Below are 224268 nucleotides of genomic sequence, written 5' to 3' on the forward strand. Positions count from 1 at the left end.
TTCGTGATTCGGGTAATCGACCTTGCGTTCGCGCACTTTCGGCAGCGGACGCGCATCGGCGATTCGTTCGGCAAAGGCCACGGCAGCCTGCAACAGGTCGGCGCCCGGTGCGGTCACTTCGTCGAACAGCGCCGTGCCCGCCAGCTTTTCGGACGCCACCGGCGTGCCGGAAACAATCATGTTGAGCGCCATTTCCAGGCCCAGCACGCGCGGCAGCCGCTGCGTGCCGCCCGCGCCCGGCAAGATGCCGAGTTTCACTTCCGGCAAGGCCATCTGCGCGCCAGGCGAGGCGACGCGGTAATTGCAGCCCAGCGCCAGCTCCAGCCCGCCGCCCATGCACACGCTATGGATGGCGGCCACCACCGGCTTGGTCGATTGCTCCACCACATTGATCAGGGTATGCAGGGTCGGCTCGGTGAGGGCCTTCGGTGAATTGAATTCCTTGATATCGGCGCCGCCCGAAAAGGCCTTGCCGGCACCGGTGATGACGATGGCCTTGATGGCGTCGTCGGCCAGCGCCTGCCTGATGCCGGCCACGGCGGCGGTGCGGGTAGCCAGTCCCAGTCCATTGACCGGTGGATTGGCGAGGGTGATCACGGCTACGGAACCGTTGACTTGATACTCGGCGCTCATTGTCTCTTCCTTGTTGGTGTGGGTGTCTTGGATATGGCAAGCGTTGAAGCTTCACTATACCGCACAAAAGAACGCTCGTATTATTTTTGTCCTTCCGGGCGGCCTCGGGCCTCATGTTACAGGATCACCGTGCCAGGCGCCGTGCCAGGCGGCCGAAATGCTTTTTTCGACTATCAAATTAATATTCGAAACAGTATGACAAATGCAATAGATAAAACCTTCTATTAATAATGGCAATACCCTTTTTTATATGAATAAAAGCGGCAACAACCACACTTTTACCCATATTTAAAGATCTCTCTTGTTTTTCCATATAGCCTGAGGAATAATAAATTTATTGATAAAAATCAACACTCTACAATACACGTCATATATGGCAAACTGGCTGCAATCAAATATAGCGTCGAGTGCGTAGATTCTCACCAATTACCACCGAAGATTTAAATGCACGGCAGATTATCACGCAATGTAACAGACCCACGCATTAATAAAATACCCTTCCTTTTCTCTCTTATATATACCGACTCAACTGAAGGAAATATTATGGACGCAGCCAGCCATGTCAGCCATTCCCAGGATCTGGACTTACAAGCGATCAACACTGCCATCAACCGGGTGCAGGCGGTGATCGAATTCGAGCTCGACGGTACCATCCTGCACGCCAACGACAACTTCCTGAACGTCGTCGGCTATACCCTGGACGAGGTGCAGGGCAAGCATCACGCCATGTTCTGCGATCCCGAGTATGTCAAAACGCCGCAATACCGCGAATTCTGGGCCAAGCTGGCGCGTGGCGAATTCGACCAGGGCGATTACAAGCGCCGCGCCAAGGATGGCCATGAAGTGTGGATCAGCGCTTCCTACAATCCCATCTTCGACGCCGATGGCAAGCCCTATAAAGTCATCAAGTTCGCCAACGACGTCACCGCCGTCAAGATGCGCAATGCCGAATACGAAGGCAAGGTCAGCGCCATCGGCAAGGCGCAGGCGGTGGTGGAATTCGATGTGCATGGCAATGTACTCGACGCCAATGCGAATTTCCTCGACGTGATGGGGTATGAGCTGGCCGATATCAAGGGCGAGCATCACCGCATGTTTTGCGAAGCCGAGTATGCCAACAGCCTCGAATATAAAAAATTCTGGCAAAAGCTGAACCGCGGCGAATTCGACAGCGGCCGCTACAAGCGCATCGGCAACAACGGCAAGGTGGTCTGGATACAGGCCACCTACAATCCCATCCTCGACCTCAATGGCAAGCCCTACAAGGTGGTGAAATTTGCCATCGACATTACCGAGCAGGTCAGGCTGGAAGCGAGCATCCACGACAAATCGCAGGATGACAGCCGCAAGGTCAAGGTGCTGCTCGACTCGGTGGCGCGCGCGGCGCAAGGCGACCTGACCTGCACCATCGTGCAGGAAGGCGAGGAACCGATCGACCTGCTGGCCGGCGGCATCGGCAAGATGATCGTCGACCTGCGCGGCGTGATCGCCAACGTGGTGGCGGCCGCCGGCGGCTTTGCCGATTCCTCGCATGCGATCGCCGAGCGCGCCACGGGCGTGGCGGTGGGCACGCAGGCGCTGGGCGCCACCGTCGAACAGATGAACGCCTCGATCGACGGCCTCACCTTCTCGATCAACTCGATTGCCGAGAACGTCTCCAGCGCCGACTACCTGGCCCGCGCCACGCAGCAGGAAGCCGAAGCGGGCGCGCGCGCCGTCGCCAAATCGATCGAGGCGATGGACCTGATCAACCGCTCCTCGGAAGACATCGGCGAAATCGTCAAGGTGATCAGCGAGATCGCCAACCAGACCAATATGCTGGCCTTCAATGCGGCCATCGAGGCGGCGCGCGCGGGCGAGCACGGCCTGGGCTTTTCGGTGGTGGCCGACGAGGTGCGCAAGTTGGCCGAGCGTTCCTCGCAGGCGACGAAGGAAATCTCCAAGCTGATCAACGAGTCGGTCAAGCGGGTCACCACCGGCAGCGAGATTTCGCGCCAGGCCAGCGACGCCTTCGACAAGATCGTCTCGGGCGTGGGCAAGACGACGCTGGCCATCTCCGATATCTCCAAGGCCGCCAACGAGCAGCTGCTGACGGCGCGCGAGGTGTCGACCGCGATCCAGTATATCGCCGAGGAAACGGAAAAATCGGCCGCCAATGTCGACAGCATCGCCCGCTCCACCGACGCCCTGAACGACCGCGCCGGCAACCTGAACCAGACCGTGTCCGGTTTCGTGGTCTAGGTGATGCACACGATGAGCCACGCCGCCACCCTGACGCCCGAAGTTCTCACCAGCCTGATCGCCATGGTGCGCGAGCATACGGGTATCGCCATGACGCCGCGCAAGAGCATTTTGCTCGAGCGGCGCCTGCAGCCGCGCCTGCAGGCGCTGTCGCTGCACAGCTACCAGGCCTACCTGGACAAGGTGGCCAGCGACCGCGAGGAAGTGGCCCATTTCATCGACCTGGTGACCACCAACGATACCCTGTTTTTCCGCACGCCGCAAATCTGGGAGTATTTTGGCGAGCGCTACCTGCCGGCCTGGGCGCGCCAGCATCCGGGGGGCTGCCTGAAAGTGTGGTCGGCGGCGGCCGCCAGCGGCGAGGAGCTGTACTCGATCGCCATGGTGTGCGAGCAGTTCAAGGTGCAGCAGCCGGCTTTTCGCTACCAGATTTTCGCCAGCGATATTTCGCAGCAGATATTGAATGCGGCGCGCGCCGGCCAGTACAGCGGCCGTTCGGTCGAGCGCATCCGGCTGTCGCACCCGGAATTGCTGCGCAAATACTTCACGGCCTCGCCGTATGGCGTGCAGGTCAACGACGAGCTGCGTCAACACGTCAGCTTTGCGCTGCACAACCTGCTCGAACCCTTGCGCCCTGCCCAGCAGTTCGACCTGGTGTTCCTGCGCAATGTGCTGATTTATTTCGATGCCGAGCACCAGGAAACGGTATTGCGGCAGGCACGCCACAGCCTGAAGGACGACGGCAGGCTGATCCTGGGCGAATCGGAAACCATCGCCCGCCTTGGCACCGGTTATCAATTTGAATTTCCCATGATTTACAAGACAGGCGAGGCATAAGATGCGAGCGATGACAGCGATGACGGCAGGCGACCTGTGGGACACGCCCTTGAAACAGGTGGGCATGGGGCAGCTGAGCGTGGGCGCGCACGACGATCAGCTGCAGGCCCTGCTGGGCTCCTGCATCGGCATCGGCTTTCTGTGGAAAAAGGGCGGGCGCTGCGGCCTGGCCCATTGCCTGTTGCCGGAAGCGCCAAGACTGGACGGCAGCCTGGGCGCGCGCTATGTGAACCAGGCCGTGCCGTCCCTGTTGCGCCTGATGGGCGTGCGCGTGGCCGATTACCCCGATATCGAAGTGGTGCTGGCAGGCGGCGCGAGCATGTTTGGCGCCCGCAATGCACGCTTGCAGGTGGGCAAGCAAAACGTGGAGGCGGCGCAAAAATACCTGGAACGCTGCGGCCTGAACGTGAGTTTTTGCGCCCTGGGCGGACAGCAGGGGCGCCAGTTGCTGATCGATTGCGCCGACCACAGCTACGCCGTCACGGACGTGGCCGCCTCCGGGCAGCGGCCGGGCCGGGCCGTCAACCCTTACGCGGGAGCCCATCATGGACATGCATGAAGCAAGCGTGGTGGCGCAAGCGGGCCAGCCGGCCAGCGAACTGTTCGGCTCCTTCCACCTGGGTGGCGACGAGTTCGCCCTGCCCGCCAGCTGCATCCGTGAAGTGGTCAATTATCCGGCGAAGATGACGGTGCTGCCGCTGTCGCCGGCCTACCTGGAAGGCATGTTTACCCTGCGTGGCAGCGTGATTCCGGTGGTCAACCTGGGCCGGCTGTTCCGTCCCGGCGCGTCAGCTGCCGGCGCCACCGACAAGGTCGCCATTCTCGACTTCCAGCAAGTGCTGATCGGCATCGTGTTCCAGGACACGGGCGAGATCATGCGCGTGCAGCCGGCCCAGCGCTCGACCCTGCAGTATGCGGCCGGCGATGCGCACGCCGTGATCGCCGGCACCATCCTGCTCGATGACGGCGCCCGCCTGCTGCAGATACTCGATCCGCACGCCTTGATCCGCATCGAGAACGTGCCGCAGGTGCTGGCACGCCAGGCATCCAATGGCAAGCACAACGCGCGCCTGCTGGCCCAGGGCGAACGGCGCCAGTGCGTCAGCTTTCATGCGGCCGGCTCGACCTTTGCCTTCGACATGGCGGCCATCCAGGAAATCATCCGCGTGCCCGAGCTGCACAGCTCCATCCTGAACAGCGCGCTGTGCCTGGGCCGCATGCATTTCCGCGGCAGCCAGGTGGCGGTGGTCGATTTCGCCGCCCTGCTGCAGGCGCCGGGCAGCACCGCGGGCGCCAGCCCGGACCAGCGCGTGATCGTGGTGCGCCTCGATGACGCCACCGTGGGCTTTCTGGTCGACTCGGTCGACAGCATCGTCCACTACCTGGCCGACGAGGTGCTGCCGATACCGCTGTTGAGCAAGGCGCGCGCCGCCATGTTCGCCGGCTGCATCTCGAAAGACGGCGTGGGCGACATCATCGTGCTCGACCACCGTGAAATCCTGTCGCACACCGAAATCGTCGAGATGCAGCAGGGCCATGCGCGCCTGTATCCCGCCAAGGAGGAGGCGGCCGCCACGCGCAAGGCGCAGCGCCAGGTCTATATCACCTTTACGGTCGACAACCCGTTTGCTGTGGAAATCAAGCAGGTGCGCGAAATCATCGATGTCGGCGGCGCCATCACCAGGCCACCCGGCCTGCCCCCCTTCATGCGCGGCATATTGAATTTGCGCCAGCAGATGATCAGCATCGTCGACCTGCGCCAGCTGTACGGCATGGCGCCATTGGCGGACGAAAGCAATGCCAAGATCCTCATCATCGAACGGGGCGAGGAACGCTACGGCTTCCTGGTCGACGCCGTCAACAACATCATGACGATCTCGGACAGCCAGCGTTTCTCGGCGCCCCAGCTGATCCGCACCGGCAGCCATGACGACCTGCGCAGCGAGATGGAGGAGATGATCGATATCGGCAGCGCCGAGCAGCGGCAGACGCTGAGCGTGTTTCGCTGCGACAGCTTGCTGGACAAATTGGGGCAGGCGGCTTGATGGCATGGCCAACGATGTTGTCGGATTACGCGCTTGCGCGCTAATCCGACCTTGTATTATTCCTCTCATGCGGTTGGTGGTGTTGCGAACAACATCGGCCGCTGTCAAAATTCTTGGTAGGCATATCAAGACCGGGTAACTGGATGCCGTATCCGCCCTTAGGCTCAAAGCCAGCGATGTAGATCTCGCACCAGTTACCCACCCTCCATGTCAAGATCGGACAGTATCTTTGGCACCGGCACGCCGGTAGCCCGCATTCACAAGGTAGATCGCAAGAGGACCACAGCATGTTTAATTTAGGAATCGACGTTGCCAAGGCCAAGCTGGACTGCGCACTGCGCCTGCCCAATGGCAAGCACCGTAACAAGGTAGTAGAGAACAATCACAAAGGATTTGCTGCACTGAGCGAATGGCTGCTCAAGCATGATGCCGGCAACCCGAGAGTATGTATGGAAGCGACTGGCACTTACTGGGAAGGGGTTGCCGAATATCTGGCCGGACTTGGCATGGTGGTCAGTGTCATCAATCCGGCACAGATGAAGGCCTTTGGCGCCTCGCGCATGGTACGCACCAAGACCGACAAGGTCGACGCGCAGTTGATTGCCGACTTTGCCCATGAGCGCCAACCGCAGCCGTGGACAGCGCCGTCGCCCGCCGCGCAGGCACTGCGCGCCTTGGTGCTGCGCCTCGAAGCGGTGCAAGCGATGCGGTTGCAGGAAACGAATCGGCTCGACGTCGCGCGAGAAGCGGTACGCCAGGGTATCGAGGATCACATTGCCTGGCTCGACAAAGAAATCAAGGGACTCATTCGCGCCATCAAGCGCCATATCGACGATGATCCGGATTTACGCGATAAGCGCGAGCTGCTCGACAGCATCCCTGGTCTGGGTGAGCGCACGATACCAGTGTTGCTGTCGTACTATGCCGATACCGAGCGCTTCGACAACGCCAAGCAAGCCGTGGCGTTTGCGGGACCCGACCCGCGCCAGCACGAGTCAGGATCGAGCGTACGTGGCAAGCCACGCATGTCGAAGATTGGTCACAGTTTCCTGCGAAAGGCGCTGTACATGCCAGCCATGGTGACCGTATACAGGACACCATGGGGTCAGCGCTTTGGCCAGCGGCTCAGCGCTGCCGGCAAGGCACCGAAACTGATCATCGGCGCCATGATGCGCAAGCTGGTGCACGTGGCATTCGGCGTGCTCAGGTCGGGAAAAATATTTGATCCAACCTTGCACAACGCTTGACGGGGATAACAGTATCTACGTGCCTATCCATCTACGCAAGCTTGTGCCCCTTGAACTGCTCCCTCAGCTTGTTCTTCTGAATCTTGCCGGTCGCTCCCATCGGCAGCGCGTCGACAAACAGCACGTCGTCCGGCGTCCACCATCTGGCGATCTTGCCCTCAAAAAACTGCAGCAGCTCGGCGCGTGACACCGCCATGCCGGGGCGCTGCACCACCACCAGCACCGGGCGCTCGTCCCATTTCGGGTGGAACAGGCCGATGCAGGCCGCCTGCAGCACGGCCGGGTGGGCCATGGCCAGGTTTTCCAGGTCGATGGTGCCGATCCACTCGCCGCCCGACTTGATCACGTCCTTGCTGCGGTCGGTGATCTGCATGTAGCCGTCCACATCGATGGTGGCCACGTCGCCGGTCGGAAACCAGCCGTCCTGCAGCACCTCGCCGCCCTCGTCCTTGTAGTAGGAGGCGATGATCCACGGCCCTTTCACCATCAAATGGCCATAGCTGCTGCCGTCCCACGGCAACTCCTTGCCCTCGTCGTCGACGATCTTCATGTCCACGCCATAGATCGCATGGCCCTGCTTTTGCAGGATCTTGCGCTGCTGGTCTTTCGGCAAATCGAGGTGCTTGGCCTGCAGGCCGCCGGTGGTGCCCAGCGGCGACATTTCCGTCATGCCCCAGGCGTGGATGACTTCCACGCCGAACTGGTCGATCAGGGTGTCCATCATGGCCGGCGGGCAGGCCGCGCCGCCGATCACGGTGCGGCGGAAGGTGGAAAACGTCAATTGGTTCTGCAGCACATGGTTGAGCAAACCGAGCCAGACGGTCGGCACGCCGGCCGAAAACGTCACTTTTTCCGTTTCGAACAGCTCGTATAGCGACTTGCCGTCCAGCGCCGCGCCGGGAAACACCATGCGCGCGCCGGACAGCGGCACCGAATACGGCAAGCCCCAGGCATTGACATGGAACATGGGCACCACCGGCAGCACCGTATCCGAGGCGCGCACGTTCAGGCCGCTGGGCATGGCCGAGGCATAGGCGTGCAAAACCGTCGAGCGGTGCGAATACAGCGCGCCCTTGGGGTTGCCGGTGGTGCCCGAGGTATAGCACAGGGTGGCGGCCGCGTTTTCGTCGAACAGCGGCCATTCGTACTGGTCGGAATGGCTGGCGATCAGGTCTTCATAGCACAGCAGGTCGGGAATGCTGCTGCTTTCCGGCATGCGGTCGCGGTCGCACATCAGGACAAAACTGCGCACGAACGTGCAGGCGGCGGCGATCTTTTCCACCACCGGTAAAAAAGTCAGGTCGAACAGCAGCACCTGGTCTTCCGCATGGTTCGAGATATAGGCGATCTGGTCGGGAAACAGCCGCGGGTTAATCGTGTGCAGCACCGCGCCCGAGCCGGACACGGCGTAATACGCTTCCAGGTGGCGATAGCCGTTCCAGGCCAGGGTCGCCACCCGGTCGCCCATGCCGACACCGAGGCCATGCAGCGCGTTGGCCAGGCGCCGCGCGCGCTGGTGGCAATCGCGGTAATTGTAGCGGTGCATGTCGCCTTCCACCCGCCGCGAGACGATCTCGCTGGCGCCATGGTGGCGCGCGGCGAACTCGATTATGCTGGAAATCAACAGGGGCTGATGCATCATCTGGCCCATCACCGGACTGACCTGGAATACCGACATCGTGTCTCCTCGACTGTTAGTGTTTAAGTAAGCAGCTTCAGTTTCGACCGCTCGTGCTATTCCGGTCAACGGATTTCGATATTGCACTGCAGCATGGAACCGGGGGTTCCGTTTTGCGGCGCGCCGCAGAGAAGCACGCGCTGCGGTAAAATCGCCGTTTCGGCCCTCGCCCGGGCCTGCCAGCTCAATATGATCGGAACTGCCATTAGCGCCCTGACCCTGCCCCTGAACAATGCGTTTGCGGCCCTGCCGCCCGCCTTTTACACGCGTTTGATGCCGACTCCGCTGCCGGCGCCCTACTTTGTCGCCGCCAGCGCCTCGGCCGCAAGCCTGGTCGGCCTCGATGCGGCGCGCCTGGCCGAGCCCGATTTTGTCGAACTGTTGAGCGGCAACGCCGTCGCGCAGCAGTCGCAGCCGCTGGCCGCCGTGTATTCCGGCCATCAGTTCGGCGTCTGGGCCGGCCAGCTGGGTGACGGCCGCGCCATCCTGCTGGGCGATATCGCCACGGCTAGCGGACCGATGGAGCTGCAGCTGAAAGGCGCCGGCGCCACGCCGTATTCGCGCATGGGCGACGGGCGCGCCGTGCTGCGCTCGTCGATCCGCGAATTCCTATGTTCGGAAGCGATGGCGGCGCTGGGCATTCCCACCTCGCGCGCGCTGGCCATCACGGGTTCGCAGCAAGGCATCATGCGCGAAACCGTGGAAACGGCCGCCGTGGTGACCCGCATGGCGCCCAGCTTCGTGCGCTTCGGCTCGTTCGAGCACTGGTTCTCGCGCAAGAAACCGGAGGAACTGAAGATCCTGGCCGACTACGTGATCGACAGTTTTTATCCCGAGCTGCGCACCCGGGACAACCCGTATGCGGCGCTGCTACGCGAAGTGTGCTTGCGCACCGCGCAGATGATCGCGCACTGGCAGGCGGTGGGTTTCATGCATGGCGTGATGAATACCGACAATATGTCCATCCTGGGCCTGACCTTGGACTATGGTCCGTTCGGCTTCATGGAAGCGTTCGACGCCGAGCATATCTGCAACCATACCGACAGCCAAGGCCGCTATTCCTATGCGAACCAGCCGCAGGTGGGCCACTGGAACTGCTACGCGCTGGGCCAGGCGCTGCTGCCCTTGATCGGTGAAACAAGCCTGGCGCAAGCGGCGCTGGACAGCTACGAGCCGGCGTTTGCGGCGAAGATGAACGAATTGCTGCGCGCCAAACTCGGCCTGCGCACGGAACAAGGCGACGACAGCCAGCTGTTCGACGCCATGTTTGCCGTGATGCAGGCCAATCACGTCGATTTCACCAATTTCTTCCGCGCCCTGGGCAATCTGCAGGTGGCCGCGCCCGAGAATGACACGGAGCTGCGTGACATGTTTATCGACCGCCCCGCGTTCGATAACTGGGCCCTGCAATACCGCGCGCGCCTGGTGCTGGAACAGAGCGACGACTTGCCGCGCAAGCTTGCAATGGACCAGGTCAACCCCAAATACGTGCTACGCAACTATCTGGCCCAAGTCGCCATCGACAAGGCGCAGCAGCAGGATTACACGGAAGTGGCCCGATTGCTGGCGGTTTTGCAAAAGCCATTTGACGAACAGCCCGAACACCAGCACTATGCGGCCCTGCCGCCCGACTGGGCCAGCCATCTTGAAGTAAGCTGCTCTTCCTAAGGAGTCACCATGACCACCAATAAAGTACAAAAAACCGACGCCGAATGGCGCGCCATGCTCGACACCATGCAATACCAGGTGACGCGCCATGCGGCCACCGAACGCGCTTTCACGGGCAAGTTCTGGGACCACCATGAGCACGGCATCTACACCTGCATCTGCTGCAATACGCCGCTGTTCGCCTCCGATACCAAGTTCGATTCGGGCTGCGGCTGGCCCAGCTATTTCGAGGCGCTCGATCCGGCCAACGTGACGGAGATCGTCGACCGCACGCATGGCATGGTGCGCACCGAAATCGTGTGCGCCGTCTGCGACGCCCACCTGGGCCATGTGTTCCCGGACGGCCCGCCGCCGACGGGTCTGCGCTATTGCATCAATTCCGCCTCGCTGCGCTTCGATCCGCAGCCGTGATGCCGGGGAATGGCCGGGCCTAAGCCATTCCTAAGCTGCTTTTTAGTTGACCATAGTAAAGTCTCGCCATGAAATTTCTCTTCGACCTCTTCCCGCTGATCGCCTTCTTTGCCGCCTTCAAACTCGGCGGCATGTATGAAACGGCGACGCACGACTTCGTGCAGCAGTATTTGTCCGGCATCGTTTCCGGCGGCGTGATCCAGCCCGAACAGGCGCCATGGGTACTGGCGACCCTGGTCGGCATTATCGCCACCGCCTGCCAGGTCAGCTACCTGCTGCTGCGCGGCCGCAAGGTCGACGGCATGCTGTGGCTGTCGCTGTTCATCTTCGTGGTGTTCGGCGGCGCCAGCATCTATCTGCATGACGATTTCTTCCTGAAATGGAAGCCGACCCTGATCTACTGGCTGTCCGGCCTGGCCCTCCTGATCGCCCATGTGGGCTTCAAGAAAAACCTGATCCGCAAGACCATGGAAGCGCAGGTGCAACTGCCCGACGCCGTGTGGAACCAGCTGCTGGCGGCCTGGATCATCTTTTTTGGCGCCATCGGCGCACTCAATCTGTTCGTCGCCTTCGTGCTGTACAAGGGCGACATGGCGGCCTGGGTCAGCTTCAAGGCGTTTGGCGCCACCGGCATTTTCTTTGCCTTTATCGTCGCGCAAACCCTGTTCCTGTCCAAACATATCAAGGAAGACGCATGAGTACCGAACTGAACACCTCGCCAGCGACGCGCATGGAGCGCATCCGCGCGCGCCTGGAAGCGGCGCTTTCCCCTGTGGAATGCGTGCTGGAAGACGACTCGGCCAGCCACCGCGGCCATGCCGGCGCCGCCTCGGGCGGAGGCCATTACAATGTGCGCATCATTTCCAGCAAATTTGAAGGGCTCAGGCTCGTCATGCGCCATCGTCTGGTGTATGATTCCGTGCACGATATGATGCATAATGAGATACATGCATTGGCTATTGTCGCATTGGCGCCTTCAGAAGCATGATATTGAAGGCGTTTTTGGCGTAGACCGGTATTCCGGCATCACGCTGCAGCAAACGCGATAAACACAAAAATTTTGATGCGTTTTTTACGAAACTTTCCCTAACAGGATTTAATAATGACTTTTAAGCCAGCCCGCTTGCTGATCGCACTACTCGCCGTAGCCGCTGTACCTGTTTTTGCGCAAAATGTTGCCGTTGTAAATGGCAAGGCTATCCCATCGTCGCGCGTTGATGCAGTCGTCAAGCAAGTCGTCGCCCAAGGCCAGCAGCCGGATTCGCCGCAACTGCGCGAAGCGATCAAAAAAGACCTGATCGGCCGTGAAGTGCTGATGCAGGAAGCGGAAAGCAAGGGTTTCGGTAAAGATGCAGCGGTCAAACTGCAGATTGAAAACGCACGCCAGGCCATCGTCATCAATGCCCTGGTCGGCGACTACCTGAAGAAGAATCCGGTCAGCGACGCCGACATCAAGGCCGAATACGATCGTTTCGTGGCCCAGACCGGCGACAAGGAATACCATGTACGCCACATCCTGGTGGGCACGGAAGCCGAAGCGAAAGACGTGATCGCCAAGCTCAAGGGCGGCGCCAAGTTCGAAGACCTGGCCAAGCAATCGAAAGATGCCGGCTCGGCCGACAATGGCGGCGACCTGGACTGGGCAGCGCCTTCGTCCTTCCCGAAAGTGTTCTCGGACGCCTTCGTGAAACTGCAAAAAGGCCAGGTCACGGAAACCCCGGTGCAAACGCCTAACGGTTTCCACGTGATCAAGCTGGACGACACCCGCCCGGCAAAACTGCCGACGCTGGAAGAAGTCAAGCCACAGATCTCCGAAGCGCTGCAGCAGAAAAAACTGCAGGCGTACCAGGAAGACATGATCAAAAAAGCGAAAGTTCAATAAGAACTGACCACCCCGGCGCCCCTTTCGGCGCCGGTCGTGTATTCTGCGTTTGAATAAACGATTGTTATTGTATTTTTATAGGAATAAACATGATTTTGAAGCCAGCCCGCCTGATTCTTGCCTTGGTCGCCGTCACCGCCGCGCCAGCTTTCGCGCAAAACGTCGCCACCGTCAATGGCAAGGCCATTCCGGCGTCGCGCGTCGACCAGGTCGTCAAGCAAGTCGTCGCCCAAGGCAAGCAAGCGGATTCGCCGCAACTGCGCGAAGCCATCAAGAAAGACCTGATCGGCCGCGAAGTGCTGATCCAGGAAGCCGACAAGCAAGGCTATGGCACCCGTCCCGAAGTCAAGGCCCAGCTCGACAACGCGCGCCAGAGCATCATCATCAATGCGCTGCTGGCCGACTATGTCAAGAAAAACCCGGTCAAGGACGCTGAAATCAAGGCCGAGTACGACAAGTTCAAGGCGCAAGCCGGCGACAAGGAATACCATGCACGCCACATCCTGGTAGCGACCGAAGCCGAAGCGAAAGACATTATCGCCAAGCTCAAGGGCGGCGCCAAGTTCGAAGAACTGGCCAAGGTTTCGAAAGACGGCTCCGCAGCCAATGGCGGCGACCTGGACTGGGCCAGCCCGACCTCGTACGTCAAGCCATTCGCCGATGCGATGGTGGCCCTGAAACCAGGCCAGGTCACGCAAACGCCGGTGCAATCGCAATTCGGCTTCCACGTGATCAAGCTGGAAGAAACCCGTCCGACCAAGCTGCCGGCACTGGAAGAAGTCAAGGGCCAAGTGGCCGAGTCGCTGCAACAGAAGAAACTCGCCGCTTACCGCGATGAACTGATGAAAAAAGCCAAGGTACAATAAAAAACACGCAACCAAACCTACTGCGCGTCGGGATAGCTGGCCTGCGATGCTCACCGTACTAAAGTACGGTTGCGCTTCTCGACCACCTCTGCCTTCCGCTCGCTACGGTTTGTTGGTGTTTTGCTCGTTAGTAAAAGCGCTCCACGGAGCGCTTTTTTCTATTGGCCAACAATGTTGTCGGGTTACGCTGCGCTAACCCGACCTACAGTTGCGACGCCCTTACCGGTCGGCTTACGAAACACCGTTTGACGCGTAGGTCGGATTAGGCGCGCAGCGCCGTAATCCGACAACACCACCGGCCGCAGCCGACAAATTGGCCATCACGCAAAACTGAACCATGCTCGCGCGATGCGGCCATCGACCACCTCATATGTCGCCACCAGTTCCTGTTCCATCGTGCCCTGGTCGGTGACGCTGGTGATGACTTCATGGTCGATCACCAGTTTGCCGCAGGCGATGCGGTTCAACAGGCGCGCCTGCGGGCGGCTGGCGGCAAAGCGGGCTGTAAAGCGTGCGGCGATCTGCGCGCTGCCTTCGGCCAGCAGGACGTCCGGATGCTGGAACTGCTGGACGTTGTCGGCATAGATGGCGACCAGCGCGGCGACATCGTGGGCGTTGTAGGCGTCGAGCTGGGCTTGCACGACGTCGGTAGGTGTGTTCATGACTCTCCTTTGAAAGAATGGCACTCTATAATGTGCGTGGGGGAACGGACAAGCCCGTTCTCCACTGCCAGACTGGTCTTTTATAGTGACGAGGCCAGCCTTCATGTCCCGATCGATTTCACCATCCGCACCCCTGCCCGGCCATGTCAGCGTACGCGGCGCGCGCGAGCACAACCTGAAAAATGTCGACGTCGATATCCCGCGCGATGCGCTGGTGGTGTTTACCGGCGTGTCCGGCTCCGGCAAGTCCTCGCTGGCGTTCGGCACGCTGTATGCCGAAGCGCAGCGGCGCTACCTGGAGTCCGTTTCGCCGTACGCGCGCCGGCTGTTTCACCAGATGGCGGTGCCGGAAGTGGACAGCATCGACGGCCTGCCGCCGGCCGTGGCCCTGCAGCAGCAGCGCGGCGCCCCCACCACGCGCTCGTCGGTGGGCAGCGTCACCACCGTCTCGAACCTGCTGCGCATGCTCTATTCGCGCGCCGGCGATTATCCCAAGGACCAGCCGCTGCTGTACGCGGAATCGTTTTCGCCCAATACCCCCGAGGGCGCCTGCCCGCAATGCCATGGCTTGGGCCGCGTGTATGAAGTCACCGAAGCGTCGATGGTGCCGGACGACACCCTCACCATCCGCGAACGGGCGATCGCCGCCTGGCCCACCGCCTGGCATGGCCAGAACCTGCGCGACATATTGACCACCCTGGGCCATGACGTCGATACGCCGTGGCGCGAACTGCCGCAAACGCTGCGCGACTGGATCTTGTTTACCGACGAGCAGCCGGAAGTACCCGTCTATGCGGGCTTGACGCCGAAGGAAACCAGGGCCGCCCTGAAGGCCAAGATGCCGCCCAGCTACATGGGCACCTTTACGGGCGTGCGCAAATACGTGCTGCAGACCTTTGCCAACAGCCCCAGCGCGCAGATGAAAAAGCGCGTGGCGCAGTTCATGCTGGGCGCCGACTGCCCCGTGTGCGACGGCAAGCGCCTGCGCCGGGAATCGCTGTCGGTACAGTTTGCCGGCCTCGATATCGCCGAGATGTCGCGCCTGAGCCTGGCCAAGCTGGCGGCGCTGTTCGCGCCCTATGTGACGGGCAAGGCAAAGATACGCGACAGCCGCGCCCATCCCGAAAAAGCCATCGTCACCCAGCGCATCGCGCAGGACCTGGCGGGCCGCCTGGAGGTGCTGCTGGACCTGGGTCTCGGTTATTTGAGCCTGGACCGCGGCACGCCCACCCTGTCGCCCGGCGAATTGCAGCGCCTGCGCCTGGCCACCCAGGTGCGCTCGAACTTGTTCGGCGTGGTGTATGTGCTGGACGAACCGTCGGCGGGCCTGCACCCGGCCGATACCGAAGCGCTGCTGCGCGCGCTGGCGCGCCTGAAGGCCTCGGGCAATTCCCTGTTCGTGGTCGAGCATGACCTGGACGTGGTCAGGCAGGCCGACTGGCTGGTCGACGTGGGGCCGCAGGCGGGCGAGCACGGCGGCCAGATCCTCTACAGCGGTCCGCCGGCAGGCTTGCGTGACGTCAAGCAATCGCAGACGCGGCGCTATCTGTTTGAGGAAGGCAAGCCGCAGCAGCGCACCCCGCGCACGCCCGCCGCCTGGCTCGGCGTGGAAGGCGTGACGCGCAACAACCTGCACAGCCTCGATGCGCAGTTTCCGCTGGGCGTGCTGTGCAGCGTGTCGGGCGTTTCCGGTTCGGGGAAATCAACCCTGGTCAGCCAGGCGCTGGTGGAACTGGTATCGAGCCAGCTGGGCCAGGCGGTGGTGGCGGAAACAGACGACGACTCGCCACTGGCACCGGCCAGCATGCCCACCGGCGGGCGCATCACGGCTGGCCTGGAACATGTGCGCCGGCTGGTGACGGTCGACCAGAAACCGATCGGCCGCACGCCCCGCTCGAACCTGGCCACGTACACCGGGTTGTTCGACCATGTACGCAAGCTGTTTGCGGCCACGCCGGCGGCAAAGAAACGGCATTTCGACGCGGGCCGTTTTTCGTTTAACGTCAGCAAGGGCCGCTGTGCCACCTGCGAAGGCGAAGGGCAGGTGATGGTTGAGCTGCTGTTCCTGCCCAGCGTATATGCACCCTGCCCCGTCTGCCATGGCGCGCGCTACAACGCGGAGACATTGCAAGTCGCGTACCGGGAGCAGAATATCGCCCAGGTGCTGCGGTTGACGGTCGACGATGCGCTGGCGTTTTTCCAGGGCGAAGCGGCCTTGGAGCGGCCTTTGTCCGTGTTGCAGGAGGTGGGACTCGGCTATTTGCGGCTGGGCCAGTCGGCCACGGAATTGTCGGGTGGCGAAGCGCAGCGGGTGAAACTGGCAACCGAGCTGCAGCGCGCGCAGCGCGGCGACACGCTCTATATTCTGGACGAGCCGACCACCGGCCTGCACCCGGCGGATATCGATCGCCTGGTGGCCCAGCTCGACACCCTGGTGGCGGCCGGCAATACGGTGATTGCCGTCGAACACGATATGCGGATGCTGGCGGCCAGCGACTGGGTGATCGATATCGGCCCGGGCGCCGGCGAAAACGGCGGCCTGGTGGTGGCCAGCGGGCCGCCAGCGGCGGTGGCGAACACCAGGGGTAGCCGCACGGCGCCGTATCTGCATAAAGCCCTCGCTTGAGCGGAACACTGCCGACGGGGATTTGCTGGGATAATGTCAACTTGAAATCACAAAACATGCCGGCGTATTTTGCGCGGCATCAACAAATACCAGGGTAACAGGAGCAAACATCATGAAATGGGAAGGCAACCGCGAAAGCGACAATGTGGAGGATCGCCGTGGCGAAGGGGGTGGTGGCGGTGGCGGCGGCTTTGGTTTCGGCGGGCGCTCGATCGGCATCGGCACCATCGTCATCGCGCTGGTCGGCGGCTGGGTACTGGGCGTCAATCCGATGACCATCCTCAGCATGCTCAGTGGCGGCGGCGGCCAGGTCACTACCCAGCAAAGCCAGGCGCCGGCACAACAGCCGCCGGTGGACGACGAGATGGCGCGTTTCGTGAAAACCGTGCTGGCCGATACGGAAGACACCTGGACCACCCTGTTCAAGGCCGAAGGCGGCAGCTATGTGCGGCCCAAGCTGGTGCTGTTTTCAGGCAGCACGCCGACCGCCTGCGGTACCGGCCAGAGCGCTACCGGCCCCTTCTATTGCCCCGGCGACCAGAAGGTTTATCTGGACCTGGACTTCTTCCAGCTGATGCAGCAGCGCTTCAAGGTGTCCGGCGAATTTGCCCAGGCGTATGTGATCGCGCATGAGGTGGGCCACCACGTGCAGAACCTGCTGGGCCTGTCGGAAAAAGTCGACAATGCGCGCCGCACCGCCACCGAGCGCCAGGCCAACGCCATGTCGGTGCGCCTGGAACTGCAGGCCGACTGCTTTGCCGGCGTATGGGCCTATCATGCGAATGCCGAGCGCAAGATCCTGGAACAGGGCGACGTGGAAGCGGCCCTGAAGGCGGCCACGGCGATCGGCGACGACGCGCTGCAACGCCAGGCGCAAGGCCATGTGGTGCCGGACTCGTTTACCCACGGCACCTCGGAACAGCGCGTGCGCTGGTTTACCAAAGGCATCGAGTCGGGCCGGATTTCACAGTGCAACACGTTTGAAGCGAAGCAGCTGTAAAAAACCTGCCTGCCCACGCAGCCGCGGTGGCCGCGTGGGCAGAACGCTTTATTTCAGGTCGATGCGTCCGTACTGCCCATGCGCTTCATCGCCGGGTCCCGCCGTATAGAACAGCGTGGTGAGCGGCTGGCTGTTCAGGCCGTTACCGAAGGCGATTCCCCACAAGCCATCGACCACCAGCACCGTGCCGTCCGCCTGGCCCAACGTGCCGACCGTGGCGCCGGTGGCGGGATCATAGACATTGATCTTGCCATCGCCAAAGTTGGCGACCAGCAGTTTGCCGCTGGCATCGCCGAAGCCGGCCGGCGCCCGCGCCATGCCCCATGGCGCATTCAGCGCGCCGCCGCTGACCAGCCGCCTGACGAGCGTGCCGCCGAGATCATATACATTGATGTAGCCTTTTCCGGCACCCGCCTCTTCGTCGTCGCCGGAAGCCTCCCGCCGGGCATACGACACATACAGGCGCTCGCCGATGGCCTGGATGCCGAACGGCGCATAGCCGGCCGGCATGCCGGGGTCGCTGAACGAGCCCGCCAGGGTAACCTTGGCAAACGTGGCGTTGAAAACGTCGACGCGGCTATTGTGGAAATCGGCCGCGTACAGATAGTTGGCGCCCGCGTAGCTGCCGATCGTCAGGCCCTTGTAGACACTGCCGCCGGCGCTGCCATCGTACGCCACCAGCGCGGTCACCGGACTGACCGAGGGCGACCAGGCTGAAATGGCGCCGTTTTCACCGGCAAAGATAAAGGGACTGGCCGCAGTGATCCCATTCTGGCTGATCTTGAAATCCTGCGTGCCGTTGAACACGATGCCGGTCGGCCCGTCTGGCGTGGCGACCACCAGTGATTGCGGCACGCCGTTGCCGTCATACAGGGTGGATTTTGCCGCATGGTTGGCCGCCACCCACACGAAGCCCCTGGGATTGAAGGCCAGTCCCCAGGCATTGAGCAGATTCGGGTCGGTATGCGCGGCAGGAATGGCGGCCGCATCGGAGACCAGGCTGGTGCTGGCATAAGCAGGGATGACGGGCGGCTGGTGATGATGGCGGCCGCCGCAGGAAAACAGGGTCACGGCTGATATTGCCGCGAGACTGGCGCAGATAAGCTGTCTGATGTGACGCGTGTTCATGGTGTCCCCTTTCGTCGTGCCCATGACTATGCTGCGACTGTTCATGGCCACTTGTGAGGCAGCGCAAACGAACACGCGAAATCGGCTCGGGCGGCGCTCTTGAAAAGCGTCAGGGGACGGTGACGTCGAAGCGCCTGCCGAGGCGCTTCAGTTCACCGCTGTCGATCAGGACATTGAATTCCTGGTCGAACTGCAGGCGCAGGCGGTCGAATTCGGGCGAGCGGGGAAAGGCAAAGTAGCCGTTCTGCGTTTCCAGCACGCGCGGCAGTATCCTGACCTGCCGCTCCATGCTCAGGCGGGTCACCACGGGTTCGGTGTTGCGCCGGTTGGTGACAAACAGGTCGACGTGGTTGTGCACCAGCATCTTCAAGCCATTTTCCACGTTATTGGCGACGCTGACCTGCAAGCCGGGCCGCGCCCGTTCCAGCTCAAAGCCATAGGCCCATCCATTGAGCATCACGAGGCGGCGGTTTTTCAAGGTCGCATAGTTGCCGTCCCAGCTGAAGCCGGCGTCCTGGCGCGTATAAAAGACGATCTGGTCCTGGTAAAAGGGCTTCTCGGAAAAGGCCATGCTGGAAAACCGCTCGGGCGCCTTGTAGGGACCGATCAGGATGTCGGCCTGGCCCTGGGCCAGCATGGCTTGCGCACGCGCCCACGGCACCATGCGAAAGCGCACCGTATTGCCGGTGCGCGCCGCCAGGATGCGCACCAGTTCGGCGCCCAGCCCCTGGTATTCGCCACTGCTCTGGTATTCGAACACGCGTTCGAACTGCGCGCCCACGGCCAGCAGTTCACGTGCTTGCGCCTGCATTGGCGCGAACAGGACCGGCCACAGGGCCAGTCCGAGCAGGAGCCGGCGCCAGCGGCGCTGCCCTGCCCCGTTCATCAGCCGACGATGCGCAAGGAGTAATCGGTGGCCCGTACATCCTTGGTCAGGCTGCCGATCGAAATGCGGTCCACGCCGGTTTCGGCGATCGCGCGCACGGTGTCGAAGTTGATGCCGCCCGACGCTTCGAGCAGCGCGCGGCCGTTGGTGACGGCCACCGCCTCGCGCATCATGTCGTTGCTGAAGTTATCCAGCAGTACCGACACGGCGCCGGCGTCCAGCGCTTCCTGCAACTGGGCCAGGGTTTCGACTTCGATCTGTACCGGCACGCCGGCGTCCAGCGTGCGCGCATTGTCCAGCGCCTGGCGTATGCCGCCGGCGGCCGCGATATGGTTTTCCTTGATCAGGATGCCGTCGTACAGGGCCAGACGCTGGTTCTGGCCGCCACCCACGCGCACCGCGTATTTTTGCGCCAGGCGCAGGCCCGGCAAGGTCTTGCGCGTGTCCAGGATGGCGGCTTTAGTGCCGGCGATCACGTCCACGTACTGGCGCGTGACCGTCGCCACGGCCGACAGCAGTTGCAGGAAGTTCAGCGCGCTGCGTTCGGCCGTCAGCAGGGCGCGCGCCGGCGCCTCGATGGTGCAGACCACGCTGTCGGCCGCCATCAGGTCGCCTTCGGCGTAATGCCAGTCGATCCGGATGCCGCGGTCGAGGCTGTTCATGACGCCTTCGAACCATGGTGCACCGCACAGCACGGCCGCTTCGCGCACGATCACGCGTGCCGTGACGATCTCGTCGGGCGGCACCAGTTCACCCGTCAGGTCGCACTGGCCCACGTCTTCCAGCAAGGCGGCCAGCAAATTGGCTTCAAAGGCGCGCGCCAGGGCGGCGTCAAACGGGGCAAAAACATTGACGAGAGTACTCATGCGGGACCAATTCCTTGAAACAGTTGAGCTTCCTTGGCCAGGTCGGAACCTGGCTGGACGCCGGCCTTTTTGGCGGCGGCAAAGTCGAGCATGCGCTTGATCGAGCGCACCGCCAATTGACCTATTGCCGGGTCGACATGAATTTCGTTCTGCATGTTTTCCAAGGTCTCGGCCAGGTTGCGCAGGCCGTTCATCGCCATCCACGGGCAATGCGCGCAACTCTTGCAGGTGGCGCTGTTGCCGGCCGTGGGCGCTTCGATAAAGCGCTTGCCAGGCGCGGCGGCGCGCATCTTGTGCAAAATCCCGTTGTCGGTGGCGACAATAAAGGTGTCGCTGTCCATGGTCTGCGCGGCGGCAATCATTTGCGAGGTCGAGCCCACCATGTCGGCCAGCGCCACCACATTGGCCGGCGACTCCGGATGTACCAGCACCTTGGCCTGCGGATACTCTTCCTTCAACAAGTCGAGTTCGATGCCCTTGAATTCGTCGTGCACCAGGCAGGAGCCCTGCCACAGCAGCATGTCGGCGCCGGTTTCTTTCTGGATATATGAACCCAGGTGCTTGTCGGGCGCCCACAGGATTTTCTTGCCCTGCGCATGCAGGTGGGCGACGATGTCGAGGCCGATAGAGGACGTCACCATCCAGTCGGCGCGCGCTTTCACGGCCGCGCTGGTGTTGGCATACACCACCACCGTGCGGTCGGGATGCTGGTCGCAAAACGCGGTGAATTCATCAACCGGGCAACCGAGGTCGAGCGAGCAGGTGGCGTCCAGGTCGGGCATCAGCACGGTTTTTTCCGGGCTGAGGATCTTCGCCGTTTCGCCCATGAAGCGCACGCCGGCCACCACCAGGGTCTGGGCCGGATGGTCGCGCCCGAAGCGCGCCATTTCCAGCGAATCGGAGACGCAGCCGCCGGTCGCTTCGGCCAGGTCCTGCAGGTCGGCGTCGACATAATAGTGCGCGACCAGCACGGCTTCGCGCTCGACCAGCAGGCGCTTGATGCGCGCGATCAGTTCGGTTTTTTCGGAGGGGGAAGGCGTGGCTGGCGTACGCGCCCAGGCGTGGGCGGTACAGCTGGCGCCGTCTTGCGGATGTTCGTACTCGACGGATTTGATGGCTAGAGTTTGCATGGCTGTGTCAAACAAAAACGGGATAGTGGATGAGATGACCGCAACACGGCGGTTCGGCTTGAAAAAGGCACACCACCGGCTTTTCAAACACCTGACAAAACCGTAGCGAGCGGCAGTGAGTTGCGGCTAAGAAGCGCAGCCGTGCTATAGCACGGTGAGCATCGCAGGCCGCAAATCGCGACGCGCAGTAGGTTTGGTCAGGTGTTTAATCGATGCCCTGGCTCTTCAGGTATTCCTCGTAATTGCCGCTGTAGTCGACAATGCCGTCTTCCTTGATCTCGATGATGCGGTTCGCCAGCGAGGAGACGAATTCGCGGTCGTGCGAGACGAAGATCAGGGTGCCGGCGTATTTTTCCAGCGCGATGTTCAGCGACTCGATCGATTCCATGTCCATGTGGTTGGTCGGCTCGTCGAGCAGCAGCACGTTGTGGCGGCCCAGCATCAGCTTGCCGTACATCATGCGGCCTTTTTCACCACCGGACAGCACCTTGACGGCTTTTTTCACGTCGTCGCCGCCGAACAGCAAGCGGCCCAGGATGGAGCGCACGGCCTGGTCGTCGTCGCCCTCCTTGGTCCACTGGCCGATCCAGTCGGTCAGGTTGGTATCCTTGGCGAAGTCCTCGGTCGGGTCTTGCGGCATGTAGCCGACGTTGGCGTTCTCGGCCCACTTCACGCGGCCCTGGTCAGGCTGCAAGCCGGCCAGGTCGCCCGCGATACAGCGCAGCATGGTGGTCTTGCCGGCGCCGTTGGCGCCGATGATGGCGATGCGTTCGCCCGCTTCGACCATGATACTGAAATTCTTGAACAGCTGGCGGTCGAAACCTTTCGAGATGTTTTCCACTTCCACCGCCAGGCGGTGCAGCTTCTTCTCGCCGTCGAAACGCACGAAGGGATAGGCGCGCGACGATGGCTTGATGTCGTCGACCTTGATCTTTTCAATCTGCTTGGCGCGCGAAGTCGCCTGGCGGGCCTTCGATTTGTTGGCGGCGAAGCGGCGCACGAATTCCTGCAGCTCGGCAACCTTGTCTTTCGCTTTCGCGTTGTTGGCCAGCTGCTGGTTGCGCGCCTGGGTCGAGGCGAACATGTATTCGTCGTAGTTGCCCGGATAGATCTTCAGCGTGCCGTAATCCATGTCGGCCACGTGGGTGCAAACCTGGTTCAGGAAGTGGCGATCGTGGGAAATGATGATCATGGTGGAGTTGCGCTCGTTGAGCACATCTTCCAGCCAGCGGATCGTGTTGATGTCCAGATTGTTGGTCGGCTCGTCGAGCAGCAGGATGTCCGGGTTCGAGAACAGCGCCTGCGCCAGCAGCACGCGCAGCTTCCAGCCTGGCGACACATTGCTCATCGGACCCTGGTGCAGGTCGATGGCGACGCCGGCGCCCAGCAGCAGTTCGCCGGCGCGCGATTCGGCCGTGTAGCCGTCGTATTCCGATACCTTGCCTTCCAGCTCGGCCGCCTTCATGTAGTCTTCGTCGGTCGCTTCCAGGTTGGCGTAGATGGCGTCGCGTTCCTGCATCGCGGCCCACATTTCCGTGTGGCCCATCATCACCACGTCGAGCACGCGCATCTCTTCGAACGCGAACTGGTCCTGGCGCAATTTGCCGAGGCGCTCGTTGGTATCGAGCATGACATTGCCGCCCGACGGTTCCAGGTCGCCGCCCAGGATCTTCATGAACGTCGACTTGCCGCAGCCGTTGGCGCCGATCAGGCCATAGCGGTTGCCGTCGCCAAATTTGACGGAAATATTCTCAAACAATGGCTTGGCGCCAAACTGCATCGTGATGTTAGCTGTACTGAGCATGTGGTATCGGGTCTTTATCCAGTGAAAACGGGGTGTTGAATACTTTTCCACCATTATACAGCAGCTACTGGCAGCTACTGCAAAGGCGCATGGAAACAAGGACTTAGCTGATACATGAAAGGGCATGGCAGGGTCGTAGTTACCAGAACAGCAATAATGTGCGAGAATGGGACGCATTTGCAACTACTTATAGGGAGATCTTGTGCTGACAGCATCAATGATGGCCCTCGCCGCCGCAGTATTTGTCGGCACGCCGGAAGAAATCGAAAAAAAGAGCCAGGAAACGCGTGCCAGGGCCACGCAAGAAGCGCGAGTGCGGCAGGAAGACAACATCGCCAGGGCCTCGCATCCCGATGCGCCTGGCGTGCTTGCCAGGGATGGCAACGTGCCGCTGACAACACTGCGCCACCGCTGGGCGCTGGGGCAGGCGCAAGCCGGCAAGATGCAGCTTGCCACCAGCATCGATCCTGCCGTGCTGGAAACGATGGCCGCCAGCGTCGGCTGCGTGGCGGACGGCAAGGTACAGCCTGCCGGTTTTGCCCGCGACCAGGCCCGGCCCAAGGTGCTGTCGGGCGCCACCCTGCTGGCCACCTGTCCGGGCGAGGCCTATCTGTTTATCCAGGCCATGCCGATTACCGGCAGCAAGGGCAGCGGCGACGTGGTGTTTCCCGATCTGTACACCCTGCGCGTGGCAGGCAGGCCCGCGCTCAGGTACTACTTCAAGGACGGCAGCGGGCGGCAGAAGGACGCGCTGTTCATCCTCGACGGCCAGGACCATTACACCCTGGAATACTGGTCGCAGGGCGACCGTGAACAAAAAGCCATGACAGGCGTGCGGCGGCTCGATACACTGGCGATGCCGTAACCTTCTACCTGGACAGACATCCCTTGAAAAAACTCATTCTTGCCGCGGCGATTGCCGTCATCACCTTGGGCGCCGTGACCTATGCCTCGCCGTATTACACCCTGCACCAGATGAAAACGGCGCTGGCCGCACGCGACGCCGCCGCGCTGGCCGAACATGTCGACTTCCCCGCCCTGCGCGAAAACGTCAAGGAGCAGATCAATGGCGCCATGGCCGACGGCATCCGGACCACCGCAGGCGCGGACAATCCGTTTGCCGCCATGGGCCAGGCTTTGGTCAGCAGCATGACGAACAAGATGGTCGACGCCATGGTCTCGCCGGCGGGCGTGGTGGCGCTGGTCAACAAGAGCGTGGTCAGCGGCGATGAGAAGGTCGGCAGTGGCGAAGCGGCGCCTGGGCCGAAGACGGACAGCAAAGCCCGCTACACGGCCGCATATGCCGGCTGGGACAGTTTCGTGATCCGTCCCACAGCCAGGCAGGAAGATGGCGGCGGCCTGGTCTTGCGCCGCCATGGCTTGTGGAGCTGGAAGCTCAGTGCGATAGAGCTGTCGCAGGCGATGGCGGCCAGGTAAGCGGCAGTCCGCCATCAGTGGGCAGGCTTACATGCCCAGGGACTTGAGCAGGTCCTCGTTATCGTCGTCAGCGGCAGCGGGCGACGGTGCGGGGGCCTCATCCTTGGCCTTGTTGGCGAATTCAGAGTCCATCAGCGAGTCGGTGTCGACTTCCTGCGAATCGAAATCGTGCAGCTTGATGAACTCGGTACGGTCGATCGCCAGTTCCAGGTAGAAAATATTGTTCTTTTCCGTGTAGAAGGTCACACGGCGCATTTCAGGACGGTCCAGCGGCGTATCGACGCTGAGCATGACCTGCTTGTTGAGCACCAGCATTTTCGGCTGGCTCTGCGTGATATTGGTTTGCAGTTCGCGCCGCACCTTGCCCGTGAAGTCGCCGACGATCTGGTTCATCAGCTCGCCCATGATGTTCGACACTTCATCGGAGGTGTAAAACGCGGCCAGTTCCGATTTTGGCATGCCCATGTGCAGCATGTAGCGCTCGTAGATTTCCATCGCCGTGTCGGCCGCGAAATTGAGCACCACCAGGCCCGTGAAACCGCCGTCGAACATGACGAAGCAACCGATATCGGGCTTCAGGCCGGTCTTGGTGATGCGCTGCACCATGCCGGAGTAATTGACCCTGCTTTGCGTTGCGACGTTCAGCACCCGAACCACCGAGTTGCACAAACTCATCAACAAATCTTCTGTACCGTACACAACATCCTTTTCTGCGCTCATGGGCAACCTCTCGTACTTTTATCCGTGCTTTTTATAATCGTATTTCTATGTAGAAATATGTATCAGATGGGCAGAATACCGGTGCGCGCCATGTCCGTCCAGCCATACCTGCATTTACTTGACGATGTGTCGGGAAATCGCCCTTTCCTGCGCCGCGAGCGTGCCGAACAGAACAGGCTTTGACGCCAGTTTCAGGCATCATGTGCCTTACGGGCAACAGAATGAAAGGCAGCGATGAGTCAGGACGTGGCACTGCAGGAAATATTGGAGACCGTGCAAGCATGGTTCGATGAACAGGCGCGCAGGGAACCGGGCAAGACGGTGGGACGCACCACCTTGCAGATCGGCGTCTTCAATGAGCTGCTGCTCGACTACCAGCCGGGCCGCAGCAGCCTGGACGTGGACCTGGGTTTCGGCCAGGGATCGCCGTCGATGCAAGCGCCTTTCCTGACGCCGGCGCAAGTGGAAGACGAACTCGTGCCCGCACTGGCGCAGGCATTCCGAAACGCCCTGGCGAACGCCGACCCGGCCCTGCTGGACTACCATTTCCGCTTGCGCGCCACCTTCCCCACCACCGAAGGCCAGCGCGAATGGCTGGTGCTGGAATTGCTCGACGAAGCCAAGCGGCAGGCACTGCTGGCGCGCATCAAAGCGTATATCGACCGCAAGCTGCGCGCCGGCAGCTATGACGGCAAGCCGCTGGAATCGTTTTTCCTCAGCCGGCACCTGCTCGATCCGCGCCTGTTCCCTGCCCTGGACGCGGCCTGGACCATCGCGCAATTCGAGCAGCTGCAGCAGCTGCGGCCCGGCCGCCAGGCGGCGCTGGCCGAGCATCGCGGCAATCTTATCCGCGCCGGCACCAGCTGGGCCGAGGATTGCTTCCTGCCGCGCCATTTCGAGGTGCGGCGTTCCGAATACCGGGCCAATGTCTACACCATCAAGCCCGGCGCGCAGAACAGAGGCCAGGACGGCGGCAAGGACGGCGGCACGGATGGCCAGATCGACCTGCTGCTGTATATCGCCGTGATGATACTGCGCCACGAGCCCAGCTATGCCAAACCGACCGGCCTGCAGTTCATCCAGCTGGCCACGCAACTGGGCAGCGAGCGCGCCGCCCGCATGCTGACCGAGGGCAGCGGCAGCTTTGCGCAGGACGCCATCGACCTGGCGACAGAGCAGGCGCGCTGCACCGCGAATGACGTCTTCGCCACTATCCATATCCAGATCAAGGAAGAAGGCGCCGCGGCCTATGCCCAGGCGCTCGATTTCGTGACCCGCCTGCTGGAAAACGGTTTTCCGAAAAGCTGCCAGATCAAGCTGAAATCAAGCGTCCGCGATTACCTGCCCATCAAAGGGCTGGCCCGCTCCGATACCCACCGCTTTTTCGCCAATGCGCTGGCTTATACAGAACTGCATCCGCGACTGGCGCGTTATGCGCGCGCGGCCATTGCGCAATATGAATTCTATGCCGATACCGAGGATGAAAAGAATTGCATGCCGGGCAGCTACGCCACCTTCGGCCTGGCGCTAGCCGATCCACAATGGTTCGCACTGCTGGAACACTATATGGCCGCCGTCGATGAAGAGCATCAAAGCGTGCAGGATAGTTTCACGGCCGCATTTGCCGCGCACCATGGCGTCAACCCGGACACCATCGCCACCCTGGTCACCTGCCTGCGCCACTGTACCGACAATGTGAAACTGAAGATCTCGCCGGCATTCGACGATGACGCACTGCTGGAATTGCTGCACCGGCAACTGCAAGGCCTGGAAGCGCACGAGGTGGACCATGTGCTGCAGGCAATCTGGGGCAAGTCGGAAAAACTGGCGGCGCTGGCGCGCAAGGCACAGGGCCGGCGCCAGGAATTGCTGGCGAGTCTGGCCGCGCTTAGCGCGCCGACACGACGTTGAGGATATCGTCCAGGCTGGCCGGCTTGACCAGGTGATGGTCGAAACCGATGACCTGGGTGCGCTCGCGCGTGCGGGCATCGCCCCAGGCGGTCAGCGCGATCATGCGCGTCTGCTTGAAGCGCGGCGTGCGGCGCAGGGTGGATACCACGTCAAAACCGGTGATTTCGGGCATGCCCAGGTCGAGCAGCATGACGTCGGGCTGGAAGGCGTCGGCGGCCTTGATCGCTTCGGCGCCGCCATAGATGGGCAGCGCTTCATGCCCGCACATGTGCAGGAATTCGGCGATCAGGTCGGCCGCGTCGCGATTGTCGTCGACGACCATGACACGCAAGGGTAAGAGTTGGTTTGCCATTGTAGCCTGCTATAAATACGCGCTTTCCGGCGAGGGTCAGCGCTCGTATGCCAGCAGGTTCGAGGCGGCAGATTGATTTCCAGCCAGGAGTGGTGACTGAAAGGATGAGGTTGCTTCTTGGGAATTATACATAGTTTTTGCTCCTACAAGTGCCAGAAATCAAGATCGTCTGCATATTTTAACAATCTTTCATCTTTGCACTGTAGGAGCTGACGCTGCCTTCCTGTAGCTGTAACCGCCGCCGCCCCGCGAGAATCAGCCCTGCATCAACAGCGTCTGCTGCCGCTGAGGCTGGTGTGGCGGCGGCGAAGCGTGCATGGCGGCCGGCCTGGCCGCTGCCGCGCCGGCGTCCTGCAAGCGGAATACCTGCACCGATTGCGACAGCTGCTGGGCCTGTTCCTGCATGGCGTTGGCGGCAGCGGCGGCCTCTTCGACCAGGGCCGCGTTTTGCTGCGTCACCTGGTCCATCTGGGTAATCGCTTCATTGACCTGCTCGATGCCGACGCGCTGCTCTTCGCTGGCGTCGGTGATCTCGCCGATGATGCCGGACAGGCGCTGCACGCTGTCGACCACCTGCTGCATGGTGGCGCCGGCCTGCTCGACCAGCTTGTTGCCGGCGCCGACCTTGTCGACCGAATCATCGATCAGGCCCTTGATTTCCTTGGCCGCGCTGGCGCTGCGCTGGGCCAGGTTGCGCACTTCGGTGGCGACCACGGCAAAGCCGCGCCCCTGCTCGCCGGCACGCGCCGCTTCCACGGCCGCATTCAGGGCCAGGATATTGGTCTGGAAAGCGATGCCGTCGATGACGCCGATAATGTCGGCGATCTTGCGCGACGAGGCATTGATCGAGCCCATGGTCTGCACCACGTCGGCCACCACCGCGCCACCCTGCACCGCCACCGCCGAGGCGGATGCGGCCAGCGTACGGGCCGCCTGGGCATTATCGGCATTCTGCTTGACGGCGGCAGTCAGCTCTTCCATTGACGAGGCCGTCTCTTCCAGCGAGCTGGCTTGCTGCTCGGTGCGCGACGACAGGTCCATATTGCCGGCCGCGATCTGCGCCGAGGCCGTGGCGATGGTGTCGGTACCGCCACGCACATCGCCGACGATCGTCACCAGCGCCGCATTCATGTCGCGCAGCGCGGCCATCAGTTCACCGGTCTCGTCTTTTGAACGCACGACGATATGGCTGCTGAGGTCACCCTTGGCCACGCGCTGGGCCAAGGTCACCGCCTCGCGCAGCGGCGAGGTGATATTGCGATTCAACAGGAAGGCCAGCACGCAGGCCAGCAGCGCGGCAATCGCGCCGCCACCGAGCAGGACCACGCTGGTACGCGTTTTCAGGGCCGCGGCTTCCTCGCTGCGCTGCACCAGCAAGCCGCGTTCGGCCTGGCCGATTTCAACGAGCACAGCACGCATGGCATCCATGTCGGCCTTGCCTTTGCCCGCTTGCTCGGCCGCCACAACGGCTTCCATATTGCCGTCGGCCAAGGCAGCGCGGCGCAGCGCGATGATGGGCTCGACGGCCGTCGCCAGCCAGCGCTGCTGGGTCGCCTCCAGGGTCGCCAGCCGGGTTTGCTGGGCCGGATTGTCCGACGTCAGCGCGCGGATCTTTTGCAGATGCTCGCTGAAAATGCGCTTGCCATACAGCAGCGGCTCCAGCGACGCATCCTTGCCCGTCAAGGCAAAGCCCCGCTCGCCCGTTTCGATATCGACCAGGCCTTCGAGCAAGCCGCTCGCTTCGCCCAGCACTTCATAAGTATGCACATTCCAGCGATTGGCTTCGCCCAGGCTGGCAAAATTGCTCTGGGCCATGGTAATCAGGATCGCCAGCAAGGCGATGACGGCGCCGAACGCCAGGTAAAGACGCGTGCCTATTTTCAAGTTCGACAGAACCATGTAACTCTCCATTGATGCGACGCTACGCGACAAGAATGCTGTCCAAGACAGCCATATTGGCGACGATCATAGCGATAAAAATGACATCATTAGTTGCTGTTAGTCTACAATTTATATCTTTCCGTCTTTTTCTTTCCGCATGGACACTCTTTCCGTCTTGCTGTTGCGCCTGGGCTTTTCCGCCGATATTTTTTTTCGCGGCGCTTTTTGTGGCAGCAACCATTTCCCCGTGCAACCGACGCGCGGCCATTTGCACCTGCTGCGCCAGGGTACGCTGACCTTGACGCACGACGATGGCACGCCCTTGCAACTGGAAGGCCCGGCCGTGGCATGGTATCCGCGCCCGCACGCGCATGGCCTGTCGACCGGCGGCGATACCGCCGAATTGCTGTGCGCCAGCGTGCACCTGGCCAGCGACGACGCCATGGTGCGGGCCTTGCCGGACTGCCTGCACCTGGACCTGGCGCAGCTGCCGGCCTTGTCCGCCACCCTGGCCTTGCTGTTCGAGGAAGCCCAGCTGGCCGGCCCCGGCCATGAACTGGTGTTGAAACGCCTGTGCGAAATACTGCTGGTGCAATTGCTGCGCCATGCCTTGCAGCACAAGCTGATCTCGGCGACCACCCTGCCCGGCGTGTCTGATGCCGCCCTGGGCAAGGCCATGCACGCCATGCGCGCGCATCCCGGTGGCAAATGGTCGGTGGCCGAGCTGGCGGCCGTGTGCGGCATGTCGCGCAGCCGCTTCGCGCGCCAGTTTCATGAGATGGTCGGCTGTCCGCCGGCCCAGTACCTGAACCGCCTGCGCATCGAGCGCGCCCAGGAACAGCTGCGGCAAGGCAGGCTGGTACAGGATATCGCGGTGGAAGTCGGCTACAGCAGCCAGCCCGCTTTTACCCGCGCCTTCCGCGCCGCCACGCAGCTGTCGCCGCGTGACTGGCTGGCGCGGGACGGCCGCGACGGGCCGCGTTAGAAATCGAGCGCGCGCAGCACCACGCTGCTGGCCATCAGGTCGCGGCTCAGGTAGGCAAACGCCCGTTGGGCGATCAGCAGGCTGTGCGCTTCGAAGACCGACAAGGCGTCGCCCTGTCCGCCGCCCAGGCTGAGCAGCGCGGTGGAGGTCACGCGGCAGATCTTGTCTGCGCCAAACGCGGCCAAGTGGAAAGTAACTGCCCCGTCGGTCTGGTCGAGCGTCACGCTGTTGCGGAGAATTTTATATGGCATGGAACGTCCTTTGCCGCCATGCGGCGCACTGCGGGAAGGTGTGTAATGAAAGAGGCATGGACATGGCACCAGCCTACCGGCGTTGCTGAGACGCTACCGTCTGTTACCGTACATAAAGAAACGTTTGCATGCGCAATCGACCGGGAATGGTGCTTGCGGCTACAATGCGGCAGATGACTAGCACCAACAGCAATATTACTCAGATGACAATTTTCGATATTCCGCCAGACCAGGATGCCGACCGGCGCCTGGCGCTGTTACGCCTGCTGGAACCGGGCCATGTACCCGGCGCCCTGGCCGCCGACATGCTGGCCGGGAACCTGCCCGGGCTGCACGTGCGCCAATTGCTGGCCCGGCTGCGCAGGCTGCGCGCCGCGCAGTCCAACCTGCTGCATTACGCCGGCGCCACCGGGGCCCAGGCGCAGCAGGAGTTTGGCGCGGCAATTGCCGCACTGAAGGCCGAACTGGCCAAGCGCCCGCATGTTCCCAACAAGCGGGAAGCGAAGGCGCTGCGCCAGGCGGCGGCGAAACAACGCTGAACCGTTCATTTTTTCTGTCACTCACGCTAGCGAGACCCACCCCATGCCACGATTCCATCCTTCCCACCTGCTATTCAGCGCGCTGCTGTGCATTACGGCGCCGGCCGCCACCGCCACCGCCATTGAACCGGCACTGTCCGCCGCCACGCCGCTGGTCATCGGCGAGAGCTTTGCCATCGCCTCGGCCGTGCTGGGCGAAACGCGTCATATCAATGTATACACGGCGCGCGCCTGGGATACCCCGCCGGACGCGCCGTTGCCGGTGCTGTACATGCCCGACGGCGGCATCGCGGAGGACTTCCTGCACATCGCCGGCCTGCTGCAGGTGTCGGTGGCGAACGGCACCATGCGTCCGTTCCGGCTGGTCGGCATAGCAAACACCCAGCGCCGGCGCGACCTGACCGGACCCACCGGGGATGCCAAGGACCGCGCCATCGCGCCGGTGGTCGGTGGCGCGGCGGCCTACCGCAGCTTTATCCGCGACGAGCTGATGCCGCAAGTGCGCCAGCGCTACCGTGGCACCGGTGAAACGGCCATCGTCGGCGAATCGCTGGCGGGCCTGTTTGTGGTGGAAACCTTGCTGCTCGAACCCCAGCTGTTCGACCATTACCTGGCGTTCGACCCCAGCCTGTGGTGGAACCGCGGCTTTTTGCCCAGCCAGGCAGCCGGGCTGCTGGGCAGGCAAGGCGGCAGCAAACGCAGTCTGTATATCGCCAGCAGCAGCGAAGCGGGCATTGCCAGCGAAGTGCAACGCCTGGCCACGGTGCTGGAGCAGTCCGCGCCCAAGGGGCTGGACTGGCATGTGGAACGCATGCCGCAGGAAAGCCACGGCACGATTTACCACCCCGCCGCGCTGAAGGCCTTTCGCGCCGTGTTTGCGCCGAAGATGGACAAACTGTAATCGTCGCCGCAGGTCACGGGAAGGGGCGCGCCGGTAAAATGCAGGCCCGCCCCCAGCAAGGATTTCCATGACCTTATTGCAGCTGTTTATCCTCTCCGTCGTCCAGGGCTTTGCCGAACTGCTGCCCGTATCGAGCTCCGCCCACGTCATCATGGCGGAAAAGCTGATGGGGCTCGATCCCACCTCGCCCGAACTGACCATGCTGCTGGTGATGCTGCACACCGGCACCATGTTCGCCGTCATCGTGTATTTCTGGGCTTCGTGGCGCAAGACGTATTTCAGCTCGGGCGCGGCCCTGCGCGGCAATCTGCTGTTGCTGGCGGCGGCGACCTTGATGACGGGCATCGTCGGCTACGGCCTGCTGAAGCTGATCACCCATGTGGTGATGGCCGGCACGCCCGGCTTCGAGATCGAACACCTGTTCGGCAACGCCAGGCTGATGGCCGCCGCGCTGGCCGCCGCCGGCGTGCTGATCATGCTGTCGTCGCGGCTGCAAGCGCGCCACGATGGCGCGTTGACCTTGCCGCGCGCCATGCTGGTCGGCGCGGTACAAGGCCTGTGCCTGCCATTTCGCGGCTTTTCGCGCTCCGGCGCCACCATTTCCACGGCGATCGCCGTCGGCGTGCCGCAGCGGCGCGCCGAGGAATTCAGCTTCGCACTGGCGGTGGTGCTGACGCCGGCCGTGCTGGTCAAGGAAGGCTGGCGCTTTTACCACGCGGTCAACACCGGCGCGGCGGGCCATGGCGCGCCCTTGGCGCAGCTGCTGGCGCCGAGCTTGCTGGGCATGTGTTTGTCCTTCGTGGCCGGTCTGCTCGCGCTGCGCTGGCTGTCGCGCTGGCTGGAACAGGGCCGCTGGCACTTGTTTGGCGTATATTGCCTGGCCGCCTCGGCAGTAGTGCTGTGGGTAGGGTAAAATCGCGGCGGGCCGTTTTTGGCCCGTCCATCCCAGCCAGGTATTACTGAAAGCCAACGATGAATTTTGCCGCCACCGCCGCCCTCTCGCTCGCCATGTCCACCGACGCCTTTGCCGCCGCCGTCGGCAAGGGCGCCGCGCTGCACAAGCCGCAATGGCGCGAGGCGCTGCGCACCGGCCTGATCTTCGGCGTGATCGAGTCGATCACGCCGCTGATCGGCTGGGCCCTGGGCCGCGTGGCCGCGCCCTACGTGGCCGCCTGGGATCACTGGCTGGCGTTCAGCCTGCTGGGCATCATCGGCGTGCTGATGATACGCAATGCCTTGTCCAATGCCGAAGAAGAAGAGGAACCGGCACGCAGCCATTCCTTCTGGGTGCTGGCTGTCACCGGCTTTGCCACCAGCATCGACGCCATGGTGGTGGGCGCTGGCCTGGCTTTGCTGGGCGCTAATATTTTGGTCACGGCCGCCGCCATCGGCTTTTCCACGTTCGTGATGGTCACCATCGGCGTGATGCTGGGCCGCGTGCTGGGCACGGTGGCCGGCCGGCGCGCCGAACTGGTGGGTGGTTTGATCCTGATCGTGATCGGCTGCCTGATCCTGTACGAACACCTGGGCCACCCGGCTGCCTGAGCGCCTCTGCCAGTTTTCCTTGCCAGCTTTCCCTGTTCAGCACCACCGCCATCGATTATGATGCAGACACTGCCGCAACAGACGGCAGCCTTGTTGTATTGTCCTGCCATAGCGCCCTGAAAGCAGCAACCATGAATCAGTTCAATGAAGGCGATATCGTCCGGGTCAAATGCGGTGGTCCCGACATGACGGTGGTATGTGTCGATAACAATTATTTCTCGCAAGACGACAAACCGCTGGCCGTCTTCTGCATCTACGAAAAAGACCATTTCCTGTTCGAACAGGCGTATCCCGAATATGCGCTCGACATCGTGCGCTACGAGAGGCGGCGCTATACGCGCGAAGACTAGCAGTTAAGTACGCGAACGCACACAGGCACCCTTGCACGCATGCTAGATTCATGACTCTGTGTTGAACCACCGCGAGGAGACTGTCATGGAAACGCTGGAACTGCTGTTTGCGTCCCTGGTCAGGGAAACCGCCGAGTCCATCCGTGATCGCCATCTGCCGTTTGCCATCAAGAATGACCAGGCCGCATGTTTTGCGTGGATGGATGCTCATCCGGTGTCCGGCTATGTGCAGGAAGCCTACCGTGAAATCGAGGAAACGGCGCTGCAGATCCGCGCCATACGCGCCGGTTGATCGCCTGGCGGCAGCGGTTATAATGCCGCGTTGATATGGCTGCTTGAGTGAACGAATGGAAGATGTGAACGTACCGCTGGTGTTTCTGATCGCCTGCGCGCTGATCGCCTTGCTGGCCAAAAAGAACGGCCATTCCGGCTACTGGTTTTTTCTCGCCGCCATCCTGCCCAGCGTGCCGCTGTTGCTGCTGTTGCCGCACGTGGTGGGCGCCGGCTTGGCCATGCAGCCGGCCGTGAGGCTGCCGGTGGCACTGCTGGCGCCATTTGTCTGCCTGCTGTGCGCCTTGCGGCGCAAGCGTCAGAGCTGAACCGGATCAACGCATCGGTGCGCTGTCGGCCAGGCGCCAGCCGATGGACAAGGCCACTTGCTGCGCCTCTTTTTCGTTGCTGCAATCATCATAATCGCAGGTGTCCTCATACGCGCCGCAGGCATGATTCTGGCTGATGAACGAGCCTACCCAGCGGCCGTCACGGCGCTGGGAAGCGGTTGCACTGATGGTGAATCCTTTGTGGATGGTGGGATTTTCCAACGACATCATAATTTCCTCCGCTAAAAAAACGTCAGCCACCTGACTTGACTCCAGTGTGCCGCAACGCAGCATCATGGTCTGTACGCTTGCCCACATTCCGCGCATGCGAACCCGGTTGACGCCCGGATCGGGTATGATTTCGCCATGTGTGGACGATTTGATCAGAACGACACGGCGCGCACGCAGGCCGCCAGTTTCGGCTGGACCGACGCTGTCTTCGACAGCGAGGCCGAACCGCACCTGAATGTGTCGCCCGGCACCTACCGCCCGGTGATGCATATCGAAAACGGCGTACGCCGTGTCGATGATGTGTTCTGGGGCTACCGCCCCGCCTGGGCCACCGCCGCCGAACCGGCGCCGGGCAGGAAGAAAATCCCGATCGCCATCAACGCCCGCCTGGAAAAACTGGCCGGCAGCTATTGGAAACCCTTGCTGCGCAACGGGCGCGGCATCGTCTGCGTGCACGGCTGGTATGAATGGACCGGTGAAAAGGGCGCGAAACAGCCCTGGCATATCCACCGCCAGGACCGTGCACCGCTGTTTTTGCTGGTGCTGGCGCACTTTGGCCCGTTCAAGCACCACCGCGAGGAATCAGGTTTCGTACTGGTCACGGCCGACAGCCTGGGCGGCATGGTCGACATCCATGACCGGCGGCCGGTGGCCGTCAGCCGCGAAGACGCGCACCGCTGGCTGGATCCCGCACTGACGCCGGACGCAGCGCTGCACCTGGCGCGCACCTGCATGCTGGATGCCGAACTGTTCGCATGGCATGCGGTCGACAATCCGCTGGTGCCGGCGGCCCGCGCCAGAAAGACGCCGGCGCAACCGCCGGGACAGGCATCGTTCGACTGGAATGCGGACTGATTTCTAGCGCGCCAGGCGCCGCCACAGCGCCTCGACCGGCCCCTGCCTGAAACGCGCCAGCCAGCAGCGGCTGATAACTATTTGCGCCACCATGATGGCCAGCGCCAGGGCCAGCATCTCGATCGGGCGCAGGCGCGCGCCCCATGCCAGGCCCCAGCCTTGCAACAGAAAAGTGCCCAGCAGCGATTGCGCCAGGTAATTGCTGAGCGCCATGCGCCCGACCGGCGCCAGCCAGCGCGCCAGTGCCGCCATCAGCGCGGGGCCGGCCAGCATCAGCGCCGCCACATAGCCGGCCGCCAGCAGCGGCCCGCCTGCATACAGCAGCAGCTCGAACAGCGTGCTGTTGTAGTTTGTTTGATATGGATCAATTGTTTGCTGCAGCAGCACCGTGGCGGCCAGCAGGTTGAACGGCAAGCCCAGCCCCAGCCCAACGGCGAGCACGCGGCGCCACACATGGCGATGGCGCCGCGGCTCGGTCAGCCAGCCCAGGCGCACCGACAAGATGCCCAGCGAGAACAGCACGATGACATGCGGCAGCATCACGATCACGAACAGCATCTGCATGGCATAGTCGCGCACGCGCAGGGCCGCCACCGCCAGCAGGCCGCCCTCGGTATAGATGGCATAGCGGCCGGCAAACTCCTGCAACTGGCGCGAGGTATCAATCTCGGTCATGCCCGGGCTGGCCGGATACAGCAAGGCCATGAACAGCAGGAAGCCGCCCGCCAGCAGCCAGGCCAGGTTGCGGATGCGGCCCAGCCTGGCGGACGCCAGCGACAGGATCAGCATGCCGCCCAGCGCATAGGAGCTGAGCACGTCGCCGCTCCAGATCAAAAAACCATGCAGCAGGCCGATCAGCAGCAGCCAGCGCAGCCGCCGCTGGTAGGCCGTTTGTGCGGCCTGCCAGCTGCCCAGCTGCTGCCTGAGCGAGCGCGTATGCAGCGCAAAGCCGGCGCCGAACAGGAAGGCAAAGATGGGATAGAACTTGAAATCGGCAAAGGCCGCCACCAGGAAAATGGCGGCCTGGTCCAGCCAAGGCGCGGAAGCGGGCAAGGTACCGTAGCGCAAGGACAAGGTGCCCCAGGCAAAGCCCCAGATATTGACCAGCAGGATGCCGAACACGGCGATGCCGCGCAGCACATCGAGTTGCGCCAGCCTGCCCGGCCGCACGCTCATCGGCTGGCGCGCGCCAGGGTCGGATAATCCTCTACCCGCAGGGTGAAACCGGCGTCATTCGAGCGCAAGTGCGCGTGGCCGCCGAACGGCAAGGTCACGCGGCGGCGGATATGGCCGAATTCCAGGCCCGTCAGCACCGGCACGGGCAGGTGTCCACGCACATAGGCCAGCATGGCCTCGAAATCGTAGCCGTTCTCCATCGGCCCCAGTTTATAGCCTGAAAAGTCGCCCAGCAGCACGGCTTGCTGGCGGCCAAGCACGCCCGCATGCAGCAGTTGCAGCAGCATGCGCTCGACCCGGTAGGGGTGCTCGTTGACATCTTCCAGGAACAGGATGCCGCCGTCGATCTGGGGGAAATACGGCGTGCCCAGCAGATGCACCAGCATGGCCAGGTTGCCGCCCCACAGCTTGCCACGCACATCGACCTGGGGATTGCCATTCGATACGCCCGTGACGGTATGCGTGGGACCTGCCAGGCAGGACCACAGCTGGTCCAGGGTAAATTGTTCCGGCTCGTCGCGCACAAAATCATCGCAGATCATGGGGCCGGCAAAACTGGCGCGGCCGGTCCTGGCCATCAGGCCCATGTGGAAGGCCGTGAAATCGCTGTAGCCGACAAACAGCTTGCCGCTGTCGGCCATGGCCTGGAAATCGATCTCGGGCAGGATGCGGCTGATACCGTAGCTGCCGCGCAAGGCCAGCACCACCTGCACTTCGGGGTCCTGCGCGGCGGCATTGAGTTGCGCCAGGCGCCCTGCTTCCGTGCCGCCGAAGCGCTGGAACTTGTGCGCCGGATCGTAGTAATTGTGGACGGTGGCGCCTTGCGCCTGCAGGCGGGCGATGCCGCGCGCCAGCGCCGCCTCGTCGGGCGCGTAACCGCCGGGCGCCACGATGGCGATGCCGATTTCAGGAGTACTCAATATAGTGGTTCCGGACAGTGGAGGAGTGTTCCGCTCAGGCTGGCTGCGAGCGCATCTGGGGCGCCATCTTACCGTGCAGATGCACATCGATCAAGGCGAGGATGCGTTCGATCAGCTGTGGCGGCAGGTCGTGGCCCATGCCTTCGATCACTTCCAGCCGCGCGCCCGGAATCAGCGAGGCCGTATCGATGCCGCAGGCGAGCGGGATCAAGGGGTCGGCCGCGCCGTGTATCACCAGGGTCGGGCAGGCAATGGTGGGCAGCAGGGCCACCCGGTCGCCCGAGGCGCCGATGGCCACCATCTGGCGCAGCACGCCATCGGGACAGTTGGCGCGGGCCAGCGCCAGCGCGATACGCTGGTGCAGCACCTTGTCGGCAACGGGATAAGCGGGGCTGCCCAGGGCGCGCACGGTGGCAGCCATATGCGCCACCAGTTCGGCCTGGCTGGCGTCCGCCTTCGGACGTTTCATCAAGGCATTACGCGCCACCCTGGTCGGGCCAGGCAAGCCGCGCCGGCTGCTGCTCGACATGATGGACACCAGGCTCGGCACGCGCTCGGGGGCGCGCGCCGCCATCACTTGCGCGATCATGCCGCCCATCGACACGCCGACCAGGTGGGCCTGGGCGATACCCAGGGCCGACAGCAGGCCCAGCGCATCGTTGGCCATGTCGTCGAGCGTATAGGAACTTTTCAGAGGCCAGCCCAGTTTGCTTTTCAGATAGGCCAGTGGCAGGCTGGGCTTGCCGGCATGCGTCATCTTGCTCGACAGCCCGACGTCGCGGTTGTCGAAGCGGATCACGCGAAAGCCCTGTTCGACGATGCCGTCGACAAAGGCGTCTGGCCAGGCGACCAGCTGCATGCCCAGGCCCATGATGAGCAGCACGCAGGGGTCTTGCGGATCGCCATGGCTTTCGTAAGCGATATCGAGGCCGTTGGCCTGGGTAGTTGCCATGATTGCCTTTCCGTTCAACGGCCGCGAGCACCAGCGCCGCGGCCGTGGGATCAGCATAGCATTTTACGGCTGGAACGGCATTACTTGACGCGCGGCAGGCTATCGGCCAGGTCGTTCCACGCTTGCGGCTGCGGCTTGCCGCGCTCGCGCACGCCGAAGAAGGTCAGCACCTGCGTGCCTTCCTTGTCGAAAAACTCGATCGAGGTCACGCCGCCGCGCTTGACGACCCAGCCGCTGCGCAGGGCCGTGTCGCGGATATGCAGGTTGAAGTCGGGATCGAGCACATTATAAAAACCGCCGGCGGCCATGGTTTTTGCTATCTTGCCACTGTAGATCTGCGTCAGGCCCTGGTTGCCGAGGAAGACCATGATGGCGACCTTGTCTTTCGCCGCCTTGTCGAGCAAGGTGCGCAGCGCTTCCGGCGTCACGCGTTCGACCATGCCGGCCGGCGCCAAACGCAGCGCCTGTTCGCGGGTGAGTTTGAATTCACGCAGGATTTGCGCAAACTGGTGCACGTCCGTCATCTCTTTCCAGGCCAGCTGGAATTCCTTCAGGTCGACCTCGGCGTCGGGCTTTTCCGCCGGCCTGGCCACGGCGGCCAGCACGTTCAGCTGGCTGTCCTGCTGCGGCGCGCGGAATGTGGCCAGCAGCTGGTCGAACACGGCCACGCCCGCCTCGCTGCGCACATAGACCTTGTGTACCGAGTCGCCCTGGGCGTCAAAAAATTGCAGGCTGCGCGACAGCTTGCCGTCGCGGCCCGGCTGGGCCACGGCAAACGCGTATTTCCAGTTTTCAAAGTGAAAGCGCAGGTCGATCGCGCCGCCCAGGTAGCCGCCGGCGATATTGCGCTCGCGCGCTTCTTTTTCGGGATCCTGCTTGGCATCGGTCTGGTCCGACTTGTCGCCGGCCTGCTTGAATTTGCTGGCAACGCCGGTGGTTTCGATCACACCGTTTTCATTGCGCGTGATGGCTTGCACCAGGCCCAGGTCCAGCGCGGCGCGCATGATTTCGCGCGGCTGGTTGCCATCGGCCTGCAGGCGCGTGACGCCCTGGCCGAGATTGGTCGCCAGCAGCTGCGCTTCCGAGGCGCCCAGGGCGCGCGCCGCATCGCGGATCTGCAGCTTGGGCTGTTCGGTGCGCAAGGTGGACCAGCGTTCCGCCAGGTTGGCTGGGGCCTGTGCTGAGGAAACGTTTGCGATCAGCAGGCTGCCTAGCAGGGAAAGAACGAGTTTGGATAAGGTCATGAATAGTCCATGTTGTTGAACAAGAAAAGAGCGGCACGGATAGCGCCGCTCTTGGTGAAAAACTGCTTAGTAATTGACGCTCAGGCTGGCCGCAACGTTACGGCCCGGCTTGGCATAGCGCTGGATTTCGCTGAGGTTGGCCGCCGACGTGCCGGCCGCCAAGGTGCGCGAAGCGGCGTAGTCCCAGTATTTGCGGTCCGTCAGGTTGTACACGCCAACGATGATCTTGGCGTTCTTGTGCACGTTCCAGTAGGTCGACAGGTCGAAGATGGTATATGCCGGCACCTTGTAGCGGGCCGTCGTCACGCCCGAAATCACGTCATTGGGCGCCTGCTTGCTGTCCGCATGCACGGCCGTCAGCGCCAGGCCGAACAGCTGGTTCGCGTGGTCGTAGCCGAAAGTCAAGGCAGTCTTGGCCGGCGCCACCGACGCCAGGCCGTCGCGCAAACCGGTCTGGCTATTGGTGGCGCGGCCCTTGGCCACGCCGGTGGCCAGCTCAAGCCGATAGCCTTGCAAGCCTGGCGCAAACGCGCCCAGTTGCGCGCGCAGCGCCAGCTCGCCGCCCCAGGTGCGGGCGTTGCCGACATTTTCAGGACGGAACAGGCCTTGCACGATGGTGGGGTAATTGACCGGATCCGGGTCCTGCCCCACGTATTCGACCATGTCCTTGTAGTCGGTACGGTAGACGGAAGCGTGCAGCGCCAGGCCTTTCACGACATCGCCCTTGACGCCCAGTTCATAGGCGTTGCTGGTTTCCTTGCGCAAGTTCGGGTTGCCCAGCACGGCGTAACCGGTGCCGGTGCCCGTGTAGCTGAACGAATCATAGGTGCCGGTACGCTCGGCCGCCGTCGGCAAGCGCGTGCCGCGGCTGAACGTGGCATAGGCGTCGATCTGCGGCAGCACTTCCACCGACAGGGCCAGGCTCGGGGTGACGGTGGTATCGCTTTCCTTGCGGATTTCCTTCGCCGCGGCCGGCACGGCGATCACATAGTTCTGCAGGTTCTTCGGGTCCAGCGTGCGGCGTTCGACGCGCAGCCCCGGCGTCAGCACGGCCTTCTTGCCACCCAGGCTGAAGGTGTAGTCGTCGCGCGCATACAGCGCCAGCTTGCTGCTGTCCATGTCGGCCATACGGTTCTTGCGCGTGATCTGGTGCACGCCGGTGGCCACCACGGTACGGTCTTCCAGCCATGGGCGGCGCGCCTTGTTCTGTTCGATCTGCAGGCCGTAGACCAGGGCATTGGCCTCATTGACCTGCTTGAACGCTTCGCTGGTCAGGCCGATAGTGTCATTCTTGAAGCTGGTGTCGATGGCGCGCTGGTACAGCACCCGTTGCGAGATATAGCGCGCGTCGGTGTGGTCCTCGATCTTCGAATTCTGCACATAGACCTTCGAGGTCAGGCGGTCGAACAGGGCCAGGTCCTTGAGCACCACGTCGTGGCCGAGGCTGACCCGGGTGCGGCGCGTGGTCGAATCCTGGAAGATGCCGTCCGGATAGCTGGCGGCCGTGATCTTGTTGTTGACGTCGCGCTTGTTCTTGCGCTCGAACATGTCGATCGTCAGGTCCAGCTTCTGTTCGCCCGGCAAGGCCCACACCAGCTTGGACAGCAAGGCGTTCGAGTGCCAGTCGTCCGGATTGACCGGCGTGCTGCCGGCGCTGTCGGTGGCGTCGCCATCGCGGCGCACATATACCGCCAGGCCCTGCAGGGCCGCGCCGATCTTGGCCGCGCCGGTTATGGTATGGGCATTGCTGCGGTTGGCGGTGGTGCGGCCGAATTTGTAGCCGATATACGTGTCCTGCCCTTCGCCCAGGTAGTCTTCCGGCGACTTGGTAATAAAGCTGACGCCGCCACCCAAACCAGGACTGGCGCCGCTGACGGCGGTGGTGCCCGAATCGATGCGCACTTCGCGGAAAGTTTCAGGATCAAAATAATCGCGGCCGGTGCCAAAGGCGTTCAGGGTCGAGCCGTCCGGTTTCGGCGCCGCATCGGGCAGCGCAATGCCGTCGACGTCCAGGCTGACGCGGTTGCCTTCCAGGCCGCGGATGTTGTAGCCCGTATTGCCGGCGCCATCCCACACATTGCCGCCGCCCGAGTTGGCCACCGGCGCGCTGATCAACGGCTGGTAGCGCACGATGCCGCCCATTTCCGTCACGTTCTGGCGTTCCAGGTCTTCGCTGCGGATCACGGTCTTGCTGCCGGCGCGGCGCTCGTATTCCTGGCGCGAGTTGACGACGATTTCGGGAAAGGTCGGCAGTTTCGATGGTTCCTGCGCGGCCGTGCCGGCATTCACGGCAACCGGCGCGGCGGTTTGGGCCTGCGCCGGTAGCAGCGGCGCGGCAAACAGGCTCAGCAAGGCGGCGCGCAGCACCAGGTTGGGACGACGGGCGGCAAGGAAGGCTTGGGGTACGACAGGCGCAGCGCTACGCTGCAGTGGCACGATGGTCATGATGGTCCGGTGTCAGAGTGAGGGCTGGCTCTGGACCACGTTGCATCATGGCTGTGTGGGCAATTCGCTGGCGAAGGGGAAGTGATACTGTAACACGAATCATTCTCATTTGAGAATGACCATATTGGCCATGTAGATGTTATTTCGCAACAGTTATCAAAGAATATTAATTGCAGAGTGACCACATGTCACCCTGCCGTGGCTTATTCCGCTTTTGCAGCGGCCAGCTTGCGCGCCTCGGCCTGGGCCCGGCGGCGCTCGACAAAAAAGGCGCGCAGGAAGTCGCCGCATTCCGCCGCCATCACGCCGCCGGCCAGCGCCGTCTGGTGGTTCAGCGCCGGCTGTTCGAACAGGTTCAGCACCGAGCCGCAGGCGCCCGTTTTTGGATCAGAGGCGCCAAACACCACGCGCGACAGGCGCGCATGCAGCATGGCGCCGGAACACATCACGCACGGTTCCAGCGTCACGTACAGTTCGCAGCCGGGCAGCCGGTAGTTGCCCAGCTTGTCGGCCGCCGCGCGCAGGGCCATGATTTCGGCGTGCGCGGTCGGGTCATGCCGGCCGATGGGCTGGTTGTAGCCCACCGCGATCACCTCGCCATCCTTGACGACGACGGCGCCGACCGGCACCTCGCCCAGGTCCCAGGCATGCTGCGCCTGGTCCAGCGCCAGCTGCATGTATCGTGCGTCAGTGTCGTGCACCGGCGTGTCAGTCATCGGTGACTTCAGCCCAGCAATTCGGGGTTTCATGCAGCACCAGTTTGTGCAGGTGCAAGCCGGTGCCGAAATGGTCGGTAAACGCCGCCTTCAGGATCTCGAAAGCGATGCGGGCCAGGTTTTCCACCGTGGGAATGCGGTCGATGACGACGGTTTTATGGTCGGGCAGGCTGGCCAGGAAGTCGCGCACGGCCGTGTCTTTTTCATAGACCAGGAAGGCATGGTCCCAGACATCGACCAGGTGTTGCTTGGCCAGCGTCTTGACGTCGGAAAAGTCCATGATCATGCCGTTGTCGGAATTGCCTTCGGCTTCGATGACCTTGCCGACCAGGGTGATTTCCACCGTATAGCGGTGGCCGTGCAGGTTGCGGCACTGGCTTTTATGGTCGGGAATGCGGTGGCCCGCGTCGAATTCGAGCTTGCGTGTGATAGTCAGCATAGTGTTTTTATTAAGGTATTTGCAGGAGTTTATGGGTTTGCAGGCTCAGCTTCCATTTCGGATTGCTTTTGCAGGTCTCGATGGCCAGCTTCATGTTTTGCGCGGCCAGCAGGCCATCCATGGCTTGCACATAGAAATTCTCGAAGTCCAGCTGTTCGTAAGCGGCCAGGTCTTGCTGGAATTGCGGGATCACCACCTTGATCTCATTGCCCTTGTGCACCACCAAGGTGGAACCCATCTTCGGGCTGACGCAGATCCAGTCCACGCCATCGGGCACCGGCAAGGTGCCATTGGTTTCGATGGCGATGGTAAAGCCGACCGCGTGCATGGCGGCGATCAACGCGGTATCGAGTTGCAGCAGCGGCTCGCCGCCCGTAAACACCACGTATTTGCTGGCCGTGTAGCTGGTGGGCCACAGGCTGTCGATCAGCGCGGCCAGTTCCTGCGGCGTCTTGAACTTGCCGCCCAGTTCACCGTCGGTGCCGACGAAATCCGTGTCGCAGAACTGGCACACGGCGCTGGCGCGGTCGCTTTCGCGGCCGGTCCACAGGTTGCAGCCCGAAAAGCGGCAGAACACGGCGGGACGGCCCGCATGCGCACCTTCGCCCTGCAGGGTGTAAAAAATCTCTTTGATGCTATAAGTCACTGTATTTCCTAAGAGCGGGCCGGCGCCCTCGCGCATGGGCGGGCAAACCTGGCCTGGGCCGCAAAAGCCGATTGACAACCCTCTATTATAAGCTGGCGCGGCGCTTCCCGTGCAAACGCCGTGCCGGCCATGGCCTGGGCACGGAAACAACACTCGCCACCTGCAGTGCAGCATTTTGCGCCCGGTTTGCGCCGGCGCAAACCGGGCCGCTTCCCGCAACTGTATTTTTAATTAATGATATTGCCGAATGGAAAACACCTTGCGCCCGGGGAACTGCATGCCTGCCGCCAGCGAGTCCGCGAACCACCTTGTCAACCTGCTCAGCGCGTGCGCCGTGCTGCTGGGCGTGATCGCCCTGCTGCTGCTGTGGCGCCTGCGTGAGCTGTACGCGCAAATGCAGGACGACCAGGTAACGCTGCAGCGAGCGGAACACGCGCTGCATCTGGCCCGTCGCCAGCTTGACCAGATGGCCGCTGACCGGCAACACATCCAGGCCCGGGAGCGCCGCCGCCTGGCGCGCGACTTGCACGATGACCTGGGCCAGTATCTGCTGACGCTCAAAATGGATGTCGCCAGCTTGCAGGCCCATGCCGACGGCCCCGCAACCCGCCTGACCCAGACCATGCAGTTCATGGCCGGCAATATCGACAAGAGCATTGCGGCCTTGCGCTGCGTGATCGCCGGCCTGCGCCCGCCCGCGCTGGAGCAGGGTCCGCAAGCCGCCCTGCGTCAACTGCTGGCGGAGTTCACGCGCGCCACCGGCATTCCCGTCAAACACGCCTTCGTGCTGGCCGATGCACACCAGGCCAGCCTGGGCTTGCATGAAACCGTGCTGTACCGCGCACTGCAGGAAGCGCTGGCCAATATCGCGCGCCATGCGCAGGCCACGCAGGTGCAGGTGCGCCTGCAATGCCAGGGCAGCTTGCTGCAACTGTATATCGCCGACAATGGCATCGGCATGCGCGACGTGACGGCGCGCACCGGCTGTGGACTGGCCGGCATGGAAGAACGCCTGCAGGAAGCGGGCGGCGTGCTGCGCCTCGCCAGCCGGGTCGGTGCCGGCACCACCTTGCAGCTGTCGCTGCCGATGCTGGCCGGGCAAGGCGCAGCGCCGGTCCGAGTCGCTTGACGATGGCTATTTATTGCCATTTATCAATATCTATTACTTGCCGCACTGCATCATTAACCCCTGCCCACTCCCGCCACCACCTCACGCAAGGAAGCACCCATGCCGGACACCCACGCAAGCATGCATGCGGCGCCAGCAGCGCCTTATGCCGCATCGCATGATTTTGCCGTCAAGATGATGGAAATGCTGGTCGTACCGACCTTTGTCCTCGATGCCCACGGCAAGATCATGATCTGGAACCGCGCCTGCGAACAGCTGACGGGCGTGCCGGCCGCCGAGGTGCTCGGTGGCGACCAGCACTGGCGCTGCTTCTATGCGCAGCGGCGGCCGACCCTGGCCGACCTGCTGCTGGCCGGACACGGCAACACGCTGCCCGTGCCTGCCGGCCAGCAGTCCTGCCGCAGCGGCACCGGCGAGAACCTGTGCGCCGAAAACTGGTGCGACATGCCGCGCACGGGCCGGCGCCGCTACCTGGCGGTGGACGCCAGCCCCATCTATGGCAAGCATGGCGAGCTGATCGCCGTGGTGGAAACCCTGCGCGACATCACCGAGGAGAAGCGCGCCCAGGCCGCGCTGGAACGCCTGGCCATGCACGACGGCCTGACGGGCCTGGCCAACCGCCGCTGTTTCGACGACACCGTGCAGGCGGAATGGCAACGCGCCCAGCGCCAGCAACTGCCCTTGTCCCTGCTGATGGTCGACGTCGACAATTTCAAGCAATACAACGACAGCCACGGCCACATGAAGGGCGACGATTGCCTGCGCAGGGTGGCCGGCGCGGTGGCCAGCGAGATGCGCAGCAACGACCTGGTGGCACGCTACGGCGGCGAAGAGTTCGCCGTGATCCTGCCAAACCAGTCCCTGAAAGGCGCCGCCATCGTGGCCGAGCGCATACGCCATCGCGTGGAGCGGCTGCGGTTGCCAAGCGACCATGCCGGCACGCCGTGCGTGACCGTCAGCATCGGCGCGGCCACCGCCCTGCCCGGCGTTGGCACGGAACCGGCGCAACTGATCCATACGGCCGACAGCGCGCTGTACCGCGCCAAGCACCTGGGCCGCAATCGCATCAGTTTGCCTGAAGTGGCAAGCTGCTGACATGCCACAAGACCAAATTTGATATATATTTGGTCGCATCAACCCAATCATGATGGGAGCCAGCATGGACGCCACCGAACGCATCAAACCCATTTCCTATTTAAAAGCCAATACGACCGAGATCGTCAGCGGTTTCGATAGTGGCCAGCATGATCCCATCATCATCACGCAAAATGGCGAAGCCAAGATGGTGGCGCTGTCCATGCACGCCTACCAGGAAAACAAGCGCCATTTGCGGCAATTGCGTGAACAGCATGCGTTCATGAAGCTGATCGCCATGGGCAATGCCGACATCGCGCGCGGCGACACCGTGACGGAAGACGATTTCCTGGCCCGGCTCGACCAGGATTGACATGACCCGCATCGTCATGCTGAAAAGTGCCGAGCTGGACTTCAAGGAACTGTGCCATGACTTCAAGGCCCGTCATGGCGCGCCAGCCTGTGCGGCATTCAGGGCCGCCTTCAAAACCTTGCTGACGGACCTGAAACAATTCCCCGACAGCGGCGCACCCGTTACCGAAGCCGCTGCCGTCGGCATGCTGATACGCCAGCGCATATGCGAGCAGGGCCGCGTGGTGTATCACCATGAGCAGGCCAGCAAAACGATTTATATCCGCATGTTCCTGCCCACCCAGCGCAACTTCCTCGAACACCTGACCAACCGCATACTGCGCCCCGGCTTTTGACACGCTCGGCTTCCCCTATGCACGACAGCAAGATTATTCTATGCTGCGGCGTTGCACTTTCAACTTATCCCGAAAGAAGGAGCCCTACGTGTCAAGAATGATTCCTGCATTTGCCCTGGCTTTGTCGGCCATGGCGTCATCCGCCATCGCCCAGCAAGCGGCCACCACCCCGCCGGGCAAACCTGCCAGCGCCAAAAGCGCTGCCGCCGCCAAGGCCGACCTGCTGCCGTTCAGGGCGACCGAAAAAACGCTGGCCAATGGCCTGAAAATCATCGTCGTGCCGACCGGTTTTCCGAATATCGTCTCGCTGCAGATTCCCGTCCAGACCGGTTCGCGCAATGAAGTCGAGCCGGGCAAGTCCGGCTTTGCGCATTTTTTTGAACATATGATGTTCCGCGGCACCAAGGCTTATCCGCCCGAGCAATACCAGGAGATCATCACCAGGGCCGGCGCGCGCCAGAACGCCTACACCAGCGACGACCTGACCAATTACCACACCACCTTCGCGAAAGACGACCTGGAAACCGTGCTGAAGGTGGAAGCGGACCGCTTCCAGCACCTCGATTATCCGGAAGACGCCTTCAAGACCGAATCGCGCGCCGTGCTGGGCGAGTACAACAAGAACAGCGCCAATCCGGTGTCGAAACTGTTCGAAGTGATGCGCGACAGCGCCTACACCACGCATACCTACAAGCATACGACGATGGGCTTCATCAAGGACATCGAAGACATGCCGAACCAGTACGCGTATTCGAAGCTGTTCTTCGACCGCTGGTACAGGCCGGAACGCACGACCATCATCATCGCCGGCGACGTCGAGCCGCAAAAAGCCATCGCGCTGGTGGAAAAATACTGGAGCAAATGGCAGCGCGGCAAGCAGCAGGCGGCCGTGCCGGCGGAACCGGCGCCACGTGGCCCCGTCTACAGCCATGTCGCCTGGCCGACACCGACCCTGCCCTGGGTGGCGGTGGGCTTCCACGCACCGGCGTTTTCCGTGAAAGACAAGGACCAGGCCGCGCTGGCGACCCTGCTGTCGCTGTCGTTCGGCCGCACCTCGCCGCTGTACCAGCGCCTGGTGCAGAACGAACAGAAGGTCGATCAGCTGTTCGACATGACGCCGAACCGGGTCGATCCGACCCTGGCCGTGATCGGCGCGCGCGTGAAAAACATCGATGACGCCGTGTACGTACGCGACGCCATCCTGAAGACCGTGGCGCAATTGCGCGACACGCCAGTCAGCGACAAGGACCTGGCGGACGCCAAGTCGGCGCAAAAATACGGCTTGATCCGCTCGCTCGACAATACCGAGCAGATCGCCGGCACCTTGGCCTCCTACGTGCATTTCGACCGGTCTTATGCCACCATCAACCAGTACTACCGCCTGCTCGACACCCTCACGCCAGCCGACCTGCAAGCGGCCGCGCGCGCCTATCTGACGGACGAGCGCCTGGTCGTCACCACCCTGTCGAACCAGGCCATGCCGTCCGCCATCGCCACCACGCCAAAGCTGGCCAGCCTGCTGCCGGCCGCGCCGACGGCGAAATTCGACGTGCTGGTGCAAAAATCGAGCTTGCCGCAAATCCGCTACAAGCTGCTGTTTACGGTAGGCTCGGCGCAGGACCCGCAGGGCAAGGAAGGCCTGGCCGCGCTGACGGCCGCGATGGTGGCCTCGGGCGGATCTGGCCAGCGCAAGATCGACGAGATCAACCAGGCCCTGTTCCCGCTGGCCGGCAGCTTCAGCCAGCAGACCGACAAGGAAATGACGACGTTTACGGGTGCCATCCACAGGGATAACTGGGCGCAGTTCAACCAGATCGCCCTGCCGCAGCTGCTGTCGCCGGGTTTCCGCGAGGACGATTTCCGCCGCCTCAAGGATGGCCAGAAGAACGCGCTGCTGCTGGACCTGAAGGACAATAACGAGGAAGAATTCGCCAAGGAACGCCTGCAAACCAATGTGTATGCGGGCACGCCGTATGGCCATCCGGTGCTGGGCACCCTGGCCGGCATCGAGGCGATCACCCTGGACGACGTGAAACAGTTCTGGAAGAGCGCCTACGCACAAGGTGCGGTCAAGGTCGGCATCTCCGGCGACGTCTCCGACGGCATGACGGCTTCGCTGACGCAGGCGTTGGCGCAGCTCCCAAGCGGTCCTGGCTTGCCGGCCAGCGTGAAACCGGTGGGCCACAAGGCGCAGGGCCTGCAAGTGGAGATCATCGAGAAAAACACGCGCGCCACCGCGATTTCCTTCGGCCTGCCGCTCGACGTGACACGCACGCATCCGGACTTCCCGGCCCTGTGGCTGGCGAAAACCTGGCTCGGCGAACACCGCGCGTCGAACTCCTATCTGTACCAGCGCATCCGTGAAATCCGCGGCATGAACTATGGCGACTATGCGTATATCGAAGCCTTCCCGCGCGGCATGAACCAGTTCTTCCCCAGCCCCAACCTGGGCCGCAAGGCGCAGCTGTTTGAAATCTGGATCCGCCCGGTCGCGCCGGAAAACGCCCACTTCGCGCTGCGCGTGGCCCTGACGGAATTGGGCAAGCTGGTCGACAACGGCCTGACGCAGGAACAGTTCGAGACCACCCGTGGCTACCTGATGAAAAACGTCTTCGTGATGACCTCGACGCAGGACCAGCAACTGGGCTATGCGCTCGACTCGCAATGGTATGGCACGCCCGAGTTCACCAAGCTGATGCGCGATGGCCTGTCGAAGCTGACGGTGCTTGACGTGAACAGCGCCATCAAACGGCACTTGTCGGCGCAGAACCTGTCGGTGGTGATGGTGGCCAAGGATGCGGCCGGCCTGAAGGAAAAGCTGGCCAGCGATGCGTTCTCGCCGATCAAGTACGACGGCAACAAGCCGCAAGCCTTGCTCGATGAAGACAAGGTGATCGGCGCGATGAAGCTGAACATCCAGCCGGCAGCCATCGTGGTCACGCCTGCGGCGCAGGCGTTTGCCAGGTAAGTTCGCAGTCGACAGCGGCGGCCACCCGATGGCCGCCGCAGGGCGCTCGCCCCGTCCAGCCTGCTGAAGCAGGCCGGATACGTACCAGCCGGCGATTCGACCAGATTCGCCGGCACATCCCCTTCCCAACCGTCAATTGCCGCGCGCTGCCGGCCCTCCTGCGGAAGCACCAGTTTGCCACCCATTCACGGTTGGCATGCATCCCCATACTCAACATGAATTTTACTAATACTTGAATGAGATCAATTCACTTTACGCATGTCAATAACTCGGCATAAAATACGCAATACTCATCATCACAGTCATTATAAATACTGTCGAGCGGGAAGAACAACAACAAGATTTAAAACACTGAATAAACCTATTCAGATTTTTGGCAGAAATCAGGACACCAGATCACCATGAGCAAAGATTTTACCTTCAGCATCAAGAGCATTTGTTTCGATGAAAACTATCATCCGGCAGATAATACGCGCATGACGACCAACTTTGCCAATCTGGCCAGAGGACTAAGCCGCCAGGAAAACTTGCGCAATACGCTGAGGATGATCGCCAATCGTTTCAACAACCTGGCGCATTGGGACAACCCGAACGGCGATCGTTATGCTGTCGAGCTCGACATCATTTCGGTCGAGATGAATATTGATGCCGAAGGCAGCAATAATGCGCTGCCGTTGATCGAGATATTGAAACCGAATATCATCGATAAAAAAACCGGCGAGCGCATCGATGGCATTGCAGGCAATAACTTTTCATCCTACGTGCGCGACTACGACTTCAGCGTGCTGCTGCCAGAGTACAACAATAACAAATCCAGCTTCAGCACGCCCGATAATTTCGGCGATTTCCATGGCAAGCTGTTCAGGCACTTTGTCAAGTCAAGCACTTACCGAGAGCATTTCAAGAAGCCGCCGGTGATCTGCATCAGCGCCTCGAGCAGCAAGACTTATCATCGGACCGAGAATCAGCATCCCATCCTGGGGGTCGAGTATCAACAGAATGAATTCTCGTCGACGGATCAATATTTCGAAAAAATGGGCATGCAGGTCCGCTATTTCATGCCGCCCAACAGTTCCGCACCATTGGCCTTTTATTTTATCGGCGACCTGCTTGGCGACTACACCAATCTTGAACTGATCGGCACCATCAGCACGATGGAAACATTTCAGAGGATTTACCGTCCCGAGATCTACAATGCCAATTCCGCGGCGGGGAAGTTTTATCAACCCAGCCTGAAGAACCAGGATTATTCATTGACGCAAATTGTCTACGACCGGGAAGAGCGCAGCCAGTTGGCCGTCAAACAGGGAAAATATACGGAAGAGCACTTCATCAAGCCATATAAAAATATTCTCGAACAATGGGCTGCGAATTACGCGCTCTGATTAACCAACATACAAAGTCATCCATCATGAAAAAATTATTGCCTACTTCAACTGCCGGCAGCTTGCCGAAACCTTCCTGGCTGGCCGAACCTGAAAAACTCTGGTCGCCGTGGAAACTGCAAGACGAAGAATTAATCGAGGGCAAACAAGATGCTCTGCGTTTGTCACTGCAGGAACAACAGCACGCGGGCATCGATATCGTCAGCGATGGCGAGCAGACCCGCCAGCATTTTGTCACCACGTTCATCGAGCATCTGAACGGCGTTGATTTTGAAAAACGCGAGACCGTCAGGATCCGTGATCGCTATGATGCGAGCGTGCCGACAGTCGTCGGCGCCGTGAGCCGCCAGAAGCCGGTGTTTGTCGAAGACGCCAAGTTTCTACGCCGGCAGACCAGCCAACCGATCAAATGGGCCCTGCCGGGTCCGATGACGATGATCGATACGCTGTATGACAGCCACTACAAGAGCCGCGAAAAACTGGCCTGGGAATTTGCCAAGATCCTCAATCAGGAAGCCAGGGAACTGGAGGCCGCCGGCGTCGACATCATCCAGTTTGACGAACCCGCCTTCAATGTTTTCTTCGACGAGGTCAATGACTGGGGGATTGCCACCCTGGAACGGGCGATTGAAGGGCTGAAATGCGAAACCGCCATCCATATTTGCTATGGCTACGGCATCAAGGCCAATACGGACTGGAAAAAGACGCTGGGCTCCGAGTGGCGCCAGTATGAAGAATCGTTCCCCAAGCTGCAGCAATCGAGTATCGACATCATCTCGCTGGAATGCCACAACTCGCTTGTTCCGATCGACCTGATTGAACTCATACGCGGCAAAAAAGTGATGGTCGGGGCGATTGACGTGGCCAGCAATACCGTCGAAACGCCAGAGGAAGTCGCCGACACCCTGCGCAAGGCGCTGAAATTTGTCGATGCCGACAAGCTCTACCCTTCCACCAACTGTGGCATGGCGCCCTTGCCGCGTGACGTGGCAAGAGGCAAACTGAATGCCCTCAGTGCGGGCGCAGCAATCATCCGCGCAGAACTCTCGCGCTAGTTTGCGCGGGCGCTGCTGATGCAGCAGTGGCGCCACCTCACTGACGAGCAGATGGCCTTCCATTTGCTCGATCGCTTCAACTTCCAGCATTTTTTCGGGCGGCGCCACGGCAGCCCGATTCCCGTCCGCACCACAGCCTGATCCAGGCAAGTACCGCGACGGCGGCACCATCTACCCGCAATCGTATTGCTACTACGGGACCGTCCAGCCAGGCAATGCCGGCAGCCGCAGCACGGCCGCGCCGCGCCGCACCGTATGATCCGGGTTACGCCACCACCGGCTACAACGAAGGCCTGCACAACAACTATGGCCGTTACTTCTCCTTCAATGCCCGCTACACGTTTTAATCCGTAGCAGCAGTTGCAGGCAAGCGCCTCCCTCGGGAGGCGTTTTTATTGGCCTTGCGGTTTGCGCCGGCCCAGCGCGGCGGCGGCCAGCAGCACCGCCGTCGCCGCCACCGCATACGGCGCCCCCGCATGCAGGCCATACAGCCAGGCGCTGGCCAGCGGACCGCCCATGCGCGCAATCGACTGTTGCGCCTGGTTCGCGCCCTGCACCTCGCCCTGGCGTCCGGCCGGCGCCGCGTCGGCGATCAGCGCGCTGACGGACGGCTGAAACAGGCCGTCGCCGAAGGTGAACATGGCGATGCCGCCAGCCAGCAGCGGCAGCACGGGAAACAGGCCCAGCAGTGCCAGCAGCAGCAAGCCGCACGCATTGATCAGCAGGCCGGCCGTGGCGACGCGCCGTTCGCCAAAGCGCGGCAGCAGCCAGGTCGCGACCAGCCCCTGGCTGACGATATCCATCACGCCGATACCGGCCAGCACGAAACCGATGGCGGCGGGCCCGAAAGCGAGCAACTCCTTCAGCATCACCGCCAGGTTCGATTGCAGCACCACGCTGCCGAAGGCAAAACAGAACACCACGCCGAACAGCAGGCGCAGGCGCCGTTCACGCAGGGCTGCGGCCAGCTGGCTGATGGCGTTGAAGCGGCCGCCTTGAGGGGGCGCACTGCGCTTGCCAGGAGGCAGGCTTTCCGGCAGGTAGCGCTGGACCAGCCAGGCGTTCACCAGCGCCAGCGCGCTGGCGCCATACAGCGGCGCGGACAATGATAGCTGCCCCAGCAAGCCGCCAAGCACCGGCCCCAGCATGAAACCGAGACCGCCGGCCACGCCCAGCAGGCCAAACGCGGGTCCGCGCTCGGCCGGGGCATGGGTATCGGCGACATAGGCGTACAGGGTGGAAATGCTGCCGGCCGTCAGGCCTTCCATCACGCGCCCCAGCACCAGCACCCACAGCGCGCCGCCGATACCGAACACAGCAAAACCGAGGGCCGAGCCGCACAGCGACAGCAGCAGTACCGGGCGCCGGCCATGGCGGTCGCTCAGCGCCCCCAGCACGGGCGCGGCAACAAACGAACACAGCGCGTATACGGCCAGGATCAGCGCGACCCAGAAAGCGACCTCGCCGGCGACAACATAACGCGCCACCGAGAACGGCAGCACGGGAATAATCAGGGTAAAACCGGCGAAATTGAGAAAGACGGACAGCAGCAAAATGCCGCTGCGGCCTTTGAAGATGGCGGAAAAACGGGTGGCGAGCGAGGTCGCCGCTTGGGGATAATGCATGTACTGCTCCTGGGCTTGGCCCGACCGGAGCGGTTCATCGACATGAGAACCACACGGACGAACCACGGACGCCAAACGGCATCCAGATTCGTCGAGGGGACTCATGCATAAAGCAAGGAACAGAACTTTCATCATGGGCGATGAAAGGATTTGGGCTTACCTATGACCAAATCTGCCTTTTCCGACAGGGGCATTCTAGGGCATGCGGAAGAAAATTGCCAGACGGATCCGCGGTCAGTGGCCGGCGCGCGACACCATGCCTTCCAGGATCAGGTCGATTCCCACCAGAAAATCAGCACGGTCGTCGTGCGCGCTCATCTGCGCCGCGACACTGCGCACGAAGGGATAGGCTTGCGCATCGAGCTGCGACCAGCTGGCGGCCACCGCACCCAGTACCTCGGCCCGGCCGGCGCCGCGCAGACGGGCGGCCTGGGCGTTGGCGGCGTTCTGGCCGCCGACGCCGAGTATGTAGTTCAGCAAGGCCGAGATGGTGGCCCAGTGTTTTTCCGGTGCCACGCCCAGCGCGCGCACCTGCTGGCCCAGGCATTCGATAATGCGCACCATCGTCAATTGCCCCGCCGTCCAGGTCAGCGCCGCACCGATCCAGGGGTGCGCATCCATCGCGTCGAACATGGCCAGCGCCACGCCGCGCACGGTCTGCGCGGGCGCCGCGCCCGCCGCACCCAGGTCCACCGTGCGCGACACGATGGCGTCGCAGGCCGCCACCAGCAGGTCGTGCTTGCTGGCGATATGCCCGTAGATGGCGCCCGGCCCGGTGGCCAGCCGTTCGGACAGGGTGCGGAAGGTCAGCGCGGCCTCGCCTCCGCTGTCGAGCAACTCGATCGAGGCGGCAATGATGCGCTCGCGCGACAGCGCATCGTCGCGGCGGGGACGGCGTGGTGTTTTTTCAGTCATGCCGCATCTTGACACAAATGGAATTCCATTCCAATATATTGGAACAACGTTCCAAACCATGATCAACCAGGAAAAATCACCATGAAAACACCGGTCACCATTATCGGCGCGGGCCTGGGCGGCCTCGTGCTGGCCCGCGTGCTGCATCTGCACGGCATCGCCGCCACGGTCTACGAAGCGGAAGCCTGCGCCACGTCGCGCGCGCAGGGCGGCATGCTCGACATCCACGACTACAACGGCCAGCTGGCCCTGCAGGCGGCGGGGCTGATGGCACAATTTCACGCGCTGATCCTGGAAGGCCGGCAGGCGATGCGCGTGCTGGAGCGCGACGGCACCGTCCTGCTCGACGAACCCGACGATGGTTCGGGCACGCGCCCGGAAGTGCAGCGTGGCGAGCTGCGGCAAATGTTGCTCGATTCCTTGCCCGCCGGTACCGTGCAATGGAATCACAAGGTCAGCAGTGTGGCTGCGCTGGGCAATGGCCGTCACGCCGTCGCGTTTGCGCATGGGGCCACAGTTGAAACGTCATTACTGGTGGGCGCCGACGGCGCCTGGTCGCGGGTACGGCCCTTGTTATCGAGCGCGACGCCCGGCTATATCGGCACCTCGTATGTGGAAACGTGGCTGCACGATGCCGGGGCGCGGCATCCGGCCAGCGCGCAGATCGTCGGCGGCGGGCAGATGTGCGCGCCGGCACAGGGCCATTCGATCATGGCGCATCGCGAACGCGGCGAGACCTTGCACGCCTATGTCATGCTGGCCAGGCCGCTGGCCTGGTTTGACGATATCGATTTTACGGACCAGGCCGCGGCCGGCGCGCGTATTGCAAGGCAATTCGACGGCTGGGCGCCGGCATTGACGGCCCTGATCACAGACAGCGACACGGCGCCGCTATTGCGCCCCCTGTACGCCCTGCCCGTCGATCACCGCTGGGAGCGGGTGCCCGGCGTCACGCTGCTTGGCGACGCGGCCCACCTGGCCGCTCCGAATGGCGAAGGCGCCAACCTGGCCATGCTGGACGGCGCCGAGCTGGGCCAGGCCCTGGCCGCCCATCCGGAGGATGTCGAGGCCGCATTGGCAAGTTATGAGCAGGCCATGTTCAGCCGCAGCGCACAGGCAGCCATGGAGGGCGAGCAGCTACAACGGCTGCTGACCGGCGACAACGCGGCCGCCAGGCTGGTCAGCATGCTGACATCATGAACCGCCATCGCCATGGAAACATTCCCACGCCGCCGCTTCGATATCCTCGATGACATTGCCGTCCTCGTCCGTCACCGTAAACTGTTGCTGGCAACCGCCCAGGCTGGCCGCGCCGTCCAAGGCCAGCAGCATGGTGTACAGCGTGTCGCGCACCACCGTGTCCAGAATGGCTGTCAGCTGCAGCGCCTGCTGATCATCGAGTCCCAGCGTGGCGATCTTGGCGGCAACTTCGCTGCCGGACGCACGCTGCGTGAAATCGTTGACCAGCTCAGCCCTCAGTGCATTGCAGTGGCCGGCGAATTGTGCGCCATCCATGGCCGGCATCACTCGAACGGATTGTCGACCGTCTTGACCTCGGGCGGCGGCAACTGCTTGGGCAGTTCCTGCTGTTCCAGTTGCGCCACCACCTCGCCGAGCAGCTTGTGCAGCTGTTTGGCCAGTGCCAGGCCGGCCTGGTCCAGGGTCAGGTCCAGGTCGCCACTGAGGCTGACGCGGTCGAGGCGGTTTTCCACGCTCAAAGTGCCGATATTGAGCACATCGCTTTCATTGGCGTAGGGAACGAATTTTTTTGCGCACATGGGGTGGCCTTATTTGAACTTTTTGCTGTTGATCTTGGGCAAGCTGAGCATGCGCAGCTTTTGCTGGCGCGTCAGCGACGGTAACAGATTGATGCCAAGCTTGTCTTCCAGTTGGGCGATGCTCAGCACTTCATAGTCCCTGGTATCGGTGTTGGCGATAAAGTAGGCGGCGCCGGCGCCCTGGCGCGGGCTGTAGACGGCCTTGTACAAATGGCTGGGGACGAGCACCCGGCCCACTTTGCGCAAGTTGCCTCCGATAAAGGCCGGCCCTGTGATCACATACAGCGCGCCTTCCTTCTTGGCCATCTTGCGCACGGCGCCTTCGATGCCGGCCCATACATAGCGGTTGTTGCGCGCATCTTGCGGCACCATATTGGCCAGGGTAAAACTGTCCTGCTGGCTGCGGCGGTCGGGCATGTCGCCATTCGGCGCCATATGTCCGCGGTCGAAGCCGCTGCGCGCATAATCGGCCAGTTCGGCGCGCTGGCCGGCGGGCAGCTTGCGTTCCGCATGAAACGAGTTTTCGCGCGACAAATCCTGCGCCGCTTCGACATTGCTGGCCGTCAGGTGCTCGGCCGACCACAGCGGCGTGCGCGTGACACCGGAATGCATGACGCCAAACACGGTGTAGCACAGCTCGGTGGTCGATACGTCCAGCTTGGGATTGGTGATTTCGGGCGGCCGGCCATCGACATAATGTGCGGGACAGGCGGCGGCCCAGGCGGTGTTCGCGGCCAGCGCTGTCGCCAGCAGGCCGCACGCCAGGCCGAGCCTGGCGATGGTACGTTGAATCATGATTCCCTGGTTTCAAATTCTTGCAAAGCAGCATTCTAGCGGACGCCAGCCGCAGCCGACAAACGACATGCGCAGCCGTGCGCGCATCTGCTAAGATTGAACCGATTTGTCGGTATCCCTATCAAGCATTGGAGAGCATATGATCAAGAAGACCTTGCTGCTGATTGCCATTTTCGTTGCCGGCGTGCTCGGCTTTGCCACCACCAAGCCGGATATCTTCAAGGTGCAGCGCGAAGTGAGCATCAAGGCGCCGCCGCAGAAGATCGCCGCGCTGATCACCGATTTCCGCGAGTGGAAAACCTGGTCGCCCTGGGAAACGCTCGATCCCGGCATGCAGCGCACCTACAGCGGCCCGGACAGCGGCAAGGGCGCGCGCTATGCGTGGCAGGGCAATGACAAGGTGGGCGCCGGCCGCATGGAAATCATCGAGGCGCCCGGCCCCGAGCGCACCGTGATCAAGCTCGACTTCCTGCAGCCCTACGTCAGCCACAACACCACCATCTTCACCCTGGCACCCGACGGGGACGGAACGCGGGTCAACTGGACCATGACCGGCCCCACCCCGTATGCCAGCAAGGTCATGAATGTATTTGTCAGCATGGACACCCTGATCGGCAAGGATTTCGACAAGGGCCTGGCGCAATTGAAGCAGGCCGTGGAGGACTGATCGTCCGCTGCCACGGCGGGCCGGTCAGAACTGCTCGATCCACGCCGCCAGGTGATCGGGCGTGAGCGCCGGTTCGGCCTGCATCACCTTGCCCTGCAAGCCCTGCTCGCTGGCATCGACCTGCAGCGACCAGCCGCGCCGCGCCAGCCACAGCAGGCTGGCCAGCCAGAAAGCGTGCGTCGACGAGACCGGCGTGCCGGTCGGCGCTTCCAGAAATTCCGTCAACAAGCGGCTCTCAAGAAACAATATCGTGCCGCCAACGTCGCGCACCGCCGCGCCGAACACCGGCAGCAGCAGGTCGATGGTCTGCTCCACGCCGCGTCCCGGGTGCGCCGCTTCCAGCGCGTCGAGCTGCTGCCGCACATCGGCGCCGAAGGCGGTGCTGCGGAATGCCTCCGACGCGACCAGGTCGGCATAATCCATCAGCAGCCAGTCCGGTTCCGGCGCAATCACGCCGGCCGTCAAGGCGGCCGACAGATACGCTTCCACCGGCAATTGCTGCTCCGGCCCGGCCAGGCTGGCACACAGGCTGTACAGGCAGCCGATGCGGTTGGCGACCGCCTGGCGCTGGCGCACCAGCAGCTTTTCGCGCAGCAACTGGGCGTGCTCGCTGCGCAGCTGCGCCAGCGCCAGCGCCTGCTTCAACTCCATGCGCAGCGCCGCGATATCCCACGGCTTCTGGATATAGCGGTGGATCTGGCCCTGGTTGACGGCCTCCACCGTATGTTCCATCTCGGAATACGCGGTGGTGAGAATGCGCACGATATGCGGATGGCGGTCCCAGGCATACGACAGCAATTCATTGCCGTAGGCGCCAGGCATGCGCTGGTCGGAGACCAGCACGGCGATCCGGGCCGCGTGTTCGTCGAGCACGCGCTTGCCCTCCTCGACCGACATGGCGGTCAGCACATGGGCCAGCGGCGACATGGCGCGCTGGAAATATTTGAGGGCGTTGGCCTCGTCATCGACATACAGTATCGTCGGCAAGGCGGGTACCGGCTCGCGCTGGGCCGGCAAAGGCAGAGGGGCGTCAATCATGCTCGTTCCTTATAGTTACTGGAAAATTCAGGGTGACGGTGGTGGAACTGCCATGCTCGGTGGCGATAACTATGGTACCGCCGAACGACTGCATCATGCGTTTGCAGAAGATCAGGTTCCAGCCCGGCGCTTGCGGGCCGGCGGTGGCCAGCGGATCGCGCAGCAGGTGTTCGGCCAGCTCAGGGCCGGCGCCGCCATCGGCATTTCTGCGCACGCTGATGCTGCCAGCCGTCACCGCCAGCACGATGGCCGGACTCGCATGGCCCTCGAGCGCGCGCAAGCTACTGCCCAGCACCGATGACAGGATCAGCGAAACGCAATGGGGTGACTCGGCAATGGCGAAATCGCCGCCCTCCTGCAGCGTGATGCAGGCGCGCTGGCGTGGCGTCATGGGGTAGCTGTCGAGCAAGCCGGCCAGCAGTTGCCGCGCACTGCTGCCGGTCCCGATGCCGGTCGCGGTCGCGGTCGCGGTGCCAGTGCCGGTCCCGGTCCCGGCCAGGCGCACGGTGTCGACAAAGCTGGCCAGCACCGCCAGGCAATAGCGCGCATTGTCATGCATCAGCGCCGCCGCTTCGGCGATCTCGGCCTCTTCGCCGTGCAGCGCGGTGGCGCGCCGTTCGATGCCGCGCGCAAAATTGGCCACCGCCGCCAGCGGCGTATTGAGTTCATGTTCCAGGAAGGCCAGCGATTCGTCGATCGCCATCAGGCCCAGGCGGCGCGCCGCGCGGGCGCGCCCGGCCTGCACCGCCAGTTCCAGGGCGCGCAGCAGTTCGTTTGTCTCCAGCGGTTTTTCCAGCAGGCGGAACAGCGAGCCGGCGTTGATCAGTTCCAGCAGCACCTGCTTGTCGGCATAGGCGGTGGCCAGCATGCACACGATGTGCGGATAACGGCGCTCGACTTCCGGCAGCAGCTCGCTGCCCAGGCGGCCCGGCATGCGGTAGTCGGTCACCAGCACGTCGATGCGCGCGCCGCTTTCGGCCAGCTGCGCCAGCGCCTGGTCGACGCCGGCGGCCGTCAGCACGCGGTAGCGCGCGCCGGCAAGATGGGCAAAATACTTGCACGCCAGTTCCTCGTCGTCCACATACAGCACCGTGGCGCGGCTGTCGAGTTCCATGCTAGCGGCCCTCCCAGTCGGAGCGCTGCAGGTCAAAATTCATGCTGGCCCAGGAACCGAACACGCTCTCGGCCGACAAGGTGCCACCATGGCGCTTGATCACGCCATAGCTGATGCTCAGCCCCAGGCCCAGCCCCTGGCCCACTTCGCGGGTGGTAAAGAACGGTTCGAACACGCGCGCCAGGTTTTCCGGCTCGATGCCGGGGCCGTTGTCGCGCACGCTGACATGCAGCCGCTCGTCCTGCCAGTACGCACTGATGCGGATTTCGAAGGGCTGCAGATTGCGCTTGCGCATCGACAGCACGGCGTTGCCCAGCAGGTTGATCAGCACGCCGACGATGGCCGCCTCGTCGCCGCGCACCAGGGTGTCTTCAGGCAATGCATGGCTGATATCGACGTTCTTGGTTTCGTGGCCGACCAGGCGGATGGCGGACTCCAGCGCGCGCTGGAACTGGAAGTGGCCCCGTTCGAGCTGGTCGCCGCTCTTGCGGTAGGCAAAGGTCTTCAGGTCCGAGACGATGTGCTGCACCCGCAGCATGCCCTGCTTGGCGTCGGCCAGGCATTCGCTGATCAGGGCGTTCTGACGCGCGGCCGGCTCTTCCATGGCAACGTCGATCGCCATCATGCAGAAATTGACGGGGTTGTTGACTTCATGCAGCAAGCCGGCCGCCAGCGTGCCGATCGCCGCCATCTTTTCCTGCTGCAGCATCTGGCCCTTGATATCGGCCAGGTCCTTGTTGGTCTCTTCCAGCTGCAAATTCTTTTGCGCGACTTCGGCCTTCAGCTGGAACAGCATGAAGCGCGCGCGTTCGTTAAAGTAGGTAAACACGGCGCTGATGCTGGCCGACATTACCAGGAACAGGCAGTTGACGACGAATTCCGGCGACAGCTGCGCGCCGCCCGCATGCCAGGCGCAGGCGGCCACGTACAGCAGGCAGGACAGCGCGCCGAACACCATGTTCTGCCACAGGCCGAAGGCCAGCACGATACCCGAAGAATAGATCGCCAGGGTCATGCCGACGTAATAGATCGAGGCCGCGCCTTCGGTCATGGCGATCATCCAGGCGATCATCAGTTGCGGCAGCAGCAGCCAGGCAAACGTCATCCAGGCGATGCGTTCCTGCGCCCAGCGCGTGCGCATGGCCAGCGCCACGCAAAAAATCAGCGCCGCGACCAGCACCCGCGCGCCCGTAAACGAGCGCTGCATGTCCGGATACAGCGCCGAATCCAGGCCCATGCCCAGCAGGATCAGCACAATGCCGGTATACGCCCCGCCACGGCTGAATTCCAGCCGGAAGTCGCGCAACACGGCCGTGTAGCCGGCATGCAGGCCTGGTCTGTCCATCACGGAATGCTCACTTCCGCAAACACATTCACGCCGGTGGCGTCGACATAGATGTGGCGCTCGACCGCATACTCGGGCAGCAGGGCCGACAAGGTCGCTTCATTGCGGTAGATCAAATGCCATTCCAGCAGATGCTCCATGCCGAACTTGCCGGGATTGTTTTCATGCACGTTGGTGACCAGCAAGCGCCCGCCCGGCCCCACGCGCGCCGCGAAGTGCATCAGCAGGCGCGCGCAGACCTTGTCGGACAAGTAATCGAACAGGCCGGCGCAATATACGGCGTCGAAATCGCCGCCCCTGCCCGCCTCCGCCTGCGCGGGGCCGTGGCGGCGCTTGAGCAGGTTGTGCACGGAGTCGTGCACGTATTCGATCACGGCCGGGCGGCCCGTGCGCTGCATGATGGTGTCCAGACGCGCGCGGGTCCAGTCCAGGGTCTCGCCGCTGAAGTCGACCAGCTCGAACGACAGCCACTGCGCATCCATGCAGGTGTCGAGGAAGCGCTGTACCTCGACGGCCGGGCCGCAGCCGACATTGAGCACGCGAAACACGCGCCCGGCCTGGCGCGCCTCCGCCGCTTTTTGCGCGAGAAAGTCCGTCAGAATGTCGATGCGGTTGCGGTGCGCGGTGGCCACCGCCGCCTGCAAAAAGGCAGCATTGACGATCTGAAAATAAGTGCTGGGGCCCTGGCGCGGATCATCGAGCAACTGGTTGACCATCTGGTAGTCGCCCGCATAGCCGAGCGGCTTGGTAAAGGTGCGGAACACGAACGGCGCGCGCAGGATCATGGGATGCAGGGCGGCCTGGGCAAACGCGCGGTGGGCCGGCGCATGCTCGTCGGGCACTTGCGCGGCGGCCGTTTCCAGCTGGCGCAAGTACAGCTGGGTTTGTTCCATCAGCGGCTGCGCCAGTTCATCGAAAATATCGCTGCGCAGGCGGCCATTTTCTTTCGGCAGCGAATCGGACAGGTCGACCTGCTCGACCCAGCGCGCCACTTCCGACAAAAAGGCGCGCATCTCGTTGACGACGATCTGGTAATCGCGGCTGATGCGCGAGCGTTCGCTCCAGCCGGTGACAAAGGCCGACGATTCGCGGCCGATGGCGCCCTTGACCACCACCACGTCGCTCAGTTCGCGCCATTCATCGATCAGGGTCACCGACACGATGGCGGTCAGCCCCGTATTGACGCTGCTGATGACCACCGCCTTGCCGACATAAGCGTTCTTGGCCCCCATGCGCACGGTCAGTTCATTGAGCACTTCGCTCACCTGCACGATCGAATAGGGATTGTAGATTTCCATCACCAGCGAATTGCGCTGCAGGTTGAAAATCGTACCGCGCACCGCTTCACCCTGGGTGTTGCGGAAACTGACGACTGGATCGATTTGCGATTGTGAATACACGATTGAGGTTATCAAGTTGTCGGTTTCTGGCCGTCATCCGTGCCCGGGATGCGCCAGCGACCGCACAGGGTTGGTGGCCGGCCTGGCCATTTTCCAGCGTCTGTTATCGCTCTTGTCGAGTGTACTATGGATGTAGCCGGAAGGGCAATTGTTCGCTCTGGAACCTATCTGTGCGTGGCCCGGACGCCTATCCCGAGACGAACAAACCGAGCGCGTGGCGCAGCAATTGCGGCGTCTGCCCGGTCCAGCGCTTGAACGAGCGGCGAAAATTGGTGGCGTCGTGAAAACCCAGGTAGGCGGCCACGGCGTCGTTGTCATAGCCATGGGCCTGGAACAGATAGATGGCCTTGTGTGCGCGCACCTGGTCGAGCTCGGCCTGGAAGTGGCTGCCGTGGCGCGCCAGGTGGCGCTTCAGGGTGGCCGGGCTGACGCCGAAGTCCTGCGCCGTGCGCTCCAGGGTCGGCGCGCGGCGCAGTTCGCGCAGCAGATAATCGTACAGGCCGCCAAGCAGGCTGGGCGCGGGCGCCGCCTCCAGGCTGGCGGCGCGCTGCGCCAGGGCGGCCGCGGTGGCGTTGCCGCGTGGCCAGGGCCGGTCCAGCCAGGCCGTGTCGATCAGCATGGCGTCGAGCTGGCAATCGAAACGCAAGTCCTGGCCCAGGTGTACCTCGTGCTGTTCCACATGGCGCGGCCGCGCGCGGTTGAAGCAATAGCGCCATGGCAGCTTCTCGCCGGCCAGCCAGCGGCACATGGCGCTCAGGGCCGTCATGTGCATTTCGACCAGGAAGGGCAACTGGCTCGGCGCGCCGAAGGCATCGGTCCAGTACAGCACCTGCAAGGCGCCGGCGTCGCGCAGGCGCGGCTGCAACAGCGGACACAGTCGTGTATGGCTGCCGCACAGCACGCCCAGGGCCTGGCGCAGATTCTGCGCCTGCAGCAACGCGTGGCTGACGGCGCCATAGTGCCCGGGCAGCAATTGCTGGCCCAGCATGAAACTGGTATCGCTGCTATCGAGGCTGCGCGCCACATTGGCCAGCAACTGCAGGTATTGGGTGGCCGACAGCAGGCTGTCATCCAGCCCATCGTCGACGCTGTCGAGACCGGTGCCGCGCAGCAGCGGCGCGCCGGGCGCATCGCGCGAGCGGGCATAGCCGAGCACCAGCGCCGGCTGGTGCCGCGCCGCAATGCTGGGCTCCATTGCCTGCGTCAGTTTCACCGGGCAGTTCAAGCGGGCGCCGCGCCGCGCAGCGGCGTTTCCACGGCACGGCTCAGCTCGGCCAGCACCACTTCGGGTACGCCATCGGTCATCGAGCAGGCATGGCGCAGGCTCAGGGCCACTTCGCCATCCCTGGCGAAATGGCGCATCTGGCCGACCATGAAACACAGGTGGCGCGCCACCTCGACGGCGTCCGTGCGGGCCACGCCCGGCATCAGCACGGCAAAGCGGTCGCCCGCATAGCGGCACAGCAGGTCGTCATTGCGCAAGTTCAGCAGCAGCATATGGCCGACCGCCTGCAGCACGCGGTCGCCTTCGGCATGGCCGTGTTCGCGGTTGATCAAATGAAATTTGTCGATATCGAGCAGCACCAGCGCACAATCGACGCCGGGGCGGCGCTCCTGCTCCAGCCGCAGCTGCGTGCGCAGATAGCTGGCGTCGGCCAGCTGGGTGATGCGGTCGAATGCACGATGGTCGCGGAACAGGCGCTCGCGCTTTTGCAGGTGCTCGTTCAGGCGAAACTGTTCATGGCGCCAGTAGTACATGCCCACCGTCACCAGCAGCATGCCGAAAGGAATCAGCGCTTCGAGCCAGTTGTCCCACAGCTCCTGCTTGTCGACGGCAAAGAATTCATCGAGACAATCGGCCCAGGACCCCAGCATGATGGCGCACAGGCCGCCCGCCAGCAGGCGCGTCACCAGCCCGCGCGGCCGGCTGCTGAGGGTGAACAGGAACCAGATGCCCGCCATCACGGCCGTGCCGCCTTCGCAGACGATGTCCATCCATTTCCAGGCGTGAAACGGCTTGGCCACGCCCAGGGTCGAATACAGCAGGAAAAAGACCGGCAGCGCCAGCGCGGCGGCGATCAGACTGTTGCGGTGAAGTTGCAGCATGGCGTTACCCTTTTTGACAAGTGCGCCCACCATACCGGCCAGCCATGACAGCACGATGACATGCGCGTGGCGCGGCGGCGACAGGTGCAAACGGCTCACGGCGAGAGCGAAAGCCCCGCTAAAAACATGGCGCCGCCGCCCTGGCCCGTGCGTGCAAGAGTCATTTCAGCTCATCCGGGCCTGAAACCCGCTGCCAGCGCGCGTTTGTGCCGCGCCCTGTCATGGATCGGTCATATTTGCTGCCTAGAATCCGCCCGGTTCCCTCCACTCCCCTCTTGAGCCCAACATGAAAACCAGCATCACTTCTTCGATGTCTTCCCCGCTGCGCCTGTCCGCGCTGGCCCTGGCCGTGATGGCCGCCTTCCATGCGCCAGCGCAGGCCCAGGACGAGTCCGCTACAGTAGTCATCAAGGGCCAGCGTTCCAGCCTGCGCAATGCGATTGCGGCCCAGGAAAAGGCCGACAATATCGTCAGCGTGATCAGCAGCGACGATATCGGCGGCCTGCCCGACAAGAACGCGGCCGAAGCGCTGGCCAGGTTGCCCGGCGTTTCCGTGCAGCGCGACCAGGGCGAAGGCCGCTATATCACCGTGCGCGGCCTGGGGCCGGACCTGAACGCCGTCACCATCAATGGCGCCCTGGTGCCCTCGCCCGAAGCGGGCCGCCGCGCCGTCGCGCTCGACATCCTGCCGGCCGGCCTGATCCGCACCCTGGAAGTGTCCAAAACCCTGCTGCCGGAAATGGACGCCAACTCGCTGGGCGCCACGGTGGAGGTGAAATCGCTGTCGGCCTTCGATGTGCCGGGCAAACTGTTGTCGGCGAATATCGCCGCCAGCCACGACGATAAAACCGGCAAGACCAGCCCCAGCGGCGGCGCGCTGTGGGCCCAGCGCTTTCTCGATGGCAAGCTGGGCGTGGCGGCCGGCATCAGCGCCGAAAAGCGCTCCTTCGGTTCCGACGACGTGGAAACCGGCGGCGCCTGGAGCAACGGCCGCCTGAGCAGCCTGGAATTGCGCGACTACCTCCCGGTGAGGAAGCGCGGCGCGCTGGCCGTCAACCTCGACTACCGCCCCGAAGCGGGCAACAGCTGGTTCCTGCGCTCTTTCCTCAGCGAGTTTTCCGACAATGAAGTGCGCGACCGTATCACCATCAGCAATATCGCGGGCGGCAGCCTGGCGGAAGGCGAAACGGGCACGGCGCGCGCCGAACGCCGCATCCGCCAGCGCAAGTACACGCAGCAGGTGCGGTCCCTGGTATTGGGCACCCAGCAAACGGCGGGCGACTGGACCCTCGATATCAAGGGCGGCGCCAGCCGCGCCACCGAAGACACGCCGGAGTCCTTGAACGACGGACGTTTTCGCGCCACCAGCAATATCGCCGGCGTCGGCTTTACCGACACCCAGCAGCCGCTGTTGACCGGCCCGGCCTCGCTGTACGACCCGGCCAGCTATGCACTGAACGCCATCACCCTGCAGCAGCGCTATTCGAAAGACAATGAACACCATGCGCGCATCGATCTCACCCGCAAGTTCGATAGCGCCACCCTGAAATTCGGCGCCAAGGCCAGCCGCCGCGAAAAAACCAATGACACCAATCAATGGGCGTATAACAGCAGCAAGGCCACCAGCGGCAATTACTGGGGTGCGGGCAGCACCGCCATGAGCGCTTTCGTGCAGGGCCGCAATCTCGACTACGACCTGGGCGCCATCGGCGTGGCGCTCGACCCCGCTTTGATCCGCGCCCGCGTGGCCGGCCTGGACCGCGACAAGGCGCGCCTGGCCACCGAATCGATCATCAATGACTACCGCATGCAGGAAGACATCAATTCCATGTACGTGCAGAACAGCTATGACTTCGATGCCTGGCATGTGCTGGGCGGCGTGCGCGCCGAGCGCACCAGCTTTGAAGCCGCCGGCTCGCAAGTGAACAGCAGCGGCGTCGCCACCCCCTTGACGCGCGAGCGTTCCTACACCAACTGGCTGCCGAACCTGCAGACGCGCTACGACCTCGACCAGAAGACCAGCGTGCGCGCCGCCTGGACCCAGGCCGTGGTACGGGCCAACTTCAGCCAGTTGGCGCCCGGCGTCAGCCTGGCCAGCAATACGGAAGCGGTGATCGGCAACCCGGACCTGAAACCCTTGAAGGCCAACAACCTGGACCTCGGCATCGAGCGGGTGCTGGGCAACGACGGCGTGCTGTCGGCCTACGGTTTCTACAAGGACATCAAGAATTTTACCTACACCACCAACCTGGCCGGCACCGGCCAGTGGGCCAGCTACACCAGCGCCACCTCGTATGCGAATGGCGACGCGGCCAAGGTCAAAGGTATCGAGCTTTCTTACATGCAGCCGCTGCGCATGTTGCCCGCACCGTTCAACCAGCTCCTGCTGGGCGTCAACGGCACCTTGACCACCTCGTCGGCGCAGATCGCCCGCTACGACAAGGCGGCCGGCCGCCAGTTGTCGCGCAACATCCGCCTGCCGGGCCAGTCGAACCAGGTGATGAATTTGATGCTGGGCTATGAAACCGGCCCCGTCAGCGCCCGCCTGGCCCTCAACTACAAGTCGCCGTATCTGCTGGAAATGGGCGGCGATATCCTGCAGCAAAGCCAGGACCATATTGTCGACAGCCAGAAGCAGCTCGATTTTTCGCTGTCGTACCAGCTCAGCAAGCAACTCCAGCTGACGTTCGAGGCGGCCAACCTGAACAATGAAAAATACTATGTCTATCAAGGCACGAAGCAGTTCAACGTGCAGAACGAACAATACGGCCGCACCTACAAGCTGAGCCTGAAAGCGAGCGCCTTTTAATGAAAACGATGAAACAATCCCTGCTCTGCGCCGCCCTGCTGGCCGCTTTTGCCGCCCCGGCCAGCGTGCTGGCCGCCAACTTGCCTGCCCTGCCCGCCTTTACGCAACAGGCCGAAGAACTGGCGCGCCTGCCCGGCGGCGGCTGGCTGGCGCTGGACAAGCATGGCCTGCACCTGTTCGACAAAAGCGGCCGCGAGCAGGACAATATCCCGGTGCGCGCCAAGCAGCTCGACACGCGCATCGCCGGTGACCAGGTGCTGGCCGTCTTCCTGGAAGCCGATACGCAGCGCCCCGTGCCCGTCACGGTGGACCTGCAAGCCGGTAAACTCACGCGGCTGGCACCGTTCCCGGACGCCACGTTTTCGGTGGAAGCGTCCTGTTTGTACCGCGACGCCCAGCGGCTCGATCATCTGTTCCTGATCGCCAAGGATGGCCAGGCCGAGCAATGGGTGATGCAGGGCGAACAGCGCCGCCTGGTGCGCAAGCTGGCCCTGCCGCCGCACGTCAAGCATTGCCGGGTTGACGATGGCGCCAAGCAATTGCTGGTCAGCGAGGGCAACCTGGGTGTGTGGGCCTATGACGCCGAGTCCGAAGGCATGGGCAAGCGCGAGGCGGTGGCCTTGCGCCGCCCTTACGGCCAGCTGGACGGCGGCGCCGGCGCCTTGGCCGTGCTGCCGGGCGGCGTGGCGGTGCTGGACGCCAAGGCCGCAAAACTGCATCTGCTGGCGCACAAGGATGGCCGCTGGACGGCCTTGCCGCCACAAGCCGTGGCCCTGAACGCGCGCAAGGGCGACAGCCAGCTGGCCCTGGACGAGGGCAAACTGCTGCTGCGCGGCAAAAATGGCTGGCAGTCGCGCGCCCTGGACTGGCAGGGCAAGGCCGAAAAAACGATGCCGGTGGCCATTATCGAACCGCAGGCGCAAACGGAGCCGATGGCGCGCCAGGGCGACGCAGCCGACGATCCGGCCATCTGGCTGTCCAGCAACCCGGCCGACGCACGCATCCTGGGCACGAATAAAAAGCAGGGCCTGCTGGTCTACGACCTGCAGGGCAAGCAGACGCAGTTGCTGGAAGTGGGCAGGCTGAACAATGTCGACGTGCGCCAGGGCATCAACCTGGGCGGCGCCAAGGTCGACCTGGCCGTCGCCACCCGCCGCGACGACAACACCATGATGTTGTTCAGCATTGCCGCCAATGGCGAGCTCAGCGTCGCCGGCAGCTTTGCCACCGGCCTGAACGATATCTACGGCATGTGCTTGTACCAGCCCAAGGCGGGCGGCGTGGAAGCATTTATCAACGACAAGGACGGCACTTTCCAGCAGTACCAGATAGGCATGAGTGACGGCAAATTCGGCGCCACCCTGCTGCGCAGCTTCAAGGTCGCCACCCAACCCGAAGGCTGCGTGGCCGACGATAACAGCGGCCGTTTGTTCCTCGGCGAAGAGCGGCGCGGCGTCTGGACCACCTCGGCCGATGCGGCCAGGCCGGACGCCCTCAGCATGGTATTGCCGGTCGGCGCCAACCTGGCGGCCGACGTGGAAGGCATGGCCATCTACCACGGCCGCAATGGCGCCCCCAGCTACCTGGTGGTCTCCAGCCAGGGCGACAGCAGCTACGTGGTGCTGGACGCCACCGCCCCGTACAAGGTGCGCGGCCGCTTCCGGGTCGGCTTCAACCTGCAGGCCGGCATCGATGGCACCTCCGAGACCGATGGCCTGGAAGTGACCTCAAGTAACCTGGGCGGCCCGTATGCGCAAGGCATGCTGGTGATCCAGGACGGCTACAAGCGCTTGCCGGACGGCCCGCAGAACTTCAAGTATGTGGCGTGGGCAGATGTGGCGAAAGCCTTGAAGCTGGATTAATGGCGACTGGGCGCGCCTCAGCGATGCATCGGATTAATGCCATGCATCGCTGACCAGCGCCTCCATCAGCGGAAAAGAGTGGCCGCATTCGGCACAGCGCGCGCTGCCAAACAGGAAAGGCAGGCGAAACGCGACGTCGTCGAGGCAGGGCAAGGCGGCCGTTTGCGCCTTCAGCCAGGCAAAGGCGGCGAGCTGGGCTGAACTGTCGACCGGCCCGGCAATCACCAGCGCCGTTTTCGCCGATGGCGTGAAGACAGGGTCTGCGGTGGCGGCCGACAAGCCTTCCGGCACCGGCCAGACATACAGGTCGATGCCGCAGCCGGGACAAGCCAGGCAGAACTCCTCGTCGGCAAAACCGCTCAAGACCCGCGCCGCGCCGGCAAATCCGGCAAATGCGGCGGCGGCTTTGAGCAGGTAGATACCGTTCAGCCTGTCCTGAACCTGTTGCAGGTCGGCTGTCGCCATCGCTAGCGCGACCGGCACCGCCGCACGAAATGCGGCGGCACAAGGGGATGCCCGCAATTGCTCGTCCAGGCTGGCGCTTTCACAAATCGAGCCGGCCAGCGACAACAGGCCTGCGCGCAGGTCCGGCGCTGCCACTGCCGCCGCCACCGAAACCAGGTGCGGGAATGCGGCGACCGAGGCCGGGTAAATCGAGCCCTGGTGACAGATATGGCCATATAAATCGTCCAGGGCCTCGGCGTCTCCGTGTCGCAGTTCTTGCAGCAGCGCCGGGATTTTTTCAGCGCTGCCGTAAGCATCGGCCACGCTGGCCCATGCCGCAGAGTGCAGGTCGAGTGGCGTTGTTTCAGTCGGTTTTTCCATGGCGTCAACTTAAACCATGGGTGCCGGCTTGTCCAGCGCCGCTCTTGACGTCGCCGAGACCCATATTATCCCAGCGACACCCACCCCCGCTCGCGCATCGAGCGCAGCGCGGCCTCGACCACCCTGTCGACCTCGTAGCCATCGCGAAACGTCGGCCACACGGCCTGGCCGCTGGCGATCGCCTGCAAGAAGTCGCGCGCTTCGATCACGATCTGGTCGTTATAGCCGGTGCCGTGGCCCGCGCCCTGGCTGAACGCCAGGTAGTCCGGGTGCGCTGGGCCAGTCAAGATGCGCTGGAAACCCTGGCGCTGGGCCGGGCGGCCGGCGTCGTACAGCCACAGTTCGTTCTGGTTTTCCTGGTCGAAGGCGATCGCGCCCTTGGTGCCCGTGATGCGGTAGGTATAGCCCATCTTGCGCCCGGCAGCCACCCGGCTGAAGGTCAGCGCGCCCAGGGCGCCGCTGGCAAAGCGCAGTATCAGATTGCCCTGGTCGTCGTTTTCCACCGCTTCGCGGCCCTGCGGCCCCTCGCGATGGGCATGCACCACGTTCATGTCGGCCACCAGCCTGTCGACCGGGCCGGCCAGGCGCAGCACCAGGTTGATCAGGTGCGAGCCGACGTCGGCCAGGGCGCCGGCCCGGGTGGCGGTGGCCGCGCGCGTGCGCCACGATGCCTGCGCGCGCGGATCGTGCAGATAGTCCTCCACATGTTCGGCCTGCACATGGATGATCTCGCCGATTTCGCCCGCTTCGATGATCTGCCGCGCCAGCTGGCTGGCCGGCGTGCGGATATAGTTGAAGCCCACCATATTGGCCACGCCGGCGGCTTCCGCCGCCTCGGCCAGCGACAGCGATTCGGCGGCGGAAAAGCCCAGCGGCTTTTCGCAGAACACGGGTTTGCCCAGCGCCAGCGCGGCCAGCACGATGTCTTTGTGGGTGTGCGGCGGCGTGGCGATGATGATGGCGTCGACATTCGGGTCATTGACCAGCGCGCGCCAGTCGCCGGTGGCGCGGTTCCAGCCCAGTTCCCGGGCGCAGCGCGCGGCACCCTCGTCACTGCTGGTGCAGATAAGTTCACAAACAGGCATCAATTCGGTATTGAAAATGCTGCGCACGGATTTATAGGCGATGGTGTGGGCCTTGCCCATGTAGCCGGCGCCGATCAGGCCGATACGGATGGTGTTGGTCATGGTGTCTCTCATTGTTGTTGGTAAAGGCTCAGGCTTGCTGGCGCCATTGTTTGTCGGCCAGCGCCGCGTCCAGGCGCGCTGGCGGCCACTGTTCCTCCAGCGCCTGCAGCAGGATTTGCTGCTGGGTGGCAGGCGCCATGCCGCCGATCGGCGGGTCGCGGTCGAGGTTGCAGGGAAAGGCATAGCCTTCGGCACAGGCCGCCACCGCGTGCGCCGCTTCATCGCGCGGCTGGCCTTGCGCGCGCAGCGCCAGCAGGGCCGGATACAGGGCCTGGCTCATGGCCTGGCGATCCAGCGTTTCCATGGCGCGGCCGAACGGCGACGACACTTGCAGCAGATTGGCCATGCGCCGGATGCTGGTCGAGCGGTTGTGGCCGGCCGCATGGAACAGCGCCGGATTGAAGAACACGGCGTCGCCCGTCTCCAGGGGCAGTTGCACCTTGTGCTGCTCGAAATAATCGCGGAAGGCCGGCTGGTGATACGCCAGGTAGCCGGCCGGGTACAGCTGCGAGTAAGGCAAATACAGCGTCGGGCCGGACTCCAGCGGCATGTCGCAATGGGCCACCGCGCCCTGCAGGGTCAAGGCGGCCGACATGTGATGCACATGGGCCGGGAAGCTGGCGCTGCTGGCCTCGCTTTGAAAGCCCAGGTGGTAGTCGCGGTGCGCCGACTGCGCCGCGCCACCCGGGTTGACCACATTGACCTGCGCCGTCATCTGGTAGCCCGGTCCCAGCCAGGCCTGGCTGACCCAGACCAGCACGGGATTGCCGTAATAGCGGCCGAACGCGGCCGGGTCGCGCAGGCACAGCTTTTGCTGGGCATTCCAGATGCGGTCATTGGCGCCGGGTTTCGCAAAATGGTCGCCACTGGCGCTACCGCTGGCATGCTGCTCGGCAATCAGCGCGCGAAATACATTGCTCACCTGCTCCAGCGTGGCCAGGTCCGCCACGGCGCGCTGAAGCACGATCACGCCGGGACCGCCGAGCAGCGCCCTGCCCCATTCGGCCTGCAGGGCTTGCAGGGTTGCCGGGTCTTTGCCCAGGCGGCGCACGCTATCGCAGTCGTAGACCGGCACCCTGGACTGCACGCTTGCTGCGTGCGGGTAATCGGCGGCATCGGTCTGCCGGCTGGCGAGGCGGTGGAATGCGTCCAGGTCGCAGTCCTGCCTGGACAACCAGTAGGGCTGCGGCGGCGCGCTGGCGGCGCTGTATTCGTGCATGAAGGTCTCCTGTGTTTTTTTTGAATGTAAAATCAGTATAAGCAAGGAAACCTGCATTTTTGATCCGAAAACCCCTCAAGAAACCGTCAACTCATGGCCCACCCCTTCCCCCTGAAAGTTGTCGCGCTGCAGGCCGGCGTCAGCATTGCCACTGTCGAGCGCGTCGTCCGGGGCGGCGCTGGCGTGCATCCTTCCACCGTGCGCCGGGTGCTGCAGGCGCAGGAGGAACTGGCCAGGCAGAGCGTGCAGGTGGGCTTGTCCGGCAAGAAATTCATGATCGATGTGCTGATGGTGGCGCCGCAGCGTTTCACCGACTCGGTGCGCCAGGCGCTGGAGGCGGAACTGCCGTCGCTGCACCCGGCCGTGCTGCGCTCGCGCTTTCACCTGCATGAAACGCTGGAGGTGGAACGCATCGTCGAGCTGTTGGAACGCATCCGCAAGAACGGCAGCCACGGCGTGCTGCTCAAGGCCCCCGACCTGCCGCAGGTGGCCGATGCTGTCGGCAGGCTGGCCGCCGCAGGCATCCCGGTGGTGACCCTGGTGACCGACCTGCCCGGTTCACGGCGCTGCACCTATGTCGGCATCGACAACCGCGCCGCCGGCGAAACGGCCGCCTACCTGATCGGCCAGTGGATGGGCGGCGCAAAACAACAGCAGGTGCTGGTGACGCTCAGCAGCAACCGCTACCACGGCGAGGAAGAGCGCGAGCTCGGTTTCCGGCGCGCGCTGCGCGAACGCCATCGGAACCTGTCCATCGTGGAAGTGAGCGAAGGCCATGGCATCGACGGCGCCACGGGGCCACAGGTAGCCCAGGCGCTGCGGGACCACCCCGGCATTGCCGGCGTGTATTCGATAGGCGGCGGCAATGCGGCCATCGTCGAATCGTTCGCGCAGGCGGGCCGGCGCTGCAAGGTCTTTATCGGCCACGACCTCGACGCGGACAACCTGGCGCTGCTGCGCGCCGGCGCCATCCAGGCCGTGCTGCACCATGACCTGGACCAAGACATGCGCCGCGCCTGCCAGGATATCCTGCGCGCGCAAGGCGCGCTGCCCCCCTTGCGGCAGGCCCAATCGCTGTCGGCGATCCAGATCGTCACGCCATGGAATTTGCCGGCGCTGGCGGCGCGGCCGTAGACGCTTATTGCCCCGGCGGCGGCTGCCATAGCTCGACCTTGTTGCCCTCGGGGTCAAGCACCCAGCCGAACTTGCCATATTCCGACGCCTCGCCCGCCTCCAGCACATGGCAGCCCTCGGCCCGCAAGGCGTCCAGCAGCGCATCGAGATCGTCGACCCGGTAATTGATCATGAACGGCGAGGCGCCGGGCGCATACGGCTCGCCCTGCGCCGGCGCGATATTCCAGATGGTCGTGCCGGCGCAAGGCTGGCCATCCTCGCCCGCCCAGCTGAAAGCGGCCCCGCCCCAGGCCTGCACGTCGATGCCGAGATGGGTCTGATACCAGGCGCGCAGGGTGGCCGGGTCTTTCGCCTGGAAAAAGATACCGCCGATGCCGGTGACACGTTTCATGTGAGCTCCATAAAGAATTATCAAAACTTTTAAGCCAGCCCCTCCTGTTCAACAGTCATCTTAGCAATTTCGACTGCCGCACTAATTTCAGGCCAGCCTGCACTGAGTGCGTAGCGACTCATTCGGGCCACCGTACCTTCTGAAGCAGGTCGCCGTAGATCTTCCTGTATATCGTCGGGATGCATTCGCCAAGGCTGCAGAATTTTTCCGGCATGGTTGCTATCTTGAGCTATCAGGGTTGCAATTCTATACCCGCCTTCATCGATATCCCCCCAGTGACGGACTGGCACTGAGTCAGGAATCGATGCGATAAGCCGGCGGTACATGGCTCGCCATGCAGGACTCGGCGTGCCACCTGTATAGATCAACAGGCACCTTTCGTTGCATTGTCGGCGCGCTTCGCTGTGAAACGTTGTCAAATTCTCGATCGTTGTGACATGCTCAGGAACATCGACGATACCCAGAAGAGACGTAGCTGCAAACGCGGCGTAAGGAGTATCAAGAGTCGCTGTTAGGCGTTCGCGCTTGATCGTTACGTTCCCTGCAAGCCGAATAGGCTGCTCTTCGCGAAACAGCCCGATTTCCTTCCAAACTTCGTCACCGGGACGCGGCAAGGCATCAAGGTCATTGTAGAGCAGCACATCCACCGCCGGCGCCAGCTTTTCAAGGCGTTTGGTATCCTTGAATATACGATAACTCGCTTCGCGAATGGGAAGGGCTATGGCGTCGGCCTCTCGCAAGCCGCGCGCGAAAACAATCACTCGAATTGCATCGAGCCATGCTTGGGCGCTCTCTGGACCAAGTCTGCGTACAGTGCGAAGCAAAGCCCAGCGCTCGCACAGCTGAACCAACACAGGAAATGAATCAAATTGAGAGGAAAGCAACGCTACCGCCTCTGCCTGGATATCTCCGCGCGAGCGCTCACCTAAAAAATCAGCAAGCGATGTCAGGGTAGCGAGATTGACGCGCTCGATAAAGTCGTCCGGAGCGCTTTCGTTGACACTACCTTGGTCCCAGACAAGCCGCACTGTGGTGGTCAAGTAATTTCGGACACAACGATAGGTTCACGTGTTGCCATTTTCCGTTCGTAGACGGTGGGTGGCAGATTGCCCAATGCTGAATTGAGACGCTTGCAGTTGTAGAAACCGACGATGTAGTCGGTAATATCGGCTTTTGCTTCGGCATGGTTGGCATATTGGCGCTGCCACACACGCTCCATTTTCAGATTCAGGAAGAAGCGTTCTGCGACGGCGTTATCCCAACAATTCCCCTTACGGCTCATACTGCAAACGAAGCCGTGCCGCTCAAGCATCTCCTGGTACAGCGCGCTGGCATATTGACTGCCGCGATCCGAATGGACGATCAATCCCGGGGCTGGCCGCCGCTGTCCGATCGCCATGCTCAAGGCATCGCAGACCAGTTGGGCGGGCATGCTCGGCGCCATGGCCCAGCCGACCACTTTGCGTGCATACAGATCGAGAACCGTGGCCAGGTACAGCCATCCTGCGCCAGTCCGAATGTAAGTGATGTCACTGACGTAAGCGAGATTCGGTGCGGCCGGATTGAACTGCCGGTTCAACACATTGGCGGCCACCGGCAAGCCGTGCTTGCTGTCCGTTGTGTGTACGAATTTACGCTTCCAGACCGGCTTCAAGGCCGCCTGGCGCATCAGCCGGCGTACTTTGTAACGCCCGATGCGCACACCCGCGTTGGCCATGGCCGTGACCAGTCGCCGGCTTCCGTAGCTCTGATGGCTGGCCATGAATGCCGCTTTCAGATGGATGCTCGCTTTGCAGGATGCAGGCTTGGCGGTACGGTGCTGTGCCGTGTAAAAACCCGACCTGCTGACGGCCAGCAAATCACAGCTCTTCTGCACAGGCAAGGCCTCCTTTTGCAGCTGACGAATGACCGTGTAAATCATTTCATTTCGCGGGCAAAGAAGGCCGATGCCTTTTTTAAGATGGTGACGTCCTGGCGCAGTTGCTGATTTTCCTGCTCCAGTTGCCGGATCCTTTGTTGCTCGGCGGTGAGCGGTTTTCCGATGCCTGGCTGGCCGTTCTGTTCAGCACTGTATTGCGTCAACCAGCGCCGGATCGCCGTCTGGCCGATGCTCATGGTCTCGCTGACGTTTTGGACGCTCTGACCCTGTTCCTTGATCATGCGCACTACTTCCAGCTTCAAGCTGGCATCGAATACTCTTCGTTTTCTTGTTGTCATGTCTAACTCCTCAGGTGGTGTATTTTCCACCTATCGAGGTGTCCGAGCAAATTAGACCACAGCACACCGCGCCCTGCGCCCTGGCGGCGCGCATTATCGACTCAAATTCGTCCTTATCCTTTAATGATACGGTGTTGCGGTAGTCCGCAAGGTCCAGCGCCTTCAGCGCCGGCGGTCGCGAACGAACGCCGGCGGCGCACCGCTCACCTTCTGCCAAGAGTTTATGTAAAAGTTTTTGAGCAAGAGTTCTCATGATGTTTAGCCTTACGCTGTCGGACCACTCGGTGGAGCCGTCTTTGGCTCTACGTTACTGCCATGGGGGCCGAGAGACGGCTGAAAATTACGCAGCTCTTCATCAATCAACTCGGGATGAAACTCTGGCAAATCACTGCGGAACAGTTCGCGCGCTTCCTCACTTACATCATGACCCTCAAGATAAATAACGTTGGTTTTAGCGTCTCGCATGATGTCATAGTAACGGTGCAGAAACGCTGTCAAAATACCAAGGTTTTCACCGGGGCTGACCATTAACACCTGCAGGCCGATATCTTCAAGATAGCGCATGGTGGCCGTAATGTTGGTCATATCCATCTTGTTAAACGCTTCGTCCAGCAAGATAAGGCCGACCCCATCCTGGTGGGTGTCGTCCAGCCGATAAGCAGAAGCCAATGCGGCGCCAGCGATCACGTAGAGCGGCGCGCGGTGCTCACCTCCTGAGCCAGGCCCGAGGCGCTTGCTGAGCATGCCGACACGCTTTGTGGCGCCTGTGACGGCATCTTCACGCTGGATCTCAATATCGAACTCGAAAAACTCACGGTAGTCATCCAGGGGACTGCGCGCGCCAGCTGCGCCCGTAGCGATCTTATCGTCGAGCAGATCACGGAACTGCTCAGGCAGCTCCCCGGCGGATCCAAACATGCTACCGCTAACGCCAAAAGCGGCCACATCTTTAATAAACTTCAGAAGGTGGGCGAGCTTAGGCCGCGGGTTGGCGACAAATTGATAGCGTTCTCCGTTTGTAAAAACTGGGCAATTTTTCAATGCGCTATTCAGCCGATTAATTGTGCGGTCCAGCCACTCAAAATTCGCATCCAGAAGGACTGCTACGTCCGTTTTGAAGGTCTCCTGGGAGGTTTGATAGGCATGATCCATTTCTTGCTTGTAATCGACAAGTTCGATATCGCGCAGCCGAGCGATAAAATTGCCAAGCCACATGCGCGACTGTTGCCAATCCCCCAGCACTTCGCGGCTGACATGTTCCCTGTACTTACTGATGAACTGCCCAAAATTCGTCGCGCCACGTGATCGTGCCGTCTCCAGCCTGTTGCGTGCCAAGCGCGCCTGGTCGGCACAATGGGTGCGCATCAAAGCGTACTGTGAACCGAATTGGCCAAGGCATTGGTCCCAATCTTTAGACGCAGCATCGACATCGAACTCCCCATCTTGGCGCGCCTCCTCAGCGCGTGCATTTGCAAACCGGGAGTTTTCCGCAGCCAGACCTTCTGCCTGTATTGCCATCCCCGCTGCCGAATTTGCGTTGGACTCTTCCTGATAAAGGCCGTTCATGGCACCTTGCAGTCCAATTTCCTTCTCAATAGCAGCATTCAATTCCAGGTTCAGCCGCACGTACTCAGCGTCTGCCGTAGCGGCCAGTCTCGTGGCGAGGGAAGACTTCTCTTCAAGCGCGTCCTTGACCTGTTTTACTGCCGCGATGGCGCGATCAATGTTTTCTGCAGAATTGAACGCTATCAACTCATTCGTCAGCTGGCGAACGGCTGTTTCGCGCTTTTCGAGAACCTCGATTTGAGCCTTCAATCTCATAATCTGCTGCGCCAGCTCGTCGCGCTGTTCTATTGCAACCCTTCCAATACGGCACCGGCCGGGCTCGACTGGCTGAACGCGGTCGATATCGCCGCCATTGACATACATACCGTCGTTCATCAATGTACGTGGTCCGAGCAACGCTTCTGCGTTTGTATGTGCTCTCATCAGGTCGCCGAATTTGGCGCGGACGTACGCGACGGCTGCAGGCGAGTCGCCCTCAATCAATTCGGCAACAGATCCCGCCTTGGGCCGCCAGTTGATATTCTGGCGCGACTCCATGCCCATCTTGACACCGTACAGAGGGACCGAACGATAGCAAGAAAAGCTCTCTTCTTCTTCCCCCGGCGGTACCAATAGCGCCTCACGATGAGGGCCAAGATAGCCCTCGATCACGCCCTGCCAAGCTGGATCGGTAACACGCACGAGATCACATACTGGGACTGGGCTCAGCTTTTCCCGCTGCATAGCAAGCAACAGCCTTTTAACGTTGTCAGTCAGTGGCGGACGTCCCTCCTTGATACGTTTCAGATCGTCTTCAGCCTCACTTAGCTGTTCACGCAGCGTTCCGATTTCGTGACCAATCGCGCCAGGCAGCCTGAAGAGCTTAGTGACGGCTGCAGCGATCAGCTTGTTCATCGGCCTAAATGCGGCGCGCAGTGCATCGGCCGACATGCTGGCAGCAGTCTTTCCACTCTCGGGCAACCCGGCTGCACAGGCTTGCAGGTCAGTCGCCTCATTTTGTAGGTGCTCGCTGGCGCCAGCGGCGGCGAGATGCATGCGAGCAAGGTCGAGAAACCCGCTGAGCTCCTTCTCGCCGCTTACAGCCCGGGCATTTGCTTTCTCGATAGCAAGCTGCAGTGTCCCGCTATCTTGATGAGCTGCGTGGCCGTCTCGCAGTGCGCGCAAGCGCATAATATCCGCGCGCTTCTCGTCAAGGCTGGTTTGTCCATGCTGGAGCGCGCTCTTTGCATCGTTGTACCTCGCCTCGGCCCGTTCGCGCGATGTCGTCGATAAGTCGTGCTTTTCCAATTCGGCTTCGCGCACGCACGATAGGGCCAAAGCGTCCCAGGTAACTGCCCGGCTCGATTCGGTCGCTGCGCGGGTAAAGTCCTTCAGGATCGCATCGCCATCATTGATCTTGGTTTCTACGTGCGCCACCATCTCGGCAAGTTTCTTGAACGAATCTGTAACATCCTTGAACTTTTTGATGTTCGTAGGTTTGCGCTCCAGCACATCGTCTCGCACAATGTTGTCCACGGTCTTGTCGAACTTCATACGCAAACCGAATCGAAAGGCGCGCGTAAACGCTTCAGTCACCGGCGCGCCGCCGCTCCCACGCAAAGCGAGCAGATGAGCGCGGATAAAGCGTTCGCTATCTGTGAACAGGATCGTTTCAGCATCCTGCCCAGAGCGGTGCAGGAGCTGCTGCCGGAAGCTCTTCCAGTCTCGAGGTTGCTCGTCGCCATCAATCGTTTCAAGATGGTCGCCCATCGACAGTTCGATCCCATGCAATACATACCGCCCGAGCACTTCATGACCATCTTTTTCAATGGAGGCGTAAATGCACACTCCAACAGTGATTGGCAGGTTCGTCTGGGAATCTCTGAACAGCAGCGTAATATAGGTAGTGGCTTGGTCGCGGACGCGGTCTTCAGGGTTTGGACCGTATTGCCCAAGGCAATACGAACGAATGTTTCGTGTTGTGCTGTTGTCGTCAGCCTGAGCATTCAATGCGAGTAAATTGGAGTTCCCGCCGAAGAGCGCGATCTGGGAAGCGTCAAGCATGGAGCTCTTGCCACTACCATTCGGTCCGAACACACCGGTGATTTTCTTGATGGAGAACTCCTGTTGTTCATACAGGAAAAACTGAACTACTTTGATACTCTCCAAATATTTCAATTTGTGTCCCCTTCAAGGTGGTGATGGTCTTCGTCCAATTCCGGTTTGTCGTCATTTATTTCCAGATCAACTGGCCAGTTCTCCGCGACGATCATCTCTTGCTGCGGCTCTGCATCATCATGATTTTTGTCGTCCTCGCCATCGTCATCATCCAGGTTGCCCGGGAGTGCCCATCCGGCGAGTCGTGATAGCGCTGCTTCCCCTAAAACAACGGTGATCGCATGTCGGATCATAATTGCGTAGTCCTGGCCGTGAAGATCCACATCGAGGACCTCCTCGTCGGCACCGCCTACGATGCGAGCAATGCCCCAGCGTCTCGCAGTACGGAGGAGATCCCTCAATTCCGATTTCCCAGGAAGCGTCCGGCCGGTCATCATGCGATACTTTTCGCCTAGTTCCACGAGATCACAAACCACCTCGCCATCGTCGTTTGTATCAGCATTTCGCGCCGCTTCGTCATAGATATTGCGCAGCACCAGCGCGAACAGGGTCTGGTTGGTGCTGGCGGTACCGGATTTTCCATGTAGTGGCACTGCATAAGCGTACCGGAGCTCGCGGTTAACTTGGACGCCCACACCCAAGGGGCGCAATGCAATCCTGATATCGCGCTCATAACCCTCGATAAGGTGGTACGCGTTACGGCTGTGCCTGTCCGAGTGGTACAACACCTGTTCGTTGACCAGACGGTAACTCGCTAATTCAAACTCGGCGGGCATGTACAGGCCCTGCGAGCGCGCTGCCAAGGTATCCCAATGATTACTCATGATTTGCCTTTTGCTTTGTTCTTGCGTGCCACCCTGAACGTGCGCCCGCTGACCAAGTGATGTGATTCTTCCCCAATGGATTGCGGCATAACGTTAAAACCAGGGACCATTGATCTGACATCCCGTTGTAGCGTGGGGCTTTCGGTACCCATCGCAACCGATATGGTTAAGAGCGACTGATATGCTCTGCCCTCTACCACCTTCTCAATTTCCAGATCGGAGCTTTCGATCTGGGTCTGGCCGCCCAACTGCTGCAGCAAAAATGCAGTCAATTTCGGCGAGTTCATCGCACGCGCATCGCGGGCCCGTTGCATCACATGGGCACGCGCAATGTCCCCGGGGGCAGGAAGCACCTTCCTGAGCTTCGACGGCGCCAGGCGCTTCGTGAATTTGCGTGGCAGTGCCAGGTTCATTCCATTGATCATCCCGCCAGCGGCAAACGGGTCACACATGAGTAGCTGGGTGCCGCCATTAATACTTTCGATCGCAACATTGATCATTTGACCGATAGGGCGAACGGTGCGAACCGAGTAGTCCAGGTAAGCTAGGGCACGACGATTCGCGCGACGGATTTCGTCATCCAGCCGGTCAAGGTATTCGTCAATGCGCGTTAGCTCGCGCAAGCGATGCAGGTCACGTTCGTACTGGCGTTCAGCGCGCGCCATGTCACCGGGGAACTGCTTGTCTTCATACCATTCGATCAGCCGCATTCGCTCGATTGGTGATTCATCGATCCCATCGACGATGCGCAGGATTTGCTGACGTTTGGACAATGGATGCTCTCGCGTACGCAACTCCCTATAATCACCAATGAACACTCGCTCGATATAGTCGCTGAAGAACTTGGACAGGTACCTCGCCGGAGTCGCTTCTTTACTCAGCGACTCCATCAAATCGCGGATGATCGTACTGGTATTGCGGATGTGCTCAAGCAGATTGCGAGCCTGCTGCGCCGCCTCGATCAGCGTGTCCCCACTAGCTTCCTCATTCTCGACCATCGTAATCAAGCCAAAGATCTGAGGTACCCTGACTTTTTCGGACACTCTAGTTTGGTAAACTTCACCAACTGGAGAACTTATGACACGCTCAACAACATACACACCGGAGCTTCGGGAAGAAGCGGTAAAACTGGTCCTGACACAAGGCCTGACGCTGGAAGACGCCGCGTTGCGTCTCACCATTCCCAAGGGCACGCTAGCGAACTGGGTCAGTGCGGCAAGGCGCGGCACGTCGCCCAAAGTAGCCCCTGGTAGCCGCTCCGTGCCGGAGCTTGAGGCTGAGGTAACCAAGCTGCGCAAAGAGCTTGCCGAGGCACGCATGGAGCGCGATATCGTAAAAAAAGCGGCAGCGTACTTTGCGCGGGAGTCGCTGCCAAGTACGCGGTCATGAAGACCTTGCGACTCGAATTTCCTGTCACCATCATGTGCCGCGTCTTTGGCGTCTCGCGCAGCGGTTTCTACGCTTGGTCGAACGGCAAACCGTCGCAGCGGGCGCAGGACGACGCACGCCTGAAGGTCGCCATCGAGGCCGTGCACGCGCAGAGCCGGCAGACTTATGGCCCGTTGCGCATGCAGCCGGAACTGACGGCGCAAGGCTTTCCGGCCGGCCGTGATCGTATCGTCCGTCTGCGTCGCGAGCTCGCCCTGCGCTGCAAGCAAAAGCGCAAGTTCAAGGCCACCACGAACTCGAATCATGACCTGCCGGTGGCCGACAACCTGCTCAATCAGACTTTCGCGCCGACCCGGCCGAACGAAGCCTGGGTGACCGACATCACCTATGTGGCGACCGGCGAGGGCTGGCTTTACCTGGCCGGTATCAAGGACGTGTTCACCTGCGAGCTGGTGGGCTACGCGATGGACGAGCGCATGACGCAAACGCTGACGGCAACAGCACTGTGGAAGGCCGTGCGCAACAAACGCCCCGCGCCGGGCTTGATCCACCACTCCGACCGTGGCAGTCAGTATTGCGCCCACGACTATCAGAAACTGGTGACGCAGTTCGGCATGAAGCCGTCCATGTCGCGCCGAGGAAACTGCTATGACAACGCGCCCATGGAAAGCTTCTGGGGCAGCCTGAAAAACGAGCTGGTGGACCATCAACGTTACGCGACCCGGGCCGACGCGAAAGCCGCAATACAGGAATATATCGAAAGCTTTTACAACCGCCAGCGACGCCATTCGCGCCTTGGCAATGTTCCGCCCGCGTTGTTCGCTGAAAAATTCAGCAAACAGCCGCGGGTGGCTTGAAACAAGAGTGTCCGCTATTGACAGTACACCTCAATCGAATTGATTTTCCCTGACACGTAAATTGGTCCACTCTCAGCAAACTGCATAAGCAAATTTAGAAAGTGACTAATGGACGGACTCATCGTGACAACTTTTTCCGCACCGTGGCGGCCACGCCGCAGCCATTCAGTTTCCACAAATCGATTGAAAACCAGGTTGGCACGCATGTTGAGGTTTGAAACGGGGCCGCTACCCTCTTCATCCTCCCAGGCCTCGCTGTCATCGAGCTCACGCTCGATATCCGCAATGATGTCGCGGATCGGAAAGCCGTCACTTGGTGGTAGTGGCGCATCTGGCCCAAAACGGGTTCGGTGCAACCCTACCAGCACAGTCCAAAATCGCTCATGGTTCAGCGACGCGAGGGGTTTAAAGATAGTCCCGGGCAGCCGGTCGAATAGCGGCGGTACGTTGACGCTCGCGGCCCTGCTCAAAGTCGGTTCTAGAAGAGCCATTGCTCAATCTCCCTGACATTTTGGACCGCAAGCTGGTAGTCCGGCGGGCGCTGCGTCTCGACGTTAGTCGCTGCACGCACGTCCTGAACAAAATACTGGATCAACGCGGCCCGGCAGGTTTCGACAAGTGCCACCGCGCCATTCATGTACTCAAAGCGGATTACTTCCGCCTGCTCCGCTGACAAAGCGGGATGAGCAACCAGAGAAATTTTCACTGGTGTCATCCACGCAGTATCGGACTCAGATGTAAATTCGGCCTGTCGATCCTTCAGTATCTTGGCGCTCACAATACGGCCCAGTGCGAAGTCACGATATCCGGCGGCTTCCTCACAATAGGCACGGACATGCCAGCGGCACCCCGCTCTGATGAGACTATGCGGGCTGACAGTTCGTTGGTGCGGAGCCGGATTTTTCATCGATCGATATGAAATACTGACCACCCGGCGCTCACGCGCGGCCGAATGCATAGACGAATAGATCGCGGGACCAGGCGCTGCAATATCAGGATATCCAACCCAAACAAGCGAGTGTTCTTCACCGATCGGAGTGGCATATGGCATTCCGGCAAGCACGAGGTAGTGCGCGAGTTCAGCTGCGTTATTGCGGCGATTCGACTGCGCCGTGTGCAATGGACGCAGGAAGTCTGCGGTCGGGTAGAAGTTCTTGGTCTTCGAGTCATGAATGAGCCAAGTTGGATGCGCCTCCCGGAACTCCCTGATCAGGACACTAGCCCGCACGCTGCTATTCAAACCGAAAATTCCACGCAAACGTGCGTTGTTTAAGCGTCCTTCCCAGCGCAGCAAAATCTCCATTTGATGCAGTTGTGAGTATTTTTTTTCACTATACATAGGAAAGATATTCTCAAGTCGTTACCAAAGTTGTAAAACTGCACCCAAGAAAAAATAATATTCCAAAAAATATGATATGTAAATATGTATTATGTTATTTGCATTTTTCTGAAATAATTTGTTGATTAACCATCTCCATTGACAAATAAATGACACCCACGAGTTTCTGGTATTGAGCAGTTAAAAACAACGCTGCGGAGCAAGTCAAAATCGGCTGCATTTGCGGCACTCTGCCATTTCCCCGTAAAGGTGTCGCTGAAGAAGCTCTGGCGTATTAAAATCACGCCCCATGACCTCCCCCACCACCACTTCCCCCATCCCCGACAGCATCCTGCTCCCTTCCCTGGCCGTACTGGGAGGGCAGATTTCCGTCAACCTGGGGGCAGCGGTGGCGAAAAACCTGTTTCCGGTGATCGGCGTCGAGGGCATCACGGCCTTCCGGGTGGGCTTTTCGGCGCTGTTCCTGCTGGCGGTGTTCCGGCCCTGGCGTTTTTCGCTGACGCGCAAGGATGTGCTGAACCTGCTGGTGTACGGTTCCGTGCTGGGGCTGATGAACTTGCTGATTTACCGGGCGTTTGCGCTGATCCCGATCGGCATCGCGGTGGCCATCGAGGTGACGGGGCCGCTGGCGGTGGCGATGCTGTCGTCGCGCCGGCCGCGCGACCTGCTGGCGGTGGGGTGCGCCGTGTTCGGCCTGTATCTGCTGCTGCCGCTGCAGGGCAGCCCGGGCAGCCTGGACCCGGTCGGCGTGGCCTATGCGCTGGGCGCGGCCACCTGCTGGGCGCTGTATATCATTTTCGGCAAGCGCGCTTCTTCACTGCAGGGTGGCCAAGCCGTGGCCTGGGGCATGACGGTGGCGGCCCTGCTGACGGTACCGATCGGTGCGGCTTATGCGGGCACCGCCCTGCTGTCGCCGTCGCTGGCCCTGATGGGGCTGGCGATCGCCATGTTGTCGAGCGCGCTGCCGTACACCTTGGAAATCTTTGCCCTGCGCCGCTTGCCGCAGGGCGTGTTCGGCATGTTCAGCAGCGCCGCGCCGGCCGTCAGTGCGCTGGCCGCCATGGCGGTGCTGGGCGAGCACCTGAGCGCAATACAGTGGCTGGCGATTGCCTGCATCGTGCTGGCGTCGGCGATGGCGGCGCTGGGCGCGCAGTCCAAACGTTGATCGACAAGGACGGGCGGGCAGCCCTGTAGAATAGCTCATCGCCATTTACGCCGCATCGTCACCACCATGATTCTTTTTTCGCCATCGGCTTGCCGCGCTGCCTTGAGCCTGGGTATGGCTTTACTCGCCACGCCAGCCGCCGCCCTGAAAGGCGACCCCGTCGCCGGCAAGGCGGCGTTTTACAGATGCGCCTCCTGCCACCAGGTGGGTCCGTCCGCGCGCGCCGGATTCGGGCCGAAACTGTCAGGCGTGATCGGCCGCAAGGCGGGCGCCACGCCGGACTACCGGTACTCGCCGGCCATGAAAAACGCGAATATCGTCTGGACCGAACAAAACCTGGCCAGCTTCCTGAAAGCGCCCGGCGATTTTATTCCGGGCAATAAGATGCGTTTCTGGGGACTCGGCAACGCCCAGCAGGTGGCCGACCTGCTCGCCTACCTGCGCACGCAATAATGTTGTCATAATCAGCAGGTATAATGACCACATTCACCTCACTTTTCTAGCCTACGGACGCCTTGCGTAGCGGCTTTCTGCCTGCCTTTGCCGCCGCCCTGCTGCTGTTGCCGGCCGCCCGGTATTTGCAGCTGATCTGACCTTCCGGTGGCTCACGGCTTGGCCGGCAGCTTGCCGGCGCACAGGTAAATCGCATACACGGCAGCGATCCCCACCAGCACATACACGGCGCGCGAGGCCGTGGTCATGTCGCCCAGCAGGCGTGCCACCACGTCGATACCGAACAGGCCCAGCAGGCCCCAGTTCAGCCCGCCGATCACCAGCAAGACCAGGGCCACCCAGTCCAGCGTGTTCAGGCGCGCTGGGGTCAGTACCTCACGCACGCCGCTTTCCGTCCCCGATTGAGTATTCGCCATCGCTGCCTCCCGTCAAGTTCGAAAACCTGGCCGTGCCATCGCGCGCCAGGCCAGGACTGGAGTGTAGGCGCGGCGCGCGCGATGGGCATTCAGAACATGCCGCAGGAATCAGTAGGACGACTCCTGATTTGCCGCCAGCATCAAGGCAGGCTCAGCTGCTTGTACATGATGGTGGTAGCGTCCAGCCTGCCGCCCTCGGGCGCCAGCGCATAGCCGGGTATCACGCCGGCTGTCTTGTAGCCCAGCGAGCCATATAACGATTCGGCATGGTCGTGGGTGCGCGTGTCGAGCGTCAGCAGCTGGCGGGGCAAGGCGCGTGCCCTGTCTTCCACGGCCTGCATCAGCCGGCGGGCAATGCCGCGCCGCCGGAACGCGGGATGGACCAGCAGCTTGCGCACCTCGGCCCGGTGCGCCTGGTTGGGCGGCGTGTCCCAGTCCAGCTGCACCGCGCCGGCGATCGCGCCAGCGAACTGCGCCACCAGCAGCAAACGGCTGCCGCGCGCCACCGCCGGCAGCACATTGCCGGTCCAGAAAGCATCGCTGTCACAAGATTTGAACGGCAAGATAAAACCGATGCTGGCGCCGTCGTGCACGCAGGCGTGCAGCAAGGCGGACAGTTGTGGCAGGCGCGCGGCAATGGCATCGGCGTCGAAGGTTACAAGGTGCATGGGGTCCTCGGCAGTCATCAGATAATCAACAGGAAATAGCGCGCGCCGCTGTCAGCAGGCGTATCGAAGGCGCTGGGGCCGGACAGCTGGTAGCGCAGGCAGTCGCCAGGCAGCAAGTCGTGGCGCTGGCCATCGACGGTGACGGCCAGCTTGCCTTCCTGCATCAGCAAATGGTGTTCCATGCCGGGACGCGGCGAGGTGGCGTAGGCGATATGGGCGCCGGCATCGAGTTCGCATTCGAGCGCTTCGCCGGCCAGCGCCTGCGACGGCGGCGAGACGGAACGGCGGCGAAAGCCCGTTTGCGGATCGCTCCAGACGGGCTGGTCCGCGCGCCGCAGCAGCGGTGGAAAATCCTCTTCCACCATGCGCAGCAAACGCGACATGCTCAAGCCATACACGGCGCACAAGCGGCCCAGCACGCTGGTGGTGGGACTGACCTCGGCGTTTTCCAGGCGCGACAAGGTGGCGCGGCTGACCTGGCTTTGCGCGGCCAGCTGGTCGAGCGACCAGCCGTGCTCCACGCGCAGCTGGCGCAAGCGCTGGGCCAGGCGCTGTTCGGTGGCCTGCTCGGATGTCAAGTTATTTTCCATATATGGGAATATATTCCATAAATGGAAATTTCTCAAGCACCGACCGTTGCGCAACGCACAGACCCAGCCGTAAGCTGCTGCCAGCATGGGCCATCACTCACCAGGAGCCAGCCATGAAAGACAAGCCAGCCATTCCGCAAGCCCGACAGGGCCAGGCCCCGGCCAAATTGCAGCGCGACGAGTTCCATTTGCAATTCGTGCGTTCGTTTGCCGATCCCACCTTCGACAAGGTGCGCGAGGCGCTGGGCCAGGTGGAAGACGTGGCGTGGAGCAATTACGAGCAAGGCCGCAAGGCGCCCGTCACGCAAAAAGCGGGCCCGGGCTTTGCCGACCCCGACTACGATCTGTCGGTGGAATGGAAGGAAACCCACGACCGTCTGCTCGCTGCGGAACAGCGCCAGAAAGACCCGGCCACGCCGTCGCGCGTGCTGCTGATCTGCGCCTCGGCGCGCAACGATGGTTCCTGCCCCGGCGAAATCTCGAAGACCTGGCGCATGAATCTGTGGGCGCGCGAGATCCTCGAAGCCGAGGGCATCGAAGTGGACTTGCTGGACCTGAGCCTGCTGACGTCCTCGTACGATTTGCACATTCACCCGTGCAAGGGCTGCGCCTCGACCGCCATGCCGCTGTGCCACTGGCCGTGCAGCTGCTATCCGAACCATGGCGAACGGCAAGTCAACGACTGGATGGCCAAGATCTACGAACAATGGACGGCGGCGCATGGCGTGATCATCATGACGCCCGTCTACTGGTACCAGACGCCGGGCGTGCTCAAGCAGATGATAGACCGCCTGGTCTGCGCCGATGGCGGCAATCCCGACCCCACCTCCACGCATGGCAAGAAGGCGGTCGAAGCGAAGGCGCTGGAATTGCAGGGATGGAATTACCCCAAGCACCTGGCCGGGCGCGCCTATGGCCTGGTGGTACATGGCGACGTGGCCGGTATCGAAGGCGTGCGGCGCGGGCTGTCGGACTGGCTGGACTGGATGGGCCTGGTCGCGGCCGGCGCCAAGGCGCGGCTGGACCGCTTTATCGGCTACTACGAAAGCTATGCGCAAAGCCATGAAACCCTGGACCGCGACTTGGCGATGCAGGAAGAAGTGCGCAACGTGGCGCGCGCCGTGGCCGAGGCCGTCAAGCGGCAACGCGCTGGCACCCTTGCGCCGGCCGATGCGGGCCTGACGCCGCCACGGCCAAAATAAGAGGAAGCGGCCCGGCCAGCCGCAAAACTTCGTACAATAGGGGCTGGCCGATTTTTCCTTCAGGTATCCCATGCATTTCTCGAACTGGCTGCTGTTTTGCGGCGTTGCCCTGCTTGTCACGTTTTCGCCCGGCCCGGCCGTGCTGTTGGCCATCTCGAATGCGATCGCCGTCGGCCCGCGCCGCGCCATGGTCAGCAGCCTGGGCAATGGCGTGGGACTGTTCATTATTTCCGGCGTGGCAATGGCCGGCATGGGCGTGGTGCTGGCTACCTCGGCCACCGCCTTCATGCTGCTGAAACTGGCTGGCGCCCTGTACCTGGTCTACCTGGGCATCAGGCAATGGCGCAGCAAGACCAGCATTGTCGCCGCGGCCGAAGTCTCTCAACAGCCGCGCGCGGCCAATCCGTATTCGAACTGGAAACTGTTCCGCCAGGGCCTGACAGTGGCGCTGACGAATCCGAAAGCCATCCTGTTCTTCTCGGCCCTGTTTCCGCAATTTATTACGCCAGGCGAGCCGGTCGGCATCCAGTTCGCCGTGCTGACCACCTCGTTTGTCGCCTGCGCCATGCTGGCCCATCTGTTCTACGCCACCCTGGCGCGCCTGCTGAAAAGCCAGCTGGCCAGCCCCGGCCGCGCCAGGCTGTTCAACCGCATCTCGGGCGGCGCCTTCGTGCTGCTGGGCCTGAGTTTGTTGCGCCTGCGCAGCAAAGCGGCTTAATCGCCCAGGAACGCCTCGATGCTGGCCGCCAGCGCCAGCGGGGTTTCATTCATCGGATAGTGGCCCGCGTTGTCCAGCACCTCCAGCCTCGCTTGCGGGTACCACGCCAGATAAGTGCGGCGCATCAGGGCCGCATCGAAACGCGGGTCGTGCCGCCCCACCAGCGCCAGCAAGGGAAAGTCCAGCCTGGCCTGTTTGACTTCTCCGCTGAAATCCGTGTCGCTCCAGGCGAGAAAATACTTGGCAAACGCGGCCGGGTCGGCGCTGGCCCAGGAGTAGCCAGCTTTCCAGTCCAGCCAGGCCGCCGATAAACGCCCACCCGTGCTGCGGTCGATGATTGCCCGCCGCGACTGCAAGCTGCCGGCCGCCTCCATGAACAGCGCACGCGCCGCGTCGTCAAACGCCACGCCGCAACTGGGCACCGGCGCAAGCGCCACCAGCTGGCGCAAGCGCCCCGGGGCCAGCAGCGCCAGCCTTTCCATCGCCATGCCGCCCATCGAGTGGCCGATCACGCTGAAGGTGGCAAGGCCCAAGCTGTCCGCCAGCGCCAGCGCATCGCGCGCGATTTCCTCGATGGTGCAGTCGCCGGCCGCGCCGCGCATGCAGCCATAGCCACGGCTGTCCATGAAGAAATAGCTGCATCGATGACCGTCCAGCCCCGCTTCCATCGGGGCAAACGCCCGCGCGTCGCCAAACCAGCCGTGCAGCACGATCACGGCGTGCGCGCCCTTGCCGTAGCGGTGATAGGTGTTGACCATATGATTGCCTTTCAAATCGACGATGGTAAGGGCGACAACGTCGGCCTGCTACCGATAAAAGGTCAAATACTGTAGAGTTTGGGCCATGAGCGATTTTTATACGGAAGTGCCACGCGAACTGATCGCAAGCAGGCGAGACCATGCGGCCGGCACGCAGTTTCCCAGGCACCGGCATGCGCGCGGCCAGTTTGCCTGTGCGGCCAGCGGCGCCATCAGCGTGCATACGCCGGAAGGCAACTGGCTGGTACCGCCGCGCGGCGCCTGCTGGCTGCCGCCGGGCATGGAACACGGTATGCGCATGCATGGCCAGGTGACCATGCTGAATGTTTTTGCCGACGCAGCCGCCATCGCCAGGCTCCGGCTACCGTCAGGCTGCCGGGTGCTCGACACCACGCCGCTATTGCGCCAGCTGCTCGATGAAGCGGTCAGAACAGATCCGCTGTACGCGCCGGACTCGCGCGCGGGCCGGCTGATGGCCTTGCTGCTCGATGAAATTGCCGCCATGCCGGCGCTGCCGTTGAATGCGCCGCTGCCGCACGATGCGCGGCTGGCGCGCCTGTGCACCGGCCTGCTTCAGCAGCCCCATCTGCATGACGACCTCGATGCCGTGGCGAATACGGCCGGCATGAGCCGGCGCACTTTTACCCGCCTGTTCCGCGCCCAGACGGGCCTCGGCTTTGCGCAGTGGCGCCAGCAAGCCTGCCTGCTGGCGGCGATTGCGCGCCTGGCCGACGGGCAGGCCGTCACCCGCGTGGCGCTGGACCTCGGTTATGCCAGCCCCAGCGCCTTTACGGCCGCATTTCGCCGTGTGCTGGGAACGGTGCCCAGCGCATACAATCCTTAGGCGATCAGCCCGGCAATACGCTGCGCGATCGCCTGCGCCAGCTTCTGGATATGGTAGCCGTCGACAAAGCCGTGGTGGGCCTGCACCGAAAACGGCACCGCCATGCGGCCATCGACGCCCGGGCCAAACTTGCCCCAGCTAATGCACGGAATATCGGCGTCGCCGTGGCGGTAGACCGGGTGCTCGATGGCGCGCAGGTCGAGCCACGGCAGGCTGGTAATAAAGATATTGTGGCGCTGCTCGCGCACGCTCTCGCCTTCGCCGGTATTGATCAGCTTGGCTGAAGCTTCGGCGATGCGCTTGGCGTCCAGGCTGCGGGCGATAAACAGGTCGAGCTGGTCCGTCATCTCGAAGCGCGTATAGTTCAGGTTGTCGTCCGCATTGATGACGGTGTAGGAAGCGGGAAAGTCATCGATCTTGATGACTTCGCCGTCCAGGATGCGGTACATGAAGTTGTCGCTTTGCTTGACCGTGTTCAGCACGCAATACAGGAAAAAGTGGAACACGGGAATCTGGCGCGCCTTGCACCAGGGCCGGAAGTCCGGCACGTCGAGCAGGAAATTGATATTGACCAGGGGATTTTCAAACGAGCTGAACAGCTCATAGCGGTCGCGCCGCTTTTCAAAATTTTTCATGCGGCGAGTGTAGACGATGGATGCGCTGGCGGGCAAGCCCGGCAGGATCATCTATTGCCTGTCGACCGGGATCGTCACAAACACCATCTTGCGCGAGGCGCTGCCCGGTTTCCACGGCGGGTTGATGACCGAGATATCGCGCACGCCCAGCCGGGCAAAGTCGTCCAGGCTATAGGTCCAGCCCGCCGCATTCGGGTTCGCCTTGACGAATTGGTCGTAGCGTTCGTTCTGGCCCAGCGAGCTGATATCGGCGCGCACGCCCAATTGCTCGAAATATTGCGCTTCGCGGCGGCCACCCTGGCTGCTGATGCCGGCGATCTGCGCCATGAACGCCTTCTGTTCCTCGGCGGACAAGGCGTCATAGATCTTCCGGGCACTCTCGTCCAGAGTCAGTTTCTCGAGCTTCCCCGGCCCGCCGTGGTAGCCAATCATGGCGAAATTGCTGACGATCTTTTCGATTCCCGCCGGGAAAACGTAATTGGCGCAGGACGACAGGCAGAACTCCATCACCCGGACATTGAGCTTGTGCGCGCGCACCCAGCTGCCCAGGTCCATGCCCGCATTGACCTCGCCGCCAGGGCTGCGGATCGACAGCACGGCCGGCTTGGCCGCGAGGCTGTCATACAGCGCAATCAGCTGCTGGTTCGCCTTTTGATTGATGGGGCCGACATATTCCAGCTGGCCATTGCTGAAGTAGACCTGGGTTGTCTCTTCCCCGGCCGCCATGGCCGGAGAGAAAAGCGCCAGCAGCGCGGCGCTGCACATCAAATTACGCATCAAAAACCACCATATCAGGAAAGGAAATCAAAAACGGGCCCGGCATCATGCCTGCAAATCCCGTTGCACGCGCCAGGCCAGCGGCAAGGTCAGCAGCAACATGGCGGCCAGCGCCAGCAAGGCCAGCGGTACACCGGTGGCGTCGCCGAGCGCGCCGAACAGCACCGGCGCGACCGCGCCGCCGCCAATGCTGCCCGTATAGAACAGGGCGAAAGCCTGCTCGCGCTTGCCGGGCGCGGCCAGTTCCGGCACCATGCCGTACAACACCGACGAGGTGCCGTTCAGCGCCAGGCCCAGCAAGGGCAGCATGGCCATGATGGCGGCCAGCGGCAGCCACAGCGCCAGCACGATCAACAGCGACGTCATCGATTCGGTCAGCCAGACGGTCTTCATCATGCCGATGCGCGCCTCCAGATAGCCGCACAGCAACTTGCCGAAAGCACCGCCGACGAACAGCAGCGACAAAGCCACGCCGATGCCCGCCGTGCCGGCGCCCTTGCTTTTCAGCAGGAATGGCAGAAAGGTGAGAAAACCCATGCGCACGGCGCTGTCGAGCGTGCCGGTCGCCAGCAGCGCATGAAAGCCGCCCCGGGCATCCTTGCCGGCGATGGCTTTGCGCACGGCTTGCTGGCTGGCCCGCAGCTCTTCCGGCTTGGGCAACAGCCACCACAGCAAGGCGGCGGCGGCCAGGCCCAGCAGCCCCAGCAGGCCGACGCTGGCCTGCCAGCTGCATACCAGCAGCAGCAAGCCGACCAGGGCCGGGATCAGGGTCTTGCCGATATCGCCGGCGAAATTGTATTGCGACAGCGCCTCCTTCACGCCGCCGCCCGCCTCGTGCGTGTCGGTGACGATCGACGAGGCCAGCGGATGCTGCACGCTGGCGCCCAGGCCGCCCAGCAGCAGCGCCAGCAGCAATACCGCCAGGCCACCGGCCAGCCCCGCCAGCAGATAGGCCAGGCCCGCCAGCGCCGTGCCCGCCACCAGCATGCGTTCGCGTCCCCAGCGCTTGGCCAGGCGGCTGGCCAGCAGCTGGAAACCGGCCATCATGCCCGAATACGATGCGCGCAACAGCCCCACCATGGCGTAACTGAGGGCAAACTGGGCCTGCCACAGCGGCAGCAGGACATAGATCGCATCCGTCAGGCCGTCGTGCACGGCGTGCGCGCCGCAGGCGGCAAACAGCGAGCGCCGGCGCATGGATTTTTCCGCACCCGCGGTGGCGGATATCGAAACAAGCGCTGCGGCGGGCGTATCAGTCATGGCCTGGCATGAAGAAGATCGAGGGCTTGCCAGTCTACACCCTGCCCGGTGCCGCTGTCACGATGGCTGTTGCCGGCCGCAATAGCAATGGCCGCTTATCTGGCCATGCCATCCTTCTTCATCTCGTCTTTTTTCATTTCATCTTTTTTCATCATGCCGTCCTTGGCCATGGCATCTTTTTTCATGTGCTTCTTCGGCATCGGCTTGGCCATGCCGTCTTTCCCCATGCCGTCCTTGTGCATGGCGTCCTTGAGCATGGCGTCGGCCGAGGCATCTTTCGCCATCGGGTCTTTCTTCATGGCATCCTGGGCCAGGGCGGCGCCCGACATGAAGATGGCGGTGGCGATAATGGCGGTGATGGTGGTTTTCATGATAATTCCTTGTCTCGAGGTTGGATGGGCGAATGCCCGGGTTTGCTGCAGGTGCTGCCGTTTCTACTGCCGGTAATGCTGAAAAACTGTCAGGAACCGCCAAACCAGTTATAACCCTGGTCTTCCCAATACCCTCCCGGATAGGTATTGGTGACGAAAATGGCCTGCACATGCTTGGGATTCTTGTAGCCAAGCTTGGTCGGCATGCGCAGCTTCATGGGATAACCGTACTTGGGCGGCAGCGGCTGCCCGTCCCAGCTCAGCGCCATGATGGTTTGCGGATGCAGGGCGGTGGCCATGTCGATGCTGGTGAAGTAGTCGTCGGCGCACTTGAAGCCGATGTATTTCGCCGTCTTGTCGGCGCCGACCAGATCAAGGAAATGGGCGAACGGCACGCCGCCCCACTTGCCGATGGCACTCCAGCCTTCCACGCAGATATGGCGCGTGACCTGCGTCTGCTGCGGCAAGGCGCGCAGTTGCGGCAGGCCCCATGGCTTTTTGTTCGCCACCAGGCCACTCAATTCCAGGCGCCAGGCGTCACCGTCGACCTGCTCCACGTCATCCTCGCCGTAATAGGCATTGAACGGGAACGGCCGGGTGATCATGGAATCGGGATACGTCGGCGCCAGCCTGGACGGGTCGAACAGCCAGCCTTGCACCCGGTCATTGAAGCGCGACACCGTCGCCAGGGCGGCGTCCACGCTGGCCTGGTCGCTGATATTGCAGCCAGTCAGCAAGGACAGGCCGCCCAGGCTCAGGCTGCGCTGCAGGAATTGCCGCCGCGACGGTTGCGCGACCTGGCGCAGGGCGTCGGCCAGCATGGCCTGGCCTTGCTGGTGCACGATAATGGTTTTTTTCATGATGTGTGACTCCTAACGTCCGCGCAGCATGGCGAGCAAGGTGCGCGGCACCAGCGCCACCATCACCAGGTGCACCACCACAAAGCCCACCAGCGCCGCCATGGCGAAAAAATGCACGCGGCGCGCGCTCTCGTAGCCACCCAGCAGCTCGCGCAGCAGAGGAAACTGCACCGATTTCCACAGCACCAGTCCAGACAGCACCAGCAGCACGCAGTCCAGCATGACGAACAGATAGGCGGCGCGCTGGACCATGTTGTAATGGCGCGGATCAGCATGGGCCAGCTTGCCCCGCAGCGCGGCGGACATGTCCCGCAGCAGTGCCCCTGGCGACAGGGGAAAGAACTGGCGACGCAGCCGTCCGGTGGCGATATTGATGAGCAGATACAGCGCGCCGTTGGCAAGCAACAGCCACATGGCGGCGAAATGCCATTGCAGCGCGCCGCCCAGCCAGCCACCCAGGGTGAGCGCGCGCGGCAGTTCAAACGGAAAGAACGGCGCCGCGTTATAAATGCGCCAGCCGCTGGCGGCCAGCAGCACCACGGCCATCGCATTGAGCCAGTGCGTCAGGCGCAGCCAGGCGGGGTGTATCACGGCGCCACTTGCGGCATGGGCGGCCATCACAGCGCTCCCCGCGCGCAGGGCGTCATGCCGACGGCTTGCAAGATGGTGCTGCCTTCGACTTGCTGGACAAATGCAACCGCCTGCAGCCGGTCCTGGCGCCAGCCCGGTGGCAGGCGTACTTCGCGGCGCAGGCTGGCGCGGCCCTGGTCCAGCGGCACCGGCCCCAGCCATAGCCGCACGGCCGCGTCATGGCGCAGGGTGGCGCCGCGGTTCGCGCCACGCAGCACTTGCGAGACGATGCCGCTTTCGCTGACGGCCAGGTACAACTTGCCGCCGGTGCGTCCATCGACGGCGGCCGCGTGCGCTTCGAGCAGCAGCTTGCCGTCCTGCCCCGGCATGGCCGACAGGCGCAGATTGACGGCGGCGGGCGTCGCATTGATGCGGGCAATGGCGGCCGGCAACTGCGCATCCCAGCCGCGCACCTCCTTGCCGCCGACAAAAAACTGCGGCGTGTACGCCACGTGGCGAGGCTGGTCACGCAGCAAGTCGGCCTGGCGTGCGTCGAACGGCGGCTGCGCCAGCGGATCGGCCCAGCCGATGCGGTCCCAGTAGGTGACATGCAGGGCCAGCGGCACCACCAGACCGGCCGCACCGGCTTCCTTGCGCAAGGCGTTCAGGCGCTGGTCGGCGGGCGGGCAGCTGGAGCAGCCTTCGCTGCTGTACAGTTCCACCAGCGCCGCCGTGCGGGGGCCGCTGGCCACTTCGCAGCGCGGCGCGGCGGCCGCCTGCGCCGCCATGGCCGACAGCAGGATGGGTACAACAGTTGCTGCCAGGCGGTGCTTGATATTCATGATGAGTAACCGTTATATTAAAAAAGAAGCGTGCTTGCCCGTCAATTCGCCACGGCAGCTGGATTGGTTACAGGCCCTGTCACTCTTTTTAAAAATATTTTCCACCGCCTGTCACCAAAGGCCTCCATGCAACGAATACCTGTCAGTGAGCAACTGCACGGCACCGAATTGCGCCTGCATGGCCTGATGCTGCGCGGACTCGATGGCGATGCACAGGCGTATCGCGGCTTTTTGCAGGCGACCAGCGCCCATTTGCGCGCCTATTTTCGCCGGCGCCTGCAGCGCTGGCCGGACGAGGTGGAAGACCTGGTGCAGGAATGTTTGCTGGCCATCCACAACCAGCGCCTGACCTACGATACGGGCGTGCCGCTGACGTCGTGGATCCATGCGATCGCCCGCTACAAGCTGATCGACTGGCTGCGCCGGCACGCGCGGCGCGATGCGCTGCATACGCCATATGACGAGGACGACGATGCGCAGGCGCTGTTTTCCAGCGCCGACGGGGACGCGGCCGAGGCCAGCCGCGACCTGGCCAGGCTGCTGGCCACCCTGCCGGCGCAGCAGCGCGACGCCATCGTGCATACCAAGCTCGACGGCTGGTCCGTGCGCGAGACGGCCGGCGCCATGCGCATATCGGAAGCCAGCGTCAAGGTGGCCGTGCATCGCGGCCTGAAGGCGCTGGCAGCCAATTTAAGGATGACAACGACATGAAAACCGATGACTTGATCGCCATGCTGGCCAGCGGACCCGACGTGGCCGCCACCGCACCGCCGGGCGCGCGCTGGCGCACCGCCGCCACCCTGGGCGCGGGCCTGCTGGCCAGCGTGGCCCTGATGGCCGGTTTGCTTGGCGTGCGGCCCAACCTGGCGCAACTGGCGCTGCGGCCGGACTTCTGGATCAAGGTCGGCTTTGTGGCCGCCGTCTGCCTGGCGGCCTGGCATGCGAGCCGCCGCCTGGGCCTGCCTGGCGCGAATACCCGCAGCCTGCTGCCCTGGCTCGCCCTGCCCCTGCTGCTGATATGGGCGCTGGGCGCCGTCACCGTCGCCACGGCGGCGCCGGAGCAGCGCGCCGAGCTGTTCTGGGGCGCCACCTGGCGCAGCTGCCCGTTGCTGATCGCCATGCTGTCGCTGCCGATGCTGGCCGCCGTGCTGCGCGCCATGCGCCAGCTGGCGCCCACCCGTTTGCGCCTGGCGGGCGCGGCCGCCGGCTTTGCCGCCGGCAGCACGGCCGCCCTCGTGTATTGTCTGCATTGCCCGGAAATGGCCGCCAGCTTTGTCGGCGTCTGGTATGTGCTGGGCATGCTGGCACCAGGCGCCATCGGCGCCCTGCTGGGTCCCAAAGTGCTGGCCTGGTAACAATCGTGCCGGGCGGCGGTCGCCGCCTATCGACTCCATAGCGACAAACTCACGCATTCCCACCCGCTGCGCCGCGCCATCCTGTGCGCGCATGCCAGCTCCTGCCCGTCACATGCTCGCGGCTGCCTTGAATCATGGCCAGACTGCCATTATTTCTTGTCGCCGAAATATTTATTTTTGTTGCACTGGAAGAAACGCGTAGATTGGATGGGCGCCTGCCAGTCCCGGAAATCGATGGATGCCGATTCTTCCCGAAAAAAATTGCAAGAATTTGAATCCGGTCACGTTTGCCATCCGTACAAGTCAGGCAGCTCTGTAGTTCATTGAAGTATTGCTCTTGCGTATAACAATTCAGGGAGAATCGACATGTCTTTAATGCAATCGAAAACCGCACTGGGCGCCGCCATCCTCGGCAATCTGTTGGCCATGGCGTTTGCGCCATCGGCCTTCGCTTCCAGCCACCGCGAAGCACCGTTCATCACGCAAAACCCCAAGGTCGACGCCACCGACTTCTATATGTTCCGCAGCTATGAAGCGGGCCGCGGCGCCTACACCACCCTGGTGGCCGACTATGTGCCGCTGCAGGACGCCTATGGCGGCCCGAACTATTTCACCATGGACCCGCAGGCCCTGTACGAAATCCATATCGATAACAACGGCGACGGCAAGGAAGACATCACCTTCCAGTTCCGCTTCACCAACACCATCAAGGACGCCCAGTTCACCGTCGGCGGCAAGAAAGTCTCGATTCCACTGGCCATCAACGGCGGCGCCATCGACACCGTCAACCCGGCCGGCCTGAACGTGCGCGAGACCTACAGCGTCACCGTGGTGCGCGGCGACCGGCGCAGCGGCACCCGCACGGCGGTTACCAATGCCAGCGGCGGCGGCACCACCTTCGACAAGCCCATCGACAATATCGGCAACAAGTCCATCCCCAACTACGCGGCCTATGCGGCCCAGCACGTGTATGCCGTCAATATTCCCGGCTGCGCCACGCCGGCCCGCATGTTCGTCGGCCAGCGCAAGGACCCGTTCGTGGTGAACCTGGGCGAAACGTTTGACCTGATCAATATCAAGGCGCCCGCCACCGAGTTCGCCGCGAATGCGGAGTCGGCCACCAAGGATGACCTGGCCAAGAAAAACGTCACCGCCATCGAAATGGAAGTGCCGACCTCGTGCCTGACGGCCGGCGCCGACCCCGTCATCGGCGGCTGGACCACGGCCAGCCTGCGCCAGGGCCGTCTGCTCAACCCTGCGCCGGGGACCACCACCACCGCGTCGAAAGAAGGCGGCGCCTGGGTCCAGGTATCGCGCCTGGGCATGCCTTTGGTGAATGAACTGGTGATCGGCCTGAAGGACAAGGACCGTTTCAATGCCAGCAAACCGTCGGGCGATGCGCAGTTTGCCGACTATGTGACCAACCCGACCGCACCGGCCCTGGTCGAAGTGCTGTTCGGTTCGGCCGGCGCCAAGGCGCCCACCAACTTCCCGCGCAATGACCTGGTGGCGACGTTCCTGACCGGCATCAAGGGCGTGAACCAGCCGACCACCGTCACGGCCTCGGAAATGCTGCGCTTGAACACCTCGATCGCGGCCACCGGCGTCGGCGCGCAAAACCGCCTGGGCGTGATCGGCGGCGACAATGCGGGCTTCCCGAACGGCCGCCGTCCTGGCGACGACGTGGTCGACGTGGTGCTGCGCGTGGCGATGGGCAAGCTGTGCACCCTGAATATCGGCTGCGTACCGGCCGATGCACCGGCTGGCGGCCTGCACTTCACGGACGGCGCCTTCCTGGACGAAACATCGTTCACGGCCGGTTTTCCTTACCTGAAAACCCCGATCGCCGGCTCGCCACAACTGTAAGGAGTACGACATGAAAAAGCTCAGCTTGATGGGCGCGCTGGCGGTAACGGCGCTGATAGCCGGCTGCGGTGGCGGACACAGCAGCCACCATGACGACAGTGGCAGCGGCGGCGTCAATCCGCCACCGGTGGCCCTGCTCGACACGTTTTACGTGGCCGTCAGCAATCTCATCCTGACCACCAGCGAGGACAAGGAAGGCGTCAGCATCGACGCCATCGTCGCCACCTCGCCGGAAGACAAGGAACCGGTAGCATTGTAAGCAGCACCGGCGGGCCGCGGGAGCATTGCTCTGGCGGCCCGTATCACCCGACCGCAGGCCCGGAGCCCTCGCTGATGAGAAAATTGTTCTTGCTGTTTTTTACCCTGGCCAACATCGCGCACGCCGCGCCGTATATTCCCAAGGACGGCAATGCCGTCATCGAACAACTGCCGCGCCGCGCGGACACCACCCAAAGCGAACTGCGCAGCCTGCGCGCGCAGCTAAGCAGCCGGCCCCAGGACTTGGCGCTGGCCACCAGCCTGGCGCAGCGCTATATCGGCCTGTCGCGCAGCGAGACCGATCCGCGCTATCTGGGCTATGCGCAGGCGGCGCTGGCCCCCTGGTGGCGGCAAGCCGCGCCGCCCGTGCCGGTGCGCCTGCTGCGCGCCACCATCCTGCAAAGCACCCACCATTTCGATGAGGCCCTGCAAGACCTCGACGCGGTCATCGCGCAAGAACCGGCGAATGCCCAGGCCTGGCTGACGCGCGCCACCGTGCTGACGGTGCAGGGCGACTACGAAAAAGCCACGGCCAGCTGCGCCCGGCTATCTGCGCTCGCCACGCAACTGGTGACCGTCACCTGCATCGCCAATGTGGCGGGCGTGACGGGCCGCGCCGCGAAAAGCGAGCAACTATTAGATCTCACGCTCCAGCGCAGCGCCGGCACCGCGCCCGAACTGGAACACTGGGCCTTGAGCCTGCTGGCCGAAATGGCCGCGCGCCGTGGCGATGCCACGCTGGCCGAGGCGCGCTTCAGGCAGGCGCTGGCGCAGCAGCCGCGCGACAGCTATCTGCTGGGCGCCTACAGCGACTTTTTACTGGACCAGCGGCGCGCCCCCGAGGTCATCACCTTGTTGAAAGACCAGCAGCGTATCGACGCCCTGCTGCTGCGCCAGGCGCTGGCCATGCAGGCAGTGCAGAACCAGGACGCACCGTTAAAGGCGGCCACCGCCGAGCTGGCGGCCCGCTTCAACGCCGCCATGCAGCGCGGCGACACCGTGCACCAGCGCGAACAGGCGCGTTTTGCCTTGTTCCTGCAGCGCGATAGTGCCGGCGCCCTGCTGCTGGCGCAAAAAAACTGGGCCATCCAGAAGGAGGCGGCCGACATGCGCATCCTGCTGGAAGCGGCCGTGATGGCGCGCGACCGCGCCGCCGCCAAACCGGTGCTCGACTGGATAGCCGCGCACAAGGTGGAAGACGTGGCGCTGCAGGCACTGGCACGGAAAGCGGGTGCCCTGTGAACGCCCGCTTGATTGTCTTCATCGTTCTGCTGTGCGCCTGGTGTTCCCCGGCGCAGGCGCACAAGCCCAGCGACAGTTATCTGGCCATTACCGTGCAGGGCCAGCAAATCACCGGCCAATGGGATATCGCCCTGCGCGACCTCGATTTCGCCATCGGCCTCGATGGCAATGGCGACGGCCAGCTGACCTGGGACGAGATCCGCGCGCGCCACCAGGCGATTGCAGCGTATGCACTGCAGCGCCTGCATATCGCCACCACCGAGGGAGCGTGCACCGTGCAGGCGGGCGAACAGCTGATCGACCATCACACGGACGGCGCCTACAGCGTGCTGCGTTTTACGGCCGCCTGCCCCGGCACCGCCGCGCCCGCCAGCCTGGATATCGGCTACACCCTGTTCGCCGACCTCGACCCGCAGCACAAGGGCCTGCTGAAGCTGACGCACGATGGCGAGACGCAGACGGCGATTTTCGACCCCGACAGCCCGCGCCAGAGCTTGTCGATGGCCGCGCCGGACCGGCTGGCGCAGTTCGGCGCGTACGTGAAGCATGGGATCTGGCATATCTGGATCGGTACCGACCATATTTTGTTCTTATTGTCGTTGCTGCTGCCGGCCGTGTTGTTGCCGGGACTGCGCGAGCAGCAGGCCAGCTTGCGCGCCGCCTTTGTCGACGTGCTCAAAGTCGTCACCGCCTTTACGCTGGCCCACTCCATTACCCTCACCCTGGCCAGCCTGTCGCTGGTTTCCTTGCCCTCGCGCTGGGTCGAGTCGGCGATTGCCGCCTCGGTGGTGCTGGCCGCGCTGAACAATCTTTATCCGCTGTTTCGCGGCAGGCGGCCGGTGGCGGCGTTCTTGTTCGGCCTGATCCACGGTTTCGGCTTTGCCAGCGTGCTGCGCGACCTGGGCTTGCCGCAATCGGCCCTGGTCAGCAGCCTGTTCGGCTTCAACGTGGGCGTCGAGATCGGCCAGTTGGCCATCGTCGCCGTGTTCCTGCCGCTGGCCTGGTGGCTGCGCAAGAGCTGGTTTTACCGCCAGTTGTTCACCTGGGGCTCGCTGGCGATTGCGCTGGTGGCGGCCGTCTGGCTGGTGGAGAGAATTGCCGATATTAAACTGATCAGCGCCTGACGATGGATGCAGACGGCGCAGCTTGGCTGCACCATTGATTAGCCGGGCTTATAAGTCCATCCCGCTGCCGGCGGCTAATCAAATGCCGCCCACGCCGCTAGACTGTCTGCCATCGCCACCAATCGCAGGAGCCCGCCATGCAGCATGTCACCTTGAATAACGGAATCATCATGCCCGTGCTGGGCTTTGGCGTATTCCAGATTCCCGATCCGCAGGAATGCGAGCGCAGCGTGATCGACGCCGTCAACAGCGGCTACCGCCTGATCGACACGGCGGCGTCGTACATGAACGAGGCGGCCGTCGGCAAGGGACTGCGCAACAGCGGCATCGCGCGCCAGGAATTGTTTATCACCAGCAAGCTGTGGGTGCAGGACACGGGCTATGTGAACACCCAGAACGCCATCGAACAGTCCTTGCAACGTTTGCAGCTGGACTACCTGGACCTGTTCTTGATACACCAGCCGTTCGGCGACGTGCACGGTTCGTGGCGCGCGATGCAGGATGCGTACCGGGCCGGCAAGCTGCGCGCCATCGGCGTAAGCAACTTTCACACCGACCGCCTGATGGACCTGATCGCCTTCAACGAGATCGCCCCGGCCGTCAACCAGATCGAAGTCAACCCCTACCACCAGCAGGCCGGCAGCATGGCCTTCATGCAGGAGCACGGCGTGCAGGCCCAGGCCTGGGCGCCATTCGCGGAAGGCCGCAACAATCTGTTCCAGAATGAGGTACTGCTGACGATTGCCGCCAAACATGGCAAATCCGTGGGCCAGGTGGTGCTGCGCTACCTGCTACTGCGCGGCATCGCCGTACTGGCCAAGACCGTGCGCCCGGAACGCATGGCCGAAAACCTGGCCGTGTTCGACTTCAGCCTCGACGAAGCGGACATGGCCGCCATCGCCACCCTGGAAACCGGCGCCAGCAGCTTTTTCTCGCACCGCGACCCGGCCATCGTCAAGTGGATGAGCGAACGCAAGCTCGATATCTGAATCAGGGGAACGAGATAAACGCTGCCGGCACGGCGTCGGTCAGCCACACCCCATTCGCCGCCAGATAAAACACATGGCCCTGCGCCTGCATGGCGGCCGTGTCGACCGCCAGCACCACCGGCTTGCCGTGGCGGCTGCCGACGTTGACGGCGGTATCTTCGGTGGCCGACAGGTGCACATGGTTGCGGCTGCCGGCGCGCAGGCCCTGCTCGCGGATGGACTCGACAAAGCGGCTGGCCGTGCCGTGGTACAGCACGGCTGGCGGTATCGCCGGCGGCAAGGCGATGTCGACGGTCGCCAACGAGTGACCCTGGTTGGCGCGGATGCGCAGGCCATCCATGCTGACGGCGTAGCGCGTCTTGCTGTCGTTCGCCACCACTTCATCGAGCTGTGCGCGCGAGATGGTTTTGCCGTGGCTGGCCGCCTGCGCCAGCAGCTGGGCAATATCGGCCCAGCCGTTGGCGTCCAGGGTCAAGCCGATGGTCTCGGGCGCATGGCGCAATACAAGAGAAAGAAATTTGCTGGTTTGTACTGAATGATCTGTCATGCCCGCAGTGTAGCAGAGCAATATTGCTAGAAAGCGTAAGCCAGGGTCAAGCGTACCGACCTCGGTTCGACCGGATGAAAATGCCGGTCCTCCACTCCTTCCGCAGCTTCACCGGGCAGGCGCGACGCGTAGTAGTAATCGATGTCGCTGGCTCGCTTGTCGAACAGGTTGAACACATCGAGCGAGACGCGGGTCTGGCGGTTGAGCTGGTAACCGAGGCGCGCATAGGCCAGGGTGGTCGAGGCGGAGCGCACACTATTGTCTTCCACCAGCGGGCGCGGGCCGAAGTAGCGCAGTTGGAAGGCGGCCGACCATGGGCCCTGGTCGGTCAGGGTGACGCCGAACGAGGCCACCTTGTCGATCGAGCCGGGAATGAAGTTGCCAGCCGGGTCCTGCTCCGTATAGCGCGAGCGCGAGGCGGCCAGGTCCAGGTCGAACAGCAGCCAGGGCGCGGCAATATAGTGGTTGTTCCATTCGATGCCGTGGCGGCGGCTGGCGCGGCTCGGTTCGGTCTCGCCGGCGTCGCCGACAAACAGCAGCTCCGAATCGATGTCGAGGCGCCATAGCGCCAGCGAACTTTGCAGTCCCGGCAGCCATTCCGTGCGCGCACCGAGTTCCATGCCGCGGGTGGCGACCAGCGGCGTGACGGGCGCAGACGCCGTGCCGTCGGGCAAGCGCGTCTGCGTGGTGCCGCGCGCGTCATTGCTGTGGAAACCCTTGCCGGCATTGGCGAAGAACTCCGTCTTGCTCCACGGCCCGAAAATCAAGGACAGCTTGGGCGAGGTGATGCCGTCGCTGGCCTTGCCGCTATTGCCGGCGATACTGCTGGCCACATTGAAACGGTAGGCGTCATGGCGCAGTCCCGCCACCGAGCGCAGCCACGGCAGCCATTGCGTGCTGTTTTCCGCGTACAGGCCCACGCTGCCCTCGCGCACCCGGTCTTCGCGTACCGTGCTGTGCCGCACCCTGTCCTGGGTGCCATACAGGCCGACCGGCGACAGCCTGTCATGGCGCGCCTGCAGGCCGACCTTGTTGCGCATGGCAAAGCCGGCCAGCTCGGTATTCCAGCTGGCACTGGCATTCACGCCCGCCACCGTGCGCCGCTCGCTCTGCTGGAACTGGTCGCCCAGTTCAGGATCGGCCAGGAAGTAGGTGAAATTGCTGGTCAGGTCCAGCTGCGAGCGGATCACATAGGCGTCGAATTCGAACAGGCGGTTGTCCGTGCGCTTGCGCAGGGCGTAGGCCAGGCTGTAGCGGCTGGTATCGCCGCCGTCGCTGGGGTCCAGCGCGCCGTAGCGGCCAATCACGCCGGACTCGACCGCGCGCAGCGGCACCTGGTCGGTGGCGTTCCAGCTGTTCCTGTACGCCATGGCGGTGACATTGAAACCGTCATCCTGCGTGCCCTGGCTGTAACGCAGCACGCCGCTGTATTTGCGCACGCGCTCGGGACTGTCCCAGGGGCCGTCGTTGCGGTTCAGTTCCAGGCCGTACAGCAAGGTGCCCTGCATGGCGGCCACCGAATCGGCCAGCACGCCACGCGCATAGCCATGCTGGCCCACGGACAGGCTGGCCATGCCTTGCGGCAATTTGTCCATCAGCCGGATGCGCGCCGCGCCGGCCGAGGCGAAGTCGCCCTCGCCCGCAAAATACGGCCCCTTCTTGTAATCGATGCGCTGCACCAGTTCCGGAATCAGGAAATTGAGGTCGGAATAGCCGTGGCCGTGGGCATGCGTGCGCATATTGACGGGCATGCCGTCGACAAAGGTGGCGAAATCGGTGCCGTGATCCAGGTTAAAACCGCGCAGGAAATACTGGTTGGCCTTGCCGTCGCCGCTGTGCTGGGTGACGATCAGCCCGGGAACGAATTCAAGCAGTTCGCCCGTGCGCAACGCCGGTCGGTTGACAATCAAATCAGTAGTGATGACGCCCTGGCTGGCCGCATCCGAAGTGCCGACGGCGTTATCGTAATGGCCGGCCACGCGCACGGTGCGCGCCTCGTCGGCCGGCGCACCATCGGATTGAGCCAGCGCCTGGCCGGCCATGCACAGCAGCGTCAGCTGGCAAGCAGCCCCCAGTTTGCTTTTTCTCAAATGCATGTCGTCTCCAGTTTTTATGATGTCAGAGCGGGCTTGCGAATGTGTCTCATGCAATATCAATATACGCGGCAACTTGCTTGCTGGATTCAAAAATTTTGTTTTTCTGACCAGTAGGGAACTACCATGGACCAGACCGACAGCGCGGCCAGGCCGGCCAGGCGCATTATCCCCGCCAAGCGCGATATATTGCCGTATATCCTGCTGTCGATTTTGCTGGCAGGCATGTTGGCGGTACTGGCCGGCGCCCTGTTTCCACCGTATTACCACGCGGTGCCGGCCCTGCTCTGGAGCCTGGGCTTTTGCGTCAGCGGCATGCTGCTGGGATTTTTGTTCGGCATACCGCGCAGCTTGCCGTCGGGCACCGTCAATACGCCGCCGGCGGAAGAGCGCAGCAATGGCAAGCGCCGCAGCAGTGATGAGCCGGCCGCCATGGAAGCGGCGGCCGGTGCCGGCAATACCATTTTTATCGGCACGCCCTCGCCGATGGAAATCAATTCCAACCTGGTGGAAGTATCGGACTGGCTGACCAAGATCATCGTCGGCGTGGGCCTGATCGAATTGAAAAGCCTGCCCGCCACGGCGCAGGGCGTGGCCGCCTTTATCGCGCCCAGCCTGGCCATCGATATGGACACGGCCAGGGCGGTGGTGGGCGGCGTGATGCTGTTTTTTTCCGTCCACGGCTTTTTGATCGGCTACCTGCTCACGCGGATTTACCTGTCCATCATGATCAAGCGTGCCGACACCTTGGTCAAGTACGAGTCGGTCAGGCTGGAAAGCGGCAGGGAAATCGAAGTGGCGGAGCTGAGCCGCTTGCAGCAGAAGTCGCTGGAAGACCTGCAGGAAGCGGTGACCCAGCTGCTGCTGGCGCGCACTGCCGACGATGGCCAGCCGGCCGTGGCCACGCTGGCCGGCCTGCCGACGGCGCAAAAGCCGCCCGCGCGCGTGCTGTGGCTGGACGACCATCCGCGCAACAACACCTTGTTGGTGGAACAGCTGGCGCGCGAAAACATCAAGGTCGACCTGGCGCAGTCGCTGGCGCAAGCCCTGAGCCTGCTGCAAAAGAACCAGTACGCCCTCTTGATCACCGACATGGCGCGCCTGGAAGGCGGCCAGCGCGTCAAGGACGCCGGCGTGCGCACGGTGCGCGACGTGCGGCAAGCCATGCCGGACCTGCCGGTGATCGTCTATTGCAGCAAAGATACCGTCGCCAGCTACGGCAAGGAAGCCGAAGCGGCCGGGGCGCGCTTTATCACCGCCTCGGGGACCAGCTTGCTGGCGGCGGTGAACAAGCTGATTCATTCAGCTTGAGGCTGATTGACTTTGCGACAGTCTGGCGGCACCCGACGTATCAATGCGAAATTACTTGGCTTATTCAAGGCACTGAATTTGGGACAAACAGGCCAGGCGGCACGGGCGGCATTTGTGAACAGGGAAGGTCGAATGAAACATCGCCCCTGCCGCCAAAATGCAGATCAAGCCCCTTCGCGCATTGCTCACGGGCATAAATCACGGCCATCATGACGTTGTCACGCATCGAATATTCACCCAAATGCGTCAGCGTGACCGTATTGCGGATTCGATGACATGAATCGAGCGCATCCAGCTGATAGACCTGGTGATCGTCGTAGACACTGATCTATCCATCGCAATCATGGGCAAATTTGTCAATCACCAGCTGGCCCAGCAGATTTGCGGCAACCGCAGGCGGCATGGCCTCATCGGGCTTGACCTGATGGAGTTGAAACGCCTGCTGGCCTTGCGCCAACACATCGCGCCACGGCAGTGTCGATTCGGCCAGCTCATCAAGATACCTTCGCGGCGTGGCCACCGTTGCACTGGCCGGATGCAGCGCGCGTTTTGCCGCCACGCGGAGCAAGTCCGCGGTGGCATAGCTGCGCGTCTGATGCGAGGCAAACATATCAGCCCACAAGTCCAGTGGTCCAATCGCATCGCCGTTATCTTCGCCCATTGCAGCGGCAAGGTAGAAAACAGCCGCACCACACGTGTAATGCGTGCGTCCGCCGCCGGCAATCTTGTTGGCCAGTGTTACACCATTTGCCGAGCTACAGCCTGTCAGGCTGCTCGCCCGCTCATTTCTGTAACGCTCGGCACTGGAAAATCCCGATAGATTCAAAGCATGGTGGGCGGCCGCATCCGCGCCGCCCTCGTACAACCAGATAGGCTCCTGGTGTTGCATATTCCACAGTCCGGCATTCCAAAGATGAAATAGCTCGTGTGCAAGAAAGCTGGCCAGCTGATAAGACTGACCTTCGTTTTCAACTTCCCAGCTTTGCCCCATCAGGTTCAGGCGCACCATGCCGGGATTGGTGTCACCGCGAAAACCGGAGCCAGCAGGATTGAACGACACCACTATCCATGGCTTGCGCTGGGGGCGGCTGCCGAATTTGCGCGTGTACAAGTGCATCAGCGCCTTCACTTGCTGATCCAGTGATTGAACAACCCAGCGCGGCAGTGCGCTGTCCAAGGTAATGTCGTATGCAGTGGTGGTTTTTGTATAGCCTACGCCAGCAACGATATAAGTGGCGGCGTCGTTGGCGCGCCAGACCGTTGCGCCTTTTGCGAAGGAACGGCCCAATACCACCCCTGGTGTCGCGAGGCTGACGAAGCCGCCGCCTTTGGGAAGCAGATACTCCGAATAAATCTGTGCGCCGCGCCCGTCGCCAAACAGGACGACCGGCGAGTAGACGCGGTCCAGCATACCATCGCGTTCAAACGCCTTGAGCTGCACGGAAAACGACTTTTGCGGCGTTGGCAGCAGCAATGCGGTACCGTCGGAATTCAAGCGCGCACCATCCGATGGCACCCAGGATTTCAAGCGCACTTCGCCATTACCGGCAAAGCGCAAGACGTCGACCGCCTCTGATAAGTCAAAACGGGCGTCGACGGTTGCCGACCCGGCTTTGAACGTCAACGTGACCTGTGCAGACTGTGCAAATGCCGGGGTAGTGACAACGTAGATCACCGCGATCATCAATGCCCGCCCAAGTCCTGCCACCAAACCGTTCATTCGCACATCCCTGTTCATCACGCGGCAAGCTCCTCAGCTGATAACCTTGCCGGGATTATAACTTCCAGAAGCAATGACTCAGGCAACATTTTCCCGCGATCCCGCCCCCTCCCCCCAGTTCGCCAGCTTCGACGTCTTGCCGATGCCCGGATTGAACTGGTTGCACGGATCGATCTCGCGATAAAAGGCAGCCAGCGCCGGCTTGGCCGCGTACAGGTGGCCGACATTGTGTTCGGCCGGGTATTCGGCGCCGCGCTGGTCCAGCAGGGCCAGCATTTCGTGCTCGACTTCCATCGCGTCATGGCCCTTGTTGACGATGTAGTCCTGGTGGAATACATGACACAAGAAGTGGCCGTAATACAGTTTCTGCGACAGCTTGGCGTCGATCTGCGGCGGCAGCTGCTCGAACCAGTCGCGCGTGTTGCGCGGCAGGGCGATATCGAGGGCGACGATGTCGGCAATATGGCGCCGGTGCATGGTGCGGTAGCGAACGGCGGCACCGGCCACGGCGAAGCGGTGCAAAAAGGCGCGCGCGCCCTCGTCGGCGTCGCAGGTGAAAAAAGCGCCCTCGCCTGCCTGGAAACGCCGTTCCAGCAGGTCGCGCGTGGCCTGCGCCTGGTCGCCGGCCACCTTCAGCATCAGATGGTGCTGATACAGGTCGCGGTACTGCAACATGCGGGGCGGCAGGTGCGAGGGGAAGCATCGCCCCATCCATTGCATGGCGCGGTCGCTGAGATCCGCCGGCAGCCAGCGCCAGCGCGCCAGCAGGCGGTCCAGCCTGGCCTTGGCCGCAAACAGCGCCGGCAGGCGCGCCGTGCCCAGCAGGCGTATCAGCAAAAACATGTCCTTGCCATAGCGTTCGGCCAGGTTGAAGGCGTCGCGGTGCACGTATTCGGCGGCGATCGGCAGCGGTGCGTCGCCAGCCAGCAGCTCGCGGCGCAGCAAGGTCAGTTGTTGCGGGTCATTGGTGCCGATATAAAACACCTGCGACGATAGCTGGGCCGGGAAGGTATCGAGCCGCACGGCAAACAAAATCAGCTTGCCGGCGCAGCCCGAACATTCGTACAGGCGCTGCGGATCGGCGTTGTAGCGGGCCGGTGTGTCCTGGTCGACTTCGCGCACCTGCCGCGCATAGCGGTCGTCATGCGCCTTGCCGCCATGGAAATCGATATCGCCGTCGGTGTAGTCGCGGCTGTCCAGGCGCGCCAGCATCGCTTCCGGCTCGTCGCCCAGCGCGATGCCCAGGTGATTGACCAGTTCCAGCCGGCCCTGTTCGTTCACCCGGGCGTACAGCGACAGCTCGGTATACGCCGGGCCGCGCTGCACCAGCGAGCCGCCGGAATTATTGCAGACGCCGCCGAATACGGACGCGCCCACGCAGGACGAGCCGATCAGCGAATGCGGCTCGCGGCCCAGCGGCTTGAGCGTGCGTTCCAGCAGGTCCAGCGTGGCGCCGGGAAAGCACACGACCTGCCTGCCGTCATCCACCACATGCAGTTTTTTCATGCGCATGGTGCTGATAATGACGATATCGCGGTCGTAATCGTTGCCGTCCGGCGTAGAGCCGCCCGTCAGGCCCGTATTGGCGGCCTGCATGATGACAATCTTGTTGGCCGTCACGCAGGCCTGCACCACCTGCCACTGCTGCACCAGGCTGGCCGGGCGCACCACCGCAATGGCCTCGCCGCTGCCGAAGCGAAAGCCGCTGCAATACGGCCGCATGCGGTCGGCCCGGTCGATCACGTCGCCCGGGCCGACGATGGCCTGGAGCGCGGCGATCAGACTGGCATTGCCGGCGCCGCTCATGCGTCCAGCACGGCCGCGTCCCAGGCGTACACAGTCTGCCGCTGCTCGCCCAGGCCGGCGATCGACAAGGCCATGGTGTCGCCCGCGCGCAAGAATTGCGGCACGGGTTTCAGGCCCATGCCCACGCCCGGCGGGGTGCCGGTGGAAATAATGTCGCCCGGCTCCAGCGTCATGAAGCGGCTGACATAGCTGATCAGCTCGGCCACGGTAAAGATCATGGTGGAAGTCGAGCCGTTCTGCACGCGCCGGCCGTTCACTTCCAGGCTTAGCGCCAGTTGCTGCGGGTCGCCCACTTCATCGGCGGTGACCAGCCATGGACCGACCGGGCCGAAGGTGTCGCAGCCCTTGCCCTTGTCCCAGGTACCACCGCGTTCCAGCTGGTATTCGCGTTCGGACACATCGTTGACCACGCAATAGCCGGCCACATGCTTCAGCGCCTGGTCCAGCTCCACATAGCGGGCGCGGGTGCCGATCACCACGCCCAGCTCGACTTCCCAGTCCGTCTTGACGGAATCGCGCGGCATGACGACCGGGTCGTTCGGGCCCTGGATGGCGGAAACGGCCTTGGTAAACAGGATGGGCTCGGCCGGCATCGGCATGCCGGCCTCGGCGGCGTGATCGGCGTAGTTCAGGCCGATACAGATGAACTTGCCGCAACCGACCCAGGGCGTGCCGATGCGGCCACCGGCGGCGATCACGGGCAAGGTTGACAGGTCCAACGCGCGCAGCCTGGCCAGGCCAGCCGGCGACAGCACGCTGGCGTCGATGTCGGCAACGATGCCGGCCAGCGAACGGATCTGGCCGTCGGCGTCGAGGATGGCGGCCTGTTCCTGACCCTTGTTGCCGGTACGCAGTAATTTCATATAAAGACTCCTGGTTGATAATGGTTGTAATTATTTTTCAGGCGACCCGCACCCGGTGCTCGGGCAGGCCCGGCACGGCGCAGCGCAAGGCCCACAGCGAGCCGGCCAGGCGTTCGCCAGCCTGGCGGCCGGCGGCGGCCGAGGTCACGAACAGCGTGCACAGGTCGGTGCCGCCAAAGGTGGCGGTGGTGATATTGGTGACGGGCATCTCGACCACGCGGTCGATGCGGCCGTCCGGCGCGATGCGGACGATGCACTTGCCGAAGAAACGGCAGTTCCACAGATAGCCCTCGGCATCGATGACTGAGCCGTCCGGCAAGCCCCGCTCCCAGCCGCCGAAAAACGGCCGGCGCCGGCTCAATGACATGCTGGCGACATCGAAATCGAAGGCCCAGATCATATTGTCCAGCGTATCGGCCGTATAAAAGGTGGCGCCGTCGGGGCTCCAGCAGACGGTATTGGCAATGCCGATGCCGTCCAGGTGCACGCTGGCCGCGCCATCGGGGCGGATGCGGAACAATTTTCCGTCGCGCCCGCCCGCTTCGCCCTGCTCGCCGTCCGCGCCCACGTTGTTGCGCATCGAGCCGATCCAGAAATTGCCGTGGGCATCGGCGCGGCCGTCGTTCAGGCGCACGGCGGGAAAGCCGTCGAGCATGAAACCGTGGTCGCGCCGCACATCGCCCTCGGGCCACCACCAGATCAGGCGCGAGGCCAGCGCCACCAGCCAGCGGCCCGGCTCGGTGCTCAAGGACAGCGCCACCACCGGCTCGTCGAACAGCCAGGTGATGGTGCTGGCCGTGCTTTCCGCATGGCGGTGGATCAAAAAACGGTTGATATCGGTCCAGTACAGGGCCTGTTCCTGCGCGCACCAGACGGCGCCCTCGCCGACGGCGTCGCCGGTGGCCGCAATGCAGCGCGGTTCATACAACGCCATGGCCGGGGCGTTCAAATCGTCACGCCGCCATCGACGCACAACGCCTGGCCGGTAACGCAACGCGATTCGTCGCTGGCCAGGTACACCAGCATGGGCGTGATATCGTCGACGGTGGCCAGACGGCCCAGCGGCTGGCGCGCGATAAAGTCGCGCTCGGCCTGCAGCGGATCGGCAGCGGCGGCGATGCGGCCGCGCAGCGAGGGCGTGTCCACCGTGCCGGGGCACACCGCGTTGCAGCGTATCTGCTGGCGCACGAAATCGGCCGCCACCGCCTTGGAGAGGCCGATGACCGCGCCCTTGCTGGCGCCGTAGGCATAGCGGTTGGCAAAACCCTTGATGCTGGACGCCACCGAGGCGATATTGATGATGCTGCCGCCGCCGGCTTCCACCATGCCCGGCAGCACGGCACGGATCAGCCTGTGCATGCTCGACACATTGACTTCCATGGTGCGGGCCCAGGCGTCGTCGTCGCAGTCGAGCGCCGTGCCATGGTGGACGATGCCGGCGCCATTGAGCAGCACGTCGACATGGCCATGCGCGGCCGCCACTTCCGCCACCAGCGCGGCGATGCCGGCGCCGTCGCAGACATCGAGCACGCGGCAATGGATATTCGGGTGCTGCAAACGGTCCAGGCCGGCGGCATCGATATCGCAGGCCCAGACCTGGGCGCCCTGTTCGGCAAAGGCCAGCGCGGCCGCCTTGCCCATGCCATTGCCGGCCGCCGTCACCAGCGCCGTCTTGTGTTGCAAGCGTGCAGTCATTTGTGTCTCCTTGAAATGTTTTTATGAGGTAAGGCTGCCGACGGTCATGCGATAATCGAATTCCAGCGGCTGCGCGGGATCGAGCTGCACGCAGGTGGCCACGCCGCGCGCGGAGACGGGATTGCTTGCCGTGCCGGCGTCCACGCCCCAGTCGAAATAGCTGCAGACCGGCTCCACGCCCAGCGCATAATGGCGCCCGCTCCATGGCCAGGCCTGGCGCCCGCCGTTGCTGATCCACAGCAAGCACGAGGGCAGCACAGTGGCATCCCAGGACAGAGCAAACGCATAGCCTTCGTCGAAGTTGCTGACCGTCATCCGGCCGTCGCTGCCGCACAATTGCACCAGCGATTCGGTGTCCTGCGCCAGCGGCAGGTGCGACAGGTCGAGCGACTGGCCGCCGGCGCCCGGTACGTGCGACAGCGCCGCAAACTGGGCACCGGGCTGCAGCACATCGGCACCCGGCTCGTGTTCACGCGGCAAGGTGATGCCAAAGGCAAAGTCCCCTGCCGTCACCCGCAGCGCGCCGGGCCGCTCGGGCAGGCGCAAGGTCGGATGCAGGCCCAGCGGCAATGCGCAGGCGCGGCGCACCGTGATGCGCAGCCGGCACTGTATTTCAGGCTGGCCGTCCACGCCGGTAATCAAGCGCTCTACGCTGTCGACCGGGCTGTCGGCCGGAAAATCGTAGCGCAAATGCATATGGGCCAGGTCGCCGCCATCGTCGAGCCGTTGCCAGACATCATGCGCGGGCCAGCCGTGAATCGGATGGTCGAACGGCGCCGGGCCGCCGCCGAACGGCACGCAAGGCCATTCGCCACGGCCATTGGCCATCAGGCCGGTCAAGGCCGGCTGGCCCGGCGGCAGCGCTTCTTTCGCCCAGGGAAAGACGGCAAAGGGCTGCACCTGGCGGCCATCGGGCAACATAAAGGTCACGGGAGCGAGCATGGCGCCCGATGCCTCCACGCTGCCCTGTCCATGCGACCACTGCAATATCCAGCTTGTCACGGTGTTACTCCACAAAAAATTGCTGATGGCTGGCATGTGAAAATTCCAGTACCGATTCCTTGACCCGGGCAAAATGCTCGGCCAGCGCCGCCGCCAGGACCGCCTTGTCCTGCGTAAACAAGGCGTCGACGATGCGCAGGTGATCCTCGAACGCGCGCTGGCTCGATGCCTTGCGTTCGCGCGAGATCAGCACGCGCGCCCGGTCCACATGCTGCTTGCCCTGGTTGACGATATGCCACACCGGCACGCGATCGGTCAGTTCGAAAAACAGCTTGTGCATGGCCTCGTCCTGCGCGTAAAAGCCTTCGTAATCCTTGCCGGCCAAGGCCTGCCTTTGCAACGCGATAACGTGCTCGATTCGGCCGCGGCCGTTGCTATCCAGCCGCGTCACCAGGTCCATCAGGTTGGCCGTTTCCAGCGCCGCGCGCACGAAAGCACCCTGCTCGATCAGGCGCACGCTGATGCGCGAGACCACGCTGCCCGCCTGCGGGAAGATGTCGAGCAGGCCCTCGGTCGACAGTTCGCGCAGCGCTTCGCGCACCGGCGTGCGGCTCAGGCCGAACACCTCGGCGATCGCCGCCTCCGACAAGGGCGTGCCGGGTATCAGGCGGATAGACAGAATGGCCTGCTTGAGCACGTTGAACACTTGCGGCATATAGGGCAAGGCCGGATCGATGCGGTCGGCGCCGATGGCCTCGCTCAACATGCGCACCTGGTCAGCCTGGTCGGCGCGCTTGGGCAATTTGGTCTTGGTCGGGGTCTTGGTCTGCACTTGTAGCTTCCACTTTCTGATGGCGCGACGGCACCGGCGCCTACTCTATCGCCAGTCCCATCGAATAACGGATGCCCACTTCCAGTCCGCGCAGTTCGGCCAGGCCTATCATGCGTCCGGTGCGGGAGTAGCCCGGATAATAACCGCCATTCTTGTCGCCATCCATCAGTTTGCCGTGATCGGGACGCACGGGAATGCCCCAGACCGCCATGCCGGCCGCCTTGCGGCGCTCTTCTTCCTGCACCAGCACGCGCATGGCTTTCGGCATGTCGACCGAGCCGAACAGGTGGTTCGACTCGTAGAACGAGCCTTCCTTGCCCGGCACATGGGTGACGTTGCGGAAATGAATGAAATACACGCGGTCGGCAAAGCGTTCCAGCATGGCGGCCGGATCGTTGCCGATACAGCTGCCAAACGAACCCGTGCACATGGTCAGGCCCGAGTTGGGCGACGGCACGGCGGCGAACAGGCGCTCCACGTCCGCTTCGCGGCTGAGGATGCGGGGGATGCCGAACACGGGATAGGCCGGATCGTCCGGGTGGATGCACATCTTGACGCCGGCCGCCTCGCAGGCCGGCATGATTTCATTAAGAAAACTGTACAGATTGTGGCGCAATGCTTCCGCATCGATGCCGCGATAGCGATCGAGACGGCGCAGGAATTCGGCCGGGTTCAGGTCTTCCACCGTGCCTGGCAGGCCCAGCAGGATATTGTCGGTCAGCTCCTGGCGCGCTTCAGGACTCAGCTCGTCGTAGAACTGGCGCGCCGAATCGATGGCCCACTGCGCATAATCGTGCTCGGCGCCGGGGCGTTTCAGCACGAACAGATCAAACGCGACAAAGGCGTCGATATTGCAGCCGGAAATCGTGCTGCCGTCGGCCTGCTCGATATGCAGGTCGGTGCGCGCCCAGTCCAGCACGGGGATGAAGTTGTAGCAGATGGTTTTCACGCCCTGGGCGCCCAGGCGCCTGACGTTTTCCTTGTACAGCTCGATATAGCGCCGGAAATCGCCCGAGCGCGTCTTGATGTCCTCGTGGATGGGCAGGCTTTCCACCACGCTCCAGCGCAGGCCGCTGGCGCGCTGGCCTTCGGCGTCCCATTCGATTTCGCGGATGCGCCTGGCGATCTCTTCCTCGGGCCACTCGGCGCCGCATTCGAGGTGATACAGCGAGGTGACCAGGTCGGTCACGCCTGCCTGGCGGATATCGCGCAACGAGACCGGGTCTTTCGGTCCGAACCAACGCCAACTTTGTAACATGCTGCCTCCTGAGTATTCGATAATGAAAGATGAAAGATGCCAACACCGCTCAATGGCGTTCGCGGTCGACCAGCTGGTTCAGCAGCACGGCCAGCAGGATCAGCGCACCGCGCACCACGTCCTGCCAGAAGGGGTTGAAGCCCCATAAGGTCATGCCGTTGAGCAGCACGCCCATGAACATCACGCCGATAAACGTGCCCCAGATGGCGCCGCGCCCGCCCAGCAGGCTGACGCCGCCGATAATGACGGCCGAAATGACTTCCAGCTCCAGCCCCTTGGCGACGGTGGAATTGCCGCTGTTGATCAGCGAGGCATAGATGATGCCGCCGATGGCCGCGAACAGCGAAGTCAGCATCAGGCACACGGTCTTGGTGCGCCACACGTCGATGCCGGACAGGCGCGCCGCTTCCAGGTTGCCGCCGGCCGCATACACTTCGCGCCCGAAGGTGGTATAGCGCGACACCACATGCATGGCGGCAAAGATGGCCGCGAAGATATACACGGGGACCGGGATGCCCAGCCAGCGGCCGCTGCCCAGCTGGCCGAACCAGTCGGGGAACGATTCGATCGGCGTGCCGTCCGTGATCAGGTTGGAAAAGCCCACCAGCATGGCCATCATGGCCAGGGTCGTGATAAAGGTCGGCACGCCGATATGCTGGCGCAGCTTGCCGGTAATAAAGCCGACCAAGAGGCCAAAGCCCATGGTCACCACGACGCCGGCGGCGACAATGGCCACCGACGGTTCGATCACGTCCAGCGGCGTGATCTGCTTGATGATCCAGGCGCACAGGCAGCCGGCGGCGGCCACCAGCGAGGCGACCGACAGGTCGATCTCGCCGCTGATAATGACCAGGGTCATGCCGAAGGCGATAATGCCGGTGACAGCCACATTGCGCAGCACATTGAGCTGGTTGTCCATCGACATGAAGCCGGTGGCGGTCAAGCTCAGCAGCACGTACATCAGCAGCAGGATCAGTTCCATCGGGTGGCGCAGCACGAAGCGCTGCACGCCTCCTGGCGGCGCCTTGCGCGCCGTGCCGGCGGCGGGTTTTATATCGGCAATTGTCTGGCTCATTGTATTTCCTCAAGCTGGGCAACCATGCAGGCTGCATACAGCGCCCTGGCGCCGATTTCGGGTCCATATTCTCCGGCCAGGCGGCCGTTCTTCAATACCAGGATGCGGTCGCAGACGGCCGGCAGCTCTTCCAGTTCGGTCGAGACGACGATGGCGGCCAGGCCCTCGTTCGACAATTGCCACAGCGTCTGGAAGATCTGCTGCTTGGCATGCAGGTCGACACCACGGCTGGGCTCGTCAAACATGATCACGCGCGGCTCGATATTGAGCCAGTTGCCCACCACGATTTTTTGCTGGTTGCCGCCGGACAGCGACGACACGGGCAGCAGCGGGTGGCCCAGCTTGATGCGCAGGTCGCTGATCTGCTTTGCCACATGCGACTGCTCGCGCAGCAGGGACGTCCAGCCGCGCCGGCCCATGCGCTGCAGGCCGGCCAGGCACAGGTTGGCGTGGCAGGACAACGGCTGCACCAGGCCCTTGGCCTTGCGGTCTTCCGAGGTATAGCCCACGCCCAGGTCGCGCATGCGGCGCGGGCTGGGCTCCTTCACCGGCTGGCCGCCGACCAGGATCTGGCCCGAAGTGATGCGGTCGGCGCCGAAGATGCCGCGCAGCAGCTCCGTGCGGCCCGAGCCCAGCATGCCGGCGATGCCCAGCACTTCGCCCTTGTGCAGCTTGAACGAGATCTTGTCGAGCAGGCCCTTGATGCACAGGTCGCGCACTTCCAGCACCACTTCGCTGCTGGCCGGGCGCGCGGCGCGCGGGGCGAACTCCTCGACCGTGCCGAACATCATGTCGACCACTGCTTCCGGCGTCGCGTCGCAGGTGTCGATGGCGCCGATAAACTCGCCATCGCGCAGCACCAGGATATCGTCGGCAATCTCGTGCAGCTCGGCCAGGCGGTGCGACACATAGATCATCAGCACGCCCTTGTCGCGCAGGCGGCGCAGCAGGGCGAACAGATGGGCGATTTCATCGTTGGCCAAGGCCGAGGTCGGCTCGTCGAGCTGCAGCACGCGCGGCGAAAACGACATGGCCTTGGCGATTTCCACCACTTGCTGGCGCCCCACGGACAGGCTGCCGGCAATCGCGTGTTCGTCGATCTCGGTGGCGCCCATCTCGTCGAGCAGGGTGCGCGCCTGTTCGAAGAGCAGGCTCCAGCGGATAAAGCCGCCCACCTTGGGCATGCGCCCGAGGAAAATATTCTCGGCCACCGTCAGTTCCGGGATCAGGCTCAGTTCCTGGTGCACGGTGACGATGCCGCGCCGCAAGGCTTCCTGCGGCGCATGGAAATCCAGCACCTCGCCATCGAGAGTGATGGTGCCGGACGTCGGCCGGGTGGCGCCGGCGATCATCTTGATCAGGGTGCTCTTGCCCGAGCCGTTCTTGCCGATCAGCGCGTGGATGCGGCCGCCACCCAGCGTATGGGTCAGGTCGCGTACCGCGCAGTTCTTGCCGTACTCCTTGCGCAGCGCGCCAAAAGCCAGCGTGACTGTGTCACTTCGGTTCATGCAGGGTCTCCCCCAGGTTGTTCATGGGCGCCGCCGGCGTGCCGGCGGCGCGTGGGTGTGCTGCTAGTACTGCGCTCAGTTCATGCGGCGCAGCTCCTTGATGAAGGCTTCGACGGCCGGCTTGTCGCCGCGCGACAGCAGCTTGACGGGCACGATCTGTTCGGCCGGCACGGTTTTGCCACCCAATACGGCCAGCGCATCCTGCACGCCTTTTTCGCCGACCACGAAGGGCTGCTGCGCGGTGGTGGCTTGCAGCACATTGTCGGCCGCCAGCAGGCCGCGTCCCAATTGCTCGGAGCTGTCGGTGCCGAACACAAACACCTTGCCGGCCTTGCCCGCATTGCGCACCGCCTGCATGGCGCCCACCGTGCCGCCTTCATTGGCCGCATAGATGACGTTGATATTCGGGTTCGCCGTCAGGATATCGCCGGCCACCGCCACCGCTTTTTCCGGCAGCCAGGCATCCTGCTCGGCCACCACCGCCACTTGCGTGCCCTTTTTGACATTGTCGAGGAAGCCGCCCGTGCGGTCGCCGCTCTGGCCCGGCAGCAGCGACTTGAAGGCCAGCACGGCCACGTTCGCCTTGCCGCCCAGCTTGTCGTTGATGAAGGTGGCCGCCGCCGCACCGGTCGACAGGCCGATATCGCGGTCGCTGGACTTCACATGGCCCTGCACCACGCCGGCCTTGTCGATGCCGGTACCGACCGTGATGACGGTAATGCCCTTGGCGCGCGCCCGCTCGATGGCCGGCAGCGAGTTGCTCGGATGCAGGGCCGTGATGACGATGGCGTTCACGCCGCGCGCGACGAAGGTGTCGATGGTCTGCGCCTCTTTTTCGATCTTGTTGTCGGTATTGGCTTCGAGCAAGGTCGCATTGCCGGCCTTGGCGGCCGCGCGCATGCCGGCCAGCACGGTCTTCATGTAGATATCCTGCTGGAACACGATGCCGGCGATGACCGGCTTGTCGGCCGCCTGCGCGGGCGCCAGTCCGGCGCCGATGACGGTGCAGGCGGTGACGGCTGCCACCATGATTTTTTTAGCGAAATGCATGTCTTTGTCTCCTGGTTTTTATAGTGGAAAAACAGTGCTGCTACTGGCTTGCTACCTTGATGCTGTCAACCGAGTTGCACCAGCAACCCGCCATCGACGACGAACTCGCTGCCGGTGCAATAGCTGGCGCGCGGGCTGGCGGCAAAGGCGATCATCTCGGCCACCTCGTTCGGTTCGCCGATGCGGCCGATCGGTATGCCCTCGCCCCATTGCGCGAAGACCTGCTCCTTGCTGGCGCCGGCGCCGAATTTCTCGAACGACAGGTCGAGCAGCGGCGTGCGGATCGAACCGGGGCTGACGGTATTGGCGCGGATGCCGCTGGCCGCATAATCGTTGGCCAGGGTGCGCGTAAAGCCGAGGATGGCGGCCTTGCTGGTGGCATAGGCCGCCACGTCGTGCTGGCAAGCCGTGCCTTGCACGGAAGACACGTTGACGATGGCGCCGTCGCGCTGCGCCACCATATGCGGCACGGCGTAATGCGCCAGCAGGAACACGCTTTTCAGGTTCACGGCCATCACGCGGTCCCAGGTTTCCTCGGACGTCTCGGTGGCGGAACCATAGGGGTGGATGGCGACCGTGTGCACGGTGATATGCAGACCGCCCAGGGTGGCCACGGTCTGCTCGACGGCCGCCTTGACGACGCTGCCGGTGGCCGCGTCGCCAGAAATACCCAGCAGTTGCACGTCGTGCGTGGCGGCAAACGCCACGGCCTCGTCCACGCCACGGTCGGCCAGGATGGCGACCCTGGCGCCCCGTTGCGCCAGCAGCACGGCCGCATGCAGGCCGATGCCGCTGGAGCCGCCTACCACCAGCGCCACCTTGCCGGCCAGTTCCTGGACATATTGTTGCGGTGAATTCATCAATCCTCCTTTGTGCTTGCCATTTCAATGGCAATGCAGTTCCCATAAAGGTACTAGTACCTCAGTTAGTAAACGATAGCATGGCTTTTATGTTGATAGCAATCGTTTTTGGCTTGATGTAAAACAAGACTGGCCCGCTTGTCAGGCGGGCCAGCAGGGCAATCCGGGGATCGGGGGCTGGGCTACAGCTTGTCCATCTTCTGCCGCACGGCTGGCGCCGTGACCGCCGTCGGCGCCAGTTCCAGATAGGTTTTATAGGCCAGCTTGGCCTTGGCGCCCTCGCCCGCGCGGAAATACGCGTCGCCCAGGTTCAGGTAGGCGATCGCCCGCGAGGGATCCATTTTCACCGTATTCTCAAACCAGCGCGCCGCTTCGCGGTATTTTTCCTGCTTGTAGAACACAAAGCCCAGGTTGTTGGCCGCCAGCGCGAAGTCGGGCCGCAGTTTCAGCGCTTCCGTGAATTGCGCTTCGGCCAGATCGTACTGCTTTTCCTTGTAATGCTGCAAGCCACGGTCGTTGGCGCGCTGGGCCAGCTGGCGCGTGGTGCTGGGCACGGCGCCCGGCGTGACGATCTTCTGTTCGCCGCCCTGCAAGTCCTTGACCGTCACGCTGGCCGCCGCCGGCTTGGCGTCGAGCTTGCTGTTCATGGCGATCGCCTCGGTCGACAGCTGCGTCGTGTTGGGGCTGAGGAATTCCGTCTCGCCCGGCAGCTCGAACACGAAGTCGCCCCCTTCGGACCCCGGCAGGCTGCCAAAGGCCGGCGTCTGGTTCGACACGCTGGAGACGGCCGGCGCCACATAGGCGGCCAGCTCGGTGGCCGTGATCAGGCCATCGCCGTTCAGGTCGGCCTTGCCGGCCAGGCCCTGCAGCAAGGTCCAGGTAAAGACCGAGTGACCGTTGGGGCCGCCATCGGCCACCAGCTGGTCGCCGCCGCCGGCCGTCAGCATCTGCCGGCCGATGCGCTTGGCGTTATCGCGCAGGAAGGAACTGTTGCCGGCGCCGCGCGTCAGGCCCAGGCCGCTGTAGCAGGCGTCCATCACGAACAGCGCATGCTTGGCCGTCAGGCTTTCGGCGATATTCTGGATTTCCGTCATCGGGATCGCGTCCGTGGCGAACTGGGCCGGGTCGGAATCCGCCGGCACGATATAGCCGAGGTCGCGCCCGGAACTGAGCTTGCGGGTGGCGCCATGGCCGGCAAAGAACACAAAGATGCGGTCGTTCTTCTGCACGCCGCCATGGGCCAGCTTGTCGTGGAAGGCGGCCAGGATATTGTTGCGCGTCGCCTCCGCGTTTTTGAGGGTCACCACGCGCTCGGGCGCAAAGCCGAATTTCTCGATCAGGGTTTCGCGCACGCTTTGCGCGTCGCGCACCGCATATTGCAGCTTGGGCCATTTGGCGTAGTCGTCGATGCCGATCACCACCGCCCAGGAATTGGCGTAGCCGGCCTGGATGGCAACCTTTTCGGGCGCCGGCGCCTCGCCCTTGGCGGACTTGAAGGTGGTGCCGTCCCAGCCGGCGAACTGATAGCCTTCGGCCACCAGGCGGTCGAGAATGGCGGGCAAGGCTTTGACGGTGCGCTCGTGGATGTCGTGGAACAGGATAATGCCGCGCCCGGCCTTGTCGACCGAGGCCAGCACGCGGTTGGTGATGGAACTGGGCACCGGGTCGGCCCAGTCCAGCGAGTCGATATTCCACATCACCGATTTCAGGTGGGCGTCGGCCAGCGCGGCCATGCCTTCGCTGTTGCGCGCGCCATACGGAAAACGGAACAGCGCGGCGCGCTCGGGGCTGATCGCTTTCAACAGGGTGTCGGTGCCGAGGATTTCGCCTTTCAGCTTGTCGCCGGTCTCCTTGGACAGTTGGGCGTGGCTGAAACTGTGGTTGCCCACCGCATAGCCCTCTTTCATCAGCTTGCGGCTCACTTCCGCGCCCGCATTCAGTTTCGCGTTACCTGCGGCGTCCAGGCTGCCCAGGTTGCGGCCCACATTGAAGAACACGGCCGGCACGCCATATTGCTTCAGGATCGCGCTGATTTCTTCCGTATAGCGGCGGTGCGGGCCGTCGTCAAACGTCAGCACGATGGTTTTTTTCGGCAAATTCAAACCAAAAATTTCCGCGTCCTCTTTTTTCACCACCGGCTTCGGTTCCGGGATGGAGCCGGCCGGCGGCGTGGTGTAGGGCTCGACGATGCCGTTTTCCTTGAGGATCTGTTCGCGCTGGTACAGTTTTTTCAGCTGGGCCACATAGTCGTCCCAGCGTTCGCGTTTCAGTTCGATGGCGCGCTGGCCCATGTTGCCGAAGATCTGGCGGATTTCCTTTTCGTAATTGCGCTCGATTTCGGCCAGCGCATCGAGGTCTTCGGAAATGCGCTTGTGCAGCTTGATCGCCGGCAAGGAACCATCTTTCGCTACATCGGCCAGCAGGCTCTGCAACAGCTCGCGGAAGGCCAGGCGGTCGGCGTCAAACAGGCCGGGGTCCGATTCGATATACGTCAGCAAGCCGTCGATGGCGTCGAAACGGCCGGGATTGCCGGGCGCCATCAGCTGGTCCAGCATCGTATCCAGCTTCGCCGTGCGTTCCTGGTTCTCGTGGAACAGCGCCTGGCCCACCTTTCTCGCTTCGTCGCGCGCACCTTCGGGCTGGCTGTCTTCGTCCGCCAGCAGCACGATGATCTTGCGGAAATTGGCCAGCAGTTCGCGCAGCTGCGCGGCCACCAGCGCCGCGTCGGCGCTGGCTTTCTGCGCTGCCACATCAGCTGCGGCGGGCGGCCGGGCGGTGGTGGCGGGACGGCTGAAAGTATAGATGCCGGCGCCTGCGGCCAGGGCCACGACGACGGTGGCGGCAATCTTGATCGGTTTGGAAGTCACTACTGGGGGTTTCCCTTCAACTACGGAGTTCTGCAAAAACTTGCTTGATCCGTAATTGTAGAGCACGCCAGCGACTTGCGCCGTTCGATTTATTGCCGGGAATCACCTTCGCCGGCCGCCGCCGGCGCCAGATCGGCGGCCGCTTCGCCCAATAGCCGCTGCACGGTTGCCGCATCGCCGATGGCGCCCATGGCCAGCAAGGCAAAGCGGGCCAGGAACAGCGGCGCGCGCTGCTCGCCGATGCCGCCCATGGTGTGGCACAGCTCGGTGTAAAGATTGTCGAGTTCGATGTCGGTCATGCTGCCTCCTTGGTCAATATCGTTGCCAGCGCCTGGCGCACTTGCACCGCCGTCACCTCGTGCCAGCGCCCCAGCACATGGCCGTCGGGCCGCAGCAGGTAAAAACTGCCGTGCCTCGCGCCAAACAGCCCGGCCAGTTGCGGTGACAGCCGAACAGCCTCGACATGCAGCGGCAACGACCTTGTCAGCGCCAGCAGCTCGGCCGGCACGAGTTCAGCCGGCACGACAGCATCGTCGCTGAAGTACAGTCCTGTGAAACGGCCCTGCCCCAGGTTCACCAGGTCGGTCATGTGCCGCGCCGCCCATCGGTCATGCCCCTGCAGCGCCAGCGGACACTCGGGCAGCACCGTGCCCGGCGCCGGCCCGGCCAAGAATTCATCCGTGTCGGCCACGTTCAGGGGCGACTGCGCGTAGGCGATCGCACTGGTCTGGCGCGGGTTGATCAGGGAGCGCACGTGGTCATGCTTACCGGCCAGGCCCAGCACGGCCGTGCGCATCAATTCGAAAGCAAAGGTGGGCGGCGCCATGAATTCCGTGCTTTTCGTGCCGTGGCGCAGGTTTTCATGGGCGGCAAACACGCGCTCGTCGGAATAGCTGTCCAGCAAGGCCTCGCCTGATTTCCCTTGCACCACATAGGCCAGTTTCCAGGCCAGGTTGTCGGCGTCGTCGATGCCCGAGTTCGCGCCCCGCACGCCGAAGATCGGCACCAGATGGGCCGCATCGCCGGCGAACAGCACCCTGCCATGGCGGTATTTCTCAAGCGTCAAGGCGTTGGCCTTGTAGATGGTGATCCAGACCGGGTGCCAGGGCGCGGTCTCGCCCATCATGGCCAGCAGGCTGTCGACTCGCGGCGCCACATTGTCCAGCAGCACGGCCGCCTGCGCGTCCTCGTCGTCGCGCAGCTGGTAGTCGATGCGCCAGATATCGTCAGGCTGCTTGTGCACCAGCACGGTCGAGCCCGGATTGGACGGCGGATCGAAATACGCCAGGCGCTCGGTCGGGCGCTCGCTTTTCAGGTGGATATCGACAATCACATAGCGCCCTTCGTAGCTGGTGCCCTGCAATTTGAGGCCCAGCGCCTCGCGCACCGCGCTGCGCCCGCCATCGGCGGCCACCAGCCAGTCGGCGGTCATATGGTATGTCTCATCCGGCGTGGCCAGGGTCACGCTGGCGCCGGTCGCATGCTGTTCGACGTGTGTCACGCGGGTCTGCCAGCGTATATCGATCAGTTCCGGCTGCCGCTCGGCCGCTTCGAGCAAAAACTGTTCGATATGGTATTGCGCCAGGTTGACCATCGGCGGCAGCTTCTGGTTGGCGTCCTGCGGCATGCTGAAATGCAGCACTTCCTGGTCGCGGTAAAAACTGCGCCCGCCGGCCCACGGCAGGCCTTTTGCCAGGAAACCGTCGAGCGCGCCCAGGCGTTCGATGATTTCCAGGCTGCGCCGCGAAATGCAGATGGCGCGGCTGCCGGTGCACACGCCATCGTCGGCCTCGACCAGCACCGAGCGCACGCCGTGGCGGGCCAGCCCCAGCGCCGTGGCCAGGCCCACCGGGCCGCCGCCGACAATCAATACCGGCGTGTGTTCGGTGCCTGCGCCGGCGCTCTTGCCGGGTGGATACACCTTGGGCACATGGGGATACGGTTGAAATGCGGGTGTCATGCTGTGCTCCTTTTATTCAATTCCCTGGGCTTGCCATGCGCAATCGGCAAGGTCAATACGATCAGGGCGCCCGCCACCAGCAGCGCGCTGGCATACAGCAGGCCAGTGGCAAAGCTGTGCGTCTGGTCTTTCAGCCAGCCCACCACCACCGGGTTCAGGGCCGAGCCGATATTGCCGGTGGCGTTGATGACGGCGATGCCGATGGCGCGCGCGGCAAAGCTGAGGGCGCCGTCCGGCGTGGTCCAGAACACCGACATGGCGGTGTAGGCGCCGGTCGAAGCCATGCAGATGCCCAGCAGTTGCACCACGGGGTTACCCGAGTACGCCGTCAACAGCCAGCCGCCCGCCGACAGCAGCATCGGCCAGACGATATGCCAGCGCCGTTCCTGCAGCCGGTCCGAACGGCGGCCCCAGGCGATCATGCCGATCACGGTGCAGACCTGCGGGATGGCGGCCAGCAAGCCGATGGTGGTATTGCTGGCGCCGCTATTGAAACTTTTCACGATCAGCGGCGTCCAGACGGCCACCATCGCCAGCGTGTTGACCAGGCAAAAATAGGCGAGGCCGAATTTCAGCACGGTGGGCGAGCACATTTCGGCCAGCACCGAGGTCCTGGCGGACGGCGCGCCATGAGATACGGCAGGTTTTTCCGCCTCCAGCATGCGCGCCAGCGCCTGCTGTTCCAGCCGGCTGAGCCAGCTCGCCTTGCCCGGCGCATCATCGAGATAGCCATACACGGCCAGCCCCAGCAGCACGGACGGCAAACCTTCGAGCAGGAACAGCCACTGCCAGCCGGCCAGGCCCCAGTGGCCGTCCAGCCCCAGGATCAGGCCGGACAGGGCCGAACCGATGGCGGCCGTCACCGGCATGGCGATCATGAACAGCGCGTTGGCCCGTGCCCTGTGGCTGGCCGGAAACCAGTACGTCAGGTACAGCAGCATGCCGGGCAAAAATCCCGCTTCCGTCACGCCGACCAGGAAACGCAGCACGTACAGGCTGGCCGGGCTGCTGGCGAACATGGTGGCGGTCGAAGCCAGGCCCCAGGCGATCATGATGGAGCCGATCCAGCGGCGCGCGCCCAGGCGGGCCAGGATGATATTGCTGGGAATGCTGCAGGCGATATAGCCGATATAGAACAAGGTGGTGGCAAAACCGAACTGGGTGCCGGACAGGCCCAGGTCCTGCATCATGGTCAGGCCGGCAAAGCCGATATTGATGCGGTCGAGAAAGGAAAACACGAACAGCAGGAACAAAAACCACAGCAGGTGGCGCGATACCTTGCGTATCACTTGCTGTTCCAGCTGGGCGGTGGCCGCGTCCGCAATGGGCGGCGTGGGGGGATGGGTGGCGTTGGCCAGGGTCATGCTTGTCTCCATAAGGTCCTTGCCACGCCGTTTTATTGTTATTGGCATGGCTACCGGGTGATCCCGGCTTGAGGCACAGTATGCAGACGCCTACGTCTTTCGTTGTCCCCATTTTGGGGACAAGACCCGTCGAAAAGCGTAGGTCGGAGCAGGTCGGATCAGCGCGGCGTCGCCGCGCGTAATCCGACACCCTGATTAGCCGCGTTTTTTGATCGGCACGTTGGTGACTTTATGCGTGCCGTAGTCGAAGCTGCCGTGACCGGTCCAGTTGTTATCGGTGGTAAAGACCGCCGTGAACTTGGCCAGGTAGGTGCCGATGGCCGGTGACGGGACGGACACCGTGTATTCGCCGGACAGGCTGAACACGCGCGTGGCGCCGCCCAGGCCCAGGCCGTGCACGTCGCCGCTGACCGGGCGGATCGTCACCAGGTTGTACGGCGGCGCGACGGCCTGGGTAACTTGCGCTTCGCCGGTCAGGGCGCCGGCCTCGGGGTTGTACAGCAAAAACAGGTTCAGCACAGGCGCGCCGGGCAGACCGATATTGCCAGCAGTCAGGTTCAATTGTTCTAACGACAGTTCCGATGTGGACACAATTTACTCCTTCAGGGAAATGAAGCCATGGAAGAGATCGCACGATGCGACAGGCGCTGGCTGGAGGCGCCTTGCTGATGCGGGATTTGCTCCTCTCATCAACACTCAGCAGACATGATAAAGAGAATAATCGTATCAATATGCTCACATTATTTCATTGATTTTGGGAAATTTTGTGCAGGGGCCTGTGTCGCGGATTAGCTAGCACTCAAGTCGCTTGCGGCGCTAGACATAGCGCAAACAATTGGCGTTGGCTGGAAATGCCCATGCGTTTATAGGCGCGCTTCTGGTAGGTGATCACGCTCGAGGGCTGCAAGCCCATGGCGTCGGCGATTTCAACGGCGGTCGCGCCTTCCAGCACGCCGCGCAGCACGTCAAGTTCGCGCTTGCTCAGTTCGGGGCAATGCCGGCGCAGGCTGGCCAGCATCACGGGCGCCACGCCTTGCACGGGCTGGCCGTTCAGGCGGTAATGGTGCTGCACGCCGTGGGCGAACAGCGGCGCCAGGGTTTCGATGGCGGCGATTTCGCCGGGCGCGAACTTGCCCTGGGCGCTGTCGCGGTAAAAATTGACGGACAGCCAGATGTCGCCGGCCGGCTGCACCAGCAGCGACAGGCGGTCCGACACATTCGGCCGTTGATAGCAGGCGGCGCGGTAGCCGGGATGATCGATCTCGTCGCTGGCCTGCTGGTGCAGCACGATGGCGGAGTCGGGTTTGACGCAGACGGGCGCGATCACGCTCTGGTTGCCGTCGAGCGCATAGTAGTGGCGGGCATAGCTGTCCGCGATATCCTGCAGGAAGCGCCCGCCGCGCCGGTCGGCCACGGCCACCGTGCGTGGACGGTTGCCGAATTCATACGCAAAGATCGTGCACTGGACGATGGGCGCGGCGCTGGCCACGGTTTTCAGGATGGCGCCGGCCATGGCGTTGACGTCGGGATGGCCGATGGCGCTCATCAGGTCGAAGGCGCGGCCCAGGTCCAGTTGGCCTTCCGAAGGCTTGCGTTCGACCCGCCAGTGGCGCATGGGCCGTCCCTCCTTACTGCTGGCGTTGCGGCAAGACCCAGTCCGGACGGATGTAGTGGCAGGTGTAGCCGTTCGGCAAACGCTGCAAATAATCCTGGTGCTCGGGTTCGGCTTGCCAGAAAGGACCGGCCGGCGCCACTTCCGTCACCACCTTGCCGGGCCACAGGCCAGAGGCGTCGACGTCGCGGATAGTGTCTTCCGCCACCTGTTTCTGTTCCTCGCTGGTGTAATAGATGGCCGAGCGGTAGCTGGTGCCACGGTCATTGCCCTGGCGGTTTTCCGTGCTGGGATCGTGGATCTGGAAAAACAGCTCCAGCAGCCGGCGATAGCTGATCACGCTGGGGTCGAACGTGATTTCGATGCCTTCGGCGTGAGTGCCATGGTTGCGGTAGGTGGCGTCGGCCACGTCGCCGCCCGTGTAGCCCACGCGGGTCGCTTCCACGCCCGGATAGCGGCGCAGCAAGTCCTGCACGCCCCAGAAGCAGCCGCCAGCGAGGATTGCGGTTTCAAGCGCGGTTTCAGTCGTATTTGCCATGGTGATGTCCTTGTTCAGAGATAGGCTATCTTACCGCGTCCGGCGATTTTCTTCAGTGCGTGTCCACACAGTAGCCCAGGCGCTTCAATTGCGCCGCCTGGTAGGCGCCGATGGCGTCATTGAACAGGCAGCGTATCAGCGGATCGTCGGTGATATCGGCCTCTTTCAGCTGCTCCATGGTGGCGGCATCGAAATCGGCATCGTTGATGCGCATGTACATCGAGGTCAGCGATTCACCGAGCACCAGCGCGGCATGGCATTTCGCCAGCGGCACATCGGTGGTCCACGACGGCGCTTCATCCGTCCTTGGCACCAGGTCGATCAGGTCGCCATCGAGGCGGTAGTGCAGCACCGTGGCCGCGCCGTCATGGCCAAGCAGCGACAAGCGCCACAAACGGGGCTGCTGGAAATAGCTGTCCTCGAACAGCTCCATGTCGCGGTAGCGCTCCAGCAAGCCATGACGGCAGAAATCCAGCACCAGCGCCGCGTCCGCCTCGCTCAAGGCCGGGAAGCGCCGTGCGATATCGGCCGTGGCCGGTGGCGCCAAGCCTGGCCGGTAATCGAAATCGACTTCCTGCGGCCCGACCGGGGTCACCCACGGCAGCGGCGCGGCAGGCGTCAAGCCATCGGCATCGAGCAGCACCGACACCGACGGATCGAGCCGCAGCACGGTGGCCCTTGGTACCGCCGCGCCCACCTCGCGCGCGAACTGGCGGTAGGTCACGGGAAACATCGCGTGGTTATACCAGGACCACGGCTCCTGCACGAACTGGCAGGAACTGGGCACGATATAACGGGGACTCAGGATTTGCAGCTGTTCCAGCCAGTCGCCGGGCAAGCTGGGGCGCGCCGGGCCGGCCAGCCGGGGCGCGATCACCGCCACCTCGCGCATGGTCTGGAACGGCCACAGCACCATGTCCCAAGGGCCCAGCGCCGCCAGCTGCGCCAGGGTCTCGGGGCCGATCCAGGAGTCGACCACGTTGAGCACATTCATGCCGCCGGCGCGCACCTGGAACAGCGAGTCGACATCGTCGTCGAGCGCGCGGCGCGGGATCACCTCGATCGCGCCCACCGTGACCGGCCGGTCGACATGCAGGCGCTCCACTTTTTCAAAGCCCAGCGCCCGTATCATATCGAACAGCTCGTCGAAGATGCAGTACAGGTAGATCGGCCTGGCGCGGTCGAGAAAGTCCAGGCTTTCCAGCGACAGGTGATCGTCGTGGAAATGCGAAATAAACACGGCATCGAAGCGCAGCTGCCTGACCTGCGCATGGTCGAAGCGCACGTCCGGAAAAGCGTGGCAGTTGCGGCTGAACGGATTTTCGACGATGGGGTCGAAGGCGATGGCGGTGCCCTCGCATTCGAAGACATAGCCGGCATGCAGGATGCGGGAGATTTTCAGGGGCATAAAAGTATCGGGAAAGGCAGCGCGCCATGACAGGCCACGGCGCGCGCCCGGTAAAACTCAATACGGATTGTTCAGCACATCCATCGCAAAATACGTGAAGATCATGTCGGCGCCCGCGCGCTTGATGGCGCCCAGGGTTTCCTGCACCACGCGGCGCTCGTCGATGGCGCCGGCTTGCGCGGCGAACTTGATCATCGCGTATTCGCCGCTGACCTGGTAGGCGCCGATCGGCAGGCGCGTCACTTCGCGCAGGTCGCGGATGATGTCCAGATACGCGCCGGCCGGTTTCACCATCAGCGCGTCGGCGCCTTCGGCTTCGTCGATCAGCGACTCGCGCACCGCTTCGCGGCGGTTCATCGGGTCCATCTGGTACGTCTTGCGGTCGCCCTTGAGGGTGCTGCCGGCCGCGTCGCGGAACGGGCCGTACAGGCCGGAAGCGAACTTGGTCGAATACGCCATCACCGGGGTGTCGTGGAAACCTGCCGCGTCGAGCGCGCTGCGGATCGCCGCCACCTGGCCGTCCATGGCGGCCGATGGCGCGATGATGTCGGCGCCGGCCTGGGCGGCGATCACCGCCTGCTTGCCCAGGTTCAGCACCGTACTGTCATTGTCGACCGTGTCGCCATGCAGGATGCCGCAGTGGCCGTGGTCCGTGTATTCGCAGAAGCAGGTGTCGGACATGACCACCATCTCGGGCACGGCGTCCTTGATGATGCGCGACATGCGCGCCACCAGGCCGTCCGGGTTCAGGGTGTCGCTGCCGTGGCTGTCCTTGTGGTGCGAAATGCCGAAGGTCATCACCGAACGCAGGCCGGCGCGCGCATAGCGCTCCACTTCCTGCGCCAGCTTGGCTTCAGGGATGCGGCGCACGCCGGGCATGGACTTGATGTCGACAAAATCGCTGGCGCCTTCGTCGACGAAAATCGGCAGCACCAGGTCGCGCGGATTGATCTCGGTTTCGCGGAACAGCTCGCGCAGTTGCGGGTTGGCGCGCAGGCGGCGCATGCGCGAGAGGGGGAAAGTTGCTGGCATGGGGTGACTGGCTCTAGTTGAAAGACGCGGACAAGTATACGCCCATCGCGCGCTTTTCGTCGGGCGCGGCCTCAAAAAACCGCGCTTGCCTCAAGAAACGGCGGCGTGGCACCGTGCCGGCATGCAGGCCGCGCCCCCGGCGGGTGCGCTGCGCAGGGCCGACAACTGCCAGCGCATGGTGGCCGACAAGGCCAGCAGCATGGCGCCGCGGCGGCGCGCATCGGCGCGTTTTTTGGACGGCACTGCCGCCAGGTCGGGTTCCTGGCACGGTGCGCATGGCAAGCGGTAATTGCCATCGCTGCCAGGCAGCGCATGCAGCTCCTCCCAGGCCAGGTCATAGTCGGACGAGATCTGCCGGCGCCGGCGCCCGTTCAGGGCGATGCGGTTGGCATTGCTGACCAGTTCGAGCTGGCGGCAGCCATAAAAGTCGCCCAGGTCGCGCAGCAGCGCCACCATCAGGTTCTTCGGCCGGCACCCGTGCAAGGCGCGGGTGGCCTCGCGCACGGCCTGGGCACCGGCGTTTGATCGCAAGCCTTGCAGCGCGCCCAGCTGCACGCTGGCGCCGGCGCGGTGCGGACGAAACAGAAAGCTGGCCAGGTACAGCGGCGCGCCGTCGCGCGTCAGGCGCAAACACAGCTCCCCTTCGCGGTGGCTGTCGTGGATGGCGGTCAGCTGCAACCGGTACAGCGCGCCGTCGCGCCCTTCCACGCTGGCCAGCACCAGCGCGCGGCGCGCCGCGTATTCCACCAGCGGACGCGCGCCGGCCTGCCACAGGAAGCGGTAATGCCCCTGCAGCAGCGTGACCCTGGCCGCGCAGCCGGCGCCGCGCTGCGCGTAGGGGCGGTAGATCTTGTACAGCAGGCAGGGATGCTCCAGCGCCAGTGCTGCCATGCCGGGCGTGTCCTTGATAAAGGTTTGCCAGCGCGCCCGTTGACGGGGAAACACCAGCGCACCCAGCATGGCTTTCAGTTGGTGGCCTTCACGGCCCAGGGCGGATGGTGCCTGTGGCGCCAGGCTGGCGGTAAAGGAAGTCATGGCAGCGGTTATTCGGCGCTCGTCTGTCGATGCGCGGCCTTGGCCGCGAGCAGCCCGGAACAGGCGGCTGCACGCAGCTGCAGCCGCTCCGCGACGGGTAGCATGCATGATAGGCGAGGCGAAAAAACAGGGGGGTTACAAGTTGGTAATGTGGGCCAGGCGGTGGACCAAGCGGCTAGTGATTGAGCCGCAGCCGCACGCACAGGCCGGGCGCCGCATCCTCGATCTCCAGGCTGCCGCCGTGCAGGGCCGCGATCGCCGCGACGATGGACAGGCCCAGGCCATTGCCGGGCAAATGGCGGCTCTTGTCCAGCCGGTAAAAGCGCTGCGTCAGCTTCGGCAACTCGCTGGCCGGCACGCCGGGGCCATTGTCGCGCACGGCCAGCCAGGCGCCGGCGCCATCCTGCCCGCACGATACTTCCACCGTGGTCCCCTGCCCCGCGTACTTGATGGCGTTGTCGACCAGGCTGGCCAGCGCGCTGCCCAGCAGGTTGCGGTCGCCGCGCGCCGGCAGGCCGGGGCCGTACAGCTGCACCAGCAGCACGCCCTGCTCGTCGGCCGTCGCTTCGTACATTTCCACGATATCGGCGCCGATCTGCTGCAGGTCGATATCGCTGAAGTTCTCGGGACGCATGCCCGATTCGGCCGCCGCGATCTGCAGCAGCTTGTCGAACACGCGCGTCAGGTCGTCGATATCGGCGATCGCCGATTGCGCCGCGCCCTGCCAGGCGTCCACCGTCTGCGGCTGGCGCAGCGCGCCATCGAGCTTGTTGCGCACGCGCCCCAGCGGCGTGCGCAAATCGTGGGCGATCGCGTTCGACACATGGCGCACGCCCTCCATCAGCTGCTCGATCCGGTCGAGCATGCGGTTGATATCGCAACTGAGCTTGCCGAATTCATCGTCGCTGGCCACCGGTATGCGCTGGGACAGGTCGCCCGCCTCGATCTCGGCGGCGGTCCGGCGTATCTTCCCGATGCGCGCCTCCAGCTGGCGCCGGAACAGCCAGGCGCCGGCCACCATCAGCAGCACGGCGACGCCACCGCCATAGGCGATCGAACGCAGCACCAGGGTGCGGATCGAATCGCTTTCCAGCATGGCGCGGCCCACGTACAGCCGCGAGCCGTCGGCCAGGTCGCGGATCAGCAGCCGCGCCGGCACCCGCCGCCCTTCGCGCGTCACATGCACGTGCAGCAGCTTGCCGACCGGGCTGTCGGCCACCGGCCAGCTCGACAGATTGCCCGAGATGCGGCTGCCCTGCGCATCGACCAGCAGGAAGATCTCGGTATCGCTGTCGGTACGGTCGGTCAGCAGATGGGCGATTTCGGCCGAGGTGCGCGTGCGGTCTTCGGGCAGGTACATGGCCGCCAGGCGTTCGGACAGCACCATCAGCTTGCGGTCGACGCTGCGGTCCAGCACGCCGATGGTGCCGAAATAGAACACGCCGCAGACGATGGCGATGGAAATGGCCAGCAGCAGGCCGTAGCCCAGCGCCAGGCGCGCCGCGATCGACTTAGGCATGCGGGCCGCTTTCCAGCACGCCCAGGGTGTAGCCGACGCCGCGCACCGTGTGGATCAGCGCCGGCGAAAATTCCTTGTCGATCTTGGTGCGCAGGCGGCTGACCTGCACGTCGATGACATTGGTCTGCGGGTCGAAATGGTAGTCCCACACGGCTTCGAGCAGCATGGCGCGCGTGACGGACTGGCCCTGGTGGCGCATCAGGTATTCGAGCAGGCGGAATTCGCGTGGCTGCAGCGCGATCTGGCGGTTGGCGCGCGTCACGCGCATGGTGCGCATGTCGAGCACCAGGTCGGCCACCTGCAGCTGGGTGGCGTCGGGCACCGGCGCGGCGCGCCGCAGCAGCGCTTCGATGCGGGCCAGCAGTTCGTCGATGGCGAACGGCTTGGACAGGTAGTCGTCGCCGCCGCTGCGCAGGCCGCGCACGCGCTCGTCCACGCTGGACAGGGCCGACAGCACCAGCACCGGCGTATTGCGGCCCATGCCGCGCAGGCGCGCGACGATGGCCAGGCCGTCGATCTCGCCCGGCAGCAGGCGGTCGAGCACCAGCGCATCCCATTCCTCGCCGCAGGCCAGGCGCATGCCGTCGATGCCGTTGTCGCAGGCGACGACCTCATGGCCGGCGTCGCGCAGGCCGGCGCAAATATAGCGGGAAGTATCGGCTTCGTCTTCGATGACCAGGCAGCGCACGGTGAGTCCTTGTAATGAGTCGGTAGAAATATGCGCAGCATACGCCAGCCGGGCCGGGCTTGCCAGCCCCGCGTGGTTTGCGAGGCCCGCTTTACCAGCCCTGTTTCGCCACGCCGGCAAAATGCAGTTCGAGGAAATCGACAAAGGCCCTGACCCTGGCCGACAGGTTCAAGCGCTCGGGGTAGACGGCATGGATGTCGGCCGGCGCCAGACGCCAGTCGGGCAGCACCGGCACCAGCCGCCCCGAACGCAGATACGGCGCCACGTCCCATTGCGATCGCTGCACGATGCCGCCGCCGGCCAGCGCCCAGTCGAGCGCGATTTCGCCGTGATTGGTACTGAGCTTGCCACGCACCTTGACGCTTTCCTCGGTTTTGCCCTGGTACAGGGTCCAGCTGCCATAGGCGGCGTCGTTCTCGCGCAGCACGATGCACTGCTGGCGCGCCAGGTCGCGCGGCGCGGCGATCGGCGGCGCGGCGCGCAGATACTGCGGCGAGGCGCACAGCAGGCGGGCATTGGCGGCGATGCGGCGCGCATGCAGGCGCGCGTCCGGCAACGGGCCGATGCGGATGCCCACGTCAAAGGCCGCGTCGAGCAGGTTGGCCGGCCGGTCGCTCACTTGCAGCTGCACCTCGACGTCGGGGCAGGCGCGCGCGAAGGCGGTGATCGCCGGACCCAGATGGCGCCGGCCAAAACCGATGGTGGCGTTCACGCGCAGCAGGCCGCGCGGCGCGGCGCGGCTGCTGGCGACCAGGCTTTCCAGTTCCTCGATCTCGGCCAGGATGCGCGCGCCCTGCGCGAAATACAGCTCGCCCTCCTGCGTGGCGCTCATGCGGCGGGTGCTGCGGTTGAGCAGGCGCACGCCCAGCCGTGCCTCCAGGCTGGCCAGCGTCTTGCTGATGACGGGCGGCGTGACGCCCATTTCGCGCGCCACCGCCGCCATGCTGCCGTGCTTGACCAGCATGGCAAAGAAAGCCAGGTCCGAAACTGCGCTCATTATTCACACCAAAGAAAGAATGGGTTTATCTTGGGCGAATTATATCGCAGGGCTTTCGCTCTAGAATGCCTGCATCCCCCAAACAACGATACAGAGGAGACACCATGTTCGACCACTTCACGGCCGCCACGCAAGACGTCGACGGCGCGCCCGTGCACTATGTGCGCGGCGGCACCGGCCCGGCCCTGCTGCTGTTGCACGGCCATCCGCAAACCCACGTCATCTGGCACAAGGTGGCCGGCGAACTGGCGCGCCATTTCACCGTGATCGCCGCCGACCTGCGCGGCTATGGCGACAGCGGCAAGCCGCCAGGCCTGCCCGACCATGCCAATTATTCGAAGCGCGCCATGGGCCAGGAGCAGTTGCGCCTGATGGAGCTGCTGGGCTTTGACAGCTTTGCGCTGATGGGCCATGACCGCGGCGGCCGCGTCGCCTACCGCATGGCGCTCGACCATCCTGAACGCATACGGCGCCTGGTGGTGCTCGATATCGCGCCCACGCTGGCCATGTACGAGCAGACGACGCGCCAGTTCGCCACCAGCTATTACCACTGGTTCTTCCTGATCCGCCCGGCGCCGTTTCCCGAGCTGCTGATCAACGGCAATCCGGACGCCTACCTGGAGCACACCATCGGTGGCCGCTCGGCCGGCCTGGCGCCCTTCACGCCCGAAGCCTATGCCGAATACCGGCGCTGCCTGCGCGACCCGGCCACCATCCACGGCATTTGCGAAGACTACCGCGCCAGCGCCGGCATCGACCTCGACCACGAACGCGCCGACCTGGCATCGGGCCGGCGCATCAGCTGCCAGATGCTGGCCCTGTGGGGCGCGCAAGGAGTGGTCGGCCAGTGCTTCGATCCGCTGGCCGAATGGCGCAAGCTGGCCAGCAAGGTAAAGGGCCGCGCCCTGCCCTGCGGCCACTACATCCCAGAAGAAAACCCGGCCGCCCTGCTGGCCGAAGTGCTGCCCTTCCTGCTCGATACCACTGAAAGCCAGCCATGAAGCCATTCACGCTGTATGAAAAACTGGTCGCCTCGCATACGGTCGAACGCCTCGACGCGCAGCACGTGCTGCTGTATGCCGACCTGCATATCATGAACGAATACACGAGTCCCCAGGCATTTACCGGCCTGCACGACAAGGGCCGCGCCGTGCTGCGCCCGCTGCAGCAGCTGGCCGTGGTGTCGCACATTATTCCCACCGCGCCGCTGCCGGTGGGCCAGCGGGTGATCGCGGACCCGGCGTCCAGCCTGCTGGCGCTCAATCTGCGCCGCAACTGCGCGCGCCACGGCATCCGGCTGTACGACACCAACGATATCGACCAGGGCATCGAACATATCATCGCGCCGGAACAGGGCCTGGTGCGCCCCGGCATGGTGATTCTGTGCGGCGACAGCCACACCACCACCTACGGCGCGCTGGGCGCCCTGGGCTTCGGCGTGGGCACCTCGGAAGTCGAGCATATCCTCGCCACGCAGACCCTGGTGTACCGCGTGGCGCGCACCATGCGCGTGCGCATCGACGGCGTGCTGGCGCGCGGCGTGTCCGTCAAGGACCTGACCCTGTACCTGGTCGCACGCCTGGGCGCCCAGGGCGCGCGCGGCTATGCGGTGGAGTTTTGCGGTGCCGCCATCGACGCGCTGTCGGTCGAAGCGCGCATGACGCTGTGTAACATGGCCGTCGAAGCGGGCGCGCGCGCCGCCCTGATCGCGCCCGACCAGGCCACGCGCGACTACCTGCGCGCGCATGCCGCCGTGTTTGCCGACGGCCCCCTGCCAGCCCTGTGGGACGCACTGCGCTCCGACGCCGGCGCCGCGTTCGACCTCGAACACGTGTTCGACGCCGGCCAGGTCGCGCCGTATGTCACCTGGGGCACGAGTCCGGACCAGGGCATGGCCGTCGACGCCTGCATACCGGCCGCCGGCGATGCGCAAAAAGCGCTGGCCTACATGGGCCTGGCCGCCGGCGCGCCGATCGCCGGCCTGCCGATCGACCGCGTGTTCATCGGTTCGTGCACCAACAGCCGCATCGAAGACCTGCGCGCGGCCGCCGCCATCGTCGGTGCCGGCAAGGTGTCGCCCGGCGTGCGCGCCATGGTGGTGCCGGGATCGGGCGCCGTGCGGCGCCAGGCCGAAGCGGAAGGGCTGGCCGATATTTTCACGCGGGCCGGCTTCGAATGGCGCCAGCCCGGCTGCTCGATGTGCCTGGCCATGAACGACGACCTGCTGGCGCCCGAAGAACGCTGCGCCTCGACCACCAACCGCAACTTCGAAGGGCGCCAGGGCCGCGCCGGCCGCACCCATCTGATGAGCCCCGCGATGGCCGCCGCTGCCGCCATCACGGGCATGATTACCGACGTGCGCACACTGGGAGCACACCATGCATGAACCATGGACCATGATTTCCGGCCTGGCCGCGCCGCTGCTGATCGACAATCTCGACACCGACCAGATCATGCCCAAGCAATTCCTGCGCACCATCGGCAAGGAAGGGCTGGACCAGGGCCTGCTGTACGATTTGCGTTTCGATGGCAACGGCCAGCCGCGCACGGACTGCATCCTGAACGCGCCGCGCCAGGCCGGCACGCGCATCCTGCTGGCGGGATCGAACTTCGGCTGCGGCTCGAGCCGCGAACACGCCGTCTGGGGCTTGCAGCAATACGGCATCGCCGCCGTGATCGCCCCCAGCTATGGTGAAATCTTTTACGGCAATGCGCTCAACAACCGGCTGCTGCCGGTGGTGCTGGCACAGGACGAGATCGCCATGCTGGCGGCCAGCCTGGCGCAGGCGGAGCTGCCGGCGCTGTCGATCGACCTGGTGGCGATGACGGTCACGGCACCCGGTAGCTTGTGCTTTCCGTTCACGCTGGCGCCACGCGAAAGGCAGATGCTGGTCGAGGGCCTGGACATGATCGCCCTGACCCTGCGGATGCAGCCACAGATCGCCGCCTTCGAAGCGCGCCACGTGATGGCGCAGCCGTGGATGCGGGTGTTTTAATTGCATTTGCCGCGCAGCCTGGCGATCGCCACGAACGGCAGCGCATACACGCCGACCACGCCGACCGGCCCCAGGTTGGTCGGCTGGCGCTTCAGGCCGTCCGGATGCAGGCAGTCGGGCACTTTCGCTTCACTGAAGGCGGCGGCGAATTGTTCGTATTTGTCGGCGCGGATGGTCACCTGCTGCATGGCCGGCTGGCCCGATTCGGCCTGCGCGCGCTTTTCTTCGGCCAGGGTCTCGCGCACGGCGGCGCTGATCATGGCCTGGGTCAGGGCCGGAGACGGTGCAAGTGCAGGCGGCGTGGCTACCGGCACCTGTGCGGCGGCAAGCGTGGTGGTCATGGCCAGCACAATGGCACTGCAGACTGACTTCATGGACACTCCCGGCGCAGATGGCAAGTTGATAAGCTGGCCTGAACTATATCACCACCGAGGCGCCGCGTGCGCAGGGCGGGCGATTGCAGGCTCAGGTACAATACGCGCTCGAATTTGATGGGCCGCGCACGCAGGCGCGCCCGCACAGACAAGCACACAGCCATGAAATCCATCCCTACTCTCGCCCTGGCGCTGGCCCTGGCCATCACGCATGCCGGCGCCATCGCCAAGGACACCAAGCAAAGCCTGCTGTTCGACGAAATCCCGATCGGCAGCTGGAGCACTTCGGCCGAACTGGGCGCCATCACCACTTCGGGCAATACGGCCGGCACGTCCGTCACCGGCAAGATCGACGCGCGCCAGGAACTGGACGACTGGAGCAACCAGTACATTTTCAGCGGCTACTTCAAGGAAGACAAGAATACCGATGACGAGGGCCACCGCTACCGCGAGCGCTCGGCCGAGCGCTTTTCCGCCTCCGGCAAGGCCGCCTACAAGCTGATGGCCGACAATGAAAAACTGTTCGTGCTGGCCTCGCACGTGAACGACCGCTTCGGCGCCTACACCAAGTACTCGACCCTGGCCGTCGGTCACGGCTCGCGCTGGTACCAGTCCGAAGACAAGAGCGTCGACGTGGAAGTCGGTCCGGGCTACTTCAGCGGCACCAACGACGAAGGCATCTCCGAACACGGTTTGACGATTCGCGGCGCGGCGGCCATGAAATGGAAGGTGAGCCAGTCGGCCATGTTTACACAGACCGTCAGCGTGGAGCGCGGCACCTCGAACACCCACTCGATCGCCGAATCGGCGCTCAGCACCAAGATCAACGGCACCATGCAGATGAAAGCCGCCTTCAGCGCCCGCAACGACACGCGCGTGCCGGACGATAAAAAGAACACCGATACGCAGACGTCGCTGACGCTGGTGTATTCGTTCTGATGCAAGCGCTAACGGTGGCGTCGGATTACGGCCTTCGGCCTAATCCGACCTACGGTGCTGTCGAAGACAGTCGACAAGAGAAGCGCAGGTCGGATTAGCGTAGCGTAACCCGACGCAGATATACCTATACCGGTTCCTTCCACTGCGCCTTGATCTCCAGCATGGCCGGCAGATTGGCGATAAACAGCTCGATCAGTTCGGGATCGAAGTGCACGCCGCTGTCGCGCCGCATGGTGTCGATCGCCTCTTCCACCGTCCAGGCACGCTTGTAGGGGCGTTCGCTGGTGAGGGCGTCGAACACGTCGGCGATCGCCACGATGCGCCCCTCGAGCGCGATTTCCTCGCCTTTCAAGCCGTTCGGGTAGCCGCTGCCGTCCCATTTTTCATGGTGCGTCAGGGCGATGGTACGCGCCATTTTGAGCAGGCCGCCGGCATGCTCGCCGATGATGGCGGCGCCGATTTCGGCGTGGCTGCGCATCACCTGCCATTCGTCCGCATCGAGCTTGCCCGGCTTTTGCAGGATGGCGTCCGGGATGCCGATCTTGCCGACATCGTGCATGGGCGCGGCGTTCAGCAGGTCTTCGGCCTGGGTCTCGCTGAAGCCGGCCGCCAGCGCCAGCTGGCGCGCGTAATAGCTCATGCGGATGACGTGCATGCCGGTTTCATTGTCCTTGTACTCGGCCGCCTGGCCCAACCGCTGGATCACCTGCAGGCGCGAGCGGCGCAGTTCGGCCGCGTCGACCAGCGACAGATGGGTACGCACGCGGGCGCGCACGATGGGCGGGCTGACCGGCTTGGTGATGTAGTCGACGGCACCGGCGTCGAAGCCTTCCGCTTCGTCCTTCACGTCGGCCAGGGCCGTGACGAAAATGACGGGAATGGCCGCCGTCAGCGGCATCGCTTTGAGCTTGCGGCACACTTCATAGCCGGTCATGGCGGGCATCATGATGTCGAGCAGGATCAGCTCGACCGGATTGTTCTGTGCCAGCTCCAGGGCCTTTTCGCCGTCCTTGGCATACAGCAGACGATAATCGTCCTGCAGGATCTGGCGCAGCACCTGCAGGTTGGTCGCTTCATCGTCGACCAGCAGCAGGGTCGGTTTTTGTTCGGGTAATTTCATGTCGATACATTAACTCAGATTCGGATCAGGATGATACAGCACCGTCTTCTTCGGCCGCCTGTGCCTGCAGCCACTCGAGCAACTGCCTGAGCACGGCGGCGGCGCGCGCAAATTCGAAGTCGTCGATGGCGCCGGCCAGGGTTTGCAGCTGGCGCTGCCCGGCGTGCGGCGCCAGCAGGGTGGTGACGTCCGCCATCAGGGCGTCGTCGAGTTGGCCGCCTTCCAGGCTGGCGATCGCCTTGCGCAGCACCGCTTCGGCGGCCGCGTGGTCGAGCGGCACGCCGGGGGCGGCCACGCTGGCCACACTGTCCAAGCCGGCCTGCGCGCCCTCGCCCACTTCGACGGCCAGCGCGGCAAACGCCGCCGCCAGCTGCTCCAGCAGTTCGGCCACCGGCGCTTGGTGGTGCAGCGCCTGCTCGATGCGGCCGAGGATGCCCTCGATCTGCACCAGGCACAGATTGGCGGCCGCACCCTTCAGACGGTGCAGCAGGTGGCCGGCCACGCTGGCGCTGCCGCGATCGATCTCGCGCGCCAGCAGCGCCGTGCTGTCGCCGTTGGTCCTGGCGAAACGGCTTATTGCGCGCTCCAGCGCGTCGCGTCCGCCCCACAAGGCCGTGCCGCGCTGCCAGTCGACCTGGCCGCCGGCGAAGCCCAGCGCCGCCTGCTGTGGCGCCAGTCCGGTGTCGACGGCGATGTCGAGCAGGCGCGCGATTTCCGCCGTCAGCTTGTGCATTTCCAGCGGCTTGGAGGCAAAGCCGTTCATGCCAGCCGTCTGCGCGGCGCGCCGGTCCTGTTCCAGCACGCTGGCCGTCAGGGCGATGATCGGCGTCGGCTTCAGCCCTTGCTCGCGTTCGTGCACGCGGATCAAACGCGTCGCTTCCAGGCCGTCCATGCGCGGCATCTGCACGTCCATCAGCACGATGTCGTAGCTGCCGTTGCGGAATTCGCGCACGGCGCTGTCGCCATCGCCGGCGGTGATCACCTGGTGGCCGGCCGCGCCCAGGCTGATCATCAGCAGTTCGATATTTTGCGGTACGTCGTCGGCCGCCAGGATGCGCAGCGGCGGCAAGGCCAGCGCCGGCTGCTCACTGCGGCGCAATACCACCTTGCCGGCCGCCAGCGGCAGCAGCACGTGGAACACGCTGCCCACGCCAAGGGTGCTTTCCACCGTGATGGTGCCGCCCATCAGCTCGACCAGCTGCAGCGAGATGGTGGTGCCCAGGCCCGTGCCGCCGAAGCGGCGGCTCATCGAGGAGTCGGCCTGGGTGAATGGCGCGAAGATCTTGTCGAGGCGGTCGGCCGGAATGCCGATGCCCGTGTCGTGCACGGCGACATGCACGCTGGCGCCGCGCATGTCGACGGCGACGCGCACCTGGCCCGCTTCGGTGAACTTGACGGCGTTGCCGATCAGGTTGGTCAGCACCTGCTGGATGCGGCGCGCGTCGCCAAGGAAGAACTGGCCGGCGCGCGGATCGTAGTCGACCAGCAGCTCGATCTCCTTGTTATGGGCCGTGATGCGCAGCGAGGCGGCCACGTGGTCGACCAGGTCGGGCAGCGAAAAGTCCACCAGTTCCAGTTCGGTCGCGCCCTTTTCCAGCTTGGCGGTGTCGAGGATGTCGTTGAGCAGTTCCAGCAGCGAGCGGGCCGACTGGCGCACGGTGGTCAGGTGGCGCCGCTGCAGGCTGTCCAGGGCCGTGCCCAGCAACACTTCCGTGAAGCCGATGATGGCGTTCATCGGCGTGCGGATCTCATGGCTCATGTTGGCCAGGAACGAAGTTTTTGACTCGGCCGCCAGCTCGGCGCGGTCCTTGGCGGCGCGCAGGTTTTCCTGCATGGCTCGCTGCTCGCTGATGTCGGTGGCCAGCTTGACCACCTTGAACGGCTTGCCGTCGGCATTGAAGATCGGATTGTACGAGGCCTGGATGCTGATCCTCTTGCCGTTCCTGCCGATGCGGTTGTATTCGGCGGCGTCGAATTCGCCATTGCCCAGGCGCTGCCAGAACACCGGATAGTCTTCGGACTGCACATAGTCCGGTTCGCAGAACATGCTGTGATGCTGGCCCAGCACTTCGTCGAGCCGGTAACCGACCAGGTCGAGGAAGTTCTGGTTGGCGGCCAGCACCCTGCCCTGCAGGTCGAATTCGATCACCGCCATGGCGCGCGAAATGGCCGTGACCTTGCCTTCGTATTCGGCATTGCGCAATTCGCTTTCGGTGATGTCGAGGATGACGCCGTCGATCCAGCGCACCAAGCCGTCGTTGTCCAGCACCGGGCCGCTGCTTTCGCGCACCCAGCGTTCGCGTCCGTCGCGGTGGATCATGCGGTAGACGTTTTCAAAGTCGCGCTTCTGGCCGGCCGCCTGCACGCAGGTGTCGTTGACGCGCTGGCGGTCGTCAGGGTGCACCAGATCGAACATTCGGACCCTGCCCTCGATGAAATCCTCGGGCATCCAGCCGGTCAGGTTGTAGACGGCGTCGCTGATGAAGATCATTTTCCAGTCCGGCGCGAAGCTGCTGTGGAACGATACGCCCGGAATATTGCGGATCAGGGTGCGGTACTGGCGCTCGCTGTCCTTCAGCGCCTGCTCCATGTTGCGCGACGAGCGCATGTCGGTGACGAAGGCCACGAACAGCGGCTGGCCCGGCGTGTCGATCTTGCCGATGGCGACGCGGATCGGCAGCATGGCGCCATCCTTGTGGCGACCTTCGAGCTCGCGGCCGCTGTGCAGGATGCGCGAGATACCGGTGGCCACATATTCGCGCAGGTAGCCCTGATAGATGGCCGCGTCGTCATCCTGCAGCAGCAGATTGGCGTCGCGCCCGAGCATCTCGGCTTCGCGCCAGCCGAACAGCGCTTCGGCGGCCGGATTGAAAGAGCGCACCTTGCCCTGGCCGTCGATGGTGATCAGGCCGTCGGCGGCCGTGTCGACGATGGCGCGCAGGCGCGATTCGCCCGCATTCGCATGGCGCAGCAGCTGGCGGTAGCGCAGCAGGCCATTGGCGGCGGCGACAAACACGGTCAGGGTAACGGTGATCAGGGCCACGGCCAGCGCGATGAACGAGGCCTGCACCGTGATGGTGCTGCTGCCTGCGGCCGGCGTGCCCGAAAAACGCGCCGCCAGCATGCCGGTGTAATGCATGCCCGAAATCGCCAGGCCCATCACCACGCTGCTGGCCAGCAGCGCCGTCATCGGGCGCAGCTGCAAACGCGAGGCGGCCAGGCCGAAGCGTATCCACAAGGCCAGCACGGCCATGACGATGGCCACCACCAGCGACAGCGCGAACAGCCAGGGCTCATAGTGCAGGTCGAGTGCGCTCTGCATGGCGGCCATGCCACTGTAATGCATGGAGCCGATGCCGGTGCCGACCAGGACGCCGCCGACCAGCAATTGCGGCACGCTGATCCGCGGGCGCGCCAGCAGGTGCAGCGCGACCCAGGATGCGGCCATGCCCGGCAACATCGACAACAGGGTCAACCGGGGCTCGAAGGTGACGTGGGTGCACAGGTCGAACGCCAGCATGCCGATGAAATGCATTGACCAGATGCCGCCGCCCAGCGCAATGGCGCCCGTCACGATGGCCGTCTGGCGCTGCAGCCACATGTCGCTGTCGCGCGCCATGCCGGCCACTTGCAGCGCCATGAACGAGGCGAAGATGGCGATGGCGATCGAGATGAATACCAGTCCCGCGTCGTGGGTGCCGTACTGGTAAGGCATCGAGGCCGGGCCTGTCGCGAACATTGAACTGAACATGTGCATCCGTGAGCATAAGATTAACAAGCGGCGCAACGCGCGCCAAGGGCGCCACTATCGCAACCATCAGGCGACGCGGCAAGCAGGAACGGGAGTATCGACCGGATGATGGCACGGTCACCAGCCCGCGTTTTCGGGGCGGGGAAAGATGTCTTCCAGATGCCTCCCTGGAATGGGAAAAGCGGCATGCGTGCAAACCCCGGCGCGGCCAATGACAAAGCGGCAACCAGCGTGACGATGATGAATCTGACGAAGGGGGGATTATAGTTGCTTTTGGAAAATATTCATAGGACTTCAGCAAGTCCATGGCAAGCAAGGCAAGGTTTTGCGGCGATTATGCGACAGCGCTCAGGCCAGTGCCAGAGTGGCCATCATCTCGCCATCGGCGTCCAGTCCCTGCTCGACGAAACCGGCGGCCGCATACAGCGCCCTGGCTGCGACATTGGCGGGCGCGTAATACAGCGCGACCCTGGCAGCACCGAGCGCGCCCATCTCGGCCAGCAGCAGCTTCAGCGCCGCGCGGCCATGTCCCCGGTCCTGCCACGGCGCGGCGATCATCAGCCGGTACAGCACATGGGTATCCTGCCGGCCAGTGCTGCCCGGCCCGGCGTACATGGCAAATCCAATCAACTCTCCGCCAAGATAAATCGCGCGTGGGCGCATAGGAGGATGTTCTTGCGCCAACGCCAGGGAATCGGCATTGCTGGCGATAAAGGAGCGCTGCGCCTGATGCAGCGGCAGCTGCAGCACCCTGTCGGCAGTGACTGCGCAGATGGGCCTCAACGACAGCATCAGGCCATCAGCTCCGGCATGCCGCGAAACCAGGCGAGCTGCTCGCGCGTCACGTAGTTGGCGCCGTCGCCGTGCAGGATGACGATTTCAATTTCAGGCGGAATCGAGGCGACCAGCTGGCGGCCGGTAACGGGAATCTTCGGATAATCGATGCCGGCCAGGAAGGCCAGTTCTTCGGCCACGGTCACGCAGCGGCGCTCGGGATTGGGCGACGGCACCAGGAACAGGTCGATCTGCTCGCTTTGCCCGCCAATGACCACATGGAACTGCGCACGCAGCAGCTCGGGCAGTATCCGTTCGATGTTTTTCTCGGCACGCGATTGTTCAAAGGCGCGCTTCAGCGGCGTCAGGGTGGCTGTGATGGACATGGCAATCATGGCAAAATGGTCAGGCCGGCAGTGTAGCAGAGGCGCCGCCGCCGGCGCGCTCCGCTGGCGGTTCCTACATTTTATAGTTCAGCGTCAGCAGCGCGCTGCGCGGCGCACCGTAGCGCGCCAGGCCGCCCGACCAGCTGTAGCCCAGCGCCTGGTAGTAATGGCGGTCGAACACATTGTCGACATTCAGGCGCAGCTGCAGCCTGTCGTTGATGCGGTAGCCGGCGGTGAGTCCCGCCACCACATACGCACCCTGCGAGGTATAAAAACCCGTCTCGCGGCGGAACATCCTGTCCTGCGCCTGGATCGACGCACCGACACTCCATGGCGCCAGGCCGCCGCCCGGCTGCCAGGTGGCCGACAGCTTGAACAGCTGCTTCGGTTCGTCGGTGGCGATGCGCTGGCCGACGTTGGCGGCGATATCATCTTTGGTGTACTTGGCCATGACATAGGTGTAGCCGCCGGCGACCTGCCAGCCCGGCAAGGGCGAGCCGGACAACTGCAGGTCGACGCCTTCGCTTTCCACTTCGCCGGCCGCGCGCGCGCAATAGATGGCGCCGCCGGTCGGGCAGTTGCGCTCGTCGGCCATTTCGCGGTTGCGCTGCTTGATGCGGAACAGCGCGGCGCTGGTATTGAGCGCGCCGCCAAAATACTCGCCCTTGACGCCCACTTCATAGTTGGTGCCGCTCAGTGGCGGCAAGGTATTGCCATTGACGTCCATGCTGCTTTGCGGCTCGAAGATCTGGGTGCCGCTGACATACACGGAATGATGCTTGTCAATGTCGTAGACCAGGCCCAGGTAGGGCGTCAGCCTGGCGCTTTCATCGAGGCTGCGGCGCCACGCAAATTGGGTTTCGTACCAGCCGGTGACGTCTTGCGTGTACCAGCCCAGGCGCGCGCCCATCACCAAATGCAGCGGGTCGGCCAGGCTGAAATTACCTGCCGCATACAAGCCTTTTTCGCGCGTCTTGCGGCCCCAGTTATACGGCTCGAGCCTGCCCGCCTGCATGCGGTAGGCATGCGGATTCCAGTTGCGGATATCGATCACGCGCGTGCCGGCGCCTTCCCAGCTCTGGCCCGCATCGGAATCGTCGTCGCGGTAGCTGGCGCCGATAATCACTTCATGGCGCCGGCCGAACCAGGTGACGGGGCCGCTCACGCGCAGGTCGGCCACCACCTGGCCGGTGCTGTACTTCCAGCCCGTTTCGGACTGCTGCAGCAGATAGGTTTGCCCGTCGATGCGGCTGTTGGTGGTGTTGCGGGTGGACGACCTGGCGTCGACATGGGTGGCCGCCAGGCGCACCTTCCAGCCGCCTGCCAGCTGGTGTTCCAGGTCGGCAAACAGCACGTCGTTGTCGCGGTCCTGGAAGGAGTCGGCGTTGTTCAGAAAGGTGGAACGGGGCAGATTCATGTGGCGCCCGTCCGCAAACGTGGGCAGGCCGACCGAGATGCCGTCGGTGCGGCTGGTCTGGCGCGAAAAGCCGGCGCCCAGCACGGTGTCCGGGCCCAGGTCCGCTTCGATGATGCCGTACAGCGTGCCATTGCTGTTGTTGACCACGTCGATGTAGCTGTCGCTGTCGCGCCAGTTGCCGGCCACGCGGCCGCGCAGGCTGCCCGATTCGTTGAGCGCGGAGCTGGCGTCCAGCGTCACTTGCTTGTCGTTCCAGCTGCCCAGGCTGGCCGAGGCATTGAGCAAGGGTGTGCTTGTGGGGCGCTTGCGCACCAGGTTGATGCTGCCGGATGGTGCGCCCGCCCCTTCCATCAGGCCCGTGGCGCCGCGCACCACTTCCACCCGGTCGTACATGATCATGTCGGCCGACACATTGCGCTGGTTGAAGCCGGTGACGTCCAGTGGCAGGCCATCGACATTGACATGGGTCAGCGCAAAGCCGCGCGCATAGTACGAGGTTTCCTGGTCCGTCACGCCCGGCTGCTTGGTGTAGATGCCGGGCGTGGCCAGCGCCACGTCCTGCAGGGTGGTCAGATGAAAATCGTCCATCTGCTGGCGCGCGATCACGCTGACCGACTGCGGCGTCTGGCGCTGCGACAGCGTCAGGCCGGTCGCCGTGCGCATGTTTTTCGTCGTATACGAGCCCGTGCCCTCGGTATTGCGGTCCGCTTCGGCGCTGACGGTCACGGCAGGCATGGTGGCCAGGTTGACGTCCGCCGCCTTGCGCACCACGTAATTGCCATTGCCGCTGTCGATGGCTTCCAGGCCGCTGCCATCGAGCAGCGCATGCAGGCCCTGGTGCACCGTATAGCGGCCCTGCACCCCCTTGCTGCGCAGGCCCGTCAACGGCGTAGCCTGGGTCGAGATATTTGCGCCAGAGGCTATCGCATAGTGAGACAGCGCCGTTTGCAGGTCGCCAGCGGCGATCCGGTAGTCACGCGCGGCCAGCTGTGCGGTGTCGGCGGCGCGCGCCTGCTGCGGCGCCAGCGTCAGCGCCGCGGCGCCCACGCCGAGGAACAACACCAGCGCGGCGCGCACGGCGCGGGTGGTGGGATGCAAAATAATCGTTGCGCCGGTAGCGCGGTGCGGCAAAGCCATGTGGACCCTTTCGATAGTCAGAATTGCTGTTCTATCTGTTATGACGAAGCACATTCAAAAAAGGGACAGCGATGGTGTCGGGTTACGCTGCGCTAACCCGACCTACGCGGGTTGCAGGTCCGGTTGCGACAGCAGCGCAGGTCGGATTAGCGCGCAAGCGCGTAATCCGACGCATTGCCGGTGCGCGCTTCCACGCTGACCCAGTACGGCGTGCGCAAGCGCACCCGGACCGGCAGCGACAATTGCAGCAATTCGAATATCCTGTCCGTATCCCTGAGCTGGAAAATGCCGTCGACCGGTAGCTGCGCCACCGCCGGATCGCAGCGCACCACGCCGCGCCGGTAGCGCGCCACCTGCGCCAGCAGTTCGCCCAGCGGCATGCGCTCGGCGATCAGCACGCCCTGCAACCAACCGGCGGCGGACGCCGGCATGGCAGTCTCCGCCGCGATGGAACGGTCATCGAAACTGGTTTGCCAGCCGCGCCTGAGGATGCGCGCGGTGGCGCCACCGCCAGCCGGCACAATTTCGACCGCGCCCTCCGTCACCGCCACCTGCGTGCGCGTCGAGAACAGGCCAGCATCATGGCGCACGCCAAACCGGGTGCCGATGGCGCGCACGCTGCCACTGCGGCTCCTGACTACCAGCGGACGCGGATCGGATGCGGTCGCCACATGGATTTCGCCCGCATGCAACGTCACCAGCCGGCGCGCGCCATCGAACGCGATATCGATGGCGCTGGCCGTATTGAGCGCCAGCTGCGTGCCGTCTGGCAGCGTCATCTTGCGTATTTCACCGGTGGCCGTGCTGATGTCGGCGCGCCAGGACAGCCAGGCTTCCGATTTGCTGGCCAGCCACACGGGCGGCGCGGCGCAGGCGATCAATACCGCCAGATGCTTGATGCCGGCGCGCCGTGCCGGTCGCTGCGGCGGCTGGCGCAACGCCGGCGGCACCACGGCCAGCGTCTGGCACACCAGTTCGGCGCGCCGCCAGGCTTCCGCGTGATCGGGATGGCTGGTGCGCCAGGCGTCGAAGGCCTGCTGTTCGGCGGCGCTCAAGGCGCCGTCGCGCAGGCGCACCAGCCACTGCGCCGCCACGCGCGCCGCGCCGGGATCGATGGCGGCGCTCACAATATCAGCAGGATGCACTGCTCGAAGGCCTGCACCAGATGGCGCTTGACGGTGCGCTCGCTGATGCCGAGGCGCGCTGCGATCTCGGCGTAGCCCAGGTCATCGACATGCGCCATCAAAAAAGCGCTGCGCACGGCATCGGGCAAACCGTCCAGCATCGCGTCCACGCGTCGCAGCGCCTGCACGATGATCAGGCGCTCTTCCGGCGACTGCATCAGCAGTTCCGGCTGCTGCGCCAGCGCCTCCAGCCAGGCCTGCTCCAGCGACAGGCGCCGGTAATGGTCGATCAGCAAACGCTGCGCCACCGTGGTCAGGTAGGCGCGCGGCTCGCGCAAGGCCGGCATGGCGGTTTGCGGCGCGCTCAACAGGCGTATAAACGTATCGTGCGCCAGGTCGGCCGCCTGGTCGGCACAGGGCAGCTTGCCGCGCAGCCAGCGCAACAGCCAGCCGTGATGGCTGCTGTAGATGCCGGCGATGGCGTCGCTGGACTGCGCGATATGCACGAGGGACCTCCGCTCAATTGAGAATAGTTCTCATTATCGCAATGATTGCCCTGCCCCGTCAAGTATCTCGCGCGGCTGAAAAATAGTCGTTTTCAGGCACAAGGCCCTGGTTCACGCTGACATGGAAGCGAGCCGCAAGCGCAGTGGCACCATCTCAGGGGCGACTGCCACAGGATCGAGCTTGAAAATGCTGACTCTTGTCGCCAGGCTGTTTGCGCTGTCTTGCAAAGAATAGGCGGCACTGGCGGCCTCCTCGACCAACGCCGCATTTTGTTGCGTGGCCTGGTCCATCTGGCTGATGGCCTGATGAATCTGCTCGATACCTGAACTCTGTTCGGCACTGGCAATGCTGATCTCGCCCATGATCCCGGTCACCCGCTTTACGCTCTGGACGATTTCGTCCATGGTGGTCCCGGCCTGATGGACAAGACGGCTGCCATTATCGACTTTGCCCACCGAATTGGTGATCAGTTCCTTGATTTCCTTGGCTGCGCCGGCCGAGCGATGGGCAAGATTGCGCACTTCGGTGGCAACTACGGCAAATCCGCGCCCCTGCTCGCCGGCGCGCGCCGCCTCGACCGCTGCATTCAGGGCCAGGATATTGGTCTGGAAAGCGATGCTGTCGATGACGGCAATAATATCGACGATCTTGCGCGCCGAGTCCTTGATGTCGTCCATCGTCACGACCACATTGGCCACCACCGCGCCACCACGTAGCGCCACCTGCGATGCGGTTGCCGCCAGCTCGCTGGCCTGGCGGGCATTGTCGGCATTCTGGCGCACCGTGACGGTCAACTCCTCGACCGACGCCGCAGTTTCTTCGATCGAACTTGCTTGCTGTTCGGTCCGCAACGACAGATCCATATTGCCTGAAGCAATCTGGCTCGATGCCGTGGCGATGACATCGCTCTCGGTCCTGACTTCACGCACGATCCCCGTCAGGCTGCCTGTCATGTCGCGTAGCGCGCCAAGCAACTGGCCAAATTCATTATTTGAGGTGACTTCCACCTGCACGCTCAAATCGCCACCCGCGACGCGGCGGGCGACGACGACTGCCGCCTCGAGCGGTCTGGTGATAGCGCGTACCAGATACACCGTTGCGATACCGGCCAGCAAGACAGCAAGGACGATCGCCCCCAGCACCATCCGGTTGACCGCATCAAGCTCAGCGTGCAGCGCTTCGTTTTGCTGCGCATTGCGTTGCGAGATGTCGCTTTGTAATTGCTGATAGGCTTTATGCCCTTTCAGATACGTGGGATTGATATCGCGTATCAGTATTTCCTGCGCCCGATCCCAGTCATTCGCGGCAATCGCGCGCGAGGCGTCGGCAATCAGCGCCTGGCCTAAATCCCGGCTTTCGCTCAGCCAGTGATTCACAGCATCTTTGGTTGTCTGGCGTACCAAAGACGTGAGCAAGGCCTCGCGTTCTTTCTGCAGTTGTTTCGTATTGTCAGCAATATTCTTGAAATGGTTGTCCAGCGGATGATCGTGCATGACCGCATATTTACTGCTCGGGTTGTGTTGCAGCGCTTGCAGGATCTGGCTGCGATTTGTCTCCATGCGATAAATCAGACTGGCAAATGTCAGCTGTTGCTGCGTATATTTGAGCGAGGTCTGTTCCAGCATGTCGACCGAGCGCTTCGCTACATAGTGACCAAGCAGTCCAATAGCGATGGTAACCACGGCCAGCAAGCCGATGACGGATACGATAAGATTTTTAATGCTGAAGTTTTTCATAAAGAAGTCACGAAGTTTGTTTACGGCTCAGTGCGCGAGCCAGCCAGGAGCGCGCATCCGACAGGAAAATGCCACTCATTAAATTGATCAATTTGACGAAATTGACGACATCGTCAAATTTTTTGCCGATTATGGCATCAAATATTTCCTGAGGCAAACGAAATTTGCTAAAATCATTCGCTGGCAGGGAGGCATCGTTAGTTGACATACGATGAGATTGAAAGAAAGATAAAGATGCGAGCAAAAACAGAACGGGATGCGGACCCTGAAATTGTCACCACCAGCAAGGCAGCCGATTTGCTGGGTGTGGCGGTGAGCACCGTGCAAAAATGGGTAGAATTGGGGAAATTGGAGTCGTGGAAAACGCCTGGCGGACATCGCCGCATTCCGCTGGCCTCTATCCTTGACGTTTTGCATCCCGACGGTGTTGGCTTGCCTGACAAAAACCTGCCTGCGCCAAAAAACATGCATGCGCCTGCCAAAGGCGGGCTGCCCGATGTGACCGACGAAAGCGCGCGGCTGCGCGCCACGCGCGCAACAGGCTTGTTCGACACGCCGGCACACATCAACTACGATCGCATCGTGCGTGTCGCGGCGCTACTGACCGACATGCCCATCTCGCTCATTTCGCTGCTGGATGAGGATCGCCAGTGGTTCAAGGCACGTGTGGGGCTGAGCATCACCGAGACGCCAAGATCATGGGCATTTTGCAATTACACCATCCTCGAGAGCAAAATCATGATCGTCGAGGATGCGACACTAGACCCGCGCTTTGCAGACAATCCCCTGGTGACGGGCCAGGAAGCGATACGTTTCTATGCCGGCGTTCCCTTGTTGGATCGGAACGCGTGCCGCCTGGGCAGCTTATGCGTGCTGGACCGCAAGCCGCGGCAGATGAGCCACGAACAGACCTGGGCCCTGACCGAGCTTGCCACCATCGTTTCCGAGGAAATACAGCGCGGCAGATAAAAGATGCGGCCGGCTGCGCCAACAGCGCGCAGCGCGGCCACAAGATCAGTCTTGCATGACCTTGTCCGGCGTCATCGGCGTGCTGCGCACCCGCTTGCCCGTCGCATGGTAGATGGCATTCGAGATGGCGGCGGCCACGCCGACAATGCCGATCTCGCCCACGCCCTTGGCCCCCAGGCGGCTGACGATGCGGTCGTCCTCCTGCACGAAGATGACGTCGATATCGTGGATATCGGCGTTCACCGCCACATGGTATTCGCCCAGGCTGTGGTTCATGAAGCGGCCCAGCGCATGGTCCATCTGGGTTTCTTCGTGCAGCGCCTGGCTGATGCCCCACACCACGGCGCCGCTGACCTGGCTGGCGGCCGTCTTGGTATTGATGATGCGCCCGGCCGCCACCGCGCTGACCACGCGCGTGACCCGCACCGTGCCGAACTCCTCGTCCACCCGTACTTCGCAGAACACGGCCGAATGCACGGCGCGCGTGTATTTGCGCTGTTGCAGCATGTTCGGCAGCAGCAAATATTTTTCCTCGACCTTCGCCATCTCGGCCGCAGGCAGCAAGGCTGTCAGCGCGATACCCGTTTCCTGTTCGCGGCGCAGCCGCACGCGCCCCTCGACAAACTCCACGTCGGCAAAGCGCGCTTTCGGAAATGGCGAATCGGGCAACTGCCTGGCCAGCTTGAACAGCGTCTTTTTGAGTTTTTCACAGGCACCCTGCACCGCCGAACCGACCGTGGCCACATGCGAGGAACCGCCTTCGATCGGCGCCACCGGCAAGGTGGAGTCGCCGAGCTGGAAGGCCACGTGTTCCAGCGGCAGGCCCATTTCCTCGGCAGCGATGGTGGCCATCACGGTGTACGTGCCGGTGCCGATATCGGTGGCCGCGCTGCTGACCACCAGCCGCCCGTCCGCATGCAGCACCGCGCTGGCGCGGGCAAACATCTGCATCGCGTCCCAGATGCCGGTCGCCATGCCCCAGCCCACCCACTCCGTGCCTTCCTTGCGGCTGCGCGGCGCCAGCGGACGCCGGCTCCAGCCGAAGCGCTCGGCGCCCTGCGCGTAACAGGCGCGCAGCTCCTTGGTCGAATACGGCAGGTCGTCGACGGGATTGGACTCGGCATAATTCTTCAGCCGGAAGGCCAGCGGGTCCATGCCCACCTGGTACGACAATTCATCCATCGCCACTTCCAGCGCATGCACGCCGTGGGCCGCGCCGGGCGCGCGCATGTCCATCGGACTGAACTGGTCCAGGTCGACCAATTGATAGCCGAGGCGGATATTCTCGCAGGCGTACAGCTGGCCCGACCAGTTCACCACCGCTTCCACATAGTCCTCGAAGCGCGAGGTTTCGGCCGTGGCGTCGTGCGCGATGGCCTGCAGCACGCCGTCGCGGCTGGCCGCCAGTTTGACGCGCTGCCAGGTTTCGGGCCGGTGGCCGAAGGTAAACATCTGCTGGCGCGTCATCACCACCCTCACCGAACGCTGCAGTTTCAAGGCGGCCATCACCACCAGCGGCAGCTGGTACTGGGGCCGCAAACCGGCGCCAAACGCCCCGCCCACATAGGGGTTGCGCACCGTGACTTCGGATTTCGACAAGCCGAACACGCGCGACACATACCAGCGGCTGTTCTGCGAGCTTTGCGTCTTGTCGTAGATGGTCAGATGGCCGTCGGCGGCGCGCAGTACGGTCGACGCAAACAGCTCCATCGGGTTGTGGTGCTCCACCCCGCTGTAATATTCGGCATCGATCTTGCAGTCGGCATCCTGCCAGGCCTGCTCCGCGTGGCCCTTTTCATCGGGCGGTGGCGTGTAGCCGGCTTTCAGCCCCTTCGGCTTGTGCGGCCGCGACAGATAATTGAGCAGCCCTGTTTCATGCGGTTCTTCCGCATAACGGACTGTCACCAGCGCCGCCGCATGGCGTGCCGCCTCGAAGGTATCGGCCACCACCAGCGCCACCGGCTGGCCATTGCTGACAACCTGCTCGTCGTACAGGGGCCGGAACGGCGCACCGCCGGGGGCCGTCATGTCCTTGTAGAACAGGTCGAAACTGCGCATTTTCGGCCGGTTCAGGTAGGTGATCACCTCGACCACGCCGGGCTGCGCCAGCGCCGCGCTGGTGTCGAAGGAGATGATGCGTCCTTTGGTGATGGTGCTGTTGACCACCACGCCGTGCAGCAAGTCGTCGGCCTGGAATTCGGCCGCATAGCGCGCCGCGCCCGTCACCTTGTCGCGCCCGTCCACGCGCGATACCGCCGTGCCGGTTTTCACGTAGCCGGTACCCGCGTCCGCCACCGGCGTGCGCAGTTCCGGGATCAGTTCTGTCGTTGGGCCACTCATGCCGCTCCCCTTGTCATCACCGTGCCGCCATGGCCCGTATTGTCCTGCGTGCCGGCCACCGCCATGTTCAGCGCGCGCACGATGGCGCGCCGCGCCATGACGATCTTGAAATCGTTGCCGCCCTGCCCCTGCGCCCCATCCAGCAGGCGGTCGGCAAAGGCGCCGAAGCGGACGGGATCGGGCGCGCCGCGCAGCAGCGCTTCGGCCTCCTCCACGCGCCAGGGCTTGTGCGCCACGCCCCCCAGGGCCACCCGGCCTTCGCGTATCTGTCCGTCGTCGCCGATATCGAGCATGGCCGCCACCGACACCAGCGCAAACGCATACGAAGCGCGCTCGCGCAGCTTCAGGTAGACCGAGTGCGCCGCAAACTGCGGCGCCGCCGGCAGCGCGATATGGGTAATCAGTTCGTCCGGCGCCAGCGTGGTGTCGATCTGCGGCTGGTCGCCGGGCAGGCGGTGAAACTCGCCGAAAGGAATCGCCCGCTCGCCATTGCCGGACGCCACATGCACCACGGCGTCGAGCGCGCGCAGCGCCACGCACATGTCGGACGGGTGCGTCGCGATGCAGGAATCGCTGGCGCCGAGAATGGCGTGCTGGCGCGAAATGCCGCCGATGGCCGGGCAGCCGCTGCCAGGTTCGCGCTTGTTGCACGGCACGCCAACGTCGTAGAAATAATGGCAGCGCGTGCGCTGCAGCAGGTTGCCGCCATTGCTGGCCATATTGCGGATCTGCGGCGAGGCGCCGGCCAGGATGGCCGCGCTCAATAGCGGCGTGCGTTCCAGCACCAGCGGATGATAGGCGGTGGCCGCATTGCGCGCCAGCGCGCCCAGCCGCAAGCCACCATCGTCATCGGCCTCGATGGCGTCCAGCGCCAGCCGGTTGATATCGACCAGACGCTGCGGCAGCATCACGCGCTCTTTCATCAGGTCGACCAGGTTGGTGCCGCCGGCGATAAAGCGCGCCCCTTCGGCACGGATCTGCGTCAATGCGGCGGCCTGGTCGAACGGCACCACGAACGAGAGCGGATTCATGCGGGCACCATGCCGACCGGCGCGCTGGCCTGGCCGTCCTGGGTTTCCGCGGGCAGTTGCATCACGTCAGCCAGCGCCGCGACAATCTGCGGATAGGCGCCGCAGCGGCAGATATTGCCGCTCATCAGTTCGCGCACCTGGGCGCGCGTCGTGGCCTGCCCTTCGGCGATCAGCCCCATGCCGGAACACAGCTGGCCCGGGGTGCAGTAGCCGCATTGAAAAGCGTCGTGCGCAATGAATGCCTGCTGCAGCGGATGCAGCCCGGCACCTTCCGCCATGCCTTCGACGGTGGTGATGCTGCGACCTTCCTGCATCAGCGCCAGGGTCAGGCATGAATTGATGCGCTTGCCATCGACCAGCACCGTACAGGCGCCGCACTGGCCGTGGTCACAGCCCTTCTTGGTGCCGGTCAGGGCCAGGCGGTCGCGCAGCAGGTCGAGCAGGCTGACCCAGGCTTCGACATGCAGCTGATGCTGCCGGCCATTGACATTCAGCTTTAGCGGGTACAGCGGCACCGGCGGCGCGGCCTGTGCGGGAGAAATTGGTGTTGCGGGCAAACGGGTATCCATGGCAAACCCTTCCAGATAGATCGTGGGAATGCCTGAATATTAAGATTGTAGCGACGGATGTTATATGCGGTCTCGCACATATGGGAAATTGAGCGTGATGGATACGCTCGGGCTTTGCTGCGGCCCGACTCTCAATAGTCGTGGCCTTGACTGCCACGGACCTGCTTCACCTTTCCCATGCCGACCAATTTGTGCAACTCGCGTACCTCGAACTCCATGCCCAGCCGCAAGGAGTCACGCAACAGCTCCCAGCTCACCAGGCGGATGCCGGCCTCGATGGTTTCGCCGGGAAAATGCCACTCGTCATCCTGATAGTCATGGCATCCGCTGGCCAGCCAGTCAATATGCGCAAACTTGTGGTGCGGCGCATAACCGCTCTTCACCCCTTTCACCTTGGGCTCGGCCACGTGTTCGAGAAACGTGATATCCGCAACGATGTCAAAAATCATGGTGCTTGTGCCGCCGCCCTTCTCTTCCAGTCAAACGCCGGCAGATTGATGCGCGTCTGCGTCGAACCATCCCAGTCGACAGCAAAGCCGGCCTGGCGCAGCGCCTCCACAATGACTTGCCCCACCCGCACGCTGCGCGCCTCGTCATCGGCAAGGTCGCCAAAAGCCAGCATCACGCCATGGCCCTCGACGGCGCGCTCGACATCCTGGCCATGATAGAAACAAAACCCTGTGTAGTGCCCCTCGGGCGCGTCCGCCACCGCCTCGGCCACGTCGGAATAGCCATCGGACATGGTGTAGCCAGCATTGGCCAGCGCGCAGATTCCCTGCTCATGCAGGCCATAAAAAACTTTGTCGAGCCGGTCGCAATCGGTCACCGCCGACCAGGCGCGTTCGGCACGCTGTTTCTCGCGCAGGCGGGGTCCGATCAGCGATTTCAACTCGCCGACATCGCAATCGTCGTCCACGATATCGTCCATCATCTGCTCGATATCACTGTGCGTATAAAACCCGGACCAGACCCACTGCCTGATGCTGTCGGCCACGTGTTGTTCGCTATCGGTCATCCATCATTCCGTTTCACGGGCTTGAGGGCTAGCACCAGGGGAATCGCGAGCGGCCCCAGCAAGGTCACCACGGCGGCCATGGAAGTCGTGGTTTTCAAGTTGCGGCGCTTGGCAATGAAGAGGCAGGCAAAAGCGGACATGGTCCAGATCAGGGCGGGAATATAGGCAGTCATGGCGCACTCCTCAATCAGGTTATCGGGATAAAAGCCATCCTGACATGGATAGCTTGATGACACAATGCAGAATGACGTTTCGGCGCCATGGTTCGCCGCCAGCAGAGGAATTTTCAGCCATTCTTAAGGTTGAAAATCCTGTTTTCAGCTATCGCACCTACATCAGCCATCGCACAACCTTGCCGAATCCGATCCAAAAACGGTCGCCATGGTAGCCGGCCAGAAAGCCGCAACCGACAACCGCAATCACGGCAATGGCAATACACAAGGCGACCGAGTTAATGGCAAAAAACAGGATGACCAGTACCGCAATAACAATGCCGAGCATGCCGCCGCAAGCATAGCGCGTCGCCAGCTCGCCGGGACTGATGTCCAGTTCGCTGTGACTGAGCGGTTGTGATTCGGATGGTTCAGGCATCGGAGCAGATTGGATTAATTTTAAGCTATCAGCGTCGGGCAAGCATCGCCTTCGGTTACAGGCGATGCGTTGATTTCTGGTGCTGCTCGACCAGTATTTTGGCGGTCATCAAGGTCACGTTATACGCGACATGGCCCCGCTCCATCGGTTTCCACTGATTATTTTCCTGGCGAAATGCCCAGGTATTGATGCCATGGCCACGGCCGCCGTGCTCGATCGCCACGATGGTGACACCATCGCTGACGGCCGCAATCACAAAGCGCGTGGACGGCATAGAGGGATTGACGACGCAGCCGTTATTGTATGCGCCGCCCTGGTCGGCAAGGCCGGTGTTTTCGATCAGATAGGAACTCACTTCCGCCGGCAAGCCCGCGAGCGAGGTGGCCATAGCCCAGACGGGTGCACTGTCCGGTGCGGCACTCGCCGGGCCAGCCAGCGCCACGGCGCCCAAGCTTGATGCCAATAATCGATGCCACATTGCCATATGCCACTCCCGGGATGAAGGTTCAAGCTGTTGCTGCTTGCCGGCCTCGATAGTAGCATGGCCCAAGCCCGCTTCCAGTGGAAGGCGGGCCTGGCTTGTTCAGCTTAATGCTGGCCGATCTTGGTGATCTTCAGCGAGTTGGTGCCGCCCACCTTGCCCATCGGCTCGCCCCAGGTCACGACCACGGTGTCGCCTTTCGACACCACCTTGTGCTCGACCAGCAGGTCTTCCGCCTGCTTCAGGACCTTGTCGCGGTCGGTGCCCGATGCCAGGCTCACCGTGCTGACGTTGCGGTACAGCGCCAGCTTGCGTTGCGTGGCCACGCTGGGGGTCAGCGCCACGATGGGGATATCGATATTGCAGCGGCTCATCCACAAGGCGGTCGAGCCCGACTCCGTCAGGGTGGCGATGGCTTTCACGCGCAGGTGGTAGGCGGTGAACAGGGCGCCATAGGCGATCGACTGGTCGATGCGGGTAAAGGTGGCGTTCAGGAAATCGGCATCGAGCTTGACGGTGTCCCATTTTTCCGCGTCCAGGCAGATGGCGGCCATCGCTTCGACGGTTTCGATCGGATAGCGGCCCGACGCGGTCTCGGCCGAGGTCATCACGGCGTCGGTGCCGTCCAGCACGGCGTTGGCCACGTCGGATACTTCGGCGCGGGTCGGCACGGCGTTGACGATCATCGATTCCATCATCTGCGTGGCGGTAATGGCCAGTTTATTGGACACGCGCGCCATCTTGATCATGCGCTTTTGCAGGGCCGGCACGGCCGCATTGCCCACTTCCACGGCCAGGTCGCCACGCGCGACCATGATGCCGTCGGAGGCGTCGAGGATTTCCTGCAGCGCGGGAATCGCTTCGGCGCGCTCGATCTTGGCGATCATCATCGGCTTGTGGTCCCATGCTTCGCCGGCGATATTGGCCAGCTGGCGCGCCATCACCATGTCGGTGGCGTTTTTCGGGAACGATACGGCCACGTAGTCGGCCTGGAAGCTCATGGCGGTCTTGACGTCTTCCATGTCTTTTGCCGTCAGTGCCGGTGCGGAGAGCCCGCCGCCCTGGCGGTTGATGCCCTTGTTGTTCGACAGTTCGCCGCCGATTTTCACGGTGGTGTGGATTTCGCTGCCGATGACCTTGTCGACCGTCAGCACGATCAGGCCGTCATTCAACAGCAGCACGTCGGCGGCGCGCAGGTCGCGCGGCAGTTCCTTGTAGTCCAGACCGCAGCGTTCCTGGTTGCCCAGTTCGCCGTTTTCGCCCCATTTCGAGTCCAGTACGAACTTGGCGCCGTTTTCCAGGAAAATCTTGCCTTCTTCAAACTTGCCGACGCGAATTTTCGGACCTTGCAAGTCGGCCATGATGGCCACTTCGCGGCCGCACAGGGTCGCCGCTTCGCGCACCATGCGCGCGCGGTCGATATGGTCCTGCGCCTTGCCGTGCGAAAAATTCAGCCGCACCACGTCGACGCCGGCCTTGAACATGCGCACCAGGGTGTCGATGTCGTTGGAGGCGGGGCCGATGGTGGCGACGATCTTGGTCGCGCGTTGCTGGGTTTGCAGAGTCATGATGGGTGCTTTCTATAAAAGGTCATGCGACGGCCAGCCTTGTGGGCTGGCCGATTACACTGTTGGGGAGAGAATACTTAACCGCTGTTGCGCAAGCCCGCCGCAATGCCATTGATCGACAAATGGATGCCCGTACGTGCCGCCGCGTCCTGCTTGCCTTCGCGGAAGCGTTTCAGCAATTCCACCTGCACGTGGTTGAGCGGGTCGATATACGGGAAGCGGTGGCGGATCGAACGCTGCAGCAGCGGGTTGGCTTGCTGCAACTCTTCCTGGCCCGTGATCAGTTTCAGGGCGTCCAGCGTGGCCGCATATTCGGCGCGGATGCGCGTGAAAATGGCCGTGCGCAAGGCTTCGTCCTTGACCAGCTCGGCATACTTGCCGGCAATCGCGATATCGCTCTTGGCCAGCACCATATCCATGTTCGACAGCAGGGAGGTAAAGAATGGCCAGTCCTGGTACATGCCGCGCAGCAGTTCGGCGCCCGTGTCCGGATGCGCCTTGACATACGCTTGCACGGCCGAACCGAAACCGAACCAGCCCGGCAGCATCAAACGGCATTGCGCCCAGCTCAAGACCCAGGGAATCGCGCGCAGGTCTTCGATCGAGGTCGATTTCTTGCGCGAGGCCGGGCGGCTGCCGATATTCAACGCGGCGATTTCCGCGATCACGGTCGACTCCCAGAAATACTGCTCGAAGCCTTCGGTGCCGTAGACCAGCTCGCGGTAGGCATTCAAGGCCGTGCCCGAGATTTCTTCCATCGCGGCCAGGTGGCCGGCGCCGGCCGAGGCGCTAGGTTGCAGCTGTTCTTGCGGCAGCAGCGTCGATTGGATGGTGGCAGCGACCAGCACTTCCAGGTTGCGGCGCCCCACTTCCGGATTCGCATACTTGGCGGTAATGACTTCGCCCTGCTCCGTCAGGCGGATCTGGCCTTGCACGGCGCCGGCCGGCTGGGCCAGGATGGCTTCATAGCTGGGGCCGCCACCACGGCCGACCGAACCGCCGCGGCCATGGAACAAGCGCAGTTTGACCTGGTGCTCCTTGAACACGTTGACCAGTTCGATCTCCGCCTTGTACAGTTCCCAGCCCGAGGTCAGGAAACCGCCGTCCTTGTTGCTGTCCGAATAGCCCAGCATGACTTCCTGCTGGCGGCCACGCGAGGCCAGCAGGCCGCCGTAGAACGGCAGGCCAAACGCGCGCGCCATGATGGCCGGGCCGGCGCGCAAGTCGGCTATGGTTTCGAACAGCGGGATGATATTGACGTCCACTTCCAGCTTGTCCTGGCGCAGCAGGCCCACTTCTTTCAGCAGCAGCGCCACTTCCAGCAGGTCCGACACGCTGGCCGCCTTCGAGATAATGCAGTTCGGCACCGACTCGCGGCCATATTTCGCATGCGCCTCGCGTACGGCGCGGAAGATGTCGAGCTCGCCCGTGGTTTCTTCCGAATACTGCGCATACGGCGACATCAGCAGGCGCGGCGAAGCCAGTTCCTTCAGCAGCAAGGCGATACGCGCTTCTTCGTCCAGCTCGAGGTAGGCCAGGCCAGGCTGCACGCCGGCAAACAGTTCGCCCACCACGCGCTCGTGCACGTCGGAATTCTGGCGCAGATCCAGCGGCGCCAGCGAAAAGCCGAACACCTTGACGGCGCGGCGCAGCTGGCGCAAGCGGCCACGGGCCAGCGCGCGCAGGCCGTTGGCCACCAGCGAGTGATGCACCACGTCCAGGTCGGCCAGCAGTTCGCCGGCCGAGGCGTACGGCTGCACGCCATCAGGCTGCTTGCCCTTGCCGCAAAGAACAAAACGCGCCGCTTCCACGCGCGCCACCACGCCGTGCAGGGCGCGGCGGTAGGGTTCGTCGGCATGGTGCGGCGAAGCATCGGCCGAGCGTTCGGCCAGGTCGGCCAGATCAAGGCTGCAGCCATTGAGTTTTTGCGCCAGCGACAATTGCGAGGCCAGTTTGCGCAGTTCTTCCAGGTAGAAACCGAAGACCTTGCCGGCCTGCTGCTGCAAGGTGCTGCGCAGGATATCGGCCGTGACGAACGGGTTGCCGTCGCGGTCGCCACCGATCCAGCTGCCCACCTTCATAAAGTTGGGCAATTCGACGTCTTCCCAGCGCGCATCGCGCTGGGCCAGCATGGTTTCCAGCGAAGAATACAGCTGTGGCAGTTCGCGCAAGATCGTATGGTCGTAGAACGACAGGCCGTTTTCCACCTCGTCCATCACCGACAGCTTGGTGGTGCGCAGCAAGCGCGTCTGCCACAGGGTGACGATACCGCGCCCCAGCGCTTCCTCGTTCTGCTCGGCTTCCTCGGGCGTCATCTGCACGCGGTCGCGTTCGTTCAGCAGGCGCGCGATGGCCAACTGGCAATTCTGGATGCTCTTGCGCTGTACTTCCGTCGGGTGCGCCGTGAAAACGGGGCTGACAAACGCGTCGTCGAAAAACGTTTCCAGCGCATCGGCCTTGCCGGCATCAAACACATTGCCGACGGCATGGCGCAAGCTGCCCTGGCGCGGCGGCGAGCCGGCGATCAGGTGGGCGCGCGTGCGGCGGATATGGTGCTGGTCTTCGGCAATATTGGCCAGCAGCGAGAAGTAGCTGAAGGCGCGGATCAGTTGCGTGGTTTCTTCCTGCGACATGCTTTCCAGCGCGTCGGACAGTTGCGCGCGCGCCGCTTCGTCATTGTCGCGGCGAAAACGGATCGCCAGCTGGCGCACGTTTTCGATGCCGTCGAAGGCGGCATCGCCCAGCTGGCTGCGGATGGCGTCGCCCAGCAGGCGGCCCAGCTGGCGGATATCACTGCTGAGCAGTTCGTCTTTTACTTCATTCATTTGCATGGTAGTCATTCCCGGGGCAGCCGCAAGCGGACCGCACTGATTGCGCATATGCATCTCCGTCAAGGAAAACACATTCTTCAATTTGTAGTAAATTTACTTCAATGCCCTGGCATCTCCTTCATTATGCGCCCTTTTTGCATGCAAAAAGGGTGTTACAGGGCTTGCTGCCTGCTTGTTCGTGGGTTCTTGCTCCAACAATATGAAAATTTACTACGCATTTAGCCGAAATGCAATCTGCTTTTCATCCGCACGCCATGAAAACGACGTTCTTTTGCTGTATGCTGGCGCCAGAAACAAGGATGTATTCCACATCTTTACAACCTCAACTTGCCATGCGACTGACCGCCTACACCGACTACACCCTGCGCACCCTGATGTACCTGGGCGCCAACCGCGACCGGCTGGTCACCATCCAGGATATCGCCGACCTGCACCTGATTTCAAAAAACCATCTGATGAAGGTGGTGCATCAACTGGGCCTGTCGGGCATCGTGGAAACCGTGCGGGGCCGCAACGGCGGGCTGCGCCTGGCGCGCGAGCCGTACGAGATCAATATCGGTACCGTGGTGAGGGAAACGGAAAGCGATTTCTTTATGGCCGAGTGTTTCAACAAGGAAAACAATACCTGCCCGCTGACACCCGACTGCAAGCTGAAGTCCGCGCTGGGCCAGGCCACGGGGGCTTTCCTGGCCGTGCTGGACCAGGTGACCCTGGCGACCATCCTGGCGCCGGCGCCGGCCGCGCTGGCGGGCGTGATTCCCCTGAAACTGGCGAACTGAAACCGGCCGGTTCAGGACTGCGGCGGGCTGACCAGCAGCGCAAGCAGCGCCGGCAAATCCACCGGCTTGACCAGATGATGATCAAAACCGGCGTCCAGCGCGCGCTGGCGGTCTTCCGCCTTGCCGTAGCCGGTCAGCGCCAGCAGCCGCGCCCGGGCGGTATCGGCGCTGGCGCGCAGGCGCCGCGCCAGCTCATAGCCATCCATGCCGGGCAAACCAATATCGAGGATATACACGTCGAAATGGCGCGCGGCCGCCAGGCGCAGCACGCTGGCGCCGTCATGGACGATGGTCACCTCGAAGCCGCGCGCGCGCAGCAAGGCGCCCAGCATCTGCGCGCCATCGACGTGGTCGTCCAGCAGCAACAGTGTCGGCAAGCTTGCACCAGCCGGCGGCAAGGTGTCCGCCGCGCCTGCCTGCACCGGCACGCTGTCGTGCGCCGCCGCGCTGGAGAGCGGCAGGCAGACGGTCAGGGTACTGCCCTGGCCCAGACCGCCGCTACGCGCCCGCGCGCTGCCGCCGTGTAATTGGGCAATCCGCTGCACCAGCGCCAGGCCCAGCCCCAGGCCGCCCTGGGCGCGGTCCGGCGTGCGCTCGGCTTGCACGAACAGCTCGAACACATGTGGCAGCAAATCGGCCGACATGCCGATGCCGTCGTCGCTGACAGTGATGCAGGCCTGTCCGTTTTCAAGCTGCAGGGACAGGCCGAGATGGCCGCCGGGCGCCGTATATTTGGCGGCATTGGCCAGCAGGTTGGCCACCACCTGCACCAGCCGGGTCCGGTCGCCATGCACCGGCAGCGGCGCCGGCGGCAAGGCCAGCGCCAGCTGGTGATGGCGCGCCTCGATCGCCGGACGCACCTGTTCGATGGCGCCATGCAGCACCTCGCGCAGGTCGAGCACGCGCCGGTCCAGCTGCACCAGGCCGCGCGTCACGCGCGACACGTCCAGCAAATCATCGACCAGGTTGGTCAGGTGGCGCACCTGGCGCTGGATCACGCCGGCCGATTTCTGCACGCGCTGCGGGTCGCTGCCGCCCAGCATCAGCAACTGCGCCGCGCTGCTGATCGGCGCCAGCGGATTGCGCAGCTCGTGCGCCAGCATCGCCAGAAATTCGTCCTTGCGCACGCCCAGGCGGCGCAACTCGTCCTCGGCCCGTTTCTGGTCGTCGATATCGGTGCAGGTGCCCATCCAGCGCGTGATGCCACCAGCCTGGTCGCGGATCGGCAAGGCCCTGCCCAGCACCCAGCGGTAGACGCCGCTGTGGTGGCGCAAGCGGTACTGGATTTCATACACCTTGCCGCTGGCCAGGCTATCGTGCCAGGCGTCCCAGGCGCGCGCGCGGTCGTCGGGATGGAAGATATCGTTCCAGCCGGTGCCGTTGGTCGCCCCCGGCGCCACGCCCGTGTAGCGGTACCATTGCTCGTTGTAGTAATCGTGGTAGCCGTCCGGCAAGGTCGACCACACCATCTGCGGCATGGCGTCGGTGATGATGCGAAACTTCGCTTCGCTCTGGCTCAGTGCCGCCGCGCCGCGCGCACGCTCGGCCGCGATACGGATGCGCGCCGCCACCTCCTTGACCAGCACCAGTTCTTCGGCCGTCCAGTGCCGTTCGCGCGCGTCGTTGACGAACAGCACGGCCACCAGCACGCCATCCTCCACCACGGGCACATTGACAAAGGCGGCCGCATCGCGCGCGCGCAGCATGGCCGCCGCCGGCGCCGTGCGCGGATCGTGGTCGACATTGGCAATCGCGATGAAACGATCGCGCTTGAGGTCATCGATGAACGAGCCATAGCTGCGCAGCTCGGTGGTGCCGGCCAGGGTCCCGACGCCGGGCGCACACCAGTCGCGCACGACGCCGAGCGTATCGCTGGCATGATCGATGGTGCCGTAGCCGACCCGGCTGGTACCGAGCGCCTCGCCCAGGATGGCCGACGCCGCATGGCCGATCTCGCTCTCGCTCTTCAGGTCGCGCAGCGCGTCGGCCAGGTTGGCCAGCACATCGCGCAAGGTGTTTTTGCGCGGCAGGTAGAAATCCGTCAGCTCCTCGACCATATGCAGCAGGTAGGCCACGGCGCCATCGGCACCCGGCACGGGCGTGTTCTGGATCTTCCAGTAGCGGGTCTGGAAATCGCCGCCATGTTCCTGCGTGGCGACATCGTAGCGCTGCAGTTCCATCTTGTCGGCGCGCCCGGTGGCGCACACGCGCAGCAGCGATGCACGCAGGTTGGCCGCGCCATCGGCATGCGGATCGTGGGGGTTGCTGGGAAAGGCATCGAAGATATTGCGGCCCAGGATATCGGCCGCGCTGCGTCCGGCCAGCCGCAAATAGGCGGGATTGGCGGAAATGATGACCATCTGTGGCGTCATCACCACACAGGGCATGGGCATGGCCTGCAAAAACGGCTCGAAAGCCTGGGGACCTCCCTGGGCGGCGTCACAGGGAAAGGTCGGGGGCGTATCCATACAACTTCAGGCTCCAGTCAGGCGTAACCGGGGACTATGCCACGATTGCCGCCGCATCGGGTGTTTATTTGGCGTGCAGAAAAAAGGGCCGGTGCGCTGGACTGCGCACCGGCCCTTGCTTCACGCCATGCCTGTTACATCAATGCGCGCTGGCGCCGGCGGCGCCGATGCCCGTTTCCGAACGCATTTGCTGCGCTTCGTAGCCGGCGCGGTCGATGCGTGCGCGCGGGCTCTTGTCGAGCACCGAGAACAGCCAGATGCCGACAAAGCCGGCCGTCATCGAGAACAGCGCGGGCGAAGCGTAAGGGAACAGCGCTTCCGGATGGCCCATCACGTCGACCCACACCGATTTCGACACCACCGTCAGGCCAACCGCCGTGGTCAAGCCGAGGAAACCGCCGATGGTGGCGCCGCGCGTGGTGCAGTCTTTCCACAGCACCGACATGAACAGCACCGGGAAGTTGGCCGAAGCGGCGATCGCGAAGGCCAGCGAGACCATGAAGGCGATGTTCTGCTTCTCAAAGGCGATGCCCAGCACCACGGCGATAATGCCCAGCACGATGGTGGTCACGCGCGACACTTTCAGTTCATTCGCGCCGGTGGCCTTGCCCTTCTTGATGACGGTGGCGTACAGGTCATGCGACACCGCCGAGGCGCCCGACAGGGTCAAGCCGGCAACCACCGCCAGGATGGTGGCGAAGGCCACGGCCGACATAAAGCCCAGGAACACATTGCCGCCGACCGCCTTGGCCAGGTGCACCGCCGCCATGTTGTTACCGCCCAGCAGTTTGCCGGCCGCGTCCTTGAATTCCGGATTGGTGCTGACCAGCACGATGGCGCCAAAACCGATGATAAAGGTGAGGATGTAGAAATAGGCGATCCAGGTGGTGGCCCAGAACACGGATTTGCGCGCTTCCTTGGCGCTCGGTACCGTGAAGAAACGCATCAGGATGTGCGGCAGGCCGGCCGTGCCGAACATCAGCGCCATGCCGAACGAGATCGCCGAGATTGGGTCCTTGATAAAGCTGCCGGGACCCATGATGGCTTCCTTGGTGGCGTGCACGTCGACCGACTTGGCGAACAGCGCTTCGGGGCTGAAGTTGAACTGCGCCAGCACGGCGATCGCCATGAAGCTGGCGCCGCCCAGCAGCATCACCGCCTTGATGATCTGCACCCAGGTGGTGGCCGTCATGCCGCCGAACAGCACGTAGATCATCATCAATGTACCGACCAGCACCACGGCGATCCAGTATTCCAGACCGAACAGCAACTTGATCAGCTGGCCCGCGCCGACCATCTGCGCGATCAGGTAAAACGCCACCACCACCAAGGTGCCGGAAGCGGAAAAGATGCGGATCGGCGCCTGTTTGAAGCGATATGCCGCGACGTCGGCAAAGGTGTAGCGGCCCAGGTTGCGCAGGCGTTCGGCCATCAGGAAGGTGATGATGGGCCAGCCGACCAGGAAGCCGATGGCGTAGATCAGACCATCGTAGCCGTTCAGGAACACGGCGGCCGAAATGCCGAGGAAGGACGCGGCCGACATATAGTCGCCGGCGATCGCCAGGCCGTTCTGGAAGCCGGTGATGCCGCCGCCGGCCGTATAGAAGTCGGAGGCCGACTTGGTCTTGGCGGCCGCCCACTTGGTGACGAACAGCGTAAAGATCACGAACACGGCGAACATGATGATCGCGGTCCAGTTGGTCGGTTGCTGCACTGCCTGGCCCAGGTCGGCGCCGGCGGCCAGCACGCTGCCGCTGCCGGTCAACAGGGTCAATGCGGCCAGGCCGCGCCGAAATTGGCTGGCGGCGCTCATGCTTGCACCCGCTTGGCGATGGCGGCCGTGAGGTCGTCGAACTGCTTGTTGGCGCGGCGCACATAGATGCCGGTCACCAGCACCGTGAAGACGATCACGAACAGGCCGACCGGCATGCCCCAGGTCATCACGCCCTCACCCGTTTTCGAGGCGAGAAATTCCTTGTTGAACGCGATCAGCAGGATGTAGCCGTAGTACACCAGCAGCATCAGGCCGGTCAGGGCCCAGCCGAAGCGCGAGCGGACCTTGACCAGCTGATGGTAGTTGGGGTCGCCCTTGATTTTTTGAACCAGATCGTCTTGCATTTTGTTGCCTCCATTTATATGAAACCATGCTCTTTTGTTTCGAGCTTGGCTTCACAATAAAGGGCGAGGCTTACCCGCCCCTTACGGCGGGCAGATTTTCAATATTTTCAGTTCAGGGCCGACGCGGGGCCGAAGAATTCATGGTGGGTCTGGCTTTCCGGTACGCCCAGCGCGCGCAGATAGCCTTTCACGGCGCGCATGAACGGTAGCGGCCCCAGGAAATAGGCGTCGACATCGCGCGACTGCGGCAGCCATTGCTCCAGCTGCGCCTGGCCCAGCAAACCGATCGCGTCCGGCGCATGCTCCGCGCCGCCATGCTCGGCGTAGCAGTAAAAGCGCTTCAGTTGCGGATGCTGCGCGGCCAGCGCGTCGATCTGCGCGCGAAACGCATGCACGCCGTGGTGGCGCGCCGCATGGATGAAGTGCACCGGGCGCGTGCCGCGCAGCGCCTGCGCCAGCATGGCCAGGGTCGGCGTGATGCCCACGCCGCCGCTGATCAGGACCAGGGGCTTGCTGGACTCGGCGAGCACGAACTCGCCCGACGGCGGCGTCAGCTGCACCGTGCCACCCGCCTGTACCTGGTCATGAAAATAATTCGATACCTTGCCGCCCGGCTCGCGCTTGACGCTGATGCGGTACGTCTCGCCATTGCTGGCGGCCGACAGCGAGTACTGGCGCCGCATCGGCACGCCGTCGACGCTGACCACCACGCCGATATACTGGCCCGGCGCAAAGGCCAGCACCGGCTTGCCGTCCACCGGCGCCATCAGGAACGAGGTGATCTCTTCGCTCTCTTCCACCTTGCTGACGACCTTGAAATCGCGCGCGCCGCTCCAGCCGCCCGGCGCACTGGCCTGTTCTTTATAGATGCGGCCTTCTTCGCCGGCCAAGATATCGGCCAGCTGGCCGTAGGCCGCGCCCCAGGCCTCGATCACGGCATCGGTGGCGACCTCCTCGCCCAGCACTTCGCGGATCGCTTTCAGCAGGCTGGCGCCCACCAGCGGATAGTGTTCGGCGCGGATCTGCAGCGCCACGTGCTTGTTGATGATGGTGGCCACCAGGCCGCCCAGCGCGTCGAGCTTGTCGATATGGCGCGCATAGGCCAGCACGCCATTGGCCAGCGCGCGCTGCTGCTCGCCGCTGTGCTGGTGCGCCTGGTTAAAGTACGGCAGCACTTCCGGATAATCGCGGAACAGGCCCTTGTAGAAGTGCCGGGTCAGCGCTTCGCCGCCCTGTTCGAGGATGGGGACGGTGGCGGTGACGATGTCGCGTTGTGGCTGGGTCAGCATGCAGGACTCCTGTGGAAATTGGTAAGGGGATGTGGAAAATCAGATGGCTTCGACAGCCGGATACAGCTCCGTGTCTTCGCGCCGCATGCGCTGGTACAGGGCGTGCAGCACCAGGTTGGCCTCGCTGCGGAACGCTTCCGGTTCCTGCGCCAGGCGCACCGCCGTATTCCAGCGGCCGGCAAAGGCCAGGTAGTCGCCGGCGATGCCCTGCATTTCGGTTTCATACTGGTGGCCCAGGCGCGCCACCCTGGCCACGCCGCACGCCTGCACGGCCGGATACAGGAAGCGCTGCTCGACGGCCAGGTGCAACTTGATCAAGCCGCTCATGGCGACGATCTGTTCGGCGATCGCCTGCGATTGCAGCGCCACGCCGCTGCGCGCCAGCCCGCGCAACTGATCGATGGCCGACAGGATGGCCACGTGTTCATGTTTGAATTTGTCGATATTCATGGTTGTTCTCTTTGTTCTTTTCAAGTCGAGTGATGCCAGTGTAGCGCTTTTCGCATAAACATGCAAATCATATACATGTTTAAAACCGCAGGCGAACCGAGCGCCTTGCGCCCTGCCCTTTTACACTTTGGGAACCTCCAGGCGCAGCGGACGCGTGCCGATGCGCTGGCCCGTCACTTCATCGATCACCACCGGCCTGACTTCCGTCCCGGTCCCGGCATCGAAGATACGCGACAGCTGGCCTTCGCAGCGATGCCGCCGGCCCCACTCGCCCAGCATGAACAGCACCGGCAGCAAGTCGCGCCCGGCCTCGGTCAGCAAGTACTCTTCGCGCGTCGTTTCGGAGTAGCGGTGCTTTTCCAGCAGCCCCTCCTGCGTCAGGCTGGCCAGGCGGCGCGTCAGCATGGTCGGCACGATGCGCAGGCTCTTGCGGAACTGGTCGAAGCGGGTCAGGCCGGCATGCGCGTCGCGCAGGATCAAGAGGCTCCAGGCATCGCCAAACACGGCCAGGCTGCGGGCGATGGGACACGCCCCCTTGGCGGAATTATTTTCAGTATTCATGGCTAGCGTTTACTTTTACTTTCAAAATGATAGTAATATTCGTATTAAAAAGATAGTAACACGAAGCCATTCATCGCACCAACCATCACCACCAGGAGTCCTTCATGCATCCAGCAACCCAGCGCGTGGCGCTCGTTACCGGCGCCTCGTCCGGCATCGGCCAGGCCACCGCGCAGCACCTGGCCCAGGCCGGCTATCGCGTCTTCGGCACCAGCCGCCGCGCGGCGACACAGGCCGATCCAAACGTCGAGATGCTGGCGCTCGACGTCACCAGCGACGACTCGGTCGCAGCGCTGGTCAACGACGTGATGCGGCGCGCCGGCCGCATCGACCTGTTGGTCAATAACGCCGGTTTCGGCGTGGCGCCGGCCGCCGCCGAGGAAAGCTCGCTGGAGCAGGCGCGCGCCATCTTCGACACCAATTTTTTCGGACTGGTGCGCATGACGCGCGCCGTGGCGCCGCACATGCGCGCGCAAGGCAGCGGCCATATCATCAATATCGGCTCGGTGCTGGGCTTTTTGCCGATGCCCTACATGGCGCTGTACTCGGCCAGCAAGCATGCGGTGGCCGGCTATTCGGAAGCGCTCGACCATGAACTGCGCACGATGGGCGTGCGCGTCTCGGTGGTGGAACCTGCCTATATCAATACGCCGTTCGACGCCAACCTGATGGCGCCCGACGCACCGCTGGCCGCCTACCGCGCCATCTGCGACAAAGTCGCGCAGCGCGTCAAGCTGGTGCTGGTCGGCGCCGATGGCCCCGAGGTGGTGGCCAAAATCGTCGTTAAGGCGGCCGGCGCGAAGAAGCCGCAACTGCGCTACACGCCGGGCCTGGCCAATCGCATGCGGCTGCTGCGCCGTTTCGCGCCAGCCAGCGTGCTCGACGCGGGCGTACGCAAAGACCTGCGGCTGGAGGGCTGAAGCATGCAAGCCTATCTGCTCGAAGCGTATGGAAAACAACAGCGGCTGCGCCTGGCCGATATCGCCGAACCGGTGCTGGCCGACGATGAAGTACTGGTGCAGGTCCATGCGGCCGGCGTCAACCTGCTGGACGCGAAAATCAGGAATGGCGAATTCAAGCTGATCCTGCCCTACCAGCTGCCGCTGGTGCTCGGTCACGACGTGGCCGGCACGGTGCTGCAAATGGGCGCCAGGGTCCGCGGTTTCAGCGTGGGCGATGAGGTCTATGCACGGCCCGGCGACATGCGCATCGGCGCGTTTGCCGAACGCATCGCCGTCAAGGAACATGCGCTGGCGCGCAAGCCGGCCAGTCTGACGATGGAGGAATCGGCATCGCTGCCGCTGGTGGGCCTGACTGCCTGGCAGGCGCTGGTGGAGGTCGCCAAGCTGCAACCGGGGCAAAAAGTGTTTATCCAGGCCGGTTCCGGCGGCGTGGGCAGCTTTGCGATCCAGCTGGCCAGGCACCTGGGCGCATTTATCGCCACCACCACCAGCGCGGCGAACGCGGCCTGGGTGAAGGCACTGGGCACCGACCTGGTGATCGATTACCGCAAGGACGATTTTGCCACCATGCTGCGCGATTACGACGTGGTGCTGCACAGCCAGGACAGCGCCACATTGGCCAGGTCGCTGGGCGTGCTCAAGCCGGGCGGCCGCCTGATCTCGATTTCCGGCCCGCCCGATCCAGCCTTTGCGCACAAGCTGGGCGCGCCGTGGCTCGTGAAACTGGTGGTGCGCCTGCTGAGCGCCGGCGTGCGCCGCAAGGCGCGCCGGCAGCAGGTGCACTATGATTTTTTATTCATGCGGGCCGATGGCGGGCAACTGCGCCAGATCGCCGCACTGGTCGACGCGGGCGCGATCCGGCCGGTGATCGAGCGCGTGTTCCCGTTCGCCGAAACGCCGCAGGCGCTGGCCCACGTCGAGATGGGCCGCGCGAAAGGCAAGGTGGTGATCGCCATGAAAAACTGACTTTTTCAGGATGAATGTAAAAAAGTCTCGTCCTTTGCTGTAATGTACACAAGAGTGCGTCAAAAATCGGCCTGTGCAGCCTATAATCCGATCTCGACAGACTGTGTCCCGGCGCCGCTACCGAGCGGCGTTGACGGGGCGAACGGCACACCAAACATTATCAGCCAAGGACAAGCATGAACACAGAGACAGGCGCGGGCCAGGCCAGGCAACTGGCCAGCATCATCAGCCAACACCATACCCAATTGCTGGAAGGCTGGATGGCCGACCTGATCGGCCGGCTGATGCGCCGTGACAAGATCGCGGAAAACGAGCTGCGCCAGCAGGCGGCGCAATTCCTGCCGTCGCTGGCCGGCGCGCTGGAGTCCAGCGACTCCTTGGACATCGAAGCGCGCGCCTGGGACGACACGCGCCAGTTGCTGACCGAGATTTCACAATCGCGCGTGCGCCAGGGTTATTCGCCGATCGACACGGCCAGCTTCATCTTCTCGCTCAAGGAACCGCTGTTCGGCTACCTGCGCGCGGCCCTGAGCGGCACGCCCGAACAACTGGGTAACGCCATCGTCAATACCAGCAACCTGTTCGACAAGCTGGGCCTCTTGACCATCGAGATCTATCAAAAAGCGCGCGAACAGGTCATCCTGCGCCAGCAGCAGGAATTGCTGGAGCTGTCCACGCCGGTGGTGCAGCTGTGGCAAAACGTGCTGGCCCTGCCCCTGATCGGCACGCTCGACAGCGCCCGCACCCAGGTGGTGATGGAAAGCCTGCTGCAGAAAATCGTCGATACCGGCGCCCTGATCGCCATCATCGACATCACCGGCGTGCCGACGGTCGACACCCTGGTGGCCCAGCACCTGCTGAAAACCATCGCCGCCGCGCGCCTGATGGGCGCCGACTGCATCATCAGCGGCATCCGTCCGCAGATCGCGCAAACCATCGTGCACCTGGGCGTCAACCTGGAAGACGTGATCACCAAGGCCACCCTGGCGGACGCCTTCGTGGTGGCGCTGAAACGCACCGGTTCGACGATTACCTACCCGCAGCAACAATACTGAGGCGTCCATGGAGAGAATTCCCATTTTGCGCATGGGCCGGCTGCTGCTGGTCACGATCCAGGTGGACATGCATGACCGCCTGGCCATGACCTTGCAGGACGACCTGACGACGCGCATCGTCAAGGACCGCGCCACAGGCGTGCTGATCGACATTTCCGCGCTCGACATCGTCGACTCCTTTATCGGCCGCATGATCAGCAATACGGCGGCGATGGCCAAGATCCTCGACGCGCGCACGGTGGTGGTCGGCATGCAGCCGGCCGTCGCCATCACGCTGGTGGAACTGGGCCTGACGCTCGACGGCGTCAGCACGGCGCTGAACGTGGAACTGGGGATCAAGCTGCTCGAGCGGGGCAGCCTGTGGGGTTGAGGGCGCATGGGCGCACAACCATCGCGGGTGCACCATGAGTGACCCTGGCCAGGCGCAGGTGCTGCCGCTGCATACGGATGAAGACGTGGTACGGCTGCGCAAGCAGGTCCGTGAAAGCATGATCGCCATGCGTTTCGGCCTGGTCGAGCAGACCAAGTACATCACGGCCGCCAGCGAACTGGCGCGCAATGTGCTGCGCTATGGCGGTGGCGGCGAAGGCCGCATCAATTATTTGCGCGACGGCAGCCGCCAGGGCCTCGAACTCAGTTTCAGCGACCAGGGTCCCGGCATCACCGATATCGCGCTGGCGCTGTCCGACGGCTATACCAGCGGCGGCGGCCTGGGACTGGGACTCGGCGGCGCCAAGCGCCTGTCCGATGAATTCCAGATCGACACCGCACCCGGTGCCGGCACCACCGTCACGATCGTGAAATGGAAGCTGTTTTGAACCTCGCCACACCTGTACCCGCACTCTCGCCTGACGCATTCAGGCAACAGCGCTTTGCCATCGGCGAACCGAGCGAAATCGCCGCGGCGCGCCGTGCCGGTACGTCCCTGGCGCGCCGCATCGGCTTCGACGATGTGCGTGCCGGCCAGCTGGCGATCGTCATCAGCGAAGCGGCCAGCAATATCGTCAAGCACGCCGGCCACGGTGAAATCCTGCTGCGCAAGGTCACGCGCGGTGGCGCCAGCGGCATCGAGGTGCTGGCCATCGACAAGGGACCGGGCATGCGCAACGTGGCCCAATACATGCAAGACGGCCAGTCGACGGCCGGCACCTATGGCGTGGGCCTGGGCGCGATCCGCCGCCTGAGCCAGGAATTCGACCTGTATTCCCTGCCCGGCCTGGGCACGGTGCTGATGATGATGGTGTGGGGCCCGAGCGCCAACGCCGCCATCCCCGCCGCCCCCGACTGGCAGATCGGCGCCGTCTGCCTGCCCCTGGCTTCCGAGGAAGTCAGCGGCGACGCCTGGAACGTGGTGTGCGAAGGCCATGAACTGAGCCTGATGATGGCCGATGGCCTGGGCCACGGCCCGCATGCGGCAAAGGCGTCGGAGACGGCCAGCGCCCTGCTTGAAAACAGCGCGCCTGGCCTGGCGCCGATGCCGGGGGCTTTTTTGAAACTGGCGCACGCCGCGCTGGGCGGCACGCGCGGCGCGGCCATGGCGGTCGCGCATGTCGACAGCGAACGGCACGAACTGCGCTATGCCGGCGTCGGCAATATCGCCGCCTGCACTTTCGATGCCGGGCAATGCCGGCATCTGCTGTCGCATAACGGCATCGTCGGCAGCAATCTGCGCAAGGTGCAGGAATTCCAGCATCCCTGGCAAACCGGCACCTTGCTGGTGATGCACTCGGACGGCCTGCATACGCGCTGGGATCTCGATCAGTACCCGGGCCTGTCGCACTGCCACCCGGCCCTGATCGCCGCCGTGCTGTACCGTGATTTTACGCGTGGGCGCGATGACGTCAGCGTGGTGGTACTGCGCGAGCATCTCGCGCACGACGCGCTGGAGGCGGCATGACCCAGCGCATCCTGACGGCGGTGATCAGCAATGAACTCGACGTGGTGGGCGCGCGCCAGCGGGCGCGCCAGATCGCCGCCCTGTGCGGCTTCGGCGTGCAGGACCAGGTGCGCATCGCCACGGCGGTGTCGGAACTGGCGCGCAATGTCTGGAACTACGCCGGTACCGGCAAGATCCACTTCGCCATCGAGGGCAGCACGGCGCCGCAGGTGTTTTCGATCCGCATCGAGGACCGTGGCCCCGGCATCGCCCAGCTCGACCATATCCTGGCCGGCCAGTATGAATCGCAAACCGGCATGGGCCTGGGCATCCTGGGCGCGCGCCGCCTGATGGACCGCTTCCATATTCACAGCGTGCCGGGCAAGGGCACGGACATCACGCTGCAAAAGTTTTTCCCGCGCGAGGCGCCGCTGCTGACCGGACCGAACATCGGCTCGCTCTCCGGCAGCCTGCAGGCGCTGCCTTCCGACATCACCTTGTCCGAAGTACAGCAGCAGAACCATGAGCTGCTGGCGACCCTGGCCGAACTGAAGACGCGCCAGGATGAACTGCTGCAGCTGACGCGCGAGCTGGAAGACACCAACCGCGGCGTGGTGGCGCTGTATGCGGAACTCGACGAAAAGGCCGACCACCTGCGCCGCGCCGACCAGATGAAGTCGCGCTTTTTGTCGAACATGAGCCATGAATTCCGCACCCCCCTCAGTTCCATCCGCGCGCTGGCCAAGCTGCTGATCGACAGGGTCGACGGCGAGCTGTCGACGGAACAGGAAAAACAGGTGATGTTCATCCTGCAAAGCGCGGTCGGCCTGAACGACCTGGTGAACGACCTGCTGGACCTGGCGAAGATCGAAGCGGGCAAGGTCGACGTGCACGCCAATACCTTCAACGTGGCCGACCTGTTCAGCGCCCTGCGCGGCATGCTGCGCCCGCTGCTGGTGTCCGAATCGCTGAACCTGACCTTCATCGACCCCGATCCGGCGCTGGAGATGCATACCGATGAAGGCAAGCTGTCGCAGATCCTGCGCAACTTCATCTCGAATGCGCTGAAGTTCACCGAAACGGGCGCCATCATCGTCAGCGCCACGCCGCTGCCGCAGGAAGGCATGATCCGCTTTGCCGTGTCCGACACGGGCCTGGGCATCAGCGCCGAAGACCAGCAATTCATCTTCGAAGAATTCAGCCAGGTGGAAAACCACCTGCAGCGCAGGGTCAAGGGCACCGGCCTGGGCCTGCCGCTGTGCCGCAACCTGGCGACCCTGCTCGACGGCAAGGTCGCCGTGGACAGCACGCCCGGCGCGGGCTCGGTGTTTTCGCTTGCCCTGCCGGTCCGGCATGCACCCCGCGCGGGCGGCGACGCGGCGCCACAGCCGGCGCAAGCAGCCGCGCACGACCAGCGCATCCCGGTACTGGTGGTCGAAGACAACGCATCGATACGCCTGCTGTACGAAAAATTCCTGGCCGAGACCGAGTTTCGCCCCGTGTTTGCGCGCAGCGTACGCGAAGCCGTCGAGCTGTGGGAGCAGGACCGCCCCGCCGCCGTCATTCTCGACATCCTGCTGCACGGCGAAAACTCCTGGCACTGGCTGGCGGAACTGAAAAACGATCCGCTGCGGCGCCAGGTACCTGTCATTATCGCTACCGAAATCGAGGACGAGCGCAAGGGACTGGCGTTGGGCGCCGATGCCTATTACATCAAGCCGCTGCTGCAAGCACAACTACTGTCGACCCTGCGCACCTTGACACAGCATGGCGCCGGCGCAAAGACGCAAGCAGCGATGCAGGACGCGCCGCGCCGCATGGCAACTCAACCTGGGAACTAGCATGGCTCCGTACAATAATGGCGATGCACTGATACTCAACGTCGATGACAGCGACGGCGCGCGCTACGCCAAGTCGCGCATCCTCACGCGCGCCGGCTTCAATGTGATCGAGGCGTCGAATGGCGGCGACGCCCTGCTGCGCGCGGCCAGGGACCGTCCGGCCCTGATCCTGCTCGACGTCAAGCTGCCCGACATCAATGGCCTGGAGGTGTGCCGCCGGCTGAAGGACAGCCCCGACACCAATACCATCCTGGTGCTGCAGACGTCGGCCTCCTTTATCGGCACGGCCGACAAGATCCGCGCGCTCGATGGCGGCGCCGACAATTACCTGGTCGAGCCGATCGAACCCGATGAACTGATCGCCAACGTCAATGCCCTGCTGCGCCTGGGCCGCGTGGAGCGCGAACTGCGCGAGGTGGACCGGCGCAAGGACGAATTCCTGGCCACCCTGGCGCACGAGCTGCGCAATCCGCTGGGCCCGATCCGCACGGCGCTGGCGCTGCTGCGCAAACTTGATCCGGACGTGCCGGCGATGCAGGAGAACGCCCGCGCCACCATCGGCCGCCATACCGACCACCTGGTGCGCCTGGTCGACGACCTGCTCGACGTGTCGCGCATTTCACAGGGCAAGATCTCGCTGCAGTGGGAACGGGTGAGCCTGGCCAGCATCGTGAAAAGCGCGCTGGAAACCAGTTCGCACATTGTCACAGGACGCGGCCATGCTCTGAGCGTGGCGCTGCCGCAGGAAGCACTGTGGGTGCACGGCGACCCGGTGCGCCTGTCGCAAATCGTCGCCAACCTGCTGCTCAACGCGGCCAAGTTTACCGCGCCGGGCGGCGCCATCAGCATCGGTGCCGAGCGCGAGGGCGACCGCGTGCGCATCCGCCTGGAGGACAACGGCATCGGCATCGCCGCCGCCAGCATCGACACCATCTTCGGCCTGTTCGAGCAGAGCGGCCACGCGCCGGACCGGGTGCAGGACGGCCTGGGCATCGGCCTGTCGCTGGTGCGCAAGCTGGTGGAACTGCACGGCGGCCAGGTCACCGTGCAAAGCCCCGGCGTGGGCCTGGGCAGCACGTTTGAAATCGATCTGCCGCTCGACCTGACGGCCGCGCCGCAGGCCGTGGCGCCGGTCGAGCCGCCGGCCGGCAGCAGCAAGCGCATCCTGGTGGTCGACGACAATGAGGACGCGGCCGACACCCTGGCCGAACTGCTGGAACTCGACGGCCACGAAGTGCGCACCGCCTACACCGGCGCGCAGGCGATCGAACGCACCTTTGCATTCAGGCCCGACATCGTCTTCCTCGATATCGGCCTGCCCGACATCAATGGCCACGAGGTGGCTGGCAAGCTGCGCCAGCTGGCGATCCCGCAAGACTTCCTGCTGATCGCGCTGACCGGCTACGGCCAGGAACACGACCGGCGCGCGGCGCTGGCCGCCGGCTTCAACGACCACTTTGCCAAGCCCGTCGATTTCGACAAGCTGGCCACCCTGGGGCTGCATGTTGGCAGATAGGCTGCGCTCGATCGCTCGCATTGCACTGTGCTTTGCGCTGCCGGCACTGGCATCGGCCGCGCCCGCACCTGCTGCAAGCGACGCGCTGCCGGCCAGCCTGGTGTGCCACGACGACCTGTTCGCACCCTATTTCATGCAGAACGACGGCCGCATCGAAGGCTTGAACGTCGATGTGCTGCGCGAGGCGGCCAGCCGGATTGGCATCGCCATCGCGTTTCGCGCCACGCCCTGGCGCCGCCTGGAAAGCGAGCTGGCCAAACCCGGCGGCACCGTCGATTGCGCCTTCGCCATGAGCCGCACGGCGCGGCGCGAACAATACCTGGAATTCGGCAAGGTAGCGCTGCAGCCGACCGAATATGCGCTGTTCGTGCGCCAGGCCGAGGCCACGCCGCCCACCGTCCGCCTGGAGGACATGGCCGGCAAGGTGATCGGCGTGCGCGCCGGCTTTCGCCTGCCGGACGAGATCGTGGCCGGCGCTGCCAGCGGGCGCTGGAGCCTGGCCGAAGTGCCGACCGATGCGGTCAACTTCCAGAAGCTGGCCCTGCACCGCGTCGACGCCGTGCTGGCCGACAGCTATGTGGGCCTGTACACGCTGCGCCAGCTGAAACTGCCAGGCATTGTCCGCGTGGCGCCGCCGCTGACGCGCTTCGACACCTATCTGGTTTTCCGCAAGAGCGGCCATTCCGCCGCGCTGGCGGCCGCCTTCGACCGCGCCTTCACCCGCATGCGCCAGGACGGCACCTTTGCGCGCCTCACTTCATCCTACCTGGGCCCCGACGCCCTGACACCCTGACCATCAATCCGCCATGAGCCTGCGCCCACCCCTGCTACGCATCACCATGATCCTGGGCGCCCTGCACGCCGTGCTCGGCTATCTGCTGCTGCCGGCCTTGCCGGTCGGCCTGGCCGGCTGGCTGCTGGGCGGCGTGGTGCTGCTGGCCTCGACCATGCTGATGCCGATGACGATTTTTTCGCGCGCCCTCACCAATGACACGCGCCTGGCCGACCGCCTGAGCTGGGCCGGTTCGCTGTGCATGGGCTTTTTTTCCTCGCTGTTCGTGCTGGCCGTGCTGCGCGAACTGCTGATGCTGTACCCGCCGGCGCGCCTGCATGCCCAGGCAAGCGCCATCGCCGTGCTGTGCCTGGCCCTGCTGGCCACCGTCACCGGTTTCATCAACGCGCGCAGGATCGCCCGTGTCAAGGACGTCAAGGTCGCCATCGCCGGCCTGCCGCCGGCGCTGCACGGTTTTACCATCGTCCAGCTGAGCGACATCCACGTCGGCGCCACCATCAAGCGCGCCTGGGTCGAGGCGATGGTGAAACGCGCCAACAGCCTGGACGCCGACGCGATCGCGATCACCGGCGACGTGGTCGACGGCACCGTGCCGCAGCTGGGCCCGCATACGGCGCCACTGGGAGACCTGCGTGCCCGCCATGGCGTCTTCCTGGTCACCGGCAACCACGAATACTATTCCGGCGCCGCGCCCTGGGTCGCCGAATTCAAGCGCCTGGGCTTGACGGTGCTGATGAATGAACACCAGGTGCTGGAGCACGACGGCGCGCAGCTGGTCATGGCCGGCGTCACCGACTTCAACGCCGCGCATTTCGACCCGGCCCAGTCCAGCGACCCGCAAGCGGCCATCGCCGGCGCGCCGACCGGCCTGCCCCGCATCCTGCTGGCGCACCAGCCGCGCAGCGCGCCGGCAGCGCAAACAGCCGGCTTCGACCTGCAGTTGTCCGGCCACACCCACGGCGGCCAGTTCTGGCCCTGGAATCTGTTCGTGCCACTGCAGCAGCCGTATGTGGCGGGTTTGCACCGCAGCGGCCGGCTGCAGGTGTATGTCAGCCGCGGCACCGGGTACTGGGGACCGCCGAAGCGCGTGGGGGCGCCGGCGGAGATTACGCGGATTGTGCTGGTGGGGAAGTAACATTTTTATAGTGACGCAAGGGAAGGCAGGGGTCTGACCCCAGATTTTGCTTCTGTTGTAAAAATACGATTTACTCGTCCCAGCTCGCCTTCCACTCGCAGAGCTTCGCTACCATCGCCGGCGCATTGAGCCGCTCCAGAGTTCCATCTGGCGGCTCGCTATCGCTGACCTCGAACAGTACCAGCGTCTCCTCGCGCTCAACGCCCGTGCCAAACAGTCCTTCCGCAGCCAGCAGCTCCAGAGCCGCAATGCAAGCCTCGAAGGCGCTGGCGCGAAATACCTCGAATTCGACGCTAAACGGCAGCTCGCGGTGCGCCTGCAGCAGCAGGCGATAAGCGCTGTCGAAATACGCGCCGCCCTCGTCGAACTGCCATTCGCCGGGATTCCACAGCATCTCGTCCTCGTCTTCGGCGGTGGCCAGCGCTTCGCGGCTGTTGGCCAGCAGCGAAATGGTCATGGCGCTGTCGTCGCTCAGCAAGGCATATGCGTTGAAATGCTGGCCGGGGTGGGCGGCGCGCAAAGCCGTCACGGCCTGGCGCGTGGCGGTGACGAGCAAGGTTTGCAGCAGCGGCGCATCGAATACGGCGGGGTCGATCACGCTGGCGCGCGCCAGCATGTAGCCGTCGGCCAGCGCCGCCGCACAGAAGGCGGCATACGCGGCTTGCGCTTCCTCGGCACCGGCATGCGCGGTGCGGGTTTCCTCGCCCCAGGTCATGGCCGCGCCTTCCGCGCTCCAGACGGTGGCATCAAATACGCGTACTTCGCGAAACTGCGCGGGCGCCGCGCCGTCGTAACGGTAAAACAGGCTGTAGTTGCTGCTCATGCGATGGCGTGTCCTTATATTAATCCGGGGTTATCTGCGCCGCAAAATCCTGCTGGCGGAACTGCTCCAGCAGGTAGTCGACGAAGACGCGTGTCTTGGCGGGCAGCAGTTTCTTGCCGGGATAGTATAGCGACAAGGGGCCGGAGTCGGCGCGCCAGCCGGGCAGCAGGCGGATCAGGGCGCCGCTGCGCAAATGCGCCAGCGCATGCGGCATCGGCAGCAGGGCCACGCCGACGCCGTCGATGGCCGCCATCGCCATCGCTTCCGGGTCGTCGAAGATGGCGCGCGGCCGGCATTCGGCCACGCCTTCGCCGCCACGGCCATCGTGCAGCACCCAGCTGCGCAGGCGCCCGCTGCCGGCCGAGCGGCGTATCACGCCGTCCCATTGCGCCAGCTCGGACGGATGTGTGGGCATGGCCTTGCCGCGCATGAAATCCGGCGACGCCGTGGCGACGATATGCGCGTGGCCCAGTTCGCGCGCCACCACGCCCGGCGTCAGCTCGATGCCGCCGCCGATGGCCACGTCAAAGCCCTCGCCGACCATGTCCACCTGGCGGTTGTCGAAATGGCAGTCGGGAATCACGCCCGGATAGCGGCGGACGAATTCGGCCAGCAGCGGCACCACATAGCTGCGGCCGAACGATGGCGCCAGGCTGATTTTCAGGATGCCGGCCGGCTGGCCGCCTTCCTCGCTGACGTCGGCGATCGCCTCATGCAAGGTGGCCAGCGCGCCACTGATCTGCTGCAGGAAACGCTCGCCCCCTTCGGTCAGGGTCAGCTTGCGCGTGCTGCGCTGGAACAGGCGCAGACCCAGGCTGGCCTCCAGGCGCGCCACGTTCTTGCTGACGGCGGCGGGCGTGAGCCCCAGGCGGCGCGCGGCCGCGGAAAAGCTGCCGGCCTCGGCCGACAGCACGAATGATTGCAAATGATTGAGCGCTTCCATGCCGCCATTCTACCTGCTCAGTTGATACTGATGGTTGAAAGTGATTGTCGCCATTACCGGCTAGCGCACAAGAAGCAACAAGCAGATACTGGCTACTCCTCACCCACTCTTTGAAAGCCCATCATGACTGCTACCAACACCACCACCGCCCTGCCCCTGTCATTTGCCGGCAAAACCGCCTTTGTCACCGGCGGCTCGCGCGGCATCGGCGCCGCCATCGTGCGCCGCCTGGCGCGCCAGGGCGCCCATGTCGTGTTCACCTATCAAAGCTCGAGCAATGAAGCCGAAGCGCTGGCCGCTGCCGTGCGGGCGGACGGTGGCCAGGCGCAGGCGGTGAAAGCGGATGCGGCCGATGCGCAAGCCCTGTCGGCGGCCGTCACCGAGGCGGCAAAATTGACCGGCAAGCTCGATATCCTGGTCAATAACGCCGGTGTCTTCGTGCCTGGCGCCATCGACGATTTTTCACTGGAAGACTTTGACAAGACGCTGGCCGTCAATGTGCGCGCCGTGTTTGTTGCCATCAAGGCGGCCGTGCCGCTGATGCCGTCGGGCGGGCGCATCATCAATATCGGCAGCACCAATGCGCACCGCATGCCGTTTGCCGGCGCGGCCGCCTACGCCATGAGCAAATCGGCGCTGTCGGGCCTGACGCAAGGCCTGTCACGCGACCTGGGTCCGCGCGGCATCACCATCAACAATGTGGAACCTGGCCCGGTCGCCACCGACATGAATCCGCCCACCGGCGACTTTGCCGACCTGATGCACGGCCTGATGGCCCTGCCCCGCCACGGCACGGGCGAGGAAATCGCCGGCATGGTGGCTTACCTGGCCAGCGAGGAAGCGGCGTTCGTGACCGGTGCCGGCTTGAAAATCGACGGCGGCTTCGCTGCCTGATTTCCCGCCACGGCCCCGTGCCGTGACCAGCAAGCGCACCGCGTTCCCGCCGTGCGCTTGCCGTCGTTAACGCTTTCATCCACATCAGCAACACAGTATCTGAACAGGAAATACCCCCATGAATGACACCCTCCGCAACGCAGCAGCACCGATCCGCGTCGGCATTATCGGCGCCGGCACCTGGGCCGAATATGGCCATATCCCGGCACTCAAGCAGCTGCCGCAATACCTGATTACCGCCGTCTTCAGCCGCAGCGCGGAAAAAGCCGCGCGCGTCGCCGCAAGCCACGGAATCGCGCACGCCGTCACGTCGCTGGACGAACTGGTGAACCACCCCGAGGTGGACCTGGTGCTGGTGCTGAACCAGGCGCCGCAGCACGAGGCGGGCATCCGCGCCGCCATCGCGGCCGGCAAGGATGTGTATTGCGAATGGCCGCTCACCACCAGCACGGCCGTCTCGGCCGAACTGGCGCAACTGGCCGAACAGGCAGGCGTGCGCAATATCGTTGGCCTGCAGCGCCGGCTGGCGCCGGGCTACCGCTACGTCAGCGACTTGCTGGCCGAGGGCTATATCGGCCAATTGCGCTCGGTGCGCATGCACGTCAGCGTCGAATCGTTCGGCGCGCAGCGCGCCAGTTACCTCGCCTACACCGTCCCGCCTGAAAACTTCTCGGATCTGCTGCCCATTTTCGGCGGCCACTTTCTCGACATCCTGTTTGCGCACTTCGGCTTTCCGCGCCAGTTCAACGCGCTGACCGCCAACCAGATCAAGCAGGTCGCCATCGACGGCAGTGACGAACTGATCCCCCACACCACGCCGGACCAGATCTTGCTGCACGGCGTGTTTGCCAATGGCGCCGTGCTCTCGGTCCAGCTCGAGGCGGGCAAGCGCAACAATTTCGGCCTGCAGATCGACCTGACCGGCACCGAAGGCGATCTGAAAATCAGCAACAGCACCTGTTTCGGCCCGCCGGTCAACCTGATCGAAGGCGCCAGGGGCGACGCCCAGCCATTGCAGGCGCTGCCGGTGCCGGCCAAGTACGACTGGCTGCCGGCGCATGAGCTGGGCGGCAGCACCGCCGAACTGGCGCATCTGTACGCAGCCCATGCACGCGACCGCCGTGACGGCACGCAACTGGCGCCAGCTTTCCGCGACGCCGTGAACATGCATGAAGTGATCGACCTTATCCTTGAGTCGGATCGCACCGGCGTGCGCACGGCTGTGCCAACTGTGAAGACTCCATGACGGACAAAAGCCTTGCCAACCCTCCCTTGCCCCTGTCTTCGCTGCTGGCGCTGACGACGGCCAGCTTTATCATTATCCTGACCGAGGTGCTGCCGGCCGGCCTGCTGCCCCAGCTTGCGGCGAGCCTGGACAGCTCGCAAGCCGTGATGGGGCAGCTGATCAGCGTGTATGCGCTCGGTTCCGTGCTGGCCGCCATTCCGCTCGCCAGCGCGACCCAGGGCGTGGGCCGCCGCACCTTGCTGCTGGCCGCCATCGGCGGCTTCACCATCGTCAATACCGTCACGGCGCTGTCAACCAGCCTGCCGCTGATTTTCGTGGCGCGCTTTCTCGGCGGCGTGGCGGCGGGCCTGGCGTGGGCCATGATGGTCGGCTATGCGGCGCGCATGGTGCCGGCCGCGCAGAAAGGCAAGGCGATCGCCATCGCCATGGCCGGCACCTTTGTCGGCAACCTGGTGGGCTGGCGCCTGACCTTCGGCTTGCTGAGCATCGTGGCGGGCTTGCTGATGGCCTGGATCATGTTCAAACTGCCGGCCTGCCCTGCGGAACCGGCAGCGCGGCGCCAGCGCATCGCCTCGGTGTTCGTCATGCCGGGCGTGCGCCCCATCATGGGCGCCATGCTGCTGTATGTACTTGCCCACAATATCCTGTACACCTATATTGCGCCGCTGGCGACGCTGGCCAGGCTGGCGCCGCGCATCGATTTCCTGCTGATGCTGTTTGGTGGCACGGCGCTGGCCGGCCTGCTGCTGGTTGGCGCGCTGATCGACCGCTGGCTGCGGCAATTGGTGACCGCCAGCATGGTGCTGTTCCTGTCGGCCTGCGTGCTGCTGGCCGTGTTGCCGGAATCGGCAACGGCAGCCTGCCTGGCGGTCGGCGTATGGGGCCTTGCCTTCGGTGGCGCGGCGACCCTGTTCGTCACCTCGCTGGCCAACGCCGCCGGACCCGGCCAGGACGTGGCCCAGTCGATGATGACCACGGTGTGGAACCTGGCCATCTTTGCCGGCGGCACGCTGCTGCAGCAATTCGGGCCGCATTCGTTTTCGTTTGCGGCCACCGCCATCCTGCTGGCGGCGCTGCTGATCGTCTGGAACACGCGGCGGCGCCATTACTGGACCAACGCCAGCGCCAGCTAAGGCTGGCGGGCCGGCGCCTTGTTCGACAGATGGTCGCCGGAACCGGCTTGCAAACGCCAGGTATCGATCAGCCCCAGCAGGCTGACCAGCGCCACCAGCACGAAGGCGAGGCGGAATTCGGCGGCCGGCATTTGCCCGATGCCGGCCGTCTGCGCCAGCCAGTGGCCGAGCCGCACGCCGAGCGCGCCCAGCGCCACGCCCAGGCCCATGGCGACCTGGAAGGCGGTGCTGAACAGGGTATTGGCGGCGGCCATGCGCGCCTGCGCCATGTCGGCAAAGGCGATGGTGTTATAGGCCGTGAACTGCATCGACCGCGTCAGGCCGCCGACAAACAGGACCAGGGCGATCAGCCAGATGGGGGTCGCGGGCGTCAGAAAGGCGCAGGCCAGCAAGGACAGCACATTGATGGCGCCATTGACCAGCAGCACCGGCTTGAAACCGAAGCGGCGCAGGATGCCGGTGGTGGCCGGCTTCATCATCAAATTCCCCGCAAACACCGCGATCACCAGCATGCCCGAGTGGAAAGCGTTCAGGCCGAAGCCGACCTGGAACAGCAGCGGCAGCAAAAACGGCACGGCGCCGATCGCCATGCGGAACAGCGAGCCACCGTAGATGGCGACGGCAAAGGTGGGCGTACCCAGCGTACGCAAGTCGATCAGCGGATGTTCGGCCTGGCGCAGATGGCGCACGGCCAGATAGCCCAGCAGCGCGCCGAGCGCAAAGAACAGGCCCGCCTCGCTCCAGGGCGCATCGGGCCGGCTCAGTTCTTCCGCGGCCCAGGTCAGGGACAGCAGCGCGCCGCCCGCGTACAGGAAACCCACCGCATCAAAAGGCTTGCGCTCGGTCGCCTGGTGATCGGGAATCAGCCGCCAGGCAAAGAACAGCGCCAGCAGGCCCAATGGCAGATTGAGATAAAAAATCCAGCGCCAGGAACTGTAGCTGGTAATGAAACCGCCCAGCGGCGGCCCCAGCACGGGCGCCACCAGCGCCGGCCAGGTCAGGGTGGCGATCACGGAAATGAGCTTGTCCTTGGGCGTGCTTTTCAGGACCACCAGGCGCCCGACCGGCACCATCATGGCGCCACCCACGCCTTGCAGCGCGCGCAGCAGCACGAATTCCAGCAGGCCGTCGGCCATGCCGCACAAGACCGAGGCGATGGTAAACAGCGCCAGCGCGGCCGCGAACACCTTGCGGGCGCCAAAGCGGTCGGCCACCCAGCCGCTGATGGGAATGAACACGCCCAGGGTCAGCAGATAGGCGCTGACGCCGATATTGAGGTCCAGCGGCGCCACGCCGAATGACCTGGCGATGTCGGGCACGGCGGTGGTGATCACGGTGCCGTCGAGGTTTTCCATGAAAAAGGCACCCGCCACCAGCAGCGCGATCCAGCGCGCCTTGCGCGCATCGGCAGATTGATTGGCCGGTGCGGCCGCTTGAGCATTCATGGGGATTCCTGAAAAGTCCAGGCACCATTATCGCCTAAGAATAACTAACAAATCGTAGCGAGCGGCAGTGAGTTGTGGCCGAGACGCGGAGCTGTGCGAATGCACAGTGAGCATCGGAGGCCGCAAATCGCGACGCGCAGTAGGTTAGTTAGGTGTTCTAGCGCGGATTGCCTTGCATGCCGCGTGCCAGCTGGTCGACGTTGTAGCGCATCAGCGCCAGATAAGTCGGCGCCGGGCCGCGCGGCGCGGACAAGGCGTCCGAATACAGCTTGCCGCCCACCGTCACGCCGGCCTCGCCCGCCAGCTGGCGCAGCAGGCGCGCGTTGTGCAGGTTTTCGGCAAACACGGCCGCCGTGCCGTCGGCGCGCATGCGCCGCACCAGCTCGCCCATGGCGCGGGCGCTCGGTTCGCTTTCGGTCGACAGCGTCTGCAGCGCCGACAGGCGCAGGCCATAGCGCGCGGCCAGGTAATCAAACGCCGCGTGCGCGGTGACGGCGCGCCGCCGGCTGACGGGAATGCGCGCGAAGCGCGCGCCGGCCCAGGCGTCCAGTTCGCGCAGCACCACCTGATAACTTGCCGCATTGGCGCGGTACGTCGCCGCGCCTTTCGGGTCGACGCGCGCCAGGGCGGCGGCGATATTGGCGACATACAGCATCACGTTTTGCGGGTCCTGCCAGGCGTGCGGATCGAGGTGGCCGTGCTCGTGGCCCTGCGCATGTTCACCTTGATGCTCATGGCCGCGCGGCCTGACACCGGTGGACGCCACCACCACTTCGCCCTGGTAGCGGGCCGCCTGCAGCAAACGCTGCTGCCAGCCTTCGAAACCGAGGCCGTTGACGACCACCAGCCTGGCGCGCGCGATGCGCACCGCGTCCTTCGGCGTGGGGTCGAACACATGGGCGTCGGCGTCCGGCCCCACCAGGGATGTCACGGCGACGCGTTCGCCGCCCACCACCTTGACCAGGTCGGCCAGGATGCTGAAGCTGGCCACCACCGGCAGTTTTTCGGCGGCAGCGCGCTGCGCAAACAGTGCCAGCACGATGGCCAGCACGGCGCTTTTATTCAGACGAGACATGACTAAACTCCACAGTAGAAAATCAGGTACGGGCGCGGCGCAGCGCGGCCAGGACGCCACGCGGCGACAGCAGCAGCGAGCCGCCATACAGCAATCCGGCGCAGACAATGATCGCGGGGCCGGACGGCAGCGCCGCGTAATAGGAAAGAAGCAGTCCCGCCACGCCGGCCAGCATGGCCTGGCAGGCCGCATGCACCAGCTGCGCCGGCAGGCTGTGGTGCCACAGCCGCGCCGAGATGGCCGGCAGCATCATCAGGCCCACCGCCATCAGGGTGCCCAGGGTCTGGAAGGCAGCCACCAGGTTGACCACCACCAGCATCAGAAACAGCTGCTGGAACCAGGTACGATTGCCCCGCGCGGCCGCCAGGAAAGCGGGATCGAAACTTTCCAGCAGCAGGCCGCGGTACATCAATGCCAGCAGCAGCAAGGTGGCGCTGGCGACACTCGCCACCAGCAGCAGGCCGTCGCGGTCGACGCCCAGCACATTGCCGAACAGGATGTGCAGCAGGTCGATCTGCGAGCCTTGCAGCGAGATTAGCATCACGCCCAGCGCCAGCGCCACCAGGTACAGGGCGGCCAGGCTGGCGTCTTCGGCGATGCGCGTATGGCGGCTGACCAGCGCGGCAGCACCCACCACCAGCATGCCGGCCAGCACGCCGCCGATGCTCAAAGCGGTCAGCGACAGGCCGAAAAACAGGAAGCCCAGCGCCACGCCGGGCAGCACGGCGTGGCTCAGTGCATCGCCCACCAGGCTCAATCGGCGCAGTGTCAGCAGCACGCCGAGCGGCGCCGCGCCCAGCGCCAGCGCGACGACCGCCACGAGCGCGCGGCGCATGAAGGCAAATTCGACAAATGGTCCGGCCAGCAGGTCAAGCATCATCGCGTGCCCGCGCAAGATGGTCCGCGCCCAGCACCCGGGCCGTGTCGCCCCAGGCCACCAGGCGGCGCGCCAGCAGCACCGCCTGCGGAAAATGCGCCCGCACCTGGGCGTGGTCGTGCAGCACGGCCACCACCGTGCGGCCCTGCTCGTGCCAATCGTGGATCAATGACAGCAGCAGCGCGGTGGTGGCCGCATCGATGGCGTTGAACGGTTCGTCGAGCAGCAGCAGTTCGGCGTCCTGCACCATCAGGCGCGCGAACAGCAGGCGCTGGAACTGGCCGGCCGACAGCGCGCCTATGGGGCGGTGCGCCAGCTGCGCCATGCCGACGGCGGCCAGCGCCTGGTCCACGCGCGCCTGGAGCTCGCCGGTCACGCGCGCAAACAGCCCCACGCGCTGCCAGGCGCCCAGCAGCACGCAGTCGCGCGCCAGCATGGGAAAGTCCCGTTCGATCTCGCACTGTTGCGGCAGATAGGCGATGCGCGCGCGTGGCAGGTGCAGTTCCACCGTGCCGCCGGCCAGCGGCACCAGGCCCAGCATGGCTTTGAGCAAGGTGCTCTTGCCGGCGCCATTCGCCCCCACCACCGCGTACAAACCGCCCCGTTCGAACTGCCCGTCGATGCCGCTCAGCGCTTCGGTGCCCTGATAGCGCACCGACAGCTGGCGCACGCTGGCCAGCGCGCTCACGCCAGGGCCCAGCACACAGCCAGCCACAGCACCACGCAGGCGGGCAGCACGGCCAGCATGCGCAGCCAGGCCGGCCAGGAAAACACGCCGCCGCTCATGCGCCGGCCTGGGCCAGCGAGGCAAACGCCACCGCGTCGTGCGCGTGCAGGCTTTCCAGGTGGCGCACCGTCACTTGCGCCGCCAGGTAGTGGCCGTCCAGCGCCAGGCGCAAACGCCGCGCCGCGTCTTCCACATACATCAGGTTGCCGCCATTGAGGCGGGCAAACGCCTGTTCGTCGGCCCGCTTGACGGCTGTCTGCACGGGCGTGGCCAGGGCGGTTTCAATCAGGTCGATCAGGGCCAGCAGGCGCAAGGGCGCATTCGGCGCCAGGCGCACCCTTACCTCGGCCAGGCTGCGCTGGCTGTGCGGCGTGGCCAGGCTGCCGTGTTCCAGCAGCCAGGCCTGCGCATCGACGGGTTTGAGCACCACCTGGCTGCCGAAGCGCTGTTCAAAAGCTTGCGCCAGCAACTGGCGCGACAGCGCCGCCGAACATGGGCAGGTCGAGGAATACGCCACCGTCACGCCGGCATGCAGTTCCAGCACGCCGGCGCGCCAGACGGCATCGATGGTTGCCGGATACGCCTTCCAGCCGGCGAGACTTTCGGTCACCAGCGCGCCGCGCCGGCACAGCAGCTCGAACCGCAGCGCCAGGCGCGCGCCGGTGGCGCCGCAATCGGCATGGCTGGCCACCACGCTGTGCAATAGCGAGGAAAGTCCCGCGCCGTCCACGCCTGTCTTTCCCGCCCAGGCGTCGAGCAGCAGATACAGGCGCGACATATGGATGCCCTTGACCTGTGGCGACGGCAGGTCGACATGGAGATCGGCGCGCGCCGCGATCAGGCCGGCGCCGGCGGCGCCCTCTTCCTCGATCAGCACAGGCAGGGCGATGTCCTGCATGCCGACCCAGTCGAGCGGCGCCAGCGCGGCGGGAGTGTGGTGCAATGCCACATCAGGCAAACGGTCGTTCATGGCATCCTTGAGCTCATTATTAATGCAAGTCAATTGCATTTTATGATTTTAAGGCATCCTGGCCGGAACGGCAATCAAACCCCGGCAAACCGTAGGGTCAAGCGCGCTGTCAGGCCGCTGGCGCCAGCCCGAACATCAGCGAGCGGTGCGCCGCCACGCCGGCCATGGCGCCGTCGGCCACGGCAAACGCCACATTGCCGGCCGCGCGGCCCGCGTCGCCGCAGCAGAACACGCCGGCGACGCTGGTGGACTTCATCTCGTCGGTGCGCACCACGGGACCCATCGGCCCTTCATCGATCGCGCAGCCCAGCTGTTCGGCCAGCGGGCTGGCCTGCCGCGTGCGGGGCGCCACGAACAGGCCGGCCATGGCGTGCGTACCGTCATCGGCCAGCACCACGTCGGCCACGCCGGCGATACGCGCGATCGGGGTGGGCTCGACCGTGCTGCCGCGCCGCGCCAGTTCGGCCAGCTGCGCCGCATCGGGCTCGAACGCGCCATTGAGGAAAAACGTCACCGTGCCCCAGTCGGGCAGCATCAGCGCGTGGTGCATCGACAGCGGTCCGGTGGCGATCACGCCGATGCGGCCCTGGCCGAGTTCATAGCCGTGGCAATACGGGCAGTGAAACACGCTGGCGCCCCAGCGTTCACGCAAGCCCTCGACCGGAGGAAGTTCGTCGACCACGCCGCTGGCCAGCACCAGACGCAGGGCCTGCACGGTGCTGCCGTCGTCGAGCGTCACTGCGTATCCGTCAGCCGTTTGCGCGGCCTGCATCGCACTGCCCTCGCGCCAGCTGACCGTCGGGTAAGCGAGCACCTGGCGCTTGCCGTCGGCGGCGATCTCGCCGGGCGCGCGGCCGTCCTGCGTGAGAAAACCGTGCGAATGGCTGGCGTAGCGGTTGCGGCGCTGGCCGGCGTCGATCACCAGCACGCGGCGGCGCGCGCGGCCCAGTTGCATGGCGCAGGACAGGCCCGCGTAGCTGCCGCCGATGATGACGACGTCATACGGTGCTTGAATGTCAGATGGTTTCATGTGCTGGTCTCCGGTGGTTGGCGTGCAGTTGGCTGAAACGCGCGGACAGGTCGGCCAGGCTGACTTCGCCGAGACGCGCGATCAGCAGGGCTTCGGCTTCATCGAAGGCGGTCGCCAGCGACTGGTTGACGGCCTGTTCGACCAGGCAGCCCGGCTGCTCGACACGGTTGCCCATGGCGAACACGGTGGGTGCGCCGACGGCGTCGTAGATATCGCGCAAGGTGACTTGCGCCAGGTCGCAGCTGATGGTCCAGCCGCCGCCATGGCCCTTGGTCGACGCCACGTAGCCGCGCTCGCGCAGTCCCGCCATCACGCGCCGCACCAGCACCGGGTTGGTGCCCAGGCAAGTGGCCATCTCGTCGGACGTCATCGGGCGTCCCGCATGCGCCATATGCAATAGCACATGCAATATCGATGAAAGTTTGCTGTCTGGTTTCATGTAACTAATGATATTACATAAAATCCTTTAATGCAAACCACTTGCAAATATCAGGGAGAGGCGCAGGCCTGCGCCGCCTTTGCCAGCCACCGCGCATCGACGGCGCCCAGGCGCGTGGTGCATACCTGGTGCGCGCGATTGAGCACCACCGTGTAGGGCAAGGCGCCCAGCGGATTGCCGAACAGGCGCAGCATATCCTGCCGGCCCGGCGCCGCCAGCTGCAGATACGCCGTGCCCGCCCTGCGCGCAAACGGCGCCGCCCGCGTCCCCTTGTCGATGGCAATGCCGACAAAGCGCAAGCCGGGCAAGCGCCGCGACTGCGCTTGCAGCAGCGGCAGCTCGCGCACGCAAGGCAGGCAGTCGCTGGACCAGAAGTTGAACAGGACGGGACCGGCCAAGGCGGCCAGGGTCACGCCGCGGCTGGCGTCGAGCGTGGGCAGCTTGAAGTCAAGCTTGGGCTGTGCCACCGCCAGCGCCGCCGCCAGCAATAGCGCGCTCACTGCTCCACCAGGCTGGCGTCATTGATGCGGTAGTACAAACCCATCGAGTCGCTTTTCATCACCGTCATCTTGCCGCTCATGACCATCGGCGCGTACGTGAATTTGACCGGTGTCTTGCTGTTGATTTCGACCCCCCCTTCCGGCCCGGCGGGCAGGCAGAACGGGCAGCTGGCCGAGGTCACCGTCAGCAGGAAATGCTTCTGCTTCTGCCCCGGCTGCAAGGGCATCATGAAGCCCTGTACCTTGACTTCCGTCTGGTCCAGCGCGCTGATTTCCTCCGTATATTTCGGCACCATGCGCCCGCCCTTGGCTTTCACGGTGGTGGCCTTCGACAGCAGGCTCCAGGGCAGCACGCCGGGAATATCCTCGAGCGGCGCAAAGAACGACGGTGGATGGTCGGCGGTGGCCGGCGTGGTGACCTTGGCGGCTTGCGCGGCGGTGTGGACAGCGCCAGCGGCAAGCAGCAAAACAAGCAGCAGTGATTTCATGATGTCTCCAATCAGGAATGCGCCAGGGTGGCGGCGATATCGGTGCGGTAGGCGCGCACGGCGGGCAAGATTGACGCGGCCAGGCCGACCAGCAAGGCGGCCGGCAGCAGCCACGCTTCCTGCGGGTCGATAGTCCAGGCCGACAGCGCCAGGTTCTGCTGGCCTTCCATCAATGCGCCCAGCAGGCCCACCCCAAAGTGGCCCAGCAGCCAGCCCAGCATGGCGCCGCCCAGCGCCAGCGCCAGGCCCTGGGTCAGCAACAACAGCAAAAGTTTACGCGGTGGCGCGCCCAGTGCCCGCAGGATCGCCAGGTCCGTCTTGCGCTCTTCCAGCGCGTGGTACAGCGCGACAAACATCGACAGCGCGGCCACCGCCAGCACGATGGCGGCGATCGCGCGCAGCACGTCGGCGCCCACGCCCACCAGCTCGAACAATTTGGCCGATTCCAGCGCCGGCTGCGCCGCCTGCAAGCGCGTCTGGCCGTTGACCCAGCGCGGCAGGCTGATGGCCGCCAGCGGCGAGGCGTAGCGCACCAGCAGCGCCGTGACTTCATGCTCCGCTTCATTCACGTGCGCATGCGGTTCGTCCGGGTCCGTTTCGTGCACGCGCCACACCGAGGCGACCGGCGTGACGATCAGCCGGTCCAGCACCGTGCCGGTCGGCTGCAGGATGCCGACCACCGTGTACGGCGCATGGGCATGCACTTCGCCGCCGGCCACCAGGCCGTGCGAACCGGCAAAGCGGGCGCCCAGGGCAATCCCAGTGCGCCGTGCCACTTCGGCGCCCAGCACCACCTGCATGCTGCCGCCGAACGGCACGCCGCTGGCGGCCTGGCCGCCGTAGTGGCGGATATAGTCGGCGGTGCTGCCGACGATGCGGTAGCCCCGGTAGCTGTCGCCGAGCGCCAGCGGGATCGCCTCGGCCACCAGCGGATTGGCCGCCAGTTCCGCCTGCGCGGCAGCCGGGATATTGCCGGTCGGAATATCGATATGGTAGATCGACGACAGGATCAGCTGCAGCGGCGAACCCTTGGCGCCCACCACCATGTCGATGCCGTTGGCGTCCTTCATGGCGCCGTCTTCCAGCTGGCTGGAGGCGGACAGAATAAACGTCATCATCGCCACGCCGATCGCCATCAGCAGCAGGTTCAGGCACGTGGCCAGCGGCTTGTGGCGCAGCGCGGCCAGCGCCATGGTCACGGCGTTCAGGCGGCGCATGGCAACTCCCCGCGCGCCGGCAGGCGCAAGACGGCGGCGCCGGGCAAGGCGGCAATCAGGCGCGCATCGTGGCTGGCGATCAGCAGCGAAGCGTTGGCCTCCCTGGCCTGGCGCGCCAGCAAGGCGGCCACCTGGGCGCAGGCGGCATCGTCAAGATTGGCCGTCGGTTCGTCGGCCAGCAGCAGGCGCGGTTGGGTGAACATGGCGCGGGCGATCGCCACGCGCTGGCGCTGGCCGCCGCTCAACTGGTGCGGCATGGCGTGCGCCTTGTCGGCCAGGCCGAGGCCGGCCAGCAGCGCCTGGGCGCGCTCGACATCGGCAGGCAAGCCGCAGGCATAGGCCGGCAGCAGCACGTTGTCGCGCACGCACAGGCTGGCGACCAGCGCCAGCTGCTGCGGCAGCAGGCCGACATGGCGGCCGCGCCAGGCATCGGCGGCGCGTGGCGACAGGGCCGCGAGGTCGACGCCGTCGATATCGATGCGCCCCGCCTGCGGGCTCAGGATGGCGCCCAGCAGATGCAGCAGGGTCGATTTGCCGGAGCCGGATGGCCCCAGCAGCAGCGCGTGTTGGCCGCGCGCCAGTTCAAAAAAGGGGACGGAAAGTACGGTCACACCGCCGTAGCGGTGCTCCAATTGGGAGATGGTCAGCAAAATGGCCTCGATCAGCAATGACAACAAGGCCGCAGCGGCGGCTTGCGCCCTGCGGTCGTGGTAGCGGTATCAGGGGAAGGAGACCGGGCCGGGCGGCCCATGCGCATGCGGAATCAGAAAGCTGCGCGGCACCGTGCTGGCCGGCTGCACAGCGGGAGAAAGAAGATGGCTGCCGGCCAGGCGCACTACCACCAGCGCCGGTGGCGTCAAAGCCTGGTCGGCCGGCGGTACGCTGCCGGCAAAGCAGCTGGCGCAGTCAAGCGGGTGGCTGTCGAGCGCGTGATGGTGCCGGGCCAGGCCGAACAGCTGCAGCGCCAGCATGACCATTACCAGCCATGCCAGCCACCGCTTGTACCAGGAACCGTTTGCAACCATAAGACCAGGCATGCCCAAAAACGCAATTGATTTGCGTATACTAGCATGCCCGGCGGGCTCGCTTCAGTCCTGCTTGCGCCCGCGCCACCACAGGAACAGCAGCAACAGCGCCAGCAGGCCGACGATCATGCCGCCACGCGCCAGACCAATCAGGTTCGAGGGCGCGCCGCCACGGCGCAAGGTCGTCACCTGTTCCAGCGTGACCTTGCCGGCCGGGTTGCCATACCTGGCCTGGATGTAATTGCCCAAGGTGACGATCTGTTCGTCGGACAGGGTCTGGCGAAACGCCGGCATCAGATGATTGCTGCCGCCGTCCTGCCGTTCCACGCCATCGAGCATCGTCATCACCAGGTTGCTGGTGTTGGTGCGTCCCGTCGCCGAGTTATGGAACAACGGCGGCAGGCTGCCGTCGAAACTGCCCTCGCCTTTCGCCTGGTGGCAGCTGGCGCAGTGAGCGTCGTAGAGCTGGGCGCCGGACATGCGGTTCAGGTCCTTCGGCAGCGCCACGCCACGGATGCTGGCCAGGTCGTCGGCCGGCGCGCCCCGCTGCGTCACCGGTTTCGTATCGGCCTTGTCATGCAGCGCCGGCACGCTTTGCAGGTACACCGCCACCGCGTTCAGGTCCGCATCGCTCAAGTGCTTCAGGCTATGGTCGATCGCTTCGGCCATCGGCCCGGCCGCCTGGCCACGGTGGGCGGCGCGGCCCGTGCGGAGGTAGTCGACCAGCTCCTGCTGGCGCCAGCCGCCGATGCCGCTGTTCACGTCCGAGGTGATGTTGGGCGCATGCCAGGTGCCCAGGTCGGCCCCGCCCAGTTCTTTCGACAGCTGCTCTGCCATCAGCAGGTTGCGCGGCGTATGGCAGGTGCTGCAGTGGGCCAGGCCCTGCGCCAGGTAGGCGCCGCGGTTCCATTCGGCGCTTTTCGCCGGGTCGGGCTCGAACGGCGTCTTGTCGAGGAACAGCAGGTTCCAGCCAGCCATCGACAGGCGTATATTGAACGGAAACGGCAGCTCGGTGGTTTTCGCGGGGGCGGCATCGACTGGCGCCACGCCATGCATGAAGTAATCGTACAGGGCCGCCGTATCGGCATCGCTCACCTTGGCGTAGGCAGTATACGGCATGGCCGGATACAGGTGGGCGCCATCGGCTCGCACGCCGTGGCGCACGGCGGCGGAGAACTGCGCCAGCGTGTAGTTGCCGATGCCATGCGTTTTTGAAGGCGTGATATTGGTGGCGATAATGGGGCCCAGCGGCGTGGCCAGCGCCAGGCCGCCGGCCATCGCCTTGCCACCCGGTACGCTATGGCAGGCGATGCAGTCGCCGGCCGTGGCCAGATAGCGTCCGCGCTCCACGCTGGCCGCATCGGGTGTCACGGCGGCCATGCCGGAGGCGCTGGCGCAGGCCAGCAGCAGGCCAGCCAATCGCTGGCTCAGGTGCCTTTTCAGGTGCGCCATCATGCGGCCACTCCCTGTTCGTCAAGGATATGCTGGACGGTGCGCAGCGCCACGGCCAGGCCATTTTCCGTCGAATTGCAGGTGCCGGACGTCGGCAGCACGCCGGTGCTGCACAGGAACAGGTTGGCGTGGTCGTAAGTACGGCCCCACTGGTCGCACACGGCCCTGGCCGGATCGGAACCCATCGACAGGGTGCCGCAGATATGCTGGTTGTTGGAAAATACCCCCTCCTTGCTGTGGCGCAGATTGCTGCCGCCCATCAGCTTGGCGATGCGTTCGAAATCCTGCTTCGAGCGTTCGTGGCCGCGCCGCGTGTACTCGTCGATCGCGTAATGCGCCTGCGGTTTCGGGATGCCCATGGCGTCCTTCTCGCTGCCGAGCGCGATGCGGTTGTCGGGATGGGGCAGCACTTCCAGCACGTTTTTCAGGCTCATTTCGCGCGCCGAGCGGTAGCGCAGCTGCTGCTCGAAAGCCTCGCCGAACACGCCCTGGCCGATCAGCTCCTTGGTGGCGCCATCGACCCGCGAAATGTTCGTGAAATCCAGGCGGTATGGCGCATGCTCGCCGCGGAAGTCGCCGTCGCGCATGGTGTTGATCGAGTTGGGGCTTTGCGGGCCACGGCCCAGCCACAGGTCTTCGTCGGCGTCAAACGTGATCGAGGTGCTCGGATGGTCCATCAGGTTGCGGCCCACCATGTCGCTGCTGTTGGCCAGGCCGTTCGGATACTTGTCCGACGCCGACACCAGCAGCAGGCGCGGGCTTTCGATGCCGTTGGCGGCCAGGATGAAGGTCCTGGCGGTGACGCGGTGGCTCTGCTTGTCGACGTCGTAGTACAGCGCGGCCGTGATGCGGCCCTGGGCGTCGTGCTCCAGCTTGTAGACATTCGCATTGCACAGTATCTTGACGCCGGCCGCTTCTGCCTGCAAGGCGGCGATGCCGCCATGGTATTGCGCGTCGATCGGGCAGATCGGCTGGCAGCTGTTATTGCCGCAGCAAGCGGGGCGGCCGGCGTAGCTGACGCTGTTGCGCGCCACCGTATTGCCGACCACCTTGAAGGCGGGATCCAGGCGTTCGCGGATGCGGCGCATCGCGTACGGTTCCGTCACGGGCGCCATCGGGAAGGCCTGCTTGCGTGGCGACCCCGTATTGTCGGCGCCGGACACGCCCATGATCTCCTCTGCCTCCTGGTAGAACGGCTCCAGGTCTGCATAGCTGATCGGCCAGTCCACGCCCACGCCATACAAGGTATGGATGCGGAAGTCGTTCGGCACATTGCGCCAGGCTTGCGCGGCCCAGTGCCACGAGGTGCCGCCGAACTGGCGGATATATTCGGCCGGGTAAGGATAGGGGCCGGCCTGCATCAGGTAGCCATTGTCCTTCGGCTGGTAGATCGGATGGGGCGCGGTGGCGACCGACGGATACGGCGACATCCAGTCGCTGCGGCGCGTGGTGTTGCGAAAACGGGCGACGATTTCGCCGCGCGACACGCGCGGCCCCGCTTCCAGGATCAGCACCGAGGCGCCGGCCAGCGCGAGCTTGCGCGCGGCCAGCGAGCCGATGATGCCCGAGCCGATCACGAGGTAATCGGCGGTAAGTTGTTCAGCCATGATGGCTCCTTCTTAAATTGGTTTTCTGGCCCAGCTGCCGTAGGCGCCGTAGGAATAGGTGGGAGGCTTCAGCACGTCGGCCACCACGGCCGCGTTCAGCGCCTGCTCGTAGGCGACGCAGACGGCCGCCTCGCCGGTGCCGACAATGCCCAGGTACCAGGCGCTGGCGATCTGGCGCGGCAGGGCCGCCAGCGGTGACGTGGCCGCGTCCAGCGCCTCCTGCAGGCCGGCCGCCTGCAGGCCGTCCGTGTTGATCAGCGCGAGCAAGGCGCGCACCTTGGCGGGAAAGGCGGCGTCCTGCGCCACCAGCGCCTCGTACAGGCGCGTGGCCAGCACCGGATCGAGCGCCTGGCGCCCCACCAGCAGGGCCGAGACGCCCAGAAAGGCGCCCTGCTCCGCATTGGCCACCGGCTCGGCCAGGGCCCAGGGAATCAGGGCGGCGGCCGACGCCGACAAGAGGCCGGCCAGCACCATGCGGCGGCCGGGATTGACAGGGCTGGCGCCCTCCTTGCGATTCGTGTTCATCGATGGCTCCTGTGCGTGCGCACTTAAAAAGCGTGTTTGAGGCCGAGCATCAGCACGGTCTGGCCGCCGTTCGACGACGGCGTGCCGTTCTGCGAGTCGCCGATCGAGGCCACGGCATCGACGATATTGCCGCTGGCGCCCAGGCTCTGACCATGCGCCAGCTGGCGCGCTTCGATCGCGTACAGGGCCGTGCGTTTCGACAGCGCGTAGTTCTGCTCGAACGACAGCTGGCGGTAGCGCGCGCGGTCGCTAATATCGTTGGCATGCGCCGCGCGCGTGTCGCTGTAGCCGGCGGACAGGAACAGCGCGGGGGCGGCCTGGTAACTGGCGATCAGTCCCGCCGTATTGAACACGGCGGTGTCGCGGAAAGTGGAATCGCTGCCGGCCTGGAACTGCACATTGCTGGCATTGGCGCCGACCATGAAATGACCGAAGGTGTAGCGCGCGCTGGCGGCGATAAACTGGATGCTGTCAGCCGATACATACCCCTGGTTGATGGCCGAGACGCCGAAGTTGCCCGAGGCCGTGTCGCTCCAGCCGCCGGCATGGCTGCCGTTTTTCAGTTTCAGGTAGCCGAGCGCGAATTCGGCCGGCGAGGTGCTGTACTTGACGGCGGCGCTGAAGCTGCTGCCGGCGCCATTGCCGTCCTTGGCTTCGCCAAAACCATATTGCGTGCTGGCCTGCAGGCCGCGCCAGACGGGCGAGCTGTAGGTGAGGGAGTTGTTGACGCGCACGGTAGTGTCGAGGCCATCGAAATCGCCCGGATGGGCGCCGGTGGCGCCGGTCAGGATATTGCTCGAGGCGAGTGAGCCGACCAGCAGATAATACGGCGTGTACTGGCGCCCGGCCGTCAGCGTACCGAGGCGGCGCGACTGCAGGCCCACATAAGCCTGGCGGTTGAACAAGGAACCGGCCACGCTTTGCGCGCCCGTATCGGCTTCAAAACCGCTTTCCAGCAGGAACAGCGCCTGCAGATCGCCTCCGAGGTCTTCGGTACCCTGGAAACCGATCTTGCTGGCCGACAGGCTGCCGCTGCGCATATAGGTGTTCGAGTGGCCGCCCTGGTTGCTGGCGTAGGCGGCGGCCTCGTCGACGACACCGTAAATCGTCACATTGCTTTGTGCGCAAACGTTTGCGCACAGTAGCGAGGTGGCGGCCAGCGCGGCAGCGCGCATGCATGGGTTTTTCATTATTTTTCCTGACTATCCTGAGTTGGCGTACGGCGTGCAAGAGGCGCCCGCGTACCGCGTTCAGCCCAGCGAACAGCGCCGTGGCATCGCGTTTTCTTCTTGATCTGGATCAAGTGGACCAAATTATACGCCTTTTCACTAACATGTAAGTAATTGACTGTTGGGCGTAGTCTTGTAGCAAAGCGGGATGGCGCAGGGAATAGTGCCGAGTAATGACACAGCAGAGTACAGGGGTCGTACCCGCCGGGTACGACCCCAGCCTTCATGTTGGGGGAGAAATGATTGCGCGGCGCGCTAAGGAAGAATCGCCGGCGCCACCGGCAGGGTATCGAGCGCGATAAAGGCTTCGAGCGCCAGGCGCATGTCTTCGAACACCTGCTTGCCGTAGGCCGCTTCGAGGTTTTCGTATTGCAGGTCGATCAGCTTGCCCATTTCCATCAGCAAGTCGGCGCCGGCGGGCGACAGATGGACCTTGCGGCGGCGCTGGTCGCCTTCGAACTTGCTGCGCGCCAGCCAGCCCGTCTCTTCCATGCGGGCCAGGATGCCGCTCATGCTGGGACTCGATATCTGGCACAGGTCGCACAGTTCGCGCGGCTCCAGCATGTTGGCCTCGTTCAGCGCGCGCATAATGCGCCACTGCTGTTCCGTCACGCCATAGTGATTGAGGATGGGCCGGAAATGCTGCAGCAGGCTATCGCGCGCCTTGAGCAGCAGCTGCGGCATATTGGGATAGCGGATCGGTAACTGCAAGCTGGACTCCAGAAAAAAGTGATAACGCTGGCAATTATACGGCGCGCACCAGGCGGCGCGCGCCGTCTACCGCTTTGCTTATCCCCTGGCTTTTTGCGCCGGAATGAACTGCTCGCGCACGGCCTTGGCCAGCAGGTCCGGCGGCAGCAGGCCCTGGCCCAGCAGGAAGTTATTGAAGGCGAGGCGGTCGAACTTCGCGCCCAGCGCCAGTTCCGTCTCGGCGCGCAGTTGCAAGATGCGCGTATAGCCATAAAAATAGCTGCCCGCCTGGCCCGGCATGTTGAAGGTATAGCGGTCCAGTTCCTGGCGCGCCATCGGCGCCGACAGCATCACCTCGTCGGTCAGGATGCGGCCCGCCTCTTCGCGCGTGACCTGGCCCAGGTTCAGCATCGGGTCGAGCATGGCGCGCGCCGCGCGCAGCATGCGGAACTGCAGCGCGATGAACTGGCCTTCGACCGGCTCGTAGGGAATCATCTCCGCTTCCGCATACAAGGCCCAGCCTTCCACGTTGACGCTGTTGAAGGCATACAGGCTGCGCGCCTGCGACACGCCGCGTTCGACCATGGCGCTGAACTGCAGTTCGTGGCCGGGGCGGCCCTCGTGCGCGCTCAGGGTCCAGGCGGCGCCGGCAAAATTGAAGTCGTCATACGCTTCGCCCTTGCCGCTGGCGGCCGGGTTCCCGACCGGCAGCACGAACTGGCCGTGCTCGCCCGTATTGCCGATCAGCGGAGGCGGACGCATGTGCGGCGCCGGCTGGGCCGCCGATTCGGCCGGCGAGGCCAGGCGCATGGTCATCGCGCGCGCCGGAATATCGACCACACCCTGCTGGCGGATGCGTTTTTCCAGCTCGGTATTGACGCCCTTGTAGTGCGCTTCCAGCTTGTCATTCGCGATCGTCTCGCTTTTCAGCGCGCGCAGCACCTGGCGATAGTCGCTGCCATCGATGCCCTTCAGCTCCAGCCTTGCCGCCACCACGGGCGCCAGCGCCTGCATGGCGGCGCGCGTTTCCAGGTAGGCCACTTCGGCCCGTTCGACCAGGGCGCGCGGTTCGATATCGATGCCGACCTGCTTCAGGCGAAATGCATACTGTTCCGGCGCCATGCGGAAATCCGTGCGCGACAGCGGCAGCACCACTTCGCGCTCCCACGCGGCGTAGTCATTGAGCTGCTTTTCCATCGCCGCCAGCGCCGGTTCGGCGCCCGCGATCTTCATGTCGGCAAACAGCTTGCGGATGCCGGCGATATAGGTCGGCACGTTTTCCAGCGACTGCTCGACCTGCAGCCGCACCGGGCCGGCCAGGCCCGGCTGGCCGATCTTTTCCGTGAAGCGCGCCCTGGCCTGTTCGGTGATCGGCGTGCTGCCCTTGAACTGGCCCGTGTAGCGCTGCAGCCGTTCCAGCGCCTTGGCGCGGCGCGCGGCCGGGCGCTGTTCCTGCAGCAGGCTTTGCATGGAACCGAACACCATCTGCGGCACGTCGATCCATGGCAGGCTGTATTTGTCCTCGATCCGGGCGCCGGCGATTTCCTGGTCCACCGCTTTGATCAGAATTTCCAGGTCCTGGCGGATGCGCTCGTCGCGCTCCAGTTCCAGCTTCAGTTGCAGCTTGCCGCGCGCCTGCTGCAGCACCGCCACCTGGCGTTCGACGATATTCGGCCCCAGGTCTGCCGCCAGCCCATCGTATTGCGGCAGGCCCGTGTCGGACGCGTTTTCCGGCGAAAATTTCGCCTGCGCTTCGAGCACGATGGCGGCATTGCGGTTGCTGGTCTCGACCCAGGCGGCGGAAGCAGCTGGGGCTGCGATGGCGGGAATGGCAACGGTGGTGGAAAAGGCGGCGGCGAGCGCCAGCGCAAACACGGTCTGGCGCAATTTCAGGGATACGGACATCGGGGGTTTCCTTCCTGGCGGTTTCGGCGAACGAAACGGCCAGTATCGGCGAGCGCCGGGGCACTGTCAATCCAGGGGAAGGCAGGCGGGCCGCCCTCCCCTTTCCTTCTTCTATCAGTAGCCCAGCCCGTAACCGAACTTGTACAGCGGCCGCGCCGTGTCATATGGCACGTCGGACTTCTGCACCTGCACTTCGGCCATCGACGATGGCAGCTCGAACGGCAGCTTGCCTTGCGGCTTGGCCTTGCCGGTCAGGACGTCGAACAGCGCGCCGTCGCTGACGCCGAAGTTGCCGATAATGGCGCTGGCCTTGTCCTGCACGTTGCCGAGGATGGCCGGGCGGTCCAGGTAGACGGTCACCACGGTTTTCGGCGCCAGGCGGGCGGCGTTCTTGATCGCCTCGTAGTCGGCGTCGCCGTCGACGAAATTGAGGCGGCCTTCGTGCTGCATGCTGCCGAAGATATAGTTCGGGTGCAGGATTTCATACGGCGCGGCCACGCGCAGCAGGGCCACGTCGGCTTCCTGCGGGGTCGCCACCACGGTGTAGCCGTACTGGCGGGCGACGGCCGCGTCGATGCCGTACAAATATACCTTCTTGACGGTGGTGGCCAGCGGCAGCACCTTGTCCTTGTTTTCCAGCAGCACCAGCGAACGGCGCTGGGCTTCCAGGCCCGCTTCGACGAAGTCGGCCTTGCCCACAGTAGCGGCGGCTTTTGCCGTGTCGACAAACGGATGTTCGAACAGGCCCTGCTTGAATTTCTGCACCAGGATGCGGCGCGCCGAGGCGTTGATGCGCGCCTCCGTCAACTGGCCGCGCTGCACGGCCTGCGTCAGGTAAGGCGCTTCCGTCACGCCGCCAAACTGGTCCATGCCCGCATTGACGGCCTTGACATAGCGCTCGGCCTTGGTGGCGTCTTCCATGCCCCACGGCGTGCCGAAACCGAAGAAGGACGGCGCCACGCCCGGTGGGGTGCCGTTGCGGCAGTTGGCGTCGCAGTCCGAGGTGATGCCCCAGTCGGACAGGATCACGCCTTCGAAGCCGTATTTGCCGCGCAGCAGGTCGGTCAGCATGGTCTTGCTGAAGCCGGCCGCCACCTGTTCCAGCGTGATGCCGTCGATGGTGATATTGCCGTCCGGCAGAGCATACGTCGGCATGACGGAGGCGGCCTTGGCGTTGAACGCGCCTTCGAACGGTTTCACGTGATAGGCGAAGTTATTGCCCGGGTAGGTCATGTAGCGGCCATAGTAATTGTGGCCGTCAAAACCCTCCTTGGTCGCGCCATAGCCGACCCAGTGCTTGACCACGGCCACCACGCTGCCGTCGTGCAGGCCCGTACTGCCATCCTGGAAGCCTTCGATATAGTTCTGCACCATGCGCTTGGCCAGATCCGCGTCTTCGCCGAAGGTGCCGTTGATGCGCGACCAGCGCGGCTCGGTGGCCAGGTCCGCCTGCGGAGACAGCGCCTGCGTGATGCCGACGGCCAGGTATTCCTGGCGCGCGATATCGCCGAAGCGGCGCACCAGGGCATCGTCGCCAATGGCAGCCAGGCCCAGGGTTTCAGGCCACTGCGAAAAGCCGTTGGTCGACGCGCTGGCGCCCACCGTGTACTGGAAATGATGGCGCGGGTCGGTGCTGATCGACACCGGGATGCCGTGGCGCGAAGTTTCGCTCAGGGCCTGCACCTTGTTGTACTGGGTCGCCATATTGGCCGAGTCGCCCGCCATGCGGGTAATGAAGGTGTTGACGTACTGCTTGACGATCAGGTCCTGCAGGGCCGTCAGGTCATAGCCGCTGCCCTGGCCGATGCCGGTCGGGTCCGCCACGGTGGGCGCCGTGCCGTGCATCATCAGGCCGGCTTTTTCCTCGAGCGTCATGCGACCGATCAGGTCGGCGGCGCGCTCCTCGGCCGACAGGCGCCAGTCCTCGTAAGGGTCGATCTTGCCGTTGCGGTTCATGTCCTTGAAGGTATAGCCGTCGACCTTGAGCTGGCTGTAGGTGGTGGTGCCGAACACCGGCTGGGTGTATTCCTCGCTGACGGTGTCGTGATTGCCGCAGGCGGCAAGGGCGAGCGCGGCAAGGCCGCCGGCGACCGCGCGGGTCATCGGTTTCATGGTGCAATTCATGGCTGTCTCCAGTATGTTTTTGTGGTGAGCGGGGCCGCATCGAGGCCGCCCCGGACGCAATATAGCGTGTCATGTCGGCATGTTTTTGACCGCGCAGAACAGTAGTTATACCGGTGAGAACAATTTTCGATATTGACGTGCAGCAATCACCGAATTCCAACAAAAATGCTACCATTTGTGAAAAATTACTACAAACAAGTCCGCAGAGACTGGAGACGAGAAAATGAACAAAACCGACACCCGCACGGTGGCGAACCATATCGCGCGCCAGTGCGCGCTGGCGCTGGAGGCCGATGGCCACGGCCCCGACGATTTCTTCCGCCATACCGGCATCACGCCAGCGCAATTGCAGGAACCGGGCGGGCGCATCGATGCGCAGCGCCACCGCCGCATGGTGGCCTACGCCCAGCAACTGCCGGCACACCGCGGCATGCTCGACATCGCGCCCCAGCACTGGTTTGCCCACTTTCCCGCCGTGGCGCAAGTGTGCTTCAACCGCCCCACCCTGCGCAGCGCGCTGCACGAAATGCTGCACTTGCGCGGCCTGATCGGCGAATTCGATTTCATGCTGATGAGCGAAAATGGCAGCCACGTCGAGATCGAATACCTGTCCGAATTTTGCGCGCTGGGCGGCGCCATGCAGGCGCTGGCCAATTTCAGGATGCTGTCGCTGGTGGTGCGCGCCTATGACGACGGCGCGGCGACCGCGTTTCATACAGGCTTCCAGGGCAAGGCGCCCTGGTTTGCGCACGCCGTCGCCGAATGCTTCGGCGCCAGCGCGCGCTTTGGCCAGGCGCGCAATACCCTGAGCTTCGAGGCGCGCCTGCTCGACGCGCCCTGCGCGCATTTCAACCCGCTGCTGGCGCCGCACGCGCTGGAACAGGCGCAGGCCCAGTTGCACCAGCTGCACAGCGCGCAGCTGTTCTCGGCCCGCGTGGAACAGGCCATCATCGATTTGCTGAGGAAAGGCGGCGGCGAGCTGGCCGACAGCGCCTCGCTGCTGCCATCGCTGTGCGACGGCCTGGCGATGAACAGCTGGACCCTGCGGCGCCAGCTGCAGCAGGAAGACACCTCGTTTCGCGCGCTGGAGCTGCGCGCCAAAAGCCGCGAATCACGCCGCCTGCTGCGTGAAACCACCCTCAGCGTGGCCGAAATCGGCGACCGCCTGGGCTTTTCCTCGCAAAGCGCGTTCACCCGCTTTTTCAGGACCCAGTTCGAACTGCCGCCGGCGCGCTACCGGCACGAGGCAAGATAGCGCGTCTGAAAACGCATTTGATGGAAGTGACGCCGTGGGCGACGCCGATTCACTGCTACTATCGCCTTATCCCCACCACCGGGCATATCGACAGACTGCCTCTCTTTTCTTTCCCACACAATGACCATGCAAAAACTTATCGAACTGAACGACGGTAACCATATTCCGGCCATCGGGCTCGGTGTCTGGAAAGCGACTCCCGAGCAAGCCGGCGCCGCCGTGGTGGAAGCGCTGGAGGCGGGCTACCGCCATATCGACACCGCGGCAATTTATGAAAACGAAGATGGCGTCGGCACGGGCTTGTCCAGGGCGGGCCTGCCGCGCGAAGACGTCTTCGTGACCACCAAGATCTGGAATGACGCCCAGGGCGTGCACAAGACCGCACAAGCGCTCGATGCGAGCCTGAAACGGCTCAAACTGGACTATGTTGACCTGCTGCTGATCCACTGGCCAGTTCCCGGACAGAACCTGTATGTGGAAACGTGGCAGGCCCTGGCGCAGGCACGTGACGCGGGCAAGGTTCGTTCGATCGGCGTATCGAACTTCACGGAAGAACACCTGCAAAAGCTGGTCGACGAGACCGGCATCGTGCCGGCCATCAACCAGATCGAGTTGCACCCGTTTTTCCAGCAGCACGACTTGCGTGCCGTCCATCAGCGCATGGGGATACGCACGCAAGCCTGGAGCCCGCTCGGCCAAAGCGAGGCGCTGCAGGATACGACCATCGTTGCGATCGCTGCACGGTACAAGCGCACGCCGGCACAAATCGTCCTGCGCTGGCAGCTGCAGCTTGGCAATATCGCGATCCCGAAATCGGTCACGCCGGAGCGCATCCGTTCGAACTTCGACGTCTTCGATTTTGCGCTGAGTGACGATGACATGGCGGCCATCGCAGGCCTGGACCGCGACGGCCGGATGGGCCCCGATCCCCTGCTGTTCCCGTAATCCGCTATTCAGCTCAGTAGGCCAGGTTCCCGGCGCGAACCGGATGCTGGCAATCCCTATGCAATCTCGCCCAGGCCAGCCTCATTTTTCGCGTCATATGCCAGCCGCGCCGCGTCGATCTGCGCGCGGTGGCCAAACGCCCACTGGCCCAGCGCGCTGATGGGGCCGAGCAGGGATCTGCCCAGATCCGTCAGCGCATAGTCGACCCGTGGCGGCACGGTGGGAAAGACGGTGCGCGTGACCAGGCCGTCGCGCTCCAGGCCGCGCAGGGTAAGGGTCAGCATGCGCTGTGAAATGCCGTTGATCAAGCGGCGCATTTCATTGAAGCGCTTGGTGCCATTGCCCAGCAAGATCACCACCAGCACGCTCCACTTGTCGCCCACGCGCGCCAGGATATCGGTCGCCGGCTGGCACGAATGCGCCAAGGCCGGGTAGCCGCCGTCCGTGCGCATGCGCTGCTCCAGTTCCAGGCCGCCGCCATCAGTCACATTCATGTGCCCGGGTATGGAAAAAGTGCCTTCTTGTGCGTTCAATTTTTTTTCATCACTATGAGCCTCAGGTACAAAATGATACCACCCTGAACCGACCAAACTTACAAGGCTCCACATGAATATCCTGCAGATCGATTCCAGCATCCTCGGCGACCATTCCACCACGCGCCAGCTGACGGCCGCCATCGCCGCCCGCCTGCAAGCGGCCGCGCCCGGCGCGCAAGTCACTTACCGCGATCTGGCTGCCGCACCGCTGCCGCAATTTACGGCGGCGCCCGGCGCCATGGACGCCGCCGCGCTGTCCCTCGCCCTTGAACAGGTACTGGCCGCCGACGTGATCGTGATCGGCGCGCCGCTGTACAACTTCAGCGTCCCTTCGCAACTGAAATCGTGGCTGGACGCGCTGGCCGTGCCGGGCAAGACGTTCCAGTATGGCGCCAGCGGCCCGGAAGGCTTGCTGGGCGCCAAGCGCGTGATCGTCGCCTCGGCGCGCGGCGGCATCTATACGCCCGGCACGCCGATGGCCAGCCTGGACCACCAGGAAAACTACCTGAAAAGCTTCTTCGGCTTCCTGGGCGTCAACCAGCTGGAAATCGTGCGCGCCGAAGGCCTGAAGGTCAGCGACGAGGTGCGCGCGCAGGCGCTGGCGTCGGCGTTCGAACAGATCGCACAGCTGCAGGCGGCGTAAGGGAACCAGGCCACTGCCGTGGGGGCTGGGCAGAAAGGAGCAAGATGCGCTAAGCTCTTGAGCCCACCCCCATCACAAGGAACACCATGACCCTGATCGTCGTCGCCACCATCGATGCCCAAGCCGACCATATCGCCGCCGTGCGCGCCGCGCTGGAAGCGGTCGTGCCGCCCAGCCGGGCGGAGACCACCTGCCTGCGCTACGAGCTGCACTTGGACAATAAAATCCCCACGCGCTTTATCATGCTGGAAGAATGGGCCGACGAAGCCGCCTTGCGCGCGCATGAAGCGACGCCCCATTTCAAGACCCTGGTGGGCGCCGTGGGCGACAAGGTCGTCAATATCAACGTGGCGGAACTGAGCAAGCTGGCGTAAGCCAGGCGCCGGCTTCAATCGCGCGCGCCTGTTGAAAGGTTGCCATATACAATGTGGCAACTTTTTCCTACCGGCCTGCCATGACCCATTTTTCCATCCTGCGCTCCGGCGCCGCACTTGCCGCACTGACATTCAGCCTGGGCGCCTTTGCGCAAGCCCCGATGCCCAATCTGGTGGGCGACTACAATCTGGCCTCGTCGACCACCGTGCCGGCCAGCACCTGGGGTTACTCCAAGGGACGCATTGCGATCAAGCAGCTTGATGACAAGCATTTGCTGATCGTGCTGTCGTGCGAATGGAAACGCGAACCGAAAGCCGTCTGCGGCGATTATTTCTACGCCCAGTGGCGCGACGACGGCCTGTACCTGCAAGACATGAATACCTTCGCCATGCGCCTGTACTTCGATGCCGCCTCGCGCAAGCTGACCATCATTTCGCGCGGCGCGGACGCCAAGGCCAGCGTGCGCCACGACGTGTTCGCCGCCACCACCGCGCCATTGACCGACACCGCCCTGGTGCGGCGCATGAAACGCGAAGTGTCGAATGCCGAGAGCAAGGAAAACCGCCGCGTCTTTGGTCCCTACAACAAATGGGATTACAAGGAGAACCGCATCGAATTCCAGCAGCAAGCCGCCGTGAAACCATGATGCGGCGCCAGCTGCTGCGCCTGGCCGGCACGCTGCTGTGCTCGCCCGTGCTGGTGCGCGCGGCAAACACCGGCTTGACCGGCCCCGTGCGCCAGCGCATCCTGGCCACCATCGAGCAAGCCGCGCCCAGGGTACTCAACGTGCAGCACCTGGCCCTGATACGGCGCTTCAATATCGCCTGGTCGCCGGTGGAAAGCGGCGCGCCGATGCTGAACCCGGAGCAGCCGCTGGGCGACGGCGACACCCTCGTGCTGGCGATGCGGATTACCGCCAGCAAGGATGCCGCGCTGGCGGCCCAGCGTTTGATGGAAGCGGCGCAACTGCTGCCCCATTTCATGCAGATGGCGAAACTGAAACCGGGCAACTACGCGCTGGACCAGGCAAGCTTTGCGTTTACCGAACGCCATCAGCTGCTGCTGCGCCGCCAATCGTGGCGCTCGCTGGAAATGCTGGGCCTGGGTGCCGAAGACTATCTGGGCGAAGGCTATTGGCCCACGCCGGCGGTCGACGGCAAGCGCCCGTATGGGGACTTCACGAATTATCCTGTTGAAATGGCGCAGGCGCTGGGCTTGCCGGTGCGCAAGCAGCTTGACGGCACGCTGAGGGTCACGCCCGCGCTCGACAAGGAACTCGAAGCGCTGCACGAACAGACCATGCCGGCCATGCAGGTGTTCGTGCGGCATGCGGGCCTGATGCGCAATAGCATCTAGCCCCGCCTGCCTTCTGGCAGGTGTGCGGGACATGGCAAGCAGCTAAGATGGCCATCTCATCTTTACGCAAGGAAGCACCGCCATGACGACCTTTCAAGCCGCCAAGCCCCCCACGCGCCACCCGATCGGCATTGCCCACGGCGTCACCTTCGACGTGGTGGCCTGGGGTCCGGCCATGGCCGAGGTCGACCTGAGCGTCGCCTGCATGTTCGAGCACGAAGTTGGCGGCGCGCCCATCGCCGGCGGCCTGCTGGCGCTGGACCAGGCGCTGGGCGGCCAGCTGACGCGGCTGCGCGCCAACGGCGCCTTTCGCGCACAGCCGATGGAAACCCTGCTGATCACCACGCCGCCTGCCGGCATGGCGCCACGCGCGGTGCTGGTCATCGGCTTGGGCGACCCCGGCCAATTGACGTCCGACCTGCTGCGCCGCGCCACCCGCGTGGCCATGCGCGAGGCGATCCGCCACGGCGCGTTGTCGATGGCTTTCGCGCCCAGCGTGCTCGACGCCGGGCACGCCGACAATGCCGCGCTGGACATGCCCGAAGTCATGCTGGACGGCATGTTGGGCGCGCTGGCCGGCGAATTTCTGCTGGCCGAAACGGGCCTGGCGGGCGAGCCGCTGCTGCGGCATTGCACCTTTGACGTCGGCGCGCCGCGCGTCGAGTCCGCGGCCCTGGCGTTTGCGGCGGCGTTTGCCAAGCTGCATGATGCCGAATAGAAAATTTGACAAGGGCACGCCGATGGACCGCCAGGCCTGCCGGCGGATTGGCATATATCATTATGCCAGGCCATCATTTGCTTCTCACGCAACATCATCGACTCAGTGTCGAAAACCTGATGGCCCTTTTTTCACAGGCGATCCATGCTGAAAAAATAATACTCCCACTGCCGGCCAGCACACTGCTTCAAGAACGTTTCCACCTGTGGCTCAGGCCACCTTCTTTCCAATAACATTCGCCGGAGTTTCTCCTTGTTCTTTGCGGTCGCAAGATACACGCGGTATGACCTGCCTACTTCCAGGCCATCAAGATAGCCGAATGTGACGGCGGCGCCGCCAATCGCGCCCTTCGATACCTTGTTGATCCTGGCTTCATAGGCGACGCCGCAGTTCACGTCCGCATTGTTGGAGGGGTGGCGTGCCATGATTTCGAGGTCGATAACGAGATCGGCGCGTGCCTGGGATACGGCCTTGCCTGGCGCGATCACGGAACGTGCCGTGGCTTGCGAAGCACACAATGCGCCCGCCAGCAACAACCCTGACAAAGCACGGCTGAATTTTTTCATGGGAATTTCCGCCTGCGTAAAATGGCCGTGCTCAGCTCACGTAATAAAACGGCGCCATGCCTTCAAGCGCGATGATCTCCAGCACCCCGCCACCGTCCTTCAGTGCCGTCACGCAGGCGAGCATCTCGTCAAGCAGGTTCCGGCTGGCATTGGTGGTGTGGTAATCGGCCATCGAGGTGGTCCTGGGCGCGACGGCATCGCCCCATGGCGGCTGCCGGGACAGGTCATTGAAATCCCAGATGAGCTCGGCGGGCGCCAGGGTGGCCAGGCCAGCCCGGATCTGGCGCAGTTCCAGCAGGGCGGTATCGGCGTCCGGCGCATCGAGCCGGCCTTGATACAATTTGATCATGATCAGCGGAAAGCGCGCTCCCCACTCGCCGCCTTCCAGCCGCACCGCCACCGTCGACAGCAGGGAGTGCAGCACCACATTGATGCCGATCTCGGTGATGACCGCGCCATGACGAAAGGCGATGGTCATGCTCAGCCTTGCGGTGCCGGTAACGGCGACGGGGCAGGAGCGGGGATCGGGACCGGAGCAGGAGCCGGAATTGGGACGGGTGACTCCTGCGGCACGGCGCGGCCATTCGATTCCTGCCCGCCATCGCCTTCCGTCGGCATGGCCAACGGCGCCGGTGGCGCGCCCGCCTGCTCCATGTCGCCGCCCTCTTCCATCGGCTCGTTTTCCGGCTCCATCGCTTCGATGCGGCGCGCTGGCGGCGGAGGCTTGCCGCCAGCGAAGATGGCGTCACGCGCCAGCTTGCCCGTGTCGAGCGCCGTCTTGAAGAAGTCGCCCACCACCAGCACGGCATTGTGGCCGCCCTGGCCCCAGTAATTGCTGCGCATGGTGACGCGCGCGTCGTTGAAGCCGACCCAGGCGCCGCCCACCAGTTGCGGGTGCATCATGATGAACCAGCCGTCGGCATTGTTCTGCGTGGTGCCGCTCTTGCCGGCCACGTCGGAGCGGATGCCGAAACGGTTGCGGATGGCCGTGCCCGTGCCGCGGTCGATCACGCCGCGCATCATGTCGGTCAGGGTGTCGGCCGATTCGACCTTCATGGCCTGCACCGGTTTGTCTTCGCCGAAACGGGCGATCAGCTTGCCATCGCGGTCGGTGATATGCGTGACCACATACGGCTTGCGCGCCTGCCCCTGGGCGGCGATGCTGGCGTAGGCATTGACCATTTCAAGCAAGGTGACGGGGCTGGTGCCCAGCGCCAGCGACGGCACGGAGGCCAGCTTGCTGTCACGCACGCCGAGCGCGCGCGCCAGCTTGATGATCGGTGGCAGACCCACATCCTGCATCACCTGCGCCGTGATCGTGTTCTTGGAATACACCAGGCCTTCGCGCATGGTCATCTCGCGCCCGGTGCTGCCGCTCATGTCGGTCGGGCGCCATTTGGTGCCGTCAGCCGCCTTGATGTCCATCACTGCGTCGCGGTAGATATGTTCCGGACTCAGGCCTTTTTCCAGCGCCGCGCCATACACGATGGGCTTGAAGGTGGAACCGGGCTGGCGCGCAGCCTGCGCCACGTGGTCGAACTGCTCGCGCGCAAAGTCGCGGCTGCCGACCCAGGCGCGCAAGGCGCCGGTGGCCGGGTCCATCGCCACGAAACCGGCCTGCAGCCGCGTTTTCGACTTGCGCAAGGCGGAAATAAAGGCGCGCTCGCCCTTCAGTTGCGCCAGCGCTTCGTCCGCCGTGCCGCCGGCCGCCACCAGCTTGCGGTACTCGCTGGACTCCCTGACAAAGGCGTCGACCAAGGCCGGATGCGATTTCCAGAAATAATCGAACGGCACGCTACCCGATTGCATCGAGGCGTACATGCCGGTCGAGGTCGAGGACGGCACGCCGGCGCGGCTCCATTCCACGTCGGCAATCGCCTGCAAGGCATTGGCCTGCCGTTCGACGGCACGCTCGGCCGCCTGCTGCAGGTCGCTGTCGAGCGTGGTGTGCACCACCAGGCCGTCGAGTTCCAGGTTGTAGTCGTTTTCGTCGGCCCAGTCGATCAGCCATTTGCGCACATAGGCCGTGAAATGGCTGTCGGTCTGCGCGCGTTCGCTCTGGCGCTCGAAGTGCAGGCGCAGCGGACGCTTGATCAGCTGCCTGTATCGCTTCTCGTCGATCACCTCGTGCTTGCGCATCTGGCCCAGCACCACATTGCGGCGCTGCAGCGAGCGTTCCGGATTGCCGACCGGATTGTAGTAATTCGTGCCCTTGAGCATGCCGACCAGGGTCGCGCTTTCCAGGATATCGAGGCGCGCGGCCGGCTTGTCGAAATACGTGCGCGCCGCCATTTCGATGCCGAAGGTGTTGTACAGGAAAGGCACCGTATTCAGGTAGGCTTCGAGAATTTCCGTCTTGCTGTAGGTGGCTTCGATTTTCAGGGCCGTGACCAGCTCCTTGAGCTTGCGGTTCAGGCTGCGCGAGCGCCCTATTTCCGACGGAAACATATTGCGCGCCAGCTGCTGGGTAATGGTCGAGCCGCCTTGCGGATCGCCACTCAGGCTGTGGACGATAGCGCCGGCCAGGCGCTTGAAATCGACGCCGTGGTGCGCATAAAAACGGTGGTCTTCGGTGGCGATCAGGGCGCTGACCACATTCGGCGAGATCTGTTGCAAGGTCACCCGCTCCTGCAGGCCCTGGTCGAAGCGGGCCAGTTCCTCGCCGCCGGCCGCCACCATGGTGCTGGGCGCGGCCGTGCGCGCCTGGCGCAGGTCGTGAATGCTGGGCGTGAGCGGTATCAGCAGCAGCAGATAGGCCACCAGCAGCGCCAGCACGGCCAGGAAGGACCACAGGGCCATCACCAGCGCGCGCCGCCCGGGCGGCAAGCTCATCAGGTGAGCGTGGCCACGCCGGTACAGGGCCACCAGGCGGGCTCCACCATGCCGGCCAAGCCTGGCGGCACTATCCTTGCCGCGCGCCGTCCATTGCCTTGCCTTAGCCCTTAACTGCTCCATGCTTGCCCCACTCCTTGCCTGTTGCCGGATGATCCGTTTCGGCAAGTATATAGGGCGCAGGCCTGGCTTGGCGGAACACAGCAGACGAAATTTACTGCTGCGCCTGCTCCAGCAGGGCTGGTAACTCTTTCAGCATGGCCTCGCGCGTGCGCAGGCCGGCCGATTGCTGACCCGCTTGTTCATCCTGCACCAGCCGCGCAAACACGAACGTGCGTTCACCCTTGCTGGCCCAGCCGACAAACCAGCCATGGCCGTGGGCTTCGTCGAAGCTGCCGTCGCTCTTGCGCGGAAAGGCCGCGCCGGTTTTGCCATGCAACTGCCAGCCGCCGGGCAAGTCGGCCAGGCGCGTCAGGCGCGCGGTCTCGTCCATGGCTTGCCGGCTGACGGGTAACTGATGGTTGACCAGCTTGCGCAGGAAGCCCAGCTGCTCCAGCGGCGAAATTTTCAGCGAAGAACTGATCCAGGAACGCTCCAGGCTGTTGTCCTTGCCGGGGTCGCCCGATACGTCGGCATTGCCGTAGCCCAGCGAGCGCGTGTACTTCTGGAAACGCGCGCCACCGAGCGCCTGTGTGATCTGCTGCGAATACCAGACCACGGAATACTGCATCCAGCGCGATGGATCGGTCTCCTGGCGCCAGGCCTCGCCGCCCCAGTCCACATAGCCCTGCCGGTATGGCAGGCGCGGCGCGTGCTGGTCCTTGAGGAAGCCGGCGTCGTAGCCCATCAGGCTGAGCGCGATCTTGAAGGTCGACGCCGGCGTGACCCGGTCGATGCAATTGCCTTCCTGCAGCAACACCGTACCGGACGCGGCATCGGCGATGGCGGTGCAGATGGTGGCGGCCTGGGCCGCCGGGGAGATGCTGAAAGCCAGCGGTAAAAGTACTATCAGGGCAGAGCGAAATTTCATGGGCCTCCGGGATGCGTGCAGATGGCAAAGCGAAATTGTACTCACCTGCGACTGGTCTTGCCAGAGCCCCGCGCTTTGCCGCACACCCTAGTCGCGTTCTTCTCGCTCCACCGGCATGCGCCCCGGCTTCATGCGCTCTTCCTCGAGTTCGCCCATGCCCATTTTTTCTTCATCGAGCAAATCGTGTTCGCGCCGTTCGCGCTCCACGTCCGCCTCCACCTCTTCCTCCAACTCATCCAGTTCGGGCTCGCCATTCTTGTGCACCATCATGATTCTCCTTTGCTTGAATGAAAACCAGTGTAGGCTAGAATTGACTCATTGCAGCGCTTTTTATAACGAGTGAAAGCGAGTCCGCCATGAGCATCTTGAACGCCATCGCCAGCCTGGCCGTCAGCGACCTGCCGGCAGCCACCATCTGGTATGCCCGCTTGCTGGGCAAGCAGGCGGCATCACAGCCGATGCCGGCAGTCGCGGAGTGGAAATTTGACCGTGGCGGCTGGCTGCAGTTGTACCAGCAGGCGGACGGCGCGGGTGGCGGCTCGGTGACCCTGGCCGTCGACGATATCGAGGCGCTGGCCAGTCACTTGCAGCAAGTGGGGGTCGCGCATGGCGCGCTCAGTTCCACACCGCAGGTGCGCACCATCATGCTGACCGATCCGGACGGCAACCATATCGCGTTTGCCCAGGCGCTCGACACCTCGATGGCGCGCTAGAGCGCTTTGCGGAAGGTCAGGTTGATGCGCTGTGCACCGAGTACATCATGCTGCCCATCTTTCAAGGGCGCCACGCCGTGGTAGCGCAGGCGGTCCTCGCCGCCCCACACCACCACGTCGCCATGCACCAGCACGATGCGCGCGGCGCGGTCGGCGCGCAGCGCGCCACCGAACAGAAAGGTAGCAGGCAAGCCCAGCGAAACGGAGACGATGGGCGCGGTGAAGTCGCACTCATCCTTGTCCTGGTGCAGCGCCATGCGCGCGCCCGGCACGTAGCGGTTGATCAGGCAGGCGTCGGGCGCAAAGCCCGGGTAGCCGGCGGCCGTGGCCGCATCCTGCGCCAGTTGCAAGAAGGCGGGCGGCATGGCCGGCCACGGCGCGCTGCCGGCCGGATCTTGCCGCACATAGCGGTAGCCGCGCGTATCGGTCACCCAGCCCAGCTGGCCGCAATTGCTCATCGCCACCGACATGCGCAAGCCGCCCGGCGTGGCCATATGGCGCAGCGGCGCCGCCTGCACGATAACCTCAAGGGCGGATAACAATTGCCCGACCCTGGGCAAGGCAAAGCCGCGCAGCAGGATGGCGGCGGTGCTGCCAGGCACCAGTGGCGCGGGGCCGATGGTTTCGTACTCATCGTCGGAAAACAGGGACAGGTTCATGCCCTATTCTAGCGCGCCGTGTAAAAAGCCGTGGCGTCGGTTACAGTAGCGTTTCCAACCACTCAACAGCACCTTATCTGGATCACGACGATGGATCATTACGCCGATTTGCTCAACACCCTGGCACAGCAGGAAGAAACACTGCAGTTCGACCGCTTCGACAATGACACGGCGCTGGCCGTGGGCCTGTGGATCGTCGAGGAAGTGCGCAAGCGCGGCAAAGCCGTCACCGTCAATATCACGCGCAATGGCCAGGTGCTGTTCCATTACGCGATGAGCGGCGCCACCATCGATCAGGCCGACTGGATACGGCGCAAGAACAACACCGTGCAGCGCTTTGCGCGCAGCTCGTATGCGATGGGCATTTCCTACAAAAACAAGGGCGCGACGTTCGAAGAAGTGAAGTATCTGGACGACCTGGAATACGCGGGCCATGGCGGCGCCTTCCCCTTGCTGATCCGTGGCGTGGGCATGGTCGGCACGATCACCGTGTCGGGCCTGGCGCAGGCGGACGACCATGCGCTGGTGGTGGCGGCGCTGCAGGCCCAGCTGGACGCGCACTGATCAGGATGCCGGAGCGGCGCGCGCCAGTGCGGCCAATGCCTTGGTGGCGCGATGCGCGCGCCACAGCATCGAGCCGCTCAGCAAGGCGATGACCGAGAGGAACAAGAAGATCGCGATGGACATGGCATTGTCCAGCGATGTAATCACGCTGCTGCCGATGACTGCGCAGACCAGCAACTGAAACACATGGCCGGCTCTTGACGGCGACACCAGCTCGCCGGTCGTATGATTGAGCCAGCCCTGCAGCGAGCTCCAGTCCCCTTCCTTCTCGAGGATCGCAGTTACTTGCATGCCAGTCTCGATCGCCGGCCTGCCTGGCAGCTCCAGCCCGTAATACCGCTTGTTGCCGGAAGCAAAGCCAAACTCCGTCCTGGGGCCAGGATTGCCCCAGCGGTAGGCGACGCTGAAGACGCGGTCGATGGTGACAGTCGCTGGATACAAGACAGGCCCCGGTCAGGTTGAAGGAGTGCGGTGGCTACTGCTCATCCAGGCAGCGCTTGCAAGCGCTCTCCGTATAGCGGCTGCGGCAGGCGTTCTCATTCGGGTGCTGCTGTTCGATCGCGCGCCAGTTGCGGCACGACGCTTCCGACAGCGCCTCGATGGCCGGTATCTGCTGCGCCACCACGCGCCCCTTGTTGACGCTCAGGCGGGCGCCGTCCAGGTCGCTGCGCAGCTCCAGGCCACCGTCGCTCGATTTCAGGGCCAGCACGCCGGTACCGCTTTCGCCGGGCCCGGCAATCAGGCTGGCCACCATATGGTATTTCGAGTCGAGCGACAGCATGGCGTTATCGTGATCGAAGGTCACATAGCCGCCGCGTTCGTAGCCATCCTTGTCGTAGATCATGAAACCGGCCGCGTCGCCGCCACGCTTGGCGACGCGGCCGCCAAACATCACGGCGTCGGGCATGTCGCCGCTCATGCGTGCGCGCACCACGCCATTCTTGTCGACAATGGTGATGTCGTTGGCGCGGATGGTGCCGAACACGCCGTTTTTCAGGGCGATGCCGGCCGTTGCCGTGCCCACCGCCGCCACCAGCAAGGCGCCCACCCACAGCAGGTTCTGCCGTTTGATGACTTTGCGCAGGCGCTGATTTTCCTTTTCGCAAGCAGCGACGCGCGCCGCCAATCCGTCCATACCGTGATCCATGCGTTCCTTGAAGAGTGAGCAAAATTCAGGACGAAAATTTTAACATTCTTGCTCAAAGGAAAAATCACACATTCTCACAGCACGATCAAGCTACTTTCTGGTGGACAGCGCCACGATCGCCACGCCGGCCGCGACGATCAGCGCATCCTCGATCAGCCCGCTACGGGTCTGGCCGATGCGCGCCATCGCCTCCTTGCGGCCGGCCAGGGTCAGGTAGGCCAGCGGCACGGCGGTGGCCACCGCGACGGCAGCGCCCGTCTTTTCGCGTCCCTCGGGCGCCAGGGCCGCACCGGCGATGCCGGCGCTCAGCACGCGCGCCAGCAGGCCCAGGAACACCGTGCGGTCCGGCGCCGTCTTCATCTTGTCGCCATACAGTTCGGCGGCGCCCATCACCAGCGCGCCGACCTTGAACACGGGGCGGTCGAGCAGGACAAGCTGGCCGGTGGTATGGCGCCCGGCCAGGCGTGCGGCGGCGATGGTGGCCATCGGCGTCATCGAGCGCGCGCTGGCGACGGCGCCAATCAGGATCGAGGAAAGCAGGCTGCGAATATTCATCTTGTTGACTCCTGTGCAAGTGGAAGAGCTGGAACGAAAGTCGCCAGGAGCGGCCTCGTCATACAAGATTGTTATTGTAGTGAGCCAGCAATTTGGTGTCGCCACCCACGCCACGCGAGTATTATTTTGCGGCCCGCATTGCCCGGGTGATGGCGTCATGATTCCAATCGAGGCTGACCAGGGCGATGGTTTTTCCGCCATCGACCACCAGCCCCAATCTGCCGGTGTTCGTGTCGGGTGAGGGGAAATAGCTGACGCTTCTTATTGGCTGGCGCGAGCGCAGCAATTCGACCGGCACGCTGTAGCCTTGCTGCTGGCGAATGAAGGCGGCCACCAGCCAGGTATCGCCAGCTTGCCATACGCCCACTCTCAGTAGCGGCGCATCGTCAAGCTTGCTGGAAAAACCGACATTGGCGGCCATGCTGAAGCGGGCCTGGCTTATCTCGGGATGGTCGTTGAAAAACAGCCCGCTCCAGTAATGCATCAACCCAGCGGTGTCGTTGGCATGGACCAGCCTGCCATCAAGTCCGGCAGTGTAGAAAGCGCCATCCTGGAACACAAACTGGCTCATGCGAAATGCCTGCACGCCGTCCGCGCAGGGACCTTCGAGCAAGGCGACGCGGGCAGGCAGGAATCGCTTCTCCTGATCCGGGGCAATGGTGATCGACAGATCCTTCAGGGACAGCCCGGTCTCCGCCAGTGTCAAGCCCCTTGCACGTTCGGCGATGGCAGCGCAATCGACTGACTTTGCGGCCGCCTGCGATTGCGCGACGGCCGGACAGCAGGCAAAAACCGATATGAAGGCTGCCGCCGACAGCAGCTGCACATAAATACGCTTCATTTGAAAACACCGTCCCATGGCCATCGTCCGTTTCTTCCTGTTTTTACATGGACTGCAGAGCAGACCATGGTATCCATCCAAAGCGCGGAAACCGCTTCAGCAAGGAAAATATCGCTTCATGCATACTCTCGAAGAATGAAGCGGCTGGCCTTGCTGTTCCAGCATTTGCCATGTCCCTGAAGGAAGATCAGTTGTCCGTATTCGTCCATGGCCGATTCACGCTTGCTCAAGCTTAACCACTCCGAATAGAACACATCAAACTCTTCAGGCGTAAATATCGGCAACAAATCGGCGGAATAGTCGAAGATGGCCGAAAAGTCAGCGGCCGGCGATAGCAGGACCGGGGATGGCAATCTGATGCCAAGCAGACCCAGCAGCAGTTCAAGCTCGTCATCACCAGCCAGCACGACAGCAAAGAATTCTGGCGAAGCGCCCATCAATGCATCGATTGAAGTGGCCGCCAACATGGCTGATTTTTCAGACGATGCAAACACGTAAGCCGGCATTTCCCTCTCCTTCATTGTTGCGCAGCGTGACTGTTGCCAGGCAGATCTACAGGCAAGCCGGCGCCCACAGACAGCCAGGCATGATCGCCACGACAAAATACGCGAGGCAAGACCACGCGACGACAGCGGCCATCCGCAGCAGCTTCATCATCCACGAACGTGGGAAGTAGCCGGCCGCCAGTACCGCCAGGGCCAGCGCCAGATAAGGAACAACGGTATCCACCTGCCGCGTCAAAGGCCAGTGCAACTGGTACTGCCAGTACAGCAGCGCGATTTTGACTACGGGAACGGATAACACGGCAAAGGCCAGCGCGGCCAGGTCGAAATGTCGATGGGTGTTGATGCTATGCATGGCGCCTCCTGACCGCTCAGTGTAGCGCACTAATTGCCAGGATGGCAACGGGATGCCCGTTCTGATTGGCTAGATCCGCTGCCCGCCATCGATCGGAATCTCGGCGCCCGTAATATACGAGGCGCGCTCGCTGCACAGGAACTCCACCAGGTCGGCCACTTCGGCCGTGGTACCCAGCCGGCGCAGCGGGATCTGCGTGTCGACGATGTGCGAGGTGCCGGGCGACAAGATGGCCGTGTCGATTTCGCCGGGCGCGATGGCGTTCACGCGCACGTTCATCGGCGCCATGTCGTTGGCCATTTCACGCGTCAATGACGCCAGCGCCGCCTTGGAACTGGCATAGGCCGAGCCGGCGAACGGGTGCACGCGGTAGCCGGCGATCGAGCACAGGTTGACCACCGAGCCGTGCGCGTTCGACAGTTCCTGGGCAAAGCCGCGCGTCAGCGCCAGCGGCGCAAAGAAATTGGTGTTGTACATCGCCTGCCAGGTCTGCATGTCGGTGGTCAGCGAATTGACGCGGGCGCCGCCCGGCCCTTTCGGCGACACACCCGCGTTATTGACCAGCGCGTGCAGCTTGCCATCGACCAGCATCGGGCGCAGCATGTCGACCATCTGGCCGATCTGGCTCAGGTCCGACAAATCCATGCAGAAATGCGTATTGTGTTCCTGGCTGCGCGGGCAGCCGAGCGGGATCGGGCTGCGCGAGACCGTGATCACGCGCCAGCCGAGGCTGCGGAAACGCTCGGCGACAGCGTGGCCGATGCCACGGCTGGCACCCGTGACGATGGCGGTTTTCTGTTCGGTCTGATGTCCCAGATTAATCATTTTCTTCCTTTTCAGGTTCAGGTTCTGCGGCGGCCTGCTCCATCTGCCGCACATAGGCCAGCAGTTGCGCGCCGCCGTCCAGGATGTCGCGCGCCATCGCCTGCCGGGCCGCCTCGCCATCGCGCGCCCGCAGGGCGTCGAGGATGGCGCGGTGATGCCCGACGCGCATGGTGGGCGTAAAGGCCGCGTAGCCGGCGGCGATCAGCGGCGCGGTCTGCATCCACAGATGGCCGACAAAGCGTGTCAAGGTCGGCATGCCGGACGCCTGCGCCAGCCCCAGGTGGAAGGCCTGGTTGCACTGCAGGGCGCCGGCCAGGTCCTGGCGCGCGATCGCTTCTTCGTTGTCCAGCAGCAGTTGTTCCAGTTGCGCCAGGGTCGCGGCGTCGATCCGCCGTGCCGCCATCGCCGCGCCCAGCCCTTCCAGTTCCACCCGCAGGGCGCGGATTTCCAGGTAGCGCGCCTCGCTCAGCATCGGCACGCGAAAGTCGCGCGGCGAGCGCAGCACCAAGGCTTCTTCCTGCACCAGCTGCAGCATGGCGTCGCGCACGGGCGTCACGCTGGTGCCCAGTTGCAGCGCCAGTTCGCGGATGCGCAGGCGCTCATTGGGGCGGAAACGCCCCGCCGCCAGCGCCTCGCGCAGCCGCGCATGGACGGATTTTCCCAGGTTGGAGTGCGACAGATGATCGAGTTGATAGGCCATGAAGGTTCTTTCAATTTATGATGCATCATACATCAAGATGAAAAATCGTGATTGTGACCCGTGCCGGACAGTACAATCGCTGATCGCCACCCTGAAGGACGCCAGTGAACTGGGATTATCCGCAGCCGCACATCGTGCCCGTCACGCCGCAAGCCGGCGATATCGACGGCTTGCAGCACACCAATAACGCCGTGTACGTGCGCTGGTGCGAACACGCCGCCTGGCACCATTCGAAAGCGCTGGGACTGGACCTGGA

The 224268-nt window shown here is 63.7% G+C and carries 226 protein-coding genes (2 of these 226 only partly in view); 82 read left to right on the top strand and 144 right to left on the bottom strand.

Annotated elements, in window-relative coordinates; translation table 11 throughout:
* Positions 1 to 633, bottom strand: partial view of a 3-hydroxyacyl-CoA dehydrogenase NAD-binding domain-containing protein gene (locus Q8L25_RS21275; protein ID WP_308921287.1) — the start only. Its footprint begins 1455 nt before the window's first position; only the first 633 of its 2088 coding nucleotides appear in the window; it begins with the start codon at positions 631 to 633; its stop codon lies off the left edge, out of view.
* 543 nt (positions 634 to 1176) lie between these two features.
* On the opposite strand from Q8L25_RS21275, the gene Q8L25_RS21280 reads away from it, so the two are divergent.
* The 5 genes from Q8L25_RS21280 (at position 1177) to Q8L25_RS21300 (ending at position 7003) form a co-directional block, all read left to right on the top strand.
* A complete protein-coding gene (locus tag Q8L25_RS21280) occupies positions 1177 to 2874 on the top strand; it encodes a methyl-accepting chemotaxis protein (protein WP_308921288.1) in 1698 nt (565 codons plus the stop codon).
* A 12-nt stretch (positions 2875 to 2886) separates the two neighbouring features.
* Positions 2887 to 3711 carry a protein-glutamate O-methyltransferase CheR gene (locus Q8L25_RS21285; RefSeq protein ID WP_308921289.1) on the top strand — a complete coding sequence of 275 codons (825 nt, stop codon included), beginning with the start codon at positions 2887 to 2889 and terminating at the stop codon, positions 3709 to 3711.
* A 1-nt stretch (position 3712) separates the two neighbouring features.
* Entirely contained in the window at positions 3713 to 4270 is a 558-nt protein-coding gene (locus Q8L25_RS21290; RefSeq protein WP_308921290.1) for a chemotaxis protein CheD, read from the top strand.
* A complete protein-coding gene (locus tag Q8L25_RS21295) occupies positions 4257 to 5756 on the top strand; it encodes a chemotaxis protein CheW (protein WP_308921291.1) in 1500 nt (499 codons plus the stop codon). Before Q8L25_RS21290 ends, Q8L25_RS21295 begins: the two co-directional genes overlap by 14 nt.
* A 287-nt stretch (positions 5757 to 6043) precedes the next feature.
* Positions 6044 to 7003 carry an IS110 family transposase gene (locus Q8L25_RS21300; protein WP_308921292.1) on the top strand — a complete coding sequence of 320 codons (960 nt, stop codon included), beginning with the start codon at positions 6044 to 6046 and terminating at the stop codon, positions 7001 to 7003.
* A gap of 31 nt (positions 7004 to 7034) precedes the next feature.
* Here the strand turns inward: Q8L25_RS21300 and Q8L25_RS21305 are convergent, their stop codons facing one another.
* Positions 7035 to 8681 (bottom strand): 3-(methylthio)propionyl-CoA ligase, encoded by a 1647-nt coding sequence (locus Q8L25_RS21305; RefSeq protein WP_308921293.1) that lies wholly within the window; start codon positions 8679 to 8681, stop codon positions 7035 to 7037.
* Positions 8682 to 8870: 189 nt separating this feature from the next.
* Between Q8L25_RS21305 and Q8L25_RS21310 the strand changes: the two genes are divergently transcribed.
* From Q8L25_RS21310 to Q8L25_RS21335, 6 genes are all read left to right on the top strand, one after another.
* Positions 8871 to 10349 (top strand): protein adenylyltransferase SelO family protein, encoded by a 1479-nt coding sequence (locus tag Q8L25_RS21310; RefSeq protein ID WP_308921294.1) that lies wholly within the window; start codon positions 8871 to 8873, stop codon positions 10347 to 10349.
* A 9-nt stretch (positions 10350 to 10358) separates the two neighbouring features.
* Positions 10359 to 10760, top strand: coding sequence for a peptide-methionine (R)-S-oxide reductase MsrB (gene msrB, locus Q8L25_RS21315; protein ID WP_308921295.1), 402 nt, complete (start codon positions 10359 to 10361; stop codon positions 10758 to 10760).
* A gap of 68 nt (positions 10761 to 10828) precedes the next feature.
* On the top strand, positions 10829 to 11458 hold the full coding sequence (locus Q8L25_RS21320) for a septation protein A (RefSeq protein ID WP_308921296.1): 630 nt from the start codon (positions 10829 to 10831) through the stop codon (positions 11456 to 11458).
* Positions 11455 to 11748, top strand: coding sequence for a BolA family protein (locus Q8L25_RS21325; RefSeq protein WP_308921297.1), 294 nt, complete (start codon positions 11455 to 11457; stop codon positions 11746 to 11748). The genes Q8L25_RS21320 and Q8L25_RS21325 overlap by 4 nt, the downstream gene beginning before the upstream one ends.
* A gap of 114 nt (positions 11749 to 11862) precedes the next feature.
* Positions 11863 to 12642, top strand: a complete 780-nt coding sequence (locus Q8L25_RS21330; protein WP_308921298.1) for a peptidyl-prolyl cis-trans isomerase — start codon at positions 11863 to 11865, stop codon at positions 12640 to 12642.
* A gap of 89 nt (positions 12643 to 12731) precedes the next feature.
* Positions 12732 to 13508 carry a peptidyl-prolyl cis-trans isomerase gene (locus Q8L25_RS21335; protein ID WP_308921299.1) on the top strand — a complete coding sequence of 259 codons (777 nt, stop codon included), beginning with the start codon at positions 12732 to 12734 and terminating at the stop codon, positions 13506 to 13508.
* 320 nt (positions 13509 to 13828) lie between these two features.
* Here Q8L25_RS21335 and Q8L25_RS21340 read toward each other — a convergent pair whose 3' ends face one another.
* Positions 13829 to 14170: a nuclear transport factor 2 family protein gene (locus Q8L25_RS21340; protein ID WP_308921300.1), complete on the bottom strand. Its 342-nt coding sequence runs from the start codon at positions 14168 to 14170 to the stop codon at positions 13829 to 13831.
* Between the two features lie 103 nt (positions 14171 to 14273).
* On the opposite strand from Q8L25_RS21340, the gene Q8L25_RS21345 reads away from it, so the two are divergent.
* Both Q8L25_RS21345 and Q8L25_RS21350 read left to right on the top strand, forming a co-directional pair.
* The gene (locus Q8L25_RS21345; RefSeq protein ID WP_308921301.1) at positions 14274 to 16796 is read left to right on the top strand and encodes an excinuclease ABC subunit UvrA; all 2523 of its coding nucleotides are present in this window, start codon (positions 14274 to 14276) and stop codon (positions 16794 to 16796) included.
* Between the two features lie 112 nt (positions 16797 to 16908).
* Entirely contained in the window at positions 16909 to 17796 is an 888-nt protein-coding gene (locus tag Q8L25_RS21350; protein ID WP_308921302.1) for a neutral zinc metallopeptidase, read from the top strand.
* Positions 17797 to 17844: 48 nt separating this feature from the next.
* On the opposite strand, the gene Q8L25_RS21355 is transcribed toward Q8L25_RS21350, so the two are convergent.
* From Q8L25_RS21355 to Q8L25_RS21375, 5 genes are all read right to left on the bottom strand, one after another.
* A complete protein-coding gene (locus Q8L25_RS21355; protein WP_308921303.1) occupies positions 17845 to 18867 on the bottom strand; it encodes a TIGR03118 family protein in 1023 nt (340 codons plus the stop codon).
* Positions 18868 to 19033: 166 nt separating this feature from the next.
* Positions 19034 to 19810, bottom strand: a complete 777-nt coding sequence (locus tag Q8L25_RS21360) for a transporter substrate-binding domain-containing protein (protein WP_308921304.1) — start codon at positions 19808 to 19810, stop codon at positions 19034 to 19036.
* A complete protein-coding gene (gene nadC / locus Q8L25_RS21365) occupies positions 19810 to 20676 on the bottom strand; it encodes a carboxylating nicotinate-nucleotide diphosphorylase (RefSeq protein WP_308921305.1) in 867 nt (288 codons plus the stop codon). The genes Q8L25_RS21360 and nadC overlap by 1 nt, the downstream gene beginning before the upstream one ends.
* Complete coding sequence (gene nadA / locus Q8L25_RS21370; protein ID WP_308921306.1) at positions 20673 to 21806, bottom strand: quinolinate synthase NadA; 1134 nt, start codon at positions 21804 to 21806, stop codon at positions 20673 to 20675. Before nadA ends, nadC begins: the two co-directional genes overlap by 4 nt.
* 205 nt (positions 21807 to 22011) lie before the next feature.
* A complete protein-coding gene (locus Q8L25_RS21375; RefSeq protein WP_308921307.1) occupies positions 22012 to 23610 on the bottom strand; it encodes an ABC-F family ATPase in 1599 nt (532 codons plus the stop codon).
* 202 nt (positions 23611 to 23812) lie between these two features.
* Here Q8L25_RS21375 and Q8L25_RS21380 point away from each other — a divergent pair, with 202 nt between their 5' ends.
* Both Q8L25_RS21380 and Q8L25_RS21385 read left to right on the top strand, forming a co-directional pair.
* Positions 23813 to 24475 carry a hypothetical protein gene (locus Q8L25_RS21380; RefSeq protein WP_308921308.1) on the top strand — a complete coding sequence of 221 codons (663 nt, stop codon included), beginning with the start codon at positions 23813 to 23815 and terminating at the stop codon, positions 24473 to 24475.
* A gap of 23 nt (positions 24476 to 24498) precedes the next feature.
* The gene (locus Q8L25_RS21385) at positions 24499 to 25047 is read left to right on the top strand and encodes a DUF2939 domain-containing protein (RefSeq protein ID WP_308921309.1); all 549 of its coding nucleotides are present in this window, start codon (positions 24499 to 24501) and stop codon (positions 25045 to 25047) included.
* Between the two features lie 27 nt (positions 25048 to 25074).
* Here the strand turns inward: Q8L25_RS21385 and Q8L25_RS21390 are convergent, their stop codons facing one another.
* Complete coding sequence (locus Q8L25_RS21390; protein ID WP_308921310.1) at positions 25075 to 25767, bottom strand: DUF3334 family protein; 693 nt, start codon at positions 25765 to 25767, stop codon at positions 25075 to 25077.
* Between the two features lie 234 nt (positions 25768 to 26001).
* On the opposite strand from Q8L25_RS21390, the gene Q8L25_RS21395 reads away from it, so the two are divergent.
* Positions 26002 to 27678, top strand: a complete 1677-nt coding sequence (locus Q8L25_RS21395) for a DUF6138 family protein (protein WP_308921311.1) — start codon at positions 26002 to 26004, stop codon at positions 27676 to 27678.
* Here Q8L25_RS21395 and Q8L25_RS21400 read toward each other — a convergent pair.
* Together Q8L25_RS21400 and Q8L25_RS21405 are read right to left on the bottom strand one after the other, a co-directional pair.
* Positions 27656 to 28030, bottom strand: coding sequence for a response regulator (locus Q8L25_RS21400; RefSeq protein ID WP_308921312.1), 375 nt, complete (start codon positions 28028 to 28030; stop codon positions 27656 to 27658). The genes Q8L25_RS21395 and Q8L25_RS21400 overlap by 23 nt on opposite strands.
* Before the next feature lie 255 nt (positions 28031 to 28285).
* Positions 28286 to 29929, bottom strand: coding sequence for a methyl-accepting chemotaxis protein (locus tag Q8L25_RS21405; RefSeq protein ID WP_308921313.1), 1644 nt, complete (start codon positions 29927 to 29929; stop codon positions 28286 to 28288).
* A 139-nt stretch (positions 29930 to 30068) separates the two neighbouring features.
* Here Q8L25_RS21405 and Q8L25_RS21410 point away from each other — a divergent pair, with 139 nt between their 5' ends.
* Positions 30069 to 30896: an AraC family transcriptional regulator gene (locus tag Q8L25_RS21410; protein ID WP_308921314.1), complete on the top strand. Its 828-nt coding sequence runs from the start codon at positions 30069 to 30071 to the stop codon at positions 30894 to 30896.
* Here Q8L25_RS21410 and Q8L25_RS21415 read toward each other — a convergent pair.
* Positions 30893 to 31147 (bottom strand): hypothetical protein, encoded by a 255-nt coding sequence (locus Q8L25_RS21415; protein ID WP_308921315.1) that lies wholly within the window; start codon positions 31145 to 31147, stop codon positions 30893 to 30895. The two genes, Q8L25_RS21410 and Q8L25_RS21415, sit on opposite strands and share 4 nt — an antisense overlap.
* A gap of 203 nt (positions 31148 to 31350) precedes the next feature.
* On the opposite strand from Q8L25_RS21415, the gene Q8L25_RS21420 reads away from it, so the two are divergent.
* The 7 genes from Q8L25_RS21420 to Q8L25_RS21450 all read left to right on the top strand — a co-directional run bounded on the left by Q8L25_RS21420 (position 31351) and on the right by Q8L25_RS21450 (position 35081).
* Positions 31351 to 31686 carry a hypothetical protein gene (locus tag Q8L25_RS21420; RefSeq protein WP_308921316.1) on the top strand — a complete coding sequence of 112 codons (336 nt, stop codon included), beginning with the start codon at positions 31351 to 31353 and terminating at the stop codon, positions 31684 to 31686.
* 43 nt (positions 31687 to 31729) lie between these two features.
* A complete protein-coding gene (locus Q8L25_RS21425) occupies positions 31730 to 32587 on the top strand; it encodes an alpha/beta hydrolase-fold protein (RefSeq protein ID WP_308921317.1) in 858 nt (285 codons plus the stop codon).
* Positions 32588 to 32654: 67 nt separating this feature from the next.
* Positions 32655 to 33500, top strand: a complete 846-nt coding sequence (locus Q8L25_RS21430; RefSeq protein ID WP_308921318.1) for an undecaprenyl-diphosphate phosphatase — start codon at positions 32655 to 32657, stop codon at positions 33498 to 33500.
* Between the two features lie 59 nt (positions 33501 to 33559).
* The gene (mntP, locus tag Q8L25_RS21435) at positions 33560 to 34132 is read left to right on the top strand and encodes a manganese efflux pump MntP (RefSeq protein WP_308921319.1); all 573 of its coding nucleotides are present in this window, start codon (positions 33560 to 33562) and stop codon (positions 34130 to 34132) included.
* Positions 34133 to 34263: 131 nt separating this feature from the next.
* A complete protein-coding gene (locus Q8L25_RS21440; protein WP_308921320.1) occupies positions 34264 to 34482 on the top strand; it encodes a DUF2158 domain-containing protein in 219 nt (72 codons plus the stop codon).
* 85 nt (positions 34483 to 34567) lie between these two features.
* Positions 34568 to 34774 carry a hypothetical protein gene (locus tag Q8L25_RS21445; RefSeq protein WP_308921321.1) on the top strand — a complete coding sequence of 69 codons (207 nt, stop codon included), beginning with the start codon at positions 34568 to 34570 and terminating at the stop codon, positions 34772 to 34774.
* Positions 34775 to 34829: 55 nt separating this feature from the next.
* On the top strand, positions 34830 to 35081 hold the full coding sequence (locus Q8L25_RS21450) for a hypothetical protein (protein WP_308921322.1): 252 nt from the start codon (positions 34830 to 34832) through the stop codon (positions 35079 to 35081).
* Between the two features lie 6 nt (positions 35082 to 35087).
* Here the strand turns inward: Q8L25_RS21450 and Q8L25_RS21455 are convergent, their stop codons facing one another.
* The gene (locus tag Q8L25_RS21455) at positions 35088 to 35378 is read right to left on the bottom strand and encodes a hypothetical protein (protein ID WP_308921323.1); all 291 of its coding nucleotides are present in this window, start codon (positions 35376 to 35378) and stop codon (positions 35088 to 35090) included.
* Between the two features lie 69 nt (positions 35379 to 35447).
* On the opposite strand from Q8L25_RS21455, the gene Q8L25_RS21460 reads away from it, so the two are divergent.
* Complete coding sequence (locus Q8L25_RS21460; RefSeq protein WP_308921324.1) at positions 35448 to 36167, top strand: SOS response-associated peptidase family protein; 720 nt, start codon at positions 35448 to 35450, stop codon at positions 36165 to 36167.
* A gap of 3 nt (positions 36168 to 36170) precedes the next feature.
* Here Q8L25_RS21460 and Q8L25_RS21465 read toward each other — a convergent pair whose 3' ends face one another.
* From Q8L25_RS21465 to queE, 8 genes are all read right to left on the bottom strand, one after another.
* Positions 36171 to 37343 (bottom strand): DUF418 domain-containing protein, encoded by a 1173-nt coding sequence (locus Q8L25_RS21465; protein WP_308921325.1) that lies wholly within the window; start codon positions 37341 to 37343, stop codon positions 36171 to 36173.
* A complete protein-coding gene (gene ldcA, locus Q8L25_RS21470; RefSeq protein WP_308921326.1) occupies positions 37340 to 38263 on the bottom strand; it encodes a muramoyltetrapeptide carboxypeptidase in 924 nt (307 codons plus the stop codon). Before ldcA ends, Q8L25_RS21465 begins: the two co-directional genes overlap by 4 nt.
* A 34-nt stretch (positions 38264 to 38297) precedes the next feature.
* Positions 38298 to 39215: an alpha/beta hydrolase gene (locus Q8L25_RS21475; RefSeq protein WP_308921327.1), complete on the bottom strand. Its 918-nt coding sequence runs from the start codon at positions 39213 to 39215 to the stop codon at positions 38298 to 38300.
* 80 nt (positions 39216 to 39295) lie between these two features.
* Positions 39296 to 40459 (bottom strand): ChuX/HutX family heme-like substrate-binding protein, encoded by a 1164-nt coding sequence (locus Q8L25_RS21480; protein WP_308921328.1) that lies wholly within the window; start codon positions 40457 to 40459, stop codon positions 39296 to 39298.
* Positions 40460 to 40525: 66 nt separating this feature from the next.
* On the bottom strand, positions 40526 to 42904 hold the full coding sequence (locus Q8L25_RS21485; RefSeq protein WP_308921329.1) for a TonB-dependent hemoglobin/transferrin/lactoferrin family receptor: 2379 nt from the start codon (positions 42902 to 42904) through the stop codon (positions 40526 to 40528).
* Between the two features lie 203 nt (positions 42905 to 43107).
* Positions 43108 to 43620, bottom strand: coding sequence for a tRNA adenosine(34) deaminase TadA (tadA, locus tag Q8L25_RS21490; protein ID WP_308921330.1), 513 nt, complete (start codon positions 43618 to 43620; stop codon positions 43108 to 43110).
* Positions 43613 to 44059: a 6-carboxytetrahydropterin synthase QueD gene (queD, locus tag Q8L25_RS21495; protein WP_035819191.1), complete on the bottom strand. Its 447-nt coding sequence runs from the start codon at positions 44057 to 44059 to the stop codon at positions 43613 to 43615. The genes tadA and queD overlap by 8 nt, the downstream gene beginning before the upstream one ends.
* Before the next feature lie 10 nt (positions 44060 to 44069).
* Complete coding sequence (gene queE, locus Q8L25_RS21500; RefSeq protein ID WP_308921331.1) at positions 44070 to 44705, bottom strand: 7-carboxy-7-deazaguanine synthase; 636 nt, start codon at positions 44703 to 44705, stop codon at positions 44070 to 44072.
* 277 nt (positions 44706 to 44982) lie between these two features.
* Here queE and Q8L25_RS21505 point away from each other — a divergent pair, with 277 nt between their 5' ends.
* The 9 genes from Q8L25_RS21505 (at position 44983) to Q8L25_RS21545 (ending at position 53370) form a co-directional block, all read left to right on the top strand.
* Positions 44983 to 45834 (top strand): sensor histidine kinase, encoded by an 852-nt coding sequence (locus tag Q8L25_RS21505; RefSeq protein WP_308921332.1) that lies wholly within the window; start codon positions 44983 to 44985, stop codon positions 45832 to 45834.
* A gap of 99 nt (positions 45835 to 45933) precedes the next feature.
* Positions 45934 to 46929 (top strand): diguanylate cyclase, encoded by a 996-nt coding sequence (locus tag Q8L25_RS21510; protein WP_308921333.1) that lies wholly within the window; start codon positions 45934 to 45936, stop codon positions 46927 to 46929.
* 64 nt (positions 46930 to 46993) lie between these two features.
* On the top strand, positions 46994 to 47281 hold the full coding sequence (locus tag Q8L25_RS21515) for a type II toxin-antitoxin system Phd/YefM family antitoxin (protein ID WP_308921334.1): 288 nt from the start codon (positions 46994 to 46996) through the stop codon (positions 47279 to 47281).
* Position 47282: 1 nt separating this feature from the next.
* Complete coding sequence (locus tag Q8L25_RS21520; protein WP_308921335.1) at positions 47283 to 47615, top strand: hypothetical protein; 333 nt, start codon at positions 47283 to 47285, stop codon at positions 47613 to 47615.
* Positions 47616 to 47712: 97 nt separating this feature from the next.
* A complete protein-coding gene (locus Q8L25_RS21525; protein ID WP_308925772.1) occupies positions 47713 to 50583 on the top strand; it encodes a pitrilysin family protein in 2871 nt (956 codons plus the stop codon).
* 401 nt (positions 50584 to 50984) lie between these two features.
* On the top strand, positions 50985 to 51968 hold the full coding sequence (locus tag Q8L25_RS21530) for a DUF1852 domain-containing protein (RefSeq protein ID WP_308921336.1): 984 nt from the start codon (positions 50985 to 50987) through the stop codon (positions 51966 to 51968).
* 26 nt (positions 51969 to 51994) lie between these two features.
* Positions 51995 to 53023 (top strand): methionine synthase, encoded by a 1029-nt coding sequence (locus Q8L25_RS21535; protein ID WP_308921337.1) that lies wholly within the window; start codon positions 51995 to 51997, stop codon positions 53021 to 53023.
* An 18-nt stretch (positions 53024 to 53041) separates the two neighbouring features.
* A complete protein-coding gene (locus Q8L25_RS21540) occupies positions 53042 to 53164 on the top strand; it encodes a hypothetical protein (protein WP_374694190.1) in 123 nt (40 codons plus the stop codon).
* A 74-nt stretch (positions 53165 to 53238) separates the two neighbouring features.
* Complete coding sequence (locus Q8L25_RS21545; protein ID WP_308921338.1) at positions 53239 to 53370, top strand: hypothetical protein; 132 nt, start codon at positions 53239 to 53241, stop codon at positions 53368 to 53370.
* A gap of 45 nt (positions 53371 to 53415) precedes the next feature.
* Here the strand turns inward: Q8L25_RS21545 and Q8L25_RS21550 are convergent, their stop codons facing one another.
* Together Q8L25_RS21550 and Q8L25_RS21555 are read right to left on the bottom strand one after the other, a co-directional pair.
* Positions 53416 to 54648: an MFS transporter gene (locus Q8L25_RS21550; protein ID WP_308921339.1), complete on the bottom strand. Its 1233-nt coding sequence runs from the start codon at positions 54646 to 54648 to the stop codon at positions 53416 to 53418.
* 234 nt (positions 54649 to 54882) lie between these two features.
* Positions 54883 to 55563 (bottom strand): helix-turn-helix domain-containing protein, encoded by a 681-nt coding sequence (locus Q8L25_RS21555; RefSeq protein ID WP_308921340.1) that lies wholly within the window; start codon positions 55561 to 55563, stop codon positions 54883 to 54885.
* Between the two features lie 81 nt (positions 55564 to 55644).
* Here Q8L25_RS21555 and Q8L25_RS21560 point away from each other — a divergent pair, with 81 nt between their 5' ends.
* Positions 55645 to 56763: an NAD(P)/FAD-dependent oxidoreductase gene (locus Q8L25_RS21560; RefSeq protein ID WP_308921341.1), complete on the top strand. Its 1119-nt coding sequence runs from the start codon at positions 55645 to 55647 to the stop codon at positions 56761 to 56763.
* Here Q8L25_RS21560 and Q8L25_RS21565 read toward each other — a convergent pair.
* Genes Q8L25_RS21565 through Q8L25_RS21575 form a run of 3 tightly spaced genes read right to left on the bottom strand, consistent with a single transcriptional unit; the run spans position 56758 to position 58136 of the window.
* Positions 56758 to 57078 (bottom strand): hypothetical protein, encoded by a 321-nt coding sequence (locus tag Q8L25_RS21565; protein ID WP_308921342.1) that lies wholly within the window; start codon positions 57076 to 57078, stop codon positions 56758 to 56760. The two genes, Q8L25_RS21560 and Q8L25_RS21565, sit on opposite strands and share 6 nt — an antisense overlap.
* A gap of 8 nt (positions 57079 to 57086) precedes the next feature.
* The gene (locus Q8L25_RS21570) at positions 57087 to 57341 is read right to left on the bottom strand and encodes a hypothetical protein (protein WP_308921343.1); all 255 of its coding nucleotides are present in this window, start codon (positions 57339 to 57341) and stop codon (positions 57087 to 57089) included.
* A 9-nt stretch (positions 57342 to 57350) separates the two neighbouring features.
* Complete coding sequence (locus Q8L25_RS21575) at positions 57351 to 58136, bottom strand: DNA/RNA non-specific endonuclease (RefSeq protein WP_308921344.1); 786 nt, start codon at positions 58134 to 58136, stop codon at positions 57351 to 57353.
* A gap of 139 nt (positions 58137 to 58275) precedes the next feature.
* On the opposite strand from Q8L25_RS21575, the gene Q8L25_RS21580 reads away from it, so the two are divergent.
* A complete protein-coding gene (locus tag Q8L25_RS21580; protein WP_308921345.1) occupies positions 58276 to 58803 on the top strand; it encodes an SRPBCC family protein in 528 nt (175 codons plus the stop codon).
* A 24-nt stretch (positions 58804 to 58827) separates the two neighbouring features.
* Here Q8L25_RS21580 and Q8L25_RS21585 read toward each other — a convergent pair whose 3' ends face one another.
* The 6 genes from Q8L25_RS21585 to Q8L25_RS21610 all read right to left on the bottom strand — a co-directional run bounded on the left by Q8L25_RS21585 (position 58828) and on the right by Q8L25_RS21610 (position 65905).
* Entirely contained in the window at positions 58828 to 59841 is a 1014-nt protein-coding gene (locus tag Q8L25_RS21585; protein ID WP_308921346.1) for a response regulator, read from the bottom strand.
* A complete protein-coding gene (locus tag Q8L25_RS21590) occupies positions 59834 to 60955 on the bottom strand; it encodes a response regulator (protein ID WP_308921347.1) in 1122 nt (373 codons plus the stop codon). Before Q8L25_RS21590 ends, Q8L25_RS21585 begins: the two co-directional genes overlap by 8 nt.
* A gap of 1 nt (position 60956) precedes the next feature.
* The gene (locus Q8L25_RS21595) at positions 60957 to 62300 is read right to left on the bottom strand and encodes a HAMP domain-containing sensor histidine kinase (RefSeq protein WP_308921348.1); all 1344 of its coding nucleotides are present in this window, start codon (positions 62298 to 62300) and stop codon (positions 60957 to 60959) included.
* Positions 62300 to 63700 carry a class I SAM-dependent methyltransferase gene (locus Q8L25_RS21600; RefSeq protein ID WP_308925774.1) on the bottom strand — a complete coding sequence of 467 codons (1401 nt, stop codon included), beginning with the start codon at positions 63698 to 63700 and terminating at the stop codon, positions 62300 to 62302. The genes Q8L25_RS21595 and Q8L25_RS21600 overlap by 1 nt, the downstream gene beginning before the upstream one ends.
* A 187-nt stretch (positions 63701 to 63887) precedes the next feature.
* Positions 63888 to 64895 (bottom strand): AraC family transcriptional regulator ligand-binding domain-containing protein, encoded by a 1008-nt coding sequence (locus tag Q8L25_RS21605; protein WP_308921349.1) that lies wholly within the window; start codon positions 64893 to 64895, stop codon positions 63888 to 63890.
* A gap of 26 nt (positions 64896 to 64921) precedes the next feature.
* On the bottom strand, positions 64922 to 65905 hold the full coding sequence (locus Q8L25_RS21610) for a GGDEF domain-containing protein (RefSeq protein WP_308921350.1): 984 nt from the start codon (positions 65903 to 65905) through the stop codon (positions 64922 to 64924).
* 187 nt (positions 65906 to 66092) lie between these two features.
* Here Q8L25_RS21610 and Q8L25_RS21615 point away from each other — a divergent pair, with 187 nt between their 5' ends.
* Together Q8L25_RS21615 and Q8L25_RS21620 are read left to right on the top strand one after the other, a co-directional pair.
* The gene (locus tag Q8L25_RS21615; protein ID WP_308921351.1) at positions 66093 to 68615 is read left to right on the top strand and encodes a TonB-dependent receptor; all 2523 of its coding nucleotides are present in this window, start codon (positions 66093 to 66095) and stop codon (positions 68613 to 68615) included.
* An 8-nt stretch (positions 68616 to 68623) separates the two neighbouring features.
* The gene (locus tag Q8L25_RS21620; protein WP_308921352.1) at positions 68624 to 70477 is read left to right on the top strand and encodes a phytase; all 1854 of its coding nucleotides are present in this window, start codon (positions 68624 to 68626) and stop codon (positions 70475 to 70477) included.
* Between the two features lie 33 nt (positions 70478 to 70510).
* Here Q8L25_RS21620 and Q8L25_RS21625 read toward each other — a convergent pair whose 3' ends face one another.
* The 3 genes from Q8L25_RS21625 to Q8L25_RS21635 all read right to left on the bottom strand — a co-directional run bounded on the left by Q8L25_RS21625 (position 70511) and on the right by Q8L25_RS21635 (position 73708).
* Complete coding sequence (locus Q8L25_RS21625; protein ID WP_308921353.1) at positions 70511 to 71302, bottom strand: hypothetical protein; 792 nt, start codon at positions 71300 to 71302, stop codon at positions 70511 to 70513.
* 65 nt (positions 71303 to 71367) lie between these two features.
* Positions 71368 to 72489 carry a Gfo/Idh/MocA family oxidoreductase gene (locus Q8L25_RS21630; protein WP_308921354.1) on the bottom strand — a complete coding sequence of 374 codons (1122 nt, stop codon included), beginning with the start codon at positions 72487 to 72489 and terminating at the stop codon, positions 71368 to 71370.
* A gap of 28 nt (positions 72490 to 72517) precedes the next feature.
* Positions 72518 to 73708 carry a phytanoyl-CoA dioxygenase family protein gene (locus Q8L25_RS21635; protein ID WP_308921355.1) on the bottom strand — a complete coding sequence of 397 codons (1191 nt, stop codon included), beginning with the start codon at positions 73706 to 73708 and terminating at the stop codon, positions 72518 to 72520.
* 93 nt (positions 73709 to 73801) lie between these two features.
* Here Q8L25_RS21635 and Q8L25_RS21640 point away from each other — a divergent pair, with 93 nt between their 5' ends.
* The gene (locus Q8L25_RS21640; RefSeq protein WP_308921356.1) at positions 73802 to 74842 is read left to right on the top strand and encodes a LacI family DNA-binding transcriptional regulator; all 1041 of its coding nucleotides are present in this window, start codon (positions 73802 to 73804) and stop codon (positions 74840 to 74842) included.
* A gap of 4 nt (positions 74843 to 74846) precedes the next feature.
* On the opposite strand, the gene Q8L25_RS21645 is transcribed toward Q8L25_RS21640, so the two are convergent.
* The 7 genes from Q8L25_RS21645 to Q8L25_RS21675 all read right to left on the bottom strand — a co-directional run bounded on the left by Q8L25_RS21645 (position 74847) and on the right by Q8L25_RS21675 (position 82980).
* Positions 74847 to 75233: a VOC family protein gene (locus tag Q8L25_RS21645; RefSeq protein WP_308921357.1), complete on the bottom strand. Its 387-nt coding sequence runs from the start codon at positions 75231 to 75233 to the stop codon at positions 74847 to 74849.
* Positions 75234 to 75262: 29 nt separating this feature from the next.
* Positions 75263 to 76273: a DUF2399 domain-containing protein gene (locus Q8L25_RS21650; protein WP_308921358.1), complete on the bottom strand. Its 1011-nt coding sequence runs from the start codon at positions 76271 to 76273 to the stop codon at positions 75263 to 75265.
* Positions 76270 to 77450, bottom strand: a protein-coding gene (locus tag Q8L25_RS21655) for an IS3 family transposase (protein WP_308920653.1) whose coding sequence is annotated in 2 segments (ribosomal slippage) — positions 76270 to 77180 and positions 77180 to 77450 — 1182 coding nt in all. Because the reading frame shifts where the segments join, the coding sequence is not laid out codon by codon here. The genes Q8L25_RS21650 and Q8L25_RS21655 overlap by 4 nt, the downstream gene beginning before the upstream one ends.
* Before the next feature lie 10 nt (positions 77451 to 77460).
* Complete coding sequence (locus Q8L25_RS21660) at positions 77461 to 77703, bottom strand: hypothetical protein (RefSeq protein WP_308921359.1); 243 nt, start codon at positions 77701 to 77703, stop codon at positions 77461 to 77463.
* 11 nt (positions 77704 to 77714) lie between these two features.
* Complete coding sequence (locus Q8L25_RS21665) at positions 77715 to 81173, bottom strand: SbcC/MukB-like Walker B domain-containing protein (protein ID WP_308921360.1); 3459 nt, start codon at positions 81171 to 81173, stop codon at positions 77715 to 77717.
* A complete protein-coding gene (locus Q8L25_RS21670) occupies positions 81170 to 81937 on the bottom strand; it encodes a DUF4194 domain-containing protein (protein ID WP_308921361.1) in 768 nt (255 codons plus the stop codon). Before Q8L25_RS21670 ends, Q8L25_RS21665 begins: the two co-directional genes overlap by 4 nt.
* Positions 81934 to 82980: a Wadjet anti-phage system protein JetA family protein gene (locus Q8L25_RS21675; protein ID WP_308921362.1), complete on the bottom strand. Its 1047-nt coding sequence runs from the start codon at positions 82978 to 82980 to the stop codon at positions 81934 to 81936. The genes Q8L25_RS21670 and Q8L25_RS21675 overlap by 4 nt, the downstream gene beginning before the upstream one ends.
* A gap of 34 nt (positions 82981 to 83014) precedes the next feature.
* On the opposite strand from Q8L25_RS21675, the gene Q8L25_RS21680 reads away from it, so the two are divergent.
* Positions 83015 to 84183, top strand: a protein-coding gene (locus Q8L25_RS21680) for an IS3 family transposase (RefSeq protein ID WP_308921363.1) whose coding sequence is annotated in 2 segments (ribosomal slippage) — positions 83015 to 83279 and positions 83279 to 84183 — 1170 coding nt in all. Because the reading frame shifts where the segments join, the coding sequence is not laid out codon by codon here.
* Between the two features lie 14 nt (positions 84184 to 84197).
* Here Q8L25_RS21680 and Q8L25_RS21685 read toward each other — a convergent pair.
* Together Q8L25_RS21685 and Q8L25_RS21690 are read right to left on the bottom strand one after the other, a co-directional pair.
* Positions 84198 to 84674, bottom strand: coding sequence for a Wadjet anti-phage system protein JetA family protein (locus Q8L25_RS21685; protein WP_308921364.1), 477 nt, complete (start codon positions 84672 to 84674; stop codon positions 84198 to 84200).
* A complete protein-coding gene (locus tag Q8L25_RS21690; protein WP_308921365.1) occupies positions 84662 to 85522 on the bottom strand; it encodes a WYL domain-containing protein in 861 nt (286 codons plus the stop codon). The genes Q8L25_RS21685 and Q8L25_RS21690 overlap by 13 nt, the downstream gene beginning before the upstream one ends.
* Positions 85523 to 85811: 289 nt before the next feature.
* On the opposite strand from Q8L25_RS21690, the gene Q8L25_RS21695 reads away from it, so the two are divergent.
* Both Q8L25_RS21695 and Q8L25_RS21700 read left to right on the top strand, forming a co-directional pair.
* Positions 85812 to 86687 carry an EamA family transporter gene (locus Q8L25_RS21695; protein WP_308921366.1) on the top strand — a complete coding sequence of 292 codons (876 nt, stop codon included), beginning with the start codon at positions 85812 to 85814 and terminating at the stop codon, positions 86685 to 86687.
* 114 nt (positions 86688 to 86801) lie between these two features.
* A complete protein-coding gene (locus Q8L25_RS21700) occupies positions 86802 to 87140 on the top strand; it encodes a cytochrome c family protein (protein WP_308921367.1) in 339 nt (112 codons plus the stop codon).
* 152 nt (positions 87141 to 87292) lie between these two features.
* Here Q8L25_RS21700 and Q8L25_RS21705 read toward each other — a convergent pair whose 3' ends face one another.
* The 3 genes from Q8L25_RS21705 to Q8L25_RS21715 form a co-directional block, all read right to left on the bottom strand.
* Positions 87293 to 87556, bottom strand: a complete 264-nt coding sequence (locus Q8L25_RS21705; RefSeq protein WP_308921368.1) for a DUF378 domain-containing protein — start codon at positions 87554 to 87556, stop codon at positions 87293 to 87295.
* A 140-nt stretch (positions 87557 to 87696) separates the two neighbouring features.
* Entirely contained in the window at positions 87697 to 88224 is a 528-nt protein-coding gene (locus Q8L25_RS21710; RefSeq protein ID WP_308921369.1) for an N-acetyltransferase, read from the bottom strand.
* Between the two features lie 17 nt (positions 88225 to 88241).
* On the bottom strand, positions 88242 to 88814 hold the full coding sequence (locus tag Q8L25_RS21715; RefSeq protein WP_308921370.1) for an XRE family transcriptional regulator: 573 nt from the start codon (positions 88812 to 88814) through the stop codon (positions 88242 to 88244).
* Between the two features lie 113 nt (positions 88815 to 88927).
* Here Q8L25_RS21715 and Q8L25_RS21720 point away from each other — a divergent pair, with 113 nt between their 5' ends.
* Both Q8L25_RS21720 and Q8L25_RS21725 read left to right on the top strand, forming a co-directional pair.
* Positions 88928 to 90016, top strand: coding sequence for a flavodoxin family protein (locus Q8L25_RS21720; protein WP_308921371.1), 1089 nt, complete (start codon positions 88928 to 88930; stop codon positions 90014 to 90016).
* 70 nt (positions 90017 to 90086) lie between these two features.
* Entirely contained in the window at positions 90087 to 90734 is a 648-nt protein-coding gene (locus Q8L25_RS21725; RefSeq protein ID WP_308921372.1) for a LysE family transporter, read from the top strand.
* Here the strand turns inward: Q8L25_RS21725 and Q8L25_RS21730 are convergent.
* Complete coding sequence (locus Q8L25_RS21730; protein WP_308921373.1) at positions 90731 to 91492, bottom strand: alpha/beta hydrolase; 762 nt, start codon at positions 91490 to 91492, stop codon at positions 90731 to 90733. The genes Q8L25_RS21725 and Q8L25_RS21730 overlap by 4 nt on opposite strands.
* A gap of 85 nt (positions 91493 to 91577) precedes the next feature.
* On the opposite strand from Q8L25_RS21730, the gene Q8L25_RS21735 reads away from it, so the two are divergent.
* Positions 91578 to 92336: a helix-turn-helix transcriptional regulator gene (locus Q8L25_RS21735; RefSeq protein WP_308921374.1), complete on the top strand. Its 759-nt coding sequence runs from the start codon at positions 91578 to 91580 to the stop codon at positions 92334 to 92336.
* Here Q8L25_RS21735 and Q8L25_RS21740 read toward each other — a convergent pair.
* From Q8L25_RS21740 to Q8L25_RS21770, 7 genes are all read right to left on the bottom strand, one after another.
* Positions 92333 to 93022, bottom strand: coding sequence for a CatA-like O-acetyltransferase (locus tag Q8L25_RS21740; RefSeq protein ID WP_308921375.1), 690 nt, complete (start codon positions 93020 to 93022; stop codon positions 92333 to 92335). The genes Q8L25_RS21735 and Q8L25_RS21740 overlap by 4 nt on opposite strands.
* Positions 93023 to 93748, bottom strand: coding sequence for a hypothetical protein (locus Q8L25_RS21745; protein WP_308921376.1), 726 nt, complete (start codon positions 93746 to 93748; stop codon positions 93023 to 93025).
* 45 nt (positions 93749 to 93793) lie between these two features.
* On the bottom strand, positions 93794 to 94945 hold the full coding sequence (locus tag Q8L25_RS21750; RefSeq protein ID WP_308921377.1) for an MFS transporter: 1152 nt from the start codon (positions 94943 to 94945) through the stop codon (positions 93794 to 93796).
* Positions 94946 to 95103: 158 nt separating this feature from the next.
* On the bottom strand, positions 95104 to 95379 hold the full coding sequence (locus Q8L25_RS21755) for a pentapeptide MXKDX repeat protein (protein ID WP_308921378.1): 276 nt from the start codon (positions 95377 to 95379) through the stop codon (positions 95104 to 95106).
* Positions 95380 to 95468: 89 nt separating this feature from the next.
* The gene (locus Q8L25_RS21760; protein ID WP_374694323.1) at positions 95469 to 96200 is read right to left on the bottom strand and encodes a molybdopterin-dependent oxidoreductase; all 732 of its coding nucleotides are present in this window, start codon (positions 96198 to 96200) and stop codon (positions 95469 to 95471) included.
* 51 nt (positions 96201 to 96251) lie between these two features.
* Positions 96252 to 96857, bottom strand: a complete 606-nt coding sequence (locus Q8L25_RS21765; protein ID WP_308921380.1) for a cytochrome b/b6 domain-containing protein — start codon at positions 96855 to 96857, stop codon at positions 96252 to 96254.
* Positions 96857 to 97651 carry a DUF1223 domain-containing protein gene (locus tag Q8L25_RS21770; RefSeq protein ID WP_308921381.1) on the bottom strand — a complete coding sequence of 265 codons (795 nt, stop codon included), beginning with the start codon at positions 97649 to 97651 and terminating at the stop codon, positions 96857 to 96859. The genes Q8L25_RS21765 and Q8L25_RS21770 overlap by 1 nt, the downstream gene beginning before the upstream one ends.
* Positions 97652 to 97777: 126 nt before the next feature.
* On the opposite strand from Q8L25_RS21770, the gene Q8L25_RS21775 reads away from it, so the two are divergent.
* From Q8L25_RS21775 to Q8L25_RS21805, 7 genes are all read left to right on the top strand, one after another.
* Entirely contained in the window at positions 97778 to 98362 is a 585-nt protein-coding gene (locus tag Q8L25_RS21775; protein ID WP_308921382.1) for a sigma-70 family RNA polymerase sigma factor, read from the top strand.
* The gene (locus Q8L25_RS21780; RefSeq protein ID WP_308921383.1) at positions 98359 to 99006 is read left to right on the top strand and encodes a DUF1109 domain-containing protein; all 648 of its coding nucleotides are present in this window, start codon (positions 98359 to 98361) and stop codon (positions 99004 to 99006) included. The genes Q8L25_RS21775 and Q8L25_RS21780 overlap by 4 nt, the downstream gene beginning before the upstream one ends.
* A 366-nt stretch (positions 99007 to 99372) precedes the next feature.
* Positions 99373 to 100872, top strand: coding sequence for a DUF4331 domain-containing protein (locus tag Q8L25_RS21785; protein WP_308921384.1), 1500 nt, complete (start codon positions 99373 to 99375; stop codon positions 100870 to 100872).
* A gap of 10 nt (positions 100873 to 100882) precedes the next feature.
* Positions 100883 to 101131 (top strand): hypothetical protein, encoded by a 249-nt coding sequence (locus Q8L25_RS21790; protein WP_308921385.1) that lies wholly within the window; start codon positions 100883 to 100885, stop codon positions 101129 to 101131.
* Between the two features lie 74 nt (positions 101132 to 101205).
* Positions 101206 to 102372, top strand: coding sequence for a tetratricopeptide repeat protein (locus Q8L25_RS21795; protein ID WP_308921386.1), 1167 nt, complete (start codon positions 101206 to 101208; stop codon positions 102370 to 102372).
* Complete coding sequence (locus tag Q8L25_RS21800; RefSeq protein ID WP_308921387.1) at positions 102369 to 103496, top strand: HupE/UreJ family protein; 1128 nt, start codon at positions 102369 to 102371, stop codon at positions 103494 to 103496. Before Q8L25_RS21795 ends, Q8L25_RS21800 begins: the two co-directional genes overlap by 4 nt.
* Before the next feature lie 137 nt (positions 103497 to 103633).
* Positions 103634 to 104485: an aldo/keto reductase gene (locus tag Q8L25_RS21805; protein WP_308921388.1), complete on the top strand. Its 852-nt coding sequence runs from the start codon at positions 103634 to 103636 to the stop codon at positions 104483 to 104485.
* 1 nt (position 104486) lies between these two features.
* On the opposite strand, the gene Q8L25_RS21810 is transcribed toward Q8L25_RS21805, so the two are convergent.
* Together Q8L25_RS21810 and Q8L25_RS21815 are read right to left on the bottom strand one after the other, a co-directional pair.
* Positions 104487 to 105032 (bottom strand): RNA 2'-phosphotransferase, encoded by a 546-nt coding sequence (locus Q8L25_RS21810; protein WP_308921389.1) that lies wholly within the window; start codon positions 105030 to 105032, stop codon positions 104487 to 104489.
* 26 nt (positions 105033 to 105058) lie between these two features.
* Positions 105059 to 107128: a TonB-dependent receptor domain-containing protein gene (locus tag Q8L25_RS21815; protein ID WP_308921390.1), complete on the bottom strand. Its 2070-nt coding sequence runs from the start codon at positions 107126 to 107128 to the stop codon at positions 105059 to 105061.
* 123 nt (positions 107129 to 107251) lie between these two features.
* On the opposite strand from Q8L25_RS21815, the gene Q8L25_RS21820 reads away from it, so the two are divergent.
* Positions 107252 to 108436 carry a response regulator gene (locus Q8L25_RS21820; RefSeq protein WP_308921391.1) on the top strand — a complete coding sequence of 395 codons (1185 nt, stop codon included), beginning with the start codon at positions 107252 to 107254 and terminating at the stop codon, positions 108434 to 108436.
* Positions 108437 to 108764: 328 nt separating this feature from the next.
* Here the strand turns inward: Q8L25_RS21820 and Q8L25_RS21825 are convergent, their stop codons facing one another.
* From Q8L25_RS21825 to Q8L25_RS21945, 25 genes are all read right to left on the bottom strand, one after another.
* Complete coding sequence (locus Q8L25_RS21825; RefSeq protein ID WP_308921392.1) at positions 108765 to 110156, bottom strand: hypothetical protein; 1392 nt, start codon at positions 110154 to 110156, stop codon at positions 108765 to 108767.
* Positions 110157 to 110234: 78 nt separating this feature from the next.
* A complete protein-coding gene (gene dld / locus Q8L25_RS21830; protein ID WP_308921393.1) occupies positions 110235 to 111962 on the bottom strand; it encodes a D-lactate dehydrogenase in 1728 nt (575 codons plus the stop codon).
* Complete coding sequence (locus Q8L25_RS21835) at positions 111959 to 112825, bottom strand: fumarylacetoacetate hydrolase family protein (protein WP_308921394.1); 867 nt, start codon at positions 112823 to 112825, stop codon at positions 111959 to 111961. Before Q8L25_RS21835 ends, dld begins: the two co-directional genes overlap by 4 nt.
* Positions 112826 to 112862: 37 nt before the next feature.
* The gene (locus tag Q8L25_RS21840) at positions 112863 to 113759 is read right to left on the bottom strand and encodes an SMP-30/gluconolactonase/LRE family protein (protein ID WP_308921395.1); all 897 of its coding nucleotides are present in this window, start codon (positions 113757 to 113759) and stop codon (positions 112863 to 112865) included.
* A gap of 11 nt (positions 113760 to 113770) precedes the next feature.
* Positions 113771 to 114520 carry an SDR family oxidoreductase gene (locus Q8L25_RS21845; RefSeq protein WP_308921396.1) on the bottom strand — a complete coding sequence of 250 codons (750 nt, stop codon included), beginning with the start codon at positions 114518 to 114520 and terminating at the stop codon, positions 113771 to 113773.
* A 21-nt stretch (positions 114521 to 114541) separates the two neighbouring features.
* On the bottom strand, positions 114542 to 115522 hold the full coding sequence (locus tag Q8L25_RS21850; RefSeq protein WP_308921397.1) for a hypothetical protein: 981 nt from the start codon (positions 115520 to 115522) through the stop codon (positions 114542 to 114544).
* A gap of 4 nt (positions 115523 to 115526) precedes the next feature.
* Positions 115527 to 116294 (bottom strand): GntR family transcriptional regulator, encoded by a 768-nt coding sequence (locus Q8L25_RS21855; protein WP_308921398.1) that lies wholly within the window; start codon positions 116292 to 116294, stop codon positions 115527 to 115529.
* Between the two features lie 40 nt (positions 116295 to 116334).
* Positions 116335 to 117552 (bottom strand): mannonate dehydratase, encoded by a 1218-nt coding sequence (gene uxuA, locus Q8L25_RS21860; protein WP_308921399.1) that lies wholly within the window; start codon positions 117550 to 117552, stop codon positions 116335 to 116337.
* Positions 117553 to 117601: 49 nt separating this feature from the next.
* The gene (locus tag Q8L25_RS21865) at positions 117602 to 118627 is read right to left on the bottom strand and encodes an ABC transporter permease (RefSeq protein WP_308921400.1); all 1026 of its coding nucleotides are present in this window, start codon (positions 118625 to 118627) and stop codon (positions 117602 to 117604) included.
* Positions 118624 to 120135 carry a sugar ABC transporter ATP-binding protein gene (locus Q8L25_RS21870; protein WP_308921401.1) on the bottom strand — a complete coding sequence of 504 codons (1512 nt, stop codon included), beginning with the start codon at positions 120133 to 120135 and terminating at the stop codon, positions 118624 to 118626. The genes Q8L25_RS21865 and Q8L25_RS21870 overlap by 4 nt, the downstream gene beginning before the upstream one ends.
* Positions 120136 to 120210: 75 nt before the next feature.
* Positions 120211 to 121185, bottom strand: coding sequence for a substrate-binding domain-containing protein (locus Q8L25_RS21875; RefSeq protein WP_308921402.1), 975 nt, complete (start codon positions 121183 to 121185; stop codon positions 120211 to 120213).
* A 65-nt stretch (positions 121186 to 121250) separates the two neighbouring features.
* On the bottom strand, positions 121251 to 122045 hold the full coding sequence (locus tag Q8L25_RS21880; RefSeq protein ID WP_308921403.1) for an SDR family oxidoreductase: 795 nt from the start codon (positions 122043 to 122045) through the stop codon (positions 121251 to 121253).
* Positions 122046 to 122227: 182 nt separating this feature from the next.
* Complete coding sequence (locus Q8L25_RS21885; RefSeq protein WP_308921404.1) at positions 122228 to 124912, bottom strand: polysaccharide deacetylase family protein; 2685 nt, start codon at positions 124910 to 124912, stop codon at positions 122228 to 122230.
* An 89-nt stretch (positions 124913 to 125001) separates the two neighbouring features.
* Positions 125002 to 125211: a hypothetical protein gene (locus Q8L25_RS21890; RefSeq protein ID WP_308921405.1), complete on the bottom strand. Its 210-nt coding sequence runs from the start codon at positions 125209 to 125211 to the stop codon at positions 125002 to 125004.
* Positions 125208 to 126872, bottom strand: a complete 1665-nt coding sequence (locus Q8L25_RS21895; protein ID WP_308921406.1) for an FAD-dependent oxidoreductase — start codon at positions 126870 to 126872, stop codon at positions 125208 to 125210. Before Q8L25_RS21895 ends, Q8L25_RS21890 begins: the two co-directional genes overlap by 4 nt.
* Entirely contained in the window at positions 126869 to 128236 is a 1368-nt protein-coding gene (locus Q8L25_RS21900) for an MFS transporter (RefSeq protein ID WP_308921407.1), read from the bottom strand. The genes Q8L25_RS21895 and Q8L25_RS21900 overlap by 4 nt, the downstream gene beginning before the upstream one ends.
* A 195-nt stretch (positions 128237 to 128431) precedes the next feature.
* Complete coding sequence (locus Q8L25_RS21905; protein WP_308921408.1) at positions 128432 to 128827, bottom strand: DUF1842 domain-containing protein; 396 nt, start codon at positions 128825 to 128827, stop codon at positions 128432 to 128434.
* 208 nt (positions 128828 to 129035) lie between these two features.
* Positions 129036 to 129851 carry a helix-turn-helix transcriptional regulator gene (locus tag Q8L25_RS21910; RefSeq protein WP_308921409.1) on the bottom strand — a complete coding sequence of 272 codons (816 nt, stop codon included), beginning with the start codon at positions 129849 to 129851 and terminating at the stop codon, positions 129036 to 129038.
* 13 nt (positions 129852 to 129864) lie between these two features.
* Positions 129865 to 130386 (bottom strand): peptide-methionine (S)-S-oxide reductase MsrA, encoded by a 522-nt coding sequence (gene msrA, locus Q8L25_RS21915; protein ID WP_308921410.1) that lies wholly within the window; start codon positions 130384 to 130386, stop codon positions 129865 to 129867.
* Between the two features lie 52 nt (positions 130387 to 130438).
* Entirely contained in the window at positions 130439 to 131794 is a 1356-nt protein-coding gene (locus tag Q8L25_RS21920; protein WP_308921411.1) for an MBL fold metallo-hydrolase, read from the bottom strand.
* A 57-nt stretch (positions 131795 to 131851) separates the two neighbouring features.
* Positions 131852 to 132826, bottom strand: coding sequence for a porphobilinogen synthase (gene hemB / locus Q8L25_RS21925; RefSeq protein WP_308921412.1), 975 nt, complete (start codon positions 132824 to 132826; stop codon positions 131852 to 131854).
* A gap of 90 nt (positions 132827 to 132916) precedes the next feature.
* The gene (locus Q8L25_RS21930; protein ID WP_308921413.1) at positions 132917 to 133861 is read right to left on the bottom strand and encodes a DUF535 family protein; all 945 of its coding nucleotides are present in this window, start codon (positions 133859 to 133861) and stop codon (positions 132917 to 132919) included.
* 175 nt (positions 133862 to 134036) lie between these two features.
* Positions 134037 to 135380: an ATP-binding protein gene (locus Q8L25_RS21935; protein ID WP_308921414.1), complete on the bottom strand. Its 1344-nt coding sequence runs from the start codon at positions 135378 to 135380 to the stop codon at positions 134037 to 134039.
* Positions 135373 to 136068, bottom strand: coding sequence for a winged helix-turn-helix domain-containing protein (locus tag Q8L25_RS21940; protein WP_065308580.1), 696 nt, complete (start codon positions 136066 to 136068; stop codon positions 135373 to 135375). Before Q8L25_RS21940 ends, Q8L25_RS21935 begins: the two co-directional genes overlap by 8 nt.
* Before the next feature lie 91 nt (positions 136069 to 136159).
* Positions 136160 to 137065, bottom strand: coding sequence for a LysR family transcriptional regulator (locus tag Q8L25_RS21945; RefSeq protein ID WP_308921415.1), 906 nt, complete (start codon positions 137063 to 137065; stop codon positions 136160 to 136162).
* Between the two features lie 104 nt (positions 137066 to 137169).
* On the opposite strand from Q8L25_RS21945, the gene Q8L25_RS21950 reads away from it, so the two are divergent.
* The 3 genes from Q8L25_RS21950 to leuD are packed head-to-tail and all read left to right on the top strand — an operon-like array spanning position 137170 to position 140061.
* Positions 137170 to 138066, top strand: a complete 897-nt coding sequence (locus tag Q8L25_RS21950; protein ID WP_308921416.1) for an alpha/beta hydrolase — start codon at positions 137170 to 137172, stop codon at positions 138064 to 138066.
* The gene (gene leuC, locus Q8L25_RS21955; protein WP_308921417.1) at positions 138063 to 139451 is read left to right on the top strand and encodes a 3-isopropylmalate dehydratase large subunit; all 1389 of its coding nucleotides are present in this window, start codon (positions 138063 to 138065) and stop codon (positions 139449 to 139451) included. Before Q8L25_RS21950 ends, leuC begins: the two co-directional genes overlap by 4 nt.
* The gene (gene leuD, locus Q8L25_RS21960; protein ID WP_308921418.1) at positions 139444 to 140061 is read left to right on the top strand and encodes a 3-isopropylmalate dehydratase small subunit; all 618 of its coding nucleotides are present in this window, start codon (positions 139444 to 139446) and stop codon (positions 140059 to 140061) included. The genes leuC and leuD overlap by 8 nt, the downstream gene beginning before the upstream one ends.
* On the opposite strand, the gene Q8L25_RS21965 is transcribed toward leuD, so the two are convergent.
* A complete protein-coding gene (locus Q8L25_RS21965; RefSeq protein ID WP_308921419.1) occupies positions 140058 to 140435 on the bottom strand; it encodes a hypothetical protein in 378 nt (125 codons plus the stop codon). The two genes, leuD and Q8L25_RS21965, sit on opposite strands and share 4 nt — an antisense overlap.
* A 162-nt stretch (positions 140436 to 140597) precedes the next feature.
* Between Q8L25_RS21965 and Q8L25_RS21970 the strand changes: the two genes are divergently transcribed.
* A complete protein-coding gene (locus tag Q8L25_RS21970) occupies positions 140598 to 141374 on the top strand; it encodes a DUF481 domain-containing protein (RefSeq protein ID WP_308921420.1) in 777 nt (258 codons plus the stop codon).
* Positions 141375 to 141498: 124 nt separating this feature from the next.
* On the opposite strand, the gene Q8L25_RS21975 is transcribed toward Q8L25_RS21970, so the two are convergent.
* From Q8L25_RS21975 to Q8L25_RS22015, 9 genes are all read right to left on the bottom strand, one after another.
* Positions 141499 to 142494 (bottom strand): two-component system response regulator, encoded by a 996-nt coding sequence (locus Q8L25_RS21975; RefSeq protein ID WP_308921421.1) that lies wholly within the window; start codon positions 142492 to 142494, stop codon positions 141499 to 141501.
* Positions 142495 to 142519: 25 nt separating this feature from the next.
* A complete protein-coding gene (locus Q8L25_RS21980; protein ID WP_308921422.1) occupies positions 142520 to 146245 on the bottom strand; it encodes a PAS domain S-box protein in 3726 nt (1241 codons plus the stop codon).
* Positions 146246 to 146593: 348 nt separating this feature from the next.
* Positions 146594 to 147037, bottom strand: a complete 444-nt coding sequence (locus Q8L25_RS21985) for a GNAT family N-acetyltransferase (RefSeq protein WP_308921423.1) — start codon at positions 147035 to 147037, stop codon at positions 146594 to 146596.
* Positions 147037 to 147405 carry a hypothetical protein gene (locus Q8L25_RS21990; RefSeq protein ID WP_308921424.1) on the bottom strand — a complete coding sequence of 123 codons (369 nt, stop codon included), beginning with the start codon at positions 147403 to 147405 and terminating at the stop codon, positions 147037 to 147039. Before Q8L25_RS21990 ends, Q8L25_RS21985 begins: the two co-directional genes overlap by 1 nt.
* A gap of 73 nt (positions 147406 to 147478) precedes the next feature.
* The gene (locus Q8L25_RS21995) at positions 147479 to 149959 is read right to left on the bottom strand and encodes a TonB-dependent siderophore receptor (protein WP_308921425.1); all 2481 of its coding nucleotides are present in this window, start codon (positions 149957 to 149959) and stop codon (positions 147479 to 147481) included.
* A gap of 146 nt (positions 149960 to 150105) precedes the next feature.
* On the bottom strand, positions 150106 to 151086 hold the full coding sequence (locus Q8L25_RS22000) for a FecR family protein (protein ID WP_308921426.1): 981 nt from the start codon (positions 151084 to 151086) through the stop codon (positions 150106 to 150108).
* Positions 151083 to 151583, bottom strand: coding sequence for a sigma-70 family RNA polymerase sigma factor (locus Q8L25_RS22005; RefSeq protein WP_374694324.1), 501 nt, complete (start codon positions 151581 to 151583; stop codon positions 151083 to 151085). The genes Q8L25_RS22000 and Q8L25_RS22005 overlap by 4 nt, the downstream gene beginning before the upstream one ends.
* Before the next feature lie 117 nt (positions 151584 to 151700).
* Positions 151701 to 153326, bottom strand: a complete 1626-nt coding sequence (locus Q8L25_RS22010) for a methyl-accepting chemotaxis protein (RefSeq protein ID WP_308921428.1) — start codon at positions 153324 to 153326, stop codon at positions 151701 to 151703.
* Positions 153327 to 153333: 7 nt separating this feature from the next.
* The gene (locus Q8L25_RS22015) at positions 153334 to 153534 is read right to left on the bottom strand and encodes a hypothetical protein (protein WP_308921429.1); all 201 of its coding nucleotides are present in this window, start codon (positions 153532 to 153534) and stop codon (positions 153334 to 153336) included.
* Here Q8L25_RS22015 and Q8L25_RS22020 point away from each other — a divergent pair.
* Positions 153528 to 154295, top strand: a complete 768-nt coding sequence (locus Q8L25_RS22020; protein ID WP_308921430.1) for a GAF domain-containing protein — start codon at positions 153528 to 153530, stop codon at positions 154293 to 154295. The genes Q8L25_RS22015 and Q8L25_RS22020 overlap by 7 nt on opposite strands.
* A gap of 45 nt (positions 154296 to 154340) precedes the next feature.
* Here the strand turns inward: Q8L25_RS22020 and Q8L25_RS22025 are convergent, their stop codons facing one another.
* From Q8L25_RS22025 to ppc, 10 genes are all read right to left on the bottom strand, one after another.
* Positions 154341 to 156635 (bottom strand): xanthine dehydrogenase family protein molybdopterin-binding subunit, encoded by a 2295-nt coding sequence (locus tag Q8L25_RS22025; protein ID WP_308921431.1) that lies wholly within the window; start codon positions 156633 to 156635, stop codon positions 154341 to 154343.
* Positions 156632 to 157666, bottom strand: coding sequence for a xanthine dehydrogenase family protein subunit M (locus tag Q8L25_RS22030; RefSeq protein ID WP_308921432.1), 1035 nt, complete (start codon positions 157664 to 157666; stop codon positions 156632 to 156634). Before Q8L25_RS22030 ends, Q8L25_RS22025 begins: the two co-directional genes overlap by 4 nt.
* Entirely contained in the window at positions 157663 to 158235 is a 573-nt protein-coding gene (locus tag Q8L25_RS22035; RefSeq protein ID WP_308921433.1) for a 2Fe-2S iron-sulfur cluster-binding protein, read from the bottom strand. Before Q8L25_RS22035 ends, Q8L25_RS22030 begins: the two co-directional genes overlap by 4 nt.
* 131 nt (positions 158236 to 158366) lie before the next feature.
* Positions 158367 to 158684, bottom strand: coding sequence for a hypothetical protein (locus Q8L25_RS22040; protein ID WP_308921434.1), 318 nt, complete (start codon positions 158682 to 158684; stop codon positions 158367 to 158369).
* Complete coding sequence (locus tag Q8L25_RS22045) at positions 158681 to 159250, bottom strand: hypothetical protein (RefSeq protein ID WP_308921435.1); 570 nt, start codon at positions 159248 to 159250, stop codon at positions 158681 to 158683. Before Q8L25_RS22045 ends, Q8L25_RS22040 begins: the two co-directional genes overlap by 4 nt.
* Positions 159247 to 159423 (bottom strand): hypothetical protein, encoded by a 177-nt coding sequence (locus Q8L25_RS22050; protein WP_308921436.1) that lies wholly within the window; start codon positions 159421 to 159423, stop codon positions 159247 to 159249. The genes Q8L25_RS22045 and Q8L25_RS22050 overlap by 4 nt, the downstream gene beginning before the upstream one ends.
* Positions 159424 to 159580: 157 nt before the next feature.
* Entirely contained in the window at positions 159581 to 159883 is a 303-nt protein-coding gene (locus Q8L25_RS22055) for a hypothetical protein (RefSeq protein WP_308921437.1), read from the bottom strand.
* Between the two features lie 13 nt (positions 159884 to 159896).
* Positions 159897 to 160391, bottom strand: coding sequence for a hypothetical protein (locus tag Q8L25_RS22060; protein ID WP_308921438.1), 495 nt, complete (start codon positions 160389 to 160391; stop codon positions 159897 to 159899).
* A gap of 38 nt (positions 160392 to 160429) precedes the next feature.
* Positions 160430 to 161890 carry a pyruvate kinase gene (pyk, locus tag Q8L25_RS22065; protein WP_308921439.1) on the bottom strand — a complete coding sequence of 487 codons (1461 nt, stop codon included), beginning with the start codon at positions 161888 to 161890 and terminating at the stop codon, positions 160430 to 160432.
* Between the two features lie 77 nt (positions 161891 to 161967).
* On the bottom strand, positions 161968 to 164721 hold the full coding sequence (gene ppc, locus Q8L25_RS22070; protein WP_308921440.1) for a phosphoenolpyruvate carboxylase: 2754 nt from the start codon (positions 164719 to 164721) through the stop codon (positions 161968 to 161970).
* Between the two features lie 332 nt (positions 164722 to 165053).
* On the opposite strand from ppc, the gene Q8L25_RS22075 reads away from it, so the two are divergent.
* Entirely contained in the window at positions 165054 to 165500 is a 447-nt protein-coding gene (locus Q8L25_RS22075) for an Rrf2 family transcriptional regulator (protein ID WP_308921441.1), read from the top strand.
* Positions 165501 to 165511: 11 nt separating this feature from the next.
* On the opposite strand, the gene Q8L25_RS22080 is transcribed toward Q8L25_RS22075, so the two are convergent.
* From Q8L25_RS22080 to Q8L25_RS22105, 6 genes are all read right to left on the bottom strand, one after another.
* Positions 165512 to 167968, bottom strand: a complete 2457-nt coding sequence (locus Q8L25_RS22080) for an ATP-binding protein (protein ID WP_308921442.1) — start codon at positions 167966 to 167968, stop codon at positions 165512 to 165514.
* Between the two features lie 139 nt (positions 167969 to 168107).
* Positions 168108 to 169781 (bottom strand): cation acetate symporter, encoded by a 1674-nt coding sequence (locus tag Q8L25_RS22085; protein ID WP_308921443.1) that lies wholly within the window; start codon positions 169779 to 169781, stop codon positions 168108 to 168110.
* Complete coding sequence (locus tag Q8L25_RS22090) at positions 169778 to 170086, bottom strand: DUF485 domain-containing protein (protein WP_308921444.1); 309 nt, start codon at positions 170084 to 170086, stop codon at positions 169778 to 169780. Before Q8L25_RS22090 ends, Q8L25_RS22085 begins: the two co-directional genes overlap by 4 nt.
* A 107-nt stretch (positions 170087 to 170193) precedes the next feature.
* Positions 170194 to 171375: an NO-inducible flavohemoprotein gene (gene hmpA / locus Q8L25_RS22095; RefSeq protein ID WP_308921445.1), complete on the bottom strand. Its 1182-nt coding sequence runs from the start codon at positions 171373 to 171375 to the stop codon at positions 170194 to 170196.
* Positions 171376 to 171414: 39 nt separating this feature from the next.
* Positions 171415 to 171825: a hemerythrin domain-containing protein gene (locus Q8L25_RS22100; RefSeq protein WP_308921446.1), complete on the bottom strand. Its 411-nt coding sequence runs from the start codon at positions 171823 to 171825 to the stop codon at positions 171415 to 171417.
* 120 nt (positions 171826 to 171945) lie between these two features.
* On the bottom strand, positions 171946 to 172386 hold the full coding sequence (locus Q8L25_RS22105; RefSeq protein WP_308921447.1) for a helix-turn-helix domain-containing protein: 441 nt from the start codon (positions 172384 to 172386) through the stop codon (positions 171946 to 171948).
* Positions 172387 to 172490: 104 nt separating this feature from the next.
* On the opposite strand from Q8L25_RS22105, the gene Q8L25_RS22110 reads away from it, so the two are divergent.
* From Q8L25_RS22110 to Q8L25_RS22155, 10 genes are all read left to right on the top strand, one after another.
* A complete protein-coding gene (locus Q8L25_RS22110; RefSeq protein WP_308921448.1) occupies positions 172491 to 173306 on the top strand; it encodes an oxidoreductase in 816 nt (271 codons plus the stop codon).
* A 3-nt stretch (positions 173307 to 173309) separates the two neighbouring features.
* Positions 173310 to 174314: an NADP-dependent oxidoreductase gene (locus Q8L25_RS22115; RefSeq protein WP_308921449.1), complete on the top strand. Its 1005-nt coding sequence runs from the start codon at positions 173310 to 173312 to the stop codon at positions 174312 to 174314.
* Positions 174315 to 174490: 176 nt separating this feature from the next.
* Positions 174491 to 175369, top strand: a complete 879-nt coding sequence (locus tag Q8L25_RS22120) for an STAS domain-containing protein (RefSeq protein WP_308921450.1) — start codon at positions 174491 to 174493, stop codon at positions 175367 to 175369.
* A gap of 7 nt (positions 175370 to 175376) precedes the next feature.
* Positions 175377 to 175739, top strand: coding sequence for an STAS domain-containing protein (locus Q8L25_RS22125; RefSeq protein ID WP_308921451.1), 363 nt, complete (start codon positions 175377 to 175379; stop codon positions 175737 to 175739).
* Positions 175740 to 175773: 34 nt separating this feature from the next.
* Positions 175774 to 176187: an anti-sigma regulatory factor gene (locus tag Q8L25_RS22130; protein ID WP_308921452.1), complete on the top strand. Its 414-nt coding sequence runs from the start codon at positions 175774 to 175776 to the stop codon at positions 176185 to 176187.
* Entirely contained in the window at positions 176184 to 177266 is a 1083-nt protein-coding gene (locus Q8L25_RS22135) for an ATP-binding protein/SpoIIE family protein phosphatase (protein WP_308921453.1), read from the top strand. The genes Q8L25_RS22130 and Q8L25_RS22135 overlap by 4 nt, the downstream gene beginning before the upstream one ends.
* Positions 177263 to 179086 (top strand): ATP-binding protein, encoded by a 1824-nt coding sequence (locus tag Q8L25_RS22140; RefSeq protein ID WP_308921454.1) that lies wholly within the window; start codon positions 177263 to 177265, stop codon positions 179084 to 179086. Before Q8L25_RS22135 ends, Q8L25_RS22140 begins: the two co-directional genes overlap by 4 nt.
* A 1-nt stretch (position 179087) precedes the next feature.
* Entirely contained in the window at positions 179088 to 180602 is a 1515-nt protein-coding gene (locus Q8L25_RS22145) for a response regulator (RefSeq protein ID WP_308921455.1), read from the top strand.
* The gene (locus Q8L25_RS22150; RefSeq protein ID WP_308921456.1) at positions 180589 to 181395 is read left to right on the top strand and encodes a transporter substrate-binding domain-containing protein; all 807 of its coding nucleotides are present in this window, start codon (positions 180589 to 180591) and stop codon (positions 181393 to 181395) included. Before Q8L25_RS22145 ends, Q8L25_RS22150 begins: the two co-directional genes overlap by 14 nt.
* A gap of 13 nt (positions 181396 to 181408) precedes the next feature.
* Entirely contained in the window at positions 181409 to 182530 is a 1122-nt protein-coding gene (locus tag Q8L25_RS22155) for a metallophosphoesterase (protein WP_308921457.1), read from the top strand.
* 70 nt (positions 182531 to 182600) lie between these two features.
* Here the strand turns inward: Q8L25_RS22155 and Q8L25_RS22160 are convergent, their stop codons facing one another.
* Complete coding sequence (locus Q8L25_RS22160; RefSeq protein ID WP_308921458.1) at positions 182601 to 183353, bottom strand: DUF4303 domain-containing protein; 753 nt, start codon at positions 183351 to 183353, stop codon at positions 182601 to 182603.
* 19 nt (positions 183354 to 183372) lie between these two features.
* On the bottom strand, positions 183373 to 184296 hold the full coding sequence (locus Q8L25_RS22165; RefSeq protein WP_308921459.1) for a LysR family transcriptional regulator: 924 nt from the start codon (positions 184294 to 184296) through the stop codon (positions 183373 to 183375).
* A 123-nt stretch (positions 184297 to 184419) separates the two neighbouring features.
* On the opposite strand from Q8L25_RS22165, the gene Q8L25_RS22170 reads away from it, so the two are divergent.
* The 3 genes from Q8L25_RS22170 (at position 184420) to Q8L25_RS22180 (ending at position 187569) form a co-directional block, all read left to right on the top strand.
* Positions 184420 to 185190, top strand: a complete 771-nt coding sequence (locus Q8L25_RS22170) for an SDR family oxidoreductase (RefSeq protein ID WP_308921460.1) — start codon at positions 184420 to 184422, stop codon at positions 185188 to 185190.
* A gap of 118 nt (positions 185191 to 185308) precedes the next feature.
* Positions 185309 to 186436 carry a Gfo/Idh/MocA family oxidoreductase gene (locus tag Q8L25_RS22175; protein WP_308921461.1) on the top strand — a complete coding sequence of 376 codons (1128 nt, stop codon included), beginning with the start codon at positions 185309 to 185311 and terminating at the stop codon, positions 186434 to 186436.
* On the top strand, positions 186433 to 187569 hold the full coding sequence (locus Q8L25_RS22180) for an MFS transporter (protein WP_308921462.1): 1137 nt from the start codon (positions 186433 to 186435) through the stop codon (positions 187567 to 187569). Before Q8L25_RS22175 ends, Q8L25_RS22180 begins: the two co-directional genes overlap by 4 nt.
* Here the strand turns inward: Q8L25_RS22180 and Q8L25_RS22185 are convergent.
* The 19 genes from Q8L25_RS22185 to Q8L25_RS22275 form a co-directional block, all read right to left on the bottom strand.
* Entirely contained in the window at positions 187566 to 189014 is a 1449-nt protein-coding gene (locus Q8L25_RS22185; protein ID WP_308921463.1) for an MFS transporter, read from the bottom strand. The genes Q8L25_RS22180 and Q8L25_RS22185 overlap by 4 nt on opposite strands.
* A gap of 157 nt (positions 189015 to 189171) precedes the next feature.
* On the bottom strand, positions 189172 to 190089 hold the full coding sequence (locus Q8L25_RS22190) for a metal ABC transporter substrate-binding protein (RefSeq protein WP_308921464.1): 918 nt from the start codon (positions 190087 to 190089) through the stop codon (positions 189172 to 189174).
* A 22-nt stretch (positions 190090 to 190111) separates the two neighbouring features.
* On the bottom strand, positions 190112 to 190969 hold the full coding sequence (locus tag Q8L25_RS22195; RefSeq protein WP_308921465.1) for a metal ABC transporter permease: 858 nt from the start codon (positions 190967 to 190969) through the stop codon (positions 190112 to 190114).
* A complete protein-coding gene (locus tag Q8L25_RS22200; protein ID WP_308921466.1) occupies positions 190959 to 191669 on the bottom strand; it encodes a metal ABC transporter ATP-binding protein in 711 nt (236 codons plus the stop codon). Before Q8L25_RS22200 ends, Q8L25_RS22195 begins: the two co-directional genes overlap by 11 nt.
* Positions 191670 to 191748: 79 nt before the next feature.
* A complete protein-coding gene (folE2, locus tag Q8L25_RS22205; RefSeq protein WP_308921467.1) occupies positions 191749 to 192663 on the bottom strand; it encodes a GTP cyclohydrolase FolE2 in 915 nt (304 codons plus the stop codon).
* A gap of 109 nt (positions 192664 to 192772) precedes the next feature.
* Positions 192773 to 193693: an NAD(P)/FAD-dependent oxidoreductase gene (locus Q8L25_RS22210; RefSeq protein ID WP_308921468.1), complete on the bottom strand. Its 921-nt coding sequence runs from the start codon at positions 193691 to 193693 to the stop codon at positions 192773 to 192775.
* Complete coding sequence (locus Q8L25_RS22215; RefSeq protein WP_308921469.1) at positions 193680 to 194132, bottom strand: Rrf2 family transcriptional regulator; 453 nt, start codon at positions 194130 to 194132, stop codon at positions 193680 to 193682. Before Q8L25_RS22215 ends, Q8L25_RS22210 begins: the two co-directional genes overlap by 14 nt.
* 50 nt (positions 194133 to 194182) lie before the next feature.
* Entirely contained in the window at positions 194183 to 194632 is a 450-nt protein-coding gene (locus tag Q8L25_RS22220) for a TlpA disulfide reductase family protein (protein ID WP_308921470.1), read from the bottom strand.
* Entirely contained in the window at positions 194629 to 195120 is a 492-nt protein-coding gene (locus tag Q8L25_RS22225; protein WP_308921471.1) for a DUF3299 domain-containing protein, read from the bottom strand. Before Q8L25_RS22225 ends, Q8L25_RS22220 begins: the two co-directional genes overlap by 4 nt.
* Before the next feature lie 11 nt (positions 195121 to 195131).
* Positions 195132 to 196337, bottom strand: a complete 1206-nt coding sequence (locus tag Q8L25_RS22230) for an ABC transporter permease (protein ID WP_308921472.1) — start codon at positions 196335 to 196337, stop codon at positions 195132 to 195134.
* Positions 196325 to 196987, bottom strand: coding sequence for an ATP-binding cassette domain-containing protein (locus tag Q8L25_RS22235; RefSeq protein WP_308921473.1), 663 nt, complete (start codon positions 196985 to 196987; stop codon positions 196325 to 196327). Before Q8L25_RS22235 ends, Q8L25_RS22230 begins: the two co-directional genes overlap by 13 nt.
* A 69-nt stretch (positions 196988 to 197056) precedes the next feature.
* The gene (locus tag Q8L25_RS22240; protein WP_308921474.1) at positions 197057 to 197374 is read right to left on the bottom strand and encodes a hypothetical protein; all 318 of its coding nucleotides are present in this window, start codon (positions 197372 to 197374) and stop codon (positions 197057 to 197059) included.
* Positions 197375 to 197425: 51 nt separating this feature from the next.
* Positions 197426 to 198817, bottom strand: a complete 1392-nt coding sequence (locus Q8L25_RS22245) for a cytochrome c (RefSeq protein ID WP_308921475.1) — start codon at positions 198815 to 198817, stop codon at positions 197426 to 197428.
* Positions 198814 to 200421: a GMC family oxidoreductase gene (locus Q8L25_RS22250; RefSeq protein WP_308921476.1), complete on the bottom strand. Its 1608-nt coding sequence runs from the start codon at positions 200419 to 200421 to the stop codon at positions 198814 to 198816. Before Q8L25_RS22250 ends, Q8L25_RS22245 begins: the two co-directional genes overlap by 4 nt.
* A 12-nt stretch (positions 200422 to 200433) precedes the next feature.
* Positions 200434 to 200946, bottom strand: coding sequence for a sugar dehydrogenase complex small subunit (locus Q8L25_RS22255; RefSeq protein WP_308921477.1), 513 nt, complete (start codon positions 200944 to 200946; stop codon positions 200434 to 200436).
* Between the two features lie 23 nt (positions 200947 to 200969).
* Positions 200970 to 202136, bottom strand: a complete 1167-nt coding sequence (locus Q8L25_RS22260; protein WP_308921478.1) for a porin — start codon at positions 202134 to 202136, stop codon at positions 200970 to 200972.
* A 294-nt stretch (positions 202137 to 202430) separates the two neighbouring features.
* Positions 202431 to 202886, bottom strand: coding sequence for a homoprotocatechuate degradation operon regulator HpaR (hpaR, locus tag Q8L25_RS22265; RefSeq protein ID WP_308921479.1), 456 nt, complete (start codon positions 202884 to 202886; stop codon positions 202431 to 202433).
* Between the two features lie 78 nt (positions 202887 to 202964).
* On the bottom strand, positions 202965 to 204770 hold the full coding sequence (locus Q8L25_RS22270) for a DUF885 domain-containing protein (protein ID WP_308921480.1): 1806 nt from the start codon (positions 204768 to 204770) through the stop codon (positions 202965 to 202967).
* A 114-nt stretch (positions 204771 to 204884) separates the two neighbouring features.
* On the bottom strand, positions 204885 to 206882 hold the full coding sequence (locus tag Q8L25_RS22275) for a glycoside hydrolase family 3 N-terminal domain-containing protein (protein WP_308921481.1): 1998 nt from the start codon (positions 206880 to 206882) through the stop codon (positions 204885 to 204887).
* Between the two features lie 235 nt (positions 206883 to 207117).
* On the opposite strand from Q8L25_RS22275, the gene Q8L25_RS22280 reads away from it, so the two are divergent.
* Both Q8L25_RS22280 and Q8L25_RS22285 read left to right on the top strand, forming a co-directional pair.
* Entirely contained in the window at positions 207118 to 208149 is a 1032-nt protein-coding gene (locus tag Q8L25_RS22280) for an AraC family transcriptional regulator ligand-binding domain-containing protein (protein WP_308921482.1), read from the top strand.
* Between the two features lie 120 nt (positions 208150 to 208269).
* Positions 208270 to 209094 (top strand): aldo/keto reductase, encoded by an 825-nt coding sequence (locus tag Q8L25_RS22285; RefSeq protein ID WP_308921483.1) that lies wholly within the window; start codon positions 208270 to 208272, stop codon positions 209092 to 209094.
* Positions 209095 to 209150: 56 nt separating this feature from the next.
* Here the strand turns inward: Q8L25_RS22285 and Q8L25_RS22290 are convergent, their stop codons facing one another.
* Positions 209151 to 209627 (bottom strand): winged helix-turn-helix transcriptional regulator, encoded by a 477-nt coding sequence (locus Q8L25_RS22290; RefSeq protein WP_374694191.1) that lies wholly within the window; start codon positions 209625 to 209627, stop codon positions 209151 to 209153.
* 73 nt (positions 209628 to 209700) lie between these two features.
* Between Q8L25_RS22290 and Q8L25_RS22295 the strand changes: the two genes are divergently transcribed.
* The 5 genes from Q8L25_RS22295 (at position 209701) to Q8L25_RS22315 (ending at position 212722) form a co-directional block, all read left to right on the top strand.
* On the top strand, positions 209701 to 210273 hold the full coding sequence (locus Q8L25_RS22295) for an NAD(P)H-dependent oxidoreductase (RefSeq protein ID WP_308921484.1): 573 nt from the start codon (positions 209701 to 209703) through the stop codon (positions 210271 to 210273).
* Positions 210274 to 210359: 86 nt separating this feature from the next.
* A complete protein-coding gene (locus tag Q8L25_RS22300) occupies positions 210360 to 210647 on the top strand; it encodes a putative quinol monooxygenase (RefSeq protein ID WP_308921485.1) in 288 nt (95 codons plus the stop codon).
* A gap of 80 nt (positions 210648 to 210727) precedes the next feature.
* Positions 210728 to 211294, top strand: a complete 567-nt coding sequence (locus Q8L25_RS22305) for a hypothetical protein (protein WP_308921486.1) — start codon at positions 210728 to 210730, stop codon at positions 211292 to 211294.
* A complete protein-coding gene (locus Q8L25_RS22310; protein ID WP_308921487.1) occupies positions 211291 to 212004 on the top strand; it encodes a hypothetical protein in 714 nt (237 codons plus the stop codon). Before Q8L25_RS22305 ends, Q8L25_RS22310 begins: the two co-directional genes overlap by 4 nt.
* Before the next feature lie 82 nt (positions 212005 to 212086).
* Entirely contained in the window at positions 212087 to 212722 is a 636-nt protein-coding gene (locus Q8L25_RS22315) for a M17 family peptidase N-terminal domain-containing protein (RefSeq protein WP_308921488.1), read from the top strand.
* A gap of 131 nt (positions 212723 to 212853) precedes the next feature.
* On the opposite strand, the gene Q8L25_RS22320 is transcribed toward Q8L25_RS22315, so the two are convergent.
* The 5 genes from Q8L25_RS22320 to Q8L25_RS22340 all read right to left on the bottom strand — a co-directional run bounded on the left by Q8L25_RS22320 (position 212854) and on the right by Q8L25_RS22340 (position 217420).
* Complete coding sequence (locus Q8L25_RS22320; protein ID WP_308921489.1) at positions 212854 to 213288, bottom strand: hypothetical protein; 435 nt, start codon at positions 213286 to 213288, stop codon at positions 212854 to 212856.
* A 31-nt stretch (positions 213289 to 213319) separates the two neighbouring features.
* Entirely contained in the window at positions 213320 to 213766 is a 447-nt protein-coding gene (locus Q8L25_RS22325; protein ID WP_308921490.1) for an Imm70 family immunity protein, read from the bottom strand.
* A 2-nt stretch (positions 213767 to 213768) separates the two neighbouring features.
* Positions 213769 to 216243 (bottom strand): penicillin-binding protein 1A, encoded by a 2475-nt coding sequence (locus Q8L25_RS22330; protein WP_374694192.1) that lies wholly within the window; start codon positions 216241 to 216243, stop codon positions 213769 to 213771.
* 91 nt (positions 216244 to 216334) lie between these two features.
* Positions 216335 to 217150 (bottom strand): class D beta-lactamase, encoded by an 816-nt coding sequence (blaOXA, locus tag Q8L25_RS22335; protein ID WP_308921491.1) that lies wholly within the window; start codon positions 217148 to 217150, stop codon positions 216335 to 216337.
* Between the two features lie 87 nt (positions 217151 to 217237).
* Positions 217238 to 217420 (bottom strand): hypothetical protein, encoded by a 183-nt coding sequence (locus Q8L25_RS22340; RefSeq protein ID WP_308921492.1) that lies wholly within the window; start codon positions 217418 to 217420, stop codon positions 217238 to 217240.
* A gap of 86 nt (positions 217421 to 217506) precedes the next feature.
* Here Q8L25_RS22340 and Q8L25_RS22345 point away from each other — a divergent pair, with 86 nt between their 5' ends.
* A complete protein-coding gene (locus tag Q8L25_RS22345) occupies positions 217507 to 217863 on the top strand; it encodes a VOC family protein (RefSeq protein ID WP_308921493.1) in 357 nt (118 codons plus the stop codon).
* Here Q8L25_RS22345 and alkB read toward each other — a convergent pair.
* On the bottom strand, positions 217860 to 218522 hold the full coding sequence (gene alkB / locus Q8L25_RS22350; RefSeq protein WP_308921494.1) for a DNA oxidative demethylase AlkB: 663 nt from the start codon (positions 218520 to 218522) through the stop codon (positions 217860 to 217862). The two genes, Q8L25_RS22345 and alkB, sit on opposite strands and share 4 nt — an antisense overlap.
* A gap of 90 nt (positions 218523 to 218612) precedes the next feature.
* Between alkB and Q8L25_RS22355 the strand changes: the two genes are divergently transcribed.
* Entirely contained in the window at positions 218613 to 219086 is a 474-nt protein-coding gene (locus Q8L25_RS22355) for a heme-degrading domain-containing protein (protein ID WP_308921495.1), read from the top strand.
* Here Q8L25_RS22355 and Q8L25_RS22360 read toward each other — a convergent pair whose 3' ends face one another.
* The 8 genes from Q8L25_RS22360 to Q8L25_RS22395 form a co-directional block, all read right to left on the bottom strand.
* Positions 219087 to 219527 carry a hypothetical protein gene (locus tag Q8L25_RS22360; RefSeq protein WP_308921496.1) on the bottom strand — a complete coding sequence of 147 codons (441 nt, stop codon included), beginning with the start codon at positions 219525 to 219527 and terminating at the stop codon, positions 219087 to 219089. It lies immediately after the preceding gene.
* A 34-nt stretch (positions 219528 to 219561) separates the two neighbouring features.
* Complete coding sequence (locus Q8L25_RS22365; RefSeq protein WP_308921497.1) at positions 219562 to 220233, bottom strand: hypothetical protein; 672 nt, start codon at positions 220231 to 220233, stop codon at positions 219562 to 219564.
* Positions 220234 to 220323: 90 nt separating this feature from the next.
* Positions 220324 to 220788 (bottom strand): hypothetical protein, encoded by a 465-nt coding sequence (locus tag Q8L25_RS22370; protein ID WP_308921498.1) that lies wholly within the window; start codon positions 220786 to 220788, stop codon positions 220324 to 220326.
* 121 nt (positions 220789 to 220909) lie between these two features.
* On the bottom strand, positions 220910 to 221629 hold the full coding sequence (locus tag Q8L25_RS22375) for a hypothetical protein (RefSeq protein WP_308921499.1): 720 nt from the start codon (positions 221627 to 221629) through the stop codon (positions 220910 to 220912).
* A gap of 116 nt (positions 221630 to 221745) precedes the next feature.
* On the bottom strand, positions 221746 to 222135 hold the full coding sequence (locus Q8L25_RS22380) for a hypothetical protein (RefSeq protein WP_308921500.1): 390 nt from the start codon (positions 222133 to 222135) through the stop codon (positions 221746 to 221748).
* Between the two features lie 46 nt (positions 222136 to 222181).
* A complete protein-coding gene (locus Q8L25_RS22385; RefSeq protein ID WP_308921501.1) occupies positions 222182 to 222487 on the bottom strand; it encodes a hypothetical protein in 306 nt (101 codons plus the stop codon).
* Between the two features lie 69 nt (positions 222488 to 222556).
* Positions 222557 to 223312, bottom strand: a complete 756-nt coding sequence (locus Q8L25_RS22390) for an SDR family oxidoreductase (protein ID WP_308921502.1) — start codon at positions 223310 to 223312, stop codon at positions 222557 to 222559.
* A complete protein-coding gene (locus Q8L25_RS22395) occupies positions 223305 to 224012 on the bottom strand; it encodes a GntR family transcriptional regulator (RefSeq protein WP_308921503.1) in 708 nt (235 codons plus the stop codon). Before Q8L25_RS22395 ends, Q8L25_RS22390 begins: the two co-directional genes overlap by 8 nt.
* A 104-nt stretch (positions 224013 to 224116) precedes the next feature.
* Between Q8L25_RS22395 and Q8L25_RS22400 the strand changes: the two genes are divergently transcribed.
* Positions 224117 to 224268, top strand: the start of a protein-coding gene (locus Q8L25_RS22400; protein WP_308921504.1) for a thioesterase family protein. 292 nt of this gene lie beyond the right edge of the window; 152 of the gene's 444 nt are visible here — the first part of the coding sequence; the start codon lies at positions 224117 to 224119; its stop codon lies off the right edge, out of view.

It is taken from the genome of Janthinobacterium sp. J1-1 (genome assembly GCF_030944405.1).
Taxonomy (GTDB): Bacteria; Pseudomonadota; Gammaproteobacteria; order Burkholderiales; family Burkholderiaceae_D; genus Janthinobacterium.

Excerpts from the sequence above, each read along its gene's own strand:
- Q8L25_RS21280 (WP_308921288.1), top strand. The coding sequence starts at position 1,177 with ATGGACGCAGCCAGCCATGTCAGCCATTCCCAGGATCTGGACTTACAA.
- Q8L25_RS21285 (WP_308921289.1), top strand. The coding sequence starts at position 2,887 with ATGAGCCACGCCGCCACCCTGACGCCCGAAGTTCTCACCAGCCTGATC.
- Q8L25_RS21290 (WP_308921290.1), top strand. The coding sequence starts at position 3,713 with ATGCGAGCGATGACAGCGATGACGGCAGGCGACCTGTGGGACACGCCC.
- Q8L25_RS21295 (WP_308921291.1), top strand. The coding sequence starts at position 4,257 with ATGGACATGCATGAAGCAAGCGTGGTGGCGCAAGCGGGCCAGCCGGCC.
- Q8L25_RS21300 (WP_308921292.1), top strand. The coding sequence starts at position 6,044 with ATGTTTAATTTAGGAATCGACGTTGCCAAGGCCAAGCTGGACTGCGCA.
- Q8L25_RS21305 (WP_308921293.1), bottom strand. The coding sequence starts at position 8,681 with ATGTCGGTATTCCAGGTCAGTCCGGTGATGGGCCAGATGATGCATCAG.
- Q8L25_RS21310 (WP_308921294.1), top strand. The coding sequence starts at position 8,871 with ATGATCGGAACTGCCATTAGCGCCCTGACCCTGCCCCTGAACAATGCG.
- msrB (WP_308921295.1), top strand. The coding sequence starts at position 10,359 with ATGACCACCAATAAAGTACAAAAAACCGACGCCGAATGGCGCGCCATG.
- Q8L25_RS21320 (WP_308921296.1), top strand. The coding sequence starts at position 10,829 with ATGAAATTTCTCTTCGACCTCTTCCCGCTGATCGCCTTCTTTGCCGCC.
- Q8L25_RS21325 (WP_308921297.1), top strand. The coding sequence starts at position 11,455 with ATGAGTACCGAACTGAACACCTCGCCAGCGACGCGCATGGAGCGCATC.
- Q8L25_RS21330 (WP_308921298.1), top strand. The coding sequence starts at position 11,863 with ATGACTTTTAAGCCAGCCCGCTTGCTGATCGCACTACTCGCCGTAGCC.
- Q8L25_RS21335 (WP_308921299.1), top strand. The coding sequence starts at position 12,732 with ATGATTTTGAAGCCAGCCCGCCTGATTCTTGCCTTGGTCGCCGTCACC.
- Q8L25_RS21340 (WP_308921300.1), bottom strand. The coding sequence starts at position 14,170 with ATGAACACACCTACCGACGTCGTGCAAGCCCAGCTCGACGCCTACAAC.
- Q8L25_RS21345 (WP_308921301.1), top strand. The coding sequence starts at position 14,274 with ATGTCCCGATCGATTTCACCATCCGCACCCCTGCCCGGCCATGTCAGC.
- Q8L25_RS21350 (WP_308921302.1), top strand. The coding sequence starts at position 16,909 with ATGAAATGGGAAGGCAACCGCGAAAGCGACAATGTGGAGGATCGCCGT.
- Q8L25_RS21360 (WP_308921304.1), bottom strand. The coding sequence starts at position 19,810 with ATGAACGGGGCAGGGCAGCGCCGCTGGCGCCGGCTCCTGCTCGGACTG.
- nadC (WP_308921305.1), bottom strand. The coding sequence starts at position 20,676 with ATGAGTACTCTCGTCAATGTTTTTGCCCCGTTTGACGCCGCCCTGGCG.
- nadA (WP_308921306.1), bottom strand. The coding sequence starts at position 21,806 with ATGCAAACTCTAGCCATCAAATCCGTCGAGTACGAACATCCGCAAGAC.
- Q8L25_RS21375 (WP_308921307.1), bottom strand. The coding sequence starts at position 23,610 with ATGCTCAGTACAGCTAACATCACGATGCAGTTTGGCGCCAAGCCATTG.
- Q8L25_RS21390 (WP_308921310.1), bottom strand. The coding sequence starts at position 25,767 with ATGAGCGCAGAAAAGGATGTTGTGTACGGTACAGAAGATTTGTTGATG.
- Q8L25_RS21395 (WP_308921311.1), top strand. The coding sequence starts at position 26,002 with ATGAGTCAGGACGTGGCACTGCAGGAAATATTGGAGACCGTGCAAGCA.
- Q8L25_RS21400 (WP_308921312.1), bottom strand. The coding sequence starts at position 28,030 with ATGGCAAACCAACTCTTACCCTTGCGTGTCATGGTCGTCGACGACAAT.
- Q8L25_RS21405 (WP_308921313.1), bottom strand. The coding sequence starts at position 29,929 with ATGGTTCTGTCGAACTTGAAAATAGGCACGCGTCTTTACCTGGCGTTC.
- Q8L25_RS21410 (WP_308921314.1), top strand. The coding sequence starts at position 30,069 with ATGGACACTCTTTCCGTCTTGCTGTTGCGCCTGGGCTTTTCCGCCGAT.
- Q8L25_RS21415 (WP_308921315.1), bottom strand. The coding sequence starts at position 31,147 with ATGCCATATAAAATTCTCCGCAACAGCGTGACGCTCGACCAGACCGAC.
- Q8L25_RS21420 (WP_308921316.1), top strand. The coding sequence starts at position 31,351 with ATGACAATTTTCGATATTCCGCCAGACCAGGATGCCGACCGGCGCCTG.
- Q8L25_RS21425 (WP_308921317.1), top strand. The coding sequence starts at position 31,730 with ATGCCACGATTCCATCCTTCCCACCTGCTATTCAGCGCGCTGCTGTGC.
- Q8L25_RS21430 (WP_308921318.1), top strand. The coding sequence starts at position 32,655 with ATGACCTTATTGCAGCTGTTTATCCTCTCCGTCGTCCAGGGCTTTGCC.
- mntP (WP_308921319.1), top strand. The coding sequence starts at position 33,560 with ATGAATTTTGCCGCCACCGCCGCCCTCTCGCTCGCCATGTCCACCGAC.
- Q8L25_RS21440 (WP_308921320.1), top strand. The coding sequence starts at position 34,264 with ATGAATCAGTTCAATGAAGGCGATATCGTCCGGGTCAAATGCGGTGGT.
- Q8L25_RS21445 (WP_308921321.1), top strand. The coding sequence starts at position 34,568 with ATGGAAACGCTGGAACTGCTGTTTGCGTCCCTGGTCAGGGAAACCGCC.
- Q8L25_RS21450 (WP_308921322.1), top strand. The coding sequence starts at position 34,830 with ATGGAAGATGTGAACGTACCGCTGGTGTTTCTGATCGCCTGCGCGCTG.
- Q8L25_RS21455 (WP_308921323.1), bottom strand. The coding sequence starts at position 35,378 with ATGATGCTGCGTTGCGGCACACTGGAGTCAAGTCAGGTGGCTGACGTT.
- Q8L25_RS21460 (WP_308921324.1), top strand. The coding sequence starts at position 35,448 with ATGTGTGGACGATTTGATCAGAACGACACGGCGCGCACGCAGGCCGCC.
- Q8L25_RS21465 (WP_308921325.1), bottom strand. The coding sequence starts at position 37,343 with ATGAGCGTGCGGCCGGGCAGGCTGGCGCAACTCGATGTGCTGCGCGGC.
- Q8L25_RS21475 (WP_308921327.1), bottom strand. The coding sequence starts at position 39,215 with ATGGCAACTACCCAGGCCAACGGCCTCGATATCGCTTACGAAAGCCAT.
- Q8L25_RS21480 (WP_308921328.1), bottom strand. The coding sequence starts at position 40,459 with ATGACCTTATCCAAACTCGTTCTTTCCCTGCTAGGCAGCCTGCTGATC.
- Q8L25_RS21485 (WP_308921329.1), bottom strand. The coding sequence starts at position 42,904 with ATGACCATCGTGCCACTGCAGCGTAGCGCTGCGCCTGTCGTACCCCAA.
- tadA (WP_308921330.1), bottom strand. The coding sequence starts at position 43,620 with ATGACTGACACGCCGGTGCACGACACTGACGCACGATACATGCAGCTG.
- queD (WP_035819191.1), bottom strand. The coding sequence starts at position 44,059 with ATGCTGACTATCACACGCAAGCTCGAATTCGACGCGGGCCACCGCATT.
- Q8L25_RS21505 (WP_308921332.1), top strand. The coding sequence starts at position 44,983 with ATGCCTGCCGCCAGCGAGTCCGCGAACCACCTTGTCAACCTGCTCAGC.
- Q8L25_RS21510 (WP_308921333.1), top strand. The coding sequence starts at position 45,934 with ATGCCGGACACCCACGCAAGCATGCATGCGGCGCCAGCAGCGCCTTAT.
- Q8L25_RS21515 (WP_308921334.1), top strand. The coding sequence starts at position 46,994 with ATGGACGCCACCGAACGCATCAAACCCATTTCCTATTTAAAAGCCAAT.
- Q8L25_RS21520 (WP_308921335.1), top strand. The coding sequence starts at position 47,283 with ATGACCCGCATCGTCATGCTGAAAAGTGCCGAGCTGGACTTCAAGGAA.
- Q8L25_RS21525 (WP_308925772.1), top strand. The coding sequence starts at position 47,713 with ATGATTCCTGCATTTGCCCTGGCTTTGTCGGCCATGGCGTCATCCGCC.
- Q8L25_RS21530 (WP_308921336.1), top strand. The coding sequence starts at position 50,985 with ATGAGCAAAGATTTTACCTTCAGCATCAAGAGCATTTGTTTCGATGAA.
- Q8L25_RS21535 (WP_308921337.1), top strand. The coding sequence starts at position 51,995 with ATGAAAAAATTATTGCCTACTTCAACTGCCGGCAGCTTGCCGAAACCT.
- Q8L25_RS21540 (WP_374694190.1), top strand. The coding sequence starts at position 53,042 with ATGCAGCAGTGGCGCCACCTCACTGACGAGCAGATGGCCTTCCATTTG.
- Q8L25_RS21545 (WP_308921338.1), top strand. The coding sequence starts at position 53,239 with ATGCCGGCAGCCGCAGCACGGCCGCGCCGCGCCGCACCGTATGATCCG.
- Q8L25_RS21550 (WP_308921339.1), bottom strand. The coding sequence starts at position 54,648 with ATGCATTATCCCCAAGCGGCGACCTCGCTCGCCACCCGTTTTTCCGCC.
- Q8L25_RS21555 (WP_308921340.1), bottom strand. The coding sequence starts at position 55,563 with ATGACTGAAAAAACACCACGCCGTCCCCGCCGCGACGATGCGCTGTCG.
- Q8L25_RS21560 (WP_308921341.1), top strand. The coding sequence starts at position 55,645 with ATGAAAACACCGGTCACCATTATCGGCGCGGGCCTGGGCGGCCTCGTG.
- Q8L25_RS21565 (WP_308921342.1), bottom strand. The coding sequence starts at position 57,078 with ATGGATGGCGCACAATTCGCCGGCCACTGCAATGCACTGAGGGCTGAG.
- Q8L25_RS21570 (WP_308921343.1), bottom strand. The coding sequence starts at position 57,341 with ATGTGCGCAAAAAAATTCGTTCCCTACGCCAATGAAAGCGATGTGCTC.
- Q8L25_RS21575 (WP_308921344.1), bottom strand. The coding sequence starts at position 58,136 with ATGATTCAACGTACCATCGCCAGGCTCGGCCTGGCGTGCGGCCTGCTG.
- Q8L25_RS21580 (WP_308921345.1), top strand. The coding sequence starts at position 58,276 with ATGATCAAGAAGACCTTGCTGCTGATTGCCATTTTCGTTGCCGGCGTG.
- Q8L25_RS21585 (WP_308921346.1), bottom strand. The coding sequence starts at position 59,841 with ATGATTGACGCCCCTCTGCCTTTGCCGGCCCAGCGCGAGCCGGTACCC.
- Q8L25_RS21590 (WP_308921347.1), bottom strand. The coding sequence starts at position 60,955 with ATGGAACTCGACAGCCGCGCCACGGTGCTGTATGTGGACGACGAGGAA.
- Q8L25_RS21595 (WP_308921348.1), bottom strand. The coding sequence starts at position 62,300 with ATGGACAGACCAGGCCTGCATGCCGGCTACACGGCCGTGTTGCGCGAC.
- Q8L25_RS21605 (WP_308921349.1), bottom strand. The coding sequence starts at position 64,895 with ATGGAGCCCAGCATTGCGGCGCGGCACCAGCCGGCGCTGGTGCTCGGC.
- Q8L25_RS21615 (WP_308921351.1), top strand. The coding sequence starts at position 66,093 with ATGAAAACCAGCATCACTTCTTCGATGTCTTCCCCGCTGCGCCTGTCC.
- Q8L25_RS21620 (WP_308921352.1), top strand. The coding sequence starts at position 68,624 with ATGAAACAATCCCTGCTCTGCGCCGCCCTGCTGGCCGCTTTTGCCGCC.
- Q8L25_RS21625 (WP_308921353.1), bottom strand. The coding sequence starts at position 71,302 with ATGGAAAAACCGACTGAAACAACGCCACTCGACCTGCACTCTGCGGCA.
- Q8L25_RS21630 (WP_308921354.1), bottom strand. The coding sequence starts at position 72,489 with ATGACCAACACCATCCGTATCGGCCTGATCGGCGCCGGCTACATGGGC.
- Q8L25_RS21635 (WP_308921355.1), bottom strand. The coding sequence starts at position 73,708 with ATGCACGAATACAGCGCCGCCAGCGCGCCGCCGCAGCCCTACTGGTTG.
- Q8L25_RS21640 (WP_308921356.1), top strand. The coding sequence starts at position 73,802 with ATGGCCCACCCCTTCCCCCTGAAAGTTGTCGCGCTGCAGGCCGGCGTC.
- Q8L25_RS21645 (WP_308921357.1), bottom strand. The coding sequence starts at position 75,233 with ATGAAACGTGTCACCGGCATCGGCGGTATCTTTTTCCAGGCGAAAGAC.
- Q8L25_RS21660 (WP_308921359.1), bottom strand. The coding sequence starts at position 77,703 with ATGAGAACTCTTGCTCAAAAACTTTTACATAAACTCTTGGCAGAAGGT.
- Q8L25_RS21670 (WP_308921361.1), bottom strand. The coding sequence starts at position 81,937 with ATGAGTAATCATTGGGATACCTTGGCAGCGCGCTCGCAGGGCCTGTAC.
- Q8L25_RS21685 (WP_308921364.1), bottom strand. The coding sequence starts at position 84,674 with ATGGCTCTTCTAGAACCGACTTTGAGCAGGGCCGCGAGCGTCAACGTA.
- Q8L25_RS21690 (WP_308921365.1), bottom strand. The coding sequence starts at position 85,522 with ATGTATAGTGAAAAAAAATACTCACAACTGCATCAAATGGAGATTTTG.
- Q8L25_RS21695 (WP_308921366.1), top strand. The coding sequence starts at position 85,812 with ATGACCTCCCCCACCACCACTTCCCCCATCCCCGACAGCATCCTGCTC.
- Q8L25_RS21700 (WP_308921367.1), top strand. The coding sequence starts at position 86,802 with ATGGCTTTACTCGCCACGCCAGCCGCCGCCCTGAAAGGCGACCCCGTC.
- Q8L25_RS21705 (WP_308921368.1), bottom strand. The coding sequence starts at position 87,556 with ATGGCGAATACTCAATCGGGGACGGAAAGCGGCGTGCGTGAGGTACTG.
- Q8L25_RS21710 (WP_308921369.1), bottom strand. The coding sequence starts at position 88,224 with ATGCACCTTGTAACCTTCGACGCCGATGCCATTGCCGCGCGCCTGCCA.
- Q8L25_RS21715 (WP_308921370.1), bottom strand. The coding sequence starts at position 88,814 with ATGGAAAATAACTTGACATCCGAGCAGGCCACCGAACAGCGCCTGGCC.
- Q8L25_RS21720 (WP_308921371.1), top strand. The coding sequence starts at position 88,928 with ATGAAAGACAAGCCAGCCATTCCGCAAGCCCGACAGGGCCAGGCCCCG.
- Q8L25_RS21725 (WP_308921372.1), top strand. The coding sequence starts at position 90,087 with ATGCATTTCTCGAACTGGCTGCTGTTTTGCGGCGTTGCCCTGCTTGTC.
- Q8L25_RS21730 (WP_308921373.1), bottom strand. The coding sequence starts at position 91,492 with ATGGTCAACACCTATCACCGCTACGGCAAGGGCGCGCACGCCGTGATC.
- Q8L25_RS21735 (WP_308921374.1), top strand. The coding sequence starts at position 91,578 with ATGAGCGATTTTTATACGGAAGTGCCACGCGAACTGATCGCAAGCAGG.
- Q8L25_RS21740 (WP_308921375.1), bottom strand. The coding sequence starts at position 93,022 with ATGATCCTGCCGGGCTTGCCCGCCAGCGCATCCATCGTCTACACTCGC.
- Q8L25_RS21745 (WP_308921376.1), bottom strand. The coding sequence starts at position 93,748 with ATGCGTAATTTGATGTGCAGCGCCGCGCTGCTGGCGCTTTTCTCTCCG.
- Q8L25_RS21750 (WP_308921377.1), bottom strand. The coding sequence starts at position 94,945 with ATGCGCCGGCGCTCGCTGTTTGCCGCCTGCGGCGCGCACGCCGTGCAC.
- Q8L25_RS21755 (WP_308921378.1), bottom strand. The coding sequence starts at position 95,379 with ATGAAAACCACCATCACCGCCATTATCGCCACCGCCATCTTCATGTCG.
- Q8L25_RS21760 (WP_374694323.1), bottom strand. The coding sequence starts at position 96,200 with ATGCTGGCCGACGCCCTGCGCCAGGTCGCGCAACCGTCGCGGCGGCAA.
- Q8L25_RS21765 (WP_308921380.1), bottom strand. The coding sequence starts at position 96,857 with ATGGCCGCCCATGCCGCAAGTGGCGCCGTGATACACCCCGCCTGGCTG.
- Q8L25_RS21770 (WP_308921381.1), bottom strand. The coding sequence starts at position 97,651 with ATGAATATCAAGCACCGCCTGGCAGCAACTGTTGTACCCATCCTGCTG.
- Q8L25_RS21775 (WP_308921382.1), top strand. The coding sequence starts at position 97,778 with ATGCAACGAATACCTGTCAGTGAGCAACTGCACGGCACCGAATTGCGC.
- Q8L25_RS21780 (WP_308921383.1), top strand. The coding sequence starts at position 98,359 with ATGAAAACCGATGACTTGATCGCCATGCTGGCCAGCGGACCCGACGTG.
- Q8L25_RS21785 (WP_308921384.1), top strand. The coding sequence starts at position 99,373 with ATGTCTTTAATGCAATCGAAAACCGCACTGGGCGCCGCCATCCTCGGC.
- Q8L25_RS21790 (WP_308921385.1), top strand. The coding sequence starts at position 100,883 with ATGAAAAAGCTCAGCTTGATGGGCGCGCTGGCGGTAACGGCGCTGATA.
- Q8L25_RS21795 (WP_308921386.1), top strand. The coding sequence starts at position 101,206 with ATGAGAAAATTGTTCTTGCTGTTTTTTACCCTGGCCAACATCGCGCAC.
- Q8L25_RS21805 (WP_308921388.1), top strand. The coding sequence starts at position 103,634 with ATGCAGCATGTCACCTTGAATAACGGAATCATCATGCCCGTGCTGGGC.
- Q8L25_RS21810 (WP_308921389.1), bottom strand. The coding sequence starts at position 105,032 with ATGACAGATCATTCAGTACAAACCAGCAAATTTCTTTCTCTTGTATTG.
- Q8L25_RS21815 (WP_308921390.1), bottom strand. The coding sequence starts at position 107,128 with ATGCATTTGAGAAAAAGCAAACTGGGGGCTGCTTGCCAGCTGACGCTG.
- Q8L25_RS21820 (WP_308921391.1), top strand. The coding sequence starts at position 107,252 with ATGGACCAGACCGACAGCGCGGCCAGGCCGGCCAGGCGCATTATCCCC.
- Q8L25_RS21825 (WP_308921392.1), bottom strand. The coding sequence starts at position 110,156 with ATGAACGGTTTGGTGGCAGGACTTGGGCGGGCATTGATGATCGCGGTG.
- dld (WP_308921393.1), bottom strand. The coding sequence starts at position 111,962 with ATGAGCGGCGCCGGCAATGCCAGTCTGATCGCCGCGCTCCAGGCCATC.
- Q8L25_RS21835 (WP_308921394.1), bottom strand. The coding sequence starts at position 112,825 with ATGAAATTACTGCGTACCGGCAACAAGGGTCAGGAACAGGCCGCCATC.
- Q8L25_RS21840 (WP_308921395.1), bottom strand. The coding sequence starts at position 113,759 with ATGGCGTTGTATGAACCGCGCTGCATTGCGGCCACCGGCGACGCCGTC.
- Q8L25_RS21845 (WP_308921396.1), bottom strand. The coding sequence starts at position 114,520 with ATGACTGCACGCTTGCAACACAAGACGGCGCTGGTGACGGCGGCCGGC.
- uxuA (WP_308921399.1), bottom strand. The coding sequence starts at position 117,552 with ATGTTACAAAGTTGGCGTTGGTTCGGACCGAAAGACCCGGTCTCGTTG.
- Q8L25_RS21865 (WP_308921400.1), bottom strand. The coding sequence starts at position 118,627 with ATGAGCCAGACAATTGCCGATATAAAACCCGCCGCCGGCACGGCGCGC.
- Q8L25_RS21870 (WP_308921401.1), bottom strand. The coding sequence starts at position 120,135 with ATGAACCGAAGTGACACAGTCACGCTGGCTTTTGGCGCGCTGCGCAAG.
- Q8L25_RS21875 (WP_308921402.1), bottom strand. The coding sequence starts at position 121,185 with ATGCATTTCGCTAAAAAAATCATGGTGGCAGCCGTCACCGCCTGCACC.
- Q8L25_RS21880 (WP_308921403.1), bottom strand. The coding sequence starts at position 122,045 with ATGAATTCACCGCAACAATATGTCCAGGAACTGGCCGGCAAGGTGGCG.
- Q8L25_RS21890 (WP_308921405.1), bottom strand. The coding sequence starts at position 125,211 with ATGACCGACATCGAACTCGACAATCTTTACACCGAGCTGTGCCACACC.
- Q8L25_RS21895 (WP_308921406.1), bottom strand. The coding sequence starts at position 126,872 with ATGACACCCGCATTTCAACCGTATCCCCATGTGCCCAAGGTGTATCCA.
- Q8L25_RS21900 (WP_308921407.1), bottom strand. The coding sequence starts at position 128,236 with ATGACCCTGGCCAACGCCACCCATCCCCCCACGCCGCCCATTGCGGAC.
- Q8L25_RS21910 (WP_308921409.1), bottom strand. The coding sequence starts at position 129,851 with ATGCGCCACTGGCGGGTCGAACGCAAGCCTTCGGAAGGCCAACTGGAC.
- msrA (WP_308921410.1), bottom strand. The coding sequence starts at position 130,386 with ATGGCAAATACGACTGAAACCGCGCTTGAAACCGCAATCCTCGCTGGC.
- Q8L25_RS21920 (WP_308921411.1), bottom strand. The coding sequence starts at position 131,794 with ATGCCCCTGAAAATCTCCCGCATCCTGCATGCCGGCTATGTCTTCGAA.
- hemB (WP_308921412.1), bottom strand. The coding sequence starts at position 132,826 with ATGCCAGCAACTTTCCCCCTCTCGCGCATGCGCCGCCTGCGCGCCAAC.
- Q8L25_RS21930 (WP_308921413.1), bottom strand. The coding sequence starts at position 133,861 with ATGACTTCCTTTACCGCCAGCCTGGCGCCACAGGCACCATCCGCCCTG.
- Q8L25_RS21935 (WP_308921414.1), bottom strand. The coding sequence starts at position 135,380 with ATGCCTAAGTCGATCGCGGCGCGCCTGGCGCTGGGCTACGGCCTGCTG.
- Q8L25_RS21945 (WP_308921415.1), bottom strand. The coding sequence starts at position 137,065 with ATGAGCGCAGTTTCGGACCTGGCTTTCTTTGCCATGCTGGTCAAGCAC.
- Q8L25_RS21950 (WP_308921416.1), top strand. The coding sequence starts at position 137,170 with ATGTTCGACCACTTCACGGCCGCCACGCAAGACGTCGACGGCGCGCCC.
- leuC (WP_308921417.1), top strand. The coding sequence starts at position 138,063 with ATGAAGCCATTCACGCTGTATGAAAAACTGGTCGCCTCGCATACGGTC.
- leuD (WP_308921418.1), top strand. The coding sequence starts at position 139,444 with ATGCATGAACCATGGACCATGATTTCCGGCCTGGCCGCGCCGCTGCTG.
- Q8L25_RS21965 (WP_308921419.1), bottom strand. The coding sequence starts at position 140,435 with ATGAAGTCAGTCTGCAGTGCCATTGTGCTGGCCATGACCACCACGCTT.
- Q8L25_RS21970 (WP_308921420.1), top strand. The coding sequence starts at position 140,598 with ATGAAATCCATCCCTACTCTCGCCCTGGCGCTGGCCCTGGCCATCACG.
- Q8L25_RS21975 (WP_308921421.1), bottom strand. The coding sequence starts at position 142,494 with ATGAAATTACCCGAACAAAAACCGACCCTGCTGCTGGTCGACGATGAA.
- Q8L25_RS21980 (WP_308921422.1), bottom strand. The coding sequence starts at position 146,245 with ATGTTCAGTTCAATGTTCGCGACAGGCCCGGCCTCGATGCCTTACCAG.
- Q8L25_RS21985 (WP_308921423.1), bottom strand. The coding sequence starts at position 147,037 with ATGCTGTCGTTGAGGCCCATCTGCGCAGTCACTGCCGACAGGGTGCTG.
- Q8L25_RS21990 (WP_308921424.1), bottom strand. The coding sequence starts at position 147,405 with ATGTCCATCACAGCCACCCTGACGCCGCTGAAGCGCGCCTTTGAACAA.
- Q8L25_RS21995 (WP_308921425.1), bottom strand. The coding sequence starts at position 149,959 with ATGGCTTTGCCGCACCGCGCTACCGGCGCAACGATTATTTTGCATCCC.
- Q8L25_RS22010 (WP_308921428.1), bottom strand. The coding sequence starts at position 153,326 with ATGAAAAACTTCAGCATTAAAAATCTTATCGTATCCGTCATCGGCTTG.
- Q8L25_RS22015 (WP_308921429.1), bottom strand. The coding sequence starts at position 153,534 with ATGTCAACTAACGATGCCTCCCTGCCAGCGAATGATTTTAGCAAATTT.
- Q8L25_RS22025 (WP_308921431.1), bottom strand. The coding sequence starts at position 156,635 with ATGAGTGGCCCAACGACAGAACTGATCCCGGAACTGCGCACGCCGGTG.
- Q8L25_RS22030 (WP_308921432.1), bottom strand. The coding sequence starts at position 157,666 with ATGAATCCGCTCTCGTTCGTGGTGCCGTTCGACCAGGCCGCCGCATTG.
- Q8L25_RS22035 (WP_308921433.1), bottom strand. The coding sequence starts at position 158,235 with ATGGATACCCGTTTGCCCGCAACACCAATTTCTCCCGCACAGGCCGCG.
- Q8L25_RS22040 (WP_308921434.1), bottom strand. The coding sequence starts at position 158,684 with ATGATTTTTGACATCGTTGCGGATATCACGTTTCTCGAACACGTGGCC.
- Q8L25_RS22045 (WP_308921435.1), bottom strand. The coding sequence starts at position 159,250 with ATGACCGATAGCGAACAACACGTGGCCGACAGCATCAGGCAGTGGGTC.
- Q8L25_RS22050 (WP_308921436.1), bottom strand. The coding sequence starts at position 159,423 with ATGACTGCCTATATTCCCGCCCTGATCTGGACCATGTCCGCTTTTGCC.
- pyk (WP_308921439.1), bottom strand. The coding sequence starts at position 161,890 with ATGACTCTGCAAACCCAGCAACGCGCGACCAAGATCGTCGCCACCATC.
- ppc (WP_308921440.1), bottom strand. The coding sequence starts at position 164,721 with ATGCAAATGAATGAAGTAAAAGACGAACTGCTCAGCAGTGATATCCGC.
- Q8L25_RS22075 (WP_308921441.1), top strand. The coding sequence starts at position 165,054 with ATGCGACTGACCGCCTACACCGACTACACCCTGCGCACCCTGATGTAC.
- Q8L25_RS22080 (WP_308921442.1), bottom strand. The coding sequence starts at position 167,968 with ATGGATACGCCCCCGACCTTTCCCTGTGACGCCGCCCAGGGAGGTCCC.
- Q8L25_RS22085 (WP_308921443.1), bottom strand. The coding sequence starts at position 169,781 with ATGAGCGCCGCCAGCCAATTTCGGCGCGGCCTGGCCGCATTGACCCTG.
- Q8L25_RS22090 (WP_308921444.1), bottom strand. The coding sequence starts at position 170,086 with ATGCAAGACGATCTGGTTCAAAAAATCAAGGGCGACCCCAACTACCAT.
- hmpA (WP_308921445.1), bottom strand. The coding sequence starts at position 171,375 with ATGCTGACCCAGCCACAACGCGACATCGTCACCGCCACCGTCCCCATC.
- Q8L25_RS22100 (WP_308921446.1), bottom strand. The coding sequence starts at position 171,825 with ATGAATATCGACAAATTCAAACATGAACACGTGGCCATCCTGTCGGCC.
- Q8L25_RS22105 (WP_308921447.1), bottom strand. The coding sequence starts at position 172,386 with ATGAATACTGAAAATAATTCCGCCAAGGGGGCGTGTCCCATCGCCCGC.
- Q8L25_RS22110 (WP_308921448.1), top strand. The coding sequence starts at position 172,491 with ATGCATCCAGCAACCCAGCGCGTGGCGCTCGTTACCGGCGCCTCGTCC.
- Q8L25_RS22115 (WP_308921449.1), top strand. The coding sequence starts at position 173,310 with ATGCAAGCCTATCTGCTCGAAGCGTATGGAAAACAACAGCGGCTGCGC.
- Q8L25_RS22120 (WP_308921450.1), top strand. The coding sequence starts at position 174,491 with ATGAACACAGAGACAGGCGCGGGCCAGGCCAGGCAACTGGCCAGCATC.
- Q8L25_RS22125 (WP_308921451.1), top strand. The coding sequence starts at position 175,377 with ATGGAGAGAATTCCCATTTTGCGCATGGGCCGGCTGCTGCTGGTCACG.
- Q8L25_RS22130 (WP_308921452.1), top strand. The coding sequence starts at position 175,774 with ATGAGTGACCCTGGCCAGGCGCAGGTGCTGCCGCTGCATACGGATGAA.
- Q8L25_RS22140 (WP_308921454.1), top strand. The coding sequence starts at position 177,263 with ATGACCCAGCGCATCCTGACGGCGGTGATCAGCAATGAACTCGACGTG.
- Q8L25_RS22145 (WP_308921455.1), top strand. The coding sequence starts at position 179,088 with ATGGCTCCGTACAATAATGGCGATGCACTGATACTCAACGTCGATGAC.
- Q8L25_RS22150 (WP_308921456.1), top strand. The coding sequence starts at position 180,589 with ATGTTGGCAGATAGGCTGCGCTCGATCGCTCGCATTGCACTGTGCTTT.
- Q8L25_RS22155 (WP_308921457.1), top strand. The coding sequence starts at position 181,409 with ATGAGCCTGCGCCCACCCCTGCTACGCATCACCATGATCCTGGGCGCC.
- Q8L25_RS22160 (WP_308921458.1), bottom strand. The coding sequence starts at position 183,353 with ATGAGCAGCAACTACAGCCTGTTTTACCGTTACGACGGCGCGGCGCCC.
- Q8L25_RS22165 (WP_308921459.1), bottom strand. The coding sequence starts at position 184,296 with ATGGAAGCGCTCAATCATTTGCAATCATTCGTGCTGTCGGCCGAGGCC.
- Q8L25_RS22170 (WP_308921460.1), top strand. The coding sequence starts at position 184,420 with ATGACTGCTACCAACACCACCACCGCCCTGCCCCTGTCATTTGCCGGC.
- Q8L25_RS22175 (WP_308921461.1), top strand. The coding sequence starts at position 185,309 with ATGAATGACACCCTCCGCAACGCAGCAGCACCGATCCGCGTCGGCATT.
- Q8L25_RS22180 (WP_308921462.1), top strand. The coding sequence starts at position 186,433 with ATGACGGACAAAAGCCTTGCCAACCCTCCCTTGCCCCTGTCTTCGCTG.
- Q8L25_RS22185 (WP_308921463.1), bottom strand. The coding sequence starts at position 189,014 with ATGAATGCTCAAGCGGCCGCACCGGCCAATCAATCTGCCGATGCGCGC.
- Q8L25_RS22190 (WP_308921464.1), bottom strand. The coding sequence starts at position 190,089 with ATGTCTCGTCTGAATAAAAGCGCCGTGCTGGCCATCGTGCTGGCACTG.
- Q8L25_RS22195 (WP_308921465.1), bottom strand. The coding sequence starts at position 190,969 with ATGATGCTTGACCTGCTGGCCGGACCATTTGTCGAATTTGCCTTCATG.
- folE2 (WP_308921467.1), bottom strand. The coding sequence starts at position 192,663 with ATGAACGACCGTTTGCCTGATGTGGCATTGCACCACACTCCCGCCGCG.
- Q8L25_RS22210 (WP_308921468.1), bottom strand. The coding sequence starts at position 193,693 with ATGAAACCATCTGACATTCAAGCACCGTATGACGTCGTCATCATCGGC.
- Q8L25_RS22215 (WP_308921469.1), bottom strand. The coding sequence starts at position 194,132 with ATGAAACCAGACAGCAAACTTTCATCGATATTGCATGTGCTATTGCAT.
- Q8L25_RS22225 (WP_308921471.1), bottom strand. The coding sequence starts at position 195,120 with ATGAAATCACTGCTGCTTGTTTTGCTGCTTGCCGCTGGCGCTGTCCAC.
- Q8L25_RS22230 (WP_308921472.1), bottom strand. The coding sequence starts at position 196,337 with ATGCGCCGCCTGAACGCCGTGACCATGGCGCTGGCCGCGCTGCGCCAC.
- Q8L25_RS22240 (WP_308921474.1), bottom strand. The coding sequence starts at position 197,374 with ATGCCTGGTCTTATGGTTGCAAACGGTTCCTGGTACAAGCGGTGGCTG.
- Q8L25_RS22245 (WP_308921475.1), bottom strand. The coding sequence starts at position 198,817 with ATGATGGCGCACCTGAAAAGGCACCTGAGCCAGCGATTGGCTGGCCTG.
- Q8L25_RS22250 (WP_308921476.1), bottom strand. The coding sequence starts at position 200,421 with ATGGCTGAACAACTTACCGCCGATTACCTCGTGATCGGCTCGGGCATC.
- Q8L25_RS22255 (WP_308921477.1), bottom strand. The coding sequence starts at position 200,946 with ATGAACACGAATCGCAAGGAGGGCGCCAGCCCTGTCAATCCCGGCCGC.
- Q8L25_RS22260 (WP_308921478.1), bottom strand. The coding sequence starts at position 202,136 with ATGAAAAACCCATGCATGCGCGCTGCCGCGCTGGCCGCCACCTCGCTA.
- Q8L25_RS22270 (WP_308921480.1), bottom strand. The coding sequence starts at position 204,770 with ATGTCCGTATCCCTGAAATTGCGCCAGACCGTGTTTGCGCTGGCGCTC.
- Q8L25_RS22275 (WP_308921481.1), bottom strand. The coding sequence starts at position 206,882 with ATGAAACCGATGACCCGCGCGGTCGCCGGCGGCCTTGCCGCGCTCGCC.
- Q8L25_RS22280 (WP_308921482.1), top strand. The coding sequence starts at position 207,118 with ATGAACAAAACCGACACCCGCACGGTGGCGAACCATATCGCGCGCCAG.
- Q8L25_RS22285 (WP_308921483.1), top strand. The coding sequence starts at position 208,270 with ATGACCATGCAAAAACTTATCGAACTGAACGACGGTAACCATATTCCG.
- Q8L25_RS22295 (WP_308921484.1), top strand. The coding sequence starts at position 209,701 with ATGAATATCCTGCAGATCGATTCCAGCATCCTCGGCGACCATTCCACC.
- Q8L25_RS22300 (WP_308921485.1), top strand. The coding sequence starts at position 210,360 with ATGACCCTGATCGTCGTCGCCACCATCGATGCCCAAGCCGACCATATC.
- Q8L25_RS22305 (WP_308921486.1), top strand. The coding sequence starts at position 210,728 with ATGACCCATTTTTCCATCCTGCGCTCCGGCGCCGCACTTGCCGCACTG.
- Q8L25_RS22310 (WP_308921487.1), top strand. The coding sequence starts at position 211,291 with ATGATGCGGCGCCAGCTGCTGCGCCTGGCCGGCACGCTGCTGTGCTCG.
- Q8L25_RS22315 (WP_308921488.1), top strand. The coding sequence starts at position 212,087 with ATGACGACCTTTCAAGCCGCCAAGCCCCCCACGCGCCACCCGATCGGC.
- Q8L25_RS22320 (WP_308921489.1), bottom strand. The coding sequence starts at position 213,288 with ATGAAAAAATTCAGCCGTGCTTTGTCAGGGTTGTTGCTGGCGGGCGCA.
- Q8L25_RS22325 (WP_308921490.1), bottom strand. The coding sequence starts at position 213,766 with ATGACCATCGCCTTTCGTCATGGCGCGGTCATCACCGAGATCGGCATC.
- Q8L25_RS22330 (WP_374694192.1), bottom strand. The coding sequence starts at position 216,243 with ATGGAGCAGTTAAGGGCTAAGGCAAGGCAATGGACGGCGCGCGGCAAG.
- blaOXA (WP_308921491.1), bottom strand. The coding sequence starts at position 217,150 with ATGAAATTTCGCTCTGCCCTGATAGTACTTTTACCGCTGGCTTTCAGC.
- Q8L25_RS22340 (WP_308921492.1), bottom strand. The coding sequence starts at position 217,420 with ATGATGGTGCACAAGAATGGCGAGCCCGAACTGGATGAGTTGGAGGAA.
- Q8L25_RS22345 (WP_308921493.1), top strand. The coding sequence starts at position 217,507 with ATGAGCATCTTGAACGCCATCGCCAGCCTGGCCGTCAGCGACCTGCCG.
- alkB (WP_308921494.1), bottom strand. The coding sequence starts at position 218,522 with ATGAACCTGTCCCTGTTTTCCGACGATGAGTACGAAACCATCGGCCCC.
- Q8L25_RS22355 (WP_308921495.1), top strand. The coding sequence starts at position 218,613 with ATGGATCATTACGCCGATTTGCTCAACACCCTGGCACAGCAGGAAGAA.
- Q8L25_RS22365 (WP_308921497.1), bottom strand. The coding sequence starts at position 220,233 with ATGGATCACGGTATGGACGGATTGGCGGCGCGCGTCGCTGCTTGCGAA.
- Q8L25_RS22370 (WP_308921498.1), bottom strand. The coding sequence starts at position 220,788 with ATGAATATTCGCAGCCTGCTTTCCTCGATCCTGATTGGCGCCGTCGCC.
- Q8L25_RS22375 (WP_308921499.1), bottom strand. The coding sequence starts at position 221,629 with ATGAAGCGTATTTATGTGCAGCTGCTGTCGGCGGCAGCCTTCATATCG.
- Q8L25_RS22380 (WP_308921500.1), bottom strand. The coding sequence starts at position 222,135 with ATGCCGGCTTACGTGTTTGCATCGTCTGAAAAATCAGCCATGTTGGCG.
- Q8L25_RS22385 (WP_308921501.1), bottom strand. The coding sequence starts at position 222,487 with ATGCATAGCATCAACACCCATCGACATTTCGACCTGGCCGCGCTGGCC.
- Q8L25_RS22390 (WP_308921502.1), bottom strand. The coding sequence starts at position 223,312 with ATGATTAATCTGGGACATCAGACCGAACAGAAAACCGCCATCGTCACG.
- Q8L25_RS22395 (WP_308921503.1), bottom strand. The coding sequence starts at position 224,012 with ATGGCCTATCAACTCGATCATCTGTCGCACTCCAACCTGGGAAAATCC.